General features: G+C 40.2%; 187 protein-coding genes, 4 tRNA genes and 3 pseudogenes (2 of these 194 running past the window's edge). 117 read left to right on the top strand and 77 right to left on the bottom strand.

The genetic code is table 11. From position 1 onward, the window contains the following. The 4 genes from ACOQO1_RS10840 to hpf all read left to right on the top strand — a co-directional run. Positions 1-1,084, top strand: the 3' portion of a protein-coding gene (locus tag ACOQO1_RS10840; protein ID WP_420602893.1) for an SLC13 family permease. 752 nt of this gene lie to the left of the window's left edge; 1,084 of the gene's 1,836 nt are visible here — the last part of the coding sequence; the start codon falls outside the window, past its left edge; the stop codon is at positions 1,082-1,084. Positions 1,085-1,100: 16 nt separating this feature from the next. Further along, a complete protein-coding gene (pckA, locus tag ACOQO1_RS10835) occupies positions 1,101-2,729 on the top strand; it encodes a phosphoenolpyruvate carboxykinase (ATP) (protein WP_420602892.1) in 1,629 nt (542 codons plus the stop codon). Between the two features lie 11 nt (positions 2,730-2,740). Beyond that, the gene (locus ACOQO1_RS10830; RefSeq protein WP_420602891.1) at positions 2,741-4,057 is read left to right on the top strand and encodes an ATP-dependent 6-phosphofructokinase; all 1,317 of its coding nucleotides are present in this window, start codon (positions 2,741-2,743) and stop codon (positions 4,055-4,057) included. A 71-nt stretch (positions 4,058-4,128) separates the two neighbouring features. Beyond that, complete coding sequence (gene hpf, locus ACOQO1_RS10825) at positions 4,129-4,440, top strand: ribosome hibernation-promoting factor, HPF/YfiA family (protein ID WP_420602890.1); 312 nt, start codon at positions 4,129-4,131, stop codon at positions 4,438-4,440. Between the two features lie 467 nt (positions 4,441-4,907). On the opposite strand, the gene ACOQO1_RS10820 is transcribed toward hpf, so the two are convergent. Together ACOQO1_RS10820 and ACOQO1_RS10815 are read right to left on the bottom strand one after the other, a co-directional pair. Then, complete coding sequence (locus ACOQO1_RS10820; RefSeq protein WP_420602889.1) at positions 4,908-6,227, bottom strand: sugar porter family MFS transporter; 1,320 nt, start codon at positions 6,225-6,227, stop codon at positions 4,908-4,910. Positions 6,228-6,264: 37 nt separating this feature from the next. Then, positions 6,265-7,509, bottom strand: a complete 1,245-nt coding sequence (locus tag ACOQO1_RS10815) for a 3-deoxy-D-manno-octulosonic acid transferase (RefSeq protein WP_420602888.1) — start codon at positions 7,507-7,509, stop codon at positions 6,265-6,267. 79 nt (positions 7,510-7,588) lie between these two features. Here ACOQO1_RS10815 and ACOQO1_RS10810 point away from each other — a divergent pair, with 79 nt between their 5' ends. From ACOQO1_RS10810 to odhB, 6 genes and pseudogenes are all read left to right on the top strand, one after another. Further along, the gene (locus ACOQO1_RS10810; protein WP_420602887.1) at positions 7,589-8,725 is read left to right on the top strand and encodes a DegT/DnrJ/EryC1/StrS family aminotransferase; all 1,137 of its coding nucleotides are present in this window, start codon (positions 7,589-7,591) and stop codon (positions 8,723-8,725) included. A gap of 2 nt (positions 8,726-8,727) precedes the next feature. Further along, on the top strand, positions 8,728-9,744 hold the full coding sequence (galE, locus tag ACOQO1_RS10805) for a UDP-glucose 4-epimerase GalE (protein WP_420602886.1): 1,017 nt from the start codon (positions 8,728-8,730) through the stop codon (positions 9,742-9,744). A gap of 124 nt (positions 9,745-9,868) precedes the next feature. Then, positions 9,869-11,145: pseudogene (locus tag ACOQO1_RS10800) on the top strand (amidohydrolase family protein). Between the two features lie 33 nt (positions 11,146-11,178). Beyond that, positions 11,179-11,535: a hypothetical protein gene (locus ACOQO1_RS10795; RefSeq protein ID WP_420602885.1), complete on the top strand. Its 357-nt coding sequence runs from the start codon at positions 11,179-11,181 to the stop codon at positions 11,533-11,535. A 98-nt stretch (positions 11,536-11,633) separates the two neighbouring features. Next, positions 11,634-14,429, top strand: a complete 2,796-nt coding sequence (locus tag ACOQO1_RS10790) for a 2-oxoglutarate dehydrogenase E1 component (protein WP_420602884.1) — start codon at positions 11,634-11,636, stop codon at positions 14,427-14,429. A 27-nt stretch (positions 14,430-14,456) separates the two neighbouring features. Continuing rightward, positions 14,457-15,680, top strand: a complete 1,224-nt coding sequence (gene odhB, locus ACOQO1_RS10785; protein WP_420602883.1) for a 2-oxoglutarate dehydrogenase complex dihydrolipoyllysine-residue succinyltransferase — start codon at positions 14,457-14,459, stop codon at positions 15,678-15,680. Positions 15,681-15,709: 29 nt separating this feature from the next. Here odhB and ACOQO1_RS10780 read toward each other — a convergent pair whose 3' ends face one another. Then, positions 15,710-16,150: a retropepsin-like aspartic protease gene (locus tag ACOQO1_RS10780; RefSeq protein ID WP_420602882.1), complete on the bottom strand. Its 441-nt coding sequence runs from the start codon at positions 16,148-16,150 to the stop codon at positions 15,710-15,712. A gap of 52 nt (positions 16,151-16,202) precedes the next feature. Between ACOQO1_RS10780 and ACOQO1_RS10775 the strand changes: the two genes are divergently transcribed. From ACOQO1_RS10775 to ACOQO1_RS10725, 11 genes are all read left to right on the top strand, one after another. Then, positions 16,203-16,778 carry a hypothetical protein gene (locus tag ACOQO1_RS10775; RefSeq protein WP_420602881.1) on the top strand — a complete coding sequence of 192 codons (576 nt, stop codon included), beginning with the start codon at positions 16,203-16,205 and terminating at the stop codon, positions 16,776-16,778. Positions 16,779-16,782: 4 nt separating this feature from the next. Continuing rightward, the gene (locus ACOQO1_RS10770) at positions 16,783-17,550 is read left to right on the top strand and encodes a TatD family hydrolase (protein ID WP_420604328.1); all 768 of its coding nucleotides are present in this window, start codon (positions 16,783-16,785) and stop codon (positions 17,548-17,550) included. A gap of 1 nt (position 17,551) precedes the next feature. Further along, complete coding sequence (locus ACOQO1_RS10765; protein WP_420602880.1) at positions 17,552-18,583, top strand: asparaginase; 1,032 nt, start codon at positions 17,552-17,554, stop codon at positions 18,581-18,583. A 66-nt stretch (positions 18,584-18,649) separates the two neighbouring features. After that, positions 18,650-18,737 (top strand) — tRNA-Ser (locus tag ACOQO1_RS10760). A 78-nt stretch (positions 18,738-18,815) separates the two neighbouring features. Further along, positions 18,816-19,550 carry a MotA/TolQ/ExbB proton channel family protein gene (locus ACOQO1_RS10755; protein WP_420602879.1) on the top strand — a complete coding sequence of 245 codons (735 nt, stop codon included), beginning with the start codon at positions 18,816-18,818 and terminating at the stop codon, positions 19,548-19,550. A 26-nt stretch (positions 19,551-19,576) separates the two neighbouring features. After that, positions 19,577-20,014 carry a hypothetical protein gene (locus tag ACOQO1_RS10750; protein ID WP_420602878.1) on the top strand — a complete coding sequence of 146 codons (438 nt, stop codon included), beginning with the start codon at positions 19,577-19,579 and terminating at the stop codon, positions 20,012-20,014. A 12-nt stretch (positions 20,015-20,026) separates the two neighbouring features. After that, a complete protein-coding gene (locus tag ACOQO1_RS10745; RefSeq protein WP_420602877.1) occupies positions 20,027-20,632 on the top strand; it encodes an ExbD/TolR family protein in 606 nt (201 codons plus the stop codon). A 12-nt stretch (positions 20,633-20,644) separates the two neighbouring features. Beyond that, positions 20,645-21,127, top strand: coding sequence for an ExbD/TolR family protein (locus ACOQO1_RS10740; protein ID WP_420602876.1), 483 nt, complete (start codon positions 20,645-20,647; stop codon positions 21,125-21,127). Between the two features lie 180 nt (positions 21,128-21,307). Continuing rightward, positions 21,308-21,928 carry an ExbD/TolR family protein gene (locus ACOQO1_RS10735; RefSeq protein WP_420602875.1) on the top strand — a complete coding sequence of 207 codons (621 nt, stop codon included), beginning with the start codon at positions 21,308-21,310 and terminating at the stop codon, positions 21,926-21,928. 11 nt (positions 21,929-21,939) lie between these two features. After that, complete coding sequence (locus ACOQO1_RS10730; protein WP_420602874.1) at positions 21,940-22,419, top strand: ExbD/TolR family protein; 480 nt, start codon at positions 21,940-21,942, stop codon at positions 22,417-22,419. A gap of 70 nt (positions 22,420-22,489) precedes the next feature. Then, positions 22,490-23,179, top strand: a complete 690-nt coding sequence (locus ACOQO1_RS10725) for a porin family protein (protein WP_420602873.1) — start codon at positions 22,490-22,492, stop codon at positions 23,177-23,179. Here ACOQO1_RS10725 and ACOQO1_RS10720 read toward each other — a convergent pair. The 6 genes from ACOQO1_RS10720 to pyrH all read right to left on the bottom strand — a co-directional run bounded on the left by ACOQO1_RS10720 (position 23,174) and on the right by pyrH (position 30,576). Next, positions 23,174-23,779, bottom strand: coding sequence for a hypothetical protein (locus ACOQO1_RS10720; protein ID WP_420602872.1), 606 nt, complete (start codon positions 23,777-23,779; stop codon positions 23,174-23,176). The two genes, ACOQO1_RS10725 and ACOQO1_RS10720, sit on opposite strands and share 6 nt — an antisense overlap. Further along, entirely contained in the window at positions 23,779-25,236 is a 1,458-nt protein-coding gene (gene rpoN, locus ACOQO1_RS10715) for an RNA polymerase factor sigma-54 (RefSeq protein ID WP_420602871.1), read from the bottom strand. Before rpoN ends, ACOQO1_RS10720 begins: the two co-directional genes overlap by 1 nt. Positions 25,237-25,278: 42 nt before the next feature. Further along, on the bottom strand, positions 25,279-26,712 hold the full coding sequence (gene asnS / locus ACOQO1_RS10710) for an asparagine--tRNA ligase (protein WP_420602870.1): 1,434 nt from the start codon (positions 26,710-26,712) through the stop codon (positions 25,279-25,281). Positions 26,713-26,799: 87 nt separating this feature from the next. Further along, the gene (locus ACOQO1_RS10705; RefSeq protein WP_420602869.1) at positions 26,800-29,196 is read right to left on the bottom strand and encodes an efflux RND transporter permease subunit; all 2,397 of its coding nucleotides are present in this window, start codon (positions 29,194-29,196) and stop codon (positions 26,800-26,802) included. Between the two features lie 75 nt (positions 29,197-29,271). Then, a complete protein-coding gene (frr, locus tag ACOQO1_RS10700) occupies positions 29,272-29,826 on the bottom strand; it encodes a ribosome recycling factor (RefSeq protein WP_420602868.1) in 555 nt (184 codons plus the stop codon). A gap of 42 nt (positions 29,827-29,868) precedes the next feature. After that, positions 29,869-30,576: a UMP kinase gene (pyrH, locus tag ACOQO1_RS10695; protein ID WP_420602867.1), complete on the bottom strand. Its 708-nt coding sequence runs from the start codon at positions 30,574-30,576 to the stop codon at positions 29,869-29,871. Between the two features lie 161 nt (positions 30,577-30,737). On the opposite strand from pyrH, the gene ACOQO1_RS10690 reads away from it, so the two are divergent. Genes ACOQO1_RS10690 through ACOQO1_RS10675 form a run of 4 tightly spaced genes read left to right on the top strand, consistent with a single transcriptional unit; the run spans position 30,738 to position 33,821 of the window. Further along, positions 30,738-31,292 carry an RNA polymerase sigma factor gene (locus ACOQO1_RS10690; RefSeq protein WP_420602866.1) on the top strand — a complete coding sequence of 185 codons (555 nt, stop codon included), beginning with the start codon at positions 30,738-30,740 and terminating at the stop codon, positions 31,290-31,292. A gap of 1 nt (position 31,293) precedes the next feature. After that, positions 31,294-32,091: a HEAT repeat domain-containing protein gene (locus ACOQO1_RS10685; protein ID WP_420602865.1), complete on the top strand. Its 798-nt coding sequence runs from the start codon at positions 31,294-31,296 to the stop codon at positions 32,089-32,091. Positions 32,092-32,137: 46 nt separating this feature from the next. Then, the gene (locus ACOQO1_RS10680; RefSeq protein ID WP_420602864.1) at positions 32,138-33,001 is read left to right on the top strand and encodes a DUF4097 family beta strand repeat-containing protein; all 864 of its coding nucleotides are present in this window, start codon (positions 32,138-32,140) and stop codon (positions 32,999-33,001) included. 4 nt (positions 33,002-33,005) lie between these two features. Further along, positions 33,006-33,821 (top strand): DUF4097 family beta strand repeat-containing protein, encoded by an 816-nt coding sequence (locus ACOQO1_RS10675; protein ID WP_420602863.1) that lies wholly within the window; start codon positions 33,006-33,008, stop codon positions 33,819-33,821. A gap of 70 nt (positions 33,822-33,891) precedes the next feature. Here ACOQO1_RS10675 and tsf read toward each other — a convergent pair whose 3' ends face one another. From tsf to rplM, 4 genes are all read right to left on the bottom strand, one after another. After that, positions 33,892-34,716 carry a translation elongation factor Ts gene (tsf, locus tag ACOQO1_RS10670; protein WP_420602862.1) on the bottom strand — a complete coding sequence of 275 codons (825 nt, stop codon included), beginning with the start codon at positions 34,714-34,716 and terminating at the stop codon, positions 33,892-33,894. Between the two features lie 75 nt (positions 34,717-34,791). After that, complete coding sequence (gene rpsB / locus ACOQO1_RS10665) at positions 34,792-35,937, bottom strand: 30S ribosomal protein S2 (RefSeq protein WP_420602861.1); 1,146 nt, start codon at positions 35,935-35,937, stop codon at positions 34,792-34,794. A 243-nt stretch (positions 35,938-36,180) separates the two neighbouring features. Then, positions 36,181-36,567 (bottom strand): 30S ribosomal protein S9, encoded by a 387-nt coding sequence (gene rpsI / locus ACOQO1_RS10660; protein ID WP_420602860.1) that lies wholly within the window; start codon positions 36,565-36,567, stop codon positions 36,181-36,183. Further along, positions 36,567-37,022, bottom strand: coding sequence for a 50S ribosomal protein L13 (rplM, locus tag ACOQO1_RS10655; protein ID WP_420602859.1), 456 nt, complete (start codon positions 37,020-37,022; stop codon positions 36,567-36,569). The genes rpsI and rplM overlap by 1 nt, the downstream gene beginning before the upstream one ends. A gap of 248 nt (positions 37,023-37,270) precedes the next feature. Here rplM and ACOQO1_RS10650 point away from each other — a divergent pair, with 248 nt between their 5' ends. Both ACOQO1_RS10650 and ACOQO1_RS10645 read left to right on the top strand, forming a co-directional pair. After that, positions 37,271-37,879: a carbohydrate binding family 9 domain-containing protein gene (locus ACOQO1_RS10650; RefSeq protein WP_420602858.1), complete on the top strand. Its 609-nt coding sequence runs from the start codon at positions 37,271-37,273 to the stop codon at positions 37,877-37,879. Further along, a complete protein-coding gene (locus ACOQO1_RS10645) occupies positions 37,824-39,923 on the top strand; it encodes a DUF5916 domain-containing protein (protein ID WP_420602857.1) in 2,100 nt (699 codons plus the stop codon). The genes ACOQO1_RS10650 and ACOQO1_RS10645 overlap by 56 nt, the downstream gene beginning before the upstream one ends. Positions 39,924-39,999: 76 nt before the next feature. On the opposite strand, the gene ACOQO1_RS10640 is transcribed toward ACOQO1_RS10645, so the two are convergent. The 6 genes from ACOQO1_RS10640 to ACOQO1_RS10615 are packed head-to-tail and all read right to left on the bottom strand — an operon-like array spanning position 40,000 to position 45,390. Then, entirely contained in the window at positions 40,000-40,632 is a 633-nt protein-coding gene (locus tag ACOQO1_RS10640; protein WP_420602856.1) for a response regulator, read from the bottom strand. Continuing rightward, positions 40,629-42,560 (bottom strand): tetratricopeptide repeat-containing sensor histidine kinase, encoded by a 1,932-nt coding sequence (locus tag ACOQO1_RS10635; RefSeq protein WP_420602855.1) that lies wholly within the window; start codon positions 42,558-42,560, stop codon positions 40,629-40,631. The genes ACOQO1_RS10640 and ACOQO1_RS10635 overlap by 4 nt, the downstream gene beginning before the upstream one ends. Before the next feature lie 13 nt (positions 42,561-42,573). After that, positions 42,574-43,212 carry a hypothetical protein gene (locus ACOQO1_RS10630; RefSeq protein ID WP_420602854.1) on the bottom strand — a complete coding sequence of 213 codons (639 nt, stop codon included), beginning with the start codon at positions 43,210-43,212 and terminating at the stop codon, positions 42,574-42,576. Positions 43,213-43,223: 11 nt separating this feature from the next. Continuing rightward, positions 43,224-44,027 carry a hypothetical protein gene (locus tag ACOQO1_RS10625; protein WP_420602853.1) on the bottom strand — a complete coding sequence of 268 codons (804 nt, stop codon included), beginning with the start codon at positions 44,025-44,027 and terminating at the stop codon, positions 43,224-43,226. Beyond that, entirely contained in the window at positions 44,017-44,460 is a 444-nt protein-coding gene (locus ACOQO1_RS10620) for a hypothetical protein (RefSeq protein WP_420602852.1), read from the bottom strand. The genes ACOQO1_RS10625 and ACOQO1_RS10620 overlap by 11 nt, the downstream gene beginning before the upstream one ends. Before the next feature lie 9 nt (positions 44,461-44,469). After that, positions 44,470-45,390, bottom strand: a complete 921-nt coding sequence (locus ACOQO1_RS10615) for a CFI-box-CTERM domain-containing protein (RefSeq protein WP_420602851.1) — start codon at positions 45,388-45,390, stop codon at positions 44,470-44,472. Positions 45,391-45,497: 107 nt separating this feature from the next. Between ACOQO1_RS10615 and ACOQO1_RS10610 the strand changes: the two genes are divergently transcribed. The 4 genes from ACOQO1_RS10610 to ACOQO1_RS10595 are packed head-to-tail and all read left to right on the top strand — an operon-like array spanning position 45,498 to position 47,749. After that, on the top strand, positions 45,498-46,064 hold the full coding sequence (locus ACOQO1_RS10610) for a hypothetical protein (protein WP_420602850.1): 567 nt from the start codon (positions 45,498-45,500) through the stop codon (positions 46,062-46,064). 24 nt (positions 46,065-46,088) lie between these two features. Further along, positions 46,089-46,505, top strand: coding sequence for a hypothetical protein (locus ACOQO1_RS10605; RefSeq protein ID WP_420602849.1), 417 nt, complete (start codon positions 46,089-46,091; stop codon positions 46,503-46,505). Positions 46,506-46,528: 23 nt separating this feature from the next. Next, positions 46,529-47,119 carry a hypothetical protein gene (locus ACOQO1_RS10600; protein WP_420602848.1) on the top strand — a complete coding sequence of 197 codons (591 nt, stop codon included), beginning with the start codon at positions 46,529-46,531 and terminating at the stop codon, positions 47,117-47,119. A gap of 24 nt (positions 47,120-47,143) precedes the next feature. Further along, a complete protein-coding gene (locus ACOQO1_RS10595) occupies positions 47,144-47,749 on the top strand; it encodes a hypothetical protein (RefSeq protein ID WP_420602847.1) in 606 nt (201 codons plus the stop codon). On the opposite strand, the gene hisC is transcribed toward ACOQO1_RS10595, so the two are convergent. The 5 genes from hisC to hppD form a co-directional block, all read right to left on the bottom strand. Continuing rightward, positions 47,746-48,852 carry a histidinol-phosphate transaminase gene (hisC, locus tag ACOQO1_RS10590; RefSeq protein ID WP_420602846.1) on the bottom strand — a complete coding sequence of 369 codons (1,107 nt, stop codon included), beginning with the start codon at positions 48,850-48,852 and terminating at the stop codon, positions 47,746-47,748. The two genes, ACOQO1_RS10595 and hisC, sit on opposite strands and share 4 nt — an antisense overlap. Further along, complete coding sequence (locus ACOQO1_RS10585) at positions 48,852-49,763, bottom strand: flavin reductase family protein (protein ID WP_420602845.1); 912 nt, start codon at positions 49,761-49,763, stop codon at positions 48,852-48,854. Before ACOQO1_RS10585 ends, hisC begins: the two co-directional genes overlap by 1 nt. A 30-nt stretch (positions 49,764-49,793) precedes the next feature. After that, on the bottom strand, positions 49,794-51,014 hold the full coding sequence (gene fahA / locus ACOQO1_RS10580) for a fumarylacetoacetase (protein WP_420602844.1): 1,221 nt from the start codon (positions 51,012-51,014) through the stop codon (positions 49,794-49,796). A gap of 115 nt (positions 51,015-51,129) precedes the next feature. Then, positions 51,130-52,287: a homogentisate 1,2-dioxygenase gene (locus tag ACOQO1_RS10575; RefSeq protein WP_420602843.1), complete on the bottom strand. Its 1,158-nt coding sequence runs from the start codon at positions 52,285-52,287 to the stop codon at positions 51,130-51,132. Between the two features lie 71 nt (positions 52,288-52,358). Further along, positions 52,359-53,492, bottom strand: a complete 1,134-nt coding sequence (hppD, locus tag ACOQO1_RS10570; protein WP_420602842.1) for a 4-hydroxyphenylpyruvate dioxygenase — start codon at positions 53,490-53,492, stop codon at positions 52,359-52,361. A 190-nt stretch (positions 53,493-53,682) separates the two neighbouring features. On the opposite strand from hppD, the gene ACOQO1_RS10565 reads away from it, so the two are divergent. Then, positions 53,683-54,120, top strand: a complete 438-nt coding sequence (locus ACOQO1_RS10565) for a MarR family winged helix-turn-helix transcriptional regulator (protein ID WP_420602841.1) — start codon at positions 53,683-53,685, stop codon at positions 54,118-54,120. A 43-nt stretch (positions 54,121-54,163) separates the two neighbouring features. On the opposite strand, the gene ACOQO1_RS10560 is transcribed toward ACOQO1_RS10565, so the two are convergent. The 4 genes from ACOQO1_RS10560 to ACOQO1_RS10545 all read right to left on the bottom strand — a co-directional run bounded on the left by ACOQO1_RS10560 (position 54,164) and on the right by ACOQO1_RS10545 (position 60,268). Beyond that, the gene (locus ACOQO1_RS10560) at positions 54,164-55,282 is read right to left on the bottom strand and encodes an NAD-dependent epimerase/dehydratase family protein (RefSeq protein ID WP_420602840.1); all 1,119 of its coding nucleotides are present in this window, start codon (positions 55,280-55,282) and stop codon (positions 54,164-54,166) included. 117 nt (positions 55,283-55,399) lie between these two features. Continuing rightward, positions 55,400-56,260, bottom strand: a complete 861-nt coding sequence (locus tag ACOQO1_RS10555) for a YihY/virulence factor BrkB family protein (protein WP_420602839.1) — start codon at positions 56,258-56,260, stop codon at positions 55,400-55,402. A 14-nt stretch (positions 56,261-56,274) separates the two neighbouring features. Continuing rightward, the gene (gene polA / locus ACOQO1_RS10550) at positions 56,275-59,109 is read right to left on the bottom strand and encodes a DNA polymerase I (protein ID WP_420602838.1); all 2,835 of its coding nucleotides are present in this window, start codon (positions 59,107-59,109) and stop codon (positions 56,275-56,277) included. A gap of 163 nt (positions 59,110-59,272) precedes the next feature. Beyond that, on the bottom strand, positions 59,273-60,268 hold the full coding sequence (locus ACOQO1_RS10545) for an isoaspartyl peptidase/L-asparaginase family protein (RefSeq protein ID WP_420602837.1): 996 nt from the start codon (positions 60,266-60,268) through the stop codon (positions 59,273-59,275). 40 nt (positions 60,269-60,308) lie between these two features. Between ACOQO1_RS10545 and ACOQO1_RS10540 the strand changes: the two genes are divergently transcribed. The 3 genes from ACOQO1_RS10540 (at position 60,309) to ACOQO1_RS10530 (ending at position 62,709) form a co-directional block, all read left to right on the top strand. Next, positions 60,309-61,031, top strand: a complete 723-nt coding sequence (locus tag ACOQO1_RS10540) for a copper homeostasis protein CutC (protein ID WP_420602836.1) — start codon at positions 60,309-60,311, stop codon at positions 61,029-61,031. Between the two features lie 54 nt (positions 61,032-61,085). Beyond that, the gene (locus ACOQO1_RS10535) at positions 61,086-62,321 is read left to right on the top strand and encodes a metallophosphoesterase (protein WP_420602835.1); all 1,236 of its coding nucleotides are present in this window, start codon (positions 61,086-61,088) and stop codon (positions 62,319-62,321) included. Positions 62,322-62,412: 91 nt separating this feature from the next. Then, positions 62,413-62,709, top strand: coding sequence for a thioredoxin family protein (locus ACOQO1_RS10530; protein WP_097046517.1), 297 nt, complete (start codon positions 62,413-62,415; stop codon positions 62,707-62,709). Between the two features lie 456 nt (positions 62,710-63,165). On the opposite strand, the gene ACOQO1_RS10525 is transcribed toward ACOQO1_RS10530, so the two are convergent. Further along, the gene (locus ACOQO1_RS10525) at positions 63,166-66,498 is read right to left on the bottom strand and encodes a DUF2723 domain-containing protein (protein ID WP_420602834.1); all 3,333 of its coding nucleotides are present in this window, start codon (positions 66,496-66,498) and stop codon (positions 63,166-63,168) included. A gap of 214 nt (positions 66,499-66,712) precedes the next feature. On the opposite strand from ACOQO1_RS10525, the gene ACOQO1_RS10520 reads away from it, so the two are divergent. Beyond that, positions 66,713-66,784: transfer RNA gene (locus ACOQO1_RS10520), tRNA-Gln, on the top strand. 158 nt (positions 66,785-66,942) lie between these two features. On the opposite strand, the gene ACOQO1_RS10515 is transcribed toward ACOQO1_RS10520, so the two are convergent. Continuing rightward, positions 66,943-67,239: a helix-turn-helix domain-containing protein gene (locus ACOQO1_RS10515; protein ID WP_420602833.1), complete on the bottom strand. Its 297-nt coding sequence runs from the start codon at positions 67,237-67,239 to the stop codon at positions 66,943-66,945. 64 nt (positions 67,240-67,303) lie between these two features. Between ACOQO1_RS10515 and ACOQO1_RS10510 the strand changes: the two genes are divergently transcribed. Beyond that, the gene (locus tag ACOQO1_RS10510) at positions 67,304-67,741 is read left to right on the top strand and encodes a hypothetical protein (RefSeq protein WP_420602832.1); all 438 of its coding nucleotides are present in this window, start codon (positions 67,304-67,306) and stop codon (positions 67,739-67,741) included. Between the two features lie 30 nt (positions 67,742-67,771). Next, positions 67,772-68,224 (top strand): transposase, encoded by a 453-nt coding sequence (locus ACOQO1_RS10505; protein WP_420602831.1) that lies wholly within the window; start codon positions 67,772-67,774, stop codon positions 68,222-68,224. Between the two features lie 137 nt (positions 68,225-68,361). On the opposite strand, the gene ACOQO1_RS10500 is transcribed toward ACOQO1_RS10505, so the two are convergent. After that, complete coding sequence (locus ACOQO1_RS10500) at positions 68,362-68,856, bottom strand: hypothetical protein (protein WP_420602830.1); 495 nt, start codon at positions 68,854-68,856, stop codon at positions 68,362-68,364. 324 nt (positions 68,857-69,180) lie between these two features. Here ACOQO1_RS10500 and ACOQO1_RS10495 point away from each other — a divergent pair, with 324 nt between their 5' ends. After that, the gene (locus ACOQO1_RS10495; RefSeq protein WP_420604327.1) at positions 69,181-69,294 is read left to right on the top strand and encodes a hypothetical protein; all 114 of its coding nucleotides are present in this window, start codon (positions 69,181-69,183) and stop codon (positions 69,292-69,294) included. Positions 69,295-69,567: 273 nt separating this feature from the next. Here ACOQO1_RS10495 and ACOQO1_RS10490 read toward each other — a convergent pair. From ACOQO1_RS10490 to ACOQO1_RS10465, 6 genes and pseudogenes are all read right to left on the bottom strand, one after another. Continuing rightward, positions 69,568-74,733, bottom strand: a pseudogene (locus ACOQO1_RS10490) (DUF6443 domain-containing protein); the annotation flags it as partial. Positions 74,734-74,741: 8 nt separating this feature from the next. Continuing rightward, positions 74,742-78,059 (bottom strand): hypothetical protein, encoded by a 3,318-nt coding sequence (locus tag ACOQO1_RS10485; protein WP_420602829.1) that lies wholly within the window; start codon positions 78,057-78,059, stop codon positions 74,742-74,744. Beyond that, on the bottom strand, positions 78,056-79,513 hold the full coding sequence (locus tag ACOQO1_RS10480; protein ID WP_420602828.1) for a LamG-like jellyroll fold domain-containing protein: 1,458 nt from the start codon (positions 79,511-79,513) through the stop codon (positions 78,056-78,058). Before ACOQO1_RS10480 ends, ACOQO1_RS10485 begins: the two co-directional genes overlap by 4 nt. An 11-nt stretch (positions 79,514-79,524) precedes the next feature. Continuing rightward, positions 79,525-80,937, bottom strand: coding sequence for a fibronectin type III domain-containing protein (locus ACOQO1_RS10475; protein WP_420602827.1), 1,413 nt, complete (start codon positions 80,935-80,937; stop codon positions 79,525-79,527). Positions 80,938-80,947: 10 nt separating this feature from the next. After that, positions 80,948-82,282, bottom strand: coding sequence for a fibronectin type III domain-containing protein (locus ACOQO1_RS10470; protein ID WP_420602826.1), 1,335 nt, complete (start codon positions 82,280-82,282; stop codon positions 80,948-80,950). An 89-nt stretch (positions 82,283-82,371) separates the two neighbouring features. Next, positions 82,372-83,547, bottom strand: coding sequence for a fibronectin type III domain-containing protein (locus ACOQO1_RS10465; RefSeq protein WP_420602825.1), 1,176 nt, complete (start codon positions 83,545-83,547; stop codon positions 82,372-82,374). 721 nt (positions 83,548-84,268) lie between these two features. Between ACOQO1_RS10465 and ACOQO1_RS10460 the strand changes: the two genes are divergently transcribed. From ACOQO1_RS10460 to infB, 4 genes are all read left to right on the top strand, one after another. Further along, entirely contained in the window at positions 84,269-85,852 is a 1,584-nt protein-coding gene (locus ACOQO1_RS10460) for a sulfatase family protein (RefSeq protein ID WP_420602824.1), read from the top strand. A gap of 159 nt (positions 85,853-86,011) precedes the next feature. Next, positions 86,012-86,473, top strand: coding sequence for a ribosome assembly cofactor RimP (gene rimP, locus ACOQO1_RS10455; protein WP_420602823.1), 462 nt, complete (start codon positions 86,012-86,014; stop codon positions 86,471-86,473). Between the two features lie 13 nt (positions 86,474-86,486). Then, a complete protein-coding gene (gene nusA, locus ACOQO1_RS10450) occupies positions 86,487-87,719 on the top strand; it encodes a transcription termination factor NusA (RefSeq protein WP_420602822.1) in 1,233 nt (410 codons plus the stop codon). A gap of 43 nt (positions 87,720-87,762) precedes the next feature. Beyond that, complete coding sequence (gene infB / locus ACOQO1_RS10445; RefSeq protein WP_420602821.1) at positions 87,763-90,486, top strand: translation initiation factor IF-2; 2,724 nt, start codon at positions 87,763-87,765, stop codon at positions 90,484-90,486. A gap of 49 nt (positions 90,487-90,535) precedes the next feature. On the opposite strand, the gene ACOQO1_RS10440 is transcribed toward infB, so the two are convergent. Beyond that, a complete protein-coding gene (locus tag ACOQO1_RS10440; RefSeq protein WP_420602820.1) occupies positions 90,536-90,907 on the bottom strand; it encodes an SPOR domain-containing protein in 372 nt (123 codons plus the stop codon). Positions 90,908-91,142: 235 nt separating this feature from the next. Here ACOQO1_RS10440 and ACOQO1_RS10435 point away from each other — a divergent pair, with 235 nt between their 5' ends. The 9 genes from ACOQO1_RS10435 to ACOQO1_RS10395 all read left to right on the top strand — a co-directional run bounded on the left by ACOQO1_RS10435 (position 91,143) and on the right by ACOQO1_RS10395 (position 104,040). After that, positions 91,143-92,495 (top strand): cytochrome c3 family protein, encoded by a 1,353-nt coding sequence (locus ACOQO1_RS10435; RefSeq protein ID WP_420602819.1) that lies wholly within the window; start codon positions 91,143-91,145, stop codon positions 92,493-92,495. Between the two features lie 32 nt (positions 92,496-92,527). Continuing rightward, positions 92,528-95,662 carry a TAT-variant-translocated molybdopterin oxidoreductase gene (locus tag ACOQO1_RS10430; protein ID WP_420602818.1) on the top strand — a complete coding sequence of 1,045 codons (3,135 nt, stop codon included), beginning with the start codon at positions 92,528-92,530 and terminating at the stop codon, positions 95,660-95,662. A 31-nt stretch (positions 95,663-95,693) separates the two neighbouring features. Beyond that, complete coding sequence (gene nrfD / locus ACOQO1_RS10425) at positions 95,694-97,421, top strand: NrfD/PsrC family molybdoenzyme membrane anchor subunit (RefSeq protein WP_420602817.1); 1,728 nt, start codon at positions 95,694-95,696, stop codon at positions 97,419-97,421. A gap of 2 nt (positions 97,422-97,423) precedes the next feature. Beyond that, positions 97,424-97,951 (top strand): DUF3341 domain-containing protein, encoded by a 528-nt coding sequence (locus ACOQO1_RS10420; protein WP_420602816.1) that lies wholly within the window; start codon positions 97,424-97,426, stop codon positions 97,949-97,951. Positions 97,952-97,955: 4 nt separating this feature from the next. Further along, positions 97,956-98,525 (top strand): c-type cytochrome, encoded by a 570-nt coding sequence (locus ACOQO1_RS10415; RefSeq protein WP_420602815.1) that lies wholly within the window; start codon positions 97,956-97,958, stop codon positions 98,523-98,525. A gap of 17 nt (positions 98,526-98,542) precedes the next feature. After that, positions 98,543-99,880 carry a quinol:cytochrome C oxidoreductase gene (locus tag ACOQO1_RS10410; protein ID WP_420602814.1) on the top strand — a complete coding sequence of 446 codons (1,338 nt, stop codon included), beginning with the start codon at positions 98,543-98,545 and terminating at the stop codon, positions 99,878-99,880. A 27-nt stretch (positions 99,881-99,907) separates the two neighbouring features. After that, on the top strand, positions 99,908-100,966 hold the full coding sequence (locus ACOQO1_RS10405; protein WP_420602813.1) for a cytochrome c oxidase subunit II: 1,059 nt from the start codon (positions 99,908-99,910) through the stop codon (positions 100,964-100,966). A 39-nt stretch (positions 100,967-101,005) separates the two neighbouring features. Next, positions 101,006-102,811, top strand: a complete 1,806-nt coding sequence (locus ACOQO1_RS10400) for a cytochrome c oxidase subunit I (RefSeq protein WP_420602812.1) — start codon at positions 101,006-101,008, stop codon at positions 102,809-102,811. A gap of 404 nt (positions 102,812-103,215) precedes the next feature. Continuing rightward, positions 103,216-104,040, top strand: coding sequence for a GIN domain-containing protein (locus ACOQO1_RS10395; RefSeq protein ID WP_420602811.1), 825 nt, complete (start codon positions 103,216-103,218; stop codon positions 104,038-104,040). Position 104,041: 1 nt separating this feature from the next. Here ACOQO1_RS10395 and ACOQO1_RS10390 read toward each other — a convergent pair whose 3' ends face one another. Continuing rightward, on the bottom strand, positions 104,042-106,306 hold the full coding sequence (locus tag ACOQO1_RS10390) for an acyl-CoA dehydrogenase (RefSeq protein ID WP_420602810.1): 2,265 nt from the start codon (positions 106,304-106,306) through the stop codon (positions 104,042-104,044). 130 nt (positions 106,307-106,436) lie between these two features. On the opposite strand from ACOQO1_RS10390, the gene ruvB reads away from it, so the two are divergent. Next, the gene (gene ruvB, locus ACOQO1_RS10385) at positions 106,437-107,459 is read left to right on the top strand and encodes a Holliday junction branch migration DNA helicase RuvB (RefSeq protein WP_420602809.1); all 1,023 of its coding nucleotides are present in this window, start codon (positions 106,437-106,439) and stop codon (positions 107,457-107,459) included. 14 nt (positions 107,460-107,473) lie between these two features. Here the strand turns inward: ruvB and ACOQO1_RS10380 are convergent, their stop codons facing one another. Continuing rightward, positions 107,474-108,067, bottom strand: coding sequence for a TetR/AcrR family transcriptional regulator (locus ACOQO1_RS10380; RefSeq protein ID WP_420602808.1), 594 nt, complete (start codon positions 108,065-108,067; stop codon positions 107,474-107,476). A gap of 73 nt (positions 108,068-108,140) precedes the next feature. On the opposite strand from ACOQO1_RS10380, the gene ACOQO1_RS10375 reads away from it, so the two are divergent. The 11 genes and pseudogenes from ACOQO1_RS10375 (at position 108,141) to ACOQO1_RS10325 (ending at position 123,988) form a co-directional block, all read left to right on the top strand. Continuing rightward, positions 108,141-108,587, top strand: a complete 447-nt coding sequence (locus ACOQO1_RS10375) for a cupin domain-containing protein (RefSeq protein WP_420602807.1) — start codon at positions 108,141-108,143, stop codon at positions 108,585-108,587. A gap of 73 nt (positions 108,588-108,660) precedes the next feature. Then, on the top strand, positions 108,661-109,224 hold the full coding sequence (locus ACOQO1_RS10370; protein WP_420602806.1) for a hypothetical protein: 564 nt from the start codon (positions 108,661-108,663) through the stop codon (positions 109,222-109,224). 11 nt (positions 109,225-109,235) lie between these two features. Then, a complete protein-coding gene (locus ACOQO1_RS10365) occupies positions 109,236-109,772 on the top strand; it encodes a cupin domain-containing protein (protein ID WP_420602805.1) in 537 nt (178 codons plus the stop codon). A 32-nt stretch (positions 109,773-109,804) separates the two neighbouring features. Then, on the top strand, positions 109,805-110,722 hold the full coding sequence (gene queG, locus ACOQO1_RS10360) for a tRNA epoxyqueuosine(34) reductase QueG (protein WP_420602804.1): 918 nt from the start codon (positions 109,805-109,807) through the stop codon (positions 110,720-110,722). 139 nt (positions 110,723-110,861) lie between these two features. Continuing rightward, complete coding sequence (locus ACOQO1_RS10355; RefSeq protein ID WP_420602803.1) at positions 110,862-112,172, top strand: MFS transporter; 1,311 nt, start codon at positions 110,862-110,864, stop codon at positions 112,170-112,172. A gap of 91 nt (positions 112,173-112,263) precedes the next feature. Further along, complete coding sequence (locus tag ACOQO1_RS10350) at positions 112,264-114,561, top strand: NADP-dependent malic enzyme (RefSeq protein ID WP_420602802.1); 2,298 nt, start codon at positions 112,264-112,266, stop codon at positions 114,559-114,561. 43 nt (positions 114,562-114,604) lie between these two features. Beyond that, positions 114,605-115,186, top strand: a complete 582-nt coding sequence (gene ruvA / locus ACOQO1_RS10345) for a Holliday junction branch migration protein RuvA (protein ID WP_420602801.1) — start codon at positions 114,605-114,607, stop codon at positions 115,184-115,186. A gap of 76 nt (positions 115,187-115,262) precedes the next feature. After that, positions 115,263-122,332 (top strand): annotated as a pseudogene (gene sprA / locus ACOQO1_RS10340) (cell surface protein SprA). 118 nt (positions 122,333-122,450) lie between these two features. Continuing rightward, positions 122,451-122,831, top strand: coding sequence for a glycine cleavage system protein GcvH (gene gcvH, locus ACOQO1_RS10335; protein ID WP_420602800.1), 381 nt, complete (start codon positions 122,451-122,453; stop codon positions 122,829-122,831). After that, complete coding sequence (locus ACOQO1_RS10330) at positions 122,824-123,231, top strand: VanZ family protein (RefSeq protein WP_420602799.1); 408 nt, start codon at positions 122,824-122,826, stop codon at positions 123,229-123,231. The genes gcvH and ACOQO1_RS10330 overlap by 8 nt, the downstream gene beginning before the upstream one ends. Positions 123,232-123,283: 52 nt before the next feature. Beyond that, positions 123,284-123,988, top strand: a complete 705-nt coding sequence (locus ACOQO1_RS10325) for an energy transducer TonB (RefSeq protein WP_420602798.1) — start codon at positions 123,284-123,286, stop codon at positions 123,986-123,988. Positions 123,989-124,079: 91 nt separating this feature from the next. On the opposite strand, the gene ACOQO1_RS10320 is transcribed toward ACOQO1_RS10325, so the two are convergent. Next, positions 124,080-124,451 carry a SnoaL-like domain-containing protein gene (locus tag ACOQO1_RS10320; RefSeq protein ID WP_420602797.1) on the bottom strand — a complete coding sequence of 124 codons (372 nt, stop codon included), beginning with the start codon at positions 124,449-124,451 and terminating at the stop codon, positions 124,080-124,082. 237 nt (positions 124,452-124,688) lie between these two features. Beyond that, positions 124,689-125,576 (bottom strand): MBL fold metallo-hydrolase, encoded by an 888-nt coding sequence (locus ACOQO1_RS10315; protein WP_420602796.1) that lies wholly within the window; start codon positions 125,574-125,576, stop codon positions 124,689-124,691. A gap of 124 nt (positions 125,577-125,700) precedes the next feature. On the opposite strand from ACOQO1_RS10315, the gene cyoE reads away from it, so the two are divergent. From cyoE to tsaB, 17 genes are all read left to right on the top strand, one after another. Further along, positions 125,701-126,603 (top strand): heme o synthase, encoded by a 903-nt coding sequence (gene cyoE / locus ACOQO1_RS10310; RefSeq protein WP_420602795.1) that lies wholly within the window; start codon positions 125,701-125,703, stop codon positions 126,601-126,603. Positions 126,604-126,610: 7 nt separating this feature from the next. Beyond that, positions 126,611-127,192: a cytochrome c oxidase subunit 3 gene (locus tag ACOQO1_RS10305; RefSeq protein ID WP_420602794.1), complete on the top strand. Its 582-nt coding sequence runs from the start codon at positions 126,611-126,613 to the stop codon at positions 127,190-127,192. Positions 127,193-127,284: 92 nt separating this feature from the next. Beyond that, positions 127,285-128,259, top strand: coding sequence for a cytochrome c oxidase subunit 3 (locus ACOQO1_RS10300; RefSeq protein WP_420602793.1), 975 nt, complete (start codon positions 127,285-127,287; stop codon positions 128,257-128,259). A 48-nt stretch (positions 128,260-128,307) separates the two neighbouring features. After that, complete coding sequence (locus tag ACOQO1_RS10295; protein WP_420602792.1) at positions 128,308-128,691, top strand: cytochrome C oxidase subunit IV family protein; 384 nt, start codon at positions 128,308-128,310, stop codon at positions 128,689-128,691. 173 nt (positions 128,692-128,864) lie between these two features. After that, positions 128,865-129,503, top strand: a complete 639-nt coding sequence (locus ACOQO1_RS10290; protein WP_420602791.1) for a hypothetical protein — start codon at positions 128,865-128,867, stop codon at positions 129,501-129,503. Next, entirely contained in the window at positions 129,484-130,230 is a 747-nt protein-coding gene (locus tag ACOQO1_RS10285; protein WP_420602790.1) for an SCO family protein, read from the top strand. Before ACOQO1_RS10290 ends, ACOQO1_RS10285 begins: the two co-directional genes overlap by 20 nt. Continuing rightward, on the top strand, positions 130,227-130,763 hold the full coding sequence (locus ACOQO1_RS10280) for a DUF420 domain-containing protein (RefSeq protein WP_420602789.1): 537 nt from the start codon (positions 130,227-130,229) through the stop codon (positions 130,761-130,763). The genes ACOQO1_RS10285 and ACOQO1_RS10280 overlap by 4 nt, the downstream gene beginning before the upstream one ends. Positions 130,764-130,773: 10 nt before the next feature. Then, on the top strand, positions 130,774-130,986 hold the full coding sequence (locus tag ACOQO1_RS10275) for a hypothetical protein (RefSeq protein ID WP_420602788.1): 213 nt from the start codon (positions 130,774-130,776) through the stop codon (positions 130,984-130,986). A gap of 115 nt (positions 130,987-131,101) precedes the next feature. Next, positions 131,102-132,346, top strand: coding sequence for an ABC transporter permease (locus ACOQO1_RS10270; RefSeq protein ID WP_420602787.1), 1,245 nt, complete (start codon positions 131,102-131,104; stop codon positions 132,344-132,346). Between the two features lie 26 nt (positions 132,347-132,372). Then, positions 132,373-133,629, top strand: coding sequence for an ABC transporter permease (locus ACOQO1_RS10265; protein WP_420602786.1), 1,257 nt, complete (start codon positions 132,373-132,375; stop codon positions 133,627-133,629). A gap of 41 nt (positions 133,630-133,670) precedes the next feature. After that, a complete protein-coding gene (locus tag ACOQO1_RS10260; protein ID WP_420602785.1) occupies positions 133,671-134,783 on the top strand; it encodes an efflux RND transporter periplasmic adaptor subunit in 1,113 nt (370 codons plus the stop codon). 97 nt (positions 134,784-134,880) lie between these two features. Next, positions 134,881-135,585, top strand: coding sequence for an ABC transporter ATP-binding protein (locus tag ACOQO1_RS10255; protein WP_420602784.1), 705 nt, complete (start codon positions 134,881-134,883; stop codon positions 135,583-135,585). Beyond that, the gene (locus ACOQO1_RS10250; protein WP_420602783.1) at positions 135,575-136,804 is read left to right on the top strand and encodes an ABC transporter permease; all 1,230 of its coding nucleotides are present in this window, start codon (positions 135,575-135,577) and stop codon (positions 136,802-136,804) included. The genes ACOQO1_RS10255 and ACOQO1_RS10250 overlap by 11 nt, the downstream gene beginning before the upstream one ends. Before the next feature lies 1 nt (position 136,805). Further along, entirely contained in the window at positions 136,806-138,068 is a 1,263-nt protein-coding gene (locus tag ACOQO1_RS10245) for an ABC transporter permease (RefSeq protein ID WP_420602782.1), read from the top strand. A 30-nt stretch (positions 138,069-138,098) separates the two neighbouring features. Next, positions 138,099-139,235: an efflux RND transporter periplasmic adaptor subunit gene (locus ACOQO1_RS10240; protein WP_420602781.1), complete on the top strand. Its 1,137-nt coding sequence runs from the start codon at positions 138,099-138,101 to the stop codon at positions 139,233-139,235. A gap of 28 nt (positions 139,236-139,263) precedes the next feature. Further along, positions 139,264-140,622 (top strand): TolC family protein, encoded by a 1,359-nt coding sequence (locus ACOQO1_RS10235; protein WP_420602780.1) that lies wholly within the window; start codon positions 139,264-139,266, stop codon positions 140,620-140,622. Positions 140,623-140,638: 16 nt separating this feature from the next. Beyond that, positions 140,639-141,316: a tRNA (adenosine(37)-N6)-threonylcarbamoyltransferase complex dimerization subunit type 1 TsaB gene (gene tsaB, locus ACOQO1_RS10230; RefSeq protein ID WP_420602779.1), complete on the top strand. Its 678-nt coding sequence runs from the start codon at positions 140,639-140,641 to the stop codon at positions 141,314-141,316. On the opposite strand, the gene ACOQO1_RS10225 is transcribed toward tsaB, so the two are convergent. The 4 genes from ACOQO1_RS10225 to ACOQO1_RS10210 all read right to left on the bottom strand — a co-directional run bounded on the left by ACOQO1_RS10225 (position 141,313) and on the right by ACOQO1_RS10210 (position 145,526). After that, positions 141,313-142,134, bottom strand: coding sequence for a mechanosensitive ion channel family protein (locus ACOQO1_RS10225; RefSeq protein WP_420602778.1), 822 nt, complete (start codon positions 142,132-142,134; stop codon positions 141,313-141,315). The genes tsaB and ACOQO1_RS10225 overlap by 4 nt on opposite strands. A 57-nt stretch (positions 142,135-142,191) precedes the next feature. Then, positions 142,192-144,300: a thioredoxin domain-containing protein gene (locus ACOQO1_RS10220; protein ID WP_420602777.1), complete on the bottom strand. Its 2,109-nt coding sequence runs from the start codon at positions 144,298-144,300 to the stop codon at positions 142,192-142,194. Positions 144,301-144,358: 58 nt separating this feature from the next. Further along, on the bottom strand, positions 144,359-144,559 hold the full coding sequence (locus ACOQO1_RS10215; protein ID WP_420602776.1) for a dodecin family protein: 201 nt from the start codon (positions 144,557-144,559) through the stop codon (positions 144,359-144,361). 70 nt (positions 144,560-144,629) lie between these two features. Further along, positions 144,630-145,526, bottom strand: a complete 897-nt coding sequence (locus tag ACOQO1_RS10210) for a NifU family protein (protein ID WP_420602775.1) — start codon at positions 145,524-145,526, stop codon at positions 144,630-144,632. Positions 145,527-145,652: 126 nt separating this feature from the next. Here ACOQO1_RS10210 and ACOQO1_RS10205 point away from each other — a divergent pair, with 126 nt between their 5' ends. Continuing rightward, positions 145,653-146,648 (top strand): type IX secretion system membrane protein PorP/SprF, encoded by a 996-nt coding sequence (locus ACOQO1_RS10205; RefSeq protein WP_420602774.1) that lies wholly within the window; start codon positions 145,653-145,655, stop codon positions 146,646-146,648. A gap of 51 nt (positions 146,649-146,699) precedes the next feature. Here the strand turns inward: ACOQO1_RS10205 and ACOQO1_RS10200 are convergent, their stop codons facing one another. After that, positions 146,700-147,869 (bottom strand): VWA domain-containing protein, encoded by a 1,170-nt coding sequence (locus ACOQO1_RS10200; protein ID WP_420602773.1) that lies wholly within the window; start codon positions 147,867-147,869, stop codon positions 146,700-146,702. Between the two features lie 209 nt (positions 147,870-148,078). Here ACOQO1_RS10200 and ACOQO1_RS10195 point away from each other — a divergent pair, with 209 nt between their 5' ends. From ACOQO1_RS10195 to ACOQO1_RS10165, 7 genes are all read left to right on the top strand, one after another. Next, complete coding sequence (locus ACOQO1_RS10195) at positions 148,079-150,286, top strand: histidine kinase (protein WP_420602772.1); 2,208 nt, start codon at positions 148,079-148,081, stop codon at positions 150,284-150,286. Then, entirely contained in the window at positions 150,286-151,017 is a 732-nt protein-coding gene (locus ACOQO1_RS10190; RefSeq protein ID WP_420602771.1) for a LytR/AlgR family response regulator transcription factor, read from the top strand. Before ACOQO1_RS10195 ends, ACOQO1_RS10190 begins: the two co-directional genes overlap by 1 nt. Positions 151,018-151,032: 15 nt before the next feature. Next, on the top strand, positions 151,033-151,542 hold the full coding sequence (locus ACOQO1_RS10185; protein WP_420602770.1) for a gamma carbonic anhydrase family protein: 510 nt from the start codon (positions 151,033-151,035) through the stop codon (positions 151,540-151,542). 49 nt (positions 151,543-151,591) lie between these two features. Next, the gene (gene fabD / locus ACOQO1_RS10180) at positions 151,592-152,473 is read left to right on the top strand and encodes an ACP S-malonyltransferase (RefSeq protein ID WP_420602769.1); all 882 of its coding nucleotides are present in this window, start codon (positions 151,592-151,594) and stop codon (positions 152,471-152,473) included. Positions 152,474-152,640: 167 nt separating this feature from the next. Beyond that, positions 152,641-158,388, top strand: a complete 5,748-nt coding sequence (locus tag ACOQO1_RS10175; protein WP_420602768.1) for a gliding motility-associated C-terminal domain-containing protein — start codon at positions 152,641-152,643, stop codon at positions 158,386-158,388. Positions 158,389-158,392: 4 nt separating this feature from the next. Then, positions 158,393-159,382 carry a type IX secretion system membrane protein PorP/SprF gene (locus ACOQO1_RS10170; protein WP_420602767.1) on the top strand — a complete coding sequence of 330 codons (990 nt, stop codon included), beginning with the start codon at positions 158,393-158,395 and terminating at the stop codon, positions 159,380-159,382. A 1-nt stretch (position 159,383) separates the two neighbouring features. Next, the gene (locus ACOQO1_RS10165; protein WP_420602766.1) at positions 159,384-161,336 is read left to right on the top strand and encodes an OmpA family protein; all 1,953 of its coding nucleotides are present in this window, start codon (positions 159,384-159,386) and stop codon (positions 161,334-161,336) included. On the opposite strand, the gene ACOQO1_RS10160 is transcribed toward ACOQO1_RS10165, so the two are convergent. Next, positions 161,337-162,590, bottom strand: coding sequence for an NRAMP family divalent metal transporter (locus tag ACOQO1_RS10160; RefSeq protein ID WP_420602765.1), 1,254 nt, complete (start codon positions 162,588-162,590; stop codon positions 161,337-161,339). It abuts the gene before it with no gap. Positions 162,591-162,665: 75 nt separating this feature from the next. Beyond that, positions 162,666-163,541: an AraC family transcriptional regulator gene (locus ACOQO1_RS10155; RefSeq protein WP_420602764.1), complete on the bottom strand. Its 876-nt coding sequence runs from the start codon at positions 163,539-163,541 to the stop codon at positions 162,666-162,668. A gap of 852 nt (positions 163,542-164,393) precedes the next feature. On the opposite strand from ACOQO1_RS10155, the gene ACOQO1_RS10150 reads away from it, so the two are divergent. The 6 genes from ACOQO1_RS10150 (at position 164,394) to ACOQO1_RS10125 (ending at position 176,052) form a co-directional block, all read left to right on the top strand. Then, entirely contained in the window at positions 164,394-164,984 is a 591-nt protein-coding gene (locus tag ACOQO1_RS10150) for an RNA polymerase sigma factor (protein WP_420602763.1), read from the top strand. A gap of 197 nt (positions 164,985-165,181) precedes the next feature. After that, the gene (locus tag ACOQO1_RS10145; RefSeq protein ID WP_420602762.1) at positions 165,182-166,231 is read left to right on the top strand and encodes a FecR family protein; all 1,050 of its coding nucleotides are present in this window, start codon (positions 165,182-165,184) and stop codon (positions 166,229-166,231) included. Positions 166,232-166,359: 128 nt separating this feature from the next. Then, positions 166,360-169,827: a TonB-dependent receptor gene (locus ACOQO1_RS10140; RefSeq protein WP_420602761.1), complete on the top strand. Its 3,468-nt coding sequence runs from the start codon at positions 166,360-166,362 to the stop codon at positions 169,825-169,827. A 4-nt stretch (positions 169,828-169,831) separates the two neighbouring features. Then, positions 169,832-171,571, top strand: a complete 1,740-nt coding sequence (locus ACOQO1_RS10135) for a RagB/SusD family nutrient uptake outer membrane protein (RefSeq protein WP_420602760.1) — start codon at positions 169,832-169,834, stop codon at positions 171,569-171,571. Positions 171,572-171,693: 122 nt separating this feature from the next. Beyond that, positions 171,694-175,011, top strand: a complete 3,318-nt coding sequence (locus tag ACOQO1_RS10130) for a VCBS repeat-containing protein (RefSeq protein WP_420602759.1) — start codon at positions 171,694-171,696, stop codon at positions 175,009-175,011. A gap of 36 nt (positions 175,012-175,047) precedes the next feature. Next, a complete protein-coding gene (locus tag ACOQO1_RS10125; RefSeq protein ID WP_420602758.1) occupies positions 175,048-176,052 on the top strand; it encodes an alpha/beta hydrolase in 1,005 nt (334 codons plus the stop codon). An 11-nt stretch (positions 176,053-176,063) separates the two neighbouring features. On the opposite strand, the gene ACOQO1_RS10120 is transcribed toward ACOQO1_RS10125, so the two are convergent. From ACOQO1_RS10120 to ACOQO1_RS10110, 3 genes are all read right to left on the bottom strand, one after another. Next, positions 176,064-176,747, bottom strand: a complete 684-nt coding sequence (locus ACOQO1_RS10120) for an intradiol ring-cleavage dioxygenase (RefSeq protein ID WP_420602757.1) — start codon at positions 176,745-176,747, stop codon at positions 176,064-176,066. Between the two features lie 19 nt (positions 176,748-176,766). Continuing rightward, a complete protein-coding gene (locus ACOQO1_RS10115; protein ID WP_420602756.1) occupies positions 176,767-177,366 on the bottom strand; it encodes a hypothetical protein in 600 nt (199 codons plus the stop codon). 105 nt (positions 177,367-177,471) lie between these two features. Next, positions 177,472-178,347: a hypothetical protein gene (locus ACOQO1_RS10110; protein ID WP_420602755.1), complete on the bottom strand. Its 876-nt coding sequence runs from the start codon at positions 178,345-178,347 to the stop codon at positions 177,472-177,474. A 240-nt stretch (positions 178,348-178,587) separates the two neighbouring features. Here ACOQO1_RS10110 and ACOQO1_RS10105 point away from each other — a divergent pair, with 240 nt between their 5' ends. From ACOQO1_RS10105 to ACOQO1_RS10080, 6 genes are all read left to right on the top strand, one after another. Next, entirely contained in the window at positions 178,588-180,189 is a 1,602-nt protein-coding gene (locus ACOQO1_RS10105) for a LamG-like jellyroll fold domain-containing protein (RefSeq protein WP_420602754.1), read from the top strand. Positions 180,190-180,299: 110 nt separating this feature from the next. Further along, positions 180,300-181,304: a LacI family DNA-binding transcriptional regulator gene (locus ACOQO1_RS10100; RefSeq protein ID WP_420602753.1), complete on the top strand. Its 1,005-nt coding sequence runs from the start codon at positions 180,300-180,302 to the stop codon at positions 181,302-181,304. A gap of 96 nt (positions 181,305-181,400) precedes the next feature. Then, positions 181,401-184,349 (top strand): PSD1 and planctomycete cytochrome C domain-containing protein, encoded by a 2,949-nt coding sequence (locus ACOQO1_RS10095; RefSeq protein WP_420602752.1) that lies wholly within the window; start codon positions 181,401-181,403, stop codon positions 184,347-184,349. Further along, positions 184,349-185,797: a DUF1501 domain-containing protein gene (locus ACOQO1_RS10090; protein WP_420602751.1), complete on the top strand. Its 1,449-nt coding sequence runs from the start codon at positions 184,349-184,351 to the stop codon at positions 185,795-185,797. The genes ACOQO1_RS10095 and ACOQO1_RS10090 overlap by 1 nt, the downstream gene beginning before the upstream one ends. A gap of 17 nt (positions 185,798-185,814) precedes the next feature. Beyond that, positions 185,815-186,732: a hypothetical protein gene (locus ACOQO1_RS10085; protein ID WP_420602750.1), complete on the top strand. Its 918-nt coding sequence runs from the start codon at positions 185,815-185,817 to the stop codon at positions 186,730-186,732. Between the two features lie 3 nt (positions 186,733-186,735). Then, positions 186,736-188,148 carry a c-type cytochrome domain-containing protein gene (locus tag ACOQO1_RS10080; protein WP_420602749.1) on the top strand — a complete coding sequence of 471 codons (1,413 nt, stop codon included), beginning with the start codon at positions 186,736-186,738 and terminating at the stop codon, positions 188,146-188,148. Here the strand turns inward: ACOQO1_RS10080 and ACOQO1_RS10075 are convergent. The 8 genes from ACOQO1_RS10075 to mutS form a co-directional block, all read right to left on the bottom strand. After that, complete coding sequence (locus tag ACOQO1_RS10075; RefSeq protein ID WP_420602748.1) at positions 188,145-189,137, bottom strand: SMP-30/gluconolactonase/LRE family protein; 993 nt, start codon at positions 189,135-189,137, stop codon at positions 188,145-188,147. The genes ACOQO1_RS10080 and ACOQO1_RS10075 overlap by 4 nt on opposite strands. A 3-nt stretch (positions 189,138-189,140) precedes the next feature. Then, positions 189,141-190,151, bottom strand: a complete 1,011-nt coding sequence (gene iolG / locus ACOQO1_RS10070) for an inositol 2-dehydrogenase (RefSeq protein ID WP_420602747.1) — start codon at positions 190,149-190,151, stop codon at positions 189,141-189,143. A gap of 227 nt (positions 190,152-190,378) precedes the next feature. After that, entirely contained in the window at positions 190,379-192,160 is a 1,782-nt protein-coding gene (locus ACOQO1_RS10065) for an arylsulfatase (protein ID WP_420602746.1), read from the bottom strand. A gap of 152 nt (positions 192,161-192,312) precedes the next feature. Further along, the gene (locus ACOQO1_RS10060) at positions 192,313-192,936 is read right to left on the bottom strand and encodes a GNAT family N-acetyltransferase (protein WP_420602745.1); all 624 of its coding nucleotides are present in this window, start codon (positions 192,934-192,936) and stop codon (positions 192,313-192,315) included. A 150-nt stretch (positions 192,937-193,086) separates the two neighbouring features. Next, entirely contained in the window at positions 193,087-193,671 is a 585-nt protein-coding gene (locus tag ACOQO1_RS10055; protein WP_420602744.1) for a hypothetical protein, read from the bottom strand. A gap of 203 nt (positions 193,672-193,874) precedes the next feature. After that, positions 193,875-193,958 (bottom strand) — tRNA-Leu (locus ACOQO1_RS10050). 37 nt (positions 193,959-193,995) lie between these two features. After that, positions 193,996-194,068 (bottom strand) — tRNA-Gly (locus tag ACOQO1_RS10045). 82 nt (positions 194,069-194,150) lie between these two features. Next, positions 194,151-196,733: a DNA mismatch repair protein MutS gene (mutS, locus tag ACOQO1_RS10040; protein WP_420604326.1), complete on the bottom strand. Its 2,583-nt coding sequence runs from the start codon at positions 196,731-196,733 to the stop codon at positions 194,151-194,153. 145 nt (positions 196,734-196,878) lie between these two features. Here mutS and ACOQO1_RS10035 point away from each other — a divergent pair, with 145 nt between their 5' ends. After that, the gene (locus ACOQO1_RS10035) at positions 196,879-197,430 is read left to right on the top strand and encodes an RNA methyltransferase (protein ID WP_420602743.1); all 552 of its coding nucleotides are present in this window, start codon (positions 196,879-196,881) and stop codon (positions 197,428-197,430) included. A gap of 104 nt (positions 197,431-197,534) precedes the next feature. On the opposite strand, the gene folK is transcribed toward ACOQO1_RS10035, so the two are convergent. Further along, the gene (gene folK, locus ACOQO1_RS10030; protein ID WP_420602742.1) at positions 197,535-198,680 is read right to left on the bottom strand and encodes a 2-amino-4-hydroxy-6-hydroxymethyldihydropteridine diphosphokinase; all 1,146 of its coding nucleotides are present in this window, start codon (positions 198,678-198,680) and stop codon (positions 197,535-197,537) included. Positions 198,681-198,750: 70 nt separating this feature from the next. Here folK and sppA point away from each other — a divergent pair, with 70 nt between their 5' ends. From sppA to ACOQO1_RS10015, 3 genes are read left to right on the top strand one after another with little or no spacing between them, the layout of a single operon-like run. Then, a complete protein-coding gene (gene sppA / locus ACOQO1_RS10025) occupies positions 198,751-200,511 on the top strand; it encodes a signal peptide peptidase SppA (protein WP_420602741.1) in 1,761 nt (586 codons plus the stop codon). 4 nt (positions 200,512-200,515) lie between these two features. Next, positions 200,516-201,223 (top strand): queuosine precursor transporter, encoded by a 708-nt coding sequence (locus ACOQO1_RS10020; protein ID WP_420602740.1) that lies wholly within the window; start codon positions 200,516-200,518, stop codon positions 201,221-201,223. A gap of 37 nt (positions 201,224-201,260) precedes the next feature. Continuing rightward, positions 201,261-203,954 (top strand): AsmA-like C-terminal region-containing protein, encoded by a 2,694-nt coding sequence (locus ACOQO1_RS10015; protein WP_420602739.1) that lies wholly within the window; start codon positions 201,261-201,263, stop codon positions 203,952-203,954. Positions 203,955-203,957: 3 nt separating this feature from the next. Here the strand turns inward: ACOQO1_RS10015 and ACOQO1_RS10010 are convergent, their stop codons facing one another. Further along, positions 203,958-205,697 carry a TolB family protein gene (locus tag ACOQO1_RS10010; RefSeq protein ID WP_420602738.1) on the bottom strand — a complete coding sequence of 580 codons (1,740 nt, stop codon included), beginning with the start codon at positions 205,695-205,697 and terminating at the stop codon, positions 203,958-203,960. Positions 205,698-205,704: 7 nt separating this feature from the next. Continuing rightward, positions 205,705-206,499 (bottom strand): DUF2797 domain-containing protein, encoded by a 795-nt coding sequence (locus ACOQO1_RS10005; RefSeq protein WP_420602737.1) that lies wholly within the window; start codon positions 206,497-206,499, stop codon positions 205,705-205,707. 98 nt (positions 206,500-206,597) lie between these two features. Here ACOQO1_RS10005 and ACOQO1_RS10000 point away from each other — a divergent pair, with 98 nt between their 5' ends. Together ACOQO1_RS10000 and ACOQO1_RS09995 are read left to right on the top strand one after the other, a co-directional pair. Continuing rightward, positions 206,598-208,118: a GH3 auxin-responsive promoter family protein gene (locus tag ACOQO1_RS10000; protein WP_420602736.1), complete on the top strand. Its 1,521-nt coding sequence runs from the start codon at positions 206,598-206,600 to the stop codon at positions 208,116-208,118. A 166-nt stretch (positions 208,119-208,284) separates the two neighbouring features. After that, positions 208,285-208,824: a hypothetical protein gene (locus ACOQO1_RS09995; RefSeq protein ID WP_420602735.1), complete on the top strand. Its 540-nt coding sequence runs from the start codon at positions 208,285-208,287 to the stop codon at positions 208,822-208,824. A 1-nt stretch (position 208,825) separates the two neighbouring features. Here ACOQO1_RS09995 and clpX read toward each other — a convergent pair whose 3' ends face one another. From clpX to ACOQO1_RS09960, 7 genes are all read right to left on the bottom strand, one after another. Then, a complete protein-coding gene (gene clpX, locus ACOQO1_RS09990) occupies positions 208,826-210,061 on the bottom strand; it encodes an ATP-dependent Clp protease ATP-binding subunit ClpX (RefSeq protein ID WP_420602734.1) in 1,236 nt (411 codons plus the stop codon). A gap of 94 nt (positions 210,062-210,155) precedes the next feature. After that, a complete protein-coding gene (gene clpP, locus ACOQO1_RS09985; protein WP_420602733.1) occupies positions 210,156-210,836 on the bottom strand; it encodes an ATP-dependent Clp endopeptidase proteolytic subunit ClpP in 681 nt (226 codons plus the stop codon). Between the two features lie 89 nt (positions 210,837-210,925). Then, positions 210,926-212,248: a trigger factor gene (tig, locus tag ACOQO1_RS09980; protein ID WP_420602732.1), complete on the bottom strand. Its 1,323-nt coding sequence runs from the start codon at positions 212,246-212,248 to the stop codon at positions 210,926-210,928. A 94-nt stretch (positions 212,249-212,342) separates the two neighbouring features. After that, complete coding sequence (locus tag ACOQO1_RS09975; protein WP_420602731.1) at positions 212,343-212,693, bottom strand: phage holin family protein; 351 nt, start codon at positions 212,691-212,693, stop codon at positions 212,343-212,345. Between the two features lie 82 nt (positions 212,694-212,775). Continuing rightward, positions 212,776-214,323 carry a G-D-S-L family lipolytic protein gene (locus ACOQO1_RS09970; RefSeq protein WP_420602730.1) on the bottom strand — a complete coding sequence of 516 codons (1,548 nt, stop codon included), beginning with the start codon at positions 214,321-214,323 and terminating at the stop codon, positions 212,776-212,778. A 132-nt stretch (positions 214,324-214,455) separates the two neighbouring features. Continuing rightward, a complete protein-coding gene (locus ACOQO1_RS09965) occupies positions 214,456-215,226 on the bottom strand; it encodes an alpha/beta fold hydrolase (protein WP_420602729.1) in 771 nt (256 codons plus the stop codon). Further along, entirely contained in the window at positions 215,226-215,942 is a 717-nt protein-coding gene (locus tag ACOQO1_RS09960) for a pyridoxine 5'-phosphate synthase (protein ID WP_420602728.1), read from the bottom strand. Before ACOQO1_RS09960 ends, ACOQO1_RS09965 begins: the two co-directional genes overlap by 1 nt. Positions 215,943-216,028: 86 nt before the next feature. Between ACOQO1_RS09960 and ACOQO1_RS09955 the strand changes: the two genes are divergently transcribed. The 8 genes from ACOQO1_RS09955 to murI all read left to right on the top strand — a co-directional run bounded on the left by ACOQO1_RS09955 (position 216,029) and on the right by murI (position 224,109). Then, complete coding sequence (locus ACOQO1_RS09955; RefSeq protein WP_420602727.1) at positions 216,029-216,685, top strand: CBS domain-containing protein; 657 nt, start codon at positions 216,029-216,031, stop codon at positions 216,683-216,685. A gap of 1 nt (position 216,686) precedes the next feature. Beyond that, on the top strand, positions 216,687-217,568 hold the full coding sequence (locus tag ACOQO1_RS09950) for an NAD kinase (protein WP_420602726.1): 882 nt from the start codon (positions 216,687-216,689) through the stop codon (positions 217,566-217,568). A 111-nt stretch (positions 217,569-217,679) separates the two neighbouring features. Beyond that, positions 217,680-218,363 carry a DUF6089 family protein gene (locus tag ACOQO1_RS09945; RefSeq protein WP_420602725.1) on the top strand — a complete coding sequence of 228 codons (684 nt, stop codon included), beginning with the start codon at positions 217,680-217,682 and terminating at the stop codon, positions 218,361-218,363. Positions 218,364-218,365: 2 nt separating this feature from the next. Then, a complete protein-coding gene (locus ACOQO1_RS09940) occupies positions 218,366-219,106 on the top strand; it encodes an isoprenyl transferase (protein ID WP_420602724.1) in 741 nt (246 codons plus the stop codon). Next, positions 219,078-221,750 carry a BamA/OMP85 family outer membrane protein gene (locus ACOQO1_RS09935; protein WP_420602723.1) on the top strand — a complete coding sequence of 891 codons (2,673 nt, stop codon included), beginning with the start codon at positions 219,078-219,080 and terminating at the stop codon, positions 221,748-221,750. Before ACOQO1_RS09940 ends, ACOQO1_RS09935 begins: the two co-directional genes overlap by 29 nt. Positions 221,751-221,848: 98 nt before the next feature. Continuing rightward, on the top strand, positions 221,849-222,685 hold the full coding sequence (locus ACOQO1_RS09930; protein WP_420602722.1) for an OmpH family outer membrane protein: 837 nt from the start codon (positions 221,849-221,851) through the stop codon (positions 222,683-222,685). 45 nt (positions 222,686-222,730) lie between these two features. Continuing rightward, positions 222,731-223,240, top strand: coding sequence for an OmpH family outer membrane protein (locus tag ACOQO1_RS09925; protein ID WP_420602721.1), 510 nt, complete (start codon positions 222,731-222,733; stop codon positions 223,238-223,240). An 89-nt stretch (positions 223,241-223,329) separates the two neighbouring features. After that, the gene (gene murI, locus ACOQO1_RS09920; RefSeq protein ID WP_420602720.1) at positions 223,330-224,109 is read left to right on the top strand and encodes a glutamate racemase; all 780 of its coding nucleotides are present in this window, start codon (positions 223,330-223,332) and stop codon (positions 224,107-224,109) included. 3 nt (positions 224,110-224,112) lie between these two features. On the opposite strand, the gene ACOQO1_RS09915 is transcribed toward murI, so the two are convergent. Both ACOQO1_RS09915 and ACOQO1_RS09910 read right to left on the bottom strand, forming a co-directional pair. Further along, positions 224,113-224,604: a dihydrofolate reductase gene (locus ACOQO1_RS09915; RefSeq protein WP_420602719.1), complete on the bottom strand. Its 492-nt coding sequence runs from the start codon at positions 224,602-224,604 to the stop codon at positions 224,113-224,115. Beyond that, a complete protein-coding gene (locus ACOQO1_RS09910) occupies positions 224,601-224,990 on the bottom strand; it encodes a 2TM domain-containing protein (protein WP_420602718.1) in 390 nt (129 codons plus the stop codon). The genes ACOQO1_RS09915 and ACOQO1_RS09910 overlap by 4 nt, the downstream gene beginning before the upstream one ends. 54 nt (positions 224,991-225,044) lie before the next feature. Here ACOQO1_RS09910 and ACOQO1_RS09905 point away from each other — a divergent pair, with 54 nt between their 5' ends. Both ACOQO1_RS09905 and ACOQO1_RS09900 read left to right on the top strand, forming a co-directional pair. After that, positions 225,045-226,124 (top strand): aminotransferase class V-fold PLP-dependent enzyme, encoded by a 1,080-nt coding sequence (locus tag ACOQO1_RS09905; RefSeq protein ID WP_420602717.1) that lies wholly within the window; start codon positions 225,045-225,047, stop codon positions 226,122-226,124. A gap of 164 nt (positions 226,125-226,288) precedes the next feature. Beyond that, the gene (locus ACOQO1_RS09900; protein WP_420602716.1) at positions 226,289-226,585 is read left to right on the top strand and encodes an isoamylase early set domain-containing protein; all 297 of its coding nucleotides are present in this window, start codon (positions 226,289-226,291) and stop codon (positions 226,583-226,585) included. A gap of 92 nt (positions 226,586-226,677) precedes the next feature. Here ACOQO1_RS09900 and ACOQO1_RS09895 read toward each other — a convergent pair whose 3' ends face one another. The 5 genes in view from ACOQO1_RS09895 to ACOQO1_RS09875 are tightly spaced (at most 38 nt apart) and all read right to left on the bottom strand, a layout consistent with a single transcriptional unit that may run on beyond the window. Beyond that, a complete protein-coding gene (locus ACOQO1_RS09895) occupies positions 226,678-226,959 on the bottom strand; it encodes a DUF427 domain-containing protein (RefSeq protein ID WP_420602715.1) in 282 nt (93 codons plus the stop codon). A 3-nt stretch (positions 226,960-226,962) separates the two neighbouring features. Further along, a complete protein-coding gene (locus tag ACOQO1_RS09890) occupies positions 226,963-227,931 on the bottom strand; it encodes an L-histidine N(alpha)-methyltransferase (RefSeq protein ID WP_420602714.1) in 969 nt (322 codons plus the stop codon). 16 nt (positions 227,932-227,947) lie between these two features. After that, a complete protein-coding gene (gene egtB, locus ACOQO1_RS09885; protein WP_420602713.1) occupies positions 227,948-229,108 on the bottom strand; it encodes an ergothioneine biosynthesis protein EgtB in 1,161 nt (386 codons plus the stop codon). A gap of 38 nt (positions 229,109-229,146) precedes the next feature. Next, the gene (locus ACOQO1_RS09880; protein ID WP_420602712.1) at positions 229,147-230,640 is read right to left on the bottom strand and encodes an ATP-binding protein; all 1,494 of its coding nucleotides are present in this window, start codon (positions 230,638-230,640) and stop codon (positions 229,147-229,149) included. A gap of 14 nt (positions 230,641-230,654) precedes the next feature. Then, a protein-coding gene (locus ACOQO1_RS09875) for a winged helix-turn-helix domain-containing protein (protein WP_420602711.1) crosses the window boundary here: on the bottom strand, positions 230,655-230,686 show its end. 319 nt of this gene lie beyond the right edge of the window; the window shows 32 of its 351 coding nt (coding positions 320-351); the start codon falls outside the window, past its right edge; it ends in the stop codon at positions 230,655-230,657.

The raw sequence follows: 230,686 nt of genomic DNA, 5'->3' as shown, positions 1-230,686 counted from the left end.
TAATGTTTCCCTGATGAGGTTAAAACGAAGGCACCCCCATCCACTTCAGGGTATTCATCAATTTGTGGAGTTGCCCGACTCAGAAACGGAAATGCGGTACCACGACATTATTACCATAAAAGGAGAAGTTGAGGATGTGGATAAATTCATTTTGAAGTTTCACTTGGGGGTTATCCCGTTAAAACCTGAAAAAGATGCCCTTAAACAAGAATTGATCAATCAAGAAGTGGGTATGGCCGAAATGATCATTACTCCTAAATCGGTTTTTGTGGGTAAGACAGTTCCATTGGGACATTATTTAAGACAAACCGGGGTCCAGTTGTTGGCAGCATCCAGAAACAATAGGCCATTTACGGGAAAGATAAAAATTGCAGCAGGAGATGCTTTTATCATTCGAGGGCAATGGGAAAACATAGAAGCCTTGAAATCGGTATATGAAAATCTGGTGATTTCTGGGAGTCCTGAAGCACTTTCCAAAAATGTTGATGTGTTGACTCCGAGAAGTTACATAGCCTTGGCAACTCTAGTTCTAATGATCATACTGTTGGTACTAAAAATATTACCGGGAGCCATTGCTGCACTGATCTGTGCTGGAATAATGATGTTGACCCGATGCGTGCCCATTACGAAAGCTTACAAGGGAATAAGTTGGACAAGTGTTATCATGATCGCTGCTATGATTCCTATGGGATTGGCATTACAAAAAACCGGTGTGGCCCAAATGGCGGCTACTACCATGGTTAAAACACTGGGTAGCATTAGTCCTACGATGCTTTTGGCAGGAATATTTCTGTTGACCACTACGTTTAGCCAGACTATCAATAATTCAGCTACTGCGGTACTTATGGCGCCTATTGCCATTATGGCTTCAACTACTTTGGGAGTATCTCCCAAACCATTTATGATTGCTGTTGCCGTAAGTGCATCAACAGCTTTTTTGACCCCTGTGGGCACGACCACCAATGCAATGGTCTTGTCCTCAGGTGGATATAAGTTTACAGATTACGTAAAGGTGGGAGGGCCGTTGCTACTCCTATTCTTCGTGGCCACATTATTAGTTGTTCCATTAATATGGAGCTTTTAACCTTAAAATAACAGTTATGAACGGAATTATGGAAAAAACAAAAGATTTAGACAAGTATGGGCTAAAGAACGTTACGGCACATTGGAACCTAAGTGCCGAGGATTTACAGCGTATTACCGTTGAAAAAGGTATGGGGGTGGAAACTGAAAATGGAACACTTTCCATAAACACAGGGAAGTTTACCGGTCGGTCCCCTAAAGATCGCTTTTTGGTAAAGGATGATTATACAAAAGATAGAATTTGGTGGGGACGAATCAACAAACCCATTTCACCTGAAAATTTTGATAAGCTTTACGATGAAGTCGTGAACTATCTTTCAGAAAAAGAAGTTTATGTTAGGGATGCGGCTGTATGTGCCGACCCCAGATATCAAATGAACGTACGAACCGTTACCGAATTTCCATGGTCAAACTACTTTATCAAAAATATGTTCCTAAGGCTTTCTGAAGAAGAGCTGAAGGATTTTGAAGAAGAATGGTTGGTACTTTGTGCTCCTGGCTATGAGTGCCCAAACCCAACGGAGTTTGGAATCATTGCAGGGAACTTCTCCATATTGAACTATACTCGAAAAATAGCACTTGTTGGGGGGTCCGAATATCCTGGAGAGATGAAAAAAGGGGTGTTCACCGCATTGAATTTAATTCTTCCTGTAGATAAAAATGTATTGCCCATGCACTGCTCTGCCAATGTGGGAGAAGATGGGGATACGGCAATTTACTTTGGATTGTCAGGAACTGGAAAAACAACCTTGTCTGCTGATCCCAATCGTAAACTGATTGGTGATGATGAACACGGTTGGACCGCAGAGAACACTATCTTCAACTTTGAGGGAGGGTGTTATGCAAAAGTGATTGATCTAACAGAAGAAAAAGAACCGGATATTTATAGGGCGATAAGACCAGGTGCGTTATTGGAAAATGTGATGTTCAAGGAAGGTACCAAAGAAGTGGACTATTTTGATAGCTCCATTACCCAAAACACCAGGGTGAGCTATCCAATTGACCATATCGATAATATACAGGTTCCATCCTATGCTGCAAATCCAAAGAATATCTTTTTCTTGACTTGTGATGCCTTTGGAGTATTACCACCGGTATCTAAATTAACACCTGGACAGGCAGCTTATCACTTTATTTCTGGCTACACAGCTAAAGTTGCCGGAACAGAAGCTGGAATCAATGAACCTGTACCTTCTTTCTCAGCATGTTTTGGAGAACCCTTTATGCCATTACACCCTGCGGTCTATGCTGAAATGTTAAGTAACAAGATGACGGAAGCCGGAGTGAACGTTTGGTTGATCAATACAGGATGGAGTGGTGGTCCTTATGGTGTGGGGTCCAGAATCAAGTTGAAATATACCCGTGCCATGATCTCTGCAATTTTGGAAGGGAAATTGGATGAAGTAGATTTGGAAGTGCATCCAATTTTTGGATTGCACATGCCAAAATATTGCCCGGGAGTGCCCACCGAGATATTAGATCCAATGAACACATGGCTGCAAAAAGGAGCTTATGTGAGCAAAGCGATACAATTGGCACACTCATTCCATATAAATTTTGATAAGTTTGCTAGTGAAGCATCCGAAGAAATACTTAGTGGTGGACCGTTAATTGATTCCCACCATGGTTTGGATGAGCATTTTTAATCAAAACAACAGTGGATAAAAAGGTTATATTCGATATTGATATTTTGGGAAAACCCAAATTTAAATCTCCCCTACAGTTAAGTACTGTTAGGGGAGATAGTATTTTTAATTTTATTAGTGAAACGGATAGATTGGTTTATGATCTTTCTCTAGAACATTATGAAAAATGTGTGTCGGATAACGATCAGCCCTTATGTCTTGAAAAAGCTGGACCGCGGCAGGATATTTTTTTTGACCCTCCAAATACCACAGCGGCAATTGTAACCTGTGGAGGGCTTTGTCCCGGAATCAATAATGTGATTCGGGGCGTGGTCATGGCGCTCCACTATTTTTATGGAATAAAAAAGACATTGGGTATTCCGTATGGTTATGAAGGATTGAACCCTGAATTTGGACATGAGTTGATGGAACTCAACCCTGATAAGGTGAAAGATATTCATCAGTTTGGGGGAACATTTTTGGGCTCTTCCAGAGGTGGGCAAAGTGTGTCGACCATGGTCGACACGCTGATTCAAAATAAAGTGGACATACTTTTTGCGATAGGTGGAGATGGCACCCTTAAGGGTGTGGATGCCATTGGCGAGGAAATCAAAAAAAGAAATGCAAATATCAGCGTAGTAGGTATACCGAAGACCATTGATAATGATATTGATCTTATTGATAAATCTTTTGGGTTTGAAACGGCATTTGATGTGGCCAGTCCAATTTTAAGGGACGCCCATAATGAAGCGGCTGGAGCCTATAATGGAATTTCCATTGTGAAATTGATGGGCAGGGATAGTGGATTTATTGCAGCTTCCGCATCGTTGGCAATGCCAGTGGTGAACTTTGTGTTGGTTCCGGAAATGGACTTTGCCCTTGAGGGTGAAAACGGTTTTCTGGAAGCACTTAGAAAACGCCTTCAAAATAAAAAGCACGCCGTTATTGTGGTAGCTGAAGGAGCAGGGCAGCATTTGCTCCAACAAAAGGATGTCATCAAAGATGCTTCTGGTAACGTGAAGCATGCGGATATTGGAGTTTTTCTAAAGCAGAAAATAGAAGAGTACTTTACCGATATACCAGTTACCATAAAATATATAGATCCCAGCTATATTGTTAGGAGTGCTCCTGCGAACTCCAGTGACAGTGTATATTGTGGAAGGCTGGCGTACCATGCTGTGCACGGAGCAATGGCTGGTAAAACAAGATTTGTTGTGAGCAAGGTCAACAACAAATACGTGTACATACCTATTGCAGAAGTGACCAAAAAGCGCAAAAAGATTGATTTGGAAGGTGAATTTTGGTTTTCCGTTTTGCAAAGCTCTGGGCAACCTTTTTCCCTGAAATAGGACCAAGTTTCAAACGCTGACAAATGTCATTTTTTTCCCTTTTACAAGTGGGTAATTTGGTGTAAATATTAATGCAAATTGTTATGGTAGTAAACATTCAATACCAAAAAATGAAAGTTAGCGAATCCTTGAGCAAACTTTTAATGAAAAAGCTGGATAGAATTGGAAAGAAGTATAGTTGGTTGATCAAGGCCAATGTGATTTTTAAAATTGAAAATGATAAGGCCGGAGAGGACAAGATCTGTGAGATTGAGTTAAGTGCTCCGGGACCCCGACTTTTTGCAAAAGCTAGGACCAATGACTTTGAAAAGTCCATGTCGGAAACCGTAGATGAACTTAAAAAACAGTTGGAGAAAAGACAGAGTATGTTTGCGACACATTAACAAGTAGATAATTCAGAACAAAATTTCTGAAGAAGTCCTACTCACAACAATCAAATAAAGCAACGTAGTATTAGGCGTACTAATGTTGAAAAGGTAATCCTTAAAGAGCAGGTTTGTACTGTGAAAATGGGTTGCCTTTTTTTAGACCAATTCTTGAAAGAAAAGGCGGGATAATGCTTTTAAGGCTTGCGTAATTCAATGAATCTGTACGAAAGAAATCAATATGGAACTTTTATAGAATACCCAAGAAATCCAAAAGTATGCAAACCGGTATTGCTACTAGTATAAGGACAAGAACAAATACCATCAGTCGTAAAAAGCCAACAAGCATTTTGTTGCCAAAAGAAATTTCATTGCTCATAATAGTGTAATTTCATTCAATGTACGGAATTATTCATTTATTAATAATGAATTACCCGTAGTTATTCGATTAAATGACAGATTTTAAGTGTGTCTTGTAGAGGATGTTAGTTCTTGGAGCTTAAATTTTTCCCCAGCTCTTCCAACGTAACTCCTTTTGTTTCTGGCATCATAAAAAAGACCCAAAGCAGTTGTAATACCATCATAAAAGCAAAAAAAGCAAAAACAATACCTGGTCCTATCATTCCAAAAAGCGTGGGAACGAAGGATGGTATCAAAGCAGCTAACACCCAGTGGGTAGAGCTTCCAAAGGCCTGTCCAGAACCCCTCAAGTGGTTTGGGAAAATTTCTGAAATAAAAACCCAGATTACGGCACCCTGCCCAATGGCATGTGAGGCAATGAACAGAAAAAGAAAAATAGGGACGGCCATTCCGGTCCAATTAAAAAAGAAGGCCATGGATACCAGAGAAAGTGATACGATGTATCCGACAGAGCCGAAATACATAAGTTGCTTTCTGCCCAATCTATCAATTAAATAAATGCCTAAAAAAGTGAATATAAAGTTGGTGACTCCTATACCAATACTACTTAATAACGCAGTACTTTCTCCGAGTCCGGCCAATTCAAAGATTCTGGGAGCATAATAAAGAAATGCGTTTATTCCCGACCACTGATTGAAGAATGCTATCAAAAAGGCCAAACCTAAAGGGAATCGGTATTTTTTCATAAAAATATGCTCGACTCCTTTTTCATTGGCTCCATCATCAAGGTCTTTTTTTAATTGTTCAATAGTTAGGTCCAATTTAAGCGACTTTAGAACACCATCGGCTTCAGCACCCCTGTTTTTTGTAAGCAACCAACGAGGACTTTTGGGTACCGTAAAAACAGCAAGAGTATACAAGATTGCCGGAACCGCCTCAGCTCCCAGCATAAATCTCCAATCTTCATTGCTGATTCCGCTTAAAAGATAATTGGATAGATAAGCCATTAAAATTCCAAAAACAATATTGAACTGGTACATACCCACCAATTTACCTCTGTTTTTTGCTGGTGCTATCTCCGAAATATAAGCGGGAGCGGCAATAGTGGATGCTCCCACGCCCAATCCACCAATAAATCTAAAAAAGGCAAAAGTATACGGGTCATTGACCATTGCAGACCCCAAGGCGGATATGGAATAGAGTATTCCAATCCATATCAAGGTCTTTTTCCTTCCCCATTTATTGGTTGGAATTGCACCAAAAAAAGCACCGATTACGGTGCCCCACAATGCCATTCCCATTACCACTACCCCATGAAAAGTGTCGGAAGACCCCCAAAGCAATTGAAGTTTTTTATCAGCTCCGGAAATGACCACAGTGTCAAAACCAAACAAAAATCCGGCAAGTGCCACAATAATGGCAATCAAAAATATTTTTCTTTCCATGGAGAGAGATTGAAGTACCTCTAAAACTAGGAAAAAATTATAGAATGGATTTTACATGGGTCATGATCTGCTCTGTTGCCCCTAGGTTTTCTTTGATATAATTTGAATTGATTTCTCCTGTTCTTTCTTTAAAATCTTCATCGGTCACAAAACGATCCATCAAGTTTTTGAATTCCAGTTGATTTGTGATTACATGAATCCCTTTTTTATCTATCAAGTCCTCAGCTTCCTTAAACCCTTCATGCTTGGGGCCTATAATCACTGGAATTCTAAAGGTGGCAGGCTCCAAAGTGTTGTGGAGTCCCGTTGCAAAGCCTCCACCAACATAAGCGACGTCAGCATAGCTATAAATTTTGGTCAAAAGCCCAATGGTGTCTACAATAAGTACTTCAAAATTGACAAGTTCTGTAGTATCCATCTCGGAAAAGCAAATTGACTTTTTGATAATCTTGCTTTTGAGAGTGTCAATATGTGGTTGTTTAATATTATGTGGCGCAATGACACATTTTAATGGCCTATCAGAAGTGTTAATGTAATCAATTAATACCTCTTCGTCTTCTGGCCAAGTACTGCCTGCCACCAGACAAAAAGTATCATTTTTGAAATCACTCATGAAATCCAGCTGGTTGTCCTGGATCATTATTTTGGAAACTCTATCAAAACGTGTATCCCCACTAATGGTGACATTATTGAATCCAACGGACTTAAGTAGCTCTTTTGAGTTTTTATTTTGAACAAAGAAATGGTCAAAAGCTCTCAAGCTCTTTTTCATAAAGCCACCATACCACTTAAAGTAAACCTGTCTTTGTGAAAATATGGCCGAAACCAGAAGGGTTGGAATGTTTCTTTGCTTCAATTCGTGCAGGTAATTGGGCCAGATTTCATACTTGATAAAAATTGTAAGCGCTGGTTGCAAGGTATCTAAAAACCTTTTTGCGTTGTAGCGGGTATCCATGGGCAGATACATGACCAAATCCGCTGCTTTGGTATCCTTTTTCACCTCATATCCCGAAGGAGAGAAAAAAGTAAGTGCTATTTTATGGGAAGGATAACTTTCTCGAATCTTTTCCAGAATGGGAAGTCCTTGCTCAAATTCTCCTAATGAAGCAACATGCATCCAGATGACCTTTTCGCCAGTAAGGGGAATTTTATTTAGAATAGCTTTTGTTCGCTTCCTCCCCTTAACAAAAAGATTGATTTTTGTGTTGAAAAGAGCTACTAGGTGTAGCACTATCCATGAAAAGTGCAATAAGATGTTATAAAGTTCGCGCACCAAGATCATTTTCCGCTAAAATACATTCTTTCGGCAATAGGTCACGGCCGCTTTATTTCTTAATTTTGTTCACTCATATATTTTTCGGATGAAGAAAATACAAATGGTTGACCTGAAAGGTCAATATGAGGGCATAAAAGAACAGGTAAACACCTCCATTACCGAAGTCCTCGATTCCTCAGCTTTTATAAATGGTCCACACGTTCATGCTTTTCAAAAAGAGTTGGAAGACTATTTAGGTGTAAAACATGTAATTCCATGTGCCAACGGTACCGACGCTCTTCAAATTTGCATGATGGGCCTTGGGCTAAAACCAGGTGATGAGGTAATTACTGCCGATTTTACGTTTGCAGCCACTGTTGAGGTAATAGCTTTGTTAAATCTAACCCCAGTTTTAGTGGATGTTGAGCCCGATACATTCAATATTGATCCAAAAGCGATTGAAAAGGCCATAACGCCAAAAACCAAAGCCATTGTTCCGGTGCATTTGTTTGGACAATGTGCGAATATGGATGCCATCATGGAACTGGCCGACAAGCACAATCTTTATGTGATTGAGGATAATGCCCAGGCCATTGGAGCCTCCCATACTTTTGAGGATGGCAGCAAACAAAAAGCGGGCACCATTGGACATGTGGCATCAACTTCCTTTTTTCCATCCAAAAATTTAGGATGTTACGGAGATGGCGGTGCCATTTTTACCAATGATGATGATTTGGCGCATACCATCAGGGGGATGGTGAATCATGGAATGTACAAGAGATATCATCATGACGTAGTTGGGGTAAATTCAAGATTGGATTCTATTCAAGCCGCGGTTTTAAGGGCAAAACTTCCCAAGTTGGATGAGTACAACAAAAAAAGAAGAGAAGCAGCAGATAAATATTCCAGAGCTTTTGAAGGACAAGCTAATATTATTGTTCCAAGAATACTTCGTGAGGAAGCTGATGGTCACGTGTTCCATCAGTATACCCTTCGAATTTTGAACGAAAAAAGAGACGAATTGGTACAACATTTAAATGATAATGGCGTTCCATGTGGAGTGTACTATCCAATTCCTTTGCACTTGCAGAAAGCTTATGTTGATGAGCGATATAACGAGGCTGATTTTCCGGTTACCAATCAATTGGTAAAAGAAGTGATTTCACTTCCTATGCATACGGAACTGGATGATGAGCAAATTAATTTTATTACCAACCTGGTCATTGACTTTGTAAATAATTAACCATGAAAATACTAGTAACAGGAGGTCTGGGATTTATAGGTTCCCATACTGTTGTTGAGCTTCAAAATGAAGGTTTTGAAGTAGTGATCATCGATAATCTTTCCAACTCTTCAGAGGATGTTCTGGATGGAATTGTTGCAATTACTGGAAAAAAACCCATTTTTGAGAAGTTTGACCTTAGGGATAAATCCGATGTTCAAGATTTTTTCACAAGACATAATGATATAGGTGGAGTCATTCATTTTGCAGCCTCCAAAGCCGTGGGTGAGAGTGTGGAAAACCCTTTGTTGTATTATGAAAATAATCTTGGAGTATTGGTGTACATGCTTCAAGAGCTCACAAAAAAGGAAAATGCTAATTTTATATTTAGTTCCTCCTGTACCGTGTACGGTCAAGCAGATAAATTACCTATAACAGAAGATGCACCGGTTAAGCCTGCAGAATCTCCATACGGAAACACCAAACAAGTAGGTGAGGAAATCATCAAGGATACCTGCAATGTAAACCCCAAATTATCCGCAATAGCATTGCGTTATTTTAACCCGGTTGGAGCTCACCCTACAGTTGAAATTGGGGAATTACCCATTGGAGTGCCACAGAATTTGGTGCCTTTTATTACCCAAACAGGGGTTGGGTTAAGAGAACAACTTTCTGTTTTTGGAGACGATTACCCAACAGAAGACGGTACTTGTATACGTGATTATATTCATGTAGTAGATGTGGCCAAAGCTCACGTTGTGGCGTTGCAACGTTTACTCAATCAAAAGAATGAGTCCAATTATGAAGTTTTCAATTTGGGAACCGGAAAAGGGAGCTCAGTTTTGGAAGTGATTCAGAGTTTTGAAAAAGTATCCGGCGAAAAGTTGAACTACAAAGTAGTGGACCGAAGAGCTGGAGATGTTATACAGGCCTACGCTGATACAAAAAAGGCAAATGAAGTGCTCGGATGGAAGGCAAAATCAACCTTGGACGATTCCATGAAATCAGCTTGGGATTGGGAACAGAAAATCCGCAATTAGAAAAACAAATAGGAGCCCATCTTTAAGATGGGCTTTTTTATTGATTTGTCTCGGTTTTTCTACTTTATGGCTATCACAAAATGTATGCTTACATTTAGAACCATAATTAGCTAACTCAAATAAAATGAAAAACTTCCTTCTATTCTCTTTTTCACTATGTTGTTCTATGATATTTGCGCAGGATACCTATCTGCATTGCGGAAATATTGTTGATGTGAATTCTGGAAAGATACTTTCGGAAAAAACCATTGTTGTTTCAGGAAAAACCATAAAATCCATTCAAAATGGATTTCAAACCGGTGGTTCCGAAGACAAAGTTGTCGATTTAAAAACCAAGACGGTCCTACCTGGATTTATAGATATGCACGTTCATATCGAAGGAGAATCAAGTCCTACTCGTTACTTGGATCGTTTCACTAAAAATGATGCTGATGTGGCATTTCAGTCAACAATTTATGCAAAACGTACTTTGTTGGCTGGCTTTACTACGGTGAGGGACTTAGGTGGCTCTGGGGTAAATATTGCTCTTCGCAAGGCCATAGCAAAAGGCTTAGTAGTAGGGCCACGAATTTTTACGGCAGGAAAAGCCATTGGTACCACCGGAGGGCATGCAGACCCAACGAATGGAATGAAAATTTCCTTAATGGGCGACCCCGGCCCAAAAGAAGGTGTGGTCAACTCCCCGGAAGATGCTCGAAAAGCAGTTAGACAGCGTTATAAAGATGGGGCCGATGTTATTAAAATAACAGCTACTGGAGGAGTTTTGAGTGTGGCCAAAAGCGGACAGAATCCTCAATTTACTGTTGAAGAAATCAAGGCTATTGTTGAAACGGCTAAAGACTATGGAATGCTCACGGCAGCCCATGCCCATGGTGATGAAGGTATGCGAAGAGCAATCCAAGCAGGTATAAAAACAATTGAGCACGGTACATTAATGAAGGAGCCTACTATGGATATGATGGTAAAACACAACACCTACCTGGTGCCTACCATCTCCGCAGGTAAAGCTGCTGCACAAATGGCAGAAATTCCAGGCTTTTTACCCCCCATTGTTGCTAAAAAAGCTAGAGAGATTGGTCCGGTAAGTGAAAAGAATTTCAAGAAAGCTTATGAAAAAGGAGTACCTATTGCTTTTGGCACTGATGCCGGTGTATCACCTCATGGTGACAATGGAAAAGAATTTACATATATGTATGAAGCGGGCATGCCAGTGATTGATGCATTACGTTCCGCTACAATAACCAATGCAGAACTCTTGGGAATGAAAGATGAGCTGGGGCAACTAAAAGAGGGTTTATCGCAGATATTGTTGCTGTTGATGAAAACCCATTGAAGAATGTTAAGACCCTGGAAAATGTAAATTTTGTAATGAAAGAAGGAAAAATTTACAAATCGGAGTAAGTCTCGTCCAGGAAATTGGACGTATATACCATAATGAAATCCAATTTCAATTCAAGTTTGGAAATACTACAATCGGCACAAGAGGAGTTGTTGTACAATAGATTGTTGCAACAAATAAAAAAAGATTTCACCTTGGCCAATGTGGAGTTAAAAATTTCCGAAGGAGTTGAACCAGTACAACTAAAGGATGTTCTTCGTGAGAAAATCTATTTTTTGCTGTTGGAGAAATTTCAAGAATATCTGAATCTATTATATGTGGTGGACATCCCCGAAAAGGAAATGAAGAAAATACACTCTTTGGATGCTGTGGATGCAGCTACGGAAGTATGTTTTTTAGTATTGAAAAGGGAGTGGCAGAAGGTTTGGTTTAAAAACAAATATAACTCCTAGGTCAATTTTGTCAAATATGCCCAAGTTTGTTGACCTACCTATTGTATTTGTTGTATTTTTGATTAAATTTTTGGATAGGTTTTAGCTAAAAACTGTCAATGGATAAATATTCATTTTTAAATGCTGCGCATACTTCATTTTTTGCGGAGCTGTACGATAAATACCTAACAAGCCCCGATAGCCTAGAGCCCAGTTGGAGGGCTTTTTTTCAAGGCTTTGATTTTGGTTTGGAAAGCTCGTTGGATGAGCTCGATATTGCCTCTGCCAATGGTACTTTGGCGTTGGCCAATGGGCAACAAGTAGAGATTCCACAATCTTTGCAAAAAGAGTTTCAGGTCATTAAATTGATCGATGGCTATCGAACAAGGGGGCATTTGTTCACCCAGACGAACCCAGTTAGAGAAAGAAGAAAGTATGAACCCACCTTGGCCTTATCCAATTTTGGGCTTTCAGAAGGGGATTTGGATACGGTATTCGATGCTGGAAAAGTTATTGGGAAAGGACCAAGTTCCCTAAAAGAAATAATTGAACATTTAGAGCGGATTTATTGCGATGCCATTGGGGTGGAGTATATGTACATTCGTACCCCTGAGCGTATCCAATGGATTCAGAATTGGTTGAATGTTAATGATAATCGTCCAAATTTTACTCCGGACGAGAAGAAGAACATCCTCCGAAAACTGAATGAAGCGGTTTCTTTTGAAGGCTTTCTGCATACTAAATATGTTGGTCAAAAACGTTTCTCACTTGAAGGTGGTGAATCTTTGATCCCGGCTTTGGATGTAATCATTGAAAAAGCTGCAGATGCGGGAGTGAAGCAATTTGTGATGGGGATGGCGCACCGCGGACGCTTAAATGTGCTCACCAACATTTTTGGAAAGTCGCCCAAGGACATTTTCAGTGAGTTCGATGGCAAGGATTATGAAGAGGCCATCTTTGATGGTGATGTAAAATACCATTTGGGCTGGACCTCCAGACGGGAAACTGATTCGGGGAAAGTGGTCAATATGAACATTGCCCCAAATCCTTCGCATTTGGAAACTGTCAATTCAATTGTTGAGGGGATATCCCGTGCCAAACAAGATCGTTACCATCAAGAAAATGTTTCTGAAGTACTACCTATTTTGGTGCATGGAGATGCCGCTTTTGCTGGGCAGGGAATCGCTTATGAAATTATACAAATGGCCCGCTTGGATGGATATCATACCGGCGGAACCATACATATAGTGGTCAATAACCAAATAGGATTTACCACTAATTATCTGGATGCAAGGTCATCTACCTATTGTACGGATGTAGGAAAAGTAACTTTATCACCCATACTTCATGTGAATGCAGATGATGCGGAAGCCGTGGTGCATGCAGCAACTTTTGCATTGGAATATCGCATGCGATACAAAAGGGACGTCTTTTTGGATTTATTGGGATACCGTAAATATGGACATAACGAAGGTGATGAGCCCAAGTTTACCCAACCTTTGTTGTATAAATCCATATCTAAACATAAGAACCCAAGAGATATTTATGCCGAGCGATTAATTGCGGAAGGCGTCATCGATAAGGATTATGTGAAGAACCTGGAAGCGGAATACAAGAAAAATCTTGAAGAGGATTTACTGGATTCACGCAAGGTGGAAAAGACGGTCATCACACCTTTCATGCAAGATGAATGGGAAGGCTTTGGTCAAGTGACCGAAGATGCCATGTTAAGTGAAATAAAAACTTCCTATCCACAGAAAAAACTGGATGCAATTGCAAAAAGCATCACCGCGCTTCCCGAAGGGAAAAAATTTCTAAGGAAATTGGAGCGTTTGGTTGGAGCTCGGAACAAAATGTATTTTGAAGATAACCAATTAGATTGGGCCATGGGAGAATTATTGGCCTATGGTTCTTTGATCGAAGAGGGATATGATGTGCGCATGACCGGGCAAGATGTGGAACGTGGAACGTTTTCGCACCGACATGCCGTAATCAAGACCGAAATGCATGAGGAGGAAGTCACTTTGCTCAATGAACTGGGAGCCAATCAAAATGGAAAATTCCACATTTATAATTCCCTGCTTTCCGAATATGCCGTAATGGGCTTTGATTATGGATATGCCATGGCAAGTCCAAAAACCTTGACCATTTGGGAGGCTCAGTTTGGGGATTTCAGTAATGGAGCCCAGATTGTTATTGATCAATACCTTTCTTCCGCAGAGGATAAATGGAAGCTTCAAAATGGATTGGTGCTTTTACTGCCTCATGGGTATGAAGGTCAGGGTGCAGAACATTCTTCCGCCCGAATGGAGCGTTACTTACAACTATGTGCAAAAGATAATATGTATGTGGCGGATGTAACCACTCCGGCAAACATGTTCCATTTATTGCGAAGACAGATGAAGGCTGGTTTTAGAAAACCATTGGTGGTATTCACTCCAAAAAGTTTGTTGAGGCATCCTAAAGTATTGTCCACAAAAGATGAAATGGCCAAAGGAAGTTTCCAGATGGTCATTGATGATGCGGAAGCTTCGGTATCCAAGGTAAAGACATTGGTGTTCTGTACCGGAAAGTTCTACTACGACCTGTTGGATAAAAAAGAAGACCTGAAACGGGATGATGTGGCCTTGGTGCGATTGGAACAGTTATTTCCATTGCCAACCAAGGAAATACGAAGCATCCTGAAAAAATATAAAAACGCCGATGATGTTGTTTGGGCGCAAGAGGAGCCCAGAAACATGGGGGCTTGGGGACACTTGTTGATGCATTTTGACGAGGCGAAACAATTTAGGGTGGCATCTCGAAGATTTTACGGAGCTCCTGCGGCAGGTAGTGCCGTACGGTCCCAAAGAAGGCACGCCCAAGTTATAGAATATGTCTTTGATAAGACAAAAGACAACACGGTAAGAAGATAAATTACAAAAGCGTAAAACTAGAATACAATGGTTTTAGAAATGAAAGTTCCCTCACCAGGGGAATCGATAACCGAAGTGGAAATTGCAGAATGGTTGGTGCAGGATGGTGATTATGTAGAGAAAGATCAGGCAATTGCCGAAGTGGACTCGGATAAGGCAACTTTAGAACTTCCAGCTGAGGAAAGTGGGATTATAACCCTAAAAGCTGAAGAGGGTGATGCTGTTGCCGTAGGTGAGGTGGTTTGTTTGATTGATACAAGCGCTGCCAAGCCCGAAGGTGATGCTGCGCCAGTAGCAGAAAAGAAGGAAGAAGTCAAAGAAGAGCCTGCTAGAAAAGAAGCTGCAAAGCCAGCCGAGGTTAAAAAAGAAACCTATGCTTCAGGAACTCCTTCTCCCGCAGCTAAAAAGATTTTGGATGAAAAAGGCATTGATGCCGCTTCTGTTTCTGGAACCGGAAGAGATGGTCGTATTACTAAAGATGATGCGGTAAAAGCTGTACCATCCATGGGTACCCCAACTGGTGGAAATAGGGGTGAGTCCCGTTCCAAATTGTCCATGTTGCGCAGAAAAGTAGCGGAGCGTTTGGTTGCAGCCAAAAACGAAACGGCAATGTTGACCACTTTCAACGAAGTGGACATGTCTCCAATTTTTGAATTGCGCAAACAATACAAAGAAACTTTTAAAGAAAAGCATGGGGTAAGTTTGGGCTTTATGTCTTTCTTTACCAAAGCCGTTGTTCGTGCATTGGAAATGTATCCGGCCGTAAATTCCATGATTGATGGAAAGGAAATGATATCCTATGATTTTTGTGATATCAGTATAGCGGTTTCTGGACCTAAAGGATTGATGGTTCCTGTAATCAGAAATGCAGAGAATTTGACATTTAGAGGCGTTGAAGCTGAAGTAAAACGACTGGCAATTAGAGCTAGGGAAGGTGAAATTACGGTAGATGAAATGACAGGAGGTACCTTTACCATAACCAATGGAGGTGTTTTTGGTTCTATGTTGTCCACGCCAATTATCAACCCGCCGCAAAGTGCAATTTTAGGAATGCACAATATTGTGGAACGACCCATTGCCAAAGATGGTCAAGTGGTTATTGCCCCAATAATGTATGTGGCACTTTCCTATGATCATAGAATTATTGATGGGAAAGAATCCGTAGGATTCTTGGTAGCTGTAAAAGAAGCATTGGAAAGCCCGGAAGAATTGCTGATGAATGGCAATGTGAAAAAAGCATTGGAGCTTTAAGAAATAAGCTGCAAAATAAAGAACGGCCTTTACTTTTTTAAGTAAAGGCTTTTTTTATCATAATCAATCACAGCCTTTCCTTTTTTAAGGAGATCAGCTCCTATAATACCGTCTACAGGAAGAGAGTTGTGAGAGGTCAGGGCCTGGTTTACGTGCACCAAATCAAAAAGCACGATTTTTTGCTTCTTCTTTTTCCATTCCCCAATCTGGATTTTATTTTTAGAGGAAACCAAGGTTTCCATTTCAGTAGCCCCGGCCCCGGCAGCCTTGATTTCCGAAACCTCAGAGACCATTTTAAAAAGATCAATTTTATCCATACCAACACAAGTGTTGGATGCACCGGTGTCCAAAATAAACCTTCCTGAGACTCCATTGATCTTTGCCGATATTTCGAAATGGTTGGTTTCCGTGAGTACCAAGGGGATGCTCACGTAGCTTTTTAATTTTAAAAACTTTTTGAGGGATTTCATCAACTATTTTTCCTAAAGATAAACCTATTTTTGTGCTTAAACCATAAGTGTGATGAACAAGGTTTTCATATTGCTGTGTATTGCAACAATTGCTATTTCTTGTCATGAGAAGAAAAGTGAGGTTGATAAAGTTCAAATTATTGAAGATTATATTGGGGCTCTCAATGAAGGAGATCATGGTATTGTAATTGAATCTTTTTCAGATAGTGTCCGCTTAAATGAAATGGATTACAAAAGTGTTTTTTCAAAAGAAGATTATTATTCTCTGTTTCAATGGGATTCTACCTTTGTGCCAAAGTATCAGATTCTTGATATCGAACAAAAAGGAGAGGATGTTGAAATAAAGGTTTCCAAAAAGTGTACAAGAATTTTGTTTTTGAACGAAGAGCCGATTATCACAAAAGAACTGGTCAAGTTTAAGAGGAGCAAGATTTATAGTATTACGATTACGGATTATGAGGTTTTCAATGATGGGAAATGGAGTGGCAATAGAGCAAATTTGGTTTCATGGATAAAGACTCATCATCCTGAATTGGATGGTTTTTTAATTGATCAAAGCAAGAGAGGTGCTTTAAATTATTTAAAGGCTATTAATCTTTATCAAAATAATAAAAGTGAAGCCCAATAATCAGATGATAATTACAGATACACATACACATTTATATAGTGAGGCTTTTGATGAGGATCGCAATGAAGTGATTCAAAAAGCGGTGGATGCTGGAGTTCAGCGCTTCTTTATCCCGGCAATTGATTCTACATATACAGATGCTATGCTGGATTTGGAGTCACAATATCCAGAAAATGTCTTTTTAATGATGGGATTGCATCCTACCCATGTAAAGGAAAACTATAAAGAGGAATTGGCCCACGTGGAGCAATTGTTTTCTGAAAGAAGTTTTTATGCTGTGGGGGAAATAGGCATTGACCTTTATTGGGACAAAACTTTTTTAAAACAACAGCAGAAAGCATTTGTACATCAAATCCGATTGGCTAAGAAATATAAACTTCCCATTGTGATTCATAGCAGGGAATCGTTTGATGAGATTTTTGAAATACTTGAAATGGAAAAGAGCGATGATTTATATGGAATCTTTCATTGTTTCACCGGTACTTTAGAACAGGCACACAAAGCCATATCCTATAATATGAAACTGGGTATTGGTGGAGTAGCCACCTTTAAGAATGGAAAGATTGATCAATTTCTAAATGAAATTGATTTGAAACATATCGTACTTGAGACAGATTCACCATATTTGGCACCTGTTCCATATCGGGGAAAACGAAATGAGAGTTCCTATATAATAAAGGTATTGGAAAGGTTAGCAACAATCTATGGATTGACCATAGAGGAAATAGCGGCGATAACCACAAAGAATTCCAAAGATATTTTTGGTGTATAATATGAAGGACAAGACCAACATACTGCTTATTTATACCGGAGGTACCATCGGTATGATCAAGGACTATAAAACCGGGGCTTTAAAGGCGTTCAACTTTAAGGAACTGATAGCCAATATTCCGGAGTTGAATCAACTGGATTGTAAACTAAAAGGAATTTCTTTTGAGGAACCTATTGATTCATCCAATATGAATCCTAAACATTGGGCGACCATTGCCACGATGATTGAAGATAATTATGATCGTTATGATGGTTTTGTAGTGCTGCATGGTAGCGATACCATGAGTTATTCTGCCTCTGCACTCAGCTTTATGTTGGAGAACCTGGCCAAGCCGGTAATCTTTACAGGATCCCAACTCCCAATTGGAGATTTACGCACAGATGCGAAAGAGAATTTGATTACTTCCATCCAGATAGCCGCCTTAAAAGAAAAAGGCAAGTCAGTTGTGCAAGAAGTTGGACTATATTTTGAATACAAATTGTATCGTGCCAATAGAACAACAAAAATCAATGCAGAGCATTTTGAGGCCTTTGCATCTTTGAACCACCCACCTTTGGTGGAGTCAGGGGTGCATTTGAATATCCATTATTCAAACCTTTTTAAAAGACCGATAAAAAATAAACCCCTGCAGGTCCATAAAAACATGGATGATAATATTGCGGTACTAAAGTTGTTTCCTGGACTTAATGAATCAGTTTTGAATGCCATATTGGAGATACCTGGTTTAAAAGCACTGATTTTGGAAACTTACGGCGCAGGGAACGCTCCAATGGATGATTGGTTTTTGAATGGACTAAAAAAAGCGACCTTGAACGGATTACATATTATTAATGTTACACAGTGCTCTGGGGGTAGTGTTGCAATGGGGCATTATGAGACCAGTGAGAGGTTGAAAGAGATGCAATTGATTAACGGAAAGGATATTACGACCGAGGCAGCGATAACCAAAGCAATGTATCTATTGGGGAGTAAAGTTTCCGATGAGCTCTTTAAGACAATTTTTGAGACATCGCTCCGTGGTGAAATGCACTAAAATTAACGCCTCAAATTTCATTAACTAATTATTTTTTTGTTTATTGGGCGGCCTAACTATAACAATAGAGAGGTGGCCGAGTGGTCGAAGGCGCACGCCTGGAAAGTGTGTATACACCAAAAGTGTATCGAGGGTTCGAATCCCTTCCTCTCTGCTAGGTATTTTAATTTTTCAATTATAAAATTTTTATATCTTTAACATTATTAACTAACTAAATTTAAGTTTGAAAGAAATGAAAAAAATATCCTTTACTCTGGCTGCTGCCGGAATGTTTGTTTTGGGAACCGCAAATGCATCAGCAGCTATTTTACAAGACGAAGCTGCGGCCGAAGCCAGCAAAGGTTTCACTCAAGTATTGAAAGAACAGTTTATTCAAGGGGGACCTGCCTTCATGGGAATTGTATTGTTATGTTTGATCTTGGGATTGGCGGTTGCAATTGAAAGAATTATTTATTTGAACTTGGCAAGTACAAACTCTGCTAAGCTTAAACAACAAGTAGAAGATGCCTTGGCATCAGGTGGTGTAGAAGCCGCTAAAGAAGTATGCAGAAACACAAAAGGGCCTGTTGCTTCCATTTTCTACCAAGGGTTGGACAGAGCTGGTGAAGGATTGGAATCTGCAGAAAAAGCAGTTGTGGCCTATGGTGGCGTGCAAATGGGACAATTAGAGAAAAACGTTTCATGGTTATCTCTGTTTATCGCAATTGCTCCTATGCTTGGGTTTATGGGTACGGTAATCGGTATGATTGCGGCCTTCCAGAAAATTGCAGCTGTGGGTAACTTGAGTGCATCTTTGATTGCCGGTGATATTCAGGTAGCGTTATTGACGACCGTATTTGGTTTGATTACTGCGATTATCCTACAGATTTTCTATAACTATATCATTGCAAAAATCGATAGTATCGTAAATGACATGGAAGACTCCTCTATATCTTTAATAGATATGTTGGCGGCACACAAGAAATAATTACGAAATTAAAACTATCGAGAATCATGAATAAAATAATTAAAATAGTACTGATTGTCATAGGGCTGGTAGCTACAGTGCTATGGTTTGGTATGCCATCAAGTGATGACCCAGATGCAATAAATAGTGGTTCTATGAACTTTATGTTCTTGATCATGTATCTATTGCTGGCTATTGCTGTTGTGGCAACAGTATTTTTTGGACTTAAAAAGTTGCTTTCTACACCTGGCAGTCTTAAAAAGGCATTATTTGCTATAGGTGGTTTGGCAATTGTTGTAGCCGTTTCCTACGGACTTTCCTCTGGAGCTGAAGCAAAAGCAGTTGCAGATGCAATGGCTGAAAAAGGAGCAACTGAGAGTACAGTTAAAAATATTGGTATGGGATTGAATGTATTCTTTATCCTTACTGCTGTAGCTGTTGCACTCATGGTGTTGCCAGGCTTGAAAAAAATGTTTGTTAAGTAAAAACCTAAAGTTATGCCTAGAAGAAAAGGAGCACCCGAAGTGAATGCCGGTTCTATGGCAGACATAGCTTTCTTGTTACTTATCTTTTTCTTGGTTACCACAACCATTGAAACTGATGCGGGATTGGATCGTATGTTGCCACCTATGGAACCGCCAGAGGAGGATGTTGTGATCAAGCAAAAGAACATTTTTACGGTGAACATCAATAAAAATGGTCAACTTTTGGTTGAAGATGAACTGATGGATTTGAAAAACTTGAGGAAAGCTGCAATGGACTTTCTTGAAAATGGTGCGGATGGATCATGCAATTACTGCAGTGGAAGAAAAGACCCAGCATCATCTGATAATCCTACGAAAGCTATTATCTCTTTGAAAAATGACCGTGAAACAAAGTATAGTACCTATATAACAGTTCAGAATGAATTGGTAGGTGCTTACAATGATTTGCGAAATCGAGAGGCTCAAAAATCGTTTGGACGTGATTTCACGGATATGGAAGCAGAGTATCTGAATCCTGAAACACCGTCAAATGTTAGAGATGATTTAAAGGATAAAGTGAAACAGATTCAAGATAAGTTTCCACAGAAACTATCTGAAGCGGAAACAACAAGTAACTAAAGTAATTAACGTATGGCAAAGTTTGCAAAAAAGAAAGATGGCGATTTGCCTGCGGTTTCCACCGCATCGTTGCCAGATATCGTATTTATGTTATTGTTCTTTTTTATGACGGTAACTACGATGAAAGATAGTTCTTTGTTGGTTGAGAATACGCTTCCAAACGCAACTGAAATCAAAAAGTTGGAGAAAAAAGACCGAGTTATCTATATTTATGTAGGAAAGCCTACGCAAGAATATCAAAAGGTTTTTGGTACAGAACCAAAAATTCAGTTAAATGATAAATTTGCAAGTGTAGATGAAGTTGGTTCTTATATTTTGGCAGAGCGAGCCAAAAAACCACAAGAATTACAGAATGTATTAACTACTGCTTTAAAGGTTGATAGGGATGCCAATATGGGTCTTATTGCCGATATTAAACAACAATTAAGAGAAGTAAATGCCCTCAAGGTAAACTATACCACCTATGAAGGAAACGCTTTTAATAATTTGCAGTAGATAATAACTTAGATTTAGTGAAAACGTCCCCAATTATATAATTGGGGACGTTTTTTTATGCTCGTCCCTTTCATTTTTTTATGTCCAGCGCAATATAATGTTTTGGAATAGTTGTTGTGATTGATGTTGTAACCCTTTGGGTTATAACTGAATCATTAATTTCCAACAAAACATTTTATTATGGCTAGAAACAATGAGATTCCAGAAGTGAATGCTGGATCAATGGCAGACATTGCCTTTTTACTGCTGATTTTTTTCTTGGTGACCGCTACAATTCAGACCGATGTAGGTTTGGATAGAAAACTACCTCCAGAGGACACTACACCTCCTTTGCCTGTAAACGAACGGAATATCTTCAGGGTAAGTCTTAACAAGAACAATGAACTTTGGATTGAGAATGACCTTAAGCAGATTGAAGATTTAAAATCTGCCGCCATTGCATTTTTGGACAATGGAGGAGACACTTCGGTAGATAAGAACCACTGCAATTATTGCCAAGGAAATGGAAGCTCCGATGCTTCGGACAATCCAAAAGAAGCAATAATATCGCTTGCAAGTGACCGAGAGGCAACGTACGGTATGTATGTTATGGTGCAGAATGAACTTACAGCGGCATATAATGAACTCAGAAATAGGGAGGCGCAACGATTGTTCAACAGGGATTTTACGGAAATGGAAGACGCATATTATGATTCAAAAACTCAAGCTAAAGAGAAAGCAGAGTTGAAAAAGAACATATACCAAATACGGAATATGTATCCCATGAATTTATCCGAAGCGAAAACAAATATGAATCAGTAAAAGCAATCAACATGAAAAATTTTAGAAATAACAAGAATAAGTTGCCTGTCATTTCAACTGCGTCGTTACCAGATATTGTATTTATGCTCCTGTTCTTTTTTATGACCGTTACAACAATTAAAGATAATACGCTATTGGTAGATAATAATCTTCCCAATGCCACAGAGGTTAAAAAGTTGGAGAAGAAAGATAGGATAATTGAAATATTTGTAGGCAAACCAGCTCCAGAATTGGCAGCAGTATTAGGTTCGGAGCCAAAAATTCAATTGGACAATAAGTTGGCGAGCGTAAATGAAGTAAGTGCGTATATTTTATCTGAATTGGCAAAAAAACCAGAAGCCATCCGGAATTATGTGACCGTTTCACTAAAGGTGGACAAGGAAGTTAAGGTAGGTATTGTATCGGATATAAAGGAAGAGCTTCGAAAAGTGAACGTGCTAAAGGTCAATTATACTACCTATGAGGGTGATACTTCCATAAATGTGCAATAACATATAATAGCGTTGAGTGAAAAACAATCCAAATGCTTAATTTGGATTGTTTTTAAGTTATAGAATAAGCATGAAGAGCTTTTTGGTTTCATTAGTATTTGTTTTTTCCGGTGTGGGCTTAATTGCACAGGACAATTCTGGTAATTGGTCTAGCGCGGATAAATATCTTGAAGATCAGTTTTATGTTGGCTTGGGGTTTAATTTTTTACTTGAAAAACCTAACAATGTTGTACAGCGAAATCTATCCTACAATTTGCAAACTGGATTCATTAAAGATATACCGTTAAATAAAAGAAGAAACTTTGGATTGGGGTTGGGATTAGGTTACGCTGCAAATTCTTACTACAGTAACATAGAGGCAAGGGAAAGTGGTAATGAAATCACTTACGAAATTTCAAATGACCCGGAACTTGATCGAAGCAAATTTGAAACCCATACCGTCGAATTTCCATTTGAACTAAGATGGCGTACTTCCACAGTGGATGAATATAAATTTTGGAGGGTTTATGCAGGAGCTAAATTAGGCTATGTGTTTTCTGGAAGATCTAAACTGGTTAATGCCGAAGATACCATTGGTTTTTCAAATAAGGATATTCAAAAGTGGCAATACGGGCTTACAATTAGCTTTGGTTATAACACATGGAACTTACAGGCATATTATAGTTTAAACCCTTTGTTGGAAGATGGTGTAAGTTTGGAAAATGGAGAGTCTATAAATATTCGTCCATTACGAATTGGGGTGATTTTCTACATTTTATAGCCAGTATTTCAGAGTAATCAATTGGGAGCAAAACCCAATGAGGAAACCGATCAACAGCTCGGTTTTGCTATGGGCCTTAAGGTATAACCGGGATGAGGCCACAATACCTGTAAGCAATGTGAAGATGCTGATCGCCAACGTTATGTTGATTTCAAAATGGATGCTCAATCCGATCATGAACATCAATAAGCTTCCCATTCCCAAAAGGTGAATACTGATTTTAAACTTTAAAAAAAGTAGAATGAGGGCAGCTCCGGTTGCCGTTAAAAGACCAGTAAAAAAAAAGAAAAGTTCATGTACGTAATTATTGGGAATTACCTTGTACAAAATCATTAATAACAAGATGCAACTGATATAAAGTGGATATTTCCGTTCCTTTAGAGTGGGCAGGAAAATTGAATTTATCACCCCTAAATTCTTAAGAATAAGAAAGAAAATAATGGGAATAATCACTGTAAGAATAAAAATGGGAAGAATGTTTCCGCTCTGTATTTCCAGTGAGCTATACTTTGGGGTTACCATAAAATAAAGAACTGTACCTCCAATGGGAATAAACAAGGGATGAAAAATATAGGAGATGATGCTGAGAATATGGCGCATTAAATTTGCTTTCTTAACCTGGCTACGGGGATTCCCAACTGCTCCCTATATTTGGCAACTGTACGTCTTGCTATAGGGTAGCCACGTTCCTTTAATATTTTTGCCAATTTATCATCTGTCAAAGGCTTTTTCTTTTCCTCCTCGCCAATAACGGTCTCCAATATTTTTTTGATCTCTTTGGTGGAAACATCTTCTCCTTGCTCATTTTTCATGGCTTCGGAAAAGTATTCTTTTATCAATTTGGTGCCATAAGGCGTATCAACATATTTGCTGTTTGCAACTCGGGAAACGGTGGAGACATCCATATGAATCTGATCGGCAATATCCTTTAGGATCATTGGGCGCAATTTACGCTCATCCCCGGTTAAGAAATACTCTTTTTGGTAGTTCATGATGGTGCTCATGGTGATAAAGAGCGTTTGCTGGCGTTGTTTTATGGCATCAATAAACCATTTGGCGGCATCCAATTTTTGTTTGATAAAAAGGACCGTGTCTTTTTGCGATTTAGATTTTTCCTTAGAGTTTTTATAACCCTCCAGCATGTTGCTATAGTCCCTGGAAACATGAAGTTCAGGGGCATTTCTTCCATTAAGAGTAAGCTCCAGTTCGCCTTCAACAATTTTAATGGAAAAATCAGGAACAATATGTTCTATCATTCTAAGGTTCCCTGCATAGGAACCCCCTGGTTTTGGGTTGAGTTTTTCTATTTCTGATATGGCAGCCTTAAGCTCTTCTTCGCTTATGTGGTGTTTCTGTTGTAGCTTGGAATAGTGCTTTTTGGTGAACTGCTCAAATGATTTTTCCAAGATGGAGATAGCCAGTTCAACAGCCGGAGTCTTTTCTTTTCGTTTTAATTGAATGGTCAGGCATTCTTCCAATGATCTGGCTGCTACACCCGGAGGGTCAAGTTCCTGAACAGTTTTAAGAACACTTTCAATTTTATCCTCCTCTGCATAAATATTTTGGGTGAAGGCCAAATCGTCCATAATGTCAGATAACGGCCTACGGATATATCCACTTTCATCTACACTGCCCACCAAAAACTCGGCAATGGCCCATTCCTCGTCATCCAAATAAATGGTGTTAAGCTGGTTGATTAAATATTGGTTAAAGGAAGTGCCAGCGGCATAAGGAATGCTCTTTTCGTCATCATCAGGACTATAATTACTGGTCTGTGTTCTATAATCCGGAATTTCATCATCGCTTAGGTAATCATCTATGTTGATTTCATCCGCTGCAATGGTTTCACTATCCGCAGAATCATCGTAAGCATCTTCATAGCTATCATCCATTGAGTCACTTTCGGCCTTACCACTTTCTAGGGCAGGGTTTTCTTCAAGTTCCTGTTTTAAGCGTTGTTCAAAGGCCTGTGTGGGCAACTGAATCAACTTCATGAGCTGTATCTGCTGCGGCGACAGTTTTTGGGAAAGCTTAAACTGTAGATGTTGTTTTAGCATAAAGACTTACAATCTTCCTTTATATAAAATTAAGCATTCAATTTAAAACTCTGCGTTCTGGGGAGTCCTAGGGTAGGGAATTACATCCCTAATATTTCCCATGCCCGTGGCAAATTGAACCATGCGTTCAAAACCTAGTCCAAATCCACTATGGACAGCTGTTCCAAATCGTCTAAGGTCTAAGTACCACCAAAGTTCCTTTTCATCAATATCCAAAGCTTTGATTTTTTGCTGAAGCACCTCCAAGCGTTCTTCACGCTGTGATCCACCCACAATTTCCCCAATACCTGGGAACAGGACATCCATGGCGCGAACCGTTTTTCCATCCTCATTCAAACGCATATAAAATGCCTTTATGTTGGCTGGGTAATCAAACAAGATAACAGGGCACTTGAAGTGTTTTTCAACCAAAAAGCGTTCATGCTCACTTTGCAGGTCAGCTCCCCATTCGTTGATTGGAAACTGGAACTTTTTCTTTTTGTTGGGTTTGCTGTTTCGTAAAATATCAATGGCCTCGGTATAGGATACTCGTTTAAAGTTGTTTTCCACAACAAATTTGAGCTTTTCTATCAAAGGCATTTCCGATCGTTCATTTTGGGGTTTGGATTTCTCCTCATCTAAAAGACGTTTTTCCAAAAACTCCAGATCATCTTGACAGTTGTCCAAAACATATTGCAGAATCCATTTGATGAAATCTTCGGATAGGTCCATATTGGCATCAAGATCATAGAATGCCATTTCCGGTTCAATCATCCAGAATTCGGCCAAATGTCTTGAAGTATTGGAGTTCTCAGCTCTAAAAGTAGGGCCAAAAGTATACACCTTTCCCAATCCCATGGCATACGTTTCAGCCTCTAATTGACCAGATACGGTAAGATTGGTTTCCTTCCCAAAGAAATCCTGTGAATAATCAACTTCTCCATTTTCATCCAAAGGAGGATTCTTGGAGTCCAATGTGCTTACCCTGAACATTTCCCCTGCACCTTCAGCATCAGAACCGGTAACAATGGGAGCGTGCATGTAGTAAAACCCGTTTTGTTGAAAATAACTATGTATAGCAAATGACAAAGCGGAACGCACTCGCATTACTGCGGAAAAGGTGTTGGTGCGTACCCTCAAATGGGCTTTTTCCCTCAAAAATTCCAAAGAATGCTTTTTGGGCTGAATAGGATATGTTTCTGGGTCGGCTTCCCCATGAACAAAAATATCGTTAGCCTGAATTTCTATGCTTTGCCCCCTTCCCTGGCTTTCTACCAAAGTTCCGGAAATCTTTAGGGCGGCTCCTGTGGAGATTTGTTTTAGTAAGGCATCATCGAAATTCTCAAAATCCACAACGCATTGCAAATTATGTATGGTCGATCCATCATTCAATGCGATAAATCGGTTGCTTCTAAATGTTTTTACCCATCCGTTTACTTCAACTGTGTCTCCAATCGGCTGCTTTTTAAGCAGTTCTTTAATAGAATAAGAATTCATTTTAGGCTATCGTAAATTAAGCGGTAAAGATAGGTTTTTGGTGAAAAACGATAGCAATGGAACTAGGATTTATAACGGTGTAAAGTGCTATTTATCCTTGATATTATCCTCTTCTTTGGGTAAAATATCGATTTGTGGTTTTTTAAGCACTTCTTTGTTGGCTATGCTTCTTTCCAGAGAAAGAAGAAGGGATGGTAATAGGATTAGATTTGCCAACATGGCAAAAAGTAGTGTTGCCGAAACCAATCCGCCGAGTGCCTTGGTGCCTCCAAAACTTGAAATAATGAAGACCGAAAACCCAAAGAAAAGCACGATGGAGGTGTAGAACATACTCACACCGGTTTCACGAAGCGCTGCATAGACGGACCTTTTTATGTGCCATTTATGGGTGGCAAGCTCTTGTCGGTATTTAGCTAAAAAGTGAATGGTGTCATCCACCGAAATACCAAAGGCTATGCTAAATACAAGAATGGTAGAAGGTTTTATGGGGACACCCAAATAACCCATCAGTCCAGCGGTGATCACCAAGGGGAGAAGGTTGGGTACAAGGGATATAATGATCATTCTAAAGGACCGAAACAGATAGGCCATGAAGAGGGAAATAAGTCCAATGGCCAAAGCTAAAGACAATAAAAGATTTTTGACCAAGTATCTGGTGCCCTTTAAAAAGAGGAGTGCCTTGCCGGTCATAAAAACATTAAAGCGCTCGGAAGGAAAAATCTTTGCAATGGCTTGTTGCATGTCTTCCTCAATTTCTTCCATGCGCTCAATTTTCACGTCACGCATAAAAGTTGTTATGCGTGCTGTTTGGCCAGTACTATCTACAAAGCTTTCCAAAAGATCTCCATCATTTTGCGATTTTCGGGCCACATCCATGATAAATGTGTTTTCTTGGGATGTGGGCAACTGATAGTATTTTGGAATTCCGTTATAAAAAGCCTGTTTGGAATACTTTATCAAATTGACAAGTGATATAGGTTTGGAAAGTTCCGGAGTCTCTTCAATAATGGTCCCCAATCGGTCCATCCGCTTTAAGGTAGCAGGTTTTATGGCGCCATTCTTTCTTTCGGTATCCACCACAATTTCCATGGGCATAATGCCATCAAATTCTTCTTCAAAAAAGCGGATATCCTTAAAGTAATGCGTGTTCTTTGGTAAATCTTCTATTCTACTTCCAGTTATTTTTATTTGGTAGATTCCAATAATGCTAAGAATCAACACGCAAACAGTGGTGATATAAACAGCAATTCTATGGTGTCTCACCATGCGTTCCATCCAATTCACAAAAATGTCGATCCATTTTTTGTTCAAGTGCTTTAAGTGCTTGGTTTTGGGAAGCGGCATAAAGCTGTAGATAATAGGAATGATCAACAGGGAGAGAATAAAAATTCCGATGATGTTTATGGAAGCCACAATGCCAAATTCTTTGAGCAGGTCACTATCCAAAATAATAAAAGTGGCGAATCCCGAAGCTGTTGTAATATTGGTCATGAGCGTTGCATTACCAATTTTGGAAATAACACGTTGCAAGGATAGAGCCTGGTTTCCGTGTTTTTTGACTTCTTGCTGATATTTATTGATTAAGAAAATACAATTGGGGATTCCAATTACAATAATCAACGGGGGAATAAGGGCGGTCAAAATGGTGATTTCATACCTGAAAAGACCCAGTATTCCAAACGCCCACATTACTCCAATGATCACAACGACCATGGAAATGAAGGTGGCTCTAAAGCTCCTAAAAAAGAAAAAGAAAATAATAGAGGTGATCAATAGGGCTGCACCTATGAATATTCCAATTTCATCCACTATGGATTTAGTGTTCCATGTACGGATGTATGGCATTCCAGAAACCCTGACATCAAGATTGGTCTCTTCTTCAAAGTTTTTTACCAAATCTCCTAGGTCGTTCAGAATAAATTCATTCCTCACGGCTGTGTTCATAATGTCCTTATCCAAATAGGCTATGGTCTGTATGGTGCCACTTTCGGCATTATAAATAAGATTGTCGTAAAAAGGAAGTTCTTTGAATAGGTGGTTTTTTAATTGTTCAACCTCATCTTTGGTTTTAGGCGGATTTTTCACAAAATATTCCATGACAAACTCTTGCTTGTCATTGTCCTTGAGCAAAACCTTGAGGTTGTCCGTAGATACTACAAAATCTATTTCTGGAAATGCTTCCAGCTGTTTGCTTAGCTTATTCCAGCGATTGAACTTACTTGGGGTAAAGAGCGATGAATCTCTAATGGCCAGGACTATGGCATTTCCTTCTTCACCAAAAATATTCTTAAAAGCATTGTATTGAACGGTCGCAGGATGGTCATCGGGAAGTATGTTTGCCTCGGTGTTGGAAAACTGCATATTTTTCCACTGAAGCCCCAGAAAGACCGTGAAAGCAGCAACTCCTAAAAGAATCAGGATTCTGTTCCTTAAAATAATACGTGCGACCTTGGGCCAAAATCCTTGAGTGAGCTTTGCTACCATGTGGGTTTTGTTGCGCGCAAAGGTAAAAAATGATTATCGGTGTTCCTAGAGAAAGCGAACCGATATATCGTAAGATTATACCTTCATGATTTCGGCTTCTTTAACCGAAAGAATGGCATCTACCTTTTTGCTGTAGGTATCGGTAAGTTCCTGAACATCTAACTCGGCATTTTTTTGTCGGTCCTCAGATATTTCAAGTGCTTTAAGTTCTTTATTGGCTTCTTGTCTAGCGCTTCGGATACTGACCTTGGCATCTTCTGCCTCTCCTTTGGCCTGTTTTACCAATTGTACTCTGCGCTCCTCTGTTAACGGAGGAACATTGATAATAATCATTTCGCCATTGTTCATAGGATTGAATCCCAAGTTGGAATTCATAATGGCAGTTTCAATATCTGGAAGGATATTCTTTTCCCATGGCTGGACCGAAATTGTCCTGGCATCGGGGGTATTTATATTTGAAACTTGTGAAAGTGGGGTAAGGGAACCGTAATATTCTATCATAACAGTGGATAGCATTACAGGGCTTGCTTTACCGGCGCGAATTTTAACCAAGGCTTTTTCCAAATGGGAAATGCTTCCATCCATGCTTTCTTTAGCACTATCAAGTATAAATGTTACTTCTTCTTCCATAATTTTAAAAATTTAATAAACGGAATCAAGACGTATGCCAATCTATATATTGACTACGGTTCCAATATTTTCTCCAGATACTATTTTCATCAAATTTCCTCTTGTGTTCATGTCAAAGACCACAATGGGAAGCTCGTTTTCTTGACTTAAGGTAAAAGCCGTGGTGTCCATCACTTTTAATCCCTTTGACAGCACATCGTTAAAGGATAAGCTATCAAATTTAGTAGCGGTTTTATCTTTTTCCGGATCAGAAGTGTAAATACCGTCCACCCGTGTTCCCTTCAGGATAACGTCGGCCTTTATTTCAATGGCCCTTAAAACGGCGGCGGAATCTGTAGTGAAATAGGGATTCCCTGTTCCTCCACCAAAAATGACCACTCTACCTTTCTCTAGATGCCTAATGGCCCTTCTTCTTATGAAGGGTTCTGCAACTTCGTTGATTTTAATGGCGGATTGGAGTCTTGTTTCCACCCCTTGAATTTCCAATGCGCTTTGTAAGGCCAATCCGTTGATAACGGTAGCCAACATGCCCATATGATCTCCTTGTACGCGATCCATTCCTTGACTGGCACCAGACAAACCTCTAAATATGTTGCCTCCACCTATCACAATGGCTACTTCAACACCTTTTTCAATAACGCCCTTAATGTCTTCCGCATACTCTGCTAACCGTTTAGGGTCAATACCATATTGCTGTTCGCCCATTAGGGCTTCGCCACTTAATTTTAGTAAAATTCTCTTGTATTGCATTGAGGATATTTGAAGTCCGGACAAAAATAATCAAAATTATTTATGGCGAACGACTGAAAAAAGAGATCGTTGAGGAATATCATGATTAAAAAAATCATACATTTTGTAACCTTTTACAAAAACAAAAGTATATCCTTCAAACAGCCAAAAATAACATTCAATTGCAAAACCTAACCGATAATACATTAATGCTCAAAGTGAAGAATGGCGATGTGGACAAGTTGGGATTGTTGTATGAAAGACATAAAAAAACACTCTTTGGTTTTTTCTACAACCTTGGAAACAATCCATCGGTAAGTGAAGATTTGGTGCAAAATGTTTTTGTAAGGGTTTTAAAATATAGAACATCCTATTCCGGTGAAGGCTCTTTTGCAGCGTGGATGTATAGAATGGCCAGAAATGTGAATTATGATTATCATAAAAAGGTGTCCAGGCAAAATATTTCTATTGGAGTATCACCGGAAGATGTGAAAGTAGGGGTAGAGGATTATCAAATTGATGGATTTGAAAAGGAGGGGAACAAGGTCTTATTGCGACAAGCGCTGTCACTGTTACCGGATGATAAAAGAGAATTATTGGTGTTGAGCAAATACAGAGAACTGAAGTTTAGTGAAATCGCCAAAATTGTTGGATGCACGGAAGGAGCGGCCAAGGTTAGGGTGCATAGGGCACTTAAGGATTTAAGAACGATTTTTTTACAATTGGAAATTGCATGAAATGATGAATAAAGAGGAGTTTGAAACAAGAGCAATGGATTTTATGTCCGGGCATATGTCTGAGGATGAAAAAAGAAGCTTTGGACATTTTCTAGATGAGAATCCGGAATATGCAACTGAATTTGAAAAGTTGATAAACACATGGAAAATGGTTGATGCCTTGGAAACTCCGGAGGCATCTGAGAAAATGGATGAAATTTTCTTTGCCATGCTCTCCAAGGAAGTTGAAAAAACCAACAAGAAGAATGTTTGGGAAACTTTAATAGAAGGATTTTCAACGATTCTAAGGCCCCAATTGGCTTATGGTATGATATTGTTGGGAATTGGCTTTGGAGTGGGGTATTATATGAATCTAGAAGGCGAATCCAAGAGTACCGAAATCGTAGTGTCAAATGAAGAGACAGCAGGCGTGAGGCAAAAGTTGGTGTTGACACTTCTGGAGCAGCCCTCTGCAAACCAAAGATTACAAGGGGTGAGCGAAGCAAACAAATTTGAAGGTGTAGATGAGAAAGTAATCAAAGCTTTGTTGCAAACTTTAAACCGTGACTCCAATGTGAATGTGAGGTTAGCGGCTGTAGAGTCTTTGACCAATTATGTTGATAATCCATTGGTGCGACAGGGATTGGTGCAATCCATTCCCAATCAGGAGTCGCCAATTTTGCAAGTGACCCTGGCCAATTTAATGGTAGCTCTGCAGGAAAAATCATCCATTGAACCTTTTAAAGCATTGTTGCAAGAAAAGAAGTTGGATACCACGGTACAGAAAAAAATCAAAAATTCTATAGAATCCATTATCTAGATAAATCAATCATTAATCAAATTACGAACAGTCAAATTTTATAAAGATGAAACAGTTAATTATCATGGCATGTGTTGCCTTATTGATGGGAATGGCAAATTCAAGTGCCCAGCAAAAAAAGTTTACGGAAGTAATTAAAAAGGAAATTTCATTTTCCGAAACATCGGAGAACAGTGTAATAATCAGGAATATTTTTGGGTCCATTTCCGTTGAAGGATATAATGGGAACAAAGTTTTGGTGGAAGTGGAAAAAACAATCACTTCGGATGATACGGAAAGTCTGGAATTGGGAAAACAAGAACTTCAACTAAAGGTTATTCAGGATAAAAAAGGTGTAATTCTGCACCCTGATGCACCTTATATGGAGTTCGATAAAAACAATCTGAGGTATAATTGGTGCAACAATAATGAAGAACTTCCTTACGACCATAGATTGGATTTTAAGGTAAAAGTGCCCTATACCGCCCAAGTTGATGTGGGTACAGTGAATGATGGAGAGGTTTTGGTGGAGAACACCAAGGGAAGTTCAATTAAGGCCCGAAACATAAATGGAGGCATCACATTGACCAATGTTACTGGGAAAACACTGGTAAATTGTATAAATGGGCCAGTAAATATCTCTTATGCCGACAACCCTGTAAGTTCATCTGAGTATTATTCCTTAAATGGTGACATTAATATTTCATATCAAAAGGCGTTATCGGCAAATATTTCCTTTAAAAGCATGAATGGTGAAATGTTCACAGATTTTGATATTACAAAACAGTATATGAAAACCCGAAAAAATTCAAGCGATGGGAATAAACCAAAATATAAATACGAAGCCAGGCCAATGGTACAGATTGGAAATGGTCAGGTGGATTTTGATTTTGAAACACTGAACGGAAATGTATTCATCAAAAAAATATAAAGTCATGAAAAACTTCAAATTAGGTATAGTATTGATTGTGTCACTTTTAATGTTTGATTTATCTGCGCAAGAAACGAGCATTGATTTATTCTCAATTCCGTTAAGTGATTCTTCTGCTCCAGGAAAGTTGGTTATAAACCAGCTTTCAGGGTCAATAGATGTAGTGGCGTACGATGGAAAAGAGGTTGTGATAAAGGCTTCTTTTGAGAATAAGAAAGAGCACTATGGAAAAGACCACAAGCGGAATGGGATGAAGAGAATTGAAAACTCATCTTTGGACATCAGTGCTGAGGAAAAGAATAATGTGGTCCGTGTAATCAACGAACAATGGAATAGGCCTACTAATTTACAGGTAAAGGTCCCCAAAGATTTTTCCCTTAAACTTTCAACAGTAAATGATGGTAATATTTATGTGAAAGGTGTAAGAGGTGAAATGGAAGTTAGCAATGTAAATGGTGAGATTACCATGGAATCAATAAGTGGTTCTGCTTCCACGGATACGGTAAATGGAGATATCAAAGTAGATTTCAACAGCATAACCGGTGATGCAAACATGGCTTTTAGTAGTTTAAATGGAGATTTGGATATTACTTTTCCCAACTCCTTAAAGGCCGATGTTAAAGCGAAAACGGATATGGGTGAAATTTATACAGATTTTGATATGCAAGTTTCGGCTAATCAGCCAGAAGTGAATAAAAATAATTCTTCAGGGACCTATAAGGTTAAGATAGAGCAGTGGGTAAGAGGGAAGATCAATGGGGGAGGACCTGAAATGTTGTTCAAAACATTTAATGGAGATATCTTGATCAAATCAAAATAGAGAAAATTTATAGCTACAAAAAAACCGCTACTTTAAGTAGCGGTTTTTTATTTGATTTTTATGCTTTTGACTATCCCAAAGCTACCCTTGAAAATCCGGTAACCTCTAAATTAGAGTCTACAGATTTTACATACTGGGCAACGCTTTGCTTACTATCTTTGATAAAAGCTTGGTTTACCAAAGTGTTGTCTTTGAAGAAACGCTTTAATTTACCTTTAGCAATATTCTCAAGCATAGCTTCTGGTTTTCCTTCTTGACGCAACTGATCTTTGGCAATCTCAATTTCTTTGTCAATAACAGATTGGTCAACACCTTCCTCGTTAAGTGCAACTGGATTCATTGCAGCAGCTTGCATAGCAACATCTTTTGCTGCAACTGCAGCTCCATCAACTGAGGCTGATAAACCAACCAAAGTGGCAATTTTGTTACCAGCATGAATGTAAGAACCTACAAAAGGAGCGTTCAACTTTTCAAAACCTCCAATTTCAATTTTCTCACCAATTACACCAGTTTGTTCGGTAAGTTTTTCCGCAACGGTCATTCCGTTGAATGAAGCAGCTAAAAAAGCATCTTTATTATCAAAACCTAAGGCTAGGTCTGCCAAATCGTTAGCAAGAGCAACAAAGCTCTCGTTTTTAGCAACAAAGTCAGTTTCGCAATTCAAAGAGATGATTACTCCAGTAGAGTTATCTGCGTTTACTTTTGCAATGGCAGCACCTTCAGAGGAATCTCTATCCGCTCTTTTGGCAGCTACTTTCTGACCCTTTTTTCTTAGGATTTCTATTGCTTTATCAAAATCACCATCAGCCTCAACCAAAGCTTTTTTACAATCCATCATTCCAGCTCCGGTGGTCTTTCTTAATTTATTTACTTCTGCGGCGGTAATCTTTGCCATTTTTTCTCTTTTTAAATTTATTAAGGTGAAACACTGTTAAGGCGTTCCGTTTTTATAATATGATATAAGTGTTGATTATTCAACACCCCCTTTGGCGTTATCTTGCCATTCTTTTAATTCGTCCCACTTACCATCAGCAGCCATTTGGGCTTGTTTTGGCCAGGATGTTGGATCCAAATGAGCCATTCTTGAACTAGCCTCTGTCAAGATTTCCTTGATTTTTTCTGGATCGGCTTTGGCCAACTTGGCAAAAGTATCGATGCCAGCAGCGACTAAGGCTTCAGCGGCTTTTGGTCCAGCACCCTCAACCTTTGTTAGATCGTCTGCTTTGGCAGCAGCTTTCTTGGCTTTAGGCTCTTCTTTGGTTTCAGCTTTTTTCTCAGTAACTGGCTCTTCCTTTTTTTCAACAACAGGTTCAGCCACTACTTCCTTAACAGGAGCTTTTTCTTCTTTGGCAGGCTCTTTTTTGGCCTTGGCAGGAGCTTCCTCTTTTGCTGCGGGAGCCTCTTTTGCTTCAGCTGCTTTTTCGTTTTTACGCTCTGCCAAACCTTCGGCTACCGCTTTGGTAACTTCAGTCATAATGGCTTCAATGGATTTACCGGCATCATCATTTGCTGGAATCACATAGTCGATTGGCCTTGGGTCAGAGTTGGTATCCACCATTGCAAAAATTGGAATGTTCAATTTTTGGGCTTCTTTTACCGCAATATGCTCGCGCATGGTATCTACAATAAAAATTGCACCTGGCAAACGGGTCATATCTGCAATGGAGCCTAAGTTTTTCTCCAATTTCGCACGCAAACGGTCAACTTGCAATCTTTCTTTTTTAGAAAGGGTGTTGAACGTACCATCTTTCTTCATGCGATCAATGGCAGCCATTTTCTTAACAGCTTTACGGATAGTAACAAAGTTGGTCAACATACCACCTGGCCATCTTTCAGTGATGTAGGGCATGTTTACATTGGATACTTTTTCAGCAACAATATCCTTTGCTTGTTTTTTTGTGGCTACAAAAAGAATTTTTCTTCCCGATGCAGCAATTTTTTTAAGAGCCTCGTTGGCTTCTTCAATTTTTGCTACAGTTTTGTAGAGATTGATTACGTGGATTCCGTTACGCTCCATGTAGATGTAAGGAGACATGTTTGGGTTCCACTTTCTTGTTAGGTGTCCAAAGTGCACACCTGCTTCCAATAAGTCTTTGACTTCAATTTTACTTGCCATTTTTTTGTAATTAGTTTACGTTCCGTTGTAGTAGCAATGGATCGGTGGTTGCAAATTTTGCGCGCCCTATCCATTTAGATGCTAAACTAAATTCCAAAAAGTCGATTTTTTTTGCTCTTTGGAACAACGACAACTTGGTTAAAAATTTAACCCTGAAATTTTTCAGGGTTTTCAATGAACTTAATCCTAAAACAAGTCTAGGATATTTTTATAATAGATACTGAAAGTAAATCCAGTATAATATTAACGTTTAGAGAACTGGAATTTCTTACGGGCTTTCTTCTGACCGAATTTCTTTCTCTCCACCATTCTTGGATCTCTGGTCAATAAACCTTCAGGTTTAAGGGCAGCTCTGTTTTCTTCGTTGATTTCGCACATTGCTCTTGACAATGCCAAACGAACAGCTTCGGCCTGACCTGTTATTCCTCCTCCGTATACATTCACTTTTACATCGTAACTGTCCTCAGTGTCGGTCAATGCAAAAGGTTGCTTTACTTTGTATTGTAATGTAGCAGTTGTAAAATAATCCTTTAGATCTCTTTTGTTTATAGTGATGTTTCCTTTTCCTTCAGAAACATAAACTCTTGCTACGGCAGTTTTTCTTCTACCAATCTTATGAACCACTTCCATTATTTGTAGTCGTTTAAGTTTATTGCCTTTGGTTTTTGAGCCTCTTGACCGTGCTCGGCACCAACATATACTTTTAGGTTTCTGAACAAATCTGCTCCTAATTTATTTTTAGGAAGCATTCCTTTTACAGATTTTTCAACGATTCGTTCCGGATGCTTTTCCAACAACTCTTGAGCCGTAGTGGAACGCTGTCCACCTGGATAGCCCGTATACCTTGAATAGGTTTTGTCGGCCCATTTGTTTCCGGTCAAATTGATTTTCTCCGCGTTGATAACGATTACATTATCGCCACAATCAACATGAGGGGTAAAATTGGGCTTATGTTTTCCCCTAAGCAACTTAGCTACTTTTGATGCCAATCTTCCCAGCGTTTGTCCCTCAGCGTCAACCAACAACCATTGTTTGTCAACGGTCGATTTATTGGCAGAAATAGTCTTATAACTTAATGTGTCCACTTCTAGAATATTATTGATTTAAATACCTATCCCGATAAACGGGCTGCAAATGTACAATTATTAGATTGAATTACAAATGGTTGATTGGGAATATTTTTTACTTTTTCTATTTGACCTGCAAAGTTAAAATATAGGAAGGGTTCTTTGGGGCTAACTGTTAAAAAATAACCTAAAATCATAGGTTAGTGTAACTCTTCCTGTTTTTTAAGGTCTTTAGGGTAGTTGATCAAATCAAAAAACGGATAAAAGTGAAAAATCTAATCATTTTCTTCACACTTATTTTCTTTGCTATCAATACCAATGCACAGGATTCTACCCAAGTGATTCCAAAAAAGATTTATGTGACCAAATCAATAGGGGAGACTTTGCCTCCGATGGTGGATGGACTTTTAACGGATGAGGCATGGAACCTTGTGGAATGGGCAGGCGATTATATCGAATTTCAGCCTGATGAGAATACCCAACCCAGTGAGCGGACCAGGTTTAAAATTGTGTACGATAGCAAGAACCTATATATAGGTGTAAGATGTTATGATGCTGAACCGGACAAAATTGTGAAACGATTGTCAAGAAGAGATGGTTTTGAAGGTGATTGGATTGAGTTTAACATAGATAGCTATCACGACAAAAGAACTTCATTCTCCTTTAGCGTAACTGCAGCTGGTGTAAAAGGAGATGAGTTTGTATCCAACAACGGTAATAATTGGGACGAAAGTTGGAATCCCATATGGTATACCAAGACCAATATTGATGAAGAGGGTTGGACCGCTGAATTACGAATCCCCTTGAGTCAACTCAAATTTGGTAAAGGAGAAAATCAAGTTTGGGGGCTACAATCCACCCGAAGGTTTTTTTAGAGCCGAAGAACGTTCACTCTGGCAACGAAAACCAATTGACACCCCGGGCTGGGTGAGTGAATTTGGAGAACTGCACGGATTAAAGAACATTGAGCCACAAAACCAGTTGGAGATTCAACCTTATACTGTTACAAGTGCTGAAACCTATGAAGCTGAAGATGGAAATCCCTTTAGGGATGGCAGTGAAAATGATATTACCGTAGGACTTGATGCCAAAATTGGCGTTACCAATGATCTTACACTTGATTTAACTGTGAACCCAGATTTTGGCCAAGTGGAGGCTGACCCTTCTGCCATTGCTTTGGATGGATTTCAAATATTTTTTCGGGAACAGCGGCCCTTTTTTGTAGAGAACAAGAACATTTTTGACTTTAGGGTTTCACAGTCTGAAGCAGGGGATACTTTTGGTTTTGACAATATATTCTACTCAAGAAGAATTGGAAGAAGTCCGCAGGGGTCACCTGACACTGGAGATGGTGAATTTGTGGACCAACCGGACAATACTCCCATTATTGGTGCGGCTAAGTTTAGTGGTAAAACCAAAAATGGCTGGGCTATTGGAGTTTTGGAAAGCGTTACCGCAAAAAAATATGCGCTGATACGCAATGAAGCAGGTGAAGAACGTAGAGAAGTAGTGGAACCATTGACCAATTACTTTGTGGGAAGACTGCAAAAGGATTTCAATAATCGAAATTCATATATAGGAGGAATCTTTACAGCTACAAATCGTGATAATTTGACCCAAGAACTGGATTTTCTTCATAAATCTGCTTTTACAGGGGGAATAGATTTTAAACATCAATGGAATGAACGTGATTGGTACGTTGGCGGTAATATTACCTTTAGCCATGTGAGTGGGAGTGAAGAGGCTATAAAACACACACAAGAATCAATAACGCATCTTTTTCAGCGTGTTGGGGCAGATCACGTAGAATTAGATTCCACCAGGACCTCTTTGACCGGGAGTGGGGGTAACATTCAAATAGGCAAGGTGGGTAATGGACATTGGAAATTTGAATCTGGAGCAACATGGCGCTCCCCAGAATTGGAACTGAACGATATCGGTTTTCAAAGACAGGCGGATGATATTCGTCACTACACATGGATTGGCTATCAAACCTTAAAACCGGATAGCACCTTTAGAAGAGTGGGAATCAACTACAACCATTGGAGCGCATGGGATTTTAATGGAAACCATAATGTATTGCGGTTTAACACAAACAGCTGGCAAAACTGGAAGAACAATTGGTTTTCCAACTTGGGGATTACGTTTACGGCTATGCAATATTCCAATTTTGCGTTAAGGGGTGGTCCAAGGTTGAGACAGTCCCCAGGAATCAATATGTGGAACAGTGTTAGTACGGACAGAAGAAAAAAAATGAGTTTCAGTATGTTTCAACGAACGAGCAGGGCATTTGACAATTCAAATAGGTTTTACTATGTTGAGGCCGGAGTCACCTATCAGCCCATAAATGCGTTGCGTGTTTCTGCTTTTCCATCGTTGAGCACTAATAACGATAAACTGCAGTTCATTGATAATTTTGATGATGTAAACGGTTCGCCAAGATACCTTAATGGGCATATCCAGCAACGAACCTTGAGTATGTCTTTCCGCTTAAACTATACTATTAATCCCAATTTGACCATTCAATATTGGGGCCAACCTTTTATTTCTAGAGGGCGTTATTCCAACTTTAAAAATATTGTCAATCCTGTTGCCAAACACTTTGATGACAGATTTCAACTGTATGATGAAAGTCAAGTTTCGTTTGCGGATGATACCTATTCCATTGACGAGGATGTAAACGGAACCGAAGATTTTAGTTTTGACAACCCAGACTTTTCTTTTGTTCAGTTTCGGTCCAATTTGGTCATACGTTGGGAATATATACCAGGGTCTGAGATTTTTCTGGTTTGGTCTCAGGATGTTTCGCAGGATGGGGATCCTTCGGATGGATTATTGTCAAGCTTGGGCGACAATATCTTTGGTCAAAAACCTCAGAACATCTTCCTCTTAAAAGCTACTTATCGTTTCGTATTATAAGTATGTTGCCTTAACCATTGTGCATCTGTTATAAAAAACAACTCCAAGGCTTTGATTTATTTATTTGCTCGGTCGTCTATTCGATATCTGTGTATTTCACCGCTTCCCGTGCCAAGGCTAAATTACTTTTGATGCCTAATTTTTTATGTATATTTTTTCTGTGAGTATCTATGGTAAAACGACTTAGGTTTAGTTGTTCAGCCATTTGTTGACTCGTTTTTCCACGGGCCAATAAGCCTAAAATTTGACGTTCCCTTCGGGTTAGCTTTATAGTGTTGTCCGAGGTTTCTCTAGCAGTCCATTTTTCATAGATGCCTTCAAACTTTGGGCTAAAATAAAAGCCACCTTTCGCCACCTGATGGATTGCTGCTACCAATTCTTCTTTTTCCGCATTTTTTATAACATAACCCCTTGCGCCAGCATCCAACATTTCAATGACATCATCTTCTTGATCAAACATGCTCAGGGCTATTATTGCCGTGGTAGGATATTTCTTTTTAAACAGTTTGGTAATGGCAACACCATCCATAATGGGCATTCGTATATCGCTCAAAACTATTTTTGGCGAATGTTTTTCCATCATATCAAGCAATTCCAGTCCATTGGTGGCGGTACCCACAACATGAATGCCCATCTCATCCTTTAAAATGGAATCCAGCCCGTTCAAGAATAGTTTATGGTCATCCACTAAGATTAGGTCTATACTCATATGGGAACATTTAAAATTACCGTTGTACCATTTCCAGGATTTGAATCCACGGTTAAAGAGCCTGCTATTTTTTGTATTCTACTGTTAATGTTTTTAAGGCCGACCCCTTCCTTTGTAGCCATTGTATCATATCCGATGCCGTCATCTTCATAAACAACATTTAAGGTATCATTTTCTTCCGAGAATTGTATATTCACATTGCTGGCCTTTGCATGTTTAAGAGTGTTGGTGAGCAATTCTTGTATTATTCTAAAGAGTTGTAGTTCAATAAAGTTTTTGATTTTTTGCTTGAGGTCGATATTGGTTACTTCCACATTCAGTTTTTCTGAGGATTTCAAACGATTTGCAATAATGTTTACAGCGGGTATCAGACCTTTGTCTATCATTGCGGTTGCGTTTTTCTGATGCGAAATATTGCGCACATCATCATACGACTCATCCAAGACCGTTTTGATTTTTCCGTAAAGGGACTTGTCTGCTTTTTTGACATCTTCAACAAGAAGTTTTAGTGCCGATAATTTACCGCCCAAACTGTCATGCAGGTCCTCTGCGATACGTTGACGTTCTTTTTCTTGGCCTTCGATCATGGCATCTAACCCGATAAGCTCTTGTTCTTTCAACAATTTTTCAACCTTTTGGCTTTCCAGTTCCTGTTGCTGCTCTGCTATGATGCGTTTTCTCTTGGAGTTTTTTAGCCATAAATAAGCTAGAATAAGACCGATGAGTAAAAGACCAAGAGCAGCATAAAGCAGGTTTCTGTTCTGCTTTCTTTTGATGTCGGTTTCAAGGTTTACGTTCTTAAGGTTCAATATTTCCTTTTCCTTTTTTTCCGTTTCATATTTGGTTGTGATTTCCGCTATCGCCTTTTGGTTTTCGATTTTTAGGATACTATCGTTCAAAAAAGTTTTCTTGTTTGCATATTCCAATGCCGATTTATAATCGCCCAGTGCTTTATGTGCATTCGATAAATTGTTGAAGGTGATACTCTCATTGGTGCCCTGACCAAACGTAAGGGCATTATTTAAATACGGAATTGCTTTTTTTGGGCTGCCTTGTTGGAGATACAAATACCCCAAATTATTGTAAAGGGTGCCTATGCCATCATTGTTTTTGGTTTTTTTTCTGATGGAAAGTGCCTGGGAGAGATATTTTTCCGATTGTTCGTGATCAGTTTCCAAATACATATTGCCCAAGTTGTTATAGATTCTGGCCAATGAGAATTGGTCATTTCTTTTTTTAGCCAAATTTTCTGCTTCCAAAAAGTAGGTCTTGGCCTTTAAAGTATCTCCAAGTTTTAAAAATTCTCCAGCTAGATTGGGCAATGTGACGGCTTGATATGGAACCATGTTTTTGACATTGAAAATGTGCAATGCCTTTTCGCCATATTCAATGGCTTTTTTAGAGTCATTCAATTCGCCAAAAGCAGAGGAAACATTGCTGTAGCATTTTGCCATGTTAATGCTATCATTGATACCTTCAAAAAAAGCGGCTCCTTCGATCAGTGTATTGACCGCCGCCTTATAATCTCCATTGCGTAATTGCACAGCACCCAGGCTTATGCCAACAGCCGCTGCTTTATCAGGCAAATCCATGGATTTTAAAAAGTCGATGGATTTTTGAAAGTAATGGGCCGCGGAATCCAATTGATTGGAATAGAAATAAGCCCTGCCCAATTGGTTGGTAGCCTCACTTTTTATGGAGTCGTTGTTATACGCGAGGGCGTGTTTTGCGAATTGTTTACTTTTTGAAATATCTATTCGTTCATAAATTTTGGAAAGTTGCACATTGAGTTTGGCCTTTTCAACTGTTTCCTTGGTGTTTTCTAGGAGAACCAAAAGACTGTCCGCTTGCTGGATTTGGCCAAAAGTAACCTGGGTGCCCAAGAGACCTGTTAAGCAAAAAAAGATGTACAACTTATTGTGTGCCATAGTATTAAATATATCACATTTTTGGCGGGTACAGTGCTTTTAGGTTTTTTAGGGTTTCAAACGGAATTTTGGTGGTGTAGGATTTCAACATAAAATTTCCCATTGAAAGTTTGGGGTCAAAACTGGCATAAACCGTCACCATTACCTTATCCTTCAATTGTTGCACCAACCAGCTTGAGTAAAAATCTTCGATTCTTACATTCCCTGTATTCTTTTCAAGTGCATTGGGTCGTGAAACAAAATTGACCGTTACCGTACTATTATCGATTTTTTGGGTTTCCACCGCTACGCTCAGATCTCGGTTTTTTAATGGCCAGGGGGATTTACAGATTTGATATAGATAGGTCTTGCCATTATGTTTTTCAATATTGGACTCAATACAGTTGTAAACCCAAAGGGGGTGACTTTGGTAATCCACAAAGAAATTGAGTACCCTTTCCATATCGGATTCGTCTAAAATAGTGGTGGCCTTGTACTCAATGTATCCTTTTTTACGGTTGACTTTGTGATATATCTTAATGTTGTGAACATCTTTGACCAATTCAAAATCTTCATTTTGTAGATGATTTGTATCCGAACCATCCGTTTGAAAACCAAAATTGGATACTGACCAATGGAAAAAACAAAATAAAAGGACTGATCGCAGAGTCATTTTAATAGGTTTTAGCAACAGTGCATTGCATTATTGGCATGCAGTAGCTGTATTTTTGAAGGATATGAAAAATGTTCTTTTTTTCGACAACCATTGAATACATATTCACAAAGAGTTCTCACAATATCCTGCCGTTCAGGGATCAAGTAATTTCTGATGTATCGACTAAAAAACCCTTCTGGTAGCAACTTACAATGTGTTGCAGTTGCAAATTTTGGGATGATATGATCAAGATATTTGAGAGACGCATGAACATTCAGTCCGGCATGCATTAAATACTCATTGGAGTGTTCGGAAGGGCAAAGTGTCAATGCGCTGGCATAGCTGTCGATACCCCTTAGCCCTATAGCCAATGATTCATAATAAGTTTCGGTTTTTCGAGAAGCTACTGCCAGTACAATTGGAACTTCAATTTGGGTTCCCATCCATGTCACTAGATCTGATATTGACCTGCCATGAGTTTTATATCTGTTGATTTCTTGCTTGAGCAAATGAGGCATAAGTTTAACCGATAGATACAATAACCCAAAATTTTTGATGCCCTCTTCCCGTTGAATATATTTTAAAAGGATGTCTAAACAATCACTCAAGTGGGGAGAGGCCATTTTATATATGAATTCAGGAAGTGCTAATTTGTTCCCTTCACTCGCTATGATTTTATGATATCGCCTCACTTTTAGATGGACACTTTTATGAAAAAGGGGAAGTCCTGTAAAACGATTGTCCATCCATTCGGTGATGGTATCGAAATTTTCTGGCGATGAAATGGCAAAAGCAAAGTCACTAAGGGTAGAAAAATCGATTTTATAGGCCATCTTTTTGTAATTTTTTGGGATTCGATTTTCGAATGTGATTTCCGAATAGCGTATAAATGATAAAAGGAATTATAAGGAGTGCGATTACAAAAATGTGACGTCCCCAATCTATACTCCATAGGTAAAGCGCCAGTGCCAAAAAACTGCTCAGAACAATCCCTAGAATACCTGGAAGTTTGAACAACCAGAATGCCGCAATTCTCTTGGTGTTGCCAAACAGCCAACCCATGAGTGCCAGAAAACTGGTAAAACCCAGAAACCCAAACCCCAAAATGATTATGGCAAACCAAACCATAGTGGTTTCTGCACTTACACCCCCCATCCACCCTTCGGGGTCTGTGGTTATAGATTTGAAGGCGGCAAATGCGGGAACAAGCAGGTAAAAACTTGCTAGTATGGTCAAAAGTGTCAATATCTTTAGAAATATTCTCATTCTTAAGGTTTATTGGTGTTCGGATGCGATACGAACCGCATATTCAATGATGTTTTTCTGCACCCACTTTTTTCTTTCCTCATCGTTGCGAATAAAAAAGGCGAAAACCGGCCCAACCGTTTCATAGGTGTTCACAAAAGCGATTCCCAATGGGTTTCTTTTTAAAACCGTATCGCGGTATACCCTTAATTTTTGGATGTTGGGCGCATTGGGATCTCCATACACCGCCGTGGCTATAAAACAATCCTCGTCATGATTGTTATGCCTTTCTAGATCAGGTTTGATATTGTTTTCCCTATTATAGAGCGCATTGATTCTGTTCCAAGAGTCTGCTTCTGGATCCGAAAAAGTAGTATGGTCTACAACTTCTGCGTTAGGGTCGTTATTCATAAACCATCTATTGGTCTCTACTTCTTCCCTGGTAATGTTTCTGCCTAACCATGGGTCGACCACCAAGGCATTGTCTCCCCAAGTATTTGGTTTATCAATTCGTGCTGAGGGATGAATATCCCAAACCGTGAAACTATGTCTTTCGGTACGTACAATGCGAACGTGTTCTTTCACGCCAGCTTTTTGTAGGATGTAGTAGACAATAGCTGAATTTTCCTCACAGTTACCCAGACCAGTTGTCCAAGCCACGTTGGCGATATCGTTATATGCTTCACTTTTAAGATCTGTGTTCAAGTTGCGTTCACCCAGTAACCTAAACCAATTCAATGGGTCTTCAAATAGTTCTTCATTGTTGGTGCTTTTAATATTGTCATCAACAGTCTCGGTAATGTAATTTGCTATGGTTGTTCTTTCGATTCCTCTATTGTACATATCACGTACCTTCTTTATAATGTCTCCCAAGGATTCTTTAGGAGGTTCGGTGGCCAATACTGGATGAATGCCAAATACCAAAAGAAAAAGCAATAATTGTGGTTTCATACCGCAATGTATTTGGTATACAGTAGAAGACAAATACCTAACATTAGGTATTTTTTTTTGCTACAGATGCTTTTAGCTTGCGATTAGAACTTATATATCAGTCAGTTATGAAGAAGCTAAAACCATTTTTATTCCTACTGCTTTTATTGCCTCTAATGGGTTGTGAAGAATTGGAAGAATTGATTGAAGAAGAGTTTGATGTAAATGTTTCATTCACCCGTTTTATTACGGTTGATGTGCAACCGGCCGCGAGCCCTGAAGAGGCTGTAAATTTTGCGGAAGGTGTGACTATTGATTTAAGGACAGCACCTGAAATTGATGATGTTACGGATGACCGTACCCAGCTGAAATCAATTAAAATAAATAGAATAAGATATTTCTATAAAGATGTGGAAGGCAATGAAAATGCCGTGGTAGCAGCAGAATTTCTGATTCCGGTGTTTGTCGGGCCGCCAAGTAGTTTTGATACTCCCCAAGTGAATCTTGCAGTAGCGGATGCCAATAATACACTCTATTTGATCGAGGGTGATTTTACCAATATCAATTCAGCCTTGAACGACCTTCTTATCGGTAGAATTGAATTGCAATATGAGGGCAGTGTCTCTGACAACCCCGTAGAATTTACAGTTGATGTGACCATTGATGCTACGCTAACGGCACAAGTTGATATCTGATTTATTAATAGAAATTTGAAAGCTTTGAAACAAATTCCACTACTTTTTTTACTGATGTTGCTGTTCTCTTGTGAAGAAGATGAAATTGATGATTTCAGGGAAGCCCAATTTTCTGCTGTTTTTTTGAATTCGGGAACGAATGTCTGCAACGGAGCTGGGCTTACCTTCAACTTTGTAATCACATATCCTGACGAAAGGCAAGAATCGTTTGACTTGGCCCCAACTATGGAAAGTAGAAAGTCACTGGGCTTGGTAAGGGACAACGAATCTATCAATGTGAAAGTGTTTTTCCCTTCTTCGGAGGATCCAATTGCCGAGGCGAACATTCCATTTATTTTCAATGGTATCTCTGATGAGCAGCTTGAACCTCCTGGAAACGAACTCATGATTGTATACTGTCATAGTGAGACCAATGGGATTCAGTGGGATACATTTTATTGATTTTTCAAATAAAGATTTTAATTATGAAGAAGCTAAAACCATTTTTATTTCTACTTTTTGTACTGCCACTTATGGGCTGCGAAGAATTGGAAGAATTGATTGAAGAAGAATTTGATGTCACCATTTCATTTGCAGGTGATTTGGAAATTATAAGCGAGACAGCGGTAAGCGAACCTACTGACCCGATTACTGTTGTCACCGAAATAGCAACCTATAACATTCATTCCGATCCTGATATAGCAGAGGTTATCAACAGTAGGGACGAAATTACAAAGGTGAAAATAGATAGAATCCGATATTCTTATCAAGATTTTCAGGGAAATGAACAGGCATTTGTGATAGAGGCAGGGTTTTCTTTTACTGATGTCAATACAATGTCTACCCGTTCATATGAAATTTTGGATACCAATGTCAATATTGCCGATGCCGACTTTAGAAATGACGGATTCGTCCTTGAAGATGATTTTAGCGAGTTGGAAGAAGGTTTGTCCAAAGGAATTCCGAGTATTGCGATTCGCTATTTTGGTACCATTTCACATAATCCTGTGGATTTCAAAGTAGGTATAACCGTTGATGTTACGGTAACCGTTAAACCTGACCTTGACAATTTTTAAAAATATGTTTCAAAAATCCATCAAATGAAAACGAATATTAAATCACTAATTATAGTCAGCGTGGCACTTTTCTATGGAACCACTTTTGCCCAAGATCCCAATGCTCCAATTTGGGGGGTATACGCCTCCGGAATAGGCGAAAAACTAGCTCCTGGTATGGACCCTTGTCAAGTGACTTATACAGTGGCCTTGATGAGTGACCTGAATATTGTTGCGAATTTATCATACGGAACCATGGGAGCCGTGGGCACAAGTCTAACCTGGAATGAAGCTTCCGCTTTAAGAAGAACCTATGGTCGATATTTTGGCGATGAACCTGATGGCACCTATAAATTATCGCCCTGTGAGGTGCCTCCTTTTTCGGTAAGTGGAACATTCAATACTGGATGGGGTCCAATTATACTTCGACATTCAGGAGGTTCGGTTACAGGGACTTACTATGAGGGAAAGGCAAAGGTCACAGGCTCATTGAAAGGTTTGGTATTGACGGGCAAATGGACGCAAACCAGTGGTTCTGGTGATTTCGTTTTCACCTTTTCTGCTGATGGCTCCTCATTTAAAGGCAAATGGAGGAGTAAGGGTAATACTTCTTGGTATGAAAACTGGAATGGTACTAGGGTTTCAAATTAGCCATTCCCTTTAAGTTTTGTCAATGCCTTGATCAAAAACTCATTTGCTTCCTGTGTCCCAATTGTTATTCGAACTTTTCCTGGTGCTCCAAATTGAGAGACCGGCCTAACCATAATGCCCTGCTGCATTAAGAAATCGGTAAACTCAAATTCTGGTAACGGAGGATTCACCAAAAAGAAGTTGGCTTGAGAAGGCCAATACTTAATACCGAGCTTATCAAAAGCCTTGGCAAGAAATTTACGACCTTCTAATACTGTTTTGACTGTTTGTTCAATAAATTCTTTATCCCGTAATGCCGCTATCGCTGCTTCTGTTGAGGTGTGTGGTAATAGAAAAGGTTTGTGAATTTGCCTAATGTACTGCGCTATTTTGTGGGTGGTGTAGCAGTACCCGATTCGCTGTCCAGCCAAACCGTACGTTTTGGAAAAACTATTAATCGCAATTAGGTTGTGACCCTCTTTTACGTATGCTAAGCCCGAAACATAATCTTCTGCATCTGCAAAGTGACGGTAAACCTCATCAAGCACCACCACAATATTTTTTGGGATTCGAGATAAGAAGTCATCCAAAACAACTTTTGGAATATAGGTGCCTGTTGGGTTGTTCGGACTAGTGAGAAAAATGATTTTTGTTCTATCCGTTATGGCATTCAATATTCCTTCCACATCCAACGCATAGTCAGGTTCCCTTAAGGGAACGTCTACCTGTTTGGAGCCATACCATCTTGAGAAAACGGAATAGGGTAAAAAACAGGGATTGGAAAAAATGACCTCATCGCTTTCGTTGATAAAGGCTCTCAAAATCATATCAATAATTTCAGAGCCACTGTTTCCGCAAATAAACTGATCTTTATCAAGTTCGCCAGTAAAGTCCTCCACAAGGGCTTCACGTAAACGTATATCGGTTTGATCAGGGTAAATATGCACGTTTTTGGCAGCAGCAATCAAAGCTTCTGTTGCTTTGGGAGATTGCCCCAAAGGATTCTCGTTTGAAGAAAGCTTGTAGATTTTTTGTCCGCCATTGGGTGGAATGCCTTTGCCTCCCTCGTAGGCTTTTTTAGGCTGTAGATAAGGTTTGAAAATAGATTCTATTCCGTTGCTCATTAAGCTATTTTTTCGGCATATAGTAATATGGCCAATGCTTTTTTAGTGTTGTTTTCGTTTAAGACTTGTTGTGCTACCCAATGCAGTTCCTTTTTCAATTTATTTGGATTGCCTTTCAGTTTTTTGGATAGCATTTGGATTTCATCATCCTTACCAATTTCTTCAACATCTCCATTGGTTGGAAGCTGTTCCATATTTCCCAATCGCCCAAGATTGTTTCCGGTAAGCACATCGCTATTTCGGATACCTTCTGGCAATTGATCTACGCCAATACCTTTTGTTCGGATGGGTTTTGGTATTTCAAACAGCGAATCTCCACTTGCTCGGGTATACCAGCTGCCACCCATTCTGCCCACCAAATCTAATTTTAGCGGGTCCAATTTTCCGCTGTCATCCAAAAATTCAGAATTAATATGAATGAGTTCTACTTTGGCAAAAATCAGATTTCCCGCTCCTGGTGTGTCTGCAAGTTCAATAATTTCGGTCACGGTGCATTCAAAGGAAACTGGGGCTTCGGCAACACGGGGAGGTCGAACCTTCTCGCTGGGAACTTCTGTCAATCCAGATTTTACAAATTCGTTTACTCCTTTTTCATAGGCAGTGCTGGAAAGTGACATTTGTTCCACCAAAGGGAAGTCTACAATATTGATGACCACTTCAGGTATTTCCTTTACATTTTGATGTGAATGTTTCAACGAATTATCCCTTCCACTTCGTGCAGGAGAAAAAATCATCACAGGTGGATTTGAACTGAACACATTAAAAAAACTGAAGGGACTCAAATTCACATTACCTTCCAAATCAATGGTACTTGCAAAGCAAATAGGCCTTGGTGCTACCGCATTGAGCAAATATGCATGCAATTCGGGTTGTGGAATAGCTTTTGGATCTATGGTTTTTATTGCAGACATTATGTTCTTTAGTTTGCGTAAAGATAAAACCTATTTCGCTGGAAGCACCTTTGCTGAAACTTCACCGAAACCTACACGTTTACCATCTTTTTCTGCATAACCTCTCATGATCACCGTATCTCCATCTTGAATGAATTTACGTTCACTACCATCTTTCATTTTAAGGGGCTTTGTACCCATCCATGCCAATTCCAACATAGAGCCATACGAGTTTTCTTCCTTCCCAGAAATGGTGCCGGAGCCATAAAGGTCACCAATATTAATGTTGCATCCGTTCACTGTATGGTGTGCCAATTGTTGGGCCATGTTCCAGTACATATATTTAAAGTTGGAATGACAAACTACCTGTTCTTCACTTCCTTCAGGGGATATCCCAACTTCAAGTTTGATGTCGTAATTTTTTTCTCCCGAAAATTCCAAATAGGGGAGCACTTTAGGATTTTGTTCCGGCCCAGAAACGCGGAAGGGATCCAAAGCTTCCAAAGTCACAATCCAAGGGGAAATATGGGATGCAAAATTTTTGGCCAAAAATGGACCAAGGGGAACGTACTCCCATTTTTGAATATCACGGGCCGACCAATCGTTGAGCAATACCATTCCAAAAATATAGTCTTCAGCATCGCCTGTGGAAATGGATTCGCCAAGGGCAGTATTTTTTCCAGTGATAAAGCCCATTTCAAGCTCAAAATCCAATCGTTGCGAAGGTCCAAAAATTGGGGTGTCCGAATCTTTGGGAAGCGTTTGGCCTTTTGGTCTATGAATGTCTTCCCCGCTAGCTACGATGGAGCTGGCCCTACCATGATATCCCACGGGAATGTGTTTCCAGTTGGGCATTAATGCCTTGGCCGGATCACGAAACATTGTGCCCACATTGGTGGCATGTTCTATACTGGAATAGAAATCGGTATAATCACCAATATAAACCGGCATATGCATCTGTGCTTCGGATTGAAGGACAAAAAGCTCTGGCTTACCGGCCAAAACCGATTCATCATCTTGTAACCAATGTTGAATGTCCTTTCTAACCCTATTTGTAATGGATTTTCCAAGGGAAATGAAATCGTTGAGCACTTCTTTTTCAAGTACGGCAGTATTGAAATCGAATACATCAAGTTCGGCCACAGCGACCAAATCCAGAATGTGTTCACCAACGGCTACTCCGGCCCTTGGGCTTCGGTCTGCGGTTGAAAAAATCCCGAAGGGAATATTGTGAATTGAAAAATCTGAGTTTTCAGGTATGTTTATGATCATATTATATGTTATGTCATTCCTGTACTTCGTCTAGCTCAGCATAAACTTTGGCAGGAATCTGTTTTTATTTAGTTGGATTCCCATTTTCACGGGAATGACATTTTGTGTTTATGGATTATTCTACCCAAGATTTATAATAACTGCCGTCATCAATCTTAAGCGCATTTTCGGTTACCTGTAATGGTTTGAAGGTGTCTATCATCACGGCCAGTTCCAACGTTTCCTTTTTGCCAATGCTTGCCTCATAAGTCCCAGGGTGGGGGCCATGAGGAATTCCAGCCGGATGCAACGAAATGTGGCCTTGTGCAATATTAGTCCTACTCATAAAATCTCCATCCACATAATAGAGTACCTCATCAGAATCTATGTTGGAGTGATTGTAGGGCGCAGGAATAGCCTTTGGGTGATAATCGTACAACCTTGGACAGAACGAGCAGATAACAAAAGCATCCGTCTCAAAAGTCTGGTGCACTGGAGGTGGTTGGTGAACACGGCCGGTAATTGGTTCAAAATTATGGATGGAAAATCCATAGGGATAATTGTATCCATCCCAGCCCACAACATCAAAAGGATGGGTAGCATAAACAAGACTGTGCAACATACCCTGCTTTTTCACCTTAATCAAGAAATCCCCTTTTTCATCGTGTGTTTCCAAATCCTGCGGCAATTTATAGTCTCGCTCGCAAAATGGGGAGTGTTCCAACAATTGTCCAAACCAATTTCTGTATCGTTTTGGAGTGTAAATTGGACGAAAAGATTCAGAATACAGGATTCGATTGTCCTCGGTATCAAATTCAATTTGATAGATCATCCCACGTGGAATAATCAAGTAATCCCCATACTCAAAAGGAATATTCCCTACAAAGGTTCTTAACGTTCCCGATCCTTTATGAATGAACAGCATTTCATCGGCGTCCGCATTTTTGTAAAAGTAGGATGTCAATGATTTTTTGGGAGCGGCCAATCCAATATGGACATCACTATTCACCAAAAGAGGTTCTCTGGCTTCCAGGAAATCGTCTTTTGGTGCCACATCAAACCCGATCAGTTTTCTTGAGGTGATGTTTTTCTCCACCGCAATTTTTGGGTTCATATCAACTGCTTCACCAATCTCCTTGACCTGTGTAGGCCTGTGGTGCTGATAGAGCAATGAAGACATCCCATCAAAACCTATGGTGCCAAACAATTGCTCATAGTAGAGACTTCCATCGGGTTTGGTGAACTGGACATGTCTTTTCTGCGGAATTTTTCCGAGTTTATGATAGATAGGCATGAATCAATATTTTAGGTTCAAACTCAAGCTTGAAAAATAAGTTCAATAAATATTGAACGATAAAGTATTCTCTAATGAAGCGTACCTCTTATTTCTTGTTCGCGCTCAATGGCTTCGAACAGTGCCTTAAAGTTACCTTTTCCAAAGGATTTTGCACCTTTTCTTTGGATAATTTCAAAGAACATGGTGGGTCTTGGTTCTACAGGTCGAGTGAAAATTTGAAGTAAATACCCTTCATCATCACGGTCAACCAAAATACCCAACTCCTTCAAAGGAGCAATGTCCTCATCAATTTTGCCCACACGGTCCAATACAGAGTCATAGTAAACATCAGGTACGGTCAAAAACTCAATACCTCTGCTTCGTAACTCTTTAACAGTGGTGATGATATCGTCTGTTGCCACCGCAATGTGCTGTACACCTTCACCCTCATAAAAATCGAGATACTCTTCAACTTGCGATTTTTTCTTTCCTTCAGCGGGTTCATTGATGGGGAATTTGATTCTTCCATTTCCATTGCTCATTACCTTGCTCATCAAAGCAGTGTATTCCGTTGAAATGTCCTTATCATCAAAAGAAAGAATTTGTTTAAATCCTAGTACATTTTCATAGAAATCCACCCAATGGTTCATTTTGTTCCAACCTACATTGCCCACCATATGATCTACAAACTTTAAACCGATGGGTGAAGGATTGTATTCTGGTGTCTCCCATTTTTTGTAACCGGGCATAAAGATGCCATGGTAGTCTTTTCGCTCCACAAAAATGTGCACAGTCTCTCCGTACGTGTATATCCCCGAGCGAACAATTTTTCCAGTTTCATCTTCCTCGGTTTGTGGCTCCATATAGGATTTAGCCCCTCTTTCAATGGCAGTATTGTACGCATAAGTGGCATCGTCCACCCATAGAGCTACTACTTTAACGCCATCTCCATGTTGATCTATATGACGACCTATGTCGGTTCCACTTTTTAAAGGAGAGGTCAATACCAAACGAATCTTGTCCTGGACCACCACATAACTTTCACGGTCTTTTAAACCCGTTTCCAAACCTGCGTAGGCCAAAGATTGAAATCCGAAAGCGGTCTTGTAAAAGTGAGCGGCCTGTTTGGAATTGCCTACATAGAGCTCCAAATAGTCGGTGCCGTTGATGGGCATAAAGTCTTTGACCTCATCTTGTGCTTGGGTCAATGTTGATGTTTCCATAGGGATTATATTTTTTAGTTATCGAAATAATTGTTGTTGATGCAACAAAAATAGTAATTTTGAAATGATTTTTGACAGGGGACGAACAAATTATTGTTAAAATTGTGTGTCATTTCGAGCGCAGTCAAGAAATGACGGGATAATTACTGGATCACATCTCGACTGCGCTCGATGTGACAAAAGAAAATTTATGCTCAATCGTATTGATGAAATATCCGGAATTGGACTGCACTTGGATTTAGTACTCCGCAAGGTGCAGGATGCCTACTTGAGAAAGTTCAAGGAGTTGGGGATTGATCTTACCATTGAGCAATGGGTAATTCTTTACCGTATATATCAATTGGGCGAGGATGTTTCACAATCGGATATTGTAAAATCCAATTTTAGGAACCGTGCCACAACTTCTCGCGTTATTGGTGGAATGGAAAAGAAAGGCTGGATTGCCAAAACCCGTTTCGATGGTGATCTAAAGCGTTTTAAACTGGAACTGACCTCTTTGGGAAAAGAAGTAATCGAAAAGATTGAACCCCATGCCCGAGTTTTGCGGAAACAGGCTATTAAAGGTTTGGATACGGAAGAGTTTGAAACCTTTTTAAGGGTGCTGAATCAGATAGGAAACAATTATTAAATTCGATTTAGCGGTTTTTTACATTTCACTATAATGAGAAGAATCAACTGGCTATTTTATCCTTCCAAATCTCCAAAAGTTCCAACTCTTTAGTTCGGGTAATACCGTTAAAGGGCCTACTTTTATCAATAGCGGGATCGGTGGAAGAAGATTTTACATAATCGTACCAATTAAGCGCACTATCAAAGGTTTGTTCCATGGGTGTGAATGACATTCCAGCTTGTATGGCCTTTTTCGCACTCATGGTATGCCTGCCCGCCCTTCCAGTTTTTGGTTCCCAAATGGGAATATCTACGATGGGTCTAAGGTTTTGTTCAGCCAAGAATTCATCATCTACCCAGATAAAATCTGCCCGATTGCCAAAGTGCGTATTGATGCGTTCTAGAAATTCCTTAAAAACCAAGGGTTCCTTCGTTGGCCCGATGGTGTTGTAGATTCCATTTAGGTTGGTTTCCATAGCATGCAGTAAAAAATGGGCCACATCCCTTACATCTATCCATTGCACAAAATCGGTTCCATCTCCCGGGGCAAGAACAGGGCCACCGGCTCTAACCCGCCATAACCAATAGACTAGGGACCAGCTTTCATCTCGTTTTCCAAATATTCCTGGCGGACGAACAATAACATGATTTTCAGGGAATGCGTTCTTGACAGCTGTTTCACAAAGCACCTTGGATTGATAATAAGACATTCCAGGTTTGAATTCGGTAACTTCATGTAGGGGTGATGTTTCTGTTATTCCAACCACGGTTTTGTCCTTGTAAACTGCAATTGATGAGACAAAAACATATTTTTTTACACGGTTCTTTAGTAGTTGGGTTGATTTATTGATCATTCTGGGGTCTGCCGTCCAGGTATCTATTACGATGTCCCATTTTCTATCCCCCTCAAGAGCGCTTAGATCTTCCTTTTCGATAGTTCTGTTGCCCTTTAGTTTTTCCAAGTTTGGATAAAGGTCAGGATTGGTAATTCCCCTGTTGAACAAAGTAATTTCATGTCCCATAGCAAGGGCCTGATTAACTATTGCCGGGCCTAGGTAGTTTGTACCTCCAAGAACTAGAATTTTTAATCCACTGTCAGAATTTAAACAGGCTGATAAGGGTGCCAGACCCAATGCCAAAGAAGCTAGGCCCGAAGTATGAATAAAGTCGCGTCTTTCCATTCCTTTTGGATTTTAATCAATTTAAAAATAATTACCTGATAGTCAGAATAGTGTATGTTAAATAAATCAAAAAAGAGAGGAGGTTATTGGTATAGGCATTTTGAATAAAATGTTAGATCAAACCTCTATATGTTCAATTCTAATCGCATTTTTATTGGGTAAGATCTGATAATTCATTTTATCACTCAAAATTTTCACAAAGGACGCTCCCAAAAATATAATCTGCGAGGTATAGTACACCCAAAGCATGATTAAGGCCAAAACACTGGCCGAACCAAAGGTTGTGGAGAGATGGGCCTTCCCCAAATACATTCCTATTCCAATTTTTCCGAGGACAAAGAGAAGTCCAGTAAACAAACCACTTAACAACGCAGGTTTCCAATGCACTTTGGTGTCACCCAAAAACCTGAACATGACGGCAAACATGAGGGAGACAATAACAAAGGAGGTGAGATGTTCGTAAAGCAACGAAAATTTATAATCAGGATGCAGGTTTGCATTGTGTTTGACGAGAAAGGAATTTGCTAGGGTGCTTGTCAATAAAATAAAAAATAGAGAAATAAGTACTGCGAACGAGGCCAAATGTTTGGTGAAATATCTGAGGATACTGCTTTTGGGTTTTGCCTTGATTCCCCAAATAGCATTAAAGGCATTGTGTATTTGGTTAAGCATACCTGAAGCGCTCAAAGCAAGTGTTACAAACCCAATAATGGTGGTCCAAACTGAGTTATGTTGGATATGCTGATTTTTTATCATATCCTGAATCTGCAAAGCGGCATCATTGCCCAAAACATCTTTTAATTGTCCAAAAATCTCACCGGCAACCGCTTGTTTTCCAAAGACCATTCCCAATACCGAAATTAAAACAATAATGATGGGAAAAATGGAAAACACCGCATAGTAGGCCAGAGCAGCTCCTTTTTGAAAGGTATTGCTATTAAAAAAATGAATAAAAACTTCCTTGAAAAATTTAAACATACTTGGCGATTAAATTAATGCGCCTCCAGCCAATTATCACCAATCCCCACTTCAACATCCAACGGAACCGCAAGCGTATAGGCATTCTCCATTTCGGTTTTGATGAGTTCCTTTACTTCTTCCAACTCTGGCTTATAGGCATCGAATACCAATTCATCATGCACCTGTAACAACATTTTGGTCTTGTACCCGCCTTCGGTAAGTTTTTTATGGATATTGATCATGGCAATTTTAATAATGTCCGCTGCGCTACCTTGAATCGGAGCATTCACGGCATTTCGTTCAGCCGCACCACGCACCACTTGATTACCTGCATTGATATCTTTCAGATATCGTCTTCGACCCAAAACGGTTTGTACATAGCCATTATCACGTGCAAAGTCGACCTGTTCGCCCATGTAGTTTCGCAATTTGGGATAGGTCTTATAATAGGTTTCAATAAGTTCCTTGGCTTCGGTACGACTCAAATCGGTTTGATTGCTCAATCCAAAGGCCGAAACCCCATAAATGATTCCGAAATTTACGGTCTTTGCATTCCCACGCTGCTCTCGGGTTACTTCATCAATGGGGACATTAAAGACCTTGGAGGCAGTGGAAGCATGAATATCTTCCCCATTTTTAAAAGCCTCGATCATGGTGTTTTCTTCACTTAAGGCCGCTATAATGCGAAGCTCAATTTGGGAATAATCTGCCGCCAACAAAGTGTAATTCTCATCGCGGGGGATAAAAGCCTTACGTACCTGTCGTCCTCGTTCTGTACGGATCGGAATGTTCTGTAAATTTGGATTGTTGCTGCTCAATCTACCAGTCGCGGCCACGGTCTGCATATAATCGGTATGTACGCGACCACTATGTTCCTGCACTTCATTCGGTAGAGCATCCACATAGGTGCTTTTTAGCTTGCTAAGCCCCCTAAAGTCCAATACATTTTGAATGATTTCATGATCTTTGGCCAAATAGGAAAGCACATCTTCCGCAGTAGAATACTGCCCTGTTTTGGTCTTTTTGGGTTTGTCGACCAGCTTTAGTTTATCAAACAAGATTTCGCCCAATTGTTTGGGTGAGGCAATATTGAATTCCTGTCCAGCTTCTTTATATATTTTGGTTTCCAGGTTTTTGATATCGTTGTTCAAATCTTCAGCAAGAGCATTTAAAAAACCTTTGTCCAGATTGATGCCTTCGGTTTCCATATCGGCAAGTACCCGCAGTAGGGGAACTTCAATATTTTGGAAAAGTTCATCCGTTTTGGCGGCTTCCAGTTCCGGTCTAAAATGATGGGCCAGTTGCAGGGTGATATCAGCATCCTCAGAAGCATACTCCGTTTGTTTTTCCAAAGGAACCTGGCGCATGCTGAGCTGGTTTTTGCCTTTTTTACCAATAAGTTCGGTAATGGAAACAGGGGTATAGTTCAGATAAGTTTCTGCCAATACATCCATATTGTGGCGCATATCTGGATTGATGAGGTAGTGTGCCAACATGGTGTCGAACAGTTTTCCTTTGACCTCAACCCCATATCTTTTCATTACCTTGATGTCATATTTTAGGTTTTGCCCCACTTTTTCAATGTCCTCCGATTCAAAAAAAGGACGGAGCTGTTCCAAAATTTCCATAACCGCTTCTTTCTCTTCCGGAATGGGAACATAAAACCCTTTTTTAGCCTCCCAGCTAAAAGCAATACCCACCAACTCTGCTTCCAACGGATTGATGGAAGTGGTTTCTGTGTCAAAACAAACCGAAGTTTGTTGCATCAGTTTTTCAATGAATAGTTTGAGCCCCAGGCCAGGTTGAATGCTTTGGTACAAATGAGAAACATCTGAAATGGTGTCTCTGCTGTTGGCATCTTTGATGGTTGCCGGAGCATCGGCTGGACTTCCACCAAACAAACTAAATTGCCCGCTACCTGCCACTTGTGGTTTTTCAGGAGTTTTGGGAGTGGCCGGGCTTGTTTCTGATGGAGCTTCTTCTTCAGAGAAAATTTTAATAAACTGATCTTTCAGCCTTCTAAACTCCAGTTCATCAAATATCTGCTGCACTTTTGTTCCATCGGGTTCGGACATTTCATAATCATCCGCATTGAAGGTAACATCGCAATCGATTTTGATTTCTGCCAATTTTCGAGAAAGTCGACCCAATTCGGCATTTTGCTCCACTTTCTCCTTCATTTTGCCCTTCAATTGGTCCGTATTGGCCAAAAGACCTTCCATGTCTCCAAAATCGGCAAGGAATTTTTTGGCAGTTTTATCACCAACTCCGGGAAGTCCTGGAATATTGTCACTGGCATCTCCCATCATCCCCAAATAATCAATCACTTGTTCTGGGCGTTCCACCCCAAAACGTTTTTGTACTTCGGGAATGCCCCAAATTTCAATTCCATTGCCCATCCGTGCAGGGCGGTACATAAAAATATTTTCAGAGACCAATTGACCAAAATCCTTATCCGGAGTAACCATAAAGACCTTGTAATCCTCTTTTTCGGCCTGTTTGGCCAGGGTGCCTATAATGTCGTCAGCTTCATACCCTGCCAGTTCCACCACGGGAATTTGCATGGCCTTTAAAATATCTTGAATGTAGGGTACGGCAATTTTGATGGCATCTGGTGTCTCATCACGATTGGCTTTGTATTCTTCAAAAAGTTCGGTGCGTTCCACACTGCCCCCCTTATCAAAACATACTGCTAGATGATCTGGTTTTTCACGCTTGATCACATCAAAAAGGGAATTCACAAATCCCATAATGGCAGAAGTGTCCATTCCTTTGGAATTAATCCTTGGGTTTTTGATAAGGGCATAATAGCCCCGGAATATCAAAGCGTAAGCATCAAGAAGAAAAAGTCGTTTCTGATCAGACATTTTTTTAGGTTAGAAGTGTGAAATTAGAAATAGAAGTTTGATTAATCGAACAGTTTTTAAAGGTAGAAAAAAGATGTTAGAGTTGAGACCGCTTCGCTCTTAGATGGGAGACGTAAGACATCTAGATTCTTGAATCTCATATCTCAATTCTGATATCTTAGACCTAATCTTGATAAAAACTCTCCACTTGTCTATTTTCATGTCCTTTTTCGGAATATTCCCGATAGGTAAACCCAGGATGCACACAATACCCTCCGGTTTCACCTTGTTTGTTGATGGCCAAGAAACCAATTTGGAAATCCTTACGGCCTTCGTTCTTTTTCATGATTCTTTTTACCCCTTCCTCACAGGCTTCCTGCGGACTTTTTCCCTGTCGCATCAGTTCCACAATTAAAAAACTGCCTACGGTGCGGATGACTTCTTCACCTACACCTGTTGCAGTGGCTCCACCAACTTCGTTGTCCACATAAAGCCCAGCTCCAATGATTGGGGAATCCCCAACGCGCCCAGCTACCTTGTAAGCCATACCACTTGTGGTACATGCTCCGGCAATATCGCCTTTTTCATCAATGGCCAACATGCCAATGGTATCATGGTTTTCAATATTGATGGTTGTCTCGTATTTGGAGGTTTTTTTCCATTCTTCATACTGCTTTCTTGTGCTCTCCGTAAAGAGATCTTCTTTTTTAAAACCTTGTTCGTAGGCAAATTGCTCAGCGCCCTTTCCCGCTAAAATAATGTGGGGCGTCTCTTCCATCACTTTTCGTGCTACGGAGATTGGATGCGCAATATTCTGCAAATACACTACAGAGCCGCAATTACCATCTTTATCCATGATGCAGGCATCTAAAGTCACGTTGCCATCCCGATCAGGGCGACCACCTTTGCCCACAGTTTCGTTGGTCACATCAGCCTCCTCTATCATAACTCCCTGTTCAACGGCGTCAAGGGCATTTCCACCCTCGTTGAGCACTTCCCAAGCTTTGGCAGTGGCATTCATAAAATTCCAGGTGCAAATGGCAATAGGTTTTATTGCAGGGGTGATGGCAGATGCAGCCATTTCAGGTTTGTTTTCGGTTTTGCATGAGGCCAGAACAGGAGCTGATATAAGTCCTGCGGTGGTAAGGCTGGATTTTTTAAGAAATTTGCGTCTTTGCATGATTTGGTTGTTTATTTTTAATCTCGCTAAAGATAGCAATATGCTTGTAGAAGTTTGTGCCAATTCGTTGGAATCTGCCCTTGTTGCGCAAGAGGCCGGGGCCGACCGAATTGAGCTTTGCAGTGAGTTGGGCGTTGGAGGAATAACCCCTTCTCATGGATTGATTCAGATGGTCCGAGAAAGATTGGATATCCCAGTCCATGTTTTGATCAGACCACGCAGTGGTCATTTCACCTATTCCGATTTAGAATTTGAGGTAATGCTAAAAAATACTGCCTTTTGTGTTGAAAATGGTGTGGATGGAATTGTCTCAGGGGTGCTTCTGGCCGATTGCAATTTGGATGTGGAACGAACCAAGGCTTTGATTGAAGCATCGAGACCATCGAAATTTACGTTCCATCGCGCTTTTGATTGGGTTTCAAATCCAAAGGAAACATTTCAACAGCTGGAATCATTAGGAGTAAATTATGTTTTGACCTCCGGCCAACAAACCACGGCCGAAAAGGGGCTGGATTTGCTTCAAGAATTAAATGGGATTTCAAAAAAATGTGCTGTAATGGCGGGTGGCGGAGTTCGACTAGACAATTGTGAAAAGTTTGTTGAAGTTGGATTGAATGCGATTCACCTTTCTGGGACGTCATTTGGAAATGAAGTTCCCATTTCAGAAAAAATCCCAATGAATTCTGCAACCCATTTACGAGAAGACGAAATCGCTGTAACAAACTTGGATAAGGTTCGTCAAATTGTAGGTCACGTTAAATAAACGCTAAATGGCTTAGTTCCAGAACTAAAGAAATATCTTTGCAAAAAAAATTGAATGACCCGATTTTTAATCATCATATCCATCATATATATTATCTCTGCCATTTATGGTTTTCAGGGTTTTAAAACGCTCTTTAAAAACGTATGGCTACACTGGGCTTACGGATTATTTTTTTTAGCTGCGTTGGCCAACTTTGCGATACGCGCGCTAAACTATGTTCCAGGGGATGGGGCACGAGGCCAAATTGCTAATGCGGGAGGTATTTTCTTTGCCTTCCTGTTGTTGGGATTGGTGTTTGGAATCTTCTTGTTGCTTGAAGATATCGTACGACTATTTGTGTTTGGTTATAATAAAATAGCTGGTCTTTCCGAAACACGAACCCAGTTTTTTCCTTCCCGTAGAAAATTTATTAGTGGTATAGCCTTAGGAATAGCAGCCTTGCCATTTGGTGCTTTGCTCTATGGAATGTACAAGGGCAAATACAATTATAAAGTGTTGAAGTATGCACTAGAGTTTGACGACCTTCCCGATGCTTTTGATGGATACCAGATTACCCAGATTTCCGATGTGCATAGTGGCAGTTTTGACAACAGGAAGAAAGTAGCCTATGGAATTGACTTGATCAATAAGCAACAAAGCGATGTGATTTTGTTTACTGGTGACATGGTAAACGATAAAAGTTCTGAAATGGAACCTTGGGCCGATTTGTTCGCCACTTTGGAGGCGAAAGATGGCAAGTTTTCCATTTTGGGGAACCATGATTACGGAGATTATGCTTCGTGGCCTTCGGAAGAGGCCAAGGCTCAAAATCTGGAAGACCTTAAAAATCTTCAAAAGGAAATTGGTTTTGATTTGTTGTTGGATACCCATCGATACTTGGAAAAGGATGGGCAGCGGATAGCACTTTTAGGTGTTGAAAATTGGGGCCGCGGAGGTTTTAAAAAAGCAGGTGATCTTGAAAAGGCCAAAGCTGGGGTTTCCAAAGAGGATTTTAAAATTTTGATGAGCCATGATCCTTCCCATTGGGAAGATGTGGTACTCCAAGATGACTATCACTTTCAATTGACCTTGAGCGGACATACCCACGGAATGCAGTTTGGAGTTGAAATTCCTGGTTGGGTTAAATGGAGTCCGGTAAAATGGCGTTATAAATACTGGGCCGGTATTTACAAAGAGTTAGGGCAATATATAAATGTAAACCGTGGGTTTGGATTTATTGGCTATCCGGGACGTGTGGGTATTTGGCCGGAAATCACTGTAATTACCCTTAAAAAGAAAGGTTTAACCTAAATTTAACGCCATTCTTTTCTCTATGAAATTTGGCTTGAGTCAAATTTTAACAAATTTTCTTACTTTTGGTAGGTAAACTGAACAAGTATACATGTCCAAATTTGGTGAACTTATAGATTTAAAAGTACCAGTGTTGCTGGACTTTTATGCAGAATGGAATGATCAATCCACTTCCATGCACCCTGTATTGCGCGATGTTGCCGCCGCATTGGGTGACAAAGGGAAAGTGATTAAGATTGATGTTGATAAAAACAAAGAGCTTTCACAGGCGCTACGAATCAAAGGACTGCCTACCTTAATGATCTACAAAAAAGGGGAGATGGTCTGGCGCCAGAGTGGGGAGCAAGATGCCAATACGCTTATTGGAATATTAAACGAATATATTTAGCAGATTGTTCGTTATGGGATGCTCGTTACTCGCTTGTTGAACAGCGATGGCGAGCAATTATCTTAATGGTACCAGTCTTTAGCTTTCTGTTGCTTTTCCTAACCCTTGCCTCAACACTTCTTATTTTTCCAAATAATTTAACAATAGGGTAATATAATTGCCATCCGTCAACTCAAAAGGGGCATTGGTCAATTCTGATGATATTCTTTAGCTATAACAGAATACTTTAGCTGTAGTAATCTTTTTTATTGATAGGGATTTAAAGTTAGCGAAGAGAGCCCTTAGGGGCTCTTTTTTATTGTCCCCTTGAGGAGACTTAGGCATGTCATTTTGAGCAAAACAAAAAATCTCAAATCTGTATATGGGATTCTTCAATCGCTACCCTTATTCAGAATAAAATAATGGTAGTCGGAAGTGTAATGTCCAACAATCCAGAAATCCAATAAACCAACCCTACTATTGCTCAACCACAGCTGAATCTGGTACTTCGCCAATAGTGTCCAAAGGAATGGAATCCTCCAAATCTGGGTCGGGTAGCGTAGGTTCTTCAAAAACATCTTCTTCTTCTCCAACAAATTGAGAGAACTTGTCTATATACTCATTAAAGATAATGGTCTCTGATTCTGCCAAATCCCTATCCTCATTCTCAATAAGGATATCAATATTCCTGCGGTAGGCTTGCATATCGGCCAAAATATCATCTATTTTTTCGTATTGCTCATCCAAAGGTACGTCTGCATAATATTCCAGACGCTCTTGATATATTTTCTTTAACTTTTCATAAAGGGCCCTAGCTTTTTCAGTTTCCCCAACCTTATAATAACCATCTAAAAAAGGTTCTACAAAGGCATAAAAACCATAATGTTCAACGGGCATATTGGTCATAACAATGTCTATGACGTCCTTGGCCTTTTCGATTTCGTTTTCAGCAATTAGAGTTTCCATCAATCTGGCCAAATTACTTCGGAAAGACAATCCTTGTGAGCGGGTCTGTGGATCATGGTAAATTTTATCGCTAGAAGAATTGCCCCAATCCCATTTTTTAACAATGTCGTACATCAAATCACTATCAACACGCCCCATTTCAAAGGAACTCTCGTTTTCAGTTTTTATCGGAACAAGTTTGTAAACCAGTCCGTCCAGTTGAAGGTATTCTTTCATCCAGATGTACTCGGCACTGTCAAAACTCCCTCCGGAAAAGTAAATGGGTCTTTTCCAGTCGTTGTTGGCTATAAGGTCCAACATTAGAATCCTATTTTTTGGCAGGGCACTTTTTGGAAGGTCAATGTCTATATAATCCACAATTAAAGCGGAATCTTTTTCTTTGACCAGACCACTTTCCAAAACGTTCTTTTTATTGACGGGAATCCTGATTTTGTTGGTAGGGTAATAAATGATATTTAAGGTTCCTTCAGGAACTTCGCTGATATCGGCTCCTTGTTTTTCCAAAAGATATTTGTACTTGGTCTGAGGTTTGTCGCTCCCGATCCAGTTCATGAAGTCCTTAATGTTCCACCTGTTTTCGGTTACGCCTTGATAGTAGACTGCATCCCTTGAACCATATCGATATTTGTCATGCGTCAATTGCGAAGGAATAGGGTCACTTTCATAGGCCTTTCGCTTCATTTGGTCAATGTACCAATCTGTGGCAAAAAGACTGGTGTTTACCGTACGGACATCTGTTCGGTGTCCTTCAATTTCTTGGGCGTACCACAACGGAAAGGTATCGTTGTCCCCAATGGTGAATAAAATGGCTCCCGCATCCTCCTGGCAGGAATCCAAATAAGCTTTTGCCGTGGAATTTGCGGTATATCTACCTGAACGATCATGATCGTCCCAGTTTTGATAGGCCATCAACAACGGAACCGCCAAAAGACATAGTGTTGTAATGGCGGGGGCCGCTATTTTTGCGGATAACAGTTTTCTGAATTCGTCAAAAAGGCCATAGACCCCAATGCCTATCCAGATACAGAAGATGTAAAATGATCCCACTAAAGAATAATCACGTTCCCTAGGCTGAAAAATGTATGGGTTGGTGTAGAACTGAATAGCCAAACCGGTAAACATAAAAAAGACAAAGAGTGCCCAAAAATGCTTCGGGTTTTTAGAGATTTGAAAAACCATTCCAATGATTCCCAATAGCAAGGGCAAAAAGAAATAGGTGTTTCTGCCTTTATTGTTCTCCCAATCACTGGGCAGGTTGTTCTGACTTCCCAGTCGCAGGCTGTCTATAAAACCGATACCACTGAGCCAGTTTCCGTTTTCATCGTACCTGCCTTGCACATCATTTTGTCTTCCAACAAAATTCCACATAAAGTAGCGCATGTACATATAGCCAAACTGGAACTCGAACATGTAACGAAGGTTCTGGCCCAAAGTTGGGGGCTCCACTTCAATATAATCCCCAAATTCACGTAAAAACCGAATGTACTGTTCTGAATCCAACTCACCTTGGGCATAGGCACTTTTAAATTGGGCCACAGCCTCCCTAAGATCGTTATTGGAGATATATTCTGATTTGATCCGGAATTCCAGTACGCCAAAATAACGCATGTAATTTTCGGCATGTTGATCGCTCCATAGTCTTGGAAGTAACCCAACATGTTTTTCATTGGGCCCTTGGATGGCATTTTTATAATTATTGACAATTACATATTTGCCCAATTTTTCATCCTTTTCATATTTTGGGCGATCATCTTTGTCCTCACCGGCAGGGGCAAAGGCATCAGAATAATAGGCCCCATAAAATGGACTTTCCACCCCTGGGTATTGTTCACGGTTGTAATAGGCCAAAAGGGAACGTGCATCCGACGGGTCATTTTCGTTTACCACGGTATTTGCATTGGCCCTAATGGGCAACATTAACCATGAGGAAAAACCAAGAATCAGAAACATTAAACATAACACTATGGTGTTTCCGGTCTGGAAATTGTTCTTTCGGGTATATCTGAGTCCAAAATAAAAGGCAGCTACAAAAAGTAGTCCCATTATTATGGTACCGGAATTAAAGGGAAGGCCTATGCTGTTGATAAAGAACACCTCGCTCCAACCAAACAGTTTTAATACATAGGTCAATGAAAATTTATAGACCAACATTAATATGGCCACTACCAGGATATTGGCCAACAAAAAGTTTTTGATCGTTGTTTTCTTGTATTTTTTGAAATAGTACAAGAGCCCTATGGTGGGAATAGCCAAAAAGCCCATAAATTGTATCCCAAAAGTGAGCCCGATCAAAAAGCAGATAAGCAATAGCCACCGATTGCCTCTTGGCTCTTCCAAATTGTCGACCCATTTTAGGCCCAACCACAACAAAAGGGCCATAATTAAACTGGCCATGGCATACACTTCTGTTTCCACTGCATTGAACCAAAAACTATCAGAAAATGTGAAAGCCAAGGCACCTACCAACCCGCTTCCAAAAATGGCGATGGCCTTACTATTTGTAATGGCCTTCTTTTTGGAAATCATCTTTTGGGTAAGATTGGTAATGGTCCAAAATGTAAAAAGCACTGCAAAAGCACTTGAAACTATGGAAACGGCATTCACCATCAACGCAATTTTGGATGCATCGCCAAAGGCGAACATGGCAAAAAAGGCACCGATCATTTGCAATAGCGGAGCTCCGGGAGGGTGGCCCACCTGCAATTTGGCAGAGGTGGTAATATACTCCCCGGCATCCCAAAAACTACCTGTGGGTTCAACAGTTAGCGCATAAACAATAAATGCGATGGCAAAGGAAACCCATCCTAAGATGGTGTCCCATTTCTTGAAGTCTTTTGCAAACATAAAGCTGGCGTTTACCAAGTTGGGGCGAATTTAGTAAATATAGTAGAGACGACTATTGAATTTTGGAAAAGCTTTAACAACGTGCTTGGTAAAAAAAATAAGGTTGGATTCTTGTCAAATTATTTGTCGAAACCAAAGTTTGTTTTAAATTTGCACGCTCTAATACCGAATCACGTGTTTGAAAATTTTACGTGTTCGGTACAAGTTTGGTAAATGGCCCATGGTGTAATTGGCAACACAGCTGGTTTTGGTCCAGTCGTTCTAGGTTCGAGTCCTAGTGGGCCAACTGAAAATCGTAACTGTTTTATTTTTAAATAGTTGCGATTTTTTTTGTTTTGTACCCAATACTTTTTTACCTCTGTTGGACACAACATGCAATCTTGTGATTTCTTTTACCAGCAGGTAGCTGGTCATGCATTAAGGGTAATGGTGAGTGAAGGACTCTTAATCTTCTTGCAAAAATAACGCGTGTAAAGGAACTTCTAATGCTTTGGCCATACGGTTTAAAGTGACCAAACTGGTGTTGTTTTCTGCTCTTTCTACCCGACCCACTTGAGTTTTTGGAATATCGGCTTCAATGGATAAGTCGTGTTGAGACATTCCTTTTTCTTCACGTAGAAAACGGATTCTTTTTCCTACTCTTTTTAAAACTTCTATATCCTCTGGTTGATATTCTCTATACACACAACCAAAATGGTGTCTTTTAGAAAAAGAAATGGTTACATCGTTGTGCTTTTTCATTTTTTTGATTAATATTGATATCAAATACAGCATAACCCTTCTAAATTGGAAAGCCTACAATACCATGTCCAATATTTTAGGGGAGATCAACACTTTTTTTGAGCGCAGCCCGGCAAAGGCTTTGGAAATTACCTTTGCCCAATTGAAAATTGATACCTATCACAATGGACAATTTTTGCAGCAAATACAACGACCCAACTGTAAGATTGTTCTGCAAAAAGTAGTAAACAACGCGTTGGCCAAGATGGATGTGGTGGACAATCTGGTGTTCCGTTTTTCTTTTTGGTTTGAAAAACCCACCACAGAGAACTATTTTAAAGGTGAAACGCTACAACTGCCAAGGCCTTTGGCCGAAGGCACATTGCAAATGGATGCGGAAAAGTTGACATTACAGTTTACCATTGATGCCCCGGATAAAAATTTGCAAGTGCATGTTAGGCATATCTATACCGAAATACAACGTTTGGAAACCAAAAAGCCAGCTCAAAAAGAACTGGCTTAAAAATCATCTTTTGTTTTCTCTTACCACTAGTTGGAAACTAGCGGTAACCGAACCACTAGATACAATCCAGCGGCAGCGGGGGATAAATTGAACAAAACCATAAGCTTGGCAACTTCGGTCACAGGTGTTGGCCTGTTCACTGCCTTGTACCTGAGCATTTACACAAACCTTTTCACAAGATATCAAAGCCATAAACAACTTGCTTGCTACTGTGGTGTCGTTCCTTTTGAACATATTTCTGGAACAAGTACCAGAAAAAGGGCCAGAGTGCACCACATGGCCAATAAAACATTAAAAAAGCAACTGCACCTATGCGCCATGGCTGCTTTGACCCACGACCCTGAAATCAAGGCTTATTATAAAAGGAAAGTAGAAGAAGGGAAATCTAAAATGTTGGTCATAAACAATATTAGAAACAAGCTTATTGTGAGGGTCTGTGCAGTAATAAAAAGGCAGCAACCTTATATAAAAGTTACTGCCTAATATTTATACATTATTTATTTGGCTTTATCATGGAAATCGGGGTGAACGGTTGTAAAGAAAAAATCCAGCAGTCAAAAAATGACCGCTGGATTTCAATTGTTTTCACGTAAACTACGTAAGGTAACTAGGTTATTAGATTACCAAGATAATCTATCTCTAAATAAATTGTTGTAAAGTGATTTCACAGGTCTTAAACTTTCTTTCTGAGGGCAATTGGAAAACAAACTGCCGTTAAATCCTGAATTATAAATATCTACAGAAATTTTTGTGACCGAATAAGCTTTTCTATAACAATCCGAGTTTGATACCTCATTTAGTATTGAAGGTCTTGTCATTATTTGATCAATATCACGTTTGTTTGTTTTTGTAAGCCGAAAAGATTTAAACTCGCCTATCTCCTCACCCCTATAATACGCACCTATTGCATGATACTTTTTATGTTTTTTCCATATTAATAATAATTTGCCCGAAGAATCATAAATTAAAATTGGTTTAGAAACATCTTCTTTATTAAGATGCTCTATTTTATCCATGATTACGCCATAAGCTTGAATACTATCCTTCTCATATCTATTTTGAGAAAATGATACTTGGATAAAGCATAAGATAATCAAAAATGTTGTTACTTTCATAAATCAGTTAATTATAAGTGGCTTCAAATAATCTGGGATTTGCCATGATAAAGTGCCTGGTATCTCATAGGTCAGGTCATGTGCCGTTCCATCCCTATAAAATTGTGAGCTTCCTCCAGAAATATGTCTTCGATACATATTTCCAACTTGAATTGCATTGACACCATTATCTCCATATGGATCCATATACCAAGAAAGACCATGTCCTACTAACTCATGAGCCAAAATAGCACGTATATCAAAAACCATTCCAGTTGCATAACCTCCGGTGCTATTATCCCTCAGGTCGGTTATTGATATTTTGGCATTAATGACAATAGCAGTATGTGTGCCATTTTTAGTTGGAATATTAAACCCTCCTGCAGTTTTAGCAAGGTCAGCACCCGTTATAGTGCCATCGCCATCGTCATCATTAATTTCATTGGCAGAAGTTGCTGATAGTTTTTCCGACATTTTTACTACTTCAACTTGATGAATTTCTGATTTTGAGTTAATTGCTTTAACATATCCCCTAGCTAATGCTTTTTCATCATCACTTGAATTTTTTGTTGCTTGATGGTAATCGCGCTCATTGACTCGTTTAAAGTTTTTCCCTTTTGTCTTGAAAAGCCTTGCCAACCTTTTATTGTTTCTAAAAGTTTTTCTTATTATTCTTTTTGCCCTCCTAGCTGATCGTCTAGATGTTCCTTGCAAACTATCTCCGTTAATCTCTCTGAAAAAATTTGGGTTATTAGCCGCAAATTGATATGGCGTTAAGTGCACATACTTCTCAGCGAACCTATCTAGTTTATTGAATCTTCCAATCGCCGGATCATAATCCCTCCATTGATAAGCCACAGTGTTTTTATCTAAGTCGTCCTCAAACTCTTCATTAGCAAATTTCCACCGATTGGCCACACTGTTCCCAAGGGCAGAGGTGCCACTGTTATACCCTTTGTGCTTGAGTCCAAAGGGGTAGTAGTTGTTTTCCTCCACAATTTCGGTAGTGTTGGGGTCGTTGGTCACATCAATGTCCCCGTCTCCATTGCCGTCAGAATAACTTAACCTTATGTTGCCCAAGTGGTCCTTATACTGGTATACATAGTCGTAAGCACTGGTACCGCTAGGGGTAACATAACCCTCTGGGTGGTTAAAGAACTGCAGTTGCATGTTCCCCAAGGTGCCAGAATATATATGGTTGCCAGCATAATCTGTCACAGAACCTCCCGCGGTCTTCCTTAATTTGGTTCCCGTGGCATCGTAAATATAGCTAATTGTACCAGAATTTATAGTTACGCTCGTAGGTAAATTCAGATGGTTATAGATAATGCCGTCTGCCTGTATGCCCTTGTTGAGGTCCATGGTCATGTTTCCGTTGGCATCATAGGCATAGTCATCGCCCGTGTTGGTGCCATCCTTAAACCCAAATTGGTCTACAGTAGCGGCATCGGTTACCCTCGTCAATTTATTGCCCGTATAGGCATAGGTAAGGTCGTCCATGGTGCCATAGTCGCTGGCCGTGTCAATATCTGGGATGGCCACTACGTGGCCCATACGCAACAGTTTGCCTATGTTCCCGTTTTTGTCGTATGTAATGGGGCTGTTGGTACTCCCAAGATTAAACTTACCGTCATTGCTTATGCCTATGGTTATACGGTTAAGGGCATCGTATTCGTAGCGATACCAACGTTGTACATTGTCGTTAGCGGTCTCCCACTCGGTTTCGGCAATGTTTCCATTAAAAAGGGCAGTACCGTTATGTGCCACGGTATTGTAATTGATACCAAAGTTGAACAGGTCGTTGTCATTTTCAGCGTCCTGGTTAATGGTCTTGAGCCATCCCCTTACATTATAGGCGTAGTTTACTGTCTGCAACCCTGCTGTAGTGACATAGCTGGAGTTAGGCGTACCGCCCACCTTTTTGGTCTCTAGTTGGCCCAGCTCGTCATAATCGTTGTATACGATCAACTCCTCTTGGCCGCCATTGCCCGTTACGGCAAGGGTAACGTTTCCACTGATGGTGGTCACAGGTTTTATAACAATATTGTCCTGTGCAGATCGGTCTGTATCCACAGTGGTGTTTTCCAGTACCAAACTGGTATTTGTAGCAGCTTCGCAAGTATCGCCCATGGTCTCGTCACCAATACATTGGGTCTGTTTGAGCAAACGGCCCACATGGTCGTACTCAAAATTGTCCAGGGTTACAATAGTGGTGCTATTTCGAGTGTGCGAACTTTTTACTTTTAGGGGCTTGCCCACAAAATCTAGATCGGTCTCTACAACATCCACGGTTTCAAGATACTCATTTTCACTGTAGGTATAAATGGATCGACCCTTATCGTCATAACGACTCACGGTGGTGATCCAATCATTGGTGGTGAGTACCTTTACCAAACTCCCAGTGGGCAGACCTTTGGTTCTGCTGTCCAAAGCGGTATCAAAAACCAAGGCTGGCGGGGTAGGTTCGTTGGCCCGATCAAAAGCATAATTGTCGTAATAGTTTACGGTAAGCACCTCGGTGATATCGGCTACCTCTGGATAACCATTGGTATTATAATGTACAGCTCTGCCGCCAATGGTATTGGTGCTGTTTTCATCAGCTGTACGTGCTGTCCATAATACATGGTTGCTTGGCAACCCTGTTACCGTGCCCTGTATGGTTGGGCGGTCCCCACTAATAGTGGCTTTTCCGGTGTAGGCAACCCTGCCAAAGGCATCGTATTGGGTAAAGAGCCATTCGCCCGTAGTGCGCTGAACACTGTCTTGGGTCATAATGGGCTGGTCCAGTTTGTTGTAGATGATATGTTCCCATCCCTTGCCGGGAATCCTTTTTTCCACCAAACGGTTACGGTGGTCGTAGACATATTGGTAGCCGAGCTCGTTCATATTGGTATTGATATTGGCAAGGGTCTCACTGCTAGCATCCATTTTTGGAGGTAGCACATAGGTAAGGTTGCCATAATCGTCATACACATAATGGGTGTCGTGCGCCTCCTCTGCGTTGTTCATCAGGGCATAGGTGCGTTTGAGTACCACACGGCCTTGTTTGTCGGTAAACTCCTCCGTGGTGTGGAGTTTGGTAGTGGTGCCATCATGGTTTTCATCTTTGGTGATGTTTTTGTACAACTCACCCTGTAGATAGTATCCATTTTCCGCAAGGACTGGTTCATCAGGATTGTTGTTGGCAAATGTTACCCTGAACAACCGTACATTGTCCATGGTTGGATCTGTTGGGTTTTGGTCGTCGTGCGTGTTTGTTAGATAGGCAAACTCTATGCTATGGTCGTCCGCGCCTTCCACCAACTTCCAATCCTCACCTGGGGCTGCCTGTTTTAGAACCCGACTTAGCGGAGAGGCCTCCAGTTTCTTTTTGGAATTTGCATTAATATCGGTACCGGTAGCCGTTGGAAAATCCAACCCGTAATCCACGTGATTTTTATAATAGGAACGGATATCGCTTTCCAAATCTCCTGTTCTATAATTCCCGGTGGCTTCCAATGGCTCGTACAAAGGGAGCCATTCGGTGTCCTGGCGGCCATAATCATCATAAGCGATATGGGTCACAATATCCTTCCCATCTGGTGCCTGTCGTATGGCATTTTGTTGTTTGGGCCTTCCAAGACCATCAAAAAAAGTGATTTGCTGAACATAATCATTGTCATTGGCAAACTTGGAAGCCGGTACGCTGCCTTTTTCATTTTGATAGGTTCGACTGTAGATATAATTATGCGTCTCTGGGTCACTGCTTTCCGCAACACAACTGTTCCCTGGATCATAGAGGCTAGGACAATTGTCCGATGAGTTCTGAACATAACCGGCCGGTTGATCGCATTGCACTAAGGACACTGCTGGATCACCAAGGCCATCACCATCATTCAAATCGGAATACCAGGTCGTGGCGGTAGGAGGGTTGTTGATAACCAAATTGTTGGATGTATTGGAGGTACATGCTCCCAAAGTGGCCGACACGGTATAAGTATTACCGGACGGAACGGTAACAGTGTCCCCGTTTATAACTACACCGGTAGATGGGCTTGCCTGATAGGTGTATGACGCATCATAATTTGTAATTACAAAACTGCCGCTGCTTACTGAGCATGTGGGTTGAACCACACTTCCCAATAGAGGAACAGAGGGGGTTAAGGGTTGAACATTTACGACCCTGCTATCCGAAGCAACTGAAGAGCAGCTACCATAACTTGCGGTAATGCTGTAGGTGTTGCCAGGGGGAGCGGTGACAGTGTCTCCGTCTATAACCACTCCTGTAGATGGACTTGCTTGATAAGAATATAATCCGTTGTAATTGGTAATCACGAAACTTCCGTTGGCCTCAGCACAAGTGGGCTGGGATACGGCACTCAGCTCTGGTTGAGGAAGGGTGGTTGGCTGTGGATCAATAATGACCTCCGTGGATTGGGAGATACAACCGGACCCATCCCTAAAAACAATATCATAGCGTCCTGGAGTTAATCCTGTGAAATTTGTATCAAGCTGGAAATTAGTTCCATCTTTACTGTATTCATAGCCCAGACCAATAGGATTGGTTACCGTAATACTCCCTGTTGCGGAAATACAAGTGGGGTCTGTATGGGTCACAGACGGACCCGATGTTGCGGATGGGGGTTGATTGATGGTTACTGTCAATGGTGCCGAATCACAACCAGAGTCAATATAACGGATGACCACATTATAATTTCCTGGTGATAAGCTGGATTTGGTGATGCTGGATTGAAATGTTGTCCCATTATCAAAACTGAACATATGCCCGCTGTTGTCCACTCCATTATTGGTTACCGTAATGCTGCCTGTTGTCAAAGTACATGTTGGGTGGTTCACCGATACTTGTGGAAATGGTGGACTTATAGGTTGTTGGTCGACCACTCTTGTAACTGAGTTTCCAGAAGAACAACCGTTGGATAAGGTTGCTTTAACTGAATAGTTTCCGGTGGGCGCGGTGATTGTTCCATTGGACGTATTTAGACTCACCCCAGAGGAAGGGGTCACGGAATAGGTGTAGGAGGCATTGAAATTGGTAATGCTAAACGTGCCGTTGGCATTACTACAGGTAGGTTGCTGCACTGCACTCAGAGTTGGTGTGGCCGGAACCGATTTTACTTCTGCCACAATTTCCAATAGATCATCGGTTTCACAGCCCGTTATAGTATTGATAGTAGATACCCAATAGGATTTGGTGGAAGTCACGTTTGGTGAAAATGAACTATTTGTACTTGCAGGAGTTCCCCCAATAGCAGGGACATCGTACCATCTAACCCCATTGCCACCAGCTCCAGGAGAAGCATTAAGATTTACAATCCCAGGGCCACATCTGGTATCACCTGTTCCACTGGCTTTGCTGGGAACCAAATTTTCATCGACTTGACCATCGCAATCATTGTCCAGGTTGTCACAGACCTCCGTTCCTCCAGGCTTAACGTTTGCATTGTTGTCGTTACAATCCGAATTATTGGAAACATAACCCGAAGGTTGGGAATAACCAGTGGTGGTAACATTAGGATTCCCATAGGTGTCCCCATCTTGATCCCTGTACCATGTGGCTGGGCTTCCTTGGTTTATTACAAAACCTTGTGTAATCCCTCCATCATAGGAATAGTCTATAATGGCTGTTCTGCCGCTACTTGTAGATTGACAGGTAATGGAAAGGGTAGTGGGACCAGTTTGCGTAATACTGCTCACCCAGCTTGGTTTTGTAAAACTGAAAGAACCATTACAAGGTGAGCCCGAAAAATTAATGGTTACATTTTGTGAACCCCCAGAGAGCGGAAATGAAACTGGATCTGGAGAAATTGAGGTGACCGTACATTGTGCTTCCGCCTTTGAAGTAAAAACAAGGAAACACAATAGGGCAAGACTGCATATTATTTTATTCTGAGTTTTCATGGCAAGATTTAGTTTTTATAGTTGTACAAGTAATCACTCACAAGATTGCTGTCCCCGTCTCTTATTTCCTTGAGCCTATTAAAGCTGTCATAGATGTAGGTCGTGGTATATCCCCTAGGATCGGTGGTGCTGGTCACGCCTACCAAAAGATCATAGGTGTAGGTGGTGATCATGGCCTGTGTAAGGTTAGGGTTTGTTCGAAGTCCATTGATCTGTGCAAGGTTGCTGTGATCATAACCCTCCAGTATAGTTTCTGTAATGCCCAACTCGGCTGCTATATCTGCGTATGAAGCATTCTCTATCTTGGCAATGGGATACTGTCCATTATGACCCCATATATAGGAAATGATGGTGCCATTTGCCCTTGAAGCTTCCAATGGATTGCCATGGGCATCATACCTATGGTAATTAAGGCGCTCCTCCATGGCAAGTCCACCTTTGGAAGTTGCTACAGATTTAGATAGTGTTAGCCCAACAGGGAATGTTTTATAATTGGTTCGCTGTACAGTGGTATTTCCATTAATGGTGGTCTCGGTCTGGATGGGTTCTGCAATACGATGTTCCCTTGATGGGGCTGCGCCTGTGGGTTCTTTTAGAAGTTCAATGGCATCGAATTCATCTGGAGATAGGTTGGGGGAGCCCAAGGAAGAAACCGCAGTGACATCCTGAGGGTAATAGGTCTTTGTTACACTGGTCTCTCCTTTGCTATTGATAGTCTCTATGCGGGTCGGTTGCAGATGGTCAACATTTTCATAGTAATATTGAGTAGTTGAAGATATGGGGTTTTGGCCATTATCATCATAATCAATTGTCTTCACCGAATCTAGTTTGACCCAATATGTTTCAACATCATAGAATGCATAGTCGTATAGAAAGGATTGGGCTTCTTGTGCAAGCACAGTACAACTTTCAGGTGGTATTAGCGGCATTTTCCTTTTGTTGTGTATTGCCAATCCATTTACCGGGTATCTTGGGATTTCTTGGTTGTCGAAAGAATAGGAATAATCCACTGCTTTGACAATATTTCCATTTTTGTTGCGAATGATATGCAAATCAAGTTTGTTGGTGATATCACTTATATCATCCTGAGGCGCAAACGGAGGCTCAGAAGTAGTATTGTCAATGGGGTTTATATCTGGAAAATAATAATGATATTCTGAGAGACCATTGCTCTCATCATTACCATCGACCAGTTCTTCTATCACTTTGGAATATACCACATGGCTACCTTGGGCAGATCCCAATACCGCTAAGCTGTTGGAGCTGATATTATGAACCTTGTATGGAGACCCCATGGTTGAGCCTTCCCAACAACCCATTGGAACATTGAAAGCACCTGAATCTACAATTAGTTGATCATAGGTTGAATAGTGAACGGGAAAAGTTATCAATTTGCCGTCCTGATAAGTATACTTCTTTTGGTCGATTAAAGCTCCATTGGAATCCTTGTTGATTATTTTGTTAATTCTAAGCCCACCAGCCATAATCTCGGTATTGCTCAAATCTGCGGTTGTTCCACCTAAGTATGAAAACTTGGCGTATGTGACAAATATCTTCTCCAACTCATCCGGTTGGGCAACATTGCAGGGAGGTGCTGAACATGGCATATCCGTGAGGCTAAATCTATACTCCCCTGGGGATAGTAGAATGGACGTGTCAAAGCTTTCGTCCGCCACTGCAGGATAGTTTGGTGCCCATCGTGGCCTTACTTCATTCCACTGACCACTCTCAAGCTTATGTAAGTAGGCGGCGGGTCTGTTGATATTATATTCTTCTCTAAAGTATGTGAAATCAATCTCGAAAAGTATATTCTGTTCAGTTTCAATGGAAAACAAGGCTTCTTTGTATTCTCCTTGAACAGAGGATAGGTTTACATTGTTCCCATTATTTAAAAGAAATGGTCCGTACATATCACCTACTTGTGGTGTAAAAGCTCTATGTGCTTCATAAACAAATTCGGTGCTACCTTTGGTGGGGTAGGTTATTTGCTTCAAAACCCCTCTTTTCATTGCTGACTCATTAGGTAATCTATTGGCTTGATATTGGCCGTAGGGATTGTTTACAGAATAGATGGCGGGTATCAGATTATTGTTCCCGGAAGCATTATAGAAACCCCAGAAATCTTGATCATAGACAGCTCCTGTTGGTATTTTCGATTCATATTGAAATGTATATGGTTTATATTCTTGGGTTGCCTTATCATACTCATCAACACCATTTAGGTATAGTTTTCCAATAAAATCATAATTAAATTGAAAGCTTTTGAGCAAGTTGGTGCTATTGAATATTTCTATTTTATCCAACTCAACTTCATCTTCAATATCCGTCCTATTTGCCGTCGTCGTAAATTCAACCTTGCCGTTGGAAAAAAGTATCCGTCTTAAAACTCTGTTTCCATAGACCGTGGTTTTTGTCGAGGAAGGTGACTGGAAATCTGGATTGGGAGGAAGGGTATTTAATCCTTGGAATTCAGCAAGGCCGAAAATGGGTTGATGAAAATACCATTCCAATGATTGGTTTTTGGGTTTTTCGACCTTGGAGGTAAGATCATCGTATTCAAAATAAATATTACCGTTTGTTTTTGGGTTGAATACTCTTACCAAGTACCAAGCAGAGGTATGGCTTGGTTGTGAGCCAGTTGAGGTAATTTCCTTCCCCAACCCAGAAATAGTATTGTTGTTCTCGCCAAAATAGTACTTAATACCATTTTGATCTGTTATCGTCCAAGTGTCTATTTCACCTCCTGAAAAGATTGGTTCCACTTTTATGCTAGCATAAGGTTTTGGAATGACCACATTATTTTCATCAAAATATAACTTTCCAGAGGCTCCCATGAAATTGTAATAAAAAAGATCTGGTTCCCTATCTTGAACACCCGTACCATCTGGAGATGCTTGTGGGCCGAAAAACTGATTAATATTTTGAGCCTGGTTAGGATCTAGAATTTGTGCATTGGTTGGCAAATTATTATTTAATAATCCATTTTGTGCGTCATCCGCGCTTCCACGTACTGATCTAGTAATAACACCACCTGCACTTAAGGACCATCCTAAGCCTACCCACGAGGCATTGTCTTCAACGCGTATCCCTGATGCATGGTAACTTAGTGATACGGGAACAGATATGCCTTCACTGGAGATTTCATAAATTGGAATGCTGATAGATGGAGATCCAATATTATAGCTTACCGGTATCTCGCCATATTTGCCTAGAGATGATGCAGTGGGCGACGGAGGAACAATATTCGTTAAGTTTTGGTCAAACTGTTGTGAGAAAATGCTAACAACATTCCCCAACACAATCATAAATAAAAGTTGTATTCTCATTGTTTGTTATTTTTTTCAACTAATGCTAATCGTTTCTTTATTTCCTTGTTTTCATTGGTGAGTTCTAGAATATACAATGTCAATTCCTCCACCTTCTCCAAGAGCAGTTTGTTCATCTCCCCAAGCTCCACGCCATTGGCTTCCACTTCTTTTGCGGATGGTATATTGGGCAGATGCCCTTTTTCCTCAATGTGTTTTTGGATTTCTTCCAAAGAGGGTAGGTCATAACCTTCTTTAAAAACATAATCGGGCCAAGTGTCTTGGTCCACCCTGATCTCACGGGTGCGTATCTTGCCCTCCACGGCCAATTTATAGCCCGATGGGACAGCGTTCGTGCCAATGCCTACATCACCACTGTAACTTGCTACCGAATTGGTCTCGGACCACACAGAGCTTCCATTGCTCCCTCCACCTCCTGAGCCTGCATTGGTGCTTACGGATATGGAATTACTGGTAGAACTCTCATTTCCTGCGGCATCCAAAGCAGTTGCTGTAAAATTATAGGAGGTGCTTTCTGTAAGCCCTGCCACTTGATAGGTGTTTACATTGCCCAAAGTGGCCTCGAGATTATTATCCTTGAATATTTTATATCCGGTCACCCCTACATTATCCGTGGCCCCGCTCCAAGAAAGATTAACTGTCGTATCCGTCTGTCCGGTACTGGACAGGGTTGGTGCCGTTGGATTTTGGGTATCTGAACTACCAGCATTAAAATCGGAAAATCCAAGATTTTCATTGATTAGGGTGTTCTGCTCTGCGGTGGTCAAGGCTCGATTCCAGATCATGGCATTATCAATATTGCCCAAAAAACTACGAGCAGCGGCAGGCCCGGCCAAGTCATAGGAGCCTATTGTCAGATCCCGATCAGCGCTTACGTCCTGGGTCCCCGAATATATCGAGGCATCTACATCTGTAGCTGAATTTATCCGAATAATCTTGGCCTCGCCTGATTTCCAGACACAGATAATTCGGGACCAAGTATTTAAGGGGGCAACAGTTGTACTAATAAAATCCCTTCGGACGCCATTCACATAGTTTCTGAACCGTACAGTATTGTTACTCTTATAGGATATTGAATAAATATTGTCGCCAGTAGCTCCTACGCCCTTCTGAAAGATTACACTATACCCAGATTGTCCATTGGCGGTGGGATAAATATCTACCATGAGTGTCATTTCGGCTCCATTCAAATCTAGGCTGGAGGAAGTTGGCACCACGCCCATGGTGGCCTGAGAGCCTGTAAAATTAAGGGCATTTCCTAAGTTTCCTGTTACCAAAGAGGCACCATTTACCGTTCCATTGTTTGTCCCCAGTTCATCGGTCAAAATGGTAGAACTTTCCATTGAATAAGCAGATACCAACCCGTTCAGGAAATTTGAATGGTCGGTAGTTTGTCCATTTAAGCTGATAGATCCCAAAATAATTAGGCATAAAATGTTAATTCGTCTATTCATTTCTTGTTTTTTTATTGGATTTGGTTTTTCAGATTTTCTATTTCTATTTGTTGTGCCTTGTTTTCCTTTTTTAACTCAATGATATAAAGCATCATTTCTTCTACCTTCTCCAAAAGGAGTTTGTCCATCTCACCCAAATCTGCACCATTGGCCTTGACTTCCTTGGCGGATGGTATATTGGGCAAATGTCCTTTTTCTGCGATGTGTTTTTGGATTTCTTCCAAAGAGGGTAGGTCATAACCTTCTTTAAAAACATAATCGGGCCAAGTGTCTTGGTCCACCCTGATCTCACGGGTGCGTATCTTGCCCTCCACGGCCAATTTATAGCCGGATGGGACAGCGTTTGTGCCAATACCCACATCGCCACTGTAACTGGCCACGGAATTGGCTTCTAACCAAATGGAGGAGCCTCCTCCGCCGCCCGAACTTGCATTGGTGGTGACGGATATGGAGTTACTGGCCGAACTTTCGTTTCCGACCGCATCCAATGAGGTTATGGTAAAACTATATGTGGTGCTTGCCGCTAAACCGGTCACCTGGTAGGAGGTGACATTGCCCAAAGTGGTTTCCAGGCTATTGTCCTTGAATATTTTATATCCAGTCACGCCAACATTGTCCGTGGCTCCGCTCCAGGAAAGGTCTACCGTGGTATCGGTCTGGCCCGTGTTTGAAAGTGTGGGTGCCGTTGGGTTTTGCGTATCGCTTCCTCCTGAAGGATTTAGCAACTCCATTATGGTTGGCTCTTGCCCATTTACTTCATAGATAGTTGGGTCCCAACAATATTGACGATTAGTCGAATTTTCATCTCCATATAGTAGAGAACGGTGTCTAAAAGTTGCTGTGTCGGGGAAGAATTTATAATCGGTGACAGGATGACTTGCGACCAAGTTTCCTGTCACACCGTCGTAAAGACCTCCAAGATGGGAACCAGAGTATGAATTGGGATGGATGAACCCAACAATGAGGAACCATTTGTCCAATTCGGGGAGATCTCCCGTCAAAAAATATGGATTGGTATTCGTGGTGCCGTCAAATCTTTGCGTGGCTTTGGCACCGGAAGATGAATAGGATCGAAGTCCCACATAAGTATGCCCTGAGTTGGACCCTGTTTTTTTAATCCAAACCGTAAACCTATAAGTTTTGGTTGGATTGATACTAATAGTGGAACTTTCAAATCCCCCATCTGCGGTATTGGTGGGTGATCCATCCGGTTTGGATACCCAGAGTACACTACTGGCTCCATGGGGGTCCGTACCCAAGGCACGCTCATTTTCAGCATCCGGTCCATAATTTGAGAAACCATTCACACTTGTGGTACCTGGGCCAACCGTCCATACCGATGTATCCAGTAAATTGTTTTGCCCCAACAATGCAATTGGAAAAAATAACAGGGCGACCAATTTGAATATCTTGATTTTTTTCATTTCTGGAATTCTATTTTTTGAAATGATAGTTTTTGATGATTTGGTTCTGCTTTTCATTTTCCTTTTTTAGCTCAATTACATAAAGTGTCAATTCCTCCACCTTCTCCAAGAGCAGTTTGTTCATCTCCCCAAGCTCCACGCCATTGGTTTCCACTTCTTTTGCGGATGGTATATTGGGCAGATGCCCTTTTTCCTCAATGTGTTTCTGGATTTCTTCCAAAGAGGGTAGGTCATAACCTTCTTTAAAAACATAATCGGGCCAAGTGTCTTGGTCCACCCTGATCTCACGGGTGCGTATCTTGCCCTCCACGGCCAATTTATAGCCCGATGGGACAGCGTTTGTGCCAATGCCCACATCGCCACTGTAACTGGCCACGGAATTGGCTTCTGTCCAAATGGAGGAGCCTCCTCCGCTGCCCGAACTTGCATTGGTGGTGACGGATATGGAGTTGCTGGCCGAACTTTCATTACCTGCGGCATCCAAAGCAGTTGCTGTAAAATTATAGGAGGTGCTTTCTGTAAGCCCTGCTACTTGATAGGTGTTGACATTGCCCAAAGTGGTTTCCAGGCTATTGTCCTTGAATATTTTATATCCGGTCACCCCTACATTGTCCGTGGCTCCGCTCCAGGAGAGGTCAACGGTGGTATCCGATTGAGATGTAATTGATAAAGTTGGGGCAGTGGGATTTTGAGTGTCTCCTCCACCGGTACCATATAATAAATCATTTAAGGGCATAGTATTTGGAACCTCCTCAAGCCTAGGGTCGTAGACATACATTTTTTCTCCTGTTGCACATGCCCACATGAATGCCCTTATACGTATCCTTATTTGGCTTACGGATGAAGGAAAGATAAAATCAGTTGTCCCGTAACTAATGGATGGAAGATTAGGCGCAGTGCCTAAAGACGGGTCATAAACACCCGAATCACCCATATCGCTTGCAGATGGTGGGCGTATATAGCCCACGACCAAAAACCATTTGTCGTTTGGATAATTCATGGATGAAACATATGGCCAGCTTACATTACCTCCATTTTCGTTTTCAAAAGGTTGAACAAGTCCTCCGCCAATGTGATAAGGGACGAAACCTATGGTGTTGGAACAATTGTTTAGCCCGTTAGACCTTACCCAAAATGAGATCCTATAAGTTTTATCGGTATCAACCACAACACCAGAGTGTTCCAGTCCACCATTCATGCCCGATGCACCATCCGCGCTTCCTTCCCAAACGGTGACTTGGTCGCCATAGGGTCCTGTCGTTGTGATTCTTGAATTCTGGGATGCTGTACCTTGGGAACTATAGTTGGTTGTTGATCCAGTGGTGCCGGAAATCCAATCATCCATATTGACCAAATTTTGTGATGACAGGTATGAATTGCTGGCTAAAAGAAGAATTAATAAAAACGTTTTGTTCGGGATATTCATTTATTGTTTTATTTAATGTTTTTAACCAGATTTTTTAGTTGGTCAATCTCTTTTTGTTGTTTAAGAATATAAAGCGTCAATTGTTCAATCTTTTCCAAGAGCAGTTTGTTCATTTCCCCTAGTTCGATACCGTTGGCCTCTACTTCATTGGCAGATGGGATATTGGGCAGATGCCCTTTTTCATCAATATGTTTTTGGATCTCTTCCAAGGTGGGAAGATCATAACCTTTTTTAAAGACATAATCGGGCCAGTTACCACTGAGTTGGACTTTAATTTCTTCTGTAATAAGTTTTCCATCTACAGCCATTTTGTAACCAGAGGGTACCGAACTTGTGCCAATAGCAACATTTCCAATATAACTGGCCACTGAGCCGGCTTCTGACCATATAGAGCTACCGGATCCACCTCCACCTCCTGAACTGGCATCGGTGGTGACCGATATGGAATTACTTGCAGAACTCTCATTTCCTGCTGCATCCAGGGCAGTCACCATAAAACTGTAGTTGGTGCTTGCCGTTAAACCGGTCACCTGATAGGAGGTGACATTGCCCAGGGTGGCCTCGAGGTTGTTGTCCTTGAATATCTTGTATCCCGTGACCCCCACATTATCAGTAGCACCACTCCAAGAGAGGTCCACGGTAATATCGGACTGGGAAATACTTGACAAAGATGGTGCTGATGGAGCTTGAAGATCCTCCTTCACTATGGAAATGTTATCGATATAGATTGCATCTCCGGCTATGGAAGGATGACCGGTAAAAATTTTGATCAATGCACTAGTGTTGCTTGCAGTTAGTGTCCAAGTATATTTGGTCCATTCTTGGACGATATTGTCCACGGCCACAAAGTCGGTAAACCCGTCCCACTGATAAAAACCTTGTCTTACCGGGGTTCCACTTTTTGCATGAATGGTTATTTTATATTTCTCTCCTGGAATCGTGGTAAAGGTATATTCTGCTCTTGCCCAGCCATCGGTTGCCGCTTCCAGTTTAATTGCGTAACTACCGCTAAAAACTTGGTCTGTAACAACGGTATTAACAGTACTTCCGGTCCAGCCGTCCGTTGCATTGGCTTCGTTATTGATACTTGCCGCATTGGCCTGGGTGTGGATTTCTTGGGCATTTAAAAAGGAGCAAACAAAGAATAAAGCCCAAACAAGTCCAAATAATGATAAATTTTTCATTTTGTTGATTTTGAATGTTTCTAGGGTTAAAAAAGGCTGAGATATCTGAAGTTCCAATGCTATGTGGTCAAGATTATGTGAAGCTATAATTGTAGGTGATTTTACAAGATTCTGTAAGTACTGTAAAAAAAGTACGGCTGTTTTTCAATCGATTTATAAACTGATGCAAATCTTATTGGTTTAGTGTGTTGGATGAATTAAATGTATTATTGATCCACTATTTTGCAGGTATTAAAAAAATCAGTAGGGGAAGCAGGAGTTCTAGGGAGAAGTACTTTTGACATAAAATTCGACTTAAAAAATGAGGTTTTAAGATTCAATACTGTAGGAAAAATAACTAATATTATCGATTAATTTTAATGATATTTATCATATTGGGTTTTAGAAATCATCAATTGGAATGGTTTAATGTTGTTGTAGCTTGTAAATCAACCATTTGAATGCATGGGATTTTGTTGATAATTTTTGGCAAGCGGTTTGGATAGGTTTCAATAAGAATGATTTTGAAATGCAAAAATCCCTTGGGATTCCAATGAGAAATTCCTTGATGATCCGAATCGATAGAAAAATGAGCTTTATTTCTTATTCTAAGAATGGATTGCATTAAAACAATAATTTCAGCGAGTTGTGAATATTTATGATAATTCCGATTTTTTACGAAATCGGGATTTTTTGTTTACGGTTATTTGGGTACATTTCCCCTTCAAACCAAAATACCGTTATGAACCATCCAAAAACCATTCTAAGTATTTGTCTAATATTCTTTGTTTTAAGTTGTGCCGAAAAGAACAATAAAAAGGTGCTGTCCAAACAGCATCCCAATATCATATTTGTACTAGCCGATGACTTGGGGTACGGAGATATTTCAGCTTTTAATGAAAACAGTAAAATACAGACCCCCCATTTAGACCAATTGACCCAAGAGGGAATGGCGTTTACCGATGCACACACCTCCTCGGCAGTTTGTACCCCTACACGGTATGGAATTATGACCGGGAGATATAATTGGCGAAGTACCCTGAAGGAAGGAGTGTTAATAGGGGCCTCCAAGGCTTTAATACCAAAAACACGAACAACCGTAGCTTCCATTCTAAAAAAGAGCGGTTACCACACGGCTTTTATTGGGAAGTGGCATTTGGGCTGGGATTGGGCATTGAAAAACCCGGAATTGGAACCCACAACAGGATGGCAGGATACCACCTTTACCAATATTGATTATACAAAACCGGTGAAAAACTCCCCCAATGACCTTGGGTTTGAATATGCCTATGGCCATAGTGGGTCTTTGGACATGGCACCTTATGTATACATAGAGAATGGAATGGCAACAGAAATCCCGGATTCCACTACGGTAAATACAGGTAAATACTCTTGGTGGAGAAAAGGACCTACTTCCAAGGATTTTATTCACGAGGATGTGACTCCAAACTTTTTTAGAAGAGGAATCGATTATGTGAAAGAGCAAGCAGATAAAAAAGCTCCATTTTTTCTTTATCTGGCGTTGCCATCTCCACATACCCCTATTTTGCCTACTGAGGAATGGCAAGACAAAAGTGGCCTAAATCCTTATGGAGATTTTATGATGATGGTTGATGATTACATGGGGAAACTAAATATGACGGTTAAAAATGCAGGGATAGAGGATAACACCATCATTGTTTTTACAAGTGACAATGGGTGCTCTCCGGCTGCCAAAATTGAGGAATTGACAGAAAAAGGCCATCACCCAAGTTATATTTACAGAGGACATAAGGCAGATATTTTTGAAGGGGGGCACCGAGTACCTTATATTGTAAAATGGCCAGAAAAGGTAAAAAAGGGCTCTGTTAACCCTCAAACCATTTGTACGACCGATTTTGCTGCCACCTGTGCAGCCATTGTTGGGTATGAACTAAAGGATGATGAGGCGGAGGATAGTTATAATATACTGCCGCTTTTAAACCAAGACCCGATTGAGGGGGATTTTAGGGAAGCTACCGTACACCATTCCATTAACGGGAGTTTTGCCATTCGAAAGGGAGATTGGAAATTGATAATGTGTCCAGACTCCGGAGGGTGGAGTTTTCCAACACCTAATAATGAGGAAGCTTTGGAAGGGTTACCCAGAGTGCAATTGTATAATCTAAAGGAAGATCCTACCGAATCCAAAAATCTACAGGTGTCGAATACCGAAAAAGTGGAAGAACTGAAAAAACTGCTCACCAAATATATATTGGAAGGTAGGAGCACTCCGGGAATTGCACAACGGAATGATGGGGAAGAAAAAATTTGGAAACAATTATGGTGGATGGATGAGATGGATTGAGCATATTGAAGTATTGGAAAAAAATGCATTGAAGCAAAGCGACTTTCAACGCTCCTTTCAGTTTTGCAAACTCCATAATTATTGTATATTTGCACCACTGAACGGATATAAGTGTATTCATGAGGGGACTTCTAGTCCCCTCTTTTATTACTTGGTTTTATGTTGAAGGATAAAGTAACATCATTGTTGAACAAGGCTTTGGAAGAGCATCCATCCTTGTTTTTGATTGATTTTACAGTTGGAGGTGACAATACAATCCGGGTGGTTTTGGATGGTGATAATGGTGTCAATCTTCAGGATTGTATGGATGTAAGCAGGGCCATTGAGCACAATTTGGATCGTGAAGAAGAGGATTTTGCTTTAGAGGTAACCTCGGCAGGAGCTACATCCCCATTGCAATTGCCCCGTCAGTACAAAAAGAATATTGGTAGAAAAATAAAGGTTAGGACAGGTGAAGTAGAATTGGAAGGAAACCTGACCCAAGCCACCGAAGATAGCATTACCTTGGAATGGAAGGCCCGAGAGCCTAAACCTGTAGGTAAAGGAAAAGTTACGGTTCAGAAAAAACAAGAGATTGCATTTTCTGATATCCATGAAGCAAAAGTTATATTAAAATTTTAATTGTAGTTCAAAAATGGAAAACCTAGCGCTCATCGAATCCTTTTCGGAATTTAAGGACGATAAGTTTATAGATAGGGTAACCCTTATGGCAATTTTGGAAGATGTATTCCGAAATGCGCTGAAGAAGAAATTTGGTTCTGATGAGAATTTTGACATCATTATCAACCCAGATAAGGGGGATTTAGAGATTTGGAGAAACCGAATCGTGGTCGAAGATGGCGAAGTGGAAGAACCTAATGAGGAAATCTCATTAACAGAAGCCAGAAAAATTGAGCCTGACTTTGAAGTTGGTGAGGATGTATCAGAGGAAGTAAAATTGATGGATTTGGGTAGAAGGGCCATCTTGGCATTGCGCCAAAACCTGATTTCCAAGATTCATGAGCATGACAATACCACCATCTACAAGCAGTTTAAGGACTTGGAAGGTGAAATATACACGGCAGAAGTGCATCATATTCGTCATAAGGCCATTATTTTGTTGGATGACGAAGGGAATGAGATCATCCTTCCGAAGGAAAAGCAGATTCCATCCGACTTCTTCCGTAAGGGAGATAACGTTAGAGGGATTATTGAAAGCGTGGAATTGAAGGGGAATAAGCCTGCAATTATCATGTCAAGAACATCACCTATTTTCTTGGAGCAATTGTTCTTCCAAGAAATCCCCGAGGTTTTTGATGGACTGATCACCATCAAAAAAGCAGTAAGGATTCCTGGTGAAAAAGCTAAAGTTGCAGTGGATTCCTATGATGATAGAATTGACCCGGTGGGTGCCTGTGTGGGAATGAAAGGATCTAGGATCCATGGAATTGTTCGCGAATTAGGCAATGAAAATATTGATGTGATCAACTGGACCAACAATTCACAATTGATGGTAACAAGGGCGCTAAGTCCTGCAAGAGTATCATCTGTTAAGCTGAATGATGAAAAGAAAACGGCCCAAGTATATCTAAAGCCCGAGGAAGTTTCAAAGGCAATAGGTAGAGGAGGTCATAATATTCGTTTGGCAGGACAACTAACTGGTTATGAGATTGATGTATTTAGAGAGGGAGTTGAGGAAGATGTGGAACTGACCGAATTTTCAGATGAGATAGAAGCATGGGTAATTGACGAGTTCAAGAAAATTGGACTGGATACGGCCCGAAGCGTTCTGGAGCAAGATGTGAACGACCTGATCAAAAGAACCGATTTGGAAGAGGAAACCGTTCAGGATGTGGTGCGAATCCTTAAAGAGGAGTTTGAAGATTAAACTATATATTAGCAGCGAATTTTAGGGCAAGGAAATACAATTTATGGCAGGAAACCCAACAATAAGGCTTAATAAAGTTCTCAGAGAATTGAACATTTCACTGGATAGGGCTGTGGACTACCTTTCATCCGTAGGGCATGAGGTAGAGGCAAGACCTACGACAAAAATAACAGATGAGGTGTATCAAGTGCTGTTGGATGAGTTCCAAACGGATAAGAGCAAGAAAGTAGCTTCCAAAGAAGTAGGGGAAGAAAAACGTAAGGAGAAGGAGGCGCTCAGAATCCAAATTGAACAGGAGCAAGAAGAACGCAGGATTGCCAGGGAGCGCAGAAGTTCTGAGCAGGTAATTAAAGCCAAAGCCGAGCTTTCAGGTCCAAAAACGGTCGGTAAAATTGACTTGGATAAAAAGCCGGAAGCTCCTAAAGTTGAAGCTGAAGAGCCAAAAGAAGTAGAACAACCCAAAGTTGAGGAGAAACCAAAGGTTGAGGAAAAACCAGAGGCGCCACAACCAAAGGTCGAAACTAAGGAACCTGCCAAACCAGAGCCTGTAGAGGCAAAAAAAGAAGAAGTTGAGGAGCCTAAAGAGCCGGAGGCAATTCAAACACAATACAAAAAACTTAGTGGGCCAAAGATTACTGGGGATAAGATAGACCTTTCTCAGTTCAACAAGCCCAAGAAAAAGAAAGAAGAGCCTAAAAAGGCTGCTGAATCTTCAGATAGTAGTGCTGATAGAAGGAAGCGTAGAAAACGTATTGTCAGCAAAAATAACTCGCAAGGTGGAGGAAATCGCCCTGGTAACAGAGGAGGAAACAATGGAGCTGGAAGAAGAGGTGGTCAGAGATCATCTGTTCCAAAAGTTGAGCCTACTGAGGAAGAAGTACAAAAACAGGTAAGGGAAACTCTTGAAAAGCTTCAAGGGAAATCCAATAAAGGTAAAGGAGCCAAATACCGTAGGGAGAAAAGAGATCAACACCGTCAACAGACAGAAAAAGATCTTGAACAGCAAGAATTGGAAAGCAAAATCCTTAAGGTAACAGAGTTTGTTACCGTAAACGAGGTAGCTACCATGATGAATGTTTCCACTACCCAGATTATTTCGGCATGTATGTCGTTGGGGATTATGGTAACCATGAATCAGCGTCTGGATGCAGAAACACTTTCTATAGTGGCAGAGGAATTCGGTTATGAGGTGGAGTTTGTAACTGCTGAAATTGAAGAATCGATTGAAGAAGAGGTGGATGCTCCGGAAGATTTAAAACCGAGAGCACCTATTGTAACGGTAATGGGTCACGTAGATCACGGTAAGACATCATTGCTGGATTATATAAGACAGGAAAATGTAATTGCTGGTGAAAGTGGTGGTATTACCCAGCACATTGGCGCCTATGGGGTTACATTGGAAGATGGACAAAAAATTACTTTTCTGGATACACCGGGTCACGAGGCGTTTACTGCTATGCGAGCCAGAGGTGCCCAGGTAACGGATATAGCCATTATTGTAGTGGCCGCGGATGATGATATCATGCCTCAGACCAAAGAGGCGATCAGCCATGCGCAGGCTGCAAATGTTCCAATCGTTTTTGCTATAAATAAGATTGATAGACCAACGGCCAATCCCGATAAGATTAAGGAAGGACTTGCTGCTATGAACCTATTGGTGGAAGATTGGGGAGGTAAGATACAGTCCCATGATATTTCGGCTAAAACAGGTCAGGGCATCAATGAGTTGTTGGAAAAAGTATTGTTGGAGGCTGAATTGTTGGAATTGAAAGCAAACCCAGACCGATTGGCCACGGGAACTGTTGTTGAAGCGTTCTTGGACAAAGGTAGAGGGTATGTTTCCACAATTTTGGTGCAAACAGGTACTTTGGAGATTGGAGATTATGTGTTGGCAGGAACTTGCAGCGGTAAGGTAAAGGCCATGCAGGATGAACGCGGAAAAAACATCAAAAAAGCTGGGCCGGCAACACCAATTTCCATTTTAGGATTGGATGGTGCCCCGCAAGCAGGTGATCGATTCAATGTATTGGATGATGAGCGGGAGGCAAAACAAATTGCAACCAAACGTTCGCAATTGCAACGTGAGCAATCTGTAAGAACACAGCGTCATATTACCTTGGATGAAATTGGTAGGAGGATTGCATTGGGTGATTTCCAAGAGCTCAATATTATCCTTAAAGGTGATGTGGATGGTTCTGTGGAAGCATTGACGGATTCCTTCCAAAAACTGTCAACCGATGAAATCCAGGTGAATATCATTCATAAAGGCGTTGGAGCCATTACAGAATCCGATGTGTTGTTGGCCAGTGCATCTGATGCCATCATCATTGGATTCAATGTGCGACCAATGGGTAATGCTCGAATGGTGGCGGACAAGGAGGAAATTGATATCAGAATGTACTCTATCATTTATGATGCGATCAATGACCTTAAAGATGCCATGGAGGGTATGTTGTCACCTGAAATGAAAGAGGAGATCACTGGTAATGCCGAAATCAGGGAGACCTTTAAGATTTCCAAAATTGGAACCATTGCAGGTTGTATGGTGACCAGTGGTAAGGTATTCAGGAATTCACGAATCAGGTTGATACGTGACGGTGTTGTTATCTTCACTGGGGAACTAACTTCTTTAAAGCGATTTAAAGATGATGTCAAAGAAGTTTCCAAAGGATATGATTGTGGACTTCAGATCAAAAACTACAATGACATTAAAGAAGGTGATATCGTAGAAGCCTTCCAAGAAGTTGCAGTTAAGAAAAAACTGTAGAAAAAGAAGATGTCAAAAACTAAAAAATCCCGCTTACGCGGGATTTTTTTTATCTAGAATTACTTTCTGGTTTAAGGAGCATCGCATCTGGATATTTCTTACGCACTTCCAAGTGCTTTCGTTCGGCTTCCAATTTGGTTTTAAACTTGCCCAAGCGAACTCTATATGTAGGCGACTCAAATATAATTTTGGAATCCCATCCTGGAAAATCGATATCTACCTGGGTTTTTAGGTTTTGGGCCTTTTGATAGCTTCCAAACCCTACTTGAATTTGATAAAAGTCCGCTTTGGAATTCACTTCGGTATAGAGTGCTACCAGTTCTTCAATTCGTGGGTCTTGTTCTATGGTTATATCGCCTTCTTGGGCGGAAATGGGAAGTGCTAGGCCAATTAAGAATGCAATAAATAAAGGGGTTTTCATAATTGAATAAAACTTTTCAATATTGTTGTTTTACAAATGTAATTTTTTATGTTTTAAACAGTTGGACTTCCTTTTATTTAGAATGTTTATAAATTAGATATTATAAATCCCTTAACATTTAAAAAAATAAGTGTATGTTGTATTTTTGTCACCGATTTTAGCACGGTGGAACCCTATTGTTCTCAGTATCAGAAGAAAATATCGTGCCAAAGATTTCGATAGAAATTTCGTTAATATGAAAAAGGTTTTATACCGCCATCTATTTTCTAAAGTTTTAGGTCTTTCTCTCCTACTTTTTTCCATTTCGTCTTATGCTCAAGAAGAAGCTGCAGCAGAAGTTGTTGCGGAGGCTTCGGGTGGTGATGCTGCCAAGGGAAAACAGCTCTTCAATCAGAACTGTGCGGCTTGTCACTCATTGGATCGTAAGATGACAGGGCCTGCATTGGCTAATGTTGAAGCAAGATTGTCTGAAGACGAGGGATTGGACAAAGAATGGCTTTATGAGTGGATCAAGAACAGTCCGGGAATGATAAAATCCGGAGACGCTTATGCCAATAAAATCTACGCAGAGTACAATCAGGCTGCAATGACGGCTTTTCCTACGCTGTCAAACGCGGATGTTGATGATATTTTGGCCTATACGGCTGCTCCACCACCGGCTCCTGCAGCGGCAGCGACCACAACTGGTGATGCGAGTGGGGGAGCTGAATCAGAAGGAGGGGTTTCAAATGAAATCATTCTTGGTGCACTGGCATTGGTTTTTGGTTTATTGATTATCATGTTGATCTTGGTCAATAAGACCTTGAGGAGAATTGCAGAGGCCAATGGTGTTGTATTGGAAAGAGAAAAAGCGGAAAAGCATACGCCAATATGGAAAGCTTTTGTGCAAAACCAGTTTTTGGTTTTGGTAACTTCTATTTTCTTATTGTTGGCCAGTGGTTACTTTGCTTATGGCTGGATGATGCAAGTTGGGGTTGATCAAGGATATGCTCCTGTTCAACCTATTCACTATTCCCATAAAATACATGCTGGAGACAATAAAATTGAATGTAAATATTGTCACTCTTCGGCAAGAGTTTCCAAAACTTCGGGTATACCTTCTTTAAATGTTTGTATGAACTGTCATAAGTCCATTTATGAATATAAGGGCAATCCAGAAGGTCCAAGTGCTGAAGATATAGCTAATGGCTACACCAATGAGTTCTATACTGGTGAAATCAAGAAATTGTACAAGGCAGTTGGATGGGATGAAGAGAATCAGCAATATACGGGTGAGACACAGCCTGTGGCGTGGGTAAGGGTTCATAACCTTCCAGATTTTGCTTATTTCAACCATTCTCAGCACGTTGCTGTTGCTGGAATCGAATGTCAAACCTGTCACGGTCCAGTAGAGGAAATGGAAATCATGGAGCAATTTGCTCCATTGACCATGGGATGGTGTATAAACTGTCACAGGGAAACCAATGTGAAAATGGAAGGCAATGAGTACTACGAAGCTATTCATGCCGAACTTTCCAAGAAGTATGGTGTTGAGAATCTTACCGCTGCAATGATGGGTGGTTTGGAATGTGGTAAGTGTCACTATTAAGAATTAAAAGAAGATAATCTCAGATATATCGTATGGCATCAAACAAAAAATATTGGAAAAGCGAAGCGGAGTTAAATCCGAACGATTCCATTGTTGAGGCGCTAAGACAAAACGAATTTGCAGAAGAAATCCCGGTGGATGAGTTTTTGGGTGATAAGGAAAACTTGTCGGCTACAACTACCAATAGAAGGGATTTTCTGAAATATGTTGGATTTAGTACGGCCGCAGCTACCGTTGCCGCCTGTGAAGGTCCTGTGCATAAATCTATCCCCTATGTGGTAAAACCGGACAATATCATTCCAGGGGTTGCCAATTATTATGCGACCACCATTGCCGATGGGTATGATTTTGCCAGTATTTTGGTAAAAACCAGAGAGGGTAGACCAATTAAAATCGAGAACAATACCGATGCCAAAGTAAATGGAGGTGCTAACGCACGTGTTCAGGCATCTGTGCTGACGTTATACGATAGCAAGAGAGTTCAAGGGCCAATGGCCAATGGCGAGCCAATTGACTGGAAAACATTGGATGCAACCGTAAAGTCAAAGCTTGGAAGCTTGAAAGGTTCCAATAAGCAGGTTGTTTTATTGACGCAGACCTATGCAAGTCCATCTACGGATAGATTGATTGCTGATTTTAAAGCTGAATATGGTGATAATGTAAATCATGTTGTTTACGATGCCATTTCTGAGGATGCGGCACTAAATGCTTTCAATGCCGCTTATGGAGAGCGTGCTCTTGCGGATTACGATTTTGAAAAAGCGGATTTGATTGTCTCTTTTGGTGCAGATTTCTTGGGAGATTGGCAAGGAGGAGGATATGATAGCGGTTATGCTAAAGGACGTGTTCCAAAAAACGGAAAAATGTCCAAACATGTCCAATTGGAATCTAATATGACGCTTTCTGGAGCTAATGCAGATAAGCGTTATCCCATGACCCCGACTCAGCAAAAAATTGCTTTGGCCAAATTATATGGCAAATTGAACGGAAGCAATGTGGGTGGAGGTACTTCCGATGTTGACGAGGCTGTGGAGAGTGTTGCTGCCCAAATTAAAAAAGCTGGAAACAAAGCTGTTGTGGTTACAGGGCTTAACGATGTGAACGCACAAGCGGTTGTTTTGGCTATAAACGAACTGTTGGCAAGTGAGGCTTTTGATACAGAGAACCCTAAGTATGTACGCCAAGGTGATGTGGCCAAAGTGAATAAATTGGTTGCTGATATGAATGCCGGTCGCGTGGGAGCTTTGATCATGGATGGTGTGAATCCTGTCTATTCGCTGCCAAACGCTGCTGATTTTGTATCAGGACTTGATAAAGTGGATGTATCTGTAAGTTTTGCTTTTACTAATGATGAAACTGCACAATCATCCGATTATGTTGCTGCCGCTCCCCACTATTTGGAATCTTGGGGTGATGCACAATTGAAGAAAGGGCAATATAGTTTAATGCAGCCTGCCATCCGTGAGCTTTTTGATACAAGACAGTTTCAAAATGCATTGCTGACTTGGATGGGCAGCGAGCAAACGTACTACGATTATATAAAAGAGACTTGGAATACAACCATATTGCAAGATTCTAATTGGAATAAAGCGTTACAAGATGGAGTATTTGTGGCGGCTGCTACAAATACCGAATCGGATGCCGAGCAAGCTGCGGTTGCTTCCGATGAAACGGAAACTGAAGAAGTGCAAACGGGTATCGCTCCTATTGCATCTGCCATACGTTCCTTGGTGAATTCAACCAGTTCTGGAACGGAATTGGTATTGTATTCCAAAGTAGGAATGGGTGATGGTCGTCAGGCAAACAACCCATGGTTGCAGGAATTCCCCGATCCAATTTCAAGAGTGTCATGGGATAACTACGTGACAATCTCCAAAGCTGATGCTGAGGCATTGGAAATGGAAAACTTTAATGTGGCCGATGGCGGACTGAATGGAAGCTATGCAAAATTGACCGTTGATGGTGTGGTTTTGGACAACGTTCCTGTGATTATTCAGCCAGGTCAGGCAAAAAATACTATTGGTCTTTCATTTGGTTATGGCAAACAGGCCGGAATGAAAGCGGAAATGGCAACAGGGGTAAATGCCTATACCTTATATAACAACTTTTCCAATGTACAGTCAGTTAGCATTGAAAAAGCTTCGGGGGTACATGAATTTGCCTGTGTACAGCTACACAAAACATTGATGGGTAGAGGGGATATTATCAAGGAAACTACCTTGGAGATCTTCAATACAAAAGACCATCACGAATGGAATCATACGCCTCAGGTTTCTTTGAACCATCAGGAGATTCCAGTTACCTCTCCAGATGCCGACCTTTGGGAAGAGTTTGATCGCTCTATTGGGCATCATTTCAACTTGTCCATTGATTTAAATGCTTGTACTGGTTGTGGAGCTTGCGTAATTGCCTGTCATGCGGAGAACAATGTTCCTGTGGTAGGTAAGGAAGAAGTGAGAAAATCTAGGGATATGCACTGGTTGCGTATTGATAGATATTATTCTTCAGAAGAGACCTTTGAACAGGATGATGAGAAGAAAGATGGAATGGAAGGTCTTTGGGGTGATAATGGCTCTTTGGGCGGATTTAGGGAGATGGAAGATGCTTCTGCCAACCCTCAAGTTGCTTTCCAACCTGTAATGTGTCAGCATTGTAACCATGCACCTTGTGAAACAGTTTGTCCGGTTGCGGCAACCTCACATGGTAGACAAGGTCAAAACCAAATGGCTTACAACCGTTGTGTAGGTACAAGATATTGTGCCAACAACTGTCCATATAAAGTACGTAGATTCAACTGGTTCTTGTACAGTGACAATGATGAGTTCGATTTCAACATGAACAATGACCTTGGTAAAATGGTTATTAATCCAGATGTCAATGTTCGTTCCAGAGGAGTTATGGAAAAATGTTCGCTATGTATCCAGATGACACAAAAAACCATCCTGGATGCGAAAAGGGATGGACGAGCCATCAAAGATGGCGAGTTTGAGACCGCTTGTTCAGCTGCATGTAGCAATGGAGCAATTGCCTTTGGTGATATCAACGATAAAGAAAGTAAGGTTGCTGAGTTGAAAGAAGATGATAGAATGTATCACCTATTGGAGCACGTGGGGACAAAACCAAATGTATTCTACCATGTTAAGGTGAGAAATACCAACGAGGCTTAATCAATAATAAGAAGTAATTAGAAGATAAATTATGGCGTCGCATTACGAAGCACCTATTCGAAAGCCCTTAGTACTCGGAGATAAAGGATATCACGATGTTACCGTGGATATTGCAGCTCCGGTTGAGGGAAAGGCCAACAAACATTGGTGGATTGTATTTACCATTGCTTTGGTTGCATTCCTTTGGGGTCTAGGATGTATTATTTATACCATTTCCACAGGTATTGGGGTTTGGGGTCTTAACAAGACCGTTAACTGGGCCTGGGATATTACAAACTTTGTTTGGTGGGTTGGTATTGGTCACGCAGGGACACTGATTTCTGCAGTATTGCTATTGTTCAGACAAAAATGGAGAATGGCCATTAACCGTTCTGCGGAGGCGATGACCATATTCTCGGTAATCCAGGCTGGATTGTTCCCAATTATTCACATGGGACGTCCTTGGTTGGCCTATTGGGTACTTCCAATTCCCAACCAATTTGGGTCGCTATGGGTAAACTTTAACTCGCCCTTGCTTTGGGATGTGTTCGCAATTTCTACCTACCTATCCGTATCCTTGGTATTCTGGTGGACAGGACTGTTACCTGATTTTGCGATGATTCGAGATAGAGCGATTAAGCCTTTCCAAAAGAAAATATATAGCTTGTTGAGCTTTGGATGGACAGGTAGAGCAAAAGACTGGCAACGTTTTGAAGAAGTATCCTTGGTTTTGGCAGGTTTGGCCACACCACTTGTACTTTCGGTACACACTATTGTATCCTTTGATTTTGCCACATCGGTGATTCCGGGATGGCACACCACCATTTTCCCGCCCTACTTTGTTGCGGGTGCGATTTTCTCTGGATTTGCCATGGTTAACACGCTACTCATTATCATGAGGAAAGTATGTAGCCTTGAAGCTTATATCACCGTTCAGCATATCGAATTGATGAACATTGTAATCATGATTACAGGTTCCATTGTAGGATGCGCCTATATCACAGAGCTATTTATTGCATGGTATTCTGGTGTTGAATATGAGCAATATGCTTTCTTGAACAGAGCTACGGGACCTTACTGGTGGGCATACTGGTCAATGATGACCTGTAATGTGTTCTCTCCGCAGTTTATGTGGTTTAAAAAATTACGTACCAGTATCATGTTCTCGTTCTTTATTTCTATTGTAGTGAACATAGGAATGTGGTTTGAGCGATTTGTAATCATTGTTACCTCATTGCACAGGGATTATTTACCATCTTCATGGACCATGTTCTCTCCAACATTTGTGGATATCGGAATATTTATCGGAACCATAGGTTTCTTCTTTGTACTCTTCTTGTTGTATTCTAGAACCTTCCCTGTAATTGCACAGGCAGAGGTTAAATCAATCTTGAAATCCTCTGGAGAGCGATTCAAGAATCTAAGGGATGCAGGAAAACCTTTGTATGAAATGCCTTCTAAAGGTGGTGTCAAGACTGAAAAGGCGGCTCCAAAAGAAGAAAGTGCTGAAGTTGATCAAGAAAAGGTTTCTTCATTGTTGGGTACAATAGGAACATTTGATGCGGACAAGGAAACTGCAGATGATTTGAAAAAAGTGAAAGGTATTGGTCCGCAAATGGAACAGACCTTGAACCAAATAGGAATTTTCACGTTTGCGCAGGTGAGCAAAATGACCGAAAAAGAATATGATTTGTTGGATTCGATCACTGGTTCTTTCCCTGGAAGGGCACAACGTGATGATTGGGCAGGACAAGCAAAAAATTTAAACGATAAAAAGTAATTATGGCATCAAAAGTTATACAGGCACTTTATACGGATGATGATGTGTTGATGCATGCCGTAAAAAAAGTAAGGGCGGAGCACCATCATATTGAAGAGGTATACACACCTTTTCCGGTACACGGTTTGGACAAGGCAATGGGACTTGAGGACACCCGTATAGCAATCACATCCTTTATGTATGGTTGTTTAGGGCTTACGGTGGCCATCGTAATGATGAACTATATCATGATTGAGGACTGGCCTCAGGATATTGGTGGTAAGCCAAGTTTTAGCTATTTGGAAAACATGCCGGCATTTGTTCCGATCATGTTTGAAATGACAGTATTTTTTGCTGCCCACCTTATGGTTATCACGTTTTATTTAAGAAGTAGAATGTGGCCGTTCAAAAAAGCTGAAAACCCAGATGTAAGAACTACCGATGACCACTTTTTAATGGAAATTGGTATTCATAACAATGAAAAAGAGCTTACAGATTTGTTATGGGGTACTGGAGCAGTGGAAATAAATGTTACAGAAAAGGAGTCGTAAAAATATGAAGCACTTAGGTAAAATAAGTATTGTTCTGGTTTTGGTTCTGTCCATGGCGGCATGTGCCGACAAGAATAGACCAAACTATCAGTATATGCCCAACATGTACGAACCTGTTGGATACGAAACCTATGAAGGAGTGGACAATGGATTGTTTCCTCAGGGCACCGAAGCTATGCTTCCGGCGGAAAACACCATAGCCAGAGGGTATATGCCATATCAATTTGAGAATACCATTGAGGGAAAAGAATTGGCAAGATTACAGCCAAGTCCTTTGGATTCACTTCAAAGTGAGGTCAATTTGGCAAAGGGTAAAGAGCTTTACGATATCTATTGTGCCATTTGTCATGGGCCAAAAGGTAAGGGGCAAGGAACTTTGGTAAAACGAGAAAAAATATTGGGTGTTCCCAGTTATGATGATGTTGCACGTAACATTACAGTGGGCAGCACATACCATACAGTCTATTACGGATTAAATTCAATGGGATCATATGCATCTCAGCTGGCCAATGAAGAAGAGATGTGGCAAGTATCGGAATACGTAATGAAATTAAAGGAAGACCTAACAAAATAATTGGATAAGAGTATACTATGTACACGTTTTCAAACAAACTTAGAATAGGATCTTTCATTGCAATGGCAGTTGGATTCATTTGCTTAACAATTGGTTTTGTAACTGCTCCAAGCACTGTGGAAGAAGCTAAGGCAATTGTAGCATCAGCGCATGATGATGGTCATGGTGGAGGTCATGGAGAAGAAGCCACAGATCATGCCGAGGAAGATGCTCATGGCGCTGCCGCTTCGCATGATGAAGGACATGATGCCGCCCATGATGAGCATTTATTGCACCAATTGCAAAACAGACCATGGTCTGCCTTGTACGTTGCTGCCTTTTTCTTTTTCATGATATCGCTTGGCGTTTTGGCCTTTTATGCCATTCAACGGGCCGCACAAGCCGGGTGGTCACCAATGCTTTTCCGTGTTATGGAAGGGATAACCGCTTATTTGGTTCCTGGCGGAATCATTGTATTTGTGATTTTGCTACTTTCTGTAATGCACATGAACCATATGTTTGTGTGGATGGATGCGGATGTAGTTGCACATGATAAACTTTTGCAAGGTAAAGCTGGATACTTGAATCCAACATTCTTTTTGGTAAGAGCCGCTATTTTCTTGGGAGGATGGATTTTTTACAGACAATATTCCAGAAAGCTTTCCTTGGCACAAGACGAATCTGATGATAACTCAAATTTTGTAAAGAACTTTAGATGGTCTGCTGCTTTCTTGGTATTCTATCTGATTACGGAATCCATGATGTCTTGGGATTGGATCATGAGTGTGGATCCACACTGGTTCAGTACATTATTTGGATGGTATGTATTCGCCAGCATGTTTGTTTCCGGAATTACGGTAATTGCCATGATATCCATATACCTTAAATCCAAAGGATACTTGGAAAATGTAAACGACAGCCATATCCATGATTTGGCCAAGTTTATGTTTGCCATCAGTATTTTCTGGACCTATTTGTGGTTTTCACAGTTTATGTTGATTTGGTACGCAAACATTCCTGAAGAGGTGACCTATTATATAGCAAGGTTCCAAGATTACAAATTACCGTTCTTTGGAATGTTGGCCATGAACTTCATATTCCCATTATTGGTGTTGATGAACAGTGACTATAAGAGAGTAAACTGGTTTGTGATCATGGCTGGGATTGTAGTCCTATTTGGTCATTACTTGGATGTTTTCAATATGATCATGCCGGCAACTGTTGGCGACCAATGGTATATAGGATTACCTGAAATTGGAGGGATATTGTTCTTTGGTGGGTTATTTGTGTATTGGGTGTTCAATGCACTTACAAAAGCGCCATTGCAACCCAAGAGAAATCCATTTATTGAAGAAAGTAGACAATTTCATTATTAATACGATTAAGTCTTAGAAAGATATACAATGACTGCATTATTAACATTGACTGTTTTAGTACTGGTAGCAATTGCGATCTGGCAAATGACCAAGATTTTTGAATTGTCCCAACTAAAGGCAGAAAACGCGGAGATAGCAACTGATTCTGATAATAAGTACAACGGTTATCTATTGTTTGGGTTCCTGATTTTTATTTACGGGATTACCATATTTAGTTTTGCAAAGTACACCAAAGTATTATTGCCAGAAGCATCATCTGCTCATGGCCATGAGTATGATCAATTAATGTGGGTGTCATTTGCCATTATCTTTTTTGTGCAGTTTATCACCCAAGCATTATTGCACTACTTTGGATATAAGTATAGAGGTGAAGAAGGGAAAAAAGCCCTTTTCTTTGCAGACAATGATCGTTTGGAGTTTATCTGGACTATTATTCCGGTTATAGTTCTTGCCGGATTGATTTTATGGGGATTGTATACTTGGACCAACATCATGGAAGTGAATGATGAGGATGATCCATTGATTGTTGAGCTTTATGCCCAACAGTTTAACTGGACAGCTCGTTATGGAGGAGAAGATAATGTATTGGGTGATGCAAGTGTGCGTTTGATTGATATTGACCGTGCCAATGTGCTTGGTTTGGACGAATCTGACCCTAATTCAGCAGATGATATCCTTGTTAAAGAATTGCATTTACCGGTTGGTAGAAAAGTAAACTTTATGATGCGTTCCCAAGATGTACTGCATTCTGCCTATATGCCACACTTTAGAGCGCAAATGAACTGCGTGCCAGGAATGATTACACAATTTTCGTTCACTCCTACGGTGACTACTGCAGATATGAGATTAAATCCTGATGTGGTGGAAAAGGTTAAAACTGTAAATGGGATACGTGCAAAAAAAGCGGCCAAGGGAGAACCAAATTCGGACCCATGGGAGTTTGACTATGTACTACTTTGTAATAAGATTTGCGGAAAGTCCCATTATAATATGCAGATGAAGATAATTGTGGAGACGGAGGAAGAATATAACAAGTGGATTGCTGAACAAGCAACATTTAAAGAAACCATTGCTTCGGTTGAATAAAAACTGGGTAGAACACTAAATTAAAAATTTAAAGAGATTATGTCAGCTACTGGACACGACGATCACGGACATCATCATAAAGAGACCTTCATAACCAAATACATCTTTAGTCAAGACCATAAGATGATTGCCAAGCAATATCTTATTACAGGTGTATTGATTATGGGATTCATTGGAATAGCAATGTCGTTGCTATTTAGAATGCAATTGGCTTGGCCAGGTGAATCTTTCCCTGTTTTTGAGGCACTGCTTGGAAAATGGGCGCCCGATGGTGTTATGGACGCCGACATCTATTTGGCTTTGGTTACCATGCACGGAACCATTATGGTATTCTTCGTACTTACCGCAGGTTTAAGTGGTACCTTTAGTAACTTATTGATTCCTTTGCAGATTGGTGCCCGTGATATGGCTTCTGGCTTCTTGAACATGCTTTCCTTTTGGATGTTCTTTGTGTCGGCTGTAATCATGGTAATTTCATTATTTGTTGAAGCTGGACCTGCATCTGCAGGTTGGACAATCTATCCGCCCTTAAGTGCTCTGCCCATGGCGCAAGCTGGATCTGGGGCTGGTATGACATTGTGGTTGGTTTCCATGGCAATATTCATTGCATCATCCTTATTAGGTTCATTGAACTATATAGTAACTGTCCTTAACCTCAGAACAAAGGGAATGTCCATGACACGTCTACCGTTGACCATTTGGGCATTTTTTGTAACAGCGGTTATTGGTGTGATTTCGTTTCCAGTATTACTTTCAGCAGCCCTGTTGTTGATTATGGACAGAAGCTTTGGAACATCATTTTTCCTATCGGATATCTTTATTCAAGGAGAAGTGTTGCACTACCAAGGAGGATCTCCGGTATTGTTTGAACACTTGTTCTGGTTCTTGGGCCACCCGGAAGTATATATCGTTATCCTACCTGCAATGGGTATAGTATCCGAAGTTATGGCGGTTAACGCTCGTAAACCTATTTTTGGTTATCGTGCAATGATTGCCTCAATTTTGGCAATTGCGTTTTTATCTACCATCGTATGGGGTCACCATATGTTCATTTCAGGGATGAATCCATTTTTAGGATCGGTATTCACCTTTACAACCCTATTGATAGCTATTCCATCCGCAGTAAAAGCATTTAACTGGATTACCACTCTGTGGAAAGGAAATCTGCAATTGAATCCAGGAATGCTCTTCTCTATTGGTATGGTATCCACCTTTATAACAGGAGGTCTTACAGGTATTATATTGGGAGACAGTACGCTCGATATTAATGTGCACGACACCTATTTTGTTGTGGCGCACTTCCATTTGGTAATGGGTATATCAGCGTTATACGGACTTTTTGCGGGAGTATATCATTGGTTCCCTAAAATGTTCCAAGGTAGAATGATGAACAAGAATCTGGGGTATGTCCATTTTTGGGTAACAGCAGTTGGTTCCTACGGAATATTTTTCCCAATGCATTTTGTGGGTATGGCGGGTGTTCCACGTAGATATTATGAAAATACGGCCTTCCCAATGTTTGATGATTTGACCAATGTTCAAGTATTGATGACCGTTTTTGCCATAATAACTGCATCTGTTCAATTGGTTTTTGCTTTCAACTTTATCCGAAGCATTTTCTACGGAAAGAAAGGGCCTTTAAACCCATGGAAAGCTACTACCTTGGAATGGACCGCACCGCAAGAGCATATGCACGGAAACTGGCCTGGTGCTATTCCACATGTTCACAGATGGGCATACGACTATAGCAAGACCCATGAAAATGGTGAATACATCATACCAGGACAGGATTTTGTCCCTCAGCATATTCCGCTGCAAGACAATGAGGAAGAACTCCATCATTAACTAAGAAGAATAAACAAACCCATCCCAATACGGATGGGTTTTTTGTTTGCACAGTTTGGTACAGCAATTGTTACCTGTAATTGTAATATCTTTAATGGGCCTAATATCAGTTCATTATCAGATTGTGAAGAAAAGTATATTTGGACACTTCCTTTTTCGTAAGAATAATGCTGGCAAAGCTCCGAGATTCAGGAGCTAATGCGACGCGGAGTTTGCCAAGTGGTTTTCAACCTTGGTTGAAAAATTCCTGACGAAAAGTGTCATTTTCTTTGACTTGGTCTATCCTGAGCGTGGTCGAAGGGTTTCTTTTGGACAAGCAAAAGAAATGAATAATAAAGCAAGACATTTATGGATTTGACCCATGTTTTATGTTGAACCGATTTAATCTTAAAAAGCGAACACTTGTGAAAAATCTTTTATTGCTACTCCTGTTATTGTGCCACATTTCCATACTGGCACAGCGTAAACCCAAAATAAAAGGAAGTCGAATCGTTGCTGAAGTCAATGAGGAACTCCCAGCGTTCAATGCCGTCCAGCTTAATGATAATTTGGACATAGTACTCAAAAAGTCGTTTGGACCTGGCTATGAAATTACCGCAGACGATAACCTTATAGATATTCTAAAATTTAAAGTAGAGGACAGCACCTTGGTCATTAGTTCGTTTTATAATGTCACGGCGAAAAAACAATTCGATATCACCATAAATTATACAGAGCTAAGAGCCATCACATTAAAGGAAGGCAGTATTACAACAGATGATGTGGTCAATAGTGATGAACTCTTTGTGGATGCTTTTTCCAATTCAAGATTGAACTTGAAAGCTAGTGCTGCTGTAATGGATATTAATCTGGAAGATACAAGCAAGGGGGATTTTAATGTAGATGTGGATTCTTTAAATGTTGGTTTAAGTAACCGTGCCGAGGCCTATATTTATGCAGTAAATGGGACTAGTTTGGTGGATGTGGATGGAAATACCTCGTTGACTTTTGAAGGCACTTCGGATACAATTGAGGTTAACCTTGCAGGAAATGCAAGAGTTAAGGCCGAAAAAATGGAAGCTGGGATTGTAAGGGCGAGATTGGAGAATGCGGCCAATGCCCGAATCTATGCGTTTAAAGATTTAGAACTTAATGCTAAGGGAAATTCAAGAACGTATTTATACGGTAATCCCAAAGTGACCATACTAGAGTTTTTGGATACTTCGCAATTGATTAAAAAGGTGGAGTGACCTATTTTGCAATGGGTGCGGTCAGACAGTGCTCCGGAATCCCAAATCCATCCACCAAAACCTCAATATGTGGACGGAGTTCTGTGGATAAGCGCTCCACCCGTTGTCGAATCGCTTTGGACTTTACACCTCCAAAATAGCCTTGTTCCAAATACCATCTGGAATCGATATGCAACTGGTGCAGAGCGTATAATGTTCCCATTTTTTCTAGTAACGTTCTGTATTTTTTGTCAGTTATTGTTGCGCAATGCTCTGCAAATATTTGATAGGCCAATTCAATACTATATGCCTTTCCCAAAGCCAATAAATGAGTTTGGACCTTTAAAAAGGCTTGGTACGACGGAACTCCTTTTTTAATGTAATTTCGAATACGCATGGCCAGAGTATAGGTTAGCCTACGAGTTCTGTAATTAAAGGCATGCTTATGGAATTTTGGATTGTACAAATGCTCCGAATCAATTTTATTTGAATAAATGGGATTAAGAGTGCTTATTTTATCGGATAATTGTGTGCTTAACAATTTTAAGACCGAAATAAACCCCGCGCTGTTGAATTCAGCCTTAAAATCAGATAGAATTCCCTTGGCGGCTAGCTGTAACAGCACATTGTTGTCACCCTCAAAAGTGGTAAAAATGTCCACATCCCCTTTCAGGTCTGCCATCCGATTTTCCAGTAAATACCCTTTTCCGCCGCAAGCTTCCCTACATTCTTGAATAGTATTGTTGGCAAACCATGTGATTATCGATTTTAATCCGGCCACTTGAGTCTCTACTTTTCTTTTGTCGGGTTGGGAATCGTCACTGTACCTGTTCATCATTTCTTCCAGGGTAAAATGATACACATAGGCACTGACTACCGCAGGCGTTAAACGAAGTTGATGTGTGGGATAATCCATGATCAAATCTTCTTGGATTTTAACACTGTCATTGAATTGTCTTCGGTTCAGGGCATGCTTTACTGCTATGCTTAATGCCATTTTGGCCCCTCCCAGAGCACCTTTGGCCACACAGATTCGTCCGCCTACCAAAGTTCCCAACATGGTGAAAAAACGCTTGTTTGGATTTTTGATAGCAGAGAAATAAGTGCCATCGTCTTTAATTTCCCCATACTTGTCCAATAAATTTTTACGGGGAACCTTTACTTGATCAAACCATATCTTTCCATTGTCAACCCCGTTTAATCCCAGTTTATAACCGTTATCCTCAACAGTTATTCCGTTAAACAAGTTATGTTTCTCATCCCGCAATGGAACCAAAATAGCATGAACCCCTTCATTTTTCCCATCAACAATGAGTTGCGCAAAAACCGAAGCAATCTTTGAATGTAAGACGTTGCCTATGTATTCCTTGTTGTCGTTTTTGCCTGGAGTGTGTATAATAATGGAATCAGTTTTTTTATCGTAGGTGGCGGTTGTTTTTATACCCCTTACATTGGAACCGTGCCCTGTCTCTGTCATCGCAAAGCAGCCCAACAGTTTGGCTTTTCCAGCATCGCCTAGATATTGGTCATGGTGCTTTTTTGTGCCCAGTTTCTGTATACTTCCCCCAAAAAGTCCAAACTGCACCCCAAATTTTACGGCAAGGCTCCCATCAACAAACATTAAATGCTCAAATATGGCGGCATAAGATGGCATATTTCCAGTGCCACCATAAGCTTCTGGGTACGCCATGGTACCATACCCTTTTTCACCTAAAACAGAAACTTGTTTTAAAACCTTGTTCCTGAACTCGTCCTTGTTTCGGGTGATATTCCAATTAAAAAGAGGCTGGTTCAGAAAAGAGCGAAATGCATCAACCTCTAATGCATGGGGACCTTTTAGTAGTGCATCTAAATTTCTTGAATCATAATGATTGGAGGTTTTTTCATGTACCACGGCTACATCAAACAAATGGTTGTAGTGATTGGGCTGAATGCCCAAATTAATTTCAATATGCTTTAAATGTTCGTTAAAATCACATTGTTCACAATGCAAATTACCCAACCGTTGACTTAAAGAAGCCAATGGATAGGTATCACTTTCCACAAGTTTTATTTCGGAACTGTTAATGGTTTGTTTCCACTGCTTAAATGCTGCATCTGATGGTGGCTGTTCCTTGTTTAACCAAAGTAATAGCTGCTCCCGTTCTTTTGGATTTAAAGCAGAATCTTCTTCAATTGTTTTTTTAACAACGGAAACTTCAGAAGCTGAAAGTAGGTCATCGGACCAGATTACATAAAAAAAAGGAATGTATTGGATAATACCTATGGTATAATTGGGTGTTGCCATTATGCAAGTAATTGAGGAATTGGATTTTTATGTAACTAATTTAAGCTTTAGATTTTTAAGATATGCATCTAGGGTTATTTTGAGGGAATTGGTTTCAAGTGCATCGGGTTTCAACTATATTTGTTAGGATATGAATGAAAACCTAGACCCTACGCCGGATAACTTTTCACAGGAAGAGCTGGATATCGAAAGAGCTTTACGGCCTATTACTTTTGATGATTTTACCGGTCAGGAACAGGTGTTGGAAAACCTGAAGGTTTTTGTTCAAGCTGCTAACCTTAGAGGTGAGGCATTGGACCATACCTTGTTTCATGGCCCTCCCGGACTTGGAAAGACAACACTTGCCCATATTTTGGCCAATGAATTGGGGGTAGGCATAAAAATCACCTCGGGTCCTGTTTTAGATAAACCAGGGGATTTGGCTGGACTCTTGACCAATTTGGAAGAACGGGATGTGCTGTTTATTGATGAGATTCATCGGCTCAGTCCAATTGTGGAAGAATATCTCTATTCCGCCATGGAAGATTATAAGATTGATATCATGATTGAAACTGGCCCCAACGCCAGAACCGTTCAAATCAATTTAAGTCCATTTACCTTGATCGGCGCTACCACGCGTTCTGGTTTATTGACAGCACCAATGCGGGCGAGGTTTGGTATACAAAGTAGATTACAGTATTATAATACGGAACTCCTTTCAACCATTGTGGAACGGAGCGCTGATATTTTAAAAGTGCCTATCACAAATGATGCAGCAATTGAGATTGCAGGGCGCAGTAGGGGCACCCCAAGAATCTGCAATGCGCTTTTGCGTAGGGTGCGCGATTTTGCACAAATAAAAGGCAACGGAAATATAGACCTTGATATTTCCAAGTTTGGACTCAAAGCTTTGAATGTGGATGCGCATGGTCTGGACGAGATGGACAACAAAATACTGAGCACCATTATTGATAAGTTCAAAGGAGGACCAGTTGGAATAACAACATTGGCCACTGCTGTTTCAGAAAGTGCCGAAACCATTGAGGAGGTATACGAACCCTTTTTGATTCAACAAGGATTTATTATGCGAACCCCACGTGGACGTGAGGTGACAGAATTGGCCTATAAGCACTTGGGGAAAATCAAAGGTGGAGGGCAAGCGGGGCTATTCTAGTCACAATGTTGATTCTAATCCAGTTCACACCCTTTAAGTATCATTTCCAAGCCCCATTGTAAAGTTTGGATGGATTGTTCATTGTCCAAGCCGCAGACATCTTTAGTGCCGATTATTGCTTCTATTCCCATAAGTAGCACCATTAAGTTTATTAGCTTCTTCTTTTTTTTGGCGCTAAGATTCATGTCAGTTTGGTTGAAATACTTATGTAAGGCCATGGCTCTGTTTTGACCTCGTTCCAATTTGGAATCTGATGTGGATAAAATAGCCCCAAGAAACTTCTTGGAAGCCTTTTCGTTTTCCAGAATAAAATCTAAATACGTACGCTGTATCCCCAACAAAGATTTTTTTATGTTGGGACCGGTGAACTTTTCGAGGACAATGTCACTATTGGGGACATTGAGATGAAGAATCAATTCCGTTGACAATGAATCTATGCTGGAATAATATCGGTATATGGTTGCCCTCGATATTTCAGCCTCTTTCGCAACATCTTCAAGGGTTATATCCTTCCCAGATTCAACCAGATTATTGGCCGCTTCCAAAATACGGTTTCGGGTTTTGAGCTTTTGTTTTTTTCGACCAGATGCAATATGAGTACCGTTCATGAGACAAATGTCTTACAAAATTTTGAATTTTGAAAATTAATTGATATTATTGTGAGACAAAAATCTCATGAATATGAAAAAAACCGATAGTGTGTGGGTCTTGGGACAAAAAATAACTTTTCATCCAACCACAGGAGATTATGATTTAATAGTTTGTGAAACCCCTGCTGGTAGCCAAGGACCACCACCTCATATACATTCAAGGTATAAGGAAGCTTTTTTGATTGTTGAGGGTGAAATGGAGTTTTTCGTCAATGGAAATACCAAAACACTTAAAGCTGGAGAATCTTTGGATGTGCCGCCAGGTACATTGCACACATTTAACAATAAGAGTGATAAAAAATGTGTTTGGGTAAACATACACAGCCCAAAGGGTTTTACCGAGTTTTTTGAGACCTACGGTATTTCGGATAGTGAAGACGATGCGATTGCTAAGTCGGTTAATATGGAGATTGTTCAAAAAGTGCTGGAAACGGCCAAGGATTTCGATATGACCATTCCCGAAATGCCCCCGGTATAATCCCACCTCATATAAGTTAAGTACAAAGTTTCCCTCAATAGTTAACTAAGGTTTCATTTTAAATCCTATTCGTATGGAAACAAAACAAATTTCATTTCATTTTTATTTAGGTCTTTGGGTAACGACCTTGATTTTTACATCCTGTTCAAAAGAGGATGCAACATTCGACGAACTGACTTCAACCGCTTCAAAAACCAAGATAGAGTCTGTTGAAGACCAGTTGAAAAGGGTAAAGCAGATGGCAATGCGCTTTCATAGTTTTGAACAAGCAGCTAAAGCTGGCTACGCAGAACCCTTTCCGTTCAATCCTTCACCTTATGTTCCCAATATGGGATTTCATTATAGCAATGTAAGTTTGATGGATGGCGTTTTTGAGCTCGAAAAACCGGAGATATTGTTGTACGTTCCCAATGAACATGGTAAACTTAAGTTGGTTGGAGTAGAATATGCTGTTCCTGCTCCCGAAGATTCAATGCCTCCAGAAGGTTTTATAGGCGATGATGACCACTGGCACTATAACCCAAACGTAGCCGGTGGTTCATGGACGCTCCATGCTTGGGTTGTGATGGATAATCCTGATGGAGTTTTCGCCGCATTCAATCCCAACGTACCTGTAGAAAATCCTGCTGAAAACTAAAAACTGTAATTATGATGAATAGAAAAGAATTCATGTCCGCTTCAGTAATGGGGTTAGGTTTGTGCGCTGTAAACCCAATCTCTGCAGCTAGCACAAATAGGAAAAACTCTAGCGTGGACCCTAAAGTGGTTCGAAAAGAAGAAGGAAAAGTACAAAGTGTTATGGGGGATTATCAAAATTTAAAATTGGTAGGAGCCGACACCAATGGTCTTTTTACTTTGATTGAACAGCATAATGAACCGGGTTTTGGGATACCACTACATGTACATGAAAATGAAGATGAAGTATTTCAAGTATTGTCTGGTCAATTGGAAATGACCATTGGAGGTAAACTAACAATAATGAATGCAGGAGACATCATCTTTTGCCCTCGAGGTATATCGCATTCATTCAAAGTCATTGGGAACGAAAAAGCTAGGGTGATGCTAAGTATATTTCCCTCAGGGATTGAAAATATGTTCGAAGAATTGGCCGCATTACCATCCGGACCACCAGATTTTGAAAAGGTAAGCAAGATTTGTGGAAAATATCAAATACAGTTTGTATGAGAAATGTATTGGATTAGCTAAATTGTGTTCGAATGAACGCAATGCACTACAGTAAAATGATAAAAACCGAAGCCAAGCGCCTCGGTTTTTTGTCTTGTGGTATTTCCAAAGCTGAATTCCTTGAAGAAGAAGCTCCGCGTCTGGAGAAATGGCTTAGCCAGAAGATGCAAGGGGAAATGCAGTACATGGAAAATCATTTTGACAAGCGATTGGATCCCACAAAATTGGTGGAAGGTTCCAAATCGGTGATTTCTTTGTTGTTGAACTATTATCCTTCTGAGCATCAAAATCAAGAATCCTATAAGATTTCCAAATATGCCTATGGAACCGATTATCACTTTGTGATAAAGGACAAGCTAAAATCTTTATTGAATTTCATTCAAGAAGAAATTGGTGAAGTGCATGGAAGAGCTTTTGTAGATTCTGCCCCAGTTTTGGACAAGGCATGGGCAGCCAGAAGTGGATTGGGTTGGATTGGAAAACATAGCAATCTACTTACACAACAAGTGGGTTCATTTTATTTCATAGCCGAACTTATTATAGATTTGGAACTGGAATACGATGCTCCGGTGACTGATCATTGCGGGACTTGCACCGCTTGTATTGATGCTTGCCCAACAGAGGCTATTGTGGAACCTTATGTGGTAGATGGCAGCAAATGCATTTCATATTTCACCATCGAATTGAAAAATGAAATCCCAAATGAATTCCAAGGGAAATTTGATGATTGGATGTTTGGCTGTGACATTTGCCAGGATGTCTGCCCATGGAACCGATTTTCAAAACCACATAATGAGCCACTTTTTAACCCCCATCCAGAATTACTTTCCATGTCTAAAAAAGATTGGGAGGAAATCACAGAGGATGTTTTTAGGCAAGTATTCAAAAAATCGGCAGTTAAACGAACCAAATTTGCTGGTTTGCAGCGAAATATCAAATTTCTAAAATAAATCTTATTACATCGAAATCGATTGCGATGCCATTTTGGTTGTTTTGCGCATTGATTTTTTATCATAACAAGAAAGAAAACAGTATCTTGAAGGGATGTACAGTGACTTACATGGCTAACTTTTAACTACCGATCATCCTATGAAGATTAAAAAACCTGAGCTTAGTTTTTGGCAGATTTGGAATATGAATGTTGGATTTTTGGGAATCCAATATAGTTTTGGACTTCAACAAAGTGCCATCAATCCCATCTTTCTGTTTTTAGGGGCAAAAGAAGAAATCCTGCCCATTCTAAACATAGCTGGCCCGGTTACCGGTTTAATCGTTCAACCTTTGATTGGAGCCATTTCAGATAAGACTTGGTCACCAAAGTGGGGTAGGAGAAAGCCTTTTTTCTTGATAGGTGCGGTTTTGGGCAGCTTATGTTTGTTTGCTTTTCCGTTAAGTCCGGCCCTATGGTTTGCCGTTGGTCTGTTATGGATTTTGGATGTGGGAAACAATATGGCCATGGAACCTTACCGAGCTTTTGTTGGGGATAAATTACCCGATAAACAATTGAGTATGGGGTATCAGATGCAAAGTCTGTTTGTTGGCGCAGGAATTCTTTTGGCCAATGCATCCATCTTTTTGTTCCAAGATTGGTTTGGAGGGGGGCAGGAAGTGGAAGGAACCATTCCAAAATGGTTGTATTATTCGTTCTTCATTGGTTCTTTTCTGTCCGTAGCCACTATTTTATGGTCCGTTTTAAAAACACCGGAGATTCCGCCAAGCGATGAGGAGCTCAAAGAAATAAATAGGCACAAGGCATTGCCTTTTATAGAACGGTTTAAAATGCCATTTGTTGAGATTTCAGACGCGGTCAAGGAAATGCCAAAATTCATGTGGAAACTTTCCGCAGTTTATCTATTTCAATGGTATGCATTGTTCATTTATTGGCAATTTATTACCCCATTATTTAGAGCAACAATGGGATACGATACTTCTGAGGCGGCGGCTCAGGCGGCTAAAATGAGTACTACATACAACATTGTCACGGCCGTGGTTGCCTTGATATTGGTCCCCTTGACTATGAGGTTTGGAGGAAAGAAGATTTACGCCCTGAGCCTATTTGGAACTGCTTTGGCGCTTTTTGCCATTCCCCATATTGCGGACCCGGTTTATGTATTGGTCCCAATGGTTTTGTTTGGTATTGGTTGGGCAGCGATGATGGGAATCCCATATAGCATGGTTTCAAAAATTGTTCCTCAGGAAAGGAGAGGAGTGTATATGGGTATTTTAAACATGATGATTGTAATCCCAATGGGAATACAAACGTTGACATTTGGTCCTATTTTTAAAAACCTTTTAGGCGCAAACTCTGTCAATGCCATTCTCTTTGCCGGTGTGTTCTTTGTAATTGCCTCAATTTTGGCAATGCGGTTGAATGTTTCCAAAGAAGAAAATAGCGACTAACGATGCTAAAGGACATTGCCAATAAAGCAGATTGATTTTTATAGCGCATATCGATATAATACTATTAAATTTGCCCATTCAATTATAAGGTATGAGCAAAGAAAAACAACGTCAAGAAGCATTACATTACCATGCTAAACCCCAACCAGGTAAGATAAAAATTGTTCCTACCAAACCCTACGCAACCCAACGGGATTTGGCCTTGGCCTATTCACCAGGGGTGGCAGAACCTTGTCTGGAGATTGAAAAAAACAAGGAAGATGTTTACAAATACACCGCAAAAGGAAATATTGTTGCGGTAATTTCCAACGGGACTGCGGTTTTGGGATTGGGCAATATTGGACCAGAAGCTTCAAAGCCCGTAATGGAGGGAAAAAGTTTGCTCTTCAAGATTTTTGCGGATATCGATGGAATGGATATAGAACTGGATACCACAGATGTGGATAAGTTCGTTGAAACGGTAAAAACCATTGCGCCCACCTTTGGTGGAATCAATCTAGAGGATATAAAAGCGCCCGAGGCATTTGAAATTGAACGCCGCTTAAAGGAGGAACTGGATATTCCGGTGATGCATGACGATCAACATGGAACGGCCATAATATCGGCTGCTGCCTTATTGAATGCCATAGAAATTGCCAACAAAAAAATAGAGGACGTCAAGATTGTGGTCAGTGGGGCAGGAGCTGCCGCCGTTTCTTGTACCCGTCTGTACAAAGCTTTTGGAGCTAGGGCGGAAAACATTGTTATGCTGGATAGTAAGGGGGTAATCCGAAGCGATCGTGAAAACCTTTCCAAAGAAAAAATGGAATTTGCCTCGGACAGAAAAATAGATACTTTAGAGGAGGCCATGAAGGGCTCCGATGTTTTTATAGGCCTGTCCATTGCAAACATAGTGACCCCTGAAATGCTTAAAACCATGGCTAAAGACCCTATTGTGTTCGCCATGGCCAATCCAGATCCGGAAATTGAATTTAATCTGGCTTGCAAAACAAGAAAAGATATTATCATGGCCACGGGTCGATCAGACCATCCCAATCAGGTGAACAATGTATTGGGATTCCCGTTCATTTTTAGGGGAGCTTTGGATGTGAGGTCTACCAAGATCAATGAAGAAATGAAGATGGCTGCGGTACGGGCATTGGCAGATTTGGCCAAGGAACCTGTTCCCGAACAGGTAAACATCGCATATGACACCACCAGATTGGCATTTGGTAAAGATTATATCATTCCTAAACCTTTTGACCCACGATTAATTACTAAGATTCCGCCAGCTGTTGCCAAAGCAGCTATAGAAAGCGGTGTGGCCAAAGCTCCAATTAAGGACTGGAAAAGATACGAGGAAGAACTCTACCAAAGATCTGGGAACGATAACAAAGTGGTACGTTTAATGCACAATAGGGCTAAACTTAACCCTAAACGCATCGTTTTTGCAGAAGCGGAATTGCTGGATGTGATGAAGGCTGCCCAAATTGTACATGATGAGGGTATTGCAATACCTATTTTGTTGGGAGATAAAGGCATTATTGAAAACTGGAAAAAAGAACTGGATTTTGATGCAGAAGTACCCATAATTGATCCGCGTTCTGATGAATTCAGTGAAATTAGGACCAAATATGCGCTCAAACTATGGGAAACGAGAAAACGAAAAGGAGAGACCCAATACAGTGCTAGGGTAAACATGGGCAAGCGCAATTATTTTGGTGCCATGATGCTTTTGGAAGGCGATGCGGATGGGATGATTTCTGGATACTCTAGATCTTATCCCAAAGTGTTGAAACCTGTTTTTGAGGTTTTGGGACGTGCCAAAGGAGTTACAAATGCTTCAACGGTAAACATTATGATAACCGATATGGGACCTTTGTTTTTGGCAGATACCTCAATTAATGTGGACCCCAATGCGGAAGAACTCGCCGAAATAGGTCAAATGACCGCAAATGTGGCCAGTACTTTTGGATTTAACCCAGTCATGGCTATGTTGTCTTATGCCAACTATGGGTCATCAAGCCATCCCAATGCGCAGAAAGTAAGGGAGGCGGTTAAAATTTTGCATGAACGTAATCCAGAATTGTTGGTAGATGGGGAGATTCAAACGGATTTTGCGTTAGACCAGGAACTCTGTCATAACAACTTTCCATTTTCAAAACTCGCAGGTAAAAAAGTCAATACATTAATATTTCCCAATTTGGACTCGGCTAACATTACCTATAAATTGCTTAAAGGATTACATAATGCAGAGTCTATTGGACCAATCATGGTAGGTCTACGAAGGTCGGCACACATCCTTCAACTAGGGGCCAGTGTTGATGAAATGGTAAACATGGCCGCTGTAGCGGTGATTGATGCCCAAGAGCGTGAAAAAAGATGGAAAGCAAAACAGGAAAAAGAATAAGGCCCTTAAATATCAATGATCTAATAATCCAACAAGCCTAGATATGATTACCCACCTGAAAGGAAAATTAGTAGAGAAGAACCCTACCTATGTTATTATTGAATGCAATGGAGTTGGATACTTTTTGAACATTTCACTGCATACATATTCACAATTAAAGGATGAGGAAAACATTCGACTTTTTACCCATTTACAGGTCAAAGAAGATTCGCACACCTTGTTTGGTTTTGTGGAAAAAACTGAACGGGAAATATTTAGGCTGCTCATTTCAGTTTCGGGAATAGGATCAAGTACTGCCCGGACTATGTTATCCTCATTGTCCCCCGTCCAAGTTAGGGACGCAATTGCTAACGGAGATGTCCCTTCCATACAGGCAATCAAGGGAATAGGAGCTAAGACGGCGCAACGTGTCATACTGGACTTGAAGGACAAGATTTTAAAAGTCTACGATATGGGCGAAGTTTCCTACCAATCAAACAATACAAGCAAAGAAGAAGCGTTATCTGCTTTAGAGGTTCTTGGTTTTGTCCGAAGACAATCAGAAAAGGTTGTGGACAAGGTATTGGCCAATGATCCTACACTAAGCGTTGAGAACATTATAAAACTGGCGCTGAAAAATTTGTAACTAGTTTGAAAAGAGGGGCAAAACAATACTTAGATCATTGAGATTTAAGCATTTTTTCTTTTTTATATGCTTTCTGATGGCCACCACGCTCAATGGGCCAAGAAACCAATGAGCAAGTTCAAGATTCTGTGAAAACAGGAGTTGCGCTTGGGAAATTGATATTGGAGAACCCCGATAGCATCATTGCCAAATATACCTATGACGCTGAATTGGATAGATATATCTATACACGAAAGTGTTGGTGATTTCGATATCAACTATCCCGTTGTCCTTACCCCAGAGCAATATTTTGAACTCGTCCGCAAGGAACAGATGAAATCCTATTTTAAGGAGAAGATAGATGCTTTTACCGGAAAAAAGGCCGGTAGTGAAGAAGCAAGAAAGAATTTGTTGCCCAATTTTTATGTGAACAGTAGCTTTTTCGAATCCATTTTTGGTGGAAACACCATAGAGGTGATTCCGCAAGGTTCTGTAGCCATGGACTTGGGGGTTTTATGGCAAAAAAATGATAATCCTGCACTCTCGCCCAGAAACAGAACCAACCTGTCTTTTGATTTTGACCAACGAATAAGCTTGAGCTTATTGGGAAAGGTGGGTGAACGACTTCAGGTTACAGCGAATTACGACACCGAGGCCACCTTTGATTTTCAGAATTTGGTGAAGTTGGATTATACCCCTACTGAGGATGATATTCTTAGAAAAATTGAAATTGGTAATGTAAATATGCCATTGAACAGCTCCCTTATTACTGGGGCACAAAGCCTTTTTGGTGTAAAGACACAACTGCAGTTCGGAAAAACAACGGTGACTGCTGTGTTTTCAGAACAGCGTTCCCAAAACAATACCGTTGTGGCACAGGGGGGAGGTACCCTTAATGAATTTGCATTGACCGCTTTGGATTATGATGAGGACAAACACTTTTTCTTGGCCCAGTATTTTAGGGACAATTATGACAGAGCCCTGACAAATTACCCATTCATACAAAGTCAAGTTCAAATAACCAGACTGGAAGTCTGGGTTACCAACCGTAACCAGCAGACCTTGAACGTAAGGAACGTGGTGGCCATTCAGGATTTGGGAGAGGCTTTGGAAAACAAAACTAGAATTGGAATAAATGGTGGAGCTCCCGCTGGATTTTTCGATGCTTCGGCGATAGCCACTGGATTTCCGCAAAATGGGGCCAACGACTTTGATCCTAGTCAAATTGGAACTGGAGCACTTACCCAGTCCATTAGGGATATTGCCACGGTGGAACAGGGTTTTAACATTCCTGGCTATACTGCTAACCAAGGCTTTGATTATGCCATTCTTGAAAATGCCAGAAAATTGGAGCCAACTAGAGATTACCAGTTCGATTCCCAATTAGGGTATATTTCCCTGAATCAACGATTAAGCAACGATGAAGTCTTGGGTGTCGCATTCCAATACACGGTCAACGGAGAGGTTTTTCAAGTAGGAGAATTTGCCAATGGCGGAGTTGATGCAACCACGGTTTCGGGAGGTGTCAACCCAATCATTGAAAATAACACATTGATATTGAAGCTACTTAAAAGCAACATTACCAATGTGGAAGATCCCATTTGGGATTTGATGATGAAAAATATTTATGCCACAGGCGCATTCCAGCTGAGTCAGGAAGATTTCAAACTAAATATACTTTACTCCGATCCTACCCCTAGAAACTATATAACTCCTGTTGATCCCAATGCAGGTTGGCCTACAGGATTGGAAGAACGCATTCTGATAGATGTTTTTAATCTCGACCGCTTAAATATTTACAATGACGTACAGCCCGGGGGGGATGGTTTCTTTGATTATGTTCCCGGAATCACAGTGGACACACAGTCTGGACGAATCATTTTTACCAAAGTAGAGCCTTTTGGTAAATTCCTTTTTGATCAATTGGGAGGTGGAACCTATGATGTGGAAAATGATGCAGGATACAACGTCAATCAGCAGCGTTATGTATTCCGAAATATGTACGCCAAGACCAAGGCAGCTTCTTTACAAGATGCGGAAAAAAACCGCTTTCAGATAAAAGGGCGTTATAAATCGCAGGGAAACAATGGTATTCCAATTGGGGCATTCAATGTACCAAGAGGGTCGGTTAGGGTAACGGCAGGAGGAAGACAATTGCAGGAAGGAATAGATTATACCGTAAACTATCAAGCAGGGACGGTACAGATTTTGGACCCTAGTTTGGTGGCATCAAACACTCCCATTAATATTTCGGTGGAAAACAATGCTGTTTTTGGGCAGCAAACAAGAAGATTTACTGGGGTAAATGTAGAGCATAAGTTCAATGAAAACTTCGTGTTGGGAGGAACTTTGTTAAACTTGAACGAAAGACCACTAACCCAAAAATCAAACTTTGGGGTTGAGCCTGTAAACAATACCATTTTTGGACTAAACGGTAATTTTAGTACGGAGATTCCTTTTTTGACAAGATTGGCGAACAAGCTTCCAAACATAGATACGGATGTACCTTCTAACCTGTCTTTGCGGGGAGAAGTGGCCTTTTTGAAGCCAAATTCACCCAAAAATGCAGATTTTCAAGGAGAGACTACCACCTATTTGGATGATTTTGAGGGAGCGCAAGCTTTAATTGATATCCGTTCATCTTTGGGATGGTCTTTGGCTAGTCCACCGGTTGAATTTTTGGATGACAGGTCGGATATAAGTGTGGGTTATGAACGGGCTAAGATGGCTTGGTATACCATAGACCCTATTTTTTATACCAATCAAAGGCCATCAGGATTATCGGATAATGATGTCTCATTGAATACCACCCGTAGGGTGTTTATTAATGAGGTGTTTACCGAAACGGATATTGCACAGGGCCAAACGCAGGTTCAGGGAACCTTGGATATGGTCTATTATCCCAACCAAAAAGGACCTTACAACGCAAACCCAAGTTTTGCTACGGAAACTCCAGAAGATAAATGGGCCGGAATCATGCGTCCCTTGAGCAGTACCAATTTTGAGCAATCCAACGTGGAGTTTGTACAATTTTGGGTATTGGACCCCTATGTAGATGGACAAACAAACGGTGCAAATGCGGGAGAATTAGTATTGAATCTGGGTAATATCTCGGAAGATATATTAAGGGACGGTCGCAAGCAATATGAAAACGGTTTGCCGGCAAGTACAAATAATGAAACGCCAAGACCAACAATATGGGGACAAGTGCCTTCAACACAATCCCTGGTTTATGCCTTTGATGCGGATGAAGGGAACAGAACTTTGCAAGATGTTGGATTGGACGGTCTAGCTGATGCCGATGAACAAACAATTTATAATGGTCCAGCTGAAGACCCTGCATTGGATAATTACCAATACTATCTAAATAGGGAGGGAAGTATTTTGGAACGTTATCAGGATTTCAACAACCCTGATGGCAACTCGCCGGTAGCGGTAAGCAATACCAATAGGGGATCCACCACTTTGCCTGATGTTGAGGATATTGATAGGGATTTGACCATGAATACGGTCAATAGCTATTACGAGTATCGCATTCAGATTAAACCCAATACCACTATTGATGACCAATATGTGACCGATATTCGTGAAGGACTTACTCCAACGCTTCCCAATGGTTCTCAGTTGAACAGAAGGTGGATTCAATACAAAATTCCGTTGAGTGATTTTACAGATGCCGTTGGTGGAATAACAGATTTCCGTTCCATAAGTTTTATGCGGATGTATTTGACCGGATTTTCGGATGACGTAGTACTTCGTTTTGCAACTTTGGATTTGGTAAGGGGAGATTGGAGAACCTACACCAATTCCTTGCAGCCCGATGTGGATAATGACCCATCCGACGATGGCACAGTAACGGATGTAAACACAGTAAATATTGAGGAAAACTTTGGAAGACAACCTATTCCCTATGTATTGCCTCCAGGGGTAATTAGGGAACAACTCAATAACAACAATACCATTATTAGGCAGAATGAGCAATCACTTTCCTTTGTAGTCGAGAATTTGGAATCCCAAGATGCCCGTGGAGTGTTCAAAAATGTGAATATTGATGTGCGACAGTACGAGCGCATTAAAATGTTCATGCATGCGGAAAAAATCATGAACGGTGATTATTCCGATAGTGATACCCCATTGGTTGGTTTCCTTAGAATTGGAACCGATTTTTCAGAGAACTTTTACCAAATAGAATTGCCCTTGCAGTTCACTTCATTCAATGTTACTTCACCAGATGAAATTTGGCCTGATGTAAACCAGATAGATATTGCTTTGAGCGATTTGAACAAAGTAAAATCCAAAGGAATAGCAGAGCAGACGCTGAACCAAATCAATTATTATGAAATTGTAGATGGCGAAGCGGTGCCAGTTGATGAATTTTCTCCAAGAACATTGGGGAGATTGCGCATAGGTATTCGCGGAAACCCGTCTTTGGGAAGTATTCGTGGTATGATGGTGGGGGTCAAGAACATTGATGACCTGCCTGCAAGAGGGGAAGTTTGGTTCAATGAGCTTCGCTTGGCGGGCTTGGACAATAATGGTGGTTGGGCGGCAATTGCTGCTTTGGATGCAAATATGGCCGATTTTGCCAATGTAACCGCTACAGGAAGTAGGAGTACATCCGGTTTTGGTTCCATTGATCAAATGCCCAATGAACGATCGCGAGAAGATGCTATTTCCTATGATGTGGTCACCAATGTCAACGTTGGTCAATTGCTTCCAAAAAAATGGGGAATCCAGATTCCGTTCAACTATGGAATTTCGGAAAGTCTGATTACCCCAGAATTTGATCCTGTTTATGATGATTTGAAACTGGATGATCGTATTGCTGCAGCTGCAACTCCTGAAGATGCCGAGACCATTAAGAAACAAGCAGAGGATTATACCAAAAGAACAAGCATAAATCTTATTGGGGTTAGAAAGGACAGGGGAGAAGAAGCTAAGGAGAACTTCTTCGATATTGAGAACTTTACCTTTAACTATTCGTACAACGAAACCAACCATCGTGATTTTGAAGTGGCAGATTTAAAGGACCAAAATGTGACCACAGGATTTGTGTATAACCACAATTTTAAGCCCGCACCCGTTGCACCATTTGCTAAAAAGGATTCGCTCTTTATGAGTAAGTACTGGCAATGGCTTAAGGAACTTAATTTTAATGTGTTGCCTACAAGCTTGTCCGTAAATGCCAATTACAACAGATCGTTTAATCAGCAAAGATTTAGGGATGTGTTGGAGCCCGGAGTGGATGCTTTGGAACTACCATTGTTGCAACAGCGCAATTACCTGTTCAATTGGCAATATGCGTTAAATTATAGCATTACCAAATCTTTGCGCTTGAATCTAACGGCGTCAAACAATAATATTGTGCGCAACTATTTTAATGTGGACGATGATCCTGATTCAGGAATTGACCAAACGTTGGATCTTTGGGATGGTTTTTTTGATGTAGGTGAGCCCAACAGGCATGCACAACAAATGCAACTTAACTATAAACTGCCCTTTGATAAATTTCCTTTTTTGAATTTTGTTGATGCCGATTACACCTATACGAGTAATTTTGATTGGCAACGTGGGGGAGATGCTTTGAACGAGGTTGCAGGTGAGAATATAAATACGGTTCAAAATGCCAGCACGCATAATTTGACGGCAAATTTGACCATGCAGCGTTTTTATGACTTTTTAGGGTTGAAAAAACGGGATGGCAAGGTTACGGCAAATCAAGTTCAGGTACGTCGAGATAAAGCTGGTAACCCGGCTTCGGGAACTGAGGACCAAAAATCACCAAAAAAGACCAGCAAAGCATTCAATACTTTGGTTGATATTGTGACCATGGTAAAGCGGGTTAACGTGACCTATAGTGAGAACAGTGGTAAGGTACTGCCGGGATATACCCAATCCATTGGTTTTATTGGAACTACCCGTCCAAGTTTCGGGTTCGTTCTTGGAAGTCAGGCGGATGTACGCTTTGAAGCGGCAAGAAATGGTTGGTTGACGACATTCCCCGAATTCAATTCGCAATACATGCAGAATTCAACAAAACAGTTGAACATTACTGCCACAGCACAACCTACGCAAGATTTGACCATTGATTTTACAGCTGACCGTCTACTGGTGAACAACTACCAAGAGAATTTCCAGGTAAATGACTTGGGCAATGGCCAATTTGAGTATGAAAATTTATTAGGTAACACTTTTGGTAATTTTAGTATCTCCACCTTAATGATAGGGACTGTTTTTAGTAAAAGCGACGAATTTGATTCTGAGACCTTTGAAAAATTTAAAGAAAATAGGATTACCATTGCTAACAGATTGGTTTCGGACAGAGGGCAGAATCCTGGAACCTTGGATGAGGATGGATTCCCGGAGCGTTACGGAAAGACCCAACAAGATGTATTATTGCCTGCCTTCTTTGCTGCATATACAGGACAAGATGTAAACAGGGTCAACTTGGATGCTTTTCGTGAGATACCTATTCCCAACTGGACGATTAAGTATACCGGGTTGATGAAAAACAGATGGTTTAAAAAGAAATTCAAACGTTTTTCGTTGAGTCATGGGTACCGTGCCGCTTACAGCATCAATTCTTTTCAAACGAACTTAGCGAGACAACAGCTGATTAATGAAAACTTGCCACCAATAAATACTGAGAATGGAGATTTCCTTCCGGAGAATATCATTAATAATGTGGTGCTAAATGATGAGTTCAATCCTTTGATGCGTGTGGATTTTGAGATGAAAAACTCTTTTAGCTTTTTGGCCGAGGTACGTACGGATAGAACCTTGTCATTAAGTTTTGACAACAATCTACTTACTGAGATCAATGGAAAGGAATATACGTTGGGATTGGGGTATCGTTTTAAAGATGTGAAGTTTGTGACCAATATTGGGGGACAAAAAACCAGATTGAAAGGAGACTTAAACCTGAAAGCGGATGTATCCCTTCGGGATAATATAACCATTATCCGAAATCTTGATATTGATAACAATCAAATTACTTCGGGCCAAAAATTAATGTCGGTCAAGTTTACTGCGGACTATGCCTTGAGCAAAAGTTTAAATGCACTTTTCTTTTATGACCATTCATTTTCCCAGTTTGCCGTATCAACAGCTTTTCCGCAAACTACTATCAATGCAGGGTTTACCATTAGGTATAATTTTGGGAATTAATTCCACAGAAAGAGCATAGTATATTGTTTTTTGTAGCGAACAATTTTCTTGTAAAATTTGCTTGAAAAGCAAAATGTGATCCGTTACATTTGTCATCGTACTAAAACAAGAAACAACTATGAACATACCAGCAGAACTAAAATACACAAAGGACCACGAATGGATTAAGATTGATGGCGATGTGGCTACAGTTGGAATTACGGATTTTGCCCAAGGTGAGTTGGGGGATATCGTATATGTAGAGGTGGAGACTTTGGATGAAACCTTGGATAAAGAAGAAGTGTTTGGCACCGTTGAAGCGGTAAAAACAGTTTCTGATTTGTTTTTGCCTTTGAGTGGAGAGATTATCGAATTCAATGAGGTTTTGGAAGATGAGCCCGAGAAGGTAAATACAGACCCCTACGGTGAAGGTTGGATGATTAAAATTAAGATGAGTGATACTTCTGAAGTGGAAGGGTTAATGAGTGATGAAGAGTACAAGGCATTGATTGGTGCTTAAGAACTATATATATACAGTATTGTTTATAAGCTGGGTGTTGTTCATTACAACGCTCAGCTTATTTTCATTTTCGGGATTGGATTTGGATGCGGGAAAATTGAATATTCCATATGCCGACAAAGTCACCCACTTTTTTTTCTATACCATATTTGCCATCTTGGGATGTCTGTTTTTACGGGAACGTACCAAAGGAAGTTTGGGATTGAACAAGACCATTAATTTAATGGTTTTTGTTGCCATTTTTTATGGTATGCTTATTGAGGTACTTCAGTACACATTGACCACTGATCGTATGGCCGAATTTGGAGATGTCCTGGCAAATACTTTTGGGGCAATTGTAGGGGTTAGCCTAATTAAATGGTATTTTTCTAAAGAAAGGCCGTTAAAATGGAAATTTTAATTGTTTATTTAACCAATTAATAATTAAATTAGCAAACACTAAAATCAAAACGATGGAACTAAAAAAGAATCCAAAAGCAGATGTAGGAAAAAACAGTTCGCTCTATTTTGTTATAGGGTTGGCCGCTGTTTTGGGGTTGGTTTATGGAGCTATGGAGTGGAAAAAATATGATAAATCCAATGATTATGATATTTCAATGAACGTTGAAGATCAGTTGGATGAGGAAGTGCCCATGACAGAGCAGATCAAGACTCCACCGCCACCACCGCCACCAGCTGCACCAGAAGTTATAGAGGTTGTTGAAGATGAGGAAGAGGTAGAGGAAACTGTTATAGAATCAACTGAGACCAGCCAAGAAGAAGAGGTTATGGAAGTTGAGGAAGTAGAAGTTGAGGAAGTGGAAGAGGATATTTCAGTTCCATTTGCCGTAATTGAAGATGTGCCTGTATTCCCTGGTTGTGAAAAATCCAGTAACAAAAAAGCATGTTTCCAAGAAATGATGCAAAAGCACATTCGTAAAAACTTCCGTTACCCAGAGATTGCCCAAGAGATGGGTGTTCAAGGAAGGGTTAACGTAATTTTCGTAATCCAGAAAGATGGAAGTATAGGAAACATTAGAATGCGTGGACCGGACAAAAATTTGGAAAAAGAAGCATTGCGTATTATCCAAAAACTTCCAAAAATGACTCCTGGAAAGCAAAGGGGTAGAGCAGTAAAGGTACCTTTTAGTATTCCAATTACCTTTAAGTTGCAATAAAAATATTTTTGATTCCTGCTGAGGTAGGAATAGAAAAAGCCCTAGTTGAAAAGCTAGGGCTTTTTTATTTTAGGCGGTTCGCCGACATCTTTTAGGCGTGATAATAACGCTCGTTTATGATTTTTCCATCTTTCCACCGTGTTCTAACAACCTGCTCAAATCGGTGTTTTGTTCCGTCATTGGTATCAAATTCCATCACCGCCTCATAGAAAGTGGTGTCTCCCTTTACGGCAGGACCATTGACAACTTTGTAGCCATGAAAGGCTGTTACCGTCTCCAATAATTTTTGCTCTTCTGCAAGGCAAAATTCCTTCCCTACCTTAGCTGCATTGTTGCCTTCAAAAAGTTGCACATCATCCGCCAGATAATTTTCCATGGCTTCAATAAATTTTCCTTCGGCCAGTAGATTGGTCACTTCGTTAGCTTTTGTCAACAATTCTTGCTCTTGTATTGTAGTTTCCATAATTAAATGTTTAAGGTTAATAACTTGTTTTGAGCAAAAATAGATGCGCGCCACGCCTTTTCTATTGCAGATTTTTCCCGAATACTATTACTGATTTCCTTTAATGGAAAAAGATGCTGTTAGTAGGATGCTTTAGGGGAGTTTTAATCAAATATGAGGGGGCGATTGTGTCAAAATACAATCAATGGGCAAGTGAGAAAATCAAAACCTCAAAAAAACCTTGAAATGGAGAGGAAGCTATTTCTTAATCAAACTCTTGTACACCTGTTCCCGCATTTTTTCGGGATTTATATAGCCGTTGCCATGTGTGGCATCATATTTAGCAAGTAAAGCTGAATTGCTTTTTACAGCTTCCAAAGATTTTCCGTCCGTAACCTCTTGTTGTACGGTTGCCCTAATATCTTCAAGCATGGCAACATAGGTTTCCAATTCACTCTTTTTGGATGGCCTTCCATGCCCAGGGATTATTTTGGTGTTTTCATCAATCACCATCAATGCTTTTTTATGGGCCGCAATATATCCATCGATGCTTCCTCCGCTATTTATATCAATATAGGGATAACGCCCAGAAAAGTAGGTGTCTCCCATATGCAACACATTTTCGTTGACAAAATAAATCATAGTGTCTCCATCGGTATGGGCATTATGCACATGAAATGCCATTATGATCTCGTCAACGTCATAAAAAGTAAGGTCCTCTGAATAAGTTATCTCAGGGAGCGTCTTTTCATAATCTTGCTGGCTCAGTTTATTGGCTTTCACATTGGCAAGACCCTTTTGTACCAAGCGTTTTCTAACATTATCTTGAGCCACTAAGGTAGTTGCCTCCGTGTTAAAGTTTACATTTCCTCCAGTGTGGTCACCGTGCATGTGCGTATTCACCAGATAGGTAATGGGTTTGTTGGTCAATGTTTTTATGGCTGCTTTTATTTTATGGCTCAAAGGGGCAAATTGGTCATCGACCATAAATACATTGTTTTCCCCTACATAAATTCCAATGTTGCCACCCCTTCCTGTAAGCATATACACTTTTTGGGATAATGTGTCTATGGATATGGTTACTTCCCGATCTTGGCCTTGGACAAAAGTGACGAATAGAAGGGCAAAAATAATAGTGAAACGCATGGTATCGGTTTTATAAGTTGATGTAATGTAAGACGTATCGTTTGTTCAAAAATAACATAAAGACCTTCAATAGGTTGGAAAAGAAATATGACGGCATTATCTTTGCCAGCCAATATAAATGTGGATGAAATCTGCTGTAGGTTCCGTAAAAAGTACATCCTTGTCCTTGATTTTTACAGATTTTAAGGAAATCACCAAAGCCAAATTGGCCGTTAGTGTGGTTTTTTCATCCATTGCCGGTTATTTTTTGGGTGCTTCCCAAATTGAGTTAGGATCTCTATTATTACTAGGTTTTGGTGGATATTGCATGGTGGGAGCTTCCAATGCTTTCAATCAGGTGATTGAAAAGGATTTGGACGCCTTGATGAACCGTACCAAAAATCGTCCAATCCCATCTGGAAGGATGTCGGTAGGTACTGCAATGGCCATTGCCATTATACTGACCATTTTAGGGGTGATCTCGCTATACATATTGAGTCCAAAAACAGCTATGTTTGGGGCTATTTCCATATTTCTGTACACTAGCGTCTATACACCATTAAAAACAAAAACACCACTTTCCGTATTTGTTGGGGCTTTTCCCGGAGCCATACCATTTATGTTAGGTTGGGTTGCTGCAACCAACGATTTTGGAATAGAACCAGGGACTTTGTTCATGATTCAGTTTTTTTGGCAGTTCCCACATTTTTGGGCCTTGGGGTGGATGTTGGACGAAGACTATAAAAAGGGCGGGTTTAAAATGTTGCCAACCGGAAAAAAAGATACAGGAACTGCATTTCAGATTATACTTTATACCATTTGGATGATTGTGATTTCGGTAATGCCTGCTTTTGGTTTCACGGGAAGATTGCATTTATCCATTCCAGCGGCAATTATTGTATTGTTGGCAGGACTGGTAATGCTCTTTTTTGGATTTAAATTATATGAAAGACGGGACAACCCATCCGCAAGAAAATTGATGTTGGCCAGTGTCACCTATATTTCGTTGATTCAAATAGTATATGTTGTAGATAAATTTATTAGTTGATAAAAAGATGGATTTGACCCAGATAGATATTGAAGAGAAGAACAAGCGCGCAAAGAAAATGATGCTCTGGTTCGGTATTGTGAGCTTGATCATGGGCTTTGCAGGTTGGACAAGTGCTTACATTGTTAGTAGCAAGCGAGAAGATTGGATCAGCGACTTGGAACTTCCGCAAGCATTTTTTGTGAGTACGGCCATAATTGTTTTAAGCAGCTTGACCTATTTCATGGCAAAACTGGCTGTCAAAAAGGACAATCAAAAACAGGGAAGTATCTTTTTGTTGGTGACTTTGGTTTTGGGAATTTCCTTTATCATTTTACAATTCAAGGGATTTTCACAAATGTTGGACAATGGATATTATTTTACCGGCCCTACCAGTAGCATAAAAATGTCCTACGTTTTTTTGATTGCGGCGGTACATATTGTTCACGTGGTAGCAGGGTTAATTTCACTTTTAGTGGTTTTGGTACAACAACTTAGAAGAAAATACATGCCCGGAAATACTTTAGGTCTTGAATTGGGTGCTACTTTTTGGCATTTCTTGGATTTTCTTTGGGTGTATTTAATACTATTTATGTATTTCGTGAAATAAATTTTTGAAGAGAAAGTTTTCATTAAACTTTGTCTTTTTCAATACATCAAAAGGTGTATTTTTGTGAAAGTTTTATTAAAACGACCTTTTTTATGAATACAACGGTGACTACCGGTACAGAAGAAAGTGTTTGGGGAGGTGGAAATAAACCCCTAAATGCTAGCTATGGAAAAATGATGATGTGGTTTTTTATTGTCTCGGATGCCTTGACCTTCTCTGGGTTCTTGGTGTCTTATGGCTTTTCTAGGTTTAAGTTTATTGAAACTTGGCCAATTGCCGATGAGGTGTTTACACACGTTCCTTTTTTCCATGGTAACTATCCCATGTATTATGTGGCTTTTATGACCTTTATTTTGATTATGTCTTCCGTGACCATGGTATTGGCTGTGGACGCAGGGCATAAGATGATGCAGAAAAAAGTCATCATGTACATGTTCCTTACCATTATTGGAGGTGCAATATTTGTGGGTTCCCAAGCTTGGGAATGGGCAACTTTCATTAAAGGGGATTATGGAGCTGTAGAAACCAAGGGAGGTAGAATACTTCAGTTTGTGAATGCGGACACTGGACAGCGTGCCGCTTTGGCCGATTTCTCCAAAACCTTACCTGAAGATAGGGTTAAGCATTTAAGCAATGAAGGAGTTTGGTTTGAGAAAGAAGGGTATAAAACTTCCTTTTCGTTGAATGAAGTAATTGAAGGATTTAAGGCTACACCAAATATCTTGATTCGTACAGAGACTATAAATGAAGAAGGAGAGAAGACCTTATTGTCTCGTCCAGAATCCTTGGCCAAGCTTAAAGATGCGGCACTGGTTGTAGAAGGGGCAAACCTTATCCGAAATGAATATGGAAGCCGACTTTTTGCCGACTTTTTCTTTTTCATAACAGGTTTTCACGGATTCCACGTATTCTCTGGGGTGTTAATCAATATCATTATCTTTTTCAATATCATTCTGGGGACCTACGAACGTCGTGGACATTATGAAATGGTAGAGAAAGTGGGACTGTACTGGCACTTTGTAGATTTGGTATGGGTTTTTGTATTCACATTCTTCTATTTGGTATAAATTTTATGTCATTCCTGCGAAGGCAGGAATCCAAACAATAATAATATAATGGCACACGAACATAAACTGGAAATTTTTAGAGGACTTGTAAAGTTCAAGTCAAACATTCAAAAGATTTGGGGTGTATTGATTTTCCTAACTATTGTAACTGCAGTTGAGGTAGCTCTTGGGATTACCAAACCAGAATTTCTGACCAAGACCTATTTTATTGGGATGAAACTCTTGAATTGGATTTTTATCATCCTAACCTTGGTAAAGGCTTATTACATTGCCTGGGACTTTATGCACTTAAGGGATGAGAAGAGCTCTTTGCGCAGGGCTATAGTTTGGACACCGATCTTTTTGATTTGTTATCTGATATTCATCTTACTTTTTGAAGCAGATTATATCTATAACGTGTTCAAGGATGGTTACCTGTCTTGGAACTTCTAGTAAAGTATTAACAAGTATAAAAGGCGGTTTTTAAACCGTCTTTTTTATTTTTGCAATAGTAAGATTAGAATGAAACCGACATGGTCAAAAATATCATTAAACGTATAGAGTCATGATTATTTTTGACCATCAAAGGTTACATGGGACCTTTGAAAAACGATAAAAATAAACACATGAAAAAGGGCTTTGTTTTAGTTGTGTTGTTCGTTTTCCCCTTGGTGGCCTATCTGTTTTTTGCCTCGGGCGTCAACAACTTTGGAAGACTACCTGTCCTTACCCAGAACATTGCGGATTTAGAACGTTTCGGAACCGAAGTTAACCTTGAGGGTAAAATCACCATTTTAGGTTTTTTGGGTAATGAAATTGAACTGAAAAAGGGAAATGCCTTTAATCTAAATCAAAAAATTTACAAACGCTTTGGAAAGTTTAAAGACTTTCAAATGGTGATGATCGTTCCCAAAGGAAATGGCAATGAAGAGAAGGTAGAATCTTTAAAAATAGAATTGGGAGCTTTATCAGATATTGAAAAATGGTTTTTTGTTTTTGTGGAAACTTCGGAGATAAAATCCTTTTTTCAACATTTGAAAACAGATAAAACCCTGGATGAGAATTTGAGCACCCCTTATGTTTTTATCATAGATAAAGAGCTTAACCTTAGAGGGCGAACAGATGATGAAGATGAAGGCGTGAAATACGGTTTCAATACAACCTCGGTAGCGGATCTAAACAATAAAATGGAAGACGATGTAAAGATTATCCTCGCAGAATATCGTCTCGCTTTAAAGAAAAACAATGCCGACAGGAGCAAATAGCAAGAGAAAATACACCTACGTCTGGGTATCGACCATCATTTTGATTTTTGGAATTTTTGCAGTGTACGAAATCACCAAAAGACTCAAAGAAGGTACCGTGGTTGAAGACGATAGGTTAACAGGGGCATCATCCATTAATGACCTGTCCTTTATATTGGCCGATGGTAAAAAAAGAAAAGTGCCACAGTTTTCTTTCTTAAATCAAGACAGTCTGCTTGTTTCAAATGAAAGTTATTTGGGAAAAGTGTATGTGGTGGAATTTTTCTTTACCACTTGTCCAACCATTTGCCCCATCATGACCAAAAATTTAGTGGAGTTGCAGGAAACATTTGTGGAGTATCCTGACTTTGGTGTTGCTTCGTTCACCATTAATCCACGCTATGATACCCCGACTGTTTTGAAAAAGTATACGGAGCGCTATGGAATCACGGATTCAGATTGGCATTTAATGACTGGTGATCAAGATGAAATCTACAAATTGGCACAAGAAGGATTCTATATTGTGGCCAATGAGGTTGAAGATGCGCCTGGCGGATTTGAACATTCTGGAATGTTCGCTTTGGTGGATAAAAACGGGTATATACGTTCCAGATATGATGAAAATGGAAATCCGTTGATTTATTACCGCGGCACGATCACAGAAAAGCAAGGGGTAAACTCCGAAGGAGAGCCACAGCAGATTACGATGTTAAAAGAGGATATCAAAAAATTATTGTTGGAGAAATGAAAGAAGTACTTTCAGCTAGTGAAAAGCAGTTTAAAAAGTGGGTGGTAGCAGTATCCATAGTGGTGCCATTACTTGTGGTTTTGCTTTTTATGTACAAAATACCCAATGCGGAACCTTTGACCTTTTTGCCTCCCATATATGCATCAATCAATGGACTAACAGCAATTTTTCTTGTAGTTGCCGTATGGGCCATCAAAAATGGAAAAAAAGTACTTCACCAAAGGTTAATGACCACTTGCATTGTGTTTTCTGCCTTGTTTTTGATCATGTATGTTGCCTATCACATGACATCGGAAAGTACCCCTTTTGGAGGTGAAGGTGTAATTCGGTACATATATTACTTTGTTTTACTTACGCATATCCTACTTTCAGTAGCAGTAATTCCTTTGGTGCTGATTACGTATTCCAAGGGATATTTAGAAAATTATAAGGCCCACAAGAAATGGGCCAAATACACTTTCCCTATTTGGCTGTATGTTGCCGTAACCGGGGTAGTTGTATACCTGATGATTTCCCCGTATTATCAGTATTAAATCAAAGAAAGTGAAGATAAAACTGTTCTTGCTCCTAATTATTTTCTTTATGCTTCCACAAATTACCGAGGCCCAATGTGCTATGTGTAGAGCCGTTGTGGAGAGTGAAGCCGATGGAAAAACCGCTGAGGGAATAAACAACGGGATTGTTTATTTAATGGCTATACCTTATATTTTGGTTGGTGGACTGTTTTATTTTGTCTATAAAAAAATGCGAGGTTAAAGGCATTTCTTAAATTTTAACATTTTTTTTAACGATAAAGTGTAACAATCTGGTACGACTTTTGTCATATTAGGGTACGCTTGCGTATTTCATCAATCATCAAACACCAACCACTATGTTCGACATTGAAAGGTGGCAAGAAATATTTGACACCATACGGAAGAACAAATTACGCACTTTCTTGACCGGGCTATCCGTGGCCTCCGGTATTTTTATTCTTGTTATTTTATTGGGTTTTGGGCAGGGAATGCAAAATGGTATTGAACACGAGTTCAAACAAGATGCCACTACCAGTGTTTGGGCATGGCCTGGGGTTACTTCAAAAGAATTTAAGGGACTGAATCCCGGAAGGCGTATCCAGTTTAACAATGGAAATTTTGAAACGGCCAGTTCCATGTTCCGGGAAACCGTTGAATATGAATCTCCCCGAATATTTGTGAGAGGTGTTACCGTTAACTATGGTAAAGAGGCACTGGTTTATAGTATTCAAGGAGTAGGTGCGGAGTTTCAGTTTATAGAGGGGCCTAAAATGATGCAGGGACGTTTTATAAACATTCAAGACGAAAACGCTACAGGCAAGGTGGCCATTATTGGAAATAAAATCAAAAAAGATGTCTTCAATGAAGTGGAATCGCCAATAGGCGAATTTATAGATATTTCCGGAATACCCTTTAAAATAGTTGGGGTTTTCAAGGAAATGGAAGATAGAGAGGAAGAACGCATATATATTCCCATTACTACTGCTCAAAGGGTTTTTAATGGTGGGGATAGGTTGAATAGCTTGTCATATACCCTTCCTGAGGTCGAAAACTTTGAGCAGGCCGTTGCTCAAGCTGTAAAATTCAAAAATGACTTAAGGTCTTATCTTCAACAGGCGCATACGGTGGCGCCAGATGATAATGGAGCTATGGAGGTTTGGAGTGCCATGGAAGAAGCCAAAAGATATTATGGTATAACAGGAAATATGAAGTTGTTCTTTTGGTTTGTTGGAGTCTGTACTATAATTGCCGGGGTTGTTAGTGTAAGCAATATAATGCTCATTGTGGTTAAGGAGCGTACACGTGAAATAGGAATCAGAAAAGCTTTGGGCGCCAAACCTTGGTCCATAGTGGGGATGATTTTGCATGAATCCATTTTTGTTACCGCAATCTCTGGTTTTTCGGGACTCATTTTCAGTATGGGATTGTTGGAACTTGTCGGTCCCAATATAGAAGTTGATTATGTTCTAAACCCTTCAGTGAGTTTTCAGGTAGCGTTCACGACCGTTTTGGTCTTGATTTTGGCCGGAACCCTAGCTGGTTTTGTGCCAGCGTGGCGGGCGGCCAAAGTCCAGGTAATTGAATCTTTACGAGATGAATAAAAGACAAATGTTAAATACTAATAGCGATGTTTAGCAAGGATAGATGGCGAGAAATTTTAGAAGTCCTTACCAGTAATGTGGGCCGAACCATCCTTACCGCTTTTGGTGTTTGTTGGGGCATATTTATTTTGATTGTGCTCTTGGCAGCAGGGAAAGGTTTTGAAAATGGGATTAAAAAGGATTTTGGTGATATAGCCACCAACACCATGTTCATGTGGACCCGAAGAACTACCAAACCCTATGAAGGACTGCCAAAAGATAGGAGCTTTGAATTTAAAGTAAGCGATATTCAGGCCATTTGGGATAATGTGCCCAACCTTCGGTTTGTCTCTCCAAGAAATCAATTGGGCGGATTTAGAGGAGCTGGAAATGTGGTAAGGGGCATTAGAACCGGTGCATACAATGTATATGGGGATTACCCGGAAATTATCAATCAAGACCCTATGTCTGTCACTTCAGGTCGATTTATAAACTACAATGACATTCGCGAAAAAAGAAAAGTGGCAATTATAGGGCAGGGCATTAAAAATGACCTCTATGAAAAAGGGGAAGAAGCTTTGGGAACCTACATTAAAATACAGGGCGTTAACTTTTTGGTGATTGGAACCTACAAAAAGAACAATAGCGATGGTGGGGAAGAAGCCCAAAAGGAAATTTATGTCCCGTTTACCTCTTTTTCACAGGCCTTTAATAGAGGTGAAGATGTGGGTTGGATGGCGATAACTGCCCATGATGGTAGTTCCATATCACAACTTAAGGAAAACATTATTGATGTAATGCGCCAAAGGCACAAGGTGCACCCTGAGGACAAACGTGCCATTGGATATTTTGATCTCTATGAGCAATATAACCGGGTGGAAAGCCTATTCGGGGCATTAAAAGGCGTAGCATACATTGTGGGTATTATGGTATTGTTGTCCGGAATTATTGGGGTAAGTAATATCATGCTTATTGTGGTAAAGGAGCGTACCAAGGAAATAGGAATACGAAGAGCATTGGGAGAACAACCTTGGTCCATTAAAAAACAGATTCTGATGGAATCCATTTTCTTGACCATTATTTCTGGAATGACCGGAATCATTTTTGGCTCCCTGGTCATTTATGGTATCAATTCCTTGTTGGATAGTGTGGGGCCTGTGGACATGTTTTTGAACCCTAGTGTAAGCGTTGGCGTGGTAGGTGGGGCACTGATGATATTGATGGTGTCTGGGCTGCTTGCAGGATTTATTCCGGCCAATAGCGCCATTAAAGTACGGCCCATTGAAGCTTTAAGAACCGAATAAAATAAAAATACATATCAATCAAAACAATTAGATAAAATAAAATGAAAAAGTCCGTAACCATTATCATCCTGTTGCTCATCGTAATAGTATTCGGTGGCTCCATGTACTATCTATACCAAAAGAATTCTGAAGACCCCATTGTTTATGAAACGGAAAAACCTTCCAAGCAGACCATTGTGAAAAAGGCAGTGGCAACGGGAAGTATTCTTCCTTTGGAAGAAGTGTTGATCAAACCCAACATTTCTGGTGTAATCGAAGAAATTTATGTGGAAGGAGGAGATTATGTACAATCTGGGGATTTGTTGGCCAAAATAAAAGTGGTGCCTAATCTAAATGCGTTAAATGACGCCAGAAATGCCATTGATGAGTCCAAAATCAATTTGGATGACCAAAAAAGAAACTATGACCGTCAATTGTCCCTTTTTAATAAAGGGGTGATTTCCCAAGCGGATTTGGACCGTGCCCAAGTGGCCTTTGATCAAGCAAAGCAATCCTACAGAGCGGCAAATAAACGTTTTGATATCGTCAAAACAGGAACAACAAGTGGCTTCAGAAATGCGGCCAATACCTTGATACGCTCAACAGTAAGCGGAATGGTATTGGAGGTTCCAGTGGAGGTCGGAAATCAGGTTATAGAAAGCAATAACTTTAATGAAGGAACTACCATTGCGGCTATTGCCGATGTGGAAAAAATGATTTTTGAAGGCAAGGTGGATGAGTCGGAAGTAGGAAAGATCAAAGAAGATCTGCCACTTGAGATTACCGTTGGAGCAATTGAAAACCAAGTTTTTGATGCGGTTTTGGATTATATCGCACCAAAAGGAAAAGAAGAAAATGGAGCTATCCAATTTGAGATAAAGGGGACGCTTAAAAAACAAGATACAGTTTTCATCAGAGCGGGCCTTAGTGCAAATGCCTCAATTATTTTGGCAAGGGCCGACAGTGTTTTGGCCTTAAAAGAAGCCTTGGTGCAGTTTGATGATGCAACAAAAAAACCTTTTGTTGAAATAGAAACCTCAGAGCAGGATTTTGAACGTAAAGATGTGGAATTGGGTGTTAGCGATGGCATTTTTGTGGAAGTAAAATCGGGTCTAAATGCTGATGATAAGATCAAAGTTTGGAATGCCATTGAAGAAGAGGAAAACATCAATTGATCATTTAACAAAATATTTCAATAAATCTTGTAACATTTTAACAACTTGTAAGTCCTATTACAAGAGTTAAATCATCACATAGCTAACATCACCAACTATGATTGAAATCAAAGATCTTCACAAATCCTATAAAATGGGGAGTAATTCCCTGCATGTTTTAAAGGGCATCAATTTTACGGCAGAAGAAGGAGAGCTTATTGCCATTATGGGGTCTTCCGGATCGGGAAAATCCACCTTACTTAATATTTTGGGGATGTTGGATGAGGCAGACTCCGGAGAGTATACGCTGGATGGAGTTCCTATCAAAAACTTGAGCGAGACAAAAGCGGCGCAATACAGAAACAAATTTTTGGGATTTGTCTTTCAATCGTTCAATTTGATCAACTACAAAAATGCAATGGAAAATGTTGCACTTCCACTATACTATCAAAAAGTATCCAGGAAGGAAAGACAGGAAAAGGCATTGAGTTATTTGGAAAAAGTTGGTTTGAAGGAATGGGCCACACATTTGCCCAATGAGCTTTCTGGTGGGCAGAAACAGCGTGTTGCCATAGCTAGGGCCATGGCAGCTGAACCCAAAGTGCTTTTGGCGGATGAGCCTACCGGAGCTTTGGACAGTACCACTTCTTATGAAGTGATGGATTTGATTCAAAAAATTAATGACGAAGGAAATACCATTTTGGTTGTAACACATGAGGAAGATATTGCACATATGTGCAAGCGCATTGTGCACCTTAGAGATGGTGTGATCGTTGAGGACAAAAAAGTAAAACAAGTAAGAGCATCTGAATATGTTCAATAGAGACACATGGCAAGAAATATTCTTGTCCATTAAAAAAAATAAGCTCCGTACTTTTCTAGCTGGCTTTACAGTGGCATTGGGGATTCTTATTTTTGTCTCTTTGGTTGGGCTGACCAATGGACTCCGAAACACTTTTGAGGAGTTTTTCAACGATGATGCCACCAATACCTTCTTTCTTTTTGCAGGCAGGACGTCTATGCCATACAAAGGCTATAAATCCAATAGGCGAATTGAATTTGACAATTCTGATCTAGAGGATATCAAAAAGAACTTTGCCATGTTCTTGGAATATGTTACCCCAAGAATATCACGTTCCGCTTTGACCAAGTATAAGGAAGAATCCAACAATTACAATACAAGAGCAGTAGGTCCAGGTCACCAGTTCAATGAAAAAACGATCATGATGAAAGGTCGTTACCTCAATGAAAGGGACATAGAAGACAAAACAAAATACGCTGTCATTGGACGTTTGGTAGAGCAGGATTTGTTCGGTACAAAAAACGCCATTGATAAGTATATCGATATAGGGGGAAGTGTTTTTAAGGTAATAGGGGTTTTCCAAGATGATGGCGGGGATAATGAAGAGCGCTATATCTATATTCCGTATACCACAAGACAACTTATTGAAAAAAATACCGATAAGATCGATCAAATCATCCTAGGTTTCAAACCTGAGATTGGATATGCCGGTGCGATGGCGTTCCAAACCAGTCTGGATAAATTTTTAAGGGATAAAAAATACATCAGTCCTCAAGACCCCAATGGTTTGTTTATCAGAAATGTTGCGGATCAATTAAAGCAGAACCAGCAATTCGCCAATATTTTGGCATATATAGCCTCTGTTTTTGCATTGGGTACCCTAATTGCGGGTATTATCGGAATCAGTAACATTATGGTGTTTGTGGTCAAGGAGCGTACCAAGGAAATCGGTATTAGAAAAGCGATGGGGGCAACACCTAAAGCCGTAATTAGTTCAATTTTGATTGAATCTGTATTCATTACCACAATTTTTGGCTATTTGGGAATGTTGATTGGCCTAGCGGTCTTGAATTCTATTGGCACAAAGTTGGAAGATTTCTTTATCAAAAATCCATACATAAATACGACCGTAGCAATCATAGCAACCATATTCCTTATTCTTTTTGGTGCTTTGGCTGGCTATATTCCTGCTAGAAGAGCAGCAAAGATCAAACCAATAGTGGCACTAAGAGACGAATAAGATGAAACTTTTATTTGATAGAAATACGTGGCAAGAAATATTCGGATCTATTCGAAAGAATAAGATACGTACCATTATTACCATTATTGGGGTGCTATGGGGGATTTTTGTCTATATCGCCATGTCAGGTGCAGCCAAAGGAATGGACAACGGCTTTGAAAAATCGTTTGAAACAGTGGCGATGAACAGTCTTTTTGCATGGGCCCAAAGCACTAGCAAACCATATGATGGTTTTAAAACAGGTCGTCAATTGCAACTAAAATTGGGTGATGCAACAGTATTGCAGAATCGCATCCCTGACCTTCAATATGTCGCACCAAGAAATGTAAAAGGAACTTTTGGCTCGGCACCTGCTTCAATTGTAAGAGGTTCTAAATCGGGGAGTTATCCTGTTTATGGTGATTTTCCGGTGTTTACCAAGATTGCTACCAAAAAAATATACGATGGCGGAAGATTTGTGAATGATGATGATATTGAGCAGGCCAGAAAAGTATGTGTTATTGGTGAACGGACCCAACAAGAGCTGTTTGAAGAGGATGAGGACCCTGTTGGGGGATACATCCGTATAGATGGTATTTATTTTCAAGTAGTTGGTGTGCACAAGTTTGTACAAAATGCTCCGTTTGACTCTGATAGCGATATTTATATTCCTTTCACCACCTATAGAAGATTGTACAATTCGGGAGATCAAGTGGGATGGTTTTCAATGGCAGCTTATGACGATGCGGATGTAATACAGGTAGAAGAAGATGTTAAAGCTGTTCTCAAGAGCATCCATAGGGTGGACCCAACAGACGAACGTGCTTTTGGGACTTTTAACCTAGGTGAAGTGTTCAGCAAAATAATGGGTTTTTCAAAAGGATTGACATTTATCTCGTTGATCGTGGGCATTGCCACAATTTTGGCAGGTATAATTGGTATTGGGGCTATTTTGTTGATTTCGGTAAAAGAACGTACCAAAGAACTGGGAGTAAGAAGAGCTTTGGGAGCTACGCCTGGTGAGGTAAGGACCTTGATTATACTCGAGTGCTTGTTCCTTACGCTGATTGCTGGTGTCATGGGAATCATATTGGGCGCTTTGACACTGAATATTGTAAATAATGCAACACAGGGAATTGATTTTCCCTATACAAACCCAACAGTACCTATTCCTTTGGTGTTGGGGGCTTTCGCGCTCATGCTGATTTTAGGAATATTAATTGGGTTGATTCCAGCGCAGAGGGCCGTGAGCATTAGACCAATTGACGCATTAAGAGAAGAATAAAAAAATAGATAAAACTAAATAATCAGGAAAATGAAGAAAATTTTAAAATGGGTAGGACTTGCAGTACTTGTTTTGGGTGCTTTATGGGCGGCAACTTTTTTTATAAAGTCCAATAGCAAATCAACCATAGAATATGAAACCCATAAACCTTTCATTTCTAGTATTGAAAAGAAAACAGTTGCCACTGGTAAGGTAATTCCAGAGGACGAAATAGAAATAAAGCCCCAAATTTCAGGGATTATTGATAAGATTTATTTGGAAGAAGGAGTCCAGGTCAAAGCCGGAGATTTGATTGCTGTAATAAAAGTGGTTCCCAATGAGCAATCGTTGAACCAAGCAGCGGGTAGGGTCAGAAATGCAGAATTGGCATTGAACAATGCCAAAATAGAATATGACAGAAACAAGGCCTTATTCGAAAAAGGAGTCATTTCAAGCCAAGATTTTAACAATCAACAGTTGACGTATGATCAAGCCCAGCAGGAATTGAAAAACTCCAGGGCGGATTATCAGATCATTAGAAGAGGCTCTGCAGGTGGTTCTTCAAGTGCCAATACAAACATAAGGGCTACGGTGACGGGAACTATTTTGGAAATTCCAGTAGAGGAAGGTGACCAAGTAATTCAAAGTAACAATTTTAACGATGGAACCACTATTGCTTCAATCGCAGACTTGGGTAAAATGATTTTTGAGGGGAAGGTTGATGAAGGTGAGGTTGGTAAATTGGAGCTTGGGATGCCTTTAAAAATTAGTCTTGGTGCCATAGAGGACAAGGAATTTGACGCAAATCTAAAGTTTATTGCACCAAAGGGAATTGAGGAGTCTGGAGCTGTTCAATTTAAGATTGAAGGAGATGTTGCCATCGAAGATGATTTTCTCATTCGTGCGGGATATAGCGCAAACGCTTCTTTGACCCTTGAGAAAAAAGATAGTATTCTGGTTATACCGGAGGCATTGCTACAATTTGATAAGGAAACCGACAAACCTTATGTGGAAGTTTCAACTGGGGAACAACAATTTGAACGTCGTGATATTGAGATTGGAATCTCTGATGGCATAAACGTTGAGATTGTTTCCGGATTGGAAGAAGCGGATGAAGTAAAGCAATGGAACAAAACCGAACCAATCAAAAAAGGGCTAGATGAGGAGAATTCTGATGAAGACGCCTAATCCAATAAAACCAAAAATCAAAAAACGAATGAAATTAAGAGTCACTTTATTCATGATTATTTGTGCCACGTTCATCACCAACGCACAAATGAAAAAATGGACGCTTCAAGAATGTGTCACCTATGCTGTTGACAACAATTTGACCATTGAGCAATTTGAGCTGGATTTGGAGAATGCCAAGATTGATAAGTCAGATGCGTTGGGAAATATGCTGCCTAACTTGAATGCATCTGCAACTGCCTCCAAAAATGTAGGTTTTACCATTGTGAGTACTTCAAATATACCAGTAACTGGAAATCAGTCCACATTTAATACAAATGGAGGTTTCAGCTCGAATGTCAATATCTTTAATGGATTGCGTAACATGAAACAGTTGCAAAGAGCCAAACTAAATGCCATTTCTAACCAATATAGATTAGATGATCTAAAGGATGATATTCGCTTGAGTGTGGCCAATGCCTATCTTCAGGTACTTTCCAATAAAGAACAATTGAAAACATTTAAAGCACAGTTGGCCGTTACCGAACAAGACTTAAAACGAACCACAGAGTTGGTAGAGTCTGGCGTATCACCACGCGGTGATTTGTTGGAAATTGAAGCCACTGCTGCCAATCAAGAACAACAGGTGGTAAATGGTGAGAGCCTTGTACTTATTGCCCGTGTAAATTTGGCACAATTGTTACAGATTACGGATTACGAAAATTTTGATATTGCCGATGAAGAATTTGATGTTCCACCATCTGATATTTTGAAGAATTCCGCTAAGGTGATTTTTGACAAAGCGTTGACGTTTAGGAATGACATTAAGTTTTCAGAATCAACTGTGGAACTGGCCAAAAAAGATTTGGAGATTGCCAAAGGTGCAAATTATCCAACATTATCAGGGTTTTTTCAATATGGAGCTAGATATTCTGATGCAACCCAACCGATTCCAGATGGGAGTGGTGGTAGTTTTACCCCTGGGTTTATAGACCAACTATGGATATTTGATGGAATTTCTTATGGAGCACAATTGAACGTTCCTATATTCAATGGGTGGAGTACCCGTAATAATGTAAAACGTTCTAAAATTGATTTGGAGAAGGCCAAACTGCAATTTGAGCAAGATAAGTTGGATTTGGAGACCAATATTCAACAAGCTTATGTGGATGTGACTACCTTTTATAAGGCCTATGAAGCTGCCGTGAAAACTGAAGAAGCAAGAAGGTTGGCCTATAATTATGCCAAAGAACGTTTTGATGTTGGGTTGATGAATGCCTTTGACTTTAGTCAGGCACAATCAAGGGTGGATAATGCTGAAGCGGATGTGATCCGTACCAAGTACGATTATATTTTCAGGTTGAAGATATTGGAGTTCTATTTTGGCATTCCCATTTCTTTAAACTAGTATCTTTGTGGCCGCTATGGCCAGAATACTTAATTTAGAAACAGCTACGACAAATTGTTCCGTAAGCATTTCAAACGGTAATGACATTGTTTGTGTAAGAGAGAACAATGCAGCCAATTATTCGCATTCAGAACAACTACACGTTTTTATAAAAGAAGCCTTGGAAGAGGCTTCTTTGTCATTTTTAGATTTGGATGCTATTGCGGTAAGTAAGGGGCCAGGGTCTTATACAGGACTGAGGATAGGCGTTTCGGCAGCTAAGGGACTCTGTTTTTCTTTGGATTTGCCTTTGATTTCTGTTCCAACTTTGCAAAGTATGGCTTGTCAGGTCCAAGCTTTGGAAGGAGATATGGTTATTCCTGTTTTGGATGCCCGCCGTATGGAAGTCTACTCCGCTGTTTTTGATTATCAGTTTAAAGAAATAAGGGAAACCAGAGCAGAAATAATTGATGGGGATTCTTTTAGTGAATTTTTGAGCGCCTCAAAAGTACATTTGGTGGGTAGTGGAGCTGAAAAGTGCAAAGAAGTTTTAAACCATCCCAACATACATTTCGACACGACTATTGTTCCTTCTGCCAAAGAAATGGCGCAAATTGCTTTCAAGAAGTTTCAAGAAGGTGCATTTGAGGATGTGGCCTATTTTGAGCCCTATTATTTGAAGGATTTTGTGCTTCAGACCAAAAAGAAAAACTAGTTGGGCTGGTGCATGACACGTTGAGGGAACGGAATCTCAATTCCAGCTTCATCAAAACGTGATTTGGTTTCTTCAATAACATAAAAATGCGCAGGCCAAAACAGCTCATTTTTTGCCCAAAAGCGTAAGGTGAGATTTACGGAACTGTCTCCCAATTCGCCCACATAAACTTCAGGAGCGGGTTCTTTAAGTATATCAGGATTATCCACGCAAATCTGCAGTAAAATCTCTTTCGCCTTTTTTATATTGGAACCATATCCAATGCCTACATCAAATTTATCTCTACGGGTATCCTCTTGGTTATAGTTTATAATGCTGCCGTTGGAAAGTTGTCCGTTGGGAATTATGGCCACTTGATTGCCAAAAGTGTTCAATTTGGTGCTGAAAATACTGATCTGTTTGACTGAACCTTCCACACCTTGGGCGGAAATCCAATCACCGACCTTAAATGGCTTAAAAATCAGAATGAGCACTCCTCCCGCAAAGTTGGCCAACGAACCTTGCAATGCCAGACCAATGGCCAAACCTGCGGCCCCGACCATGGCGACCAATGACGATGATTTTACGCCCAGTTGGGTTATTACCACAACAAACAAAAGCACTTTAAGGGCAATACTGATAAAACTTTGAAGAAAGCTTTCCAATGTTTCATCATAATCCTTACGCTCAAAAAAACGATGGACCATTTTATTGATGAACCGGACAATCCATAATCCAACAAAAAAGATGACAACTGCCAGAATAAGATTGGGCATGAAATTCCAAAACCAATCTATGGCATTTTCTAAATGTTTCTCAAAATCATGAAGTTCTTCCATATCATTTCTGTCAAAAACAAGACAAAATTAAGTTGCTTTTGTTTACAAGACTGTTATTTAGTCCCTCAGTTGCTCAACGGCATCACTAGCAGAGGTTACTGGGAGTTTGCAGGTACCCTCAATACAAACGTAGACCAAGGTTTGTCCTTCATTGAATCTGCTTTTTAATAAATCAAGATTACCTTCTCTTTTAGAGCCTACCAAAATACTGTTGGGTATATAGCTATGGCTAATCTCCTTGCCAATTTCCATATAGTTGTCGCCAACTACCGCTATTTCGTAAAAATTGCGGTTCTCAAAAAGAATTAGATTCATCCAGTTGGCATAACCCTGTGCACTTTCGGTAAAGTCATCTTGCACATTTTTCAGCATTTGCTTGGCCATATCCCCATAACCATCATCTGGAAAGAGCTTGTGTAGCTTTAATAGGTTTTTGGCCATAATGGAATTGGATGAAGATATTTCCTTGTCAATAGTTTCTATGGAACGCCTGATTAATGAACTGTCAGTATCTGTGGTATAAAAGAACATTCCTGATTCCTTGTCCAAAAAGTGTTGCTTGGCATACTCCAGAAGTTTTTTGGAATGATTCAACCATTTCTCATCAAAGGTAACCTCATAGAGTCCAATATAGGCTTCTATTACTGTAGCATAATCCTCTAGAAAGGCATTGATGCTGCTTTCACCCTTTTTATGATTTCTAAACAAGGAGTAATCATCCTTGATCATTTCTTTTTCAATGAATTTGGCATTTTCAAGGGCAAGTGTCAGATATTCTTCATTGCCCAAATAACGATACGCATCAACAAGGCCACTGAGCATAAGTCCATTCCAGGAAGTTAGTATTTTGTCGTCCAATCTGGGTTTGGAACGTTTTACCCTTTCCTCTTTTAGTGTTTTTAGGGATTTGTTCAATGTTTCTGTTAAATCAGAAACCGATATTTTGTGTTTTTCAGCTATCTCTTCATCGGTTTTATCCCTGATCAACACATAATTTCCTTCTTCCCAAAGACCATACGAATTGATGTTGTAATAATCTTTGAAGATTTCATAATCAGTACCCAATAATTGTTTCAATTGCTCCTTGGTCCATACATAATAGGCACCCTCTTCCAGCTCACCATGCTCATCCAGGCTATCTGCATCCAAGGAAGAGTAAAATCCTCCACCGGAATCTAAAAGTTCCTCTTTGACAAAGTCAATGGTCTGTTCCGCAACCTTTTTGTACAGTTCGTTTTTGGTCACTGCATAGGCTTTGGAATATAAACTGGTCAAAGGGCCATTATCGTACAACATTTTTTCAAAATGGGGCACGTGCCATTTGGTATCGACCGCATATCTTGAAAATCCTCCACCTACATGATCATAAATCCCTCCATATGCCATTCGGGTTAGAGTGACGTTCACTTGTTCCAAGAGTTCAGGTTTGGAATTGGCTGTGGCATAGTGAAGCAGAAAATCCCAGTTGTTGGGCATCATGAACTTTGGCGCACGTTTGTATCCTCCCAGATAGTTGTCAAAATGCTGGGACCAGTTTGCAATGGCCGTATCCAATTGTTCAGGAGTGTAAATGCCGGAATCCGTTTTGTTCTCTACAAGGTTGATAGCGTTGATTCCGTTGGAAAGATTTGTGGCATACTCCACAATCTTATTTCTGTCATTTTTGTACAGGTCCGTCAACTGCTTTAGGGATTTGACCCAATTGTCCTTTGGAACGTATGTAGCTCCCCAAAATGGCCTTCCATCGGGTAGGGCGACAATATTTAGGGGCCAACCCCCATTTCCGGACATCATCTGAATGGCATCCATATAAATTTGATCTACATCTGGCCTTTCCTCCCTGTCTATTTTAATATTGATGAAGTTTTCGTTCATCATTTTGGCCACTTCTTCGTCTTCAAAGCATTCCTTTTCCATAACATGGCACCAATGGCAGGCCGCATATCCAATGCTTATGAGCAGGGGCTTGTCTTCTTTTTGTGCGCGTTCCAAAACCTCTGGCTTCCAAGCTTCCCAGTTTACTGGGTTATGCGCATGTTGCAATAAGTAAGGACTGGTTTCGTGGATTAGGTTGTTGGTGTGTTTGTGGTTCACTTTGGTCGCTTTTTGTGTGCATCCTTGCGTCAAGGAAAACAGAACCGATAGAAGGGTAATTCTTTTGATCATAACAATATTTAAGCATAAAAAAAAGCGCCCGAAAAGGGCGCTTTTTGTTGCCCTTTAATTATTTTACCTCGAAGGTAATCTTTACATTCACTCTATACTCATCAATTTTGCCATCTTTAACAGAAGCGCTTTGTTCATTGATATAGACGGAACGGATGTTTTTAACAGATTTGGATGCTTGATCCACTGCATTTTTTGTGGCTTGTTCCCAACTCTCATCGGAGTTGGCCAATACCTCGATTACTTTTAATACTGCCATAATAGTTAATGATTTTAAATTTATCCAATTTATGAAAAATTGGCCATAGGGGCAGCATAAAGACTGGAAATTAACCGTTAATGGCCACTACCTCATTGACTTTGTCGCCCATCATATTCTTGAGCATGGTCTCAATCCCATTTTTCAAGGTAAATGTTGAGGACGGGCATCCGCTGCACGCACCCTGTAAGATCACGTTTACAGTTTTGCTCTCCTCTTCATACGATTGAAATAGAATATTACCTCCATCACTAGCAACGGCGGGTTTAACATATTCATCCAAAATATCAATAATCTGTTTAGAGGTATCATCATATTGAACTTGAGATGCACTTTGTGCCTCTGTTTCTTTTGATTTCTGAATGGTTTCTTGGGAGATTACTTCCTTGCCATCTGCCAAAAAATCTCTTATGAATTCTCGCAATTGCATGGTAATCCCCTCCCAATCTTCAACATCATATTTTGATACAGAAACATAGTTCTCATCAAAAAACACCTCTTTTACAAATGGGAAATGAAAAAGTTCCTGGGCAAGTTGCGAATCCTTAGCCTCGTCAATATTCTTGAATTCGTATGAAGTTGGAACAATACGCTTGTTTGAAACAAACTTCATTACGGCCGGATTTGGCGTTACTTCGGCATAAACCGTAATGGGTTCCTTTTTTTTAGTGTCTTCTTCGTTGACTATTGGTTCTCCCGCATTAAGATATTCGACCAATTGTTGGGCGACTTCATCCTTGACATCTTCCCATTCAACAATATCAAAACGTTCCAGGGCAATAAAATTTCCGGAGATATAAACTGTTTTGATAAATGGAAGGTAGAACAGTTGCTGCGCTAAAGGTGCATTTTTAGCCTCATCGATGTTTTTTAGCTCATAATTCCCCTTGACCAAGAAATGATTGACTTCAAATTTTAGTATTTTGGCGTTGTTTGTAGGAACAACTGTGATATTAAATTCTTTCATAGCTCAGATTTGATGCAAAAATACCAAAGTAATAATGAGGGGCAAAATATATAATAATGTACTGCTACAGCCGTTATCTAAATGTTTGATTACCTTTAAATCTCAACTAGAGCCCAAAATCGTTGCATGAGACGCTATTTAACCCCATTGATCATAACCCTTGTTTTTGGGCTGACAGCCAAGGCCCAAGAGGGTATTCCTGTATATTTTGATTATTTAGCTGATAACTATTATTTGGTCTATCCTTCAATGGCTGGTATTGCTGAAGGAGGAAAGATTAGGTTGACGGCCAGGAAGCAATGGTTCAATGTTGATGAAGCACCTAGTTTGCAGACCTTGAATGTAAATATGAGAGTAGGCGACCGAAGTGGTGTTGGAGGTATTTTATTCAATGATTCCAATGGATATCACTCCCAAACAGGCTTTAAGGCCACGTACGCCCATCATTTACAATTGGCAGGGGATTTCAGGACATTGAACCAAATATCATTTGGTCTTAGTGCTGGAGTAATTTTAAGCAGCTTGGATGAAACTGAATTTAGGTCTGTAATACCCGATCCAATTGTAACAGGAACCAAGAACACCACAAGTTATTTTAATGTGGACCTTGGGGTATCTTACAACCTTTTTGAGTTTTATGCCCATGCCGCTGTTTTGAATATTTTGGGAAGTGGACGAGATCTTTATACGGCAGCTGAATTTGATAATTTACGCAGATATTTATTTTCTGTAGGCTATGTGTTTGGCAGAAAAACAAGAATAGAGCCATCGGTGCTGTTTCAATTGACGGATTTTACGAAGGAAAAAACGGTTGACTTTAATGCAAAAGTGTACAAGGATGTTAGTTTTGGTACCGTATGGGCGGGCTTGTCGTACCGTAGGAGTTTTGATGGCGCCCAATTCCAGACCAATGGAGGTTTTGGAGAACAGCGACTACAGCTGTTTACCCCAATAATTGGAGTTAATGTTGACAAATTCATGTTCTCGTATAATTATTCCTATCAATCTGGGGATATTCGCTTTGATAACGGAGGGTTTCACCAAATTACTTTAGGGTATGATTGGGGACAGAGCGATCAAGGAAAACGCTACGATTGCTATTGTCCTGCGGCCAATAACTAAAAAAGGCCTATCCTTTACGAATAGACCAATTTTTTCAACCTGTATTAGGAGTTAATCCCACTTATAATTTTTCTTGGCAGCCTGAGCCTTTATAGCTGATAATAGCGCATTTTCCAATTCGCCAGTTTCCTCTTTTTGGTTTTTAGCGATGAACGCCTCACGTTTTTTATTCAATTCCTGAATTTGTTTTTGAATCTTTTCCCGTTCCGTCTTTTTCTCTTCAAGGTATTTTTTTATCTCATTTTCTGATTTATCCTGGAGTTCGGTAGGAAGATCCTCGGTCACTATTTCTTCCAATAATGCTTCATCCTCTTCTATGGCGTCCACCAAATCCCACGCAGAGTTTTTATAGAGCCTGGAACCCTTGCTCACAGTTCTTTTAACGGCAACAGCAGCTGCCATCTCTTGGGCATTGCTATCCTGCATACTCTGTTTTGCTTTCTTTTCCCTGCCCAAGGCACCATAAGAAATATAGGTTTTGTTCAATTGTGAGTTGAGTCTTATGATCACATCATCATAAGGTGTTTCAATATGAACCACCTGTCTGTTATGATCAATGGCCATGTAGTCACCACCAGTTAGGGTTGCGCCATTTTTCCAACTGGTAGAGATACCCTGCTCATAATTACCACAGAAAATAGTATTTACAATAACGTCCTTTTCCCGTGCATTGGATGTGGCATCCTTGTAATTTAATTTGCCTTGTGTAAAAGGCTCGTTTCCTGCTATGAAAATCATTTTTAGATCATCTGCATTTTTGCCCCAGTCCAGTTGTTTTAGGGAAGTTTGAATGACCTGTCCACAATATTCCTCACCACCATTTGTTGTTAGGGAGAATAGTTTTTCAGAAATCTCATCCAGATCACTGCTAAAATTGATTACTTGTCTAATATACCCTTGGTTGGAAGATAAATTGTCATTCCCATATTCGTAAAGGGCTATTTGCAAGGAAGGCCTTGACTCGTTTCCACATTTGGCATGGGTAAACTCATTTACAATATCCCAAAGTTGGGCTTTTGCCTGGTTGATGAGACCGTCCATACTATTGCTGGTATCCAATAACAGAGCGATTTTTACATACTGCTTGGCAGGCTTGTCCATAATGGATTTTGTTACCAAAGCTGTGTTGCGGTGTTCTGCGGGTTTTAAATTACAGCCATAAGCCGTTCCTGTTATAATGGTGAAAAATGTAATTCCTAATAGATGTTTAAAATATTTCATAGTTCAATGTTTTAAAAGTATGGGCTAAAAGTATTTCCAACTTTTTTCAATAAAAATTAGGAATGAGGCAACAAGGGGTTATAATGAGTGAATTGACCAATTGGTTTTGTGAAGTAGACAAATGAGTCAAGTTTTAATAGAGATTCAATGAAAGGTCATTTTTTAGTACGCTTTAGATGAATTAAGTTTACCTGAGCATTTAAATCTCAATGATTAAAAAAAGGCACATATTATTTTTCTTTTTAATTGCGCTTTACTCGGGATTTTCACAAGTGGACAATAAAAGTTCAAGGTTTGAAATCAAAGGGACGGTAAAGGGCAAGGAGAACTTTGCTCCAATTTCAGGAGTGGAGATTTCAACAAGTTCAGGAAGATATACCAAAACCAATGCTTTTGGAGAGTTCAAGATTGAAGCATCTGTTGGGGAAATGCTTATTGTGGAGAGTCCAGAGTTTGAAACGGTAAGACATCGCATTAAATCTGATGAAGATATAGATGTAAGAGTGGCTGGATATAAGGGCTACGGAACCGCGAAAAAAGAAAAACGGTCAAGTTCCAGAAGTATTGTAAATCACCAGAAACTGCTGGATTCTGCAGATTTTTATAAAAGGACCGATCTTGAAAAGAGTATAGATTTCATCGCCCAGTCCATAACACTTTTGGGAAAACGTGGCAATAAAAAAGAATTGGCATCTTCATTCACCACCTTAGGTGAAATTTATCTTTATCATAAACAATATGATTTGGCTATAACCAATTTTGAAGATGCTTTGGCAGCTCAAAAATCTATCGCAACTACCTTGTTGTTGGGTAAGGCATATATCTTGAACAATGACTTTCAAAAAGCCGAATCTACACTTTCACCCTTGGTGTCCGTTAAAAATATGGTGCCCTATCAGCGCATTGAACTTTATGAAGGATTAGGGGATAGTTATAGAGCATTGGAGGATTTGAAAAAAGCATTGGATTTTTATCAAGAAGGGCTTCAAATCGCCCAAAAAAATCAAATTTCCCCAAAAGTCATCGACTTAAACTCCAAAATTGCGGACGCCTATGCCAGTGATGACCGCTTTATAGAAGCGGAAGGCTTTTACAACAACTCTTTGAATTTGTCGAAGGCAGTGGCCCCAGAGCGATTGATAGAAGAGAACGAGAAAGTTGCTGATTTTTATAATGATGAAAACAGGTACGACGACGAAATCCAGTTGCGTAAAAAGAGTTTGAACGAATTGCAGCAATTACCTGTACAATCGGTTGTCACAGAAAATAAAGGTTTGGGGAGACCGGACTCCATTACCTCACAACGGATCAATTATAAAATTGCTAACGCCTATATAGCTCAAGATAAATTGGACGAGGCCATTCCGTATTTGGAGCGCAGTATTGTTGAAGCTGATAATGAAGATGACCTGGTGGTTCAAAAAGATGCGACCAGGAAATTGTCGGAGGTATATCGATATAAAGGCGATTTCACCAAGGCGTTGGAATCGTATCAAGACTATGTTGCCGTGGTTGATAGCCTGTATGTTAGGAAAGAACAGGAAATCTCCAGAGCTGCTCGATTTAACCGGGAGATTGCCACTAAGCAGAATAGAATCTCCAGTTTGGAACAAGAACGGGAATTGAACCAAAGTAAATACAGTTTAGCGGTAACAGAGCAGCAATTGTTTGAAGAAACCAGCAAAAGACAAAAATGGATTATTTACTCCTTGATTTTTGGAATTGTGTTGATGGCCTTGACTACTTTCCTATATTATCGGAGTGGCAAGCAACAAAAGTTGGCCAACAATCTTTTGGCCTTAAAATCATTGCGCACCCAAATGAACCCGCATTTTATTTTCAACGCTCTTAATTCCGTCAATAATTATATTGCGAAGAGTGACGAACGCAGCGCAAACCGATTTTTGAGCGATTTTTCAGTTTTAATGCGCAGTGTGTTGGAAAATTCAGAAGAGGATTTCATTCCGCTTTCCAAGGAATTGGAACTTTTGGAACTCTATGTGAAATTGGAACACTCCCGCTTTTCGGATAAGTTCGATTTTGAAATAGATATAAATGACAAAATTGACATAGAAGCTTTTGAGATTCCGCCCATGTTGCTTCAGCCCTATATTGAAAATGCCATTTGGCACGGTTTACGATATAAAGAGGAAAAAGGCTTCCTGAAGATAAAAATAGATCAGATTGATTTGGAAACATTGGAGATCAACATTGAAGATAATGGTGTGGGAAGAAAGAAATCCGCAGAACTAAAAACTGCAAATCAAAAGAAACAAAAATCAAAAGGAATGGGGAACATCAAAAAACGTATTCAAATCTTGAATGACATGTATAAAAATAAGGTAGACGTTTCCATTTCAGATTTGTACGATGACCAAACAGGGACCAAGGTATCCCTAAAACTCAAAAAAGATTAATGGAATTACGCGCTATCATAGTGGAAGATGAGGCAAATAGCAGGGAAATACTCCGTAACTATTTGGCCAAGTATTGCAATGGGGTCAAACTGTTGGGGGAAGCTTCCAATATTACTGAAGGATTGGAGTTGGTTCAGAAACAGCAACCAGATTTGGTTTTTTTGGATGTGGAAATGCCTTTTGGGAATGCATTTGACCTATTGGATAAGGTTCCCGATCGTACTTTTGAAACTGTTTTTGTTACAGCCTATAATCAATATGCCATGGATGCCTTGAACAACCATGCGGCCTATTACTTGATGAAACCCATTAATATTGATGAATTGATCAAGGCCGTGGATTACGTAAAAGAGATAAAAGAAAAAGAAAATGCCCTGGAAGGACAGGTTTTGGAAGCTAAAACCATTAAAACTGAAGGGAAGATTACTTTACCCCAGCAAGACGGCTTTCAGGTATTGGATGTAAGTGATATTTATTTTTGCAAGGCCGACGACAATTACACGGAAATTTATCTGGAAAACAAAAGAATTGTGGTAAGCAAAACCTTAAAGTATTTTGAAGATGCCCTGTCAAATTACGCTTTTGCCAGAATCCACAAATCGTATTTAGTGAACGTGGGCGAGGTTGTAAAATATAAAAAAGGAAAAGGGGGGAGTGTGGTACTTTCCAATGGTAAGGAACTATCCGTCTCAGCATCCAAGAAAGCTACATTGTTATCCTATTTTAAATAAATACAAGAATCACAAATGATTATTAAACCAGTAAGAGGAAAATCCCCAGAAATTGGTGAAGATTGCTTTATCGCTGAAAATGCAACGATTGTTGGTGAAGTATCAATGGGAAATCAGTGCAGTGTATGGTTCAATGCCGTAATTCGTGGAGATGTACATTTCATTAAAATGGGGGACAAGGTCAATGTGCAAGATGGTGCCATTATCCATTGTACCTATCAAAAATCGCCAACTACAATTGGCAATAATGTTTCCATAGGCCATAATGCCATTGTGCATGGTTGTACGGTAAAGGATAATGTGCTTATTGGTATGGGCAGTATTATTATGGACGATTGTGTTGTGGAAAGCAATTCCATAATAGCAGCAGGTGCTGTAGTTACCCAAGGTACCCATGTTGAAGCAGGTAGCATTTATGCGGGAATGCCTGCCAAGAAAATAAAAGATATAAGCCCTGAATTAAGTTCTGGTGAGATTGACCGCATTGCCAATAACTATGTAACCTATTCCAGTTGGTTTAAATAAACCGGCAATATAAAATATCCCTATTTTTGCAGCACTAAAACCTAAACTGATGAACGCATATATTTTTCCTGGGCAAGGAGCCCAATTTGTAGGTATGGGACTCGATCTTTATGAAAACCATGCCTTGGCCCAAGAATTATTTGAAAAAGCCAATGATATTTTAGGGTTTTCCATTACGGATATTATGTTTGAGGGAACTACTGAGGATTTAAAACAGACCAAGGTTACTCAACCTGCAATTTTTTTGCATTCGGTCATTTTAAGCAAGGCTCTTGGAGATAATTTTAAACCGGATATGGTTGCTGGTCACTCTTTGGGCGAGTTTTCCGCTTTGGTGGCCAATGGTACTTTAAATTTTGAAGACGGATTAAAATTGGTCTCCCAACGTGCTTTGGCCATGCAGAAAGCTTGTGAACTGCAATCAAGTACCATGGCAGCCGTTTTAGGGTTGGATGATGAGGTTGTTGAAAAGATATGCGGTGAAACTGAGGGAATTGTAGTGCCGGCAAACTATAACTGTCCAGGACAGTTAGTGATTTCAGGTGAAGTAGAGTCGGTAAATAGTGCTTGTGAAAAAATGAAAGAAGCAGGAGCAAGAAGAGCATTGTTGCTTCCTGTTGGTGGAGCTTTCCATTCCCCTCTAATGGAACCTGCAAGAGAAGAATTGGCCGCGGCCATTGAAGCCACAAATTTCAGTGAACCAAGCTGTCCTATTTATCAAAATGTGCCAACCACTGCTGTTACAAAAGCCGATGAGATAAAAACCAATCTAATTTCACAATTGACCGCTCCGGTAAAATGGACACAAAGTGTTCAGCAAATGGTTAAGGATGGAGGAAAATCCTTTGTTGAAGTTGGACCTGGAAAAGTACTTCAGGGATTGGTCAGAAAGATTGCCCCTGGAACGGAAACTTCATCAGCAGCGCTTTAAATAGGATTTTTCCGACCTTCTGGGCATTTCACCCAAGAAACGTAGATTTAATCTGTTAAGTTGTGGGGTTCCTTTAATTTTTAGTAATATTGGTTCTTCCCAAATCACCAACCCAAATGGAATAAAAACGATATTCAAATTTATTTGAACAGGTAATGTTGCCCTTCATGAAAAAAACCTCAAAAGAACAGTTTTCCAGCTATGGATATAGGACTATTCTGTTTATAGCACTTACCTTTTTTACATGGAATTTTGGATTTGGGCAAAACTTCACGATAGTTGAGAGCGGCGGTTCGACGGCGACCTCTGAGACGGGGACCACGGACGACTTCACGGTTGTGCTGGACGTTCAGCCTGCGACCGATGTTGTCCTTGACGTTGTGTCGGACGACACGGGGGAGGGTACCGTTGATTTGACCCAGCTGACCTTCACCAATGCGGACTGGGACACCCCACAGGCGGTGACGGTCACTGGCATAGACGATGCTTTTGTGGACGGGACCCAGAACTATGACATAACAATCAGCGTGAATGTGGGCAGCAGTGATGCCGCCTATGCCGGAGTGCTCCCGCAGACCGTATCGGTGGACAATGCCGATGACGAAGTAGCCGGCTTCACGATAGTTGAGAGCGGCGGTTCGACGGCGACCTCGGAGACGGGCACCACTGACGATTTCACGGTTGTGCTGGACGTTCAGCCTTTGACGAACGTTGTGCTTACGGTGACCTCTGGCGACACCGGTGAGGGGACCGTTGACGTTTCGACACTGACCTTTACCCCGGCGAACTTCGATACGGCGCAGACGGTGACGGTCACTGGCGTGGACGACGGGATCGTTGACGGGACCCAGAACTATGATATAACGGTGAGCGTTGACGATGCGAACAGCGACGACTCCTTCGACCCGTTGGCTGACCAAACGGTATCGGTGGACAATGCGGACGACGATGCCCCGGGCTTCACGATAGTTGAGAGCGGCGGTTCGACGGCGACCTCGGAGACGGGCACCACTGACGATTTTACGGTTGTGCTGGACGTTCAGCCTTTGACGAACGTTGTGCTTACGGTGACCTCTGGCGATACGGGCGAGGGGACCGTTGACGTTTCGACACTGACCTTTACCCCGGCGAACTTCGATACGGCGCAGACGGTGACGGTCACTGGCGTGGACGACGGGATCGTTGACGGGACCCAGAACTATGATATAACGGTGAGCGTTGACGATGCGAACAGCGACGACTCCTTCGACCCGTTGGCGGACCAAACGGTATCGGTGGACAATGCGGACGACGATGCCCCGGGCTTCACGATAGTTGAGAGCGGCGGTTCGACGGCGACCTCGGAGACGGGCACCACTGACGATTTCACGGTTGTGCTGGACGTTCAGCCTTTGACGAACGTTGTGCTTACGGTGACCTCTGGCGATACGGGCGAGGGGACCGTTGACGTTTCGACACTGACCTTTACCCCGGCGAACTTCGATACGGCGCAGACGGTGACGGTCACTGGCGTGGACGACGGGATCGTTGACGGGACCCAGAACTACGATATAACGGTGAGCGTTGACGATGCGAACAGCGACGACTCCTTCGACCCGTTGGCTGACCAAACGGTATCGGTGGACAATGCGGACGACGATGCCCCGGGCTTCACGATAGTTGAGAGCGGCGGTTCGACGGCGACCTCGGAGACGGGCACCACTGACGATTTTACGGTTGTGCTGGACGTTCAGCCTTTGACGAACGTTGTGCTTACGGTGACCTCTGGCGATACGGGCGAGGGGACCGTTGACGTTTCGACACTGACCTTTACCCCGGCGAACTTCGATACGGCGCAGACGGTGACGGTCACTGGCGTGGACGACGGGATCGTTGACGGGACCCAGAACTATGATATAACGGTGAGCGTTGACGATGCGAACAGCGACGACTCCTTCGACCCGTTGGCGGACCAAACGGTATCGGTGGACAATGCGGACGACGATGCCCCGGGCTTCACGATAGTTGAGAGCGGCGGTTCGACGGCGACCTCGGAGACGGGCACCACTGACGATTTCACGGTTGTGCTGGACGTTCAGCCTTTGACGAACGTTGTGCTTACGGTGACCTCTGGCGACACCGGTGAGGGGACCGTTGACGTTTCGACACTGACCTTTACCCCGGCGAACTTCGATACGGCGCAGACGGTGACGGTCACTGGCGTGGACGACGGGATCGTTGACGGGACCCAGAACTATGATATAACGGTGAGCGTTGACGATGCGAACAGCGACGACTCCTTCGACCCGTTGGCTGACCAAACGGTATCGGTGGACAATGCGGACGACGATGCCCCGGGCTTCACGATAGTTGAGAGCGGCGGTTCGACGGCGACCTCGGAGACGGGCACCACTGACGATTTCACGGTTGTGCTGGACGTTCAGCCTTTGACGAACGTTGTGCTTACGGTGACCTCTGGCGACACCGGTGAGGGGACCGTTGACGTTTCGACACTGACCTTTACCCCGGCGAACTTCGATACGGCGCAGACGGTGACGGTCACTGGCGTGGACGACGGGATCGTTGACGGGACCCAGAACTATGATATAACGGTGAGCGTTGACGATGCGAACAGCGACGACTCCTTCGACCCGTTGGCGGACCAAACGGTATCGGTGGACAATGCGGACGACGATGCCCCGGGCTTCACGATAGTTGAGAGCGGCGGTTCGACGGCGACCTCGGAGACGGGCACCACTGACGATTTCACGGTTGTGCTGGACGTTCAGCCTTTGACGAACGTTGTGCTTACGGTGACCTCTGGCGATACGGGCGAGGGGACCGTTGACGTTTCGACACTGACCTTTACCCCGGCGAACTTCGATACGGCGCAGACGGTGACGGTCACTGGCGTGGACGACGGGATCGTTGACGGGACCCAGAACTACGATATAACGGTGAGCGTTGACGATGCGAACAGCGACGACTCCTTCGACCCGTTGGCTGACCAAACGGTATCGGTGGACAATGCGGACGACGATGCCCCGGGCTTCACGATAGTTGAGAGCGGCGGTTCGACGGCGACCTCGGAGACGGGCACCACTGACGATTTCACGGTTGTGCTGGACGTTCAGCCTTTGACGAACGTTGTGCTTACGGTGACCTCTGGCGACACCGGTGAGGGGACCGTTGACGTTTCGACACTGACCTTTACCCCGGCGAACTTCGATACGGCGCAGACGGTGACGGTCACTGGCGTGGACGACGGGATCGTTGACGGGACCCAGAACTATGATATAACGGTGAGCGTTGACGATGCGAACAGCGACGACTCCTTCGACCCGTTGGCGGACCAAACGGTATCGGTGGACAATGCGGACGACGATAATGCATCTGTTACCATTGCCAATGCCAGTGGGGCAGAAGATGGCCCCAATATTACAGTAACAGCTACTTTGGATAATGATGTGGCTGGTGGTTTTACGGTACAAGTTTCTACAAACGATGGTTCCGCTACGCTTGTAGATAATGATTATACCGATATTGTTAATCAAGTACTTACTTTTAATGGAAATGCGGGTGAGACAGAGAACTTTACCGTTAATCCTACTACAGATGCAGTTATTGAACCCAATGAAACATTAACAGTTTCTATGAGTGGTTTGGGAGGCACGGCATTAACCGTTGATATATCGGATACAGCTACCATTACCATAAATAATGATGATACCTGCGCAGCAGGTAACACGGCACCAACCCTTGATGGTTCTGTGATTACTACATTTTGTGATGCTTTTGTACAAGACCTTGATGCATATACCTTGAGTATCCCTCCAGCAGGATCGGATTTAAGGTGGAGCACCAATTCAGATACGGATGCCACTGGGGATTATTTGCCAACAAGCACCGTAAGTACCCCAGGTACTTATTTTGGATTTTTCTATGACGCTTTGAATGACTGTGCAAGTCCAACCTTTAGTGTAACATTGACTCAAAATACGACACCATCTCCGGGAACAACAACAAATATAGCTACTTGTGATGACTCTGGAGATGGAGACAGCGTTGTGGACTTGGATGACCAATTAACGGGAGCTGATGCTGGAACTTGGTCATTGACCAGTGCTCCAGGAGGTGCTTCCATAACTATAAATGCGAGCAATATTGTAAACTTCAATGGAGAGCCTTTAGGAGATTATGTGTTTACATATACCACTTCTGGAGCTGTGGCACCATGTGTTGATCAGTCGGTTGATCTTACGGTAACCGTTCAAGATTGCGCAATCCCATGTAATGCAGGTAGCGAAGCACCTGTTCTGAATGCTTCTGAACCAACAGAGTTTTGTGATGTGGTCTCAGCAGACTTAAATGACTATGTAACCAATACTGCACCAGCTGGCAGCATACTCACTTGGAGTACGGATCCAGACCCACTTCAGGATGCGGCACATAGAAGTAGTATCGTTACTGCCCCGGGCTCCTATTTTGGATTCTTTTATGATGCAACTAACAATTGTGCAAGTCCAGTGCTTACGGTCACATTAACACGAAATATTACACCAGTGCTTGACAGCAGCTCAGGAGATAGCCGTTGTGGAGAGGGAACTGTAACTTTAACGGCTTCGGTAAGTGATGGTAGTTTGATTAATTGGTATGCTAATGATACTGGTGGAGCGGTCTTGGGAACGGGAGCGTCTTTTGAGACTCCTACAATTTCAGAAACCACTTCGTTTTTTGTAGAGGCATCTGCCAACGGTTGTTCCTCTGTAAGAACTGAAGTCGTAGCAACGGTTAATGCGGAGCCTTCCACGGGGACTCCTAGCAATATTACAGCATGTAACGTAACCGGTATTGGAGGCTCTACCATTATTGATTTGGGCGATACCTTAATGGGAGAAGACCCTGGGACATGGGCAATTGTGACAGATCCATCCAACGGAAGCCTAACCATAGGAGGGGATAACAATATTGATTTTGAAGGTCTACCGGAAGGAAATTATGTTTTTGAATATACCACCAATGGTGCCTTGGCTCCATGTACAAACAGTTCAATCCAAATTACTGTTCCGGTAAGTAGTTGCATTGTAGATACTGATGGTGATGGATTATTGGATAGTGAAGAGAATACTCTGGGAACGGATCCCAATGACCCTGATACTGATAATGATGGTTTAACGGACAATGAAGAATTTTCCGGAAATGATGATTCAAGTACCACAGCGGTTCCGACCGGGGTATCCAATCCTTTGGATAGCTGTGATCCTTTTTTGATTCCTTCATGTGATCCAGACCCTATAGATTTGGCCATTGCCAAGGAGGTAAATAATGACACACCTTTGTTGCAAAACAATATCATCTTTACCATCACTTTGGAAAATAATACCACGGATAGGGTTTTGGATATCATTGTTAATGATGTACTTGATAGTGGATTTGAATATGTGTCCCATACGGTAACAAAAGGTGCTTATGATCAAACTACAGGAGTTTGGTCTATTTCAGAGTTAATCTCCGAAGAGCGTATAACGCTGGAAATTACGGTTACCGCGGTAGCAGCTGGACAGATTCAGAATACGGCAACAATTGCCAGTTCGTTTCCAATAGATGGAGACACTTCCAATAATACTTCCACGGTTACGGTTCAGGTAAACCGAAGCCCTTGCGAGACTCCTGGGACCATATGCAATATATTTTCTCCTAATGGTGATGGTATTAATGATAGATTAGTGTTTGTCGACCCCAATAATGAATATCCAAATAACAGCCTTGAGGTTTTTGATCGCTATGGAAACAGTGTTTTTGAGATGGAACGTTATGACAGTTCTTGGGATGGTACAGGGAGTAGTGGTGATTTACCAAAAGGAACTTATTTTTATATACTAGATCTTGGAGACGGTACAGAAGTTGTCAAGGGCTGGATTCAAATTATCAGATAAAGAAATGCCAAATAACACTGGGTTAAAAAAATACGGAATATTTGCTTTCTTGATAGGTATGGTCAGTATTGGCAATGCCCAAAAAGAACCCCAATATACACAGTACATGTACAATATTGGTAGTTTCAATCCGGCATATGTAGGCACTGTGGAATCTCCTGAAATAGCTGGGCTTTATAGGGCACAATGGACGGACATTCCAGGGGCACCTACCACAATGCGCTTCGGAGCCAATGTTCCCCTTGCCAATGAAAAAATGGGACTTGGCCTTAATATAGTACTGGATGAGTTGGGACCATCAAAACAAACCTTTGCCACACTTTCATATTCCTATCAAATCAATGTTTCCGATATTACAAAATTATCTTTTGGCCTTTCGGCCGGAGGGTCTTTTTTGAATCTGGATTATTCTGAAGGGACTTTTGAGAATCCGGCGGACCCAACGATATTTGGAGAAAATATAAGCAGTTTTTACCCGACGGTAGGTGCCGGGGTGTTTCTTTATGAAGAAGATTGGTATACTGGCCTGTCAGTTCCCAATTTTTTGACCAACGGACTTTACAATGATGAAGTGGCAACCATTGTAGAAGGCAGTATGCAGTTTAATTTGATAGGTGGATACGTTTTTCAATTGTCAGAGAGAACTAAGTTTAAACCTGCATTTTTGATAAATTACCTTCAAGGCTCTCCGGTCAACGTGAATTTATCGGCTAATTTCCAGTTTATTGATGCCCTCACTATAGGAGGGGCGTATAGATTTGATAATGCAGTTAGTGGTCTGGCGGGTATCCAGGTGTCCAATACCTTGTTTTTAGGATATTCGTACGATTACAACACAAATGGTTTGGGAGAATTCAGTGGAGGTTCACACGAAGCGATATTGAAATTTTATATAGGACGAGAAAGTTCTAGAAGTAGAACTCCCAAGACAAAAAATAAAAATAAGAACACAAAAGGCAAACCAAAACAGATTGACTCCCCCAGATTTTTCTAATATGGTACAAGCTAAAAAAATATATACTACGCTATGGTTCTCTATCTTGGGCATGGTGATTTGCTTTGCTCAAGGAAAGCGGTCCAAAGGAGATGATTTCTTTTTTCAATATGAATTCCACAAGGCGATAAATGCCTATAAAGCTGAGCTGACCAAAAGTGCTCTGACTGAACAACAATTCTTGAATTTGGCTGATGCCTATTTCAAGGTAGGGGATTTTGAAAAAGCTTCAAAGACTTATTTGGAATTATATAAAAAGGAAGATTCACTGTTGGACAATTATCATTTGAACATGATGCTCCAAAGTCTGTCAAAAACAGCAGGTGAAGGAAAAACAAATGCTTTTTTGGCTACAATGTCCTCTGGTTTTTCAAAGGAATTTATTGAAAATGTTGAGTTCAATAATCAGTTGCTAAAGGGAGGTAATGCCAACGATGATATAGGTTTTCAGATTTTTAACCTTAGCAGTAATAGTCCCCAATCCGATTTTTCACCTTCATTTTATAAAGAACAACTTTTGTTTGCCACGGGTAGATCACAGGAGAAAAAGAAGAAGAGGTATTCTGCATCAGTTGAGGGCTATTTGAATATTTATGGTGCAATTGTCCAAAATGATGGACAAATTTCTAATGCAGAACCGTTTTTAGAAATCGCACCCTCAAATTTCCATAAAGCTACACCTCATTATTCGGAAGGATTAAAAAGTATATTTTATGTTCTGTCCAATAGTGAAAATGGGGAGCTGTCTTTTGATGAGAATGGAAAAAACGCACTGGCCATAGGGATGCAACCCGAAAATGGTCCATTTCAGTTATTGCTCAAGGACTTGAGTACATCTTTCTATTATCCATATTATGATGAGAAGAGCGGCAAACTCTATTTTTCGGCAAACTTTGAAAATGGCTATGGTGGCACGGATATTTACTATGTATATACCAACAATGGGCAAATTATGTCGGCGCCAATAAATTTAGGCCCTAGAATTAATTCTGGAGGTAACGAAATTGCACCATTTATTTTTGAGAACAGTTTTTATTTTTCATCCGATGTTTTCTATGGCTTGGGAGGTATGGATATATACAAATCCAACATGGAAGGTGATATATTCAGTATTCCTGTCAACCTTGGGAAAGGAGTTAACTCAACAGAAGACGATTTTGGATTGATAATGAGGAATGAAGGAGAGGGGCTTTTAGGGTACTTTGCTTCAAATAGACCCGGCGGAAAGGGGAAAGATGATCTTTATGGATTTAAAGTGGATAAAAAACCTGGACTAAAAACTTTTACCATAAAAGGAAAAGTAGTCAAAACCTATAAAAAATCCGATATTATTGAAAAAGCAGCGGTCAGACTGTTGGATGCCGAAGGCACTTTACTGGCGGAAACATATTCCGATGATAATGGAAATTATAGGTTAGAGGTTCCATGGCAAAAAGAGCTTATATTGGAATCTACTAAGCAAAGATGTTCCGAATATCGAAAACATTTTAAAGAAGAAGACTTAGGGACTTTGGAGAGTGTGAACCATGATATAGAAGTTGCACTTTATGATGATTTGGTAGAGGAAACAGAGGGGCAAAAAGCGGTTAAAATGAAGAAATTCTTCTTTGGAAGAAGCAAAACATCATTGACACCTGAAATCAAGACCGAATTGGATAAAGTAGTAAGCTTTATAAATGGATTTCCATCTGCACAACTTAGAATAGAGACGTATACGGATAGTAGAGGAGGGAGTAGTACGAATTTTAGACTTACACAGAGTCGTTCAGATGCCATAAAGAGTTATCTGATTGAGAGTGGAGTTCCAGCTTCAAATATTCTATATTCTATTGGTTATGGAGAGGACAAAATCCTGAATAATTGCACCAATGGAGTTTTCTGCTTGGAAATGTTACATCAACAGAACCAAAGATCATTAATCGTAGTGCTTAACGACAACGTACTTTTTGACTGATCATACCAGAATAATCCAACAATAGTACAAAGCAAAAAGGGAAAGAAAAACTATTCCCAAATAGGACAATAGTTGTAGTCCAAACTTAGGATGATTTTCTTCGATTATATCCTTGCCCATTACGGTTTTTAGGTTCATCCACCCAATTAATGGGGCCATAACAAAGGAAACAAAAGTGGCCAAAGCCACTAAATTGGCCATGTTGGCACCAAAAACCGTTATTACCACCCAGTTTATGATGGCCATTGCAATTACGGCAACAGCAAAAGCATGCTTACTTCTAAAGGATTTGGCATTGGGATAAAGTTTTTCCAATACATCAAGACTTACCCTGGAAACTGCATCATGAGCAGTCATACAAGTGCTGAACATGGTGGCAAAAGCCGCTATGGCAATAAAGATATAAGCCCATTTTCCGATGTTCACCGTAAACAGGTTTACCACTTGATCGGCAAAAACCACCGCTTTTCCACTGAGCTCGGTTCCTGTTCCGTATAAGGTCATCCATCCAATGATCAAAAAGAAAATGGCCAAAAGAGCGGTAAGAAAGTAGCCTATGTTAAATTCTTGGAGCGCTAATTTAAGGGAGGGCTTTTCCTTCATAGTTTTCATATTTTCCATACTCCAAAGGCTCACCCAACCCGAAGCCTCAACCGCTGTGGGCATCCAACCCATGAGCCCTATCAAAAAAAGAATCCCAACTTCATTGAAGATTTCGGGGCGTTGGTATGAACCGGCATCTGGTACCGGACCTTTTTGTATCACAACAACCGTAGTAACTATCAGTGCAACAAACAAAATGGAAATCACTGCTTTTAAAGAGTCCTCAAGAAATTGATATTTTCCAATAATCAGAATGGCGCCAATAAAAACAAAAAGACAGAGGGCTACAAAGCCCACACTTACACTGGAAATTTTAAAAAGATTCATAAAGAGTCCAGCGGTTACTACATAAAGAGCAGCTAAAATGGTAAAAGTGGAAATGATGGTGACAAATGCATAGATCCATAAGTATTTTTTACCTAGGTTCAGATATCCTTCCACCAAGCTTTTTTTGGTTGTAGTGGTATATCTGATTCCAAATTCAAAAAAGGGATATTTAAGAACATTGGCCAAAATAATTGGAATGACCATGATCCATCCATATTGGGCCCCCGCTTTGGTGGATAACACCAAATGTGAAGTGCCAATGGCCATACTGGCAAAAAGAAGCCCTGGCCCCAATTGTTTTAAAAATACCTTTAAACTTGTCATAGTATCGTGTGATATTGTCCCCTAAAATAGGTTTTTTGAATAGATGAAAGAAATAATGGGCTAAAGGGGAAGATACTATTCCACTCGGGTAACTTTATAAAACTCTTTGCGATATTTACTGGGTGTACACCCTTTGGATTTTTTGAAGATTCGGTTAAAATTGGCAATATTGTTGAATCCGCATTTGTAGGCAATCTCCGAAACACTGAAATCCAGTTCTGCCAGCATTCGGGACGCGTTGTCCACCCGAACATCATTTAAATATTCCACAAAAGTTTTTTCCGTACTTTTCTTTATAAATCGATTAAAAGACACCTTACTCATATTAAGTAGACCAGATACTTGGGACAAACTTATTTTGGAAGCATAGTTCTCCTGGATAAACTTGTATAATATTTTTATTTTATCACTGTTCTCAAAATCATCTTTTGGCAATTGCGAAACTGAAAGTAATTGCTGGTTGGGTGTAATGGAGAGGCTATACAGAATGGAAAAGAGCTCTAAAAAGTAATTTATTCCAGCTAGTTTGGAAACATTCATGATTCTTGGTGCAATTTTTTTGGATTCTTCTTTACTAAAAAGAATGCCATGCACAGATCTGTTGAGCATTTCACGAAGTGGTTTCATTATGCTTTTGTACAATAACCCATCCTCAAACAAATTATTATGGAATTGAATGGTTACTTCATGTACCTTGTTGGTGCAATTGTGCATTTCCCAACCGTGATAGACATTGGGTCCAACCAATACTAACTCATAATTGTCTATCTCTTCAATGTTATACCCAACCGTTCTTTTCATTCCTTTCCCGTTCTCAATAAAATTGAGCTCAAGTTCTGGATGAAAGTGGACGGGATAATCAAAACTGTCCCGCTCCCTATCCATGACCAAAAAACTATCCTGTGCAGATAGTGAGGTAATCTCTCTTTTATGTTTTTTAGAAGCTTTCATGCCATTTTTCAGATGAAAAATATACTAATACTATTTTATACATCAATTCAAGGAAGTGTTTATGTTATACAAAATCAATCTTTTTTGTTAGAAAAAACCTATACCCAAAAGTATCAACACATCCAATTGAAAAGATTCTGGTTTAGGTGAATTGCTAAATATTTAAAACTGACTTAATTATAGAAAGAATTTGGAGGAATGTTCAAAGAGTCTGGGATTACTGTCCAACTATTAAAACTTAAAATGGTTCAAGTATATGGAATATAAGCAGATTTGAAAGGTACTTCATGCTACGATTACCTTAGATGAATGCAAAGAAATCAAGAAGTATTTACAGAAAAATCTGTATTGAATATAAGTAGAATGCTAAGAAGATATAATAAAATGACTATTCCATATAGATGGTACGGGTTTGATTAATGTGCTTTGCTCCATGTTGATTAATTCATAGATAAATACTTCAACAATATAAGTACAAGTAAAAATGTATCATCATTTTTTATATATTTATCAGTAATTAACTTAAAAACTACGTATTTGTCAAGTCTGTTGAATTGATAAATACATTGAACTTAATGTAGCTACTAACTCAAAACATTCTTAACTATGATTCAGAAATCAAGGGGAACATAATTTTCCATGGCCATAATGTTTTATGTGGAGCAGTTGTTATTTGCTAAATGTTATTGGCTGGGCAATTTCTTTAAAAGCCCAAAATAGTTTTCATATCAATTTATTGTTGTGGTGAGCACATTTTACCACATTTATTGAGAAACAGCACTATAATATATCTGATTGTATTATAGGTATTCAAGGATTGTACGATTTGATGTGTTGAATGTAGACTAGAATATGTTGGAAAATATAAATAGAGAAGAAATAGTTTTATGGAATGAATTAAGAAAAGGGAATGTCATTGCCTTGGGTCGGGTATATGATATTTACATAGATGATCTTTTTTCATATGGTATGCAGTTTTCAGAGGATAGAAATTATGTGATGGATTGTATTCACGACCTTTTTTTGGATCTGTATAAGTACCAATCCAGGCTATCAGAAACCAACAACGTTAAATATTATCTACTAAAATCGCTTAAAAGAAAAATCAATAGAAAACATAAGGAGAAAGCGACATATTTCAACAATGATGTTCCTTTTAAATATGTGCTTAGGAGCCATGTCCCATCTCCAGAAGAAGAATTGATTGCGATAGAAAAGGCTGCCCAAAAAAGCCAGAGTCTGCATAAGGCCACTGAATTTTTAACCAAAAGACAACAAAAAGGATTGTCCTTGAGGTTCAACGAAAAAAGGTCATACGAGGAAATTGCAGAGATTATGAACACTTCGGTGGAAACTTCGAGAACAATTATTTATAGGGCAATAAAATCATTACGGAAGAACATTGTTTTACCATTGCTTTTTTTGGTGAAAGTACTTTTTTAAGCATCCTATTGTTCAGATTTTGGCAAAATATCTGTTGAATTATCCTTCTTAAAACCCTTATTCTCAACACTTTTTAAGATTTTCTTAAAAAAAGTCTAAAAAAGGTGTCTATATATCAAATATTGCGTGCTTTTATTAATAAGGGCGCATGATAAATCCAATTTTCAGTATAAAATCAAAATGCGCTAAAGTTTAAGATGGAGAAAGAACATTTCCGAAAAGAACATATTGACCAAGAGGAAAAAGAACATTTAAAGCAAAGGATTACAAGTTCTATCTTTAAATATCGACGTTATAAAAAGCGCATTCGATATGGAATCGGTGCGGCAGCCTCAATTGCCTTCATTGGTATCATAGGGGTAAATAATTATAGCAAAGACTCTTATTCAATAGAAGATTATGTGAAGACTACTGTGGCCAATGTTAAATCTGAAAATGCCACAGAGGTTACTTTGGTTTTGGATAATGAAACGAACATAAACATTGATCCGGACAATACAGATATTAAATACTCCAATACCGGAAGTAAAGTTAAAATAGGCACTTTACAGGAGGTAGATCAAGCCACGGTAAAAAATAATGAGATTGTTTACAATACACTTATTGTTCCTTTTGGTCGAAGATCACAGATAGAGTTGTCCGATGGTAGTAAAGTTTGGCTGAATTCCGGCTCAAAATTGGTGTATCCAGTAATATTTAAGGGAAAGAACAGAGAGGTCTACCTTGAAGGTGAGGGCATATTTGATGTGACCCATAATAAGAAACAACCTTTTATTGTAAAAGCAGAAAACCATGAGATAGAGGTTTTGGGAACTACTTTTAATGTAAGCAATTATCCTGATGATGAAAGCATCAGTACAACCCTGAAAAATGGAAGCGTACAGATCAATTATAAGGGGAACTCCTTTCTTGGTAGAACGAAGAGCATGAAAATTTCACCTGGAACGCAAGCAGTTTACACCAAAAATGCTAACGCAATTTCGGCAAGAAAAGTTGATGTTAACAAGTATTTTTCTTGGCGCGAAGGTGTGTTTATTTTCAAAAGTGACAATCTAAAGTACATTATGAAAAGGCTTTCCAGATATTATAATGTGGATATTGTCATTAATGACAAAGTATTGGAAAATCAGACTTTTTCTGGCTATTTGGACTTAAAAGAGGATGTTGAGAACGTGGTGAAAATAATTAGGGAAACAGCAAATTTTGAATATACTAAACAAAACGAAAATCAAATCATTATTAATTAAAAGTGCCAACCATATGAAGTGAAAAAAACCAATAAAAAAACCAGAAGATGCGCCAACATCTTCTGGCTAAAAGAAAACATTGCTGAAGTATTGTGACAGCAACATTTACTAACATAAAAAACTAAAATATGAATAAAATTGTTAACCTCAGTCCTTTAGGTGCAATTGTGCCTTTGAGATCTTATTTCTGGACGCTTATGAGAGTTCTACTTTTATTAATTGGACTTGGTCTTGGTTCTGTTTATGCCAACTCATCGTATGCACAGACCAAAATAGATATTGACGTAAACGACGTTGTACTTGAAGACCTCTTCAAAGAAATTCAAACAAAAACCGAATACATCTTTTTTTACAAAGACGATGTTTTGGATAGAAACAAAAGAGTATCGCTAAAATTGAGAAATGTTAAGTTGGCCGATATTCTGAAAAAAGCTTTTAGAAATACCGACTTGAGCTTCAAAATTGATGATAGACAGGTTGTTATTGTAAGAAAACTGCCCGAACCAAAAACTACAGAAGAACCAAAGCTTGTATTGCAAAGTGACGTCACTGGAACAGTGACCGATGCAGATGGCGCGCCTTTGCCCGGGGCCAATATTGTTGTAAAGGGAACTACAAATGGTACCCAAACAGATTTTGATGGTAACTATACCATTTCAGCTGCTGCTGACGCAACATTGGTGTTCAGTTATATTGGTTTTGCGACCCAGGAGGTTGCGATTGATGGACGCACAACGGTCAACGTGAGTATGACAGAGGATTCCAGTAAACTGTCGGAAGTGGTTGTATTGGGGTATGCAACACAAACACGTGGAGATGTTACTGGGTCGGTTGCTTCCGTTGATATTGATGAGGCGGTAAAAACTCCTGTTGTAAATGCTGCAGAAGTCCTTCAAGGAAGGGTAACTGGAGTTCAGGTAATCACTAGTGGTGATCCAGGGACAGCACCAAAAATTAACGTTCGTGGATTTGGTACCACCAATAACACTAACCCTCTTTACATTATTGATGGTGTACAGACGGATGATCCAAACGTTCTAAACAATATCAATCCAACTGATATTGAACAAATGAACGTCTTAAAAGATGGCGCGGCATCCATTTATGGGGCTAGAGCTTCCAATGGTGTTGTTATTATCACTACCAAAGGCGGAGGTTACAATATGGAAAAGGCCGAAGTTTCTGTTGACCTTTATACAGGTTTCTCCAAAGTTGGTAACCCAATTGACCTGTTAAATGTACAGCAGCATGCTGATATGATTTGGCAGAGTAGAACCAATGATGGTATTGCTCCAAGCCACCCACAGTATGGCGATGGTGCTTCTCCTGTAATTCCATCTTCAATTGTTGGGTATACTAGAGTACAGTCCTATGACCCCATTGTTTTCTTTCCTGCTGGTCAAGTAAATGCAACCGTACAACCGGGAGGTACCGATTGGGTAGAAGAAATTACCCAAACAGCTCCCATTTCCAACGCTTCCATTTCCATTGCAAATGGTAATGAAAGTGGAAAATACTTTATGTCCGCTTCCTATCTTAGCCGTGAAGGTGTGGTAAACCATACTGGATTCAAGCGTGGAGGCACAAAGCTTAACTCCGAATTCAAAATAGGTGAAAAATTACGTATTGGAGAGCATGTCAACTTTTCTTTTTCCAATACCTCACCGGGTAATGCTGAGGCCATAGAAATGGCTTATAGAATTTCCCCATTGGTACCTGTAAGGGACGACGATGGTTTCTTTGCGGGCTCTGCACCTCCGGGAATTGGAAATCCAAGGAACCCTGTGGCTCAATTGTATAGAACAAGAAATGATTATGATAAGCGCTATGCCGGTATTGGTGACATTTATCTAAATTATGAGATAATAGACGGTCTATCCTTTAAGTCTACATTGGCGGGTGGTTTTGAGATTTTCGATTCAAGACGATTTGTTTCATTGGATCCAGAAAATGGTGAACCTATATCCACCAACACTTTAACTGAAAGAGATCAGACTCGATACAATTGGAGTTGGACAAACATCTTGAACTACAATAAGACGTTCGGAGATCACAGCTTAAATGCCATTGCAGGTATAGAAGCTTTGGAAGAAGGCCAAAAAAGTAAGGAAGTCTCAAGAACAGGTTTCTTATTTGAAGATCCCAATTTTTACTTGTTAAGTAATGGATCGGGTGCTCCCAACGTTCCCACCACAGCTAATAACGAGGATGTGACTTTTGACCGGGAAAATACCCTTTATTCCATATTTGGCTCTGTAAATTATTCTTATCAAAGTCGTTATTTCCTTACGGCCACGTTACGTAGAGATCAGTCGTCCAGGTTTTTGGGAGACAACCAAACCGGAGTATTTCCTGCTGTAAGTGCGGGATGGCTTATCAGTGACGAGGATTTTTGGCCTTCAGATGGTATTGTTAACCGTCTGAAACTGAAAGGATCTTGGGGAGAACTGGGCAACCAGACCCTACCGGCCAACAACCCAACCATCAATATTTCCAGCTTGAGTGAGCAATTTGCAAACTATTCTTTTGATGGAACAAGCATTGCCACTGGTGCATTATTGACCCAAGTAGGGAATTCTGATTTAAAATGGGAAACTTCGCAAACCACAAACTTTGGAGTTGAACTTTCACTTTTTGAAAGCAGTTTGAATATTTCTGCGGAATATTTCAATATCAAAACCGAAAACTTGATTACTAGGGATTTTAGTCTGATCAGTTCAACAGCGATAGATGCACAAGCTCCTTTGGTGAACTTAGGGGATGTTGAGAATAAGGGAATAGATCTTTCAATTGGTTACGGTAATACAACAGCAAGTGGCTTTTCTTATGATGTCAATTTGAACCTGTCGCATTACAAGAACAAAGTGACAAGATTGATCAATGATTCTCCTGTTCCTGGAAGAGGTGATTTAAGAAATGGTTCCGTAACACGTACAGAGGTAGGTGATGAAATTTCTTTCTTCTATGGACGTAAAATTACTGGCTTGGATAGCAATGGTAGATTCATGTATGAAGATATCGATGGTGATGGTGAGTCCTTAGTGGATGGTGATGACAGAACCAAGATAGGTTCTCCGCATCCAGATTTCACTTATGGTATCAATGCCAATCTTTCTTACAAAGGATTTGATATGCAATTGTTCTTTACCGGTTCTCAAGGTAATGATGTTTATAACTATAGTAAGGTATTTACGGATTTTGGTCTATTCTTTAATAGTAACAGAAGTACAAGGGTACTCAACGCTTGGACGCCATCCAATACCAACACCAATGTTCCAGCATTGACCGCTTCATATCCATTGGAAGAAGCTTCTTCCAATACATACTTTGTTGAGGACGGTTCATACTTTAGATTAAAGAACATGCAAATTGGTTATACCTTGCCAAGTGATGTGACTGACAAGATTGGTCTGGGATCCTTGAGAATTTACCTTCAAGGAACCAACATCTTCACAATTACAGATTATGAAGGTTTTGACCCTGAAGTGATACCAATCGATGCTGATGGGGTAGGTCAAAATTTAAATTTAGGTATAGATAGGAGGGTTTATCCTCAACCAAAAATCTACACCTTAGGGATTAACTTAAAACTCTAAAAAAATGAAAAAGAAGAATTTTATTAATTTATGTTTGGTTTTACTGATCCTGCTAATTGGATGTAGCGATGATTTTACAGAAACACCGGCCGTTGGAGCCTTATCTGATGAAGCTTTGGCAAATGAAGAAGGTGTCTCATTGTTATTGACGGGGGCTTATTCCTCATTAAATGCCGTAAGTTCAACCAGTTTTGGAAATGGTTGGGGTAGAGCAGCAGACAATTGGTGGATGGATGTATTATCCGATGACGCGCACAAAGGGAGTACAAATGACGACCAAGCAGATTTAAAGGAAATCGAAATTATGAACTGGTCATCAGCCAATGGTTATTTCTATGCACGTTGGGGCGAACTATTTACTTTGGTAAATCGTTCTAATGCTATGCTGGCATTAACAAGTTCTTTGGAAAATCCAGCAGAATTTACCGATCAAATTGCACAAGCAAGGTTTTTAAGAGGACTGGCAAATTTTCAATTACAGGTAATGTTTGGTAATGTACCCTTCATTTCTGAGGAGAATTATGCTGCATCTGAATTCAATCAACCAAATCCTGGTCCTATATGGGACCAAATTGAGGCTGATTTTCAGTTTGCCATAGATAACTTGCCAGCCACGCGTGACTCAGGTAATGTGGGAAGGCCAACTTCTTGGACCGCTAAGGCATTTCTTGGAAAAACGCATTTGTATCAATCAGATTGGGCCAGTGCTTTAACATTGTTAAATGATGTAATCAACAATGGTCCATATTCTCTTTTGGCCGACTTTGTAGAAAACTTTAGGTTGGCTGGAGAAAATGGTTCTGAGTCCGTATTTCAAATTCAGTTTACTACAGATAGTGGTCAATCCTACAATGGTAATGTAGTTGGTGCGCTTAATTTCCCAAATCCAGGTCCTTTTGGTTCTTGTTGTGGATTTTATCAGCCAACGCAAGATTTGTTGAATGCATTTCAAACTGATGGCAGTGGCCTTCCGTTACTGGACACTTTTAACCAGACAGATGTAACAAGTGATTGGGACCTTCTTTCTTTTGTTCCAGATTCTGACCCTCCGGTACCTACAGATTTTACCCCATTTGCGGGTAATCTTGATCCAAGAGCGGATTATACCGTAGGAAGAAGAGGAATTGACTACAATGGTTACGGTGAACATATAGGTGAGGCATGGATTAGGGCCAAATTTGCCAATGGAGATATTTCCGGCCCATATTTACCAAAGAAGAATGTATACTGGGCCGATGATGCTGGAACGCAGCAAGCAACCGGATCATGGGGACAGCAACTTTCTGGGGTCAATTACAACGTTATGCGTTATGCCGATGTTCTTTTGATGGCTGCTGAAGCTGCAGTTGAAACTGGAGATTTAGCAACTGCTCTCAATTATGTAAATCAAGTTCGAAACAGGGCAAAAAGTTCCAATTACATGCAGGCTACTGATGGTTCCGGGGATGCTGCCACATACGTAATTGAACCGTACGCGGCTTTTGCTGATGCGGCTTTTGCAAGAAAAGCGGTTCGTTTTGAGCGTCGTTTGGAGCTTGGTATGGAAGGACACCGCTTGTTCGATCTTAGAAGATGGGGTAATTCCCAGTCTGTCCTGACAGAATATTATACAAATGAAGCACGTACTATACCTGGTTTTGGAGCTTTGATCAATCCTTATGACAGCAAACATGATCTATTCCCAATTCCTATTGGAGCGATAGACCTTAGTGCTGGCTCTTTAACTCAAAACCCAGGATATTAATTTTAAGTTTGGTTGAGTTTATTAGTTTAAGTTTAGCTGCACAGGGCATTTTATTAAAATGCCCTGTTCTTTTTGCAGCAATTTCAAGTCTAATTATATTAGTATAGTTCAAATTCCCGGTAATGCACATCATTGTTAGAAATAGCTGTTTTTTTCTGTTGGCCTTGTCTTGCATCACATGTAAGAAGGCAGAAAAAACAGCCGAAATACACCAAGAAAAAATATTTAGAAAACTGGACCATAAGAAAACGGGTGTCAGTTTTGCCAACAACCTTAAGGAAAATGATTCCCTGAATTATTTTACCTACGCATACATCTATATGGGAGGTGGAGTATCTGCAGGGGATATTAACAATGATGGACTTATTGACCTTTTCTTCACTGGGAACATGGTTTCCAATAAGCTATATTTGAACAAGGGCAATCTACAATTTGAAGATATCACGGAGCAAGCTGGAATTTCTGGGGACTCAAGATGGTATACGGGAGCAACGATGAGCGATGTGAACAATGATGGTTATTTGGATATTTATTGTTCCGTGGGTGGAAAATTCAAACCCAAAGAGAACCAACTTTTTATTAATAACGGAGATAACACATTTTCCGAGCAAGCAAAAGAATACGGCATTGATGACCCCAGTAACAGTGTTCAAGCAACCTTTTTTGATTATGACCTGGATGGGGACTTAGACCTTTATGTGGCCAATTACCCTCCTACTCCGTTCAATGCTCCAAATTTTCATTATGCAATGAAGCAGAAATTCCCAAAACCTCTGGAAACGGATAGACTTTATAAAAATGACAATGGCAAATTTATGGATGTCACCGAAAAAGCAGGACTTAAAACGTTCGGCCTTTCGCTAAGTGCAACCGTAGGTGACCTTAATCAAGATGGATGGCCGGACATATATGTTTCCAATGATTTTAGTTCTCCAGATTACCTCTTTGTCAACAATAAAAATGGAACTTTTACAGAACAGGTAAAAACTGTGACCAAGAACACTTCGTTCTACGGAATGGGGGTCGATATTGCTGATTTTAACAACGATTTGCTGTTGGATGTGCTTCAAGTGGATATGACAGCGCAGATCAACCGTAGAGCCAAGGCAAATATGGCAAGTATGAACCCCGCTTTGTTTTGGAGTACGGTGAATTCAGGATTTCATTACCAATACATGCAGAACAGCCTTCAAATGAACAATGGAAACCTGTTGGATTCTTTGCCTGACTTCAGCAATGTTTCCCGCTTGGCTGGGGTATCATCAACTGATTGGAGCTGGGGACCTTTGTTTGCTGATTTGGATAATGATGGATGGAAGGACATTTTTATATCCAACGGAACAAGAAGGGAAATAAACAATAGGGATTACTTTAAAAAAATTGATAAGTTTGGGGTACATAAGGATAGCACTTTGGCAAAAAGCCTTGCAATTCCATCTGAGAAAATAGACAATTTTGCATTCAGGAATAATGGAGATCTAACCTTTGAGCGAACAAATAAGGCATGGGGAATTGAACATAAGGGGTTTTCAAACGGATCCGTTTATGTTGATTTGGACAATGATGGGGATTTGGAAATAGTGACCAATAATATTGATGACCATGCCACTATTTTTGAAAATAAGAGTTCAGAATCCAATAACCACCTAACTATAAAATTCAAGGGTACGGATAAAAATCCTTTCGGAATAGGTACAAAGGTTACTTTATTCAGCAATACCGGTCAGCAGTATCAAGAAATGACACTGACACGAGGATTTCAATCCTCTGTTGCCCCACGCTTGCATTTTGGTTTGGGAGATTCCCAACAAATTGATTCCATTAAAATTGTTTGGCCAGACAATAAGGTGCAAGTTATTGAACAACCCCAGATGAATGCTTTGGTGACCATTGATCATTTGGAAGCTGGGAACCCGTATGAAGCCCTGGACAAACTATCCACATCGGAAAAGATGTTTCAGCAGGTGGTTGATACTTCTTTAGTGGTACACCATAGGCATATTGAAAATTATTATAATGACTTTGATAAAGAAATTTTACTGCCCCATCAAACATCCATGTTTGGCCCCAATGTGGCCGTAGGTGACCTTAATATGGATAATTTGGACGATTTAATTGTTGGTGGCTCCTCCCAAAATACGACTTCAATATTCTTTCAAAAAGAGAAAGGATTTGAGAAGGTTGAGATGGATGTCTTTACTACCGGAAGCGGACATGAGGATATGGGGATTCATATTTTCGATGCTGATAATGATGGGGATAATGATGTTTATATCGTCAGTGGAGGGAACGAATTCTCACCGGTTTCCAAAATGTTACAGGATAGACTTTATGTGAATGAGGGAAAAGGAACTTTTAAAAAGTCCGATACCGCACTTCCGAGTATGGTCACCAGTGGATCAAGGGTGCATAGTTTTGATTATGATAAAGATGGTGATTTGGACCTTTTTGTAGGTGGAAGATTGGTTCCCGGCAATTATCCTTCCCCAGCAAATAGCTATATTTTAGAAAATGTAAGCGAAAAAGGAGCTCCAAAGTTTGTGGATGCGACCACCAAGATTGCACCTTCACTTCAAAAAATGGGGCTGGTTACTGATGCCTCATGGACAGATTTTGATAATGATGGTTGGACTGATTTAATGATCGTGGGCGAATGGATGCCCATAACCTTGCTCAAAAATGACCAAGGATATTTTACGGATGTCACTGAGGAATATGGCCTTGAAAATTCTAGAGGTTGGTGGTTCAGTGTTAAAGAAGGGGATTTTGACAATGATGGCGATAAAGATTTTATTGTTGGAAATCTAGGTCTCAATTATAAATATAAGGCAAGCGAAAATGAGACTTTTGATGTCTATTTGAACGATTTTGACAACAACAGCACCAATGATATTGTATTGAGTTATTTTAATGAAGGAGAGAAATTCCCGTTGAGGGGAAGAGAATGTTCATCACAACAAATGCCGGGGATAAAGCAAAAATTCAAGAATTATGAATCTTTTTCAGAGGCGACCCTCGCAGATGTTTATACAGAAGATAATTTAAAGGAATCTCTGCACTATCAAGTTAAATCCTTTGCAAGTGTGTATTTGGAAAATAAAGACGGAAAATTCATTAGTCATAAACTTCCCAATTTGGCACAATTATCGGTTATAAATCAAATACTTGTGGATGATTATACCAAAGATGGCCATTTAGATGTACTGATTGCCGGAAATCTTCATAGCTCAGAAGTTGAGACACCACGAAATGATGCTGGAAACGGTCTGCTTTTACAAGGTGATGGCAAAGGTAGATTTGAATCCGTAGAGGGCAGGAACAGTGGGTTTTATGCGTCAGGAGATGTAAAGGACATGCAGGGCATTGAAATTTCTGGAGAAAGGTTTATCGTGATTGCAAAGAATTCTGATTATCTGCAGTTTGTGAAAATCAAGGGATAAAAGGTATTTTTAGGCAAATTCTCATAAAACATCCCAATGAAGGTACTTTTTAATGTCTTAAAGGGCGTATTCCTGTTGATCGCCATTCTTGTGTTGGTCTATTTTCTAGGACCAAAAGTTGAAAAACCAAATCTAGATACCACACTTCCGAAGATGAGTACAGATTTGGCCCAGTTGGAGAAAGAGATCAATAGCCGAGAAAATGCTATTTCAAACATTAAAGCAGATAATGAGGCCAAAATTATTTGGTTCGATAGCATCCCGACGAAAACAGCGTACAGCATTGTCTATTTGCACGGTTGGTCCGCCAGTAGGATGGAGGGGAATCCATTGCATAGGGAAACCGCTAAACGTTATGGTTGCAATCTTTATCTTCCCAGATTGGCTGGACATGGGCTTAGTGAAAAAGAAGCCATGCTAAGCCTAACGGCAAATGAACTGCTTGATTCTGCCAAAGAGGCTATATCGGTAGCCAAGCAAATGGGCAATAAAGTGATTATTATGGCAACCTCTACCGGGGGTACTTTGGCGTTGCACTTAGCAAAGGGTGATAAGGATATTGCAGGAATCCTATTGTATTCCCCAAATATTGAGATTTACGACAAAAACGCAAAACTATTGACAGGCCCATGGGGCGTACAATTGGCCAAAGCTGTAAAAAATGGGGATTACCATATTTCTGAATCAACGGAGGAAGAAAAGAAATACTGGACAAGTAAATATAGGGTAGAGGCATTGACCCATTTGCAAGCCTTGGTGGATAATACCATGAATTCAGAGACTTTTCAGGAAGTAACCCAACCTTTGTTTTTGGGCTACTTCTATAAGAATGATTCCATTCAGGACAATGTGGTATCCGTTCCGGCTATGCTAAAAATGTATGATGAACTGGGCACAGACTCTTCGTTTAAAAGAAAAGTGGCCTTTCCCAATGTTGGAGATCATGTAATGACAAGTTACATAACCTCCAAAGATTTAAAATCCGTTCAAAACCAAACAAATCGTTTTTTGGAGGATATTTTGGAACTCAGGCCACAATAATTATCACACTTTTAGCCTGCTACTTTAATTACTTTTTTTAAGGTATACCCGTTGGTGGTATCTCCGGTAACAGCATCTGCCAAATTTTGGGATAGGGAATCCCTAAATTCACCATCATTGGTATTGGCAGTGTCAAAATCACCCTTATAATTGGATGTGGCATACACTATTTTGGAAACATTTTCTGGAAATGCGACTTGGGTGACCAATAATGAGGTATTTCCCCTTTTTATTTCAAGATGAAGATGAGGTGCCCGCCCTGGATACCAACCCGGATATATACTTGTAAAGGTGACTTCACCTTTGGCATCTGTTGTTTGTCGTCCTCTTAAAAAGTGCTCATTGGTGAAATTCCCATCCAGTTGATCACTGTACTCTGAATAATTGCCTTTGGCATCGCACTGCCAAATATCAACAAAAACACCCTCAAGTGGATTACAGTTGTTATTAGTGTTTTGTATGGTGAAATTGATTACCAAGGGTATCCCCGCACGGTTTCCAATAATATTTTCACGTACCCTTTCCGTTGGGCTTTTTATAGGAAAAGGACCCGCAGTCTCCGATGGGGATGGAGCGCATGTGTTTGGGTTCATATTTTCTATGTCATCACCCTTATCACAGGACATGAAAGAAGTGGTCAATATTGGGGTCACTACCCCAATTCCTAGTTTTTGAATGAATTTTTTTCGTTCCATTTGTATTGAATGTTAATGATTATTCTTTGATTATACCATACTTTGCTATCTCCTCATTGGTCATCCAATGAATATTTGCCGCGGATGCTGCGTTAATGGTGAAATAATAGAAATCCTCTGCTTGCTTTTGGGTAAACCCTATGGATTTATAGTAGTTGATATAGGGTAAATGGTTGGTATGGCCTACAGGAAAATTGGTGGCTTCATTGGTGCCATCGGACCATGAGTGGACCCCAATTTTAGTGTTCTTGCCACGAGTCCTTTTTTTTCCGGCCAGAAAAAAATCAACACCGCCCGAAGCTATGGTGCCATTGTCCAAAATATGGATGTTCAGGCTTAAATCATGAACACGTTTGGACAAAAGTAAATTCACCGTATCGTCCGAAGAACCATCACAGTTTTTAATATTGATCGTCTTCACTGTAGGGTGTTTGGCATAGAGCCTATTGAAATCCTTAAGCGAGGAACTTCCAATGGTGCCATTCATTTCTATGGTGTCGTCGTCCAGCACTTTGAATATCCCAAATTGTCTTTTGGAAGAATCAGCAATGGAATCATCTTTTTCACAAGAAGTCAAAAGACCAAATGCCAAAAAGAAGAACAGGATATTTTTTATCATGATTTTATGTTTTGATGATTACTTTTTTTGTGGTTGACGGGCTGCCTTCTAACCCAAAAAAACATGACAGCCCGCAACACTTTTAAACAAAAACAAACACAATGTTTATCTTTTATAGGTGCCATCTGGTAGCACAGTAGGCATTTTGTAAATAGGATTGGTAAATATGGCCCAGGCTTTGGTATCACCTGATTCGACCTTGGCCCGGGTATTGAGTTTCCATTCATTATCAATCTCGGTCAATCTGTTTTCCTGGGCGCCTAGCATGGAGCTCATCACCCAATACAGATATTCCCCAACTTGACAATTGTAGTCACAGGTAGTGTCGTCATAAGTGTACCAAGCATTTGTTGGGTACGATGCGGGTGGATTCTGAAAATTTCCGCCCCTGGCTACATCCATGGCTTTACTGATCTCAGAACCAGATTGTGAACTAAATATATTTGGATAGGCTCTTTCATGCCCTCCGTTGGTTATAATATGCCATACTTCTTCAATAGCAGCATCAAAAGTGCCTGTATGGCCATTGGTATGCCATTTGGGTACGGTTTCATCAGCTCCCAAATCCTGACCCACGGAAAATCCACTTGGCGGATTAAAATTGTCCCTATCTGCCTCCGTTTTCCACATAAATAGAAATGCCTTGTTGGTTTTCATGGAGTTGTGGATGGTAACATTATCAACAGTGCCGTCTTCGTCATTGTCCAGATATTGCGCCATTAGATTGGCTGCGTGCAACAGTTTATTGTCTTCCACAGCTTTGACCGCATAAATGGGAATATCAAAAACAACAACTTTTCTGTTGAAATTTCTGAATCCAGAATCTGTGTTGGCAACTATTTTAAAATTGGGATCATTGCCAGACGCAATGGCTGTCTCTGAATCTGAAGGACCATCATCTTTGGAACAGGATAAGAAACTTGTGCCCAAAGAAAGTGCGAGAATGAACAGTGAAACCTTTAAAATTTGAATGATTTTCATGATGTTTGATGTTGTGTACAATGTTTTTTGTTTCTAGCACAACAGGAACACTTTCAATCACCCTATTTTTTTATTGTTAAGAAAAGCATAAAACTTGAAAAGGAGTTTTTATGAGACAAATAGGTTTTGTTGAAACTATGTTATCAGTGATTTTTTTGAACTAAAAACCAATATTCTAAAAAAGAATATCAGTACTTTGGACATCTTATTTGCATGTAAATAGTATTAAAACCAAACTGAATGAACCTATCAAAAACATTAGTTGTTGCCATGGCCTTGGTATGGGGGTTGGGTACCTTAAAAGCACAGAATCCAATTTTCCATTTGGATTTTGACTCACATGGATTTAAAGATTCACTCATTTCCAAAGAGGATGCAGTGTATATGGTGGACTTATTACAATCCCAATATGCAAAAGGATTATCTGGAAGAGCGTTAGATCTTTCGGCGAATGCGGTGTTAAGAAGACCTGTAAAACTGAAGGAGGAAAAGGTGATTCAGAATACGGAAAAAACATCGTTTTCTGTTCAAATATGGGTTAAAACCCTACCCAATGCCTTAATGGGAACACCGATAATAGGTAATAAAAAGGCAAATGATCCAACAACAAAAGGATGGCAGATTTATACTCGGGAAAATGGTGCTTGGGCGCTTGTACTAAATGATGGAAAAAGCCAGTACGAGTATAGACCAACGGCTAAAAGACAAAGCGTGAATGATGGGGAATGGCACCAAGTTGTTTTTACCGTCAATCGTGAAAAACAAGAGGTGTGGATGTATTTTGATGGGAAAAATACTGCCATTTATAATACCCCGGGCATTGAAGATTTTGACGCAGATTTGGCTACCGTTATTGGAGGGTCCGATGAAAAATGGGAATATGGCTCCAACGGTCAGTGGAACGCATTCAATGGTTTTTTGGATGAGGTAAAAATATGGGATAGGGCAATAACGGCACAAGAAGTTAAGAAACTATATACCCAATTTTATCCTATTGCAGATGGGAAGAATGAGGACTTTCAACCTCAACATTTAAAAGTGCTTTCATGGAATATTTGGCATGGCGGACATAGGTATGGGGAAACGGTTGGAGTGCAACGTGTGATCGAAACAATCAAATCGAGCAATGCGGATGTGATAGGACTGATAGAAACCTATGGTTCCGGTGAGATTATTGCGGATTCTTTGGGGTACTATTTTTATTTGATCAGTTCCAATTTATCCATAATGAGCCGTTATCCAATTTCGGAGACCATTACGGCATTTAAACCCTTTAATTTTGGCGGCGCCAAGTTAAAATTGGGAAAGGAAAAAGAACTCATTTTTTTTGATGCCTGGCTGCATTACCTGCCAGATTATGGCAAAAGCCTTATAGAAGGAAGCAAAACTCCTGAAGAATTGATAGCAGATGAAGGGGAGACGCGATATGCTGAAATAAAGGAAATCCTTAAAGAGATAAAACCGTACTTGAAAAATACTGCCAATATTCCTGTGGTTATGGCCGGCGATTTCAATGGAGGTTCGCATCTGGACTGGAATGAAGAAACCAAAGCAATCCATTACAATTCTGTTGTAGAATGGCCGGTGAGTAAGTTGATGGTGAAATCGGGATTCATTGATAGTTACCGCGAATTACATATAAATCCATTACTTGACCCCGGATTTACATGGACACCACGCGCAGCGACCTCTTCAACCAAATATGGATTAAGGGATAGGATTGATTATATCTATTATCAAGGTAAAGCCCTAAGTGCCATAGAGTCCAAGGTTATAGATTACCATCCTATAATGTTTCCTTCCGATCATGCAGGAGTGATTACGGTTTTTCGTGTGGAGTAAAAGTCCTTTGTAGGATTTTGGTAGCCAACGCTACATTTTAACAACAAAATTTTAAATAATTCTTGTTAAGCTCACGTGAGCATTTTATATTTGTATGAATTAAACATCAAATGAAAAGCACTGTTACCATAAAGGATGTGGCTCGTGAACTAGGCATTCATCATGTAACAGTTTCCCGTGCCCTAAGGGATACCGGCTCGGTGAAAGAAGAAACAAAAACGCTTATAAAACAGAAAGCCAATGAGTTAGGGTATAAGCCCAATCGTTTAGCACAAAACTTTCGAAATAAACGAAGTAATGTATTGGCAGTTGTAGTGCCAGATTTACGACCGTACTTTTTTGCAAAGTTTGTCTCTGACTTCATGGAAACCGCTCAAGAGGCTGGTTATTCTGTTATGATATTTCAGTCTGGTGAAAAGCCTGGGGTAGAAAAGGAGATTGTTGATTCTTTGATTGGTTATAGGGTAACAGGTGTTGTTGCCTCTGTGACCAAAGACACCATACATGATAGTCATTTTGATGTTTTGAAAGATGAGAATATTCCATATGTGTTCTTTGATAGGGCACCGGAGCAGACTGAGGCTTCCCAAGTGTTAGTCAACAATTTTCAGGGAGCATATAATGCGGTAACGGCGATGATTAAATCGGGAAAAAACCGTATCGCATATATTTCTACGCATTATAAACACCAAATATTTAGGGATCGCCTTGCCGGATACAAGAAAGCATTGGAAGACCATAATCTGCCTTGCCTTGAGGAAATGGTGGTTGAAGGAGGATTTTTTATGAAGGATGGATTTGCTCACGCCGAAAGATTAATGAATTTGGAGGAAAAACCGGATGGAATATTGGCGGTAAGGGATGAAATAGGGATAGGAGTTATCAAATATTTGAAAAAAAAGGGAGTTCGGGTGCCTGAAGATGTGGCGGTAATTGGGTTTGATAATGATCCAATGGGTGTGGCATGTGAACCAGAATTAACAACTGTGCAGCAATCCATTCCCTCAATGGTAGCTGGTTCTTTTGAGTTATTGTTGACACAGATTCAAAGTAATTCCTTGAGTTTTGAAAAGAAGGTAATTGAACCGAAAATTATATATAGGGGATCGGCATAGTTTTTTTGAGGCACTCAGCACACGTGAGCATTTTGTGTGAACAAAGAAAATTTCCGATCAAAAGAATTTTATAACTTGACTAGGATGTACAAATTCATGGATGGTATCAGAAATATTGGAAGAATAGGGGCGCTATATGTTGCGATCACCGCCCTGTTTTCCTGTGGCAATTCTGATTCCAACTATGAACCACTACCCAAAACCGTTGATTTTAATTTTCATATTCGTCCCATACTAGTTCAAAACTGTTATTTATGTCATGGTCCGGATCCAAGTAGTCGTAAAGCTGAACTAAGATTGGATACCTATGAGGGAGCAACTGCCGAACTAAAAGAAGGAGGCTTTGCCGTGGTGCCAGGAAAACCAAATAAAAGTCAATTGATGTTTCGGATAAACCATGAGCATGAAGATAAGATCATGCCTCCACCCGAAACCAATAGCAAACTTACCCAAAGGGAAAAAGACCTTTTGGAAAAATGGATTAAACAAGGTGCGGAATGGAAACCGCATTGGTCGTTCATTAAACCCAGCGTAAATGAAGAAGATAAGAATGCGGACATTGATTTGCTTATAAACCGACAATTGGAACAAAAAGAGCTTGTTAAAGCACCATTGGCAAATAAGAATACACTAATTAGAAGAGTAGCTTATTTACTGACGGGACTTCCGCCAGCTCCAAAAGACGTTGAGGCATATATTTCTGATACATCTGAAGATGCCTATGAAAAAATGGTGGATTACTATCTAAATTCTCCAGCCTATGGTGAAAGATGGGCCAGACATTGGATGGATTTGGTAAGGTATGCGGAAACCAAAGGGCATGAATTTGATTATGCCATTACCGGAGCTTGGAAATACAGAGACTATCTCATCAGGGCGTTTAATAATGATCTCCCCTATGATCAGTTGTTGAAAGAGCACTTAGCAGGAGACCTTCTGGAGGAAAAAAGATACGATTCCGAAACCGGAATTTTAGAATCTCAGATCGCAACGGCATTTTATGCCATGGGCGAGGGTACCCATAGTCCTGTCGATATTAAACAAGATGAGGCCAATCGCATAGATAATATGATTGATGTGACCACAAAGACCTTTCAGGGGCTTACGGTTTCCTGTGCAAAATGCCATGACCACAAATTTGACCCAATAACCGCCGCGGATTATTATGCCATGTACGGTGTTATGGAAAGCACCCGATTTACACCATTGGATGCAGACCAATCTGTTTCAAAAGAGCTTACGGCTAAAGAAATACTGGACATCCATAGCTATGTGAAAACCACCGTTACTGAAAAAATCACGGAAGAATTATCCTTCCAAACGGCATCTAATACAGAATCAAATTTGGATGCTGTTGATGGCTATAAAATGATTGGCGATTTTAGAAATGCGGATTTTGATGGATGGGAAACGACTGGATTGGCCTTTGGTGATAGAACAACTCTGGGAAATCCTATTTTTCAAACCCCCTCAGGAAAGTTGTTGTCATTGGAAGAAGGAAAGGCTTCAAGCAAGTTTTTTGAGCCTGGTGCAATGGGAACGTTGCGATCACCTGATTTCATTTTGGATTCCAATTTTATAGGTATCCGGGCTAGAGGAGAACAAAGTACTATTCGAATTATAGTTGACAACTTTCAGTTGATACAATGGCCCATTTATGGCGGACTTACCCATTCAGTGAGTAGCGCCAAATGGAATAATTATAAATTCAATGTTGAGCCATGGAAAGGACATAAGGCTTACATTGAAATTCTCCCCGGAAACTATGATCAACATAATTTCAAGTTGTCCCCAAAGGCTTTTATTGAGGCTCAATACGCGATTTCCTATGATTCGGAATGGCCTAGGGAGGTAGAGGCTTCAAACAAGGAGAAACCCTCTAAAGATTTTTCCTTGGATGGAATCAAGGCAATCAATGCCCATATCAAAAATGGAAGGTTAAAACTTCAATTTCCAGAATTGGTAACTGCAATTGACAGCAGTAAGAAGTTGTCCAAGCCCTTAAAAGACGGTTCGATTATCTATGGGGTGTCAGATGGATCAGCTACTGATAGCCCGGTTTTTATTAGAGGGAGGTATCAAGAACCTTCAGAAGAGAATATTCCAAGAAGGTTTTTGTCAGCACTTCCTCAAGGAGATATTCCTTTTCAGTCCATGGGAAGTGGACGATTGGAATTGGCCGAAGCTATGCTTCATGGAGACAACCCACTTACCTCTAGGGTGATGGTCAACCGTATTTGGCACCATCTTTTTGGAAAAGGAATTGTTGAGACCGTGGATAATTTTGGGCTTCAGGGAAAACTACCTTCACATCCCCAACTGTTGGATCACTTAGCCATCAAGTTTCAAGACGAAGGCTGGTCAATTAAAAATATGATCAAGTACATCGTTACTTCGGAAACCTTTAAAAGAAGCACCTCAAATGATTTTGACCCCTCTGATAAAGACCCAAACAATACATATTTAGCCTCATTTCCTATAAGACGATTGGAATCAGAAGCCATTCGTGATGGAATTCTTGCCGCCTCTCAAAGTTTGGACTCAACATTTTACGGTCCTCCAATTCCAACGTATTTAACTCAATTCATGAGAGGTAGGGGAATGCCAGAAGAATCTGGGCCGTTGGATGGAGCTGGTCGAAGAAGTATCTATCAAGAGGTAAGACGAAACTTTTTGGAGCCTATGATGACCACTTTTGACCGTCCAATTCCATTTACCACCTTTGGTAGACGTGACGTGACTAATGTGCCTGCCCAGTCACTAATCTTGATGAACGACCCTTTTGTGATTCAGCAATCAGAGATTATGGCCGGAAAACTATTGGCACAAAAGAATTTATCCTTTGATCAAAGGATTGAATGGATCTATATGCAAATGTTTTCAAGAAAGCCCACTGAAAAAGAAATTGACAATGCCTCACAATTTATGGCCGCCATTGAAGAAATGAAAGATATGGATGGAGCTGATGAAAACAGGGATTTGGAAATGTGGAAGGAGTATTGCCACAGCATTTTTAATCTAAAAGAATTTATATACCTGATCTAATGAGCAAGTACCACAATTTTATGCAAAGACCGCTTTCACGGCGTGAAATGTTGACCATATGCAAAGGTGGATTCGGGTCTCTTGCTTTTATGAGCCTGTTTGGAGCTACAACCTTTTCCTGCAGTCGTTCCAAAACGGCGCTGGATTCGAGTTCCAGTTTACTTTTGGGGCCTCACCATCTACCAAAAGCCAAAAATGTCATTTTCCTGTATATGGATGGTGGTGTTTCACAAGTGGATTCCTTTGACCCCAAACCAAGATTGGCCAAAGAGAACGGACAAGACCCCAGGAAAAAATTCAAGGTAGATGCCACACAGTTCGATAATGTAGGAAAGATTCTGAAAAGCCCTTGGGATTTTAAACAATATGGAGATTGTGGCATGCCTGTCAGTGACCTCTTTCCACATATAGCCACTTGCGTGGATGATATTGCTTTGATAAGGTCGATGACCTCCCAATTTCCAGAACACACCAATGCCAATTACTTTTTGCACACCGGAAGCGGATTGCAAGGAAGGCCAAGCATGGGATCATGGATGACCTATGGCTTGGGGAGCGAGAACAAGAACATTCCCGGTTATGTGGTTTTGGATGGTGGATTGATTCCACCAGGAGGATTGGACAATTTTAAAAATGGATTTTTACCAGCTTCGTATCAAGCATCGATACTAAGGGCTGGTCCGCAACCTGTGGCCAATATTATTCCAAAGGAAAATATTCCAAACCTTCAAGAACGAAAGTTGGATTTCATCAAACAGTTGGATGATAAACAGTTGGAAGCACTTGGAGAAGCAGATGCCATAGAATCTGCTATTTCTAACTATGAATTGGCCTATAAGATGCAGTCTTCCATTCCTGAATTAACCGAATTCAAGGAAGAAACCGAAGCGACAAAGAAATTATATGGTTTTGACTCCGATGACCCACATACTAGAGGATACGCGGCCCAATGCTTATTGGCGCGTAGATTGGTGGAAAGAGGTGTCAGGTTTATTGAATTGACATGCCCAAAAGTAAGTGCAGATCGCTGGGATCAACATGGAGATTTAAAAGACGGTCATGAAAAAAATGCCCACGCCGTTGACCAACCTATCGCAGGATTGATCAAGGATTTAAAATCCCGTGGAATGCTTGAGGAAACTCTGGTGGTTTGGACGGGTGAGTTTGGAAGAACTCCCTTTGCCCAAGGAACGGATGGACGAGATCATAATCCATCCGCATTTAGCATGTGGATGGCAGGTGCAGGAATCAAGGGAGGAACCATTTTTGGAAGAACAGACGAATACGGTTATCGGGTCATTGAAAACGAAGTCACCGTGCATGACCTTCATGCCACCATTATGCATTTGATGGGGATAGATCACGAACGTCTTACCTTCCGTTTTGGAGGCAGGGACATGAGGTTAACAGATGTCCACGGGCATGTAATCAAAGATGTTTTAGCATAAAAAGAAATCAAATGAAAATGAAATCAACTTTTAAGGTTGGATTAATCTCCTTTTTACTCATGCCCCTTTTTTTAGCTGGGCAACAACCCTCTTCAAGCATTCACCATTCATTTTTTATTGCTGGGCCACAATTCACCGGAATTATTGGCGAAGCGGGTGAGGTAGTTTGGGATTCCAAGAAACCGAGTGCCCGAGATGGCTACGTGCTCAAAAATGGAAACATCTTGATTTGCTGGGCTGACGAAGTACGGGAGTACAACAAAAAAAAGGAAGTTATACTTAAGTATAAAAGGTCGGAAGATGATATGGAGTTGGGTACCGCAGTTCGACTTTCCAATGGCAATACCATGATTACCGAATCTGGTACCCAACCAAGGATTGTTGAAATCAATAAAAAGGGTGAGGTGGTGAAAAGTGTTCCACTTCAACCTGAAACGGACAATGTGCATATGCAGACCCGTATGGCCAGAAAGTTGAAAAATGGAAACTATCTAGTTCCACACTTATTGGCCTTCGCAGTTAAGGAATATCAACCCGATGGAACCATTGTAAACACTTTTAGTACCGATTTTGAAGCATTTGGGGGACGCAAAGCGGAGACATGGCCGTTTACAGCGATTCGGATGAAAAATGGCAATACCTTGGTCACGCTTACCCATGGGAACAGGGTTGTGGAATTGGATCCTAAGGGAGAAATTATTTGGCAGATAGATAATTCCATTTTTGAAGGGGACCCATTGGTTGATCCCTGTGGAGCACAGCGTCTACCCAATGGCAATACCGTAATTGCAAGTTATGGTGCACAAAAGGGAATCAAGATGTTTGAAGTGGACAAAAACAAGAATATTGTATGGACCTATAATGACCATAGGGCGCATCATTTTCAAATATTGACCACCAATAGTAAACCATTAAAAGGAGCACCGCTTAAATAAAGAATGAATTTGTTTGATGTTTTGTTGAATAGTGGTGTAGCTGAAAATCCTTCGGACTTTCTGATTTTTTTGGGCAGAATACATCCATTGGTCGTTCATTTGCCCATTGGGTTTCTGTTATTGGCGGCCTTGGTAGAACTGGTTGTCAAAAAGCCAAAATTTCGGCCACTAAAAAATTACACCCACTATTTATGGGCATTGGGAAGCATAAGCGCCTTATTTGCCGTGCTTTTTGGCTACTTTCTTTCCCTTTCTGGAGATTATAATGAGAGTACACTGTTCTGGCATAAATGGCTGGGCATTGCAGTGTTCCTTTTTTCTCTTGTTTGTTATTTCGTTTCCAAAAAACAATGGAGACTTCCTTTTTATGGAAGGCCTATTTTAATATCCCTGGTTGTATTTACCATTTTTTATACTGGTCATTTGGGTGGAAACCTAACCCATGGATCTACCTATTTGTTGGAATACGCTCCAAACGTTGTTCGGAATTTGGCCGGGATGCCAGACAAAGCTATTCCTAGGGAAAAAGTAACGGTATTGGATTCTGCGGATGTGTATTTGGATTTGATTTCACCCATTTTGGACAGGCGTTGTTTGAGTTGCCATAATGATGACAAAAAGAAAGGTGATTTGAATCTAACCTCTTATGCTAACCTAGCTTTGGGAGGAGAGAACGGTGAAGTTGTGGTCCCGGGAGACCTTAATGCAAGTGATTTGTACAGACGCATTACGCTCCCCGAAACACATGATGATTTTATGCCTACCGAGGGCAAGCCACCCTTGTCCGAGGATGAGGTGGCCATTATGGGGTGGTGGATTGGGAAGAATGTTCCTCCCACGGGCTATTTTGTGGAAATGGAGCCTGATGAAAAAATACGGGACTTGGTCGAAAAATACCTAGGTCTGGACAAGAACAATCTGTTGAGCCAGCAAGTTGAGGTGCCCAGCAAAGCAGTTGTTGATTCCTTGTTGAACTATGGTTTTATCTTGAATCCATTGATGATGGACAATCACTTTTTGGAAGCAAACTTTAGTTTGAGTGAACAAGAATTGAACGATCAGGCTTTGAAAACGCTATTTGGATTAAAAGACCAGGTTATTTGGCTGAACTTGAGCAATTCCGGAATTAAAAATGCCCATCTGGAACAAATAGGGCAATTGGAAAACTTGATAAAGTTGAACCTGAGTACCAACACAATTTCTGATGATGGGTTGGTGCATTTGTCCCAATTGCAAAACTTGGAATCCATCAATCTTTATAAAACTGGTGTTTCTGATGGGTTGGTTGGGCTTGTTCCCAAACTCCCCAATTTGAAAAGGCTTTACCTCTCAGAATCCAAAGTAGATAGCATGACCGTGGCCCAGCTTCGAGAGGAATATCCAGATTTGAAGATAGTCTTTGAAGAAAAGCCTTAAGGCTTTAACTTCACACGCATCAATTTAGGACCTGAGGTGATGTACAGGACTTCTTCTTTATCATCTAGAACACAGTTGGTATTGAACTCATCATTCAAAATGGTACCCAAATGCTTTCCTTCGGGATTCAAAATATAAACTCCACCAGGGCCGGTGGCGAAAATAATACCATGCTTGTTGACTTTCAATCCATCAGGATGACCCTTTTCTTTGGGGGCATTACCTGTTGCGTCAAAAAACTTTCTGCCGTTGGAAATAACTCCATTTTCGTCTACATCAGCAGCTATCCAAATGGCATTTTGCCAATCGGCGTTGGCAATATAAACGGTTTTCTCATCGGGTGAAAACGCAATACCATTGGGACTGGAAAGGGTGTCGGTAACAACCTCGATTTCTCCTTTTGGGGTTATGCTGTAAACTGCAGCCTTTAAACCACTTTCTTCAACCGGAGGCGGGTCGGACATGATCATATTTCCATTGGAATGGAAGGTGGCATCATTGGTATTGTTAAATCGAATGCCGTTATAATGGTCCACAAATACATTAAAATCATTGGTCGGCTTATCAATTGGACTTTTCATTCGCACAGCTTCACCATGTCCGTACCGCAAAATGACCAATGAATCATGCTGGTCCATTAATAATGCACTAGGCCCAGGTCTATTCGGATCAGGATCCTTCATGTCAAGGTATAGGGTTACACTGTCCTTTTCCGTCCACTGATATAGTTTTTGATGCCCAACATCGGTATAGACCAGCTTTTGTTCATCCTTGAGCCAAATAGGCCCTTCGGACCAGGCATGTCCTGTTGAAAGCACCTCGATGACTGCATCGGGCGAAATGACCTCGTCCAAGGTCTTATCCAATCGTTCTATCTTGCCAACGGTTTGGAAGGTCTTTTGTTGAGGTTCGGTCTTTTTCTTTTCACCGCAAGAGGTCAAAATCATAACAGTTACGAACAGACCTAAAATTTTGTGGATTGAATTCATTGATCAATTGATTTTTATGCTGTCAACTTTTATAGGTTGGTTTTCTTTTAAAGATTTATTGGCGGCCTCTGCCAGTATCATGGCCTTGAGGCCATCCTCACCAGAAACGGGCATGGGTTTGTTATGTTGAAGTGCATCAACAAAGACCTTTATTTCTTCAAGATAGGAGGATTCGTAACGGTCCATAAAAAAGTTTAAATGGTGGTCCAATTGGGTGCCGTTCTCTGTGGCTATTTGCAAATTACTCTTCAAAGGATTGTCCACTTTGATGAAGCCTTTAGACCCAAAAACTTCCAAACGTTGATCATACCCATATTTGGACTCACGGCTATTTTCAATGGTGGCTATAGCGCCATTTTCAAATTTCAACAAAACCGTAGCACTGTCAATATCTCCAGCTTCTCCGATGGCAGGGTCAACCAGGCAATTGCCATAGGTAAAAACTTCAACCACTTCACACCCCATGATAAATCTTGCCATATCAAAATCATGAATGGTCATATCCTTGAACAGACCTCCCGACTTTTTGATGTAAGAAATAGGAGGGGGCTGAGGGTCTCTGCTAATGATATGCAAATTGCGAAGGCTTCCAATTTTACCATTGGAAATTTCGGTTTTAACCCTGGAAAAATTGGCATCGAACCGTTGATTGAAACCGATCATAAGCGGAACATCCAAATCAGCAATGGTGCGTATGGTTTCGCTGGCTTTTTTTAGGGATTTGTCAATGGGCTTTTCGCAGAACACTGCTTTTCCAGCTTGGGCGGCCTTCACCGCATATTCGGAATGGGTGTCACTGGGCGAACTGATGAGTACGGCATCAATTTCTGGGTTTTCAATTATGGTATCAACGTCGCCCGAAACATCTTTTACCCCATGATCTAGCGCGAATTTTTGACCTTCCATCCCTGGGTTGACCGCTGCGATCAAGTCTACCCCGTTAATTTTCCTGGAAAGATTCTCAAGGTGGATTTTCCCCATTCTTCCCACCCCAATAATTCCAATTTTTATCATGTGGCTTGGTTTATATAAAAATACGTTTCACAGACCACTATTGCAACTGGATTTTGTTGTGAAAATGCAGATTCTGAAAGGAATGTCGTGTAGTGGTCTACCTTGAATGACAAGCTGAGTTTTTTTCAACAGTTTCGGTCATGATTCTCCAAGAAATCAGCCATTGTTACTTTTAATTATTAATGCACATAATAACATAGAGTCCAATTGATTCTAATGGGGTAAAACTAGTTCATGGATTCTAGAACAAGTAATCTGAAATCTATGAATTGAGGGCCATTTAGGCCTGAAGATTTCAATGAAAGGGAATGATGACCTTCATCTAAATTCAATACGCCCATTTCTAAGGCCTTAAAATTTTTTTCAAATGATTCTTCCCTTGGGAAGCGGTCAAATTCAACGCCCTCAAAAGGAGGGTCATGCGGTTCAGAAATAGTTGTCAGCACTTTGTTTTTACCCTGATGCAATGATAGGACAGCACCAACAGCAGATTCAGTACACGTGTAATATATTGTTGCTTTGTACTTGCCCCTTGTAAGGATATTACAATTCCACGAAATACTGTCGGATTCACTTGTCCAATTCGTAAAATATGAAGAGTTTGGCCATCTATTTGATCTTTTAATGGTACCATGGGGTATTCCGTCCCGGGCAGGAAGTTGGGTAATGTTACTACCTCCAAAACCTACGGGAAAAACTTCTTTTCTATTTCGGTTTAGTTCTGGCAAAACGGAGTTTGTCCATTCACTTTTTGTGTTGATCAATTCAGAAAGTAAAGAATCAGAAGGTTTCTCAATAGGGGTATGTTGACCAGGATCTTTGATTAGATCATATAATTGATTGTCCTTATCCAACATGTATTGTTGATTTCTCAAGCTGACATTTCCATTCCAATGACTGAAAATATATCGATCTTCCCACAAAAACTCCTGATCTAACAACAATGGTTTTAAGCTCAAACCATCCAACGGTTTGTCTCCAGAAATGGATATTTCCGCCAAATCGGTTAACGTGGGCAAAATGTCTATTGCACCGGCAATCTTATCTATTTTTTTGGGTTTTAATTTGTCCTTCCAATACATAATAAATGGAGAGCGCACACCACCTTCATCTGTATGACCTTTAATTCCTTTTAATCCATTGTTCCACCTCCAGCCGTTTGGTCCGTTGTCGGACATATAAATGATAATTGTGTTTTCTAGCAATTTTAAACTATCCAATTTATCCACCAATCTGCCTACATTCCAATCTATGTTTTCGCAGAGCGCAAGAGCGGCACGTGTTTTATCTGTCTTTTCTTTCGAATCATATCGATGTGGTTTAGGAGACACATCTTTGTATTTATCCCACCATTTATCAGGGACTTGCATTGGACTATGGGGAGTATTGTAGGCTAGGTAAACGAAAAAAGGGTCATCGCTTTTGTCCTCAATATATTCCATGGCATTTTTGGTCAGGTCATCAATGATAAACCCATTGCCTTTTACTACTTCACCATTTCGTTCCAACATAGGGCTGAAATAGTTGCCCCAGTGTCCGGAACAAAAACCATAAAACTCTTCAAAACCCCTGTTGTTTGGATGATATGGAGGTTGGGAACCATTGTGCCATTTACCAAATGCCGCAGTATTGTAATTCGCTGATTTAAAGGTTTCAGCTATGGTTCTTTCATCAAGATCCAATCGTTCACCTCCTTGTGACGTAGCATAAATACCTCCTCTTGGATGATATCGTCCGGTAAGCATTTCTGCTCTTGTTGGAGAGCAGACTGGACTCACATAAAAACGATTAAATTGAGCACCTTCATTTGCAAGTTTATCAAGGTTTGGTGTTTCTATTTTAGAATTTCCGTTAACTCCCAAATCGCCCCAACCTTGGTCATCTGTAACAATTAGAACAATGTTTGGTTTATTCGTATTTGGTTTTGTTTTACACGATTGAAAACCGAATCCTATGATTCCAACAATGAAAATTGCTGGATAGAATAGTTTTAATTGTTTTTTTGGCATCACTTCTACATTTGTAATAAAAAATCCGCTTCGGTTAAATTTGCTCCAACCGTCTCGATTATGAGTAGTTGTGTGAGTTAGTATTTAACTTTGCAAGTACACGCCTCACTGAAAATCAGAGATGATTTCCAGTAGTGGGTGGGAACAAGTCATTATTTATGGCCATTGTTAACAACCGGACTTTTCTTGAATTCTTTAAATCGTTCTTTTTTTAAATAATTCCAATCCTCCTTAATTATGCTGTAATAAACATCATTTCTGCTCTTTCCTTCTGAATCGATATAATTGTTTCTAAAAACACCTTCTTTTGTTGCGCCAAGTTTTTCAATTGCTTTTTGTGAACGAATATTTTCTTGATCGGCACTAAATTGTATTCTTCGAAACCCAACGCTTTCAAATCCGAATTTTAACAACTCGTATTTGCAAGCTTTATTCAATCCTGTACCTTGAAAATCTTTTCCATACCATGTCCAACCAATTTCACATTTTTCACTGGCAATATTCAAATATCCATATCTACTACTTCCTGCTATTCGTCCCGATGATTTGTCAATAATCAGAAAAGGATAGCAAATTCCATTTTTTTGAGCATTCAAGGTGCTGGTTAAGTAACTTTCAAAGTCTAATTCGGTTCGTATGCACATTCCCATATATTTCCATATTACATCATCAAAGATTATTTCTTTAAGTTCTTGATTTCTATAGCTGCCAAATGGGATGAGTTTAACCCTGTCGTTTTCAAGTTCTATTTGAGTATTTAAAATTTCTGCGTTCATTTTCTTTGCTTGTTGCCAACGGTCTCGGCCATGAGTAGTTATGTAGGTTGGCAGTTAACTTTACAAGGATACACCAAACTGAAAATCCGAGAGGATTTTCGGAAACCTGTCCTGAGATTGTTGTAAGGCGTATTTAGTTTGTAACTAATGTCATTTTCCATGCTTTTTGGCATGAATTAGTTGAGTAGCGATCCAGCTGTTCTTGTCTACACTAAAAACTTCTTGTTTCCACTCAAAGCTTTTCTCTTCCATATCAAAATACGTTATTCTTATTTTCTCCCCCTCATTATTGGTCTGATAAAGTATAATTTCATTGTCATCGGATGATGCTTCTCTAAACTCAAGTTTTTTATTCGAGGTGTCTACCCAAACGGATTCCCACTTGTTAACTTCTTCATTATAAATTCGAATACCCACACCATAAAATATCGTTTTTGGATCTTCTGCTTTCTTGCGTGGTGGTAGGATAAATACATCTTGAATTGCAAACCCATTTAGAATGTAGAACCAATTCCACTCCCCATCAAAACTTTGTTGGACATTACCTTCGGAGTCAATACTTTCAAAAATAATATCCCAATTGCCAACTAACTTACCCCAATGGTCAGTAGCTTTAGGGGCATCATTATGTTTTGATAAAGCTTGCAACCCATTATCACGTATAGTTTCTTGCGCAGATAGTTGAATCGACACCAAAACAATGGCGAAGAAAATAAATATTCTTTGAATTTTCATTGTACTATTTTTTTATGTCATACAACGGTCTCGTATAACCGTCAGTTAAGGGTAAGTTACTATTTTTTGGCAAGGTATCAGCTTTGGCAATTCCAGGTTAGTTAGTCAGTTTGCCATGAGTGAGGCCAAGGGATATTCGAATCCAAGGTATTTTGCTTAAAAGTAAAAAACCCCATAAACATTATGTTTACAGGGTTTTTATGTACTCGAGGCGGGACTTGAACCCGCACGGGCAAATGCCCACAGGATTTTAAGTCCGGCGTGTCTACCAATTCCACCACTCGAGCAGGACTTAAACAAAAAAACGCTGCAAGCAGCGTTTTGAGCGAAAAACGGGATTCGAACCCGCGACCTCCACCTTGGCAAGGTGATGCTCTACCAACTGAGCTATTTTCGCATTTTAAAGAACATTCCAAACACCAGTTTTACCTGATGCGGATGCAAATTTAATACATTTCTATAAAATAAAAAGAAATATTTTAGGAGGAAGCCTTTTTCTTTTTGCCCAACAAACGTTTAATTTCATTGAGCTTCATCAATGCTTCCACAGGAGTGAGGGTATCAATGTCCAAATGTAGGATTTCCTCTTTGATTTCTTCCAAAAGCGGGTCGTCCAAGTTGAAGAAACTCAATTGCATTTCGTTTTGGGTAGCCTGTAATTTATCGGTCATTTCTTCACTGGAATGGGATTTTTCCAGCTTTTTAAGGATTTTGTTCGCTTTTTGAATCACTTGTTGGGGCATTCCGGCCATTTTGGCCACATGGATACCAAAACTATGCTCGCTACCGCCCGGTACCAATTTCCGAAGGAAAAGCACATTGTCCTTTAGCTCTTTTACCGAAACATTATAATTTTTGATTCGGGAAAAAGTGTTGGTCATTTCATTAAGTTCGTGGTAATGGGTAGCAAAAAGGGTCTTTGCCTTTGCCGGGTGCTCATGTAAATACTCTGAAATGGCCCAGGCAATGGAGATGCCATCGTATGTACTGGTTCCCCGTCCTATTTCATCCAAGAGTACCAAGCTCCGATCAGAGAGGTTGTTCAAAATGGAGGCCGTCTCGTTCATTTCCACCATAAAGGTAGATTCGCCCATTGAAATGTTGTCACTGGCTCCAACCCGGGTGAAGATTTTGTCCACCACACCAATTTGGGCAGATGCTGCTGGCACAAAACTTCCCATTTGAGCCAGCAGCACTATAAGTGCCGTCTGTCGTAAAATAGCCGATTTACCACTCATATTGGGTCCGGTGATCATGATGATCTGTTGGTCGTCACAATTTAAGGTCACATCATTGGTGATATAACTTTCACCAAGAGGTAGTTGTTTTTCTATGACCGGATGCCTTCCGTCCTTAATTTCAAGTTGGGTAGATTCATTAACATTGGGAAGTACATAGTTGTTTTCCCTGGCCAATTGTGCAAATCCACACAGGCAATCCAGTTGGGCAATCAGATGGGCATTTTTTTGAACGGTTGGAATATATTCCTGCATCCAGACCAAAAGCTGTTCAAACAATTGTTGCTCCAATTGGTAGATACGCTCCTCTGCCCCTAAAATTTTAGCTTCATATTCTTTGAGTTCCTCTGTAATGTATCGCTCCGCGTTTACAAGAGTCTGCTTGCGAATCCAAGCTTCTGGCACCTTGTCCTTATGCGTGTTGCGTACTTCAATGTAATACCCAAATACGTTGTTGGAAGCTATTTTTAGTGAAGTGATCCCAGTTTCTTTGGTTTCCCGCTCCAACATTTTATCGAGGTAATCCTTGCTGGAAAAGGCAAGATTTCGCAGTTCATCAAGCTCTTCTGAATACCCTTTGGCAATCGTATTTCCTTTTACAATGGAAATGGGAGCTTCCTCGTCCAAGACTTCTTTGATCTTGGTACGAAGGTTTTCGCAGGCATCCAATTGTTCCCCCATGTTTTGTAGAGAGGTATTGGTGCTTTCCAAAGCCAATTGTTTTACGGGAACTATAGCTTCGAGCGAATTTTTTAGCTGAATGACCTCTTTGGGGTTGATTTTGCCAGTTGCCAGTTTGGAGATAAGGCGTTCCAAATCACCCATCTGTTTGATCCAATGCTGCACTTTTTCAAGCACCTCTTCTTCTTCACCGAGATAGGAAACCACTTGATGGCGTTGCTGTATCTTTTCAATATTTTTCAACGGCAGTGCCAACCATCGTTTTAAAAGCCGCCCTCCCATGGGAGAGATGGTCTTGTCGATGATATCCAGAAGTGTAACCGCATTGAGGTTGGTAGAATGGTACAGCTCCAGATTGCGAATGGTAAAGCGATCCATCCAAACATATTCCTCTTCCGCTATTCTTTGGATTTTGTTGATGTGCTGCAATCGTCTATGTTGGGTCTCCGACAAATAATGTAGCACAGCACCAGAGGAAACAATGCCATGGCTCAAATGGTCGATGCCAAAACCCTGTAATGTTTTTGTCTTAAAATGATTGGTGAGACTTTCGTTGGCATAATCTTCCTGAAAGATCCAATCCTCCATAAAAAAGCTATGGAATTGTGTTCCAAAGACTTCTAAAAACTCCTTTTTATGGTTTTTGGACACCAAAACTTCGTTAGGGGCAAAATTTTGGAGCAATTTGTCCACCTGTTCAGCGGAACCTTCAGAGGTTAAAAATTCTCCGGTTGAAATATCCAAAAAGGAGACACCGATTTTGTTCCTGCCAAAGTGTATGGCGCATAAGAAGTTATTGCTTTTGGCAGAAAGAATATCGTCATTAAGGGCAACTCCGGGAGTAACCAATTCCGTCACGCCACGTTTTACAATGCTCTTGGTTTGTTTGGGGTCCTCCAATTGATCACAAATAGCTACACGCTGACCTGCTTTTACCAGTTTTGGCAAATAAGTGTTCAAAGAATGGTGTGGAAACCCGGCCAATTCGGTCTTATCTCCCCCATTGTTTCTATGGGTAAGGATAATGCCCAAAATCTTGGAGGCCTTTATAGCGTCCTCGCCAAAAGTTTCGTAAAAGTCCCCAACCCTAAACAACAACAATGCATCAGGATGTTTAGTCTTGATGGTGTTGTATTGTTGCATCAATGGGGTAACTTTCTTTGTTTTAGATGTAGCTGCCAAAGCGATATTATTCCGTTATTTTTGCGAAAAGGGTAAGAACGAATGTACCGTTTTCCCAATACACCCAAAATTTTTGTTGATATTTTACGGGTAATGGTTGAAAAATATGAAGCGTAAACTGGAAAATAGCGAATTAAAGCGATTGGATGTGGCCGAATTTAAGCAAGCGGAGAAAACACCTATCATCCTCATTCTTGACAATATCAGAAGCTTGAACAACATCGGCTCCGTTTTTAGAACAGCCGATGCATTTTTGGTTCAAAAGGTTTATTTGTGTGGTATCACAGCTACTCCGCCTCATAAGGATATCAGAAAAACCGCCTTGGGGGCAACAGAAAGTGTGGATTGGGAATATTGTGAAAATACATTGGAACTTGTTGATCGGTTAAGGAGTGATGGTGTTATGACAATTGCCGTGGAACAGGCAGAACAGGCGGTAATGCTGAACAATTTTCAGGTGGAAGAAAATAAGACGTTGGCCTTTGTTTTTGGTAATGAGGTGAAAGGGGTTTCCCAAGAAGTGGTTTCTGCAAGTGATATAGTTTTAGAGATTCCACAATTTGGAACCAAGCATTCCTTGAATATTTCGGTAAGTTGTGGGGTTGTGGTTTGGGATATTTGGTCAAAAATGAATGCTCAAAAAACAAAAAAGCCCTGAAAAATCAGGGCTAATCATATAGTTTGAGTTAGTTAGTTTCTCATTTCGAGAGGTCTAATAAAATAAAACCATTCGTTATATGCAAACATTTTCCAAAAATTCTCTTAAAAAGGTAAAGAAAGAATTTTCTCTCCAAGCTGCTCCAAAATAGCCTCATAGTCCTGTTTGTTGTGTACAAAGTCCAGATTACTAAGGTCTAAGACCATACTATTTTGATTGGGATGCCCTTTGATGAAATCGAGATAACCCCTATTAATTTTTTCCAAATACGAGGCGGAGATATTTTGTTCATAATCTCTTCCCCGTTGTTTGATATTTGAAAGGAGCCTATCTGTGTCCTGATAGAGATAAAGGTAAATTTCAGGCTTTTTGACTTCTTTGTACATAAAGTTGAAAACCTTTCGGTACAAATTGAACTCCTCCTGTTGTAAGGTGATTTTTGCGAAAATCAAAGATTTAAAAATATCATAATCGCTGACCATAAAACTTTTAAAAAGATCAAACTGTGAAGTGTCATCGGTAAATTGCTGGTAACGGTCCGCTAAAAATGACATTTCCAAAGGAAAGGCATATCTGCCCTGGTCTTCATAGAATTTGGGCAAAAAGGGGTTGTCAGCAAATCGCTCCAACACCAATTTCGCATTAAAATCTTCCGCAATCATTTTGGACAGCGTAGTTTTTCCTGCACCTATATTACCTTCAACAGAGATAAACTGTAGTTGTGAGAACAGTTCTTGTCTATTTTTGAAGAGTTTATGTTTTGTTTTTTTCAAAACACCTCGATCCTTGGACTGCTGCAATAAATTTCGAATGTCTTTGTTGATGACAGGGTGATAGTATTGCGGTGCAATATCGGCCAAAGGTTTTAGAACAAAATTCCTGCTATCCATGTTAGGGTGGGGGATGACCAAGTCATTGGTGTTGATTACCTCATTACCATAAAAAATAATATCAATATCCAACGTTCTGGATCTATAACCTTGTGCGCTTGAACGTTCCCTGCCAAAATCCTGTTCAACCTGAAGAAGGGTGTGCAATAAATCCAAAGGGGGTAACTCGGTTTCAATACAAATACAGGCATTCAAAAAATCAGCTCCTTTAAAACCAACTGCAGGGTTTTCGTAAACCGAAGATACCGCCAGAACTTCTCCACACTTTTTTTGAATGCTGAAAATAGCTTTTTGCAGTGTTTGGTAGCGGTTTCCCAAGTTACTGCCCAATGAAAGATATACCTTTTGTTTTAGACCCATAATCCAGAAAACAAAGTAAACAAAACAATACAACAATGGTTATATTTGGCTAAGAATAAAATTGAATTAAATGAATTTTTTAAGAAATCTATTGGCGGCGATTTTGGGCTGTTTGATGGCGTTTGGAATACTTATGGGGATGTTCTTCATTTTCGCAGCTTTGATTGGTAGTGCTGATGACGGGGTAGTGGTTAAAAAGAATTCTGTATTGGAATTAAGTTTGATGGAACCCATAAGAGATTATGTGGGAAGGGACAAAACGGACCCTTTTGCAGGTTTGTGGGATGATGAGGTTGGGTTGGATGATATTGTACATGCCATAAGAATAGCTTCTGCAGATGAAAATATTAAGGGAATTAGCATGACCACCAGTTTTGTGCAAGCAGGTTTGGCCCAGACCCAGGAAATTAGAAAAGCCTTGTCCGAGTTTAAGGAAACAGGAAAGTTCATTTATGCACATTCGGATTTTTATACCCAAAAAGATTATTATTTGGCTAGCGTAGCAGATGAGCTGTATCTAAATCCTGTTGGAGGTATGGATTTTAAAGGGCTAGCCACAGAAGTGCTGTATTTTAAGGATTTGCAGGAGAAAGCAGGGGTTAAAATGGAAGTAATTCGTCACGGTAAATATAAAAGTGCGGTGGAACCCTATCTTTCCAACACCATGAGCCCTGAAAATAGAGAGCAAATTAAAGCGTTGATTTCCTCTATTTGGGAAGAAATGCTTGGTGATATTGGAACCTCTAGAGGTACAAGTACCAAAAGATTGAATACAATAGCAGATACTTTGGGTGGTAGAACACCAGATTACGCGGTAGAATCTGGACTTATTGATGGAAAGGTTCATTTTGATGAGTATGAGGTACTTCTCAAGAATAGACTTGGAATGGATGAAGATGGGGAGATTAATTATGTAGATTTCTCGGATTATGTTCAACTTGCCGGTAATAAAAGATTGCTTACAGGGAAAGATAAAGTAGCCGTTGTATATGCCCAAGGAGAAATTTATTATGGCGAAGGTGGAAAAGAATTTCTTGGCCAAGGATTGGTTACCAGAGCTATACAAAAAGCGGTGAACAATGAGAGTGTAAAAGCGATTGTCCTTCGGATTGACTCCCCGGGAGGTAGTGCCTTGGTATCCGATATCATTTGGCGGGAAGTTGAGCTGGCCAAAAAAGAAAAACCTGTTGTGGTTTCCTTTGGAAATGTTGCAGCTTCCGGCGGGTATTATATTGGAGTTGGAGGCGATGAAATTTTTGCGGAACCAACTACCATTACAGGGTCTATTGGTGTTTTTGGAACCATCCCAAATGCCAGTGAATTGGCAGGTGATATTGGAATAAATGCAGAACAGGTAGGGACCAACAAGAATTCTGTGGATTACTCGCTATTCGAACCTATGAGCGATTCCTTTAGAAATGTGGTACAAGAAGGTATAGAAGATACGTATGAAACCTTTTTGGAGCGTGTGGCGGCCGGAAGAAATATGAGTATTGCTGAAGTGGATTCTTTGGCGCAGGGCAGGGTTTGGAGCGGTGTGCATGCCAAGGAAAATGGCTTGATCGATGAGTTGGGCGGTTTGGACGATGCCATTGTCGCTGCTGCTGAGATGGCCGAATTGGACACCTACGGAATCCGAAAGTACCCAAAATACAAATCCGATTTTGAGCGTTTCATGGAAAATATGGGTGGAGTAAAGGCAAAGATTGGCGAAGCCCTTGTCCAAGAACAGATAGGTACAGAAGCGTTCATGCTATTAAAAGAGTTTAAACAGATTACGAAACAAAAAGGAATCCAGGCCAGAATGCCCTTTTCCCTAAACATTAAATAAACGGATGACGCAAAAAGATAAAAGAACTGCGTTCTCCATTTACCTTTATCTGGGAGCATTGTTCATCACTTCCTTGGTGGTGTCCAACCTTATCTTTCAAAAGTTCTTTTATTGGAACCCTTTTGGGGACGTTACCATTTTTGGTGCACCACTATTTGAGCTTTCGGTAGGGATTCTTCCTTACCCAATTACCTTTTTAATTACCGATTTGATTTCAGAAATCTATGGAAAGAAGAAAGCCAATCAGGTAGTGACCGCCGGTATTTTTGCCTCACTGTTTTCAATGTTGATTATTTTTGTTGCCAATTCGGTTCCGGCCATCCAAGGTTCTCCTATAGGTGATGAATTATTTACAAAAGTTTTTGGGTTATCTCCACTAGGGGTACTGGCATCTATGCTGGCCTATTTGTTTGCACAATACATTGATATTTCCATCTATCATTTTTGGAAAAGGACCACAAAAGGCAAAATGCTTTGGCTCAGAAATAATTTTTCCACCTTTTCTTCCCAATTTGTAGATACCTTAACCGTGGTTGGTCTACTGTGTATTTTTGGGGTATTGCCCTGGGATAAATTTTACGGTCTGGTCATCAGTGGATTTGTCTTCAAAATTTTTATTGCCCTGTTGGACACCCCTTTGCTTTATCTTTTCGTATATGTATTACGGAAAAGATTTAACTTAAAAATAGGTGAAGAAATAGCACTTGATTAAGAGCTTCTTACTTATTTTGTTTTAAAATTCCCAAATTATGAGAACAAAAGCCCTAAAAATTACAGGCATAACCCTACTTGTCCTGATTGCAATTATTGTTGCCCTTCCTATGCTACTTGAGGGTAAAATAGCTGAAATCATTAAAAATAAGGTCAACAATAATATTAATGCCACCTTGGATTTTGATGAAGCCAGTTTGAGCTTGTTCAGGAGTTTTCCCAATGCCAATGTGCAACTAAAAGGTGTTTCCTTGGTGAACAAGACCCCTTTTGAGGGAGATACCCTATTTGCCTCCAAGGAGATTGAGTTAAAAATGTCGATAAACGAGCTGTTTAAAACAGCCGAAGAACCCATTGCCATTAAAAGTCTCAATGTTGATGGTGCAAAACTCCATATTAAAGTGGATGAAGCTGAAAATGCCAACTATGATATAGGAAAAGAAGGAGAGGGAGTGTCAACTGAGAGTGAAGAAGAATCCTCCAGTAGTTTTTCCTTGGTCATGGATTCTTATGCTATCACCAACACGGAGATTATTTATGATGATTTGGCTAGTGGGATGCACTTGGCCATTTCTGAAATGAACCACGAAGGGGCGGGCGACCTTTCCTTGGAAACCTCCGAACTGAAAACTACAACAGATGCGTTGGTCTCTTTTGAATTGGACAGCACTAAATATTTGAACAATAACAAGTTGTTTTTAGATGCACTCATCGGAATTGACCTCAAGGAAAATAAATATTCCTTTTTGGAAAATAAGGCCATGATCAATCAATTACCCTTGGTTTTTGATGGATTTGTACAGGTGAATGAAGAAAATCAGGAGGTGGATATTAGCTTTAAAACACCATCTTCAGATTTCAAGAATTTTTTGGCGGTCATTCCAGAGGTATACTCAAAAAATATTGAAGAGGTACAGACCACTGGTAATTTTGAGGTCAATGGGCAATTTAAAGGGATTGTGGATGAGGAACATATTCCAACGTTTGACATAAGCATCAATTCTGAAAATGCCTCCTTCAAATACCCAGATTTGCCAAAATCCGTTCAAAATGTGTTTATCGACACGGAAATCAAGAATACAACGGGTATCACAGAGGATACGTATGTTGACATCAAAAAACTGTCGTTCACTATTGATCAGGACAAGTTCAACCTTACTTCCCGAATCAGCAATTTGTTGGGCAACACCAAAGTGAATGCACATTTGGATGGAAAAATGAATCTTGCCAATATATCCAAGGCATATCCAATACCATCCGATTATGATTTAAAAGGAATATTGATTGCTGATGTAACCACGGTTTTTGACATGGCCTCTTTGGAAAAAGAGCAGTATGAAAAAACAAAGACAAGTGGAAACCTGGAACTTTCGGATTTTGAATACAATTCAGAGGAATTGAAGAATCCTGTAGTGATAAATACTGCAGCCATGACGTTCAATCCTCAAACTGTATCCTTGAATACTTTTGAAGGCAAAACTGGGAATACTGACTTTAATTCAACAGGAACCCTGACCAATTTATTGGGTTTTATGTTCAATAATGAAAATGTAGAAGGACATTTTGAATTGACCTCCAATATATTTGCCTTGGATGATTTTATGGTTGAAGAGAGCGGTGAAGAAACGGAAGGGGAAGGCACGTCTTCGGAAGGTGGGGAACGCATCAAGATTCCGTCATTTTTGGACTGTACCATTGATGCCAAGGCAGGCAGTGTGCTGTATGATAATTTGAATCTCAAAAATGTAGAAGGGACATTGATTGTCAAAGATGAAACAGCCACGGTAAAGAACTTGAAGTCTGACTTATTTGGTGGTACTTTGGGTGTGAACGGTTCCGTTTCTACCAAAGAAGAAACCTCCACGTTTGATATGGATTTGGGCATGAGCAATTTCAATATTGGTGAATCTTTCTCTTCAATGGAGTTGTTTAAAGTGTTGGCGCCCCTTGCAAATGCCCTTCAAGGAAAATTGAATTCGGATGTAAAGATTTCAGGAAATTTAAAGGAGGATTTTACGCCCAATTTAGCAACCATTTCAGGAAATGTACTTGCTGAATTGTTGTCCACCAAGGTAGATGCAAAAAAGGCACCACTATTCTCCGCTTTGGACAACAAACTCAACTTTTTGGATACGGAGAATTTGGATTTAAGCGATTTAAAAACCGCTTTGAGCTTTGATAATGGCTCAGTAAAAGTGAAGCCTTTTACAATTAAATATCAGGATATTGCCATAAATGTTGATGGAAGCCACACCTTTGATAAACAACTGCAGTACAAAGCTACTTTGGATGTACCTGCCAAATATTTGGGGAGCGAGGTAAATAACTTGATTGCAAAAATGGATGACCCCAGTTTGGAAAATCTAACCATTCCGGTAGTCGCAAGCGTAGGAGGGAATTATACCAGTCCAACGGTAAGTACCGATTTAAGCAGTGGAGTTTCCAAATTGACGAAGCAATTGGTGGAAATACAAAAACAAAAACTGTTGAACCAAGGAAAGGATACGGCCAAAGACTTAATTTCCGATGTGTTCAATAAAGATGACAAAGATTCTACCACAACGGAATCATCCGGAGTAAAAGAAGCATTGGGAACCCTTTTGGGTGGTACAAAAAAAGACAGTGTTAAGGGCAAAGATTCTACAGAAACCAGTGAAGATCCTTTAGAAAATACGGCAAAATCTATTTTGGGAGATCTTTTGGGTAAGAAGAAAAAGGATACCGTGAATTGATTTTTATAGCCCTAATTCGCATATTTCATAGTTTCCATTCCTGTATGCGGTAACCAGTATTTTGTTCTCTGTTGGATGCCAATTGGGCAAGGTTTCCCCATTCTCGTTATAGGTCAATCTAATCTGGTTGCTACCGTCAGGGTCCATTATATAAATTTCAGGACGCGTACCTTCCATAGAGGTAACATAGGCTATTTTTTTGCCATTATGTGACCAAGATGGACAAAAATTATGTTTGGGCCAATTTGTTAATCTGGCTTTTTCTCCTGTTTTTAGGTTTAGCCTATAAATTTCATCATCTAGGTTATCCGTATCTTTTCTAGAGAAAAAGACAATTTCTTTACCATCACCCGACCATTTTGGATAAAAGTTTCTCCTTTCATTGTTTGTGAGTGTTTGGAGAAACCTACCTCTTTTATTGAGCAAAATAATGTTGCTTTTGTTTTCAGACTCCCTCAAACTAACTGCTATCCTTTTTCCGTTAGGGGAAAATGAAGCAAAAATGGGCTCTCCATCTCCTATTTGGTAGGAGAGCTTAGCAACTTTTTTGTTTTTGACCGTTAATGTAAACAGCTCAAATTTTCCATTTCTGTTAGATTCAAAAAGTACTTTCCTTCCGTTGGGGTGCCAGGACGGTCTTCTGTTTTCGGCAGTAGTTGTGGTGAGCCGTTGCACGTTTTTACCGTTTTTGTCCATCAAATAAATTTCCCAATTACCATCTCTATTTGATTCAAATAGGATGTTTTCTCCATTTGGGGAGTAGGAAGCGTACCTATCTTCATATGAATTGTTGGTAAGGCATTCCTGGGTTATTGGTATAACCGGCGTATCAGTTTGGTATTTTTCCAGAATGGAGGTGAAACTGGTTACATAGATGTTGGTATCCGTACTTTTTAAACTATCACTGCTTGTAAAGTACAGCCATTTCAGATCGTCTGTTAGAAATGGATAAAGATCACTTCCTGAGGTATTTAGTTCTGTAATATTTTGGGGTTTGGTCCAAGAACTATTCTTTTTAAAACTGATGTAGAGGTCACCATAGGGTGAAATATTCTCTTTTCTTTGGGATGCCTCAAAAATCAAAATCTCACCATTGGAACTGATACCCAGGTTCCATTCCCCTGTAGTTGAATTAATGGTATTACCCATGTTTACAGGAGCTCCTAAATTTCCTTGATCGTCATTCATAGTTACGTATAAATCACCTTGGCCGTATCCTCCATCTCTATCCGAAGCAAAATACAAATTGCCCTCCCCATCAGTTCTAGGACTATATTCCCTATTCTTGGAGTTAATGGGATAGGGTAGCCTGGAAGGTATGCCCCATTCTCCCAAATCATCCTTTTTGACCACCCAAATATCTGAAGATTGAATGCTGTCATAGGAAGGTCTATTGGAAATAAAATAGAGCGTATTCCCATCTTTTGTAACATGGGGGTCGCTATCGTCATACTGACCTGAAAACGATGCAATTTTTGGTTTTGACCATGTTTTACCATCAAAATTGGAATGGTAAATAGTGCTTTTCATGTCACCCTTACCCCATTTTTGACTACTTCGGGCAAAGTATAGTTCCTTTTCGCTATTAGCAAAAGAAGAAGAATATTCTACAGCGCTGGTGGAAACATTCCCTGCTTCAAAAAGAGTTTTATCGGATTTTGATGGTTGCTGAGCCCATAGGAAATAACCCATGAAAAACGAAGCAATAAGAAGTGCATTTTTTTCCATGATTCTATTTCCCATGTTGGATTCAATTAATGGATATCCCTACAAAATAACCCTCGTTGCCTCTAATATTGAAGACTGTACTATCCTCAAAGATGAGATATTGTCCTTTAATTCCTTTTAGTGTGCCTTTATAACTGGGGGTTTTATCCAAATTGAGGCTTTTTACTTTTTCCGGATACTGAAGTACTGGAAAAGCCAAATGGGTTTCCGTATTGCTGTCCAAAAAGTACTCACTTGCTTCGTCTGGTATGCTAGAATGCAATTTATCACGCCATTCAACCAAATCCACATCTTCTATACGGTTGGTCAGCATTTTTTGCCAGCTTGTTTTATCACTTACATGTGATTTTAAGGCAACTTCAGTGATTCCAGCTAAATATCTATTGGGCACTTCCACAATCTCGATGGCTTCGTGAGCTCCTTGATCAATCCATCGGGTAGGCACTTGTGTCTTTCTGGTAACACCTACCTTAACATTGCTGCTGTTGGCCAGATAAACAATATGCGGCTGAAGCTGTACCTGTTTTTCATATTCCAAATCGCGATCTTCTTTGTCCAAATGGGCGGTACTCAGCTCAGGTTTCATAATCCAATCCCCGGCAGCGGGAGAATCATAAAAACAGGATTTGCAAAACCCCTGTCGATATATTGGCCGTTCCCTTCCGCAGTTCAAACACTGGAATTTGATGAAATCTATTTGGATTTCCTTGTCCAACAGTTGATTCATGTTGATGAAATCATTTTCAAAAACTAAAAAGTATTGGATAGGGTTGCCAATTTCGGTTCGCATTTTGCGCAGGACTCCTTGGTAAAGCATGGTGGAATTAATTGTTTTTTAACTGATTTGATAATGAATGCCAGATGCCCTATTTTAGCTACTGCACCCAACCTTGTTATAGGTTAAAGATACCTAAAATGCCAATACCATTATTTAATTCCATTGCTTCTTGGTTACTAAAAAAACGTTATCACCAGATAGAACTTTTTTTAAAGTACCCTTTAGATGTACAGGATGAGGTGTTGCGGCATTTAATAGATTTTTCCCAAGATACTGTGTTGGGAAAGCAATATGGGTTTGGAGATATTGGCAAGTATGAAGATTTTGCCAGCAGAGTGCCTATAGTAAGTTATGAGGAAATTGCTGGTTTAATTGAGCGAACCAGAAGGGGAGAGCAAAATTTATTTTGGCCAACCGCCATAAAATGGTTTGCTAAGAGTAGTGGTACTACCAATGCCAAGAGCAAGTTTATTCCCGTAAGTACAGAGGCTTTGGAAGATTGTCATTATAAGTCCAGCAAAGATTTACTCTGCTTATACTTGAACAATAATGAAAACTCGCAATTGTTCCGAGGGAAAAGCCTACGATTGGGAGGTAGCAAAGAACTTTACGAGGACAATGGAACCTTTTTTGGAGACCTTTCGGCTATTTTGATTGACAACATGCCACTTTGGGCAGAGTATAGCAGTACTCCAAGCAACAAAGTATCCCTCATGAGCGAATGGGAATCCAAGCTGGAGGCCATCATTGATGAAAGTATTCATGAGAACGTAACAAGTTTGGCCGGAGTCCCTTCCTGGATGTTGGTCTTATTAAATGATGTGTTGGAAAAAACCGGAAAAAACCACCTTTTTGAGATTTGGGAGAATCTAGAAGTGTATTTTCATGGAGGAGTGAGTTTTGCACCCTATAAGGACCAATACACTAAATTATTGCCAAGAAAGAACTTCAACTACTACGAAACCTACAATGCATCCGAAGGTTTTTTCGCCATTCAGGATCGAAATAATTCGCAGGATCTTTTACTGATGTTGGATTATGGGATTTTTTATGAGTTTATCCCCATGAGTTTATGCGGTAAAGATGAAAAGGCAATTCCTTTGTGGGAGGTAGAGTTAGGGGTAAACTATGCCATGGTCATCTCCACAAACGGAGGTCTATGGCGATATAAAATTGGAGACACCGTGAGGTTTACATCCAAAGACCCGTATCGAATTCGTATTACCGGGCGCACCAAACACCATATCAATGCTTTTGGAGAAGAGCTGATTATTGAAAATGCAGAAGAAGCTCTAAAACAGATATGCCAAAAGACCGATGCAGAGATCATGGACTATACCGCGGCGCCAGTTTTTATGAGTGGGAATGAAAAAGGAGCCCACGAATGGGTGATAGAATTTAGAAAACAGCCACGTGACATTGCTTACTTTACCGAGTTTTTGGATAATGCCCTTAAATCCCTTAATTCCGATTACGAAGCAAAAAGGTATAACAACATCACATTGAGAATGCCAAAAGTACATGTGGCGAGACAAAACCTGTTCCATGATTGGTTGAAGTCCAAGAATAAACTGGGAGGACAGCACAAGATTCCCAGATTGTCAAATGAACGGGTATATATTGAAGAATTGCTTCAGATGAATATGAAACCTTCATAGAACAAGTAATTAGAGGTTGCGCAAACGTTTTCGTACACACTTTCCATTTATCGAACAAATTTTTCTTTTGGACAAATAAATATGGATTTTTCCCGTTTATGACTGAAGTTTGATTCAGATATTTTGAGTTCCCTTTTCTTATAAACTAAAAATTAAAAACTAGGTTATGGCTGAAAAACTTATTGTTATCTCAGATATGTGGGGTGTAAAGAAGGGACTTTGGATTACTTCTTATTTTGGATACCTCCAACAATACTACAATATTACATTTTATGACTGCCAACAATTGGGAAATATTGATGTTCCTGTTTCTACGGAAGAAAATATCCATAAGGCATTTGTAGAAGGTGGGATTGATACTGCCGTTGCTCACTTATTGAAAAAAGAAAAAGACCCTTGTCATTATTTGGCCTTTAGCACGGGTGGAACCATTGCTTGGAAAGCTGCTTTAAAAGGGTTGCCCACTAAATCGCTTACAGCTATTTCACCAACTAGGATTAGATTGGAAAAGGAGAAACCCGGTACTCCATTAAGCCTGATTTTTGGTGAACGCGATGAGTTTAGGCCTGATGCTGAATGGGAAAAACAAGTTGGAGCTGACCTCAATGTAGTTCCAAGTTTTGGGCACCAGTTGTACTCTGACGAAAAAATAATTGCCCAGGTTTGTATGGATCTTTTAGAAAAAGTAACCAAAAAAGCGGTTTAGTTTACGAAACTGCTTTTAGCTTTTTAATGGTTTCATGGGAAAGCTTTTCCTCGGCATACGCTTTGGTTACCTTAAACTCGTTTTCATCACTACTTGGTAATGTAAACATTGCATCGGTGAAAACCGCTTCACAAAGTGAGCGAAGCCCCCTAGCTCCCAATTTATATTCAACGGCCTTTTCAACAATGTAATTTAAAGCCTGCTCTGTAATGCTAAAGGTTATTCCATCCATGGAAAATAGCTTTTCATACTGCTTTATAATTGCATTCTTGGGTTCCGTAAGAATTGCTCTTAGCGTTTTTGAATCCAAAGGATTCATATGTGTAAGTACAGGAAGACGACCAATAATTTCAGGGATGAGTCCAAACTCCTTTAAATCTTTTGGAATGATATATTGCAAAATGTTCTCATTGTCCAATCTATCTTCAGCTTTAGAAGCGCTGTAACCAACAGCTTGCATGTTCAAACGCTTAGTAATGATGCGATCAATACCGTCAAAAGCGCCGCCGGCAACAAAAAGTATATTTTCGGTATTGACTTCTATGAATTTCTGATCAGGATGTTTACGTCCTCCTTTTGGCGGAACATTTACAACAGTTCCTTCCAGTAGCTTTAAAAGTCCTTGTTGTACACCTTCACCAGAAACATCCCTGGTTATGGAAGGGTTGTCACTTTTGCGGGCAATTTTATCTATTTCATCAATAAAAACAATACCCCGCTCCGCTTTTTCCAGATTATAATCAGCTGCCTGGAGTAATCTTGTGAGAATACTTTCCACATCTTCCCCTACATAACCAGCTTCTGTAAGCACGGTTGCGTCAACTATGGCCAAGGGAACATTGAGCATACGGGCTATGGTCTTGGCAATAAGGGTTTTTCCTGTTCCGGTCTGCCCAACCATAACAATATTACTCTTCTGTATTTCTACATCGTCCTCTTTGCCCTTGGGTTGTAAAAGTCTTTTGTAGTGATTATATACGGCAACGGACATTACCTTTTTTGTGCGTTCTTGACCTATAACAAAGGTGTTCAAGAAATCCCTGATTTCCATAGGTTTTTTTAAAACCAACTCTGAGGAAAGATCTTGATTTTTGGATTGTTTCGATTCTTCTGCAACTATACTATGGGCCTGTTCAATGCATCTATCGCATATATGGGCATCCAAACCAGCAATCAAAAGATTGGTCTCAGGCTTTTTTCTTCCACAAAATGAACATTCCAGATTTTCCTTTGCCATATTCTATCTACACATAAAGTTCAACCACTAATAACGTAAAAAAACTTGGTTTGGTTTGTTCCAAACCACAGTTTTTCCGCTTATTTGTTCGAGATTAGGACTTTTCCCTTACCAAAATCTCATCGATCATACCATATTTTTTGGCTTCTTCTGCCTTCATCCAGTAATCACGATCACTGTCTTCATAAACCTTGTCAAAAGGTTGCCCAGAGTGGTTAGATATGATTTGATATAATTCATCTTTTATTTTGAGTACCTCTTTTGCCGCAATCTCAATATCGCTCGCCTGACCTTGGGCTCCAGACAATGGTTGATGTATCATAACACGGGAATGTGTTAATCCACTTCTTTTGCCCTCATGCCCTGCACACAAAAGAACTGCAGCCATTGAAGCGGCTATTCCAGTGCATATAGTCGCAACATCGGGTTTAATAAATTGCATGGTATCATAAATCCCCAATCCGGCATAAACACTACCGCCAGGAGAATTAATATAGATTTGGATATCTTTAACGGCATCTGCACTTTCCAAAAAGAGCAATTGCGCCTGCACGATGTTGGCTACTTGATCATTGACTCCGGTTCCCAAAAATATAATGCGATCCATCATCAATCTGGAGAAGACGTCCATGGCAATAGCATTCAACTGTCTTTCCTCAATAATATTGGGAGTCATGTTCATAGGGTACATACTACTCATAATCTGATCATAGTACATACTGTTTATTCCATGGTGCTTGGTGGCGTATTTTTTGAATTCTGTTCCGTAATCCATAGGATTTTCTTCGATTTTGCTTAAAAAAAAGGTGCCGAAAACTGAATTTTCCGGCACCGTAAAGATACTTAAATTTCTTTTAGCTCAATCTAGCTATAGGCTTCCTTTACAAAGTTATCATAAGTAACCTCTTTTACTTTGAGATTAGCATGCTCTTTGTAGAAAGTCAATAGCTTTTGGCTCATCAATTGCTCAGAGAGTCTTTTTACCTCATCTTGATTGCCCATAACACGCATAGCAATGTTCTCCAACTCTTCTTCTTGTGGGTCCAAATGACCATATTGGGCCATTTGTGACTTGATGAATCCTTTGGCAAATTCTTTTAATTCATCCATTTGAACCTGAAGGTTGTTTTCTTGGATGATCTTACCTTCAATAAGCTGATAACGGAGTCCTTTTTCAGATTTTTCAAATTCTTCTTTGGCCTCATCATCAGATAGTGGATTTTCGCCACTTACCTGAATCCATTTTTGCAAAAATTCTGAAGGAAGGTCAAACTTGGTGTCATCAATAAGTTTTTCCGTGATATCGTTCAATAATTTTTGATCGGATTGCTGTTCAAACTGTTTTTCTGAATCTTCCTTGATTCTGTCGCGGAGTTCTTTTTCAGACTTCACAGCATCCTTGCCAAACAACTTGTCAAATAGTTCTTGGTCAAGTGTAGCTGGCTGGCGTTCGTTGATTTCCTCGATGGTAAAAGAGACCTCCGCGTTCAACTTTTCAGCTTTTTCCCTATCAATTCCAAGGGCACTGGACAAAAAGTAATCTTCTTTAAAAAGACCTTTGGTCTTTAATTCCACTGAATCTCCAACTTTTTTTCCGGTAAGCGCATCGATGGCTTTTTTGCTCTTGATTTTATCAAGCTCAATGGTGGTCTTGTGCTCTATTTCTTCAGATTCATTTTTGAATGTGCCTGTAAGTTCGTCGGTTTTGCCAACTTCATCCTTGGAAACTAATTTTCCATATTGCTTTTGGATACGCTCCACTTGCTCCTCGATCATCTTTTTATCGGCAACAATTTTGTATTGCGTAACTGCTTTTTTGGTTTTTACCTGAACATCAAAACTAGGGGCAAGGCCCAATTCAAATTCAAAATCCAGATTCTCACTGTCCCAATCAAAGTTGTCCTGTTGCTTGGGTAATGGATTGCCCAAAACATCTAACTTTTCTTCAGTAAGATATTTATTAAGATTGTCTTGAAGTAATTTGTTCACCTCATCTACCAAAACAGCTTTACCATATTGCTTTTTGATAAGTCCCATAGGAACTTGGCCTTTACGAAAACCAGGAATATTGGCCTGTTTTCTGTAATCGTTCAAGATTTTTTCAACTTTATCTTGATAATCGTCCTTGCTTATGGCAACTTTTACAACTGCATTTAGCTCGTCAATCTGCTCTTTTGTAATATTCATCTCCTACCTAATTTGCTATTCAAAAAATGGGTGGCAAAAGTAAGGTATTTTATGTTTGGCAGCAACTTTTTAAAACATTGAATGCCAAACAATATCATTTCTTTTTGTCCTCTTTTAAGATGGAATGCAAAATGGACTGCAAAAAAGAAAGTAAAAGACTAAAAATAAGAGCCCACCATATGCTGGAAACCTGAAATCCTGAGATAAAATGAGCGGCTATAAGTATTATGATCGCATTGATGATCAACAGGAAGAGCCCAAGTGTGACAATGGTAATGGGCAAGGTCAATATTATAAGAATAGGTTTTACCAAAAAGTTGAGAATACTCAATACTATGGCGACGATAATGGCGGTGGTTATGGAATCTACGCCAACGCCTGGCAGCACATATGAAAGTATGATAACGGCCAAAGCGTTCAACAATAATTTTATAATAAGTTTCATCTGATGGTTTTTAATAAAAAAAGGCACCGTTTTAACGGTGCCATCAATATATAAAAAATTGAGTTAGAATTTAGAATATTGATTATTCGATATAAAGTCCGGTGAAATCCAATGGATTTACTCCTGGTAGATCAGAACCGTATTTTGTGTTTATGGCCTGGATAAATGCATTGGCCAAAATGGCATAACCCCTTGGTGCAGGATGTACTCCATCTAAAGAGAAACCGCCTCCTGTTGCAAATGTAGCTGTAACCGTACTTCCGTCCGCTTGTGGAAAACCTGTTGCCTTTAACTCTCCCAACAACGCATTTGCATCAACAAAAGCAAGGTCAAATTGGGTGGCCAAAGCTTCTATGGTTACGTTGTACGCCGTAAGTGCGTTGTCAATTGCAGTTTGTTCTTCTGGGGTTAAAACCCAGTTATCCGCTAATGGGACCGCTACTCCGTTAATGGAAGTTGGGTCAAGCGGATTGGCCAATGTGCCAATAAAAGAACTTGAGGGAAGTACCATTAGATCTTCAGCTGTAGCTTGTCTCATATTTATAAGTGCTGCATTTACACCGGTAAGATCGGTAAGGTCTTCATCAATTATAACAACAGCATTGCCTTCACCTGGAGAAAATGAAATGGTTCTTTTTGCTATTTCCAAATCTGCTTCTTCTTGGGTTATAGCAGATAGGCCGACAAGAAAATTTAAAGCTCCTGCTACACCTGCATTATAGGCTGCATAAGATCCATTTAAAAGTGTCGCCGTAGCCTCATCAAGTGGAACTGGGTTATGCGGTACAGTCGTAAAAAATGGGATATCCGTTACGTTGGGTATGTTGGCGATTACACCGTCCGCACCACCTGCTGTCATTGCCCCAAGAATACCGTTTAAGGAACCTGCAAAAACTGTAGGGTCCGTAATGTCATTTCTGGAATAGCTTGCTGGATTCAAATTGCCCGTTTGATCCGTGCCGGAACCTCCATTGGTGGCATATAGCAATATATCGTTGGCACCAACCCAGGCTGAGAAAAAAGTCGCACCCTGTGCGGCGGCATCACCAATAACGGTTGCATCCTCTGCGGATGAGATGCGGACATAGTAAGGATTTGCTGCTCCAACGGCCAAACCTGCCAAACTTCCATAGCCTGGAGCTAGCAGTTCATAGCTTTTAGCACCTGGAATACCCATATTATTGAAGGGTCCGGGCAACTTGGTAGTGATTTCGGTTGAACCTTCTCCGCTTTTGGGTGTTGGTGCTGGTCCATCTGGTGTAAAAAGTAAAATCAATCTGTTTCCAATATCATCTGCTCCATCCATATTTGCATCTCTAACACCATTGATTGTTGCACCTCCCAAATTGTCTGCCATAAAAGGAATTTCAAAGGGTCCGCCACCTACCAAAGCAAAATTGGAGGCCAGCATATTGGGAAAAGAAGCTTCTTGTCCTGCTTGGAACAGTGCATTATCTGAAAATCCTGCGGTAAGCGAATTGCCAACAGCTACGTATTTTGTAAAATCCGCTGATCCCGAGGTATATTCTATTGGGTCTGGATCTGGTGTGGGGGTTAATGGGGTATCGTCATCTTCACAAGCTATTAGAAGCAACCCTAAGAAGGGGAGTAGGGCATAAAACTTTTTCATATCTATAATCCGTTAGAGTTAGTTTAAGTTAAATTATGGTAAAACCGATAGTACCAAAACTATGTCAAATTTGTTATACAGACAATAAAATGACCAAAAAAATTATGCATGCATAATAAAAAGGGTGGTTTTTTACGAATTTAGAAAGTGAAGTGTTTTTTCAAGAAATTGTTTTGGGTTCTCTGCATGTAACCAATGGCCGGCATTATCAATGCTCTCAATTAGGGCATTTGGAAAGTGTTTGTGTATTTCCTGAAAATCATTTGGCATGATGTATTCCGAGCGGTCCCCACGTAGAAAAAGAGTGGAACCTGCAAAAGTGGCGGTAGGAGCAATGTTTTCTCCAATTTCATCCATTTTATCCTTAAGGATGTCAAAATTGAATCGTAGCCCTAGTTTTCCAGGTTCTACCCAATGTAGGTTTTTCAACAAAAATTGTCGTATGCCAAAATCTGGAAGATAGGCAGATAACACTTCATCAGCTCCTTTTCTGCTGGAAATAGTATCAAAATCCAATTTTTTCAACGCATCAATAATGGGTTGATGGTGTGGAGGGTAATATTTTGGTGATATATCGGCCACTATTAATTTATCTATTCGATTGGGGTTTGTGGTGGTCAGTTGCATTGCTGTTTTGCCTCCCATGGAATGCCCGATCAAATACGCATTATCAATCTGATAATGGTTCATGTATTGAAGAACATCAGAACTCAGGTATTCATAATCAAAATCATCCGAATGAAAACTTTTGCCATGATTGCGCTGGTCAATGAGATGTACTTGATATCCACTTTTAGCATATTGAGCACCCAACGTTTTCCAGTTATCGGACATGCCCAAAAAGCCATGCAGAATCAGTAACGGTTTTCCTTCTCCTATGATTTTTGAATGAAGTAGTTCCATTATTTCAATCGATGCAAGTACATATTAACAACATTTTCCAACCCAAGATAAATGGATTCGCAGATAAGAGCGTGTCCAATGGAAACCTCCAACAGATTTGGAATATGTGATTTGAAGAACTGAATGTTGTCCAAACTTAAATCATGACCTGCATTGATGCCCAAGCCAAGTTCATTTGCCATAACGGCGGCGTCAATAAATGGTTGTATGCTTTCTTTTTCCTTTCCTTTGGAAAACTCATGGGCGAAGCTCTCCGTGTACAATTCAATTCTGTCGGTGCCAGTTTCTGCCGCGCCTTTTACCATTTTTACATCAGGGTCAACAAAGATGGAGGTGCGAATTCCATTTTCTTTGAAAGCTTTGATGACATCAACTAAAAAATCTTTGTGTTTTACGGTGTCCCACCCAGCGTTGGAGGTAATGGCATCCTCAGCATCAGGCACCAAGGTAACCTGAGTAGGTTTAATGGCAAGAACCATATCCACAAATTTGGGAATGGGGTTCCCTTCAATATTGTACTCAGTGGTAACCACCTCTTTTAAGTCATGAGCATCTTTATAACGAATGTGGCGTTCATCTGGTCTTGGATGAATGGTGATGCCCTGCCCTCCAAAGGACTCAATATCTTGGGTCGATTTTATCAAGTTGGGTACATTTCCACCCCTAGAGTTTCTAAGCGTTGCCAATTTGTTGATGTTGACACTCAATTTTGTCATGACTTCCTTTTTTTGAAAGGCAAAAATAAGAATTAGGCACGCCTTTTGCGATTTAAAATTAGTATTTTGCGCTTAATAAAATTGTTATGCAAATCCAGAATCAAATTATATCCACGGTTCCTGTTTTTGAGGTTTCTGAAACCTTGGAGGAGGTGATTCATTTTTTTGAGGAAACCACGTATTCGCATGTTGCCGTTACAGAAAATGGGGGTTATATCGGTGTTCTTTCAGAGAATGATCTGGCATGCTTTGAACCCCAGAAAAAAATAGAGGATTTTAGGTTTGAATTGGAAACTTTTTTTGTGACCAAAGAAACGGCATGGTTGGATGTTTTGGAACTATTTTCTAGAAATGAAGCCAACATTCTTCCTGTATTGGACGAAGACGAGGTTATTGTTGGATATTATGATTTGCAAGATGTTGTCTCCACTTTTATTGACACTCCTTTCTTTAAAGAGCCCGGTGGGATTTTGGTAGTCTCTATTGGGATGAAAGATTATTCATTTAGTGAGATTGCCCAGATTGTGGAAGGCAATAATGCACGCTTGTTGGGAGCGTTTATTACCGGTTCGCAGAACGATATGGTTGAGATAACGTTAAAAGTAGGGTCTGAAAACCTGAATGAGGTGGCCCAGACTTTTAGAAGATACAATTACACCATTGTTTTTGGGAATAGTGATGATCAGTTTCTGGAAGATTTAAAACAGCGATCTGACTATTTGGAGAAATACCTTAACGTTTAGCATGAAAGTAGCAATTTACGGTCAAGCCTTTAACAGCGAGGACAAAGAATACCTGATTGGACTTTTAGATGAACTTCAGGCGATTAATGCTTCTTTTTACCTAGAAGAAGGGTTTGCCCAGCTTGTAGCCGATTTTATTGCAAACTACAAGCATGGTACATTCTCCCAATCTTCTGGTTTGGATGCTTCTTTTGATATGTTTGTGAGTTTTGGTGGCGATGGTACCATGCTCAGGGCAGTTACCTATGTTAAGGACTTGGGAATTCCAATAGTTGGGGTGAATACGGGTAGGCTAGGATTTTTGTCCACATTTAAAAAAGAAGATGTACGTAAAATCGTAACAGAATTTGTTGCAGGTCATTATAGCATAGAAGAAAGAAGCTTGGTGGAAGTTTCGTTGAACAGCGATTTGGACGAATTTGGAAGTATGAACTTTGCCCTGAATGAAATTACCGTCAGCCGAAAGGATACCACTTCTATGATCAATGTTGAAACCTATTTGAACGACGAATATCTGACTTCGTATTGGGCCGATGGATTGATTGTTTCCACGCCAACTGGTTCCACTGGATATTCCCTAAGTTGTGGTGGTCCAGTAATAGAGCCTTCGGCAAAATCCTTGGTTTTAACTCCAATAGCGCCACATAATCTAAATGCACGGCCTCTAGTGATTTCTGATGACACCAAAATTAGATTGAAAGCATCTGGAAGGGAAGAAAACCATTTGGTTGCTTTAGATTCAAGGATTGCCAGTATCCCCAATGGAAGGGAAATCAGGATTCAAAAATCAAACTTCACAGTCAAAATGATAGTATATAAATCGGAAAGCTTCCTGAAAACCCTTCGCAATAAACTCCTTTGGGGGCAAGATAAGCGCAATTAACCTTTTCAGAAACAATAAAAGAAGCTAAAAACTGTTTAACAAAGAGAACATTTTTAACAGCAGATTGTATTGACCTTCCTTTACCTCTAACATGTATAATTTTTGGATAGTATGCGAATAGTTTTGGCTATTTTTTTGTGCTGTATGCTTAAAGTCAATGCCCAGACCTATGAAATTGGACTTTTTGCAGGTGGCGCCAATATGATTGGTGATGTGGGAAGGACAAACTATATTTTACCTTCGGGACCTGCTTTTGGAGGTGTTTTTAAATGGAACAAAAGCAAAAGGTATGCATGGCGTGGAAGCGTTTTGTACGGAACTTTTAGCGCAGATGACTCAAAATCAAGCATGTCTTCCAGAAAACAAAGGGGATATGCCATAGATAATTCCGTTCTGGAAGCCTCCGTGGGCATTGAATTTAACTTTGTTGAATATAATCTTCACAAGCTCGGACCCGCATTCACACCCTATCTTTATACGGGTTTCACCTACTTTAGGTACGATTATAATTATTTTGATGCCCTTCAAGTGCAGGATATTAACCAAAAAGAAGGTAGTTTTGCAATTCCAATGACGGTGGGGGCAAAGTATCGTCTAAATCAATTTTTGATTCTAGGTGCTGAGATTGGGGCTAGGTATACATTTACCGACAATCTGGATGGAAGCAATCCAGAGGGTTCCAATTTTGAGCAATTTAGATTTGGGAATATTTTAAGCGATGACTGGTACGTCTTTTCTGGTATTACTTTAACGTATACCTTTGGACGTAAACCCTGCCAGGATTGTTTTGAATAAAAATGCACACATTAGAGGACGTAAACAAGGATAAGCTTCCAAAGCACGTGGCTGTTATCATGGATGGTAATGGCAGATGGGCAAAGCAACGGGGCAGACTTAGGATTTTTGGCCATGAAAATGGGGTAGAAGCGGTAAGGAAAACCGTTGAAAGTTGTGCAAAACTACAGATAGCATATTTAACCCTTTACGCTTTTTCCACAGAAAATTGGAATCGACCAAAAATAGAAGTGGAAACCTTAATGAAGCTTTTGGTATCCTCTCTCCGTAAGGAACTGAAAACCCTCAACAAGAACAATATAAGGCTAAGTACCATTGGGAATATTGATTCCTTGCCTTCAAAAGCGCAAAAAGAACTGGCTGAGGTAATTTCAAAAACGGCTAAAAATACCGGAATGACGCTAACTTTGGCGTTGAGTTACGGCTCTAGGGAGGAAATTAAAACAGCTGTAAAAGAGATAAGTCTCAAAGTTAAAAATAATATAATTTCACCTGAAAATATTGACGAAACCGTTATTAATACTCATCTTTACACGCATTTTTTGCCTGATGTGGACTTGCTTATTCGTACCAGTGGGGAACAAAGGATAAGCAATTTTTTACTTTGGCAGATTGCATACGCTGAATTATATTTTATTGATGTATTTTGGCCCGATTTTAGCGAGCATCATTTGGTGGAAGCAATATTAAGTTACCAAAATAGAGAACGACGATTTGGAAAAACTAGCGAACAACTCAATTAAGGATCTAAAAAAATCCATACAACTATACCTAACACTACTCCTTCTACTACTTATTTCCGCTCAAAGCATTGCTCAGGAAACTTCCTTTGAGGATGGTAAGGACTATATTTTAGGTGGTTTAACGGTTACAGGTCTTCAAAGTTATAATGAGCAAACCGTTAAAACGTTTACAGGACTTCGCGTGGGGCAACCTATCAGGGTCCCTGGTGATGAGATAAGTGCCGTGATCAAAAAATTATGGGGCTTGGAGCTTTTCAGCAATGTGGAGATGTACTACACCAAAATAGAAGGGAACGAAATATTTTTGGAACTTAATATTTTGGAACGCCCAACACTTTCAAAAGTAACGGTGTTTGGGGTAAAGAAAAGAAAGGTGGAGGATATCATCAATGATACCGACCTTAAAAAAGGAAAGAAAATAACGGAGAGTCTTATTGCCAATACCAAAAATTACCTTCAAAACAAGTATAAAAAACAAGGATACCTTAATGCCAAGGTCAATATAGCAACTGCTGCCGATACAACGGGAACCAATACGCAAAGCATGGTCATCAATGTTAAAAAAGGTGACAAGGTTAAAATTCGGAGTATTGTATTTGATGGAAATGAACAACTATCGGACAAGAGACTTCAAAAATCATTGAAAAAGACCAAGAAGAAAAAGTTCTATCGCTTCTGGAAAAAGTCAAAATATATACAAGATAACTATAAGGAAGACCTTTCCAACTTAATAGATACTTATGCGGAAAGGGGTTATAGGGATGCACGGATTTTGTCGGATACCTTTGTTAAGGTTGATGAGAACAACATTGATTTAAGGATAAAGGTAGAAGAAGGGAACAAATACTATTTTGGGGACATTAATTTTGTCGGGAATTCTGTGTATACCGATAGACAGTTGGGTCAAGTTCTTGGACTTAGAAAGGGACAAACCTATAATGGGGTGTTGTTAAAAAAGAGGATTGCAGATGACTCCAAACCTGACGGCGAAGATTTAACCAACCTTTACCAAAATAATGGTTACCTGTTCTCGAGCATTAATCCAGTTGAGGTATCCGCCATTAACGATACCATCAACTTTGAGATACGAATTATAGAAGGTAAGGAAACCTTTTTAGATCATGTTACCGTTACCGGAAATGATAAAACCAACGACCACGTAATTTTTAGGGAACTACGCACAAGACCGGGTCAAAAATATAGCAAGGATAATATTGTAAGAAGTATTCGAGAATTGGGACAGTTGGGCTTTTTTGATGCAGAACAGATTGTTCCAGACATTCAAAATCCAGACCCAAATGCCGGTACTGTGGATATAAAATATAGTTTGGTCGAAGCAGGTTCCAGTCAAATTGAACTTCAAGGAGGTTTTGGCGGGGGAGGTTTTATTGGTACCCTTGGGCTGTCTTTTAGCAATTTCTCGCTAAAGAATATTTTTAACGGAGAAGCGTACAAACCTGTTCCCATGGGGGATGGACAGACTTTTGCACTCCGGTTACAGGCTAGTAGAACCTTTCGTGTATATAGTTTGAATTTTGCAGAGCCATGGTTGGGAGGTAAAAAACCGGTACGTTTTAACCTTTCACTCTCTAGAACCCAGCAGTTTGCTACAAGTTTTAGCAATAGAGGGAGGATTGATGTAAACAAAGATCGTGGATTCTCTATTACCGGGGTTTCCGCAGGTTTGGCCAAACGGGTACAATGGCCGGATGACTTTTTTACCATTTCCCATTCCTTGAGTTATCAGTTATATGATTTCAACGATTTTAATAATGGGCTTTTCAATTTTGGAAATGGAAGTTCCAATTCCTTAAGCTACACCTTTGGAATATCCAGAAGTTCGCAAGGACCAAGTAGAATATTTCCAATGACGGGTTCAAATTTTGAACTAACCGGTAAGTTTACACCTCCCTATTCCCTTTTTGGTAGCAAAGATTTTAAAGAAATACGAAATCAGATTGATGAAAAAACGGAGCGCTTAGTGGAAATTGGAGGCCCTAATACAGGAACGGTTGAAGAGCAAGCGGAATTTGCACGGTTGAGCGATGACGTGGAGAAACTTGAAGAGGAACGTTTTAAGTTATTGGAATTTTACAAGATAAAATTTAAAGGAGACTGGTATACTAGATTGGTTGACAAACTGGTATTGCGTACCAATGCTGAATTTGGATTTTTAGGAAGCTACAACAATGATATTGGTGCAGTACCTTTTGAACGTTTCTTTGTAGGAGGTGATGGTCTAGGAAACTTTACTTTGGATGGCAGGGATGTGATTCAGCTTAGAGGGTATGAGAACAGTTCATTGACTCCTTTTAGCAGAAATGCGATAACCGGACAGCAGGAAAGAGATGGGGGGACCATCTACAATAAGTTTTCTTTGGAACTGCGATATCCGCTTACGCTGAAACCATCAGCTTCCATTTATGCGCTTTCCTTTTTAGAAGCAGGAAACGCCTTTAACAATTTTAGTGAGTTTAATCCGTTTGAATTAAAAAGATCTGCCGGAGTGGGGCTACGTATTTTTATGCCGGCATTTGGTCTCTTGGGTATTGACTTTGGTTATGGGTTTGATTCTGATGCGAATCCGTCCTCTGTTGGTCCAAGCGGCTGGCAAACGCACTTCATCATCGGGCAGCAGTTTTAACCAATAGAAAATAGTGTCTTTTTAATTTCTAAGTAATTCATTATAAATTAATTAACTATTTTGGCACGATATTTTCTATGTAAAAAGCGGAATCAAAAATGAATACCAAAGTTCTTTTGTCATTAGTTGTTTTGATGTTGTCCTTTAGTGGATTTTCACAAAGAGGGGTGCGCATAGGATACGTGGACATGGAGTATATCCTTGAAAATGTAGAGGAATACAGGGATGCAACCGAGCAGTTAAACACCAAAGCACTTAAGTGGAAACAAGAAATTGAGCTTAAACAAAGTGTTGTTGAGCAGATGAAAAAGGATTTAATGGCAGAAAAAGTATTGTTGACGGATGAATTGATTGCAGAACGGGAAGAGGAAATTGAGGTATTGGAGAAGGAAATGTTGGATTACCAGCAAGATCGTTTTGGTCCTCAAGGAGATTTGGTGCTGCAAAAACAGCTGTTGATTCAGCCTATACAGGACCAAGTTTTTAATGAAGTGCAAAAAATAGGTGGAAATAAAAGATACGATTTTATTTTTGATAAATCCGCAGATGTCGTAATGTTGTACTCCGAAAAAAGACATGACATCAGTGACTTGGTTTTAAGGGAGATAGCTCGGACAAGAAAGGTGAGCAAATCCAATAAAAAAGAAAAGGAAAAAAGTCGCTTGGACAAGTTTAAGGAGGAAGAGGCCGAAAGTGAGAAAGAAATTAGCGCTGCGCTAAAGGAACGTCAAGAAAAGGCTGCAGCGGCTAGCGATGCTAAGGCAAAAGCGGTTGAAGATAGAAGAGCGGAGCAGTTAAGACTGCGTGAGGAGCGAAAGAAAGCATACGAGGCTAGAAGAAAGAAATTATTGGAAGAGCGTGAAGCCAAACGGAAGGCCAAATTGGAAGAACGAAAAAAAGCGCAGGAACAAGAAAAGGATTCAATACAACAATAAATATTGAAACACTAAAATTAACATTCAAAATAGTAACTTAGAATCATGAAAAATGTAAAGAAAATTGCTGTAGCACTAGTTTTATTTGTTGCCGCTACAAGTTTTGTAAATGCACAGAGTAAGGTTGCCCACATTAATGTACAGCAATTGTTATCTGAAATGCCGGAGATGAAAGCTGCTCAAGCCGAACTTAAGAAATTACAGGAAACCTATAGAGCGGATATAGAAAGTTCTATGACCGAACTTAAAAATAAATACACGCAATATTCTAATGAAGCTACCTCAAAATCTGAGGAAGAGAATCAAAAAAGAGCGGTAGAGCTTCAAGGGTTTGAAAAAAATATTCAAGAAGCAGAACAAGCTGCAGTTCAAGAAATGCAAAAAAAGCAACAAGAATTGTTTGCTCCTATTTCTGATAAGGCCAAAGCAGCTATCGAAAAAGTTGCTGCTGCCCAGGGGTATGATTATGTGGTGGATGCAAGCCCAGGATTGAGCCTTATTGTGGCCAAGGGAATGGACTTACTGCCAGCTGTGAAACAAGAACTAGGCTTCTAAAGGTTACACAACAAAATAGTGAAAGCCGCTTTTCTTAATTGAAGAGCGGTTTTTTTATGCTGTTTTGTGAATAGTATCTATTTTTGAGCATGTCCAAATCCATTGGCATTTTTGATTCAGGAGTAGGAGGAACATCCATCTGGCAAGAAATCCATAAACAGCTCCCTTTGGAGAACACCATGTACCTTGCAGACAGCAAGAATGCACCTTATGGTGCAAAATCCAAAGAAGACATACTGCAATTAAGCATAAAGAATACTGAGTTTTTACTAAATAAAGGCTGCAAGTTGATTGTGGTGGCCTGTAACACAGCAACTACAAATGCTATAGACTACCTGAGAGCGAACTATGATGTGCCCTTCATTGGTATTGAACCGGCCATAAAACCTGCTGCCCTTCATACCAAAAGCAAAAAAGTGGGTGTTTTGGCAACAAAGGGCACACTTTCAAGCAGTTTGTTCCATAATACCTCAAAAATGTTTGCTGAGGGAATTGAGGTATTCGAACAAGAAGGAACCGGACTCGTAGAACTTATAGAAGCCGGTGAGACCAATTCAAAAAAGACAAAGGAACTTGTAAAGAAATACGTCGATCCAATGTTAGGGCAAGGAATAGATTGTTTGGTGTTGGGATGTACCCATTACCCATACTTGATTCCTGTTCTCAAAGAAATACTTCCTAAAAACATTACCATAATAGATTCTGGTGAAGCAGTAGCTAGACAAACAAAAGCAGTTTTAATCAAAAATAATTTACTGGAATCAGTGGGTAATAATCCAGAGCATGTTTTCTACTCCAATTCAGATGTAGGCATACTTAAAGAACTGGTTGATAATCCACTCGCCAAGATAGAATACCTGGATTTTTAATGATTATTTCCTGCGATAGGTCAGGTAGGTAAAATCATGTTGATGCCTATCATCCTTTGGATGATATTCTTCAGTGATGACCTCCCAATCATTGGGATTGATTTCTGGAAAAAAAGTATCCGCTTCAAAAGAATCATGAATTCGGGTCAATTCAATATCCGTGGCCAAATCCATGGCCTGCTTATAAATTTGACCGCCTCCAATAATAAAAGCACACTCCTCACTCCCAATAAGGGCTACAGCATCTTCCAAAGAATGTACAATCGTACAGGGAAACTTTGGTGTATAGTTTTGATCTCGGGTAACCACAATATGTTCCCGATTAGGGAGGGCCTTTGGGAAACTCTCCAGTGTCTTCCGTCCCATGATGATCTTATGGCCCGATGTCAAGGTTTTAAAGCGCTTAAAATCATCCGGTAAGTGCCAGGGTAGATCGTTGTTTATGCCAAGTGCGTTGTTTTCGGCCGCCGCCGCTATAATAATGAGTTGCCTCACTGATCTTTTTTTTTATTGATGTTGGAAAGCGGAAAATCCGTTTCTATTTCCTTTTGAATTTCGGCAATGCGCTTCTTTTGCATGGCAACCAATTTTTCGCGTTGTTGACGCTCCCATTCCTTACCCATAAATCTACTTGTAACAAAAACATTAAAGGCATGAATGGCAAACAGAAACGCCCACAAAAGAATGGCCCAAATAAACCAATCATAAGCTTCGCCGTATTTCAGAATCTTATTGATCAAGATCAAAAACACGCTTCCTATCAAAAAAATCACAAAATGCGAAAACAGCCTTTTCTTTTGCCGTACTCGCTTTTGAGCATTTTCCAATAGCTCGTGTTGCGCTATATCAACCTGGGTTTCCTGTTTCTTTTTTGATAACATTGAATGGCTATCTTTATCAACAAATATAATTGAATTGCACCCAAAATTTAAGCAATGCAAAACTTAAGAAAGAAATTCCCGGTCTTAAATCAATGTATCTATGCCAACACTGCTGCCACAGGCCTGTTATCAGAAGATTTAATGGAGTGGAGACAGGAACATGATCTAGATTATTTGATAGGTGGGAGTACGATGAAGCAAAAAAGTTTTGAGCGTATGGGTGAAATCAGAAGTTCGGTAGGGAGCTTTTTTGGTTGCAGTTCCCAAAATGTGGCTTTGGTGCCCAATTTTACTCTGGGATTGAACATGCTGTTGGAAGGGTTGTCCAAAAAACTAAATATTCTACTTCTAGAGAACGATTATCCATCGTTGAATTGGCCCTTTGAAACCCGAAATTTCCAAAGAGAATATGTGGATGTTGATGAAGATTTGGAAGAAAACATTTATGAAAGGGTAAAAACGGGAAAGATAGATGTTTTGGCCTTGAGCTTGGTGCAATGGGTAAGTGGAATCAAAACAGAGCTGGATTTTCTCAAAAAACTTAAAAACGAATTCCCAAATCTGTTGATCATTGTGGATGGCACCCAGTTTTGTGGTACACAAAAGTTCAATTTTCAAGACTCTGGAATCGATGTTTTGGGGGCTAGTGCATACAAATGGTTATTGGCGGGCTATGGTAATGGTTTTATGTTGGTGAAAGATGAGGTCATGGAAAGATTTGACCTCAAATTCATAGGGAATGGTTCCGTGGACCAAGATATTACAAAAAGAGAGGATATTCCGTTTTGTAAATATTTGGAACCAGGGCATTTGGATTCCCTCAACTTTGGCAGTCTTCAATTCTCTTTGAATTTTCTGGACACTATTGGTCCAAACCATATAACAGCCCAACTTGAAAAATTATCGCAGAAGGGCAAAGAGGAATTTGGCTCGTTAGGGCTATTGGAAGAAAAAATAATGAAACGACCCAATCACAGTACCATTTTCAATATAAAAGGTGATGAGAAGTTGTTTCATAAGCTCACACAAGAAAATGTTGTCAGTGTGCTGCGGGGAAACGGAATTCGACTCAGTTTTCACTTTTACAACACAGAAAATGAGATTGATGCCATTGCGGATATACTCAAATCCTAAGGGATAAAAATCATTTTTCTCGAAAAATCAGCTACTACTTTTGTAAAAGTAATCCTATTGTTAGGCGCATTTTATCAATATGATAAATCGACTTTAACTTATTGTGAATAAGCGGTTTTATCTATTGCTTTGTGCTTTATTCTATAAAGAAAAAACAGAAAACCATGGCAATAAAAAAACAGTACCTAAAAAGCAAGCCTGTTTGTAAAGTTACATTCACGGTTCCTGCAGAAGAAGCAAAAAAAGTAGCGGTAGTTGGAGATTTCAACAACTGGAATCCCAAGGGAAGTACTTTGAAGAAATTAAAGAACGGAACCTTTAAAGGAACGTTTGACCTTCCACAAGAAAATTCATACGAGTTCAGATATCTGGTTGATGATACCTACATCAACGATACAGAAGCGGATCGTTACCAATGGAACGATTATGCTGGAACAGAGAATGCTGTTCTTGACATATAATTGACCAAATGGTCACTTCGAGCGCAGTCGAGAAGTCTTAACAGTCTAAAAGGTCTCGACTCCGCTCGACCTGACACATGTCATTAGAGGAGTTAAGCTTCAATGGTGACTCCTTTCCAAAAAGCTACCCTTCCTTTAATGCCTTTGGCCAGTTCGCTGGTTTCCGGATAATACCAGGCGGCATCTGCATTTTCTTTCCCATCTACCTCCAATGAATAATAGGAGGCAACTCCTTTCCATGGACAGGTGGTATGGGTGTCACTGGATTTAAAATATTCTTTTTTGATACTATCTGCCGGGAAATAATGGTTGTTTTCTATAACCACTGTATCATCACTTTCCGCTATGACCGTATTGTTCCAAATAGCTTTCATATCCTATTTTTTAAAGACATAATTTTTATACTGTTGTTCGGAATCCGAAAATTGTGTCACAATTTTTAATCCAGCCTTTTCAGCCAGCCACTCCACAATTTCGTCATCGTACTTTTGGGAAATTTCGGTATGAATGGTTTCCCATGCTTTAAGACGTATTTTTAGCTCCAAACTTTCAATTCGTACATTTTGAGCTTCTTTGGAGACCAAATAACTCTTTGCAGTGCCCGTTTCAGGGTCATAGACCTCCCAGTGTAAAAACTTGTCCAAATCAAAGTTTCCACCCATTTCCTTGTTAATACGAGCTAGAATATTCTTGTTGAAGGCCTCCGTTATTCCCGTTTTGTCATTATAGGCATCCAAAACTGTCTGTGGATTCTTTTTTTGGTCAAACCCCATAAAGATGAGATCCCCATCATTTATGGAATCCCTCATGTTTTTTAAAAACTCAACGGCTTGCGGATGCAACAAATTCCCTATGTTGGAACCCAAAAATAAGATGACCTTTCTTTTGCCATTGACTTTGTCAATATCCCGAAGGGTATCAAAATAAGTGCCCTGTAAAGTATTGATCTTAACATCTGGAATTTCTTCCTTGATGGAGTCTTCTAACTTGTCCAAAGCATTTTGGCTGATATCAATGGGCCTGTAATCAAAACTGATCTGGTTTTCCACAAAATAGCGCAGCAGAATTTTTGTCTTTTTTCCATCTCCGGCCCCCAATTCAAATAAGCTGAATGATGCAGTGTTTCCACCAAACAGCTGGGCAATTTCTGCCTTATTTTCTTCAAGGATATTAAATTCAAGATCGGTCAGATAGTATTCGGGCATGGCCATGATATCCTGAAATAATTTGTCACCTACTTCATCGTAAAAATATTTGGAGGACAAATACTTGGGAAATGCGGTCAAACCTTCATAGACCTCTTGTTTAAAAGTAGAGGTAAAAGTTGGCGTGTTTTTATTTTGCATAAGGGATATGTCGAAATTACTTGGCCAACCTTAAACCGGTAAACTGCCATCTAAGTTGGGGGTGGAAAAAATTTCTATAGGTGTGCCTGGTGTGTTTCTCCGGGGTAGCCACTGAACCGCCCCGCAACACTTTTTGATTGACCATAAACTTTCCATTATATTCGCCCAAAGCCCCATCAGCCTTTTGATAATTAGGATAGGGGAGATAGGCACTTTCCGTCCATTCCCAACGTTTGCCCCAGGGAAAGAAAGCTTGGGCTGCTTCCCATTCAAATTCTGTGGGCAATCTATGCCCTTTCCATTGCGCATAGGCAAAAGCCTCAAAATAAGAGATATGCGTTAACGGTTCCTCTTTGTTTACTTTTTGAAGGCCTTTGGAAGTATAATGGTGCCATTCCCCATCAATATTATGCCAATAAAGTGGAGCGGTAATTTGATTTTGGTTTACCCAATCCCACCCCTCAGCATGCCAAATATCAAACCGTTGGTAGCCTCCTGCTTTTATGAATTCCATATATTCTCCATTGGTGACCAATTTGTTGGAGATTTCATAGGTGTGCAAAAAGATTTTGTGCCTTCCCAGCTCATTGTCGTAACAAAAATCATCCGTGTTGTGCCCAATCTCATAGATTCCCTCTTCAACGGTAATCCAATCTTGGGAATGGGTTTCCACAGGATGATCCTCAAAGGCATCAGAGTAAGTTGGAAGCAAAGGGTTGTTTCCCAAGATATATTTAATATCGGTCAACAACAGTTCCTGATGCTGCTTTTCATGGTGGATTCCTATTTCCAAAAGTGCATTAAGTTCCTCACTCTGTGTAGCATTAAAGAACTGTTTAATGTTGTTCGTTACATATTCTCGATAGACATATACTTTTTTAACCGAGGGCCGGGACAAATTTCCTCTATCCGAACGAACCACCCTTTTGCCAACAGTTTCATAATAACTGTTGAAAACAAAAGAGAAATCCTCATCAAAAAGAACATAGTCTTTAGCATGTGGTTTTAGGATGAACTCTTCAAAAAACCAGGTGGTGTGTCCTAAATGCCATTTTGGGGGACTTACATCTACCACAGGCTGAACCACATAGTCCTCAATCTCCAAAGGAGCACATATGTTTTCGGAATGCTTTCGGGTTTCAAGAAAAAAATCCAAAAGGGAATCGGTAAGAATCATAAATGGTTTTTATCTCTTTAAAGATAACGAATAATGCCTTAGTTCATGGCATGTACTGGAAGACTAAAACTAAAGGATGTACCTTCATTGGGCTTGCTAAAAACCTTGATGCTACTGTCGTGAATCTCCATGATTTTCTTTACAATGGCCAGCCCCAGACCTGCTCCTTCTTTTTGTTCCCCAACTTTGGTTTGTCGGTAACGCTCAAAAATAAGTGCCTGATTATCTTTTTTGATTCCGGGCCCCGAATCTTTGATGGTAACCTCCACATGGTCATCTTCCGTTTCAATCTTAACAGTGACTTTTCCACCTTCAGGGGTGAACTTTAGGGCATTGTCCATCAAATTTTGAATGGCCCGTTCCACCAAAGAAATATCGGCAAAAACCAATGGAATGCTATCTTCCATGGACAGTTTTAGGTCAATATTCTTTTGTTTGGCCAACAAAGAATAGTTTTGGTGAATGTCGTTGGCCAATTCACTGATCAAGAAAGGTTCTTTTTGGGGCTGGATCTGGTTCGCTTCCAATTTGGAATATTCAAACAGTTGGGAAATCAACTTGGAAAGCCGCTCACTACTCCGCGAAATTGTTTTCAGGTATTCGCCCCTTTCCTCAGCGGAAAGTTCGCTGTCCTTCATATGCAAAGTTTCAATATACCCTTGAATGATGGACAACGGAGTCCGCAAATCATGGGAAATATTGGCAATGAGCTCCTGACGCAATTGCTCCACTGATTTAATTTTTTCAATATCGGACAGAATGGTGTCCGCCATACTGTTATAGGTACTGGCTACATTGGCCAAATCGGTTTTTTCAGCATTTTCAATGCGATATTCCAAGTCCCCTTGTTGAAAACGTTTCGCGGCATAGATGATTTTTCGAAGGCTGCGGGTAAGGTACCAAATGGCAAGGATGCCCAAAAGTGTGGCAAAAACCAGGGTCAGTAAGGAACCGCCAAGCCCCAAGCGCATAAAATAGCTGTTGAACAAGGCACTACGCGTGTCCAAAAAATCTTCTCCTGCCAAAACAATGTACATATAGCCTTCATGCCCATCTTTGTTAAAATGTGCTGCGGAGAAAATGGTCTGTTTGGATAGATCTTTGGGATCATCACCCAAGGTATAGCTACTGCCGTTTTCAGCGATGAATTTTTTAATGGGGTCCAAATTGACCCTTTTTTGTTTGGTCTCCGGCGCATCATGATCTAATACCACAGAATATTGTACATACCCTTCATTATCTAATAAATACACCTCTATGGCTCGGTTAATGGCCATCATATCGTGCATAAGATCACCAAAAAGGGCTTTGTTTACCGTACCGGTAGAATCAAAAGGGTGTGTGTTTTTGAACTTTTCATCAATGAGGTCCTGTGCAAGATTGGCATGCAACCGTTGGGTGGTCTCATAAAAATATTTGTTGGACAGATAAATGGAAGTAATGGTGTACCCAATGCCCGCCAATAGCAAAATGGCCAAGAAAGACAAGGTGAGTTTTAGAACAAATCTGGCAGAAAGTGTATTGTTTTTCATGGATAGTGGTTTGGTCAGGCTCCTATGAGTTCCTCATTAAATTTGT

It is taken from the genome of Flagellimonas sp., from assembly GCF_965222555.1.
Taxonomy (GTDB): domain Bacteria; phylum Bacteroidota; class Bacteroidia; order Flavobacteriales; family Flavobacteriaceae; genus Flagellimonas.
Note: the sequence above shows the minus strand (reverse complement) of the source record. Positions and strands in the feature narration are given on the sequence as shown.

Excerpts from the sequence above, each read along its gene's own strand:
- ACOQO1_RS10820 (WP_420602889.1), bottom strand. The coding sequence starts at position 6,227 with ATGGAAAGAAAAATATTTTTGATTGCCATTATTGTGGCACTTGCCGGA.
- ACOQO1_RS10510 (WP_420602832.1), top strand. The coding sequence starts at position 67,304 with ATGTCCAATATTTTAGGGGAGATCAACACTTTTTTTGAGCGCAGCCCG.
- ACOQO1_RS10370 (WP_420602806.1), top strand. The coding sequence starts at position 108,661 with ATGGAAACAAAACAAATTTCATTTCATTTTTATTTAGGTCTTTGGGTA.
- ACOQO1_RS10265 (WP_420602786.1), top strand. The coding sequence starts at position 132,373 with ATGTTTAGCAAGGATAGATGGCGAGAAATTTTAGAAGTCCTTACCAGT.
- ACOQO1_RS10260 (WP_420602785.1), top strand. The coding sequence starts at position 133,671 with ATGAAAAAGTCCGTAACCATTATCATCCTGTTGCTCATCGTAATAGTA.
- hisC (WP_420602846.1), bottom strand. The coding sequence starts at position 48,852 with ATGAGCAACGGAATAGAATCTATTTTCAAACCTTATCTACAGCCTAAA.
- ACOQO1_RS10295 (WP_420602792.1), top strand. The coding sequence starts at position 128,308 with ATGGCACACGAACATAAACTGGAAATTTTTAGAGGACTTGTAAAGTTC.
- ACOQO1_RS10470 (WP_420602826.1), bottom strand. The coding sequence starts at position 82,282 with ATGGATGATTGGATTTCCGGCACCACTGGATCAACAACCAACTATAGT.
- ACOQO1_RS10095 (WP_420602752.1), top strand. The coding sequence starts at position 181,401 with ATGGATGGTATCAGAAATATTGGAAGAATAGGGGCGCTATATGTTGCG.
- ACOQO1_RS10165 (WP_420602766.1), top strand. The coding sequence starts at position 159,384 with ATGGTACAAGCTAAAAAAATATATACTACGCTATGGTTCTCTATCTTG.
- ACOQO1_RS10620 (WP_420602852.1), bottom strand. The coding sequence starts at position 44,460 with ATGAGAATATTTCTAAAGATATTGACACTTTTGACCATACTAGCAAGT.
- clpX (WP_420602734.1), bottom strand. The coding sequence starts at position 210,061 with ATGGCAAAGGAAAATCTGGAATGTTCATTTTGTGGAAGAAAAAAGCCT.
- ACOQO1_RS10565 (WP_420602841.1), top strand. The coding sequence starts at position 53,683 with ATGCTCAATCGTATTGATGAAATATCCGGAATTGGACTGCACTTGGAT.
- ACOQO1_RS10420 (WP_420602816.1), top strand. The coding sequence starts at position 97,424 with ATGGCATCAAAAGTTATACAGGCACTTTATACGGATGATGATGTGTTG.
- ACOQO1_RS10780 (WP_420602882.1), bottom strand. The coding sequence starts at position 16,150 with ATGAAATCCCTCAAAAAGTTTTTAAAATTAAAAAGCTACGTGAGCATC.
- odhB (WP_420602883.1), top strand. The coding sequence starts at position 14,457 with ATGGTTTTAGAAATGAAAGTTCCCTCACCAGGGGAATCGATAACCGAA.
- ACOQO1_RS10535 (WP_420602835.1), top strand. The coding sequence starts at position 61,086 with ATGACCCGATTTTTAATCATCATATCCATCATATATATTATCTCTGCC.
- ACOQO1_RS10555 (WP_420602839.1), bottom strand. The coding sequence starts at position 56,260 with ATGTTTAAATTTTTCAAGGAAGTTTTTATTCATTTTTTTAATAGCAAT.
- ACOQO1_RS10150 (WP_420602763.1), top strand. The coding sequence starts at position 164,394 with ATGTTGGAAAATATAAATAGAGAAGAAATAGTTTTATGGAATGAATTA.
- ACOQO1_RS10200 (WP_420602773.1), bottom strand. The coding sequence starts at position 147,869 with ATGAAATATTTTAAACATCTATTAGGAATTACATTTTTCACCATTATA.
- ACOQO1_RS10720 (WP_420602872.1), bottom strand. The coding sequence starts at position 23,779 with ATGCGCCATATTCTCAGCATCATCTCCTATATTTTTCATCCCTTGTTT.
- ACOQO1_RS10460 (WP_420602824.1), top strand. The coding sequence starts at position 84,269 with ATGAACCATCCAAAAACCATTCTAAGTATTTGTCTAATATTCTTTGTT.
- ACOQO1_RS10440 (WP_420602820.1), bottom strand. The coding sequence starts at position 90,907 with ATGAAAACCCCTTTATTTATTGCATTCTTAATTGGCCTAGCACTTCCC.
- ACOQO1_RS10610 (WP_420602850.1), top strand. The coding sequence starts at position 45,498 with ATGAAGAAGCTAAAACCATTTTTATTCCTACTGCTTTTATTGCCTCTA.
- ACOQO1_RS10600 (WP_420602848.1), top strand. The coding sequence starts at position 46,529 with ATGAAGAAGCTAAAACCATTTTTATTTCTACTTTTTGTACTGCCACTT.
- ACOQO1_RS10770 (WP_420604328.1), top strand. The coding sequence starts at position 16,783 with ATGATAATTACAGATACACATACACATTTATATAGTGAGGCTTTTGAT.
- ACOQO1_RS10585 (WP_420602845.1), bottom strand. The coding sequence starts at position 49,763 with ATGTCTGCAATAAAAACCATAGATCCAAAAGCTATTCCACAACCCGAA.
- ACOQO1_RS10290 (WP_420602791.1), top strand. The coding sequence starts at position 128,865 with ATGAAAAAGGGCTTTGTTTTAGTTGTGTTGTTCGTTTTCCCCTTGGTG.
- hppD (WP_420602842.1), bottom strand. The coding sequence starts at position 53,492 with ATGGAAACATCAACATTGACCCAAGCACAAGATGAGGTCAAAGACTTT.
- ACOQO1_RS10185 (WP_420602770.1), top strand. The coding sequence starts at position 151,033 with ATGATTATTAAACCAGTAAGAGGAAAATCCCCAGAAATTGGTGAAGAT.
- ACOQO1_RS10235 (WP_420602780.1), top strand. The coding sequence starts at position 139,264 with ATGAAATTAAGAGTCACTTTATTCATGATTATTTGTGCCACGTTCATC.
- ACOQO1_RS10465 (WP_420602825.1), bottom strand. The coding sequence starts at position 83,547 with ATGAAAAATTTATCATTATTTGGACTTGTTTGGGCTTTATTCTTTGTT.
- ACOQO1_RS10085 (WP_420602750.1), top strand. The coding sequence starts at position 185,815 with ATGAAATCAACTTTTAAGGTTGGATTAATCTCCTTTTTACTCATGCCC.
- ACOQO1_RS10815 (WP_420602888.1), bottom strand. The coding sequence starts at position 7,509 with ATGATCTTGGTGCGCGAACTTTATAACATCTTATTGCACTTTTCATGG.
- ACOQO1_RS10270 (WP_420602787.1), top strand. The coding sequence starts at position 131,102 with ATGTTCGACATTGAAAGGTGGCAAGAAATATTTGACACCATACGGAAG.
- ACOQO1_RS10020 (WP_420602740.1), top strand. The coding sequence starts at position 200,516 with ATGACGCAAAAAGATAAAAGAACTGCGTTCTCCATTTACCTTTATCTG.
- ACOQO1_RS10065 (WP_420602746.1), bottom strand. The coding sequence starts at position 192,160 with ATGCCAAAAAAACAATTAAAACTATTCTATCCAGCAATTTTCATTGTT.
- ACOQO1_RS10790 (WP_420602884.1), top strand. The coding sequence starts at position 11,634 with ATGGATAAATATTCATTTTTAAATGCTGCGCATACTTCATTTTTTGCG.
- mutS (WP_420604326.1), bottom strand. The coding sequence starts at position 196,733 with ATGCAACAATACAACACCATCAAGACTAAACATCCTGATGCATTGTTG.
- fabD (WP_420602769.1), top strand. The coding sequence starts at position 151,592 with ATGAACGCATATATTTTTCCTGGGCAAGGAGCCCAATTTGTAGGTATG.
- ACOQO1_RS09945 (WP_420602725.1), top strand. The coding sequence starts at position 217,680 with ATGCGAATAGTTTTGGCTATTTTTTTGTGCTGTATGCTTAAAGTCAAT.
- ruvB (WP_420602809.1), top strand. The coding sequence starts at position 106,437 with ATGAATGAAAACCTAGACCCTACGCCGGATAACTTTTCACAGGAAGAG.
- ACOQO1_RS10680 (WP_420602864.1), top strand. The coding sequence starts at position 32,138 with ATGAAACAGTTAATTATCATGGCATGTGTTGCCTTATTGATGGGAATG.
- ACOQO1_RS10430 (WP_420602818.1), top strand. The coding sequence starts at position 92,528 with ATGGCATCAAACAAAAAATATTGGAAAAGCGAAGCGGAGTTAAATCCG.
- ACOQO1_RS10625 (WP_420602853.1), bottom strand. The coding sequence starts at position 44,027 with ATGGCCTATAAAATCGATTTTTCTACCCTTAGTGACTTTGCTTTTGCC.
- ACOQO1_RS10035 (WP_420602743.1), top strand. The coding sequence starts at position 196,879 with ATGAAGCGTAAACTGGAAAATAGCGAATTAAAGCGATTGGATGTGGCC.
- ACOQO1_RS10685 (WP_420602865.1), top strand. The coding sequence starts at position 31,294 with ATGATGAATAAAGAGGAGTTTGAAACAAGAGCAATGGATTTTATGTCC.
- ACOQO1_RS09955 (WP_420602727.1), top strand. The coding sequence starts at position 216,029 with ATGCAAATCCAGAATCAAATTATATCCACGGTTCCTGTTTTTGAGGTT.
- ACOQO1_RS10320 (WP_420602797.1), bottom strand. The coding sequence starts at position 124,451 with ATGGAAACTACAATACAAGAGCAAGAATTGTTGACAAAAGCTAACGAA.
- ACOQO1_RS10015 (WP_420602739.1), top strand. The coding sequence starts at position 201,261 with ATGAGAACAAAAGCCCTAAAAATTACAGGCATAACCCTACTTGTCCTG.
- ACOQO1_RS10615 (WP_420602851.1), bottom strand. The coding sequence starts at position 45,390 with ATGAAACCACAATTATTGCTTTTTCTTTTGGTATTTGGCATTCATCCA.
- ACOQO1_RS10280 (WP_420602789.1), top strand. The coding sequence starts at position 130,227 with ATGAAAGAAGTACTTTCAGCTAGTGAAAAGCAGTTTAAAAAGTGGGTG.
- ACOQO1_RS10000 (WP_420602736.1), top strand. The coding sequence starts at position 206,598 with ATGCCAATACCATTATTTAATTCCATTGCTTCTTGGTTACTAAAAAAA.
- ACOQO1_RS10245 (WP_420602782.1), top strand. The coding sequence starts at position 136,806 with ATGAAACTTTTATTTGATAGAAATACGTGGCAAGAAATATTCGGATCT.
- ACOQO1_RS10135 (WP_420602760.1), top strand. The coding sequence starts at position 169,832 with ATGAAAAAGAAGAATTTTATTAATTTATGTTTGGTTTTACTGATCCTG.
- galE (WP_420602886.1), top strand. The coding sequence starts at position 8,728 with ATGAAAATACTAGTAACAGGAGGTCTGGGATTTATAGGTTCCCATACT.
- nrfD (WP_420602817.1), top strand. The coding sequence starts at position 95,694 with ATGGCGTCGCATTACGAAGCACCTATTCGAAAGCCCTTAGTACTCGGA.
- ACOQO1_RS10735 (WP_420602875.1), top strand. The coding sequence starts at position 21,308 with ATGGCTAGAAACAATGAGATTCCAGAAGTGAATGCTGGATCAATGGCA.
- rpsB (WP_420602861.1), bottom strand. The coding sequence starts at position 35,937 with ATGGCAAGTAAAATTGAAGTCAAAGACTTATTGGAAGCAGGTGTGCAC.
- ACOQO1_RS10355 (WP_420602803.1), top strand. The coding sequence starts at position 110,862 with ATGAAGATTAAAAAACCTGAGCTTAGTTTTTGGCAGATTTGGAATATG.
- queG (WP_420602804.1), top strand. The coding sequence starts at position 109,805 with ATGAACGCAATGCACTACAGTAAAATGATAAAAACCGAAGCCAAGCGC.
- ACOQO1_RS10675 (WP_420602863.1), top strand. The coding sequence starts at position 33,006 with ATGAAAAACTTCAAATTAGGTATAGTATTGATTGTGTCACTTTTAATG.
- ACOQO1_RS10740 (WP_420602876.1), top strand. The coding sequence starts at position 20,645 with ATGGCAAAGTTTGCAAAAAAGAAAGATGGCGATTTGCCTGCGGTTTCC.
- ACOQO1_RS10525 (WP_420602834.1), bottom strand. The coding sequence starts at position 66,498 with ATGTTTGCAAAAGACTTCAAGAAATGGGACACCATCTTAGGATGGGTT.
- tig (WP_420602732.1), bottom strand. The coding sequence starts at position 212,248 with ATGAATATTACAAAAGAGCAGATTGACGAGCTAAATGCAGTTGTAAAA.
- infB (WP_420602821.1), top strand. The coding sequence starts at position 87,763 with ATGGCAGGAAACCCAACAATAAGGCTTAATAAAGTTCTCAGAGAATTG.
- ACOQO1_RS10170 (WP_420602767.1), top strand. The coding sequence starts at position 158,393 with ATGCCAAATAACACTGGGTTAAAAAAATACGGAATATTTGCTTTCTTG.
- tsaB (WP_420602779.1), top strand. The coding sequence starts at position 140,639 with ATGGCCAGAATACTTAATTTAGAAACAGCTACGACAAATTGTTCCGTA.
- cyoE (WP_420602795.1), top strand. The coding sequence starts at position 125,701 with ATGAAATCTGCTGTAGGTTCCGTAAAAAGTACATCCTTGTCCTTGATT.
- ACOQO1_RS09905 (WP_420602717.1), top strand. The coding sequence starts at position 225,045 with ATGCAAAACTTAAGAAAGAAATTCCCGGTCTTAAATCAATGTATCTAT.
- ACOQO1_RS10485 (WP_420602829.1), bottom strand. The coding sequence starts at position 78,059 with ATGAGAATACAACTTTTATTTATGATTGTGTTGGGGAATGTTGTTAGC.
- ACOQO1_RS09960 (WP_420602728.1), bottom strand. The coding sequence starts at position 215,942 with ATGACAAAATTGAGTGTCAACATCAACAAATTGGCAACGCTTAGAAAC.
- ACOQO1_RS10240 (WP_420602781.1), top strand. The coding sequence starts at position 138,099 with ATGAAGAAAATTTTAAAATGGGTAGGACTTGCAGTACTTGTTTTGGGT.
- ACOQO1_RS10100 (WP_420602753.1), top strand. The coding sequence starts at position 180,300 with ATGAAAAGCACTGTTACCATAAAGGATGTGGCTCGTGAACTAGGCATT.
- ACOQO1_RS10810 (WP_420602887.1), top strand. The coding sequence starts at position 7,589 with ATGAAGAAAATACAAATGGTTGACCTGAAAGGTCAATATGAGGGCATA.
- ACOQO1_RS10205 (WP_420602774.1), top strand. The coding sequence starts at position 145,653 with ATGAGACGCTATTTAACCCCATTGATCATAACCCTTGTTTTTGGGCTG.
- ACOQO1_RS09970 (WP_420602730.1), bottom strand. The coding sequence starts at position 214,323 with ATGAAAAAGTTTTATGCCCTACTCCCCTTCTTAGGGTTGCTTCTAATA.
- ACOQO1_RS10495 (WP_420604327.1), top strand. The coding sequence starts at position 69,181 with ATGTGTGCCATTTTTAGTTGGAATATTAAACCCTCCTGCAGTTTTAGC.
- ACOQO1_RS10560 (WP_420602840.1), bottom strand. The coding sequence starts at position 55,282 with ATGGAAAGACGCGACTTTATTCATACTTCGGGCCTAGCTTCTTTGGCA.
- ACOQO1_RS10125 (WP_420602758.1), top strand. The coding sequence starts at position 175,048 with ATGAAGGTACTTTTTAATGTCTTAAAGGGCGTATTCCTGTTGATCGCC.
- egtB (WP_420602713.1), bottom strand. The coding sequence starts at position 229,108 with ATGATTCTTACCGATTCCCTTTTGGATTTTTTTCTTGAAACCCGAAAG.
- ACOQO1_RS10305 (WP_420602794.1), top strand. The coding sequence starts at position 126,611 with ATGGATTTGACCCAGATAGATATTGAAGAGAAGAACAAGCGCGCAAAG.
- ACOQO1_RS10705 (WP_420602869.1), bottom strand. The coding sequence starts at position 29,196 with ATGGTAGCAAAGCTCACTCAAGGATTTTGGCCCAAGGTCGCACGTATT.
- ACOQO1_RS10060 (WP_420602745.1), bottom strand. The coding sequence starts at position 192,936 with ATGAACGCAGAAATTTTAAATACTCAAATAGAACTTGAAAACGACAGG.
- ACOQO1_RS10635 (WP_420602855.1), bottom strand. The coding sequence starts at position 42,560 with ATGGCACACAATAAGTTGTACATCTTTTTTTGCTTAACAGGTCTCTTG.
- ACOQO1_RS09930 (WP_420602722.1), top strand. The coding sequence starts at position 221,849 with ATGAATACCAAAGTTCTTTTGTCATTAGTTGTTTTGATGTTGTCCTTT.
- ACOQO1_RS09910 (WP_420602718.1), bottom strand. The coding sequence starts at position 224,990 with ATGTTATCAAAAAAGAAACAGGAAACCCAGGTTGATATAGCGCAACAC.
- ACOQO1_RS10795 (WP_420602885.1), top strand. The coding sequence starts at position 11,179 with ATGAAATCCAATTTCAATTCAAGTTTGGAAATACTACAATCGGCACAA.
- pyrH (WP_420602867.1), bottom strand. The coding sequence starts at position 30,576 with ATGCAATACAAGAGAATTTTACTAAAATTAAGTGGCGAAGCCCTAATG.
- asnS (WP_420602870.1), bottom strand. The coding sequence starts at position 26,712 with ATGAATTCTTATTCTATTAAAGAACTGCTTAAAAAGCAGCCGATTGGA.
- ACOQO1_RS09995 (WP_420602735.1), top strand. The coding sequence starts at position 208,285 with ATGGCTGAAAAACTTATTGTTATCTCAGATATGTGGGGTGTAAAGAAG.
- ACOQO1_RS10190 (WP_420602771.1), top strand. The coding sequence starts at position 150,286 with ATGGAATTACGCGCTATCATAGTGGAAGATGAGGCAAATAGCAGGGAA.
- polA (WP_420602838.1), bottom strand. The coding sequence starts at position 59,109 with ATGTCTGATCAGAAACGACTTTTTCTTCTTGATGCTTACGCTTTGATA.
- murI (WP_420602720.1), top strand. The coding sequence starts at position 223,330 with ATGTCCAAATCCATTGGCATTTTTGATTCAGGAGTAGGAGGAACATCC.
- ACOQO1_RS10435 (WP_420602819.1), top strand. The coding sequence starts at position 91,143 with ATGAAAAAGGTTTTATACCGCCATCTATTTTCTAAAGTTTTAGGTCTT.
- rpoN (WP_420602871.1), bottom strand. The coding sequence starts at position 25,236 with ATGCTAAAACAACATCTACAGTTTAAGCTTTCCCAAAAACTGTCGCCG.
- ACOQO1_RS10515 (WP_420602833.1), bottom strand. The coding sequence starts at position 67,239 with ATGAAAAAGCACAACGATGTAACCATTTCTTTTTCTAAAAGACACCAT.
- ACOQO1_RS10055 (WP_420602744.1), bottom strand. The coding sequence starts at position 193,671 with ATGAAAATTCAAAGAATATTTATTTTCTTCGCCATTGTTTTGGTGTCG.
- iolG (WP_420602747.1), bottom strand. The coding sequence starts at position 190,151 with ATGATAAAAATTGGAATTATTGGGGTGGGAAGAATGGGGAAAATCCAC.
- ACOQO1_RS10730 (WP_420602874.1), top strand. The coding sequence starts at position 21,940 with ATGAAAAATTTTAGAAATAACAAGAATAAGTTGCCTGTCATTTCAACT.
- ACOQO1_RS09890 (WP_420602714.1), bottom strand. The coding sequence starts at position 227,931 with ATGCAAAATAAAAACACGCCAACTTTTACCTCTACTTTTAAACAAGAG.
- ACOQO1_RS10210 (WP_420602775.1), bottom strand. The coding sequence starts at position 145,526 with ATGAAAGAATTTAATATCACAGTTGTTCCTACAAACAACGCCAAAATA.
- ACOQO1_RS09950 (WP_420602726.1), top strand. The coding sequence starts at position 216,687 with ATGAAAGTAGCAATTTACGGTCAAGCCTTTAACAGCGAGGACAAAGAA.
- nusA (WP_420602822.1), top strand. The coding sequence starts at position 86,487 with ATGGAAAACCTAGCGCTCATCGAATCCTTTTCGGAATTTAAGGACGAT.
- ACOQO1_RS10755 (WP_420602879.1), top strand. The coding sequence starts at position 18,816 with ATGAAAAAAATATCCTTTACTCTGGCTGCTGCCGGAATGTTTGTTTTG.
- ACOQO1_RS10255 (WP_420602784.1), top strand. The coding sequence starts at position 134,881 with ATGATTGAAATCAAAGATCTTCACAAATCCTATAAAATGGGGAGTAAT.
- ACOQO1_RS10220 (WP_420602777.1), bottom strand. The coding sequence starts at position 144,300 with ATGATCAAAAGAATTACCCTTCTATCGGTTCTGTTTTCCTTGACGCAA.
- frr (WP_420602868.1), bottom strand. The coding sequence starts at position 29,826 with ATGGAAGAAGAAGTAACATTTATACTTGATAGTGCTAAAGAAAGCATG.
- fahA (WP_420602844.1), bottom strand. The coding sequence starts at position 51,014 with ATGATCATAAACATACCTGAAAACTCAGATTTTTCAATTCACAATATT.
- ACOQO1_RS10545 (WP_420602837.1), bottom strand. The coding sequence starts at position 60,268 with ATGCAAAGACGCAAATTTCTTAAAAAATCCAGCCTTACCACCGCAGGA.
- ACOQO1_RS10750 (WP_420602878.1), top strand. The coding sequence starts at position 19,577 with ATGAATAAAATAATTAAAATAGTACTGATTGTCATAGGGCTGGTAGCT.
- ACOQO1_RS10375 (WP_420602807.1), top strand. The coding sequence starts at position 108,141 with ATGAAAAAAACCGATAGTGTGTGGGTCTTGGGACAAAAAATAACTTTT.
- ACOQO1_RS09925 (WP_420602721.1), top strand. The coding sequence starts at position 222,731 with ATGAAAAATGTAAAGAAAATTGCTGTAGCACTAGTTTTATTTGTTGCC.
- ACOQO1_RS10575 (WP_420602843.1), bottom strand. The coding sequence starts at position 52,287 with ATGCCTATCTATCATAAACTCGGAAAAATTCCGCAGAAAAGACATGTC.
- ACOQO1_RS10155 (WP_420602764.1), bottom strand. The coding sequence starts at position 163,541 with ATGAAAGCTTCTAAAAAACATAAAAGAGAGATTACCTCACTATCTGCA.
- ACOQO1_RS09900 (WP_420602716.1), top strand. The coding sequence starts at position 226,289 with ATGGCAATAAAAAAACAGTACCTAAAAAGCAAGCCTGTTTGTAAAGTT.
- ACOQO1_RS10325 (WP_420602798.1), top strand. The coding sequence starts at position 123,284 with ATGGAACTAAAAAAGAATCCAAAAGCAGATGTAGGAAAAAACAGTTCG.
- ACOQO1_RS10005 (WP_420602737.1), bottom strand. The coding sequence starts at position 206,499 with ATGCTTTACCAAGGAGTCCTGCGCAAAATGCGAACCGAAATTGGCAAC.
- ACOQO1_RS10350 (WP_420602802.1), top strand. The coding sequence starts at position 112,264 with ATGAGCAAAGAAAAACAACGTCAAGAAGCATTACATTACCATGCTAAA.
- ACOQO1_RS10010 (WP_420602738.1), bottom strand. The coding sequence starts at position 205,697 with ATGGGAAATAGAATCATGGAAAAAAATGCACTTCTTATTGCTTCGTTT.
- ACOQO1_RS10390 (WP_420602810.1), bottom strand. The coding sequence starts at position 106,306 with ATGGCAACACCCAATTATACCATAGGTATTATCCAATACATTCCTTTT.
- ACOQO1_RS09975 (WP_420602731.1), bottom strand. The coding sequence starts at position 212,693 with ATGAAACTTATTATAAAATTATTGTTGAACGCTTTGGCCGTTATCATA.
- ACOQO1_RS10110 (WP_420602755.1), bottom strand. The coding sequence starts at position 178,347 with ATGAAAATCATTCAAATTTTAAAGGTTTCACTGTTCATTCTCGCACTT.
- ACOQO1_RS10160 (WP_420602765.1), bottom strand. The coding sequence starts at position 162,590 with ATGACAAGTTTAAAGGTATTTTTAAAACAATTGGGGCCAGGGCTTCTT.
- ACOQO1_RS10500 (WP_420602830.1), bottom strand. The coding sequence starts at position 68,856 with ATGAAAGTAACAACATTTTTGATTATCTTATGCTTTATCCAAGTATCA.
- ACOQO1_RS10630 (WP_420602854.1), bottom strand. The coding sequence starts at position 43,212 with ATGACTCTGCGATCAGTCCTTTTATTTTGTTTTTTCCATTGGTCAGTA.
- ACOQO1_RS09880 (WP_420602712.1), bottom strand. The coding sequence starts at position 230,640 with ATGAAAAACAATACACTTTCTGCCAGATTTGTTCTAAAACTCACCTTG.
- rpsI (WP_420602860.1), bottom strand. The coding sequence starts at position 36,567 with ATGGAAGTGGTTCATAAGATTGGTAGAAGAAAAACTGCCGTAGCAAGA.
- ACOQO1_RS10140 (WP_420602761.1), top strand. The coding sequence starts at position 166,360 with ATGAATAAAATTGTTAACCTCAGTCCTTTAGGTGCAATTGTGCCTTTG.
- ACOQO1_RS10215 (WP_420602776.1), bottom strand. The coding sequence starts at position 144,559 with ATGGCAGTATTAAAAGTAATCGAGGTATTGGCCAACTCCGATGAGAGT.
- ACOQO1_RS10225 (WP_420602778.1), bottom strand. The coding sequence starts at position 142,134 with ATGGAAGAACTTCATGATTTTGAGAAACATTTAGAAAATGCCATAGAT.
- gcvH (WP_420602800.1), top strand. The coding sequence starts at position 122,451 with ATGAACATACCAGCAGAACTAAAATACACAAAGGACCACGAATGGATT.
- ACOQO1_RS09940 (WP_420602724.1), top strand. The coding sequence starts at position 218,366 with ATGCACACATTAGAGGACGTAAACAAGGATAAGCTTCCAAAGCACGTG.
- hpf (WP_420602890.1), top strand. The coding sequence starts at position 4,129 with ATGCAAATTGTTATGGTAGTAAACATTCAATACCAAAAAATGAAAGTT.
- ACOQO1_RS10315 (WP_420602796.1), bottom strand. The coding sequence starts at position 125,576 with ATGCGTTTCACTATTATTTTTGCCCTTCTATTCGTCACTTTTGTCCAA.
- ACOQO1_RS10765 (WP_420602880.1), top strand. The coding sequence starts at position 17,552 with ATGAAGGACAAGACCAACATACTGCTTATTTATACCGGAGGTACCATC.
- ACOQO1_RS10080 (WP_420602749.1), top strand. The coding sequence starts at position 186,736 with ATGAATTTGTTTGATGTTTTGTTGAATAGTGGTGTAGCTGAAAATCCT.
- ACOQO1_RS09965 (WP_420602729.1), bottom strand. The coding sequence starts at position 215,226 with ATGGAACTACTTCATTCAAAAATCATAGGAGAAGGAAAACCGTTACTG.
- ACOQO1_RS10285 (WP_420602790.1), top strand. The coding sequence starts at position 129,484 with ATGCCGACAGGAGCAAATAGCAAGAGAAAATACACCTACGTCTGGGTA.
- ACOQO1_RS09895 (WP_420602715.1), bottom strand. The coding sequence starts at position 226,959 with ATGAAAGCTATTTGGAACAATACGGTCATAGCGGAAAGTGATGATACA.
- ACOQO1_RS10145 (WP_420602762.1), top strand. The coding sequence starts at position 165,182 with ATGGAGAAAGAACATTTCCGAAAAGAACATATTGACCAAGAGGAAAAA.
- ACOQO1_RS10075 (WP_420602748.1), bottom strand. The coding sequence starts at position 189,137 with ATGAATTCAATCCACAAAATTTTAGGTCTGTTCGTAACTGTTATGATT.
- ACOQO1_RS10745 (WP_420602877.1), top strand. The coding sequence starts at position 20,027 with ATGCCTAGAAGAAAAGGAGCACCCGAAGTGAATGCCGGTTCTATGGCA.
- ACOQO1_RS10480 (WP_420602828.1), bottom strand. The coding sequence starts at position 79,513 with ATGAATAGACGAATTAACATTTTATGCCTAATTATTTTGGGATCTATC.
- ACOQO1_RS10105 (WP_420602754.1), top strand. The coding sequence starts at position 178,588 with ATGAACCTATCAAAAACATTAGTTGTTGCCATGGCCTTGGTATGGGGG.
- pckA (WP_420602892.1), top strand. The coding sequence starts at position 1,101 with ATGAACGGAATTATGGAAAAAACAAAAGATTTAGACAAGTATGGGCTA.
- sppA (WP_420602741.1), top strand. The coding sequence starts at position 198,751 with ATGAATTTTTTAAGAAATCTATTGGCGGCGATTTTGGGCTGTTTGATG.
- ACOQO1_RS10530 (WP_097046517.1), top strand. The coding sequence starts at position 62,413 with ATGTCCAAATTTGGTGAACTTATAGATTTAAAAGTACCAGTGTTGCTG.
- ACOQO1_RS10300 (WP_420602793.1), top strand. The coding sequence starts at position 127,285 with ATGAATACAACGGTGACTACCGGTACAGAAGAAAGTGTTTGGGGAGGT.
- ACOQO1_RS10775 (WP_420602881.1), top strand. The coding sequence starts at position 16,203 with ATGAACAAGGTTTTCATATTGCTGTGTATTGCAACAATTGCTATTTCT.
- ACOQO1_RS10540 (WP_420602836.1), top strand. The coding sequence starts at position 60,309 with ATGCTTGTAGAAGTTTGTGCCAATTCGTTGGAATCTGCCCTTGTTGCG.
- ACOQO1_RS10405 (WP_420602813.1), top strand. The coding sequence starts at position 99,908 with ATGACTGCATTATTAACATTGACTGTTTTAGTACTGGTAGCAATTGCG.
- ACOQO1_RS10115 (WP_420602756.1), bottom strand. The coding sequence starts at position 177,366 with ATGATAAAAAATATCCTGTTCTTCTTTTTGGCATTTGGTCTTTTGACT.
- ACOQO1_RS10640 (WP_420602856.1), bottom strand. The coding sequence starts at position 40,632 with ATGAGTATAGACCTAATCTTAGTGGATGACCATAAACTATTCTTGAAC.
- rimP (WP_420602823.1), top strand. The coding sequence starts at position 86,012 with ATGTTGAAGGATAAAGTAACATCATTGTTGAACAAGGCTTTGGAAGAG.
- ACOQO1_RS10725 (WP_420602873.1), top strand. The coding sequence starts at position 22,490 with ATGAAGAGCTTTTTGGTTTCATTAGTATTTGTTTTTTCCGGTGTGGGC.
- ACOQO1_RS10250 (WP_420602783.1), top strand. The coding sequence starts at position 135,575 with ATGTTCAATAGAGACACATGGCAAGAAATATTCTTGTCCATTAAAAAA.
- tsf (WP_420602862.1), bottom strand. The coding sequence starts at position 34,716 with ATGGCAAAGATTACCGCCGCAGAAGTAAATAAATTAAGAAAGACCACC.
- ACOQO1_RS10415 (WP_420602815.1), top strand. The coding sequence starts at position 97,956 with ATGAAGCACTTAGGTAAAATAAGTATTGTTCTGGTTTTGGTTCTGTCC.
- ACOQO1_RS10130 (WP_420602759.1), top strand. The coding sequence starts at position 171,694 with ATGCACATCATTGTTAGAAATAGCTGTTTTTTTCTGTTGGCCTTGTCT.
- ACOQO1_RS10195 (WP_420602772.1), top strand. The coding sequence starts at position 148,079 with ATGATTAAAAAAAGGCACATATTATTTTTCTTTTTAATTGCGCTTTAC.
- ACOQO1_RS10120 (WP_420602757.1), bottom strand. The coding sequence starts at position 176,747 with ATGGAACGAAAAAAATTCATTCAAAAACTAGGAATTGGGGTAGTGACC.
- clpP (WP_420602733.1), bottom strand. The coding sequence starts at position 210,836 with ATGGATTACGGAACAGAATTCAAAAAATACGCCACCAAGCACCATGGA.
- ACOQO1_RS10400 (WP_420602812.1), top strand. The coding sequence starts at position 101,006 with ATGTCAGCTACTGGACACGACGATCACGGACATCATCATAAAGAGACC.
- ACOQO1_RS10475 (WP_420602827.1), bottom strand. The coding sequence starts at position 80,937 with ATGAAAAAAATCAAGATATTCAAATTGGTCGCCCTGTTATTTTTTCCA.
- ACOQO1_RS10595 (WP_420602847.1), top strand. The coding sequence starts at position 47,144 with ATGAAAACGAATATTAAATCACTAATTATAGTCAGCGTGGCACTTTTC.
- ACOQO1_RS10365 (WP_420602805.1), top strand. The coding sequence starts at position 109,236 with ATGATGAATAGAAAAGAATTCATGTCCGCTTCAGTAATGGGGTTAGGT.
- ACOQO1_RS10380 (WP_420602808.1), bottom strand. The coding sequence starts at position 108,067 with ATGAACGGTACTCATATTGCATCTGGTCGAAAAAAACAAAAGCTCAAA.
- ruvA (WP_420602801.1), top strand. The coding sequence starts at position 114,605 with ATGATTACCCACCTGAAAGGAAAATTAGTAGAGAAGAACCCTACCTAT.
- ACOQO1_RS10090 (WP_420602751.1), top strand. The coding sequence starts at position 184,349 with ATGAGCAAGTACCACAATTTTATGCAAAGACCGCTTTCACGGCGTGAA.
- folK (WP_420602742.1), bottom strand. The coding sequence starts at position 198,680 with ATGGGTCTAAAACAAAAGGTATATCTTTCATTGGGCAGTAACTTGGGA.
- ACOQO1_RS10410 (WP_420602814.1), top strand. The coding sequence starts at position 98,543 with ATGTACACGTTTTCAAACAAACTTAGAATAGGATCTTTCATTGCAATG.
- ACOQO1_RS10175 (WP_420602768.1), top strand. The coding sequence starts at position 152,641 with ATGAAAAAAACCTCAAAAGAACAGTTTTCCAGCTATGGATATAGGACT.